This window comes from Flammeovirga sp. SubArs3, assembly GCF_947387565.1.
GTDB lineage: Bacteria > Bacteroidota > Bacteroidia > Cytophagales > Flammeovirgaceae > Flammeovirga > Flammeovirga agarivorans.
Genome location: NZ_CANDOA010000004.1, coordinates 403,700 through 634,385 on the forward strand (window position 1 = coordinate 403,700; position 230,686 = coordinate 634,385).

189 protein-coding genes and 1 riboswitch (2 of these 190 cut by a window edge) are annotated in these 230,686 nt (G+C 34.0%); of the genes, 87 read left to right on the top strand and 102 right to left on the bottom strand.

Going from position 1 to position 230,686, the window contains the following annotated elements; translation table 11 throughout:
• A protein-coding gene (locus QL232_RS13980) for a redoxin domain-containing protein (protein ID WP_281614559.1) crosses the window boundary here: on the bottom strand, positions 1-469 show its 5' end (the start). It extends 746 nt beyond the left edge of the window; only the first 469 of its 1,215 coding nucleotides appear in the window; the start codon lies at positions 467-469; its stop codon lies off the left edge, out of view.
• Between the two features lie 149 nt (positions 470-618).
• Here QL232_RS13980 and QL232_RS13985 point away from each other — a divergent pair, with 149 nt between their 5' ends.
• Positions 619-963 carry a TfoX/Sxy family protein gene (locus QL232_RS13985; RefSeq protein ID WP_168881624.1) on the top strand — a complete coding sequence of 115 codons (345 nt, stop codon included), beginning with the start codon at positions 619-621 and terminating at the stop codon, positions 961-963.
• Here QL232_RS13985 and QL232_RS13990 read toward each other — a convergent pair.
• The gene (locus QL232_RS13990; RefSeq protein WP_168881623.1) at positions 960-1,403 is read right to left on the bottom strand and encodes a hypothetical protein; all 444 of its coding nucleotides are present in this window, start codon (positions 1,401-1,403) and stop codon (positions 960-962) included. The genes QL232_RS13985 and QL232_RS13990 overlap by 4 nt on opposite strands.
• 94 nt (positions 1,404-1,497) lie before the next feature.
• Positions 1,498-1,962 (bottom strand): hypothetical protein, encoded by a 465-nt coding sequence (locus QL232_RS13995; RefSeq protein WP_168881622.1) that lies wholly within the window; start codon positions 1,960-1,962, stop codon positions 1,498-1,500.
• A gap of 335 nt (positions 1,963-2,297) precedes the next feature.
• On the opposite strand from QL232_RS13995, the gene QL232_RS14000 reads away from it, so the two are divergent.
• The 5 genes from QL232_RS14000 to QL232_RS14020 all read left to right on the top strand — a co-directional run bounded on the left by QL232_RS14000 (position 2,298) and on the right by QL232_RS14020 (position 6,673).
• The gene (locus tag QL232_RS14000; RefSeq protein ID WP_281614560.1) at positions 2,298-2,774 is read left to right on the top strand and encodes a GNAT family N-acetyltransferase; all 477 of its coding nucleotides are present in this window, start codon (positions 2,298-2,300) and stop codon (positions 2,772-2,774) included.
• 1 nt (position 2,775) lies between these two features.
• Positions 2,776-3,732 (top strand): alpha/beta fold hydrolase, encoded by a 957-nt coding sequence (locus tag QL232_RS14005; protein ID WP_281614561.1) that lies wholly within the window; start codon positions 2,776-2,778, stop codon positions 3,730-3,732.
• A 10-nt stretch (positions 3,733-3,742) separates the two neighbouring features.
• Entirely contained in the window at positions 3,743-3,973 is a 231-nt protein-coding gene (locus tag QL232_RS14010; RefSeq protein WP_168881619.1) for a hypothetical protein, read from the top strand.
• Positions 3,974-4,192: 219 nt separating this feature from the next.
• A complete protein-coding gene (locus QL232_RS14015; protein ID WP_281614562.1) occupies positions 4,193-6,073 on the top strand; it encodes a glycoside hydrolase family 13 protein in 1,881 nt (626 codons plus the stop codon).
• A 144-nt stretch (positions 6,074-6,217) separates the two neighbouring features.
• A complete protein-coding gene (locus QL232_RS14020) occupies positions 6,218-6,673 on the top strand; it encodes a hypothetical protein (protein ID WP_168881617.1) in 456 nt (151 codons plus the stop codon).
• 1 nt (position 6,674) lies between these two features.
• Here QL232_RS14020 and QL232_RS14025 read toward each other — a convergent pair whose 3' ends face one another.
• Positions 6,675-7,478: an inositol monophosphatase family protein gene (locus QL232_RS14025; protein ID WP_168881616.1), complete on the bottom strand. Its 804-nt coding sequence runs from the start codon at positions 7,476-7,478 to the stop codon at positions 6,675-6,677.
• Between the two features lie 153 nt (positions 7,479-7,631).
• On the opposite strand from QL232_RS14025, the gene QL232_RS14030 reads away from it, so the two are divergent.
• Positions 7,632-8,258 (top strand): DUF4251 domain-containing protein, encoded by a 627-nt coding sequence (locus tag QL232_RS14030; RefSeq protein WP_281614563.1) that lies wholly within the window; start codon positions 7,632-7,634, stop codon positions 8,256-8,258.
• A gap of 57 nt (positions 8,259-8,315) precedes the next feature.
• Here QL232_RS14030 and QL232_RS14035 read toward each other — a convergent pair whose 3' ends face one another.
• Positions 8,316-10,610: a transglycosylase domain-containing protein gene (locus QL232_RS14035; protein WP_281614564.1), complete on the bottom strand. Its 2,295-nt coding sequence runs from the start codon at positions 10,608-10,610 to the stop codon at positions 8,316-8,318.
• Between the two features lie 205 nt (positions 10,611-10,815).
• On the opposite strand from QL232_RS14035, the gene QL232_RS14040 reads away from it, so the two are divergent.
• Positions 10,816-11,406: an NAD(P)H-dependent oxidoreductase gene (locus tag QL232_RS14040; RefSeq protein ID WP_281614565.1), complete on the top strand. Its 591-nt coding sequence runs from the start codon at positions 10,816-10,818 to the stop codon at positions 11,404-11,406.
• A gap of 73 nt (positions 11,407-11,479) precedes the next feature.
• Here QL232_RS14040 and QL232_RS14045 read toward each other — a convergent pair whose 3' ends face one another.
• Both QL232_RS14045 and QL232_RS14050 read right to left on the bottom strand, forming a co-directional pair.
• The gene (locus QL232_RS14045) at positions 11,480-12,718 is read right to left on the bottom strand and encodes an aminotransferase class I/II-fold pyridoxal phosphate-dependent enzyme (RefSeq protein ID WP_168881612.1); all 1,239 of its coding nucleotides are present in this window, start codon (positions 12,716-12,718) and stop codon (positions 11,480-11,482) included.
• A gap of 232 nt (positions 12,719-12,950) precedes the next feature.
• Positions 12,951-17,201: a CHAT domain-containing protein gene (locus QL232_RS14050; RefSeq protein ID WP_281614566.1), complete on the bottom strand. Its 4,251-nt coding sequence runs from the start codon at positions 17,199-17,201 to the stop codon at positions 12,951-12,953.
• 255 nt (positions 17,202-17,456) lie between these two features.
• On the opposite strand from QL232_RS14050, the gene QL232_RS14055 reads away from it, so the two are divergent.
• Positions 17,457-18,167, top strand: a complete 711-nt coding sequence (locus tag QL232_RS14055; RefSeq protein ID WP_168881610.1) for an NUDIX domain-containing protein — start codon at positions 17,457-17,459, stop codon at positions 18,165-18,167.
• A 67-nt stretch (positions 18,168-18,234) separates the two neighbouring features.
• Here QL232_RS14055 and QL232_RS14060 read toward each other — a convergent pair whose 3' ends face one another.
• From QL232_RS14060 to QL232_RS14070, 3 genes are all read right to left on the bottom strand, one after another.
• Positions 18,235-18,732: an ElyC/SanA/YdcF family protein gene (locus QL232_RS14060; protein ID WP_281614567.1), complete on the bottom strand. Its 498-nt coding sequence runs from the start codon at positions 18,730-18,732 to the stop codon at positions 18,235-18,237.
• A gap of 248 nt (positions 18,733-18,980) precedes the next feature.
• Complete coding sequence (locus tag QL232_RS14065; protein WP_211093221.1) at positions 18,981-19,358, bottom strand: group III truncated hemoglobin; 378 nt, start codon at positions 19,356-19,358, stop codon at positions 18,981-18,983.
• A 5-nt stretch (positions 19,359-19,363) separates the two neighbouring features.
• Positions 19,364-19,567 (bottom strand): hypothetical protein, encoded by a 204-nt coding sequence (locus tag QL232_RS14070; RefSeq protein WP_281614568.1) that lies wholly within the window; start codon positions 19,565-19,567, stop codon positions 19,364-19,366.
• Between the two features lie 179 nt (positions 19,568-19,746).
• On the opposite strand from QL232_RS14070, the gene QL232_RS14075 reads away from it, so the two are divergent.
• On the top strand, positions 19,747-20,451 hold the full coding sequence (locus QL232_RS14075) for a Crp/Fnr family transcriptional regulator (RefSeq protein ID WP_281614569.1): 705 nt from the start codon (positions 19,747-19,749) through the stop codon (positions 20,449-20,451).
• Positions 20,452-20,572: 121 nt separating this feature from the next.
• Positions 20,573-22,504, top strand: a complete 1,932-nt coding sequence (locus QL232_RS14080) for a tetratricopeptide repeat protein (RefSeq protein WP_281614570.1) — start codon at positions 20,573-20,575, stop codon at positions 22,502-22,504.
• A gap of 1 nt (position 22,505) precedes the next feature.
• On the opposite strand, the gene QL232_RS14085 is transcribed toward QL232_RS14080, so the two are convergent.
• Positions 22,506-23,300, bottom strand: coding sequence for a murein L,D-transpeptidase catalytic domain family protein (locus tag QL232_RS14085; protein WP_168881605.1), 795 nt, complete (start codon positions 23,298-23,300; stop codon positions 22,506-22,508).
• Positions 23,301-23,601: 301 nt separating this feature from the next.
• Between QL232_RS14085 and QL232_RS14090 the strand changes: the two genes are divergently transcribed.
• Positions 23,602-23,985, top strand: a complete 384-nt coding sequence (locus QL232_RS14090; RefSeq protein WP_235958268.1) for a DUF4248 domain-containing protein — start codon at positions 23,602-23,604, stop codon at positions 23,983-23,985.
• A 25-nt stretch (positions 23,986-24,010) separates the two neighbouring features.
• A complete protein-coding gene (locus QL232_RS14095; RefSeq protein WP_281614571.1) occupies positions 24,011-24,808 on the top strand; it encodes a methyltransferase domain-containing protein in 798 nt (265 codons plus the stop codon).
• A 102-nt stretch (positions 24,809-24,910) separates the two neighbouring features.
• Here QL232_RS14095 and QL232_RS14100 read toward each other — a convergent pair whose 3' ends face one another.
• From QL232_RS14100 to QL232_RS14110, 3 genes are all read right to left on the bottom strand, one after another.
• Positions 24,911-25,369, bottom strand: coding sequence for a hypothetical protein (locus QL232_RS14100; protein WP_168881602.1), 459 nt, complete (start codon positions 25,367-25,369; stop codon positions 24,911-24,913).
• Between the two features lie 112 nt (positions 25,370-25,481).
• Positions 25,482-26,486: an AraC family transcriptional regulator gene (locus QL232_RS14105; protein WP_281614572.1), complete on the bottom strand. Its 1,005-nt coding sequence runs from the start codon at positions 26,484-26,486 to the stop codon at positions 25,482-25,484.
• The gene (locus QL232_RS14110) at positions 26,486-27,211 is read right to left on the bottom strand and encodes a methyltransferase (RefSeq protein WP_281614573.1); all 726 of its coding nucleotides are present in this window, start codon (positions 27,209-27,211) and stop codon (positions 26,486-26,488) included. Before QL232_RS14110 ends, QL232_RS14105 begins: the two co-directional genes overlap by 1 nt.
• 181 nt (positions 27,212-27,392) lie before the next feature.
• Here QL232_RS14110 and manA point away from each other — a divergent pair, with 181 nt between their 5' ends.
• Together manA and QL232_RS14120 are read left to right on the top strand one after the other, a co-directional pair.
• Positions 27,393-28,598, top strand: coding sequence for a mannose-6-phosphate isomerase, class I (gene manA / locus QL232_RS14115; protein ID WP_281614574.1), 1,206 nt, complete (start codon positions 27,393-27,395; stop codon positions 28,596-28,598).
• A gap of 107 nt (positions 28,599-28,705) precedes the next feature.
• Positions 28,706-29,152 carry a BLUF domain-containing protein gene (locus tag QL232_RS14120; protein WP_262889523.1) on the top strand — a complete coding sequence of 149 codons (447 nt, stop codon included), beginning with the start codon at positions 28,706-28,708 and terminating at the stop codon, positions 29,150-29,152.
• A gap of 66 nt (positions 29,153-29,218) precedes the next feature.
• Here QL232_RS14120 and QL232_RS14125 read toward each other — a convergent pair whose 3' ends face one another.
• The 3 genes from QL232_RS14125 to QL232_RS14135 form a co-directional block, all read right to left on the bottom strand.
• Positions 29,219-29,872, bottom strand: a complete 654-nt coding sequence (locus tag QL232_RS14125) for an outer membrane lipoprotein carrier protein LolA (RefSeq protein WP_168881597.1) — start codon at positions 29,870-29,872, stop codon at positions 29,219-29,221.
• Positions 29,873-29,946: 74 nt separating this feature from the next.
• A complete protein-coding gene (locus QL232_RS14130; protein ID WP_281614575.1) occupies positions 29,947-32,916 on the bottom strand; it encodes a DNA translocase FtsK 4TM domain-containing protein in 2,970 nt (989 codons plus the stop codon).
• Between the two features lie 101 nt (positions 32,917-33,017).
• Positions 33,018-34,487: a nicotinate phosphoribosyltransferase gene (locus QL232_RS14135; protein WP_281614576.1), complete on the bottom strand. Its 1,470-nt coding sequence runs from the start codon at positions 34,485-34,487 to the stop codon at positions 33,018-33,020.
• Positions 34,488-34,635: 148 nt separating this feature from the next.
• Here QL232_RS14135 and QL232_RS14140 point away from each other — a divergent pair, with 148 nt between their 5' ends.
• Both QL232_RS14140 and QL232_RS14145 read left to right on the top strand, forming a co-directional pair.
• Positions 34,636-36,003, top strand: a complete 1,368-nt coding sequence (locus tag QL232_RS14140) for a GAF domain-containing protein (RefSeq protein WP_168881596.1) — start codon at positions 34,636-34,638, stop codon at positions 36,001-36,003.
• Between the two features lie 161 nt (positions 36,004-36,164).
• Positions 36,165-36,674 carry a hypothetical protein gene (locus tag QL232_RS14145; RefSeq protein WP_281614577.1) on the top strand — a complete coding sequence of 170 codons (510 nt, stop codon included), beginning with the start codon at positions 36,165-36,167 and terminating at the stop codon, positions 36,672-36,674.
• A gap of 67 nt (positions 36,675-36,741) precedes the next feature.
• Here QL232_RS14145 and QL232_RS14150 read toward each other — a convergent pair whose 3' ends face one another.
• Complete coding sequence (locus QL232_RS14150; protein ID WP_281614578.1) at positions 36,742-37,155, bottom strand: hypothetical protein; 414 nt, start codon at positions 37,153-37,155, stop codon at positions 36,742-36,744.
• A gap of 241 nt (positions 37,156-37,396) precedes the next feature.
• On the opposite strand from QL232_RS14150, the gene QL232_RS14155 reads away from it, so the two are divergent.
• From QL232_RS14155 to QL232_RS14170, 4 genes are all read left to right on the top strand, one after another.
• Complete coding sequence (locus QL232_RS14155; protein WP_168881593.1) at positions 37,397-37,549, top strand: hypothetical protein; 153 nt, start codon at positions 37,397-37,399, stop codon at positions 37,547-37,549.
• A gap of 103 nt (positions 37,550-37,652) precedes the next feature.
• Positions 37,653-38,834, top strand: a complete 1,182-nt coding sequence (locus tag QL232_RS14160; RefSeq protein WP_281614579.1) for a T9SS type A sorting domain-containing protein — start codon at positions 37,653-37,655, stop codon at positions 38,832-38,834.
• Between the two features lie 99 nt (positions 38,835-38,933).
• Positions 38,934-40,169 (top strand): exonuclease subunit SbcD, encoded by a 1,236-nt coding sequence (gene sbcD / locus QL232_RS14165; protein WP_281614580.1) that lies wholly within the window; start codon positions 38,934-38,936, stop codon positions 40,167-40,169.
• A gap of 5 nt (positions 40,170-40,174) precedes the next feature.
• Positions 40,175-43,699 (top strand): SbcC/MukB-like Walker B domain-containing protein, encoded by a 3,525-nt coding sequence (locus QL232_RS14170; protein ID WP_281614581.1) that lies wholly within the window; start codon positions 40,175-40,177, stop codon positions 43,697-43,699.
• A gap of 37 nt (positions 43,700-43,736) precedes the next feature.
• On the opposite strand, the gene QL232_RS14175 is transcribed toward QL232_RS14170, so the two are convergent.
• A complete protein-coding gene (locus QL232_RS14175; protein ID WP_281614582.1) occupies positions 43,737-44,435 on the bottom strand; it encodes a hemolysin III family protein in 699 nt (232 codons plus the stop codon).
• Positions 44,436-44,701: 266 nt separating this feature from the next.
• On the opposite strand from QL232_RS14175, the gene hutG reads away from it, so the two are divergent.
• From hutG to QL232_RS14195, 4 genes are read left to right on the top strand one after another with little or no spacing between them, the layout of a single operon-like run.
• Entirely contained in the window at positions 44,702-45,691 is a 990-nt protein-coding gene (gene hutG, locus QL232_RS14180) for a formimidoylglutamase (RefSeq protein ID WP_281614583.1), read from the top strand.
• A gap of 4 nt (positions 45,692-45,695) precedes the next feature.
• On the top strand, positions 45,696-46,358 hold the full coding sequence (gene ung / locus QL232_RS14185; protein ID WP_168881587.1) for a uracil-DNA glycosylase: 663 nt from the start codon (positions 45,696-45,698) through the stop codon (positions 46,356-46,358).
• Between the two features lie 23 nt (positions 46,359-46,381).
• On the top strand, positions 46,382-47,248 hold the full coding sequence (locus QL232_RS14190) for a permease-like cell division protein FtsX (protein WP_281614584.1): 867 nt from the start codon (positions 46,382-46,384) through the stop codon (positions 47,246-47,248).
• Between the two features lie 27 nt (positions 47,249-47,275).
• Positions 47,276-47,632: a translation initiation factor gene (locus QL232_RS14195; protein ID WP_168881585.1), complete on the top strand. Its 357-nt coding sequence runs from the start codon at positions 47,276-47,278 to the stop codon at positions 47,630-47,632.
• A gap of 35 nt (positions 47,633-47,667) precedes the next feature.
• Here the strand turns inward: QL232_RS14195 and QL232_RS14200 are convergent, their stop codons facing one another.
• Positions 47,668-48,975: a deoxyribodipyrimidine photo-lyase gene (locus tag QL232_RS14200; RefSeq protein WP_281614585.1), complete on the bottom strand. Its 1,308-nt coding sequence runs from the start codon at positions 48,973-48,975 to the stop codon at positions 47,668-47,670.
• A gap of 126 nt (positions 48,976-49,101) precedes the next feature.
• Here QL232_RS14200 and QL232_RS14205 point away from each other — a divergent pair, with 126 nt between their 5' ends.
• Positions 49,102-50,682, top strand: coding sequence for a S8 family serine peptidase (locus QL232_RS14205; RefSeq protein ID WP_281614586.1), 1,581 nt, complete (start codon positions 49,102-49,104; stop codon positions 50,680-50,682).
• 24 nt (positions 50,683-50,706) lie between these two features.
• Complete coding sequence (gene galE, locus QL232_RS14210) at positions 50,707-51,735, top strand: UDP-glucose 4-epimerase GalE (protein ID WP_281614587.1); 1,029 nt, start codon at positions 50,707-50,709, stop codon at positions 51,733-51,735.
• 54 nt (positions 51,736-51,789) lie between these two features.
• Here the strand turns inward: galE and QL232_RS14215 are convergent, their stop codons facing one another.
• On the bottom strand, positions 51,790-52,668 hold the full coding sequence (locus QL232_RS14215) for a YicC/YloC family endoribonuclease (RefSeq protein WP_168881582.1): 879 nt from the start codon (positions 52,666-52,668) through the stop codon (positions 51,790-51,792).
• A 241-nt stretch (positions 52,669-52,909) separates the two neighbouring features.
• Between QL232_RS14215 and QL232_RS14220 the strand changes: the two genes are divergently transcribed.
• A complete protein-coding gene (locus QL232_RS14220; protein WP_281614588.1) occupies positions 52,910-53,749 on the top strand; it encodes an alpha/beta hydrolase in 840 nt (279 codons plus the stop codon).
• A gap of 66 nt (positions 53,750-53,815) precedes the next feature.
• On the opposite strand, the gene QL232_RS14225 is transcribed toward QL232_RS14220, so the two are convergent.
• From QL232_RS14225 to QL232_RS14250, 6 genes are all read right to left on the bottom strand, one after another.
• Positions 53,816-55,438: a TrkA C-terminal domain-containing protein gene (locus tag QL232_RS14225; RefSeq protein WP_211093218.1), complete on the bottom strand. Its 1,623-nt coding sequence runs from the start codon at positions 55,436-55,438 to the stop codon at positions 53,816-53,818.
• Between the two features lie 260 nt (positions 55,439-55,698).
• Positions 55,699-56,619, bottom strand: coding sequence for a universal stress protein (locus QL232_RS14230; RefSeq protein ID WP_281614589.1), 921 nt, complete (start codon positions 56,617-56,619; stop codon positions 55,699-55,701).
• 174 nt (positions 56,620-56,793) lie between these two features.
• The gene (locus tag QL232_RS14235) at positions 56,794-59,937 is read right to left on the bottom strand and encodes a hypothetical protein (protein ID WP_281614590.1); all 3,144 of its coding nucleotides are present in this window, start codon (positions 59,935-59,937) and stop codon (positions 56,794-56,796) included.
• A 141-nt stretch (positions 59,938-60,078) separates the two neighbouring features.
• Positions 60,079-60,339: a hypothetical protein gene (locus QL232_RS14240; protein ID WP_281614591.1), complete on the bottom strand. Its 261-nt coding sequence runs from the start codon at positions 60,337-60,339 to the stop codon at positions 60,079-60,081.
• Positions 60,340-60,594: 255 nt separating this feature from the next.
• On the bottom strand, positions 60,595-62,283 hold the full coding sequence (locus QL232_RS14245; protein WP_168881576.1) for a hypothetical protein: 1,689 nt from the start codon (positions 62,281-62,283) through the stop codon (positions 60,595-60,597).
• Between the two features lie 228 nt (positions 62,284-62,511).
• The gene (locus QL232_RS14250; RefSeq protein WP_281614592.1) at positions 62,512-63,261 is read right to left on the bottom strand and encodes a class I SAM-dependent methyltransferase; all 750 of its coding nucleotides are present in this window, start codon (positions 63,259-63,261) and stop codon (positions 62,512-62,514) included.
• A 276-nt stretch (positions 63,262-63,537) separates the two neighbouring features.
• Here QL232_RS14250 and QL232_RS14255 point away from each other — a divergent pair, with 276 nt between their 5' ends.
• Positions 63,538-63,843 (top strand): Dabb family protein, encoded by a 306-nt coding sequence (locus tag QL232_RS14255; protein WP_281614593.1) that lies wholly within the window; start codon positions 63,538-63,540, stop codon positions 63,841-63,843.
• Between the two features lie 4 nt (positions 63,844-63,847).
• Here the strand turns inward: QL232_RS14255 and QL232_RS14260 are convergent, their stop codons facing one another.
• The 3 genes from QL232_RS14260 to tgt all read right to left on the bottom strand — a co-directional run bounded on the left by QL232_RS14260 (position 63,848) and on the right by tgt (position 67,420).
• Positions 63,848-65,464, bottom strand: coding sequence for a hypothetical protein (locus QL232_RS14260; RefSeq protein ID WP_281614594.1), 1,617 nt, complete (start codon positions 65,462-65,464; stop codon positions 63,848-63,850).
• Between the two features lie 187 nt (positions 65,465-65,651).
• A complete protein-coding gene (locus QL232_RS14265; RefSeq protein WP_168881572.1) occupies positions 65,652-66,209 on the bottom strand; it encodes a hypothetical protein in 558 nt (185 codons plus the stop codon).
• Positions 66,210-66,283: 74 nt separating this feature from the next.
• Positions 66,284-67,420, bottom strand: coding sequence for a tRNA guanosine(34) transglycosylase Tgt (gene tgt, locus QL232_RS14270; RefSeq protein ID WP_281614595.1), 1,137 nt, complete (start codon positions 67,418-67,420; stop codon positions 66,284-66,286).
• 383 nt (positions 67,421-67,803) lie between these two features.
• Here tgt and QL232_RS14275 point away from each other — a divergent pair, with 383 nt between their 5' ends.
• On the top strand, positions 67,804-68,640 hold the full coding sequence (locus QL232_RS14275; RefSeq protein ID WP_168881570.1) for a hypothetical protein: 837 nt from the start codon (positions 67,804-67,806) through the stop codon (positions 68,638-68,640).
• Between the two features lie 34 nt (positions 68,641-68,674).
• On the opposite strand, the gene QL232_RS14280 is transcribed toward QL232_RS14275, so the two are convergent.
• Complete coding sequence (locus QL232_RS14280; protein WP_281614596.1) at positions 68,675-69,175, bottom strand: acetyl-CoA carboxylase biotin carboxyl carrier protein subunit; 501 nt, start codon at positions 69,173-69,175, stop codon at positions 68,675-68,677.
• 202 nt (positions 69,176-69,377) lie between these two features.
• Here QL232_RS14280 and QL232_RS14285 point away from each other — a divergent pair, with 202 nt between their 5' ends.
• Together QL232_RS14285 and QL232_RS14290 are read left to right on the top strand one after the other, a co-directional pair.
• Positions 69,378-70,145, top strand: a complete 768-nt coding sequence (locus QL232_RS14285; protein ID WP_281614597.1) for an outer membrane beta-barrel protein — start codon at positions 69,378-69,380, stop codon at positions 70,143-70,145.
• Positions 70,145-70,642, top strand: a complete 498-nt coding sequence (locus tag QL232_RS14290; RefSeq protein WP_281614598.1) for a hypothetical protein — start codon at positions 70,145-70,147, stop codon at positions 70,640-70,642. The genes QL232_RS14285 and QL232_RS14290 overlap by 1 nt, the downstream gene beginning before the upstream one ends.
• A gap of 38 nt (positions 70,643-70,680) precedes the next feature.
• Here QL232_RS14290 and QL232_RS14295 read toward each other — a convergent pair whose 3' ends face one another.
• Positions 70,681-73,128, bottom strand: coding sequence for a bifunctional UDP-N-acetylmuramoyl-tripeptide:D-alanyl-D-alanine ligase/alanine racemase (locus tag QL232_RS14295; protein WP_281614599.1), 2,448 nt, complete (start codon positions 73,126-73,128; stop codon positions 70,681-70,683).
• A 231-nt stretch (positions 73,129-73,359) separates the two neighbouring features.
• Here QL232_RS14295 and QL232_RS14300 point away from each other — a divergent pair, with 231 nt between their 5' ends.
• The 6 genes from QL232_RS14300 (at position 73,360) to QL232_RS14325 (ending at position 84,343) form a co-directional block, all read left to right on the top strand.
• Positions 73,360-74,742: an MATE family efflux transporter gene (locus QL232_RS14300; RefSeq protein ID WP_281614600.1), complete on the top strand. Its 1,383-nt coding sequence runs from the start codon at positions 73,360-73,362 to the stop codon at positions 74,740-74,742.
• Positions 74,743-74,746: 4 nt separating this feature from the next.
• Positions 74,747-75,298 carry a 5-formyltetrahydrofolate cyclo-ligase gene (locus QL232_RS14305; RefSeq protein ID WP_281614601.1) on the top strand — a complete coding sequence of 184 codons (552 nt, stop codon included), beginning with the start codon at positions 74,747-74,749 and terminating at the stop codon, positions 75,296-75,298.
• Positions 75,299-75,384: 86 nt separating this feature from the next.
• Positions 75,385-76,527: a phytase gene (locus QL232_RS14310; RefSeq protein ID WP_281614602.1), complete on the top strand. Its 1,143-nt coding sequence runs from the start codon at positions 75,385-75,387 to the stop codon at positions 76,525-76,527.
• Positions 76,528-77,230: 703 nt separating this feature from the next.
• A complete protein-coding gene (locus QL232_RS14315; RefSeq protein WP_281614603.1) occupies positions 77,231-81,793 on the top strand; it encodes a translocation/assembly module TamB domain-containing protein in 4,563 nt (1,520 codons plus the stop codon).
• Entirely contained in the window at positions 81,774-82,685 is a 912-nt protein-coding gene (hemF, locus tag QL232_RS14320; protein WP_281614604.1) for an oxygen-dependent coproporphyrinogen oxidase, read from the top strand. Before QL232_RS14315 ends, hemF begins: the two co-directional genes overlap by 20 nt.
• A 128-nt stretch (positions 82,686-82,813) precedes the next feature.
• Positions 82,814-84,343 carry a T9SS type A sorting domain-containing protein gene (locus QL232_RS14325; protein WP_281614605.1) on the top strand — a complete coding sequence of 510 codons (1,530 nt, stop codon included), beginning with the start codon at positions 82,814-82,816 and terminating at the stop codon, positions 84,341-84,343.
• On the opposite strand, the gene QL232_RS14330 is transcribed toward QL232_RS14325, so the two are convergent.
• The 5 genes from QL232_RS14330 to QL232_RS14350 all read right to left on the bottom strand — a co-directional run bounded on the left by QL232_RS14330 (position 84,340) and on the right by QL232_RS14350 (position 88,367).
• The gene (locus QL232_RS14330) at positions 84,340-84,975 is read right to left on the bottom strand and encodes a class I SAM-dependent methyltransferase (protein ID WP_281614606.1); all 636 of its coding nucleotides are present in this window, start codon (positions 84,973-84,975) and stop codon (positions 84,340-84,342) included. The two genes, QL232_RS14325 and QL232_RS14330, sit on opposite strands and share 4 nt — an antisense overlap.
• Entirely contained in the window at positions 84,972-85,814 is an 843-nt protein-coding gene (locus tag QL232_RS14335) for a hypothetical protein (protein ID WP_281614607.1), read from the bottom strand. The genes QL232_RS14330 and QL232_RS14335 overlap by 4 nt, the downstream gene beginning before the upstream one ends.
• Complete coding sequence (locus tag QL232_RS14340; RefSeq protein WP_168881557.1) at positions 85,814-86,716, bottom strand: DUF4835 family protein; 903 nt, start codon at positions 86,714-86,716, stop codon at positions 85,814-85,816. The genes QL232_RS14335 and QL232_RS14340 overlap by 1 nt, the downstream gene beginning before the upstream one ends.
• Positions 86,717-86,746: 30 nt before the next feature.
• Positions 86,747-87,958 (bottom strand): bifunctional phosphopantothenoylcysteine decarboxylase/phosphopantothenate--cysteine ligase CoaBC, encoded by a 1,212-nt coding sequence (gene coaBC / locus QL232_RS14345; RefSeq protein ID WP_168881556.1) that lies wholly within the window; start codon positions 87,956-87,958, stop codon positions 86,747-86,749.
• 103 nt (positions 87,959-88,061) lie between these two features.
• Positions 88,062-88,367 carry a DNA-directed RNA polymerase subunit omega gene (locus QL232_RS14350; protein ID WP_168881555.1) on the bottom strand — a complete coding sequence of 102 codons (306 nt, stop codon included), beginning with the start codon at positions 88,365-88,367 and terminating at the stop codon, positions 88,062-88,064.
• Between the two features lie 242 nt (positions 88,368-88,609).
• Between QL232_RS14350 and QL232_RS14355 the strand changes: the two genes are divergently transcribed.
• From QL232_RS14355 to QL232_RS14365, 3 genes are read left to right on the top strand one after another with little or no spacing between them, the layout of a single operon-like run.
• A complete protein-coding gene (locus QL232_RS14355; RefSeq protein WP_281614608.1) occupies positions 88,610-89,455 on the top strand; it encodes an ABC transporter ATP-binding protein in 846 nt (281 codons plus the stop codon).
• A gap of 8 nt (positions 89,456-89,463) precedes the next feature.
• Positions 89,464-90,228 (top strand): hypothetical protein, encoded by a 765-nt coding sequence (locus QL232_RS14360; protein WP_281614609.1) that lies wholly within the window; start codon positions 89,464-89,466, stop codon positions 90,226-90,228.
• A gap of 2 nt (positions 90,229-90,230) precedes the next feature.
• Entirely contained in the window at positions 90,231-90,590 is a 360-nt protein-coding gene (locus tag QL232_RS14365; protein ID WP_168881552.1) for a GntR family transcriptional regulator, read from the top strand.
• A 237-nt stretch (positions 90,591-90,827) separates the two neighbouring features.
• Here QL232_RS14365 and QL232_RS14370 read toward each other — a convergent pair whose 3' ends face one another.
• Both QL232_RS14370 and QL232_RS14375 read right to left on the bottom strand, forming a co-directional pair.
• The gene (locus QL232_RS14370) at positions 90,828-92,393 is read right to left on the bottom strand and encodes an arylsulfatase (RefSeq protein ID WP_168881551.1); all 1,566 of its coding nucleotides are present in this window, start codon (positions 92,391-92,393) and stop codon (positions 90,828-90,830) included.
• Positions 92,394-92,895: 502 nt separating this feature from the next.
• Positions 92,896-94,986, bottom strand: a complete 2,091-nt coding sequence (locus QL232_RS14375; protein ID WP_281614610.1) for a T9SS type A sorting domain-containing protein — start codon at positions 94,984-94,986, stop codon at positions 92,896-92,898.
• A gap of 632 nt (positions 94,987-95,618) precedes the next feature.
• On the opposite strand from QL232_RS14375, the gene QL232_RS14380 reads away from it, so the two are divergent.
• Both QL232_RS14380 and QL232_RS14385 read left to right on the top strand, forming a co-directional pair.
• On the top strand, positions 95,619-99,749 hold the full coding sequence (locus tag QL232_RS14380) for a choice-of-anchor tandem repeat GloVer-containing protein (protein ID WP_281614611.1): 4,131 nt from the start codon (positions 95,619-95,621) through the stop codon (positions 99,747-99,749).
• A 113-nt stretch (positions 99,750-99,862) separates the two neighbouring features.
• Positions 99,863-100,885 (top strand): bestrophin family ion channel, encoded by a 1,023-nt coding sequence (locus QL232_RS14385; protein WP_168881548.1) that lies wholly within the window; start codon positions 99,863-99,865, stop codon positions 100,883-100,885.
• 248 nt (positions 100,886-101,133) lie between these two features.
• On the opposite strand, the gene QL232_RS14390 is transcribed toward QL232_RS14385, so the two are convergent.
• From QL232_RS14390 to QL232_RS14425, 8 genes are all read right to left on the bottom strand, one after another.
• Positions 101,134-102,057 (bottom strand): J domain-containing protein, encoded by a 924-nt coding sequence (locus QL232_RS14390; protein WP_281614612.1) that lies wholly within the window; start codon positions 102,055-102,057, stop codon positions 101,134-101,136.
• A gap of 227 nt (positions 102,058-102,284) precedes the next feature.
• A complete protein-coding gene (locus QL232_RS14395) occupies positions 102,285-103,217 on the bottom strand; it encodes a TIGR01212 family radical SAM protein (protein ID WP_281614613.1) in 933 nt (310 codons plus the stop codon).
• A gap of 36 nt (positions 103,218-103,253) precedes the next feature.
• A complete protein-coding gene (locus tag QL232_RS14400; RefSeq protein ID WP_281614614.1) occupies positions 103,254-104,492 on the bottom strand; it encodes an MFS transporter in 1,239 nt (412 codons plus the stop codon).
• A gap of 316 nt (positions 104,493-104,808) precedes the next feature.
• The gene (gene fbp, locus QL232_RS14405; protein ID WP_168881544.1) at positions 104,809-105,849 is read right to left on the bottom strand and encodes a class 1 fructose-bisphosphatase; all 1,041 of its coding nucleotides are present in this window, start codon (positions 105,847-105,849) and stop codon (positions 104,809-104,811) included.
• Positions 105,850-106,021: 172 nt separating this feature from the next.
• Positions 106,022-106,402, bottom strand: a complete 381-nt coding sequence (locus QL232_RS14410; RefSeq protein WP_168881543.1) for a hypothetical protein — start codon at positions 106,400-106,402, stop codon at positions 106,022-106,024.
• A gap of 132 nt (positions 106,403-106,534) precedes the next feature.
• Complete coding sequence (locus tag QL232_RS14415) at positions 106,535-107,359, bottom strand: alpha/beta hydrolase (protein WP_281614615.1); 825 nt, start codon at positions 107,357-107,359, stop codon at positions 106,535-106,537.
• Between the two features lie 190 nt (positions 107,360-107,549).
• Positions 107,550-107,954, bottom strand: a complete 405-nt coding sequence (locus QL232_RS14420; RefSeq protein WP_281614616.1) for a thioesterase family protein — start codon at positions 107,952-107,954, stop codon at positions 107,550-107,552.
• An 84-nt stretch (positions 107,955-108,038) separates the two neighbouring features.
• Entirely contained in the window at positions 108,039-109,010 is a 972-nt protein-coding gene (locus QL232_RS14425) for an alpha/beta hydrolase (protein ID WP_281614617.1), read from the bottom strand.
• Between the two features lie 121 nt (positions 109,011-109,131).
• Between QL232_RS14425 and QL232_RS14430 the strand changes: the two genes are divergently transcribed.
• The 3 genes from QL232_RS14430 to QL232_RS14440 are packed head-to-tail and all read left to right on the top strand — an operon-like array spanning position 109,132 to position 112,094.
• A complete protein-coding gene (locus tag QL232_RS14430) occupies positions 109,132-110,919 on the top strand; it encodes a M14 family metallopeptidase (protein WP_281614618.1) in 1,788 nt (595 codons plus the stop codon).
• A 6-nt stretch (positions 110,920-110,925) separates the two neighbouring features.
• Entirely contained in the window at positions 110,926-111,663 is a 738-nt protein-coding gene (locus QL232_RS14435) for a hypothetical protein (RefSeq protein WP_281614619.1), read from the top strand.
• Between the two features lie 20 nt (positions 111,664-111,683).
• Positions 111,684-112,094, top strand: coding sequence for a YkvA family protein (locus tag QL232_RS14440; RefSeq protein WP_235958266.1), 411 nt, complete (start codon positions 111,684-111,686; stop codon positions 112,092-112,094).
• Positions 112,095-112,113: 19 nt separating this feature from the next.
• Here QL232_RS14440 and QL232_RS14445 read toward each other — a convergent pair whose 3' ends face one another.
• The 5 genes from QL232_RS14445 to QL232_RS14465 form a co-directional block, all read right to left on the bottom strand.
• Positions 112,114-112,749 (bottom strand): DUF4163 domain-containing protein, encoded by a 636-nt coding sequence (locus QL232_RS14445; protein WP_281614620.1) that lies wholly within the window; start codon positions 112,747-112,749, stop codon positions 112,114-112,116.
• Positions 112,750-112,877: 128 nt separating this feature from the next.
• The gene (locus QL232_RS14450) at positions 112,878-114,491 is read right to left on the bottom strand and encodes an aminopeptidase P family protein (RefSeq protein WP_281614621.1); all 1,614 of its coding nucleotides are present in this window, start codon (positions 114,489-114,491) and stop codon (positions 112,878-112,880) included.
• 120 nt (positions 114,492-114,611) lie between these two features.
• A complete protein-coding gene (locus tag QL232_RS14455; protein WP_281614622.1) occupies positions 114,612-116,156 on the bottom strand; it encodes an acyl-CoA carboxylase subunit beta in 1,545 nt (514 codons plus the stop codon).
• Positions 116,157-116,312: 156 nt separating this feature from the next.
• Positions 116,313-116,978 (bottom strand): head GIN domain-containing protein, encoded by a 666-nt coding sequence (locus QL232_RS14460; RefSeq protein ID WP_281614623.1) that lies wholly within the window; start codon positions 116,976-116,978, stop codon positions 116,313-116,315.
• Positions 116,979-117,168: 190 nt separating this feature from the next.
• Complete coding sequence (locus QL232_RS14465; RefSeq protein WP_168881533.1) at positions 117,169-117,735, bottom strand: outer membrane beta-barrel protein; 567 nt, start codon at positions 117,733-117,735, stop codon at positions 117,169-117,171.
• Between the two features lie 195 nt (positions 117,736-117,930).
• Here QL232_RS14465 and QL232_RS14470 point away from each other — a divergent pair, with 195 nt between their 5' ends.
• On the top strand, positions 117,931-119,067 hold the full coding sequence (locus QL232_RS14470; protein ID WP_281614624.1) for an MBL fold metallo-hydrolase: 1,137 nt from the start codon (positions 117,931-117,933) through the stop codon (positions 119,065-119,067).
• Positions 119,068-119,134: 67 nt separating this feature from the next.
• Here QL232_RS14470 and QL232_RS14475 read toward each other — a convergent pair whose 3' ends face one another.
• The 7 genes from QL232_RS14475 to QL232_RS14505 all read right to left on the bottom strand — a co-directional run bounded on the left by QL232_RS14475 (position 119,135) and on the right by QL232_RS14505 (position 123,177).
• A complete protein-coding gene (locus tag QL232_RS14475) occupies positions 119,135-119,452 on the bottom strand; it encodes a heavy-metal-associated domain-containing protein (RefSeq protein ID WP_281614625.1) in 318 nt (105 codons plus the stop codon).
• 1 nt (position 119,453) lies between these two features.
• Positions 119,454-119,813: a hypothetical protein gene (locus QL232_RS14480; protein WP_281614626.1), complete on the bottom strand. Its 360-nt coding sequence runs from the start codon at positions 119,811-119,813 to the stop codon at positions 119,454-119,456.
• The gene (locus QL232_RS14485; RefSeq protein WP_281614627.1) at positions 119,813-120,781 is read right to left on the bottom strand and encodes a permease; all 969 of its coding nucleotides are present in this window, start codon (positions 120,779-120,781) and stop codon (positions 119,813-119,815) included. Before QL232_RS14485 ends, QL232_RS14480 begins: the two co-directional genes overlap by 1 nt.
• Before the next feature lie 4 nt (positions 120,782-120,785).
• Positions 120,786-121,028, bottom strand: a complete 243-nt coding sequence (locus QL232_RS14490) for a thioredoxin family protein (RefSeq protein ID WP_168881528.1) — start codon at positions 121,026-121,028, stop codon at positions 120,786-120,788.
• Positions 121,029-121,073: 45 nt separating this feature from the next.
• Entirely contained in the window at positions 121,074-121,310 is a 237-nt protein-coding gene (locus QL232_RS14495; RefSeq protein WP_281614628.1) for a thioredoxin family protein, read from the bottom strand.
• A gap of 164 nt (positions 121,311-121,474) precedes the next feature.
• Entirely contained in the window at positions 121,475-122,377 is a 903-nt protein-coding gene (locus tag QL232_RS14500) for a diacylglycerol kinase family protein (RefSeq protein WP_281614629.1), read from the bottom strand.
• 62 nt (positions 122,378-122,439) lie between these two features.
• The gene (locus QL232_RS14505) at positions 122,440-123,177 is read right to left on the bottom strand and encodes a metallophosphoesterase family protein (protein ID WP_168881525.1); all 738 of its coding nucleotides are present in this window, start codon (positions 123,175-123,177) and stop codon (positions 122,440-122,442) included.
• 312 nt (positions 123,178-123,489) lie between these two features.
• On the opposite strand from QL232_RS14505, the gene sulP reads away from it, so the two are divergent.
• Complete coding sequence (gene sulP / locus QL232_RS14510) at positions 123,490-125,205, top strand: sulfate permease (protein WP_281614630.1); 1,716 nt, start codon at positions 123,490-123,492, stop codon at positions 125,203-125,205.
• Positions 125,206-125,245: 40 nt separating this feature from the next.
• Here the strand turns inward: sulP and QL232_RS14515 are convergent, their stop codons facing one another.
• Positions 125,246-125,821: a rhomboid family intramembrane serine protease gene (locus QL232_RS14515; protein ID WP_168881523.1), complete on the bottom strand. Its 576-nt coding sequence runs from the start codon at positions 125,819-125,821 to the stop codon at positions 125,246-125,248.
• 19 nt (positions 125,822-125,840) lie between these two features.
• Entirely contained in the window at positions 125,841-127,031 is a 1,191-nt protein-coding gene (locus QL232_RS14520) for an anhydro-N-acetylmuramic acid kinase (RefSeq protein ID WP_348646742.1), read from the bottom strand.
• 62 nt (positions 127,032-127,093) lie between these two features.
• On the opposite strand from QL232_RS14520, the gene QL232_RS14525 reads away from it, so the two are divergent.
• The 17 genes from QL232_RS14525 (at position 127,094) to QL232_RS14605 (ending at position 158,712) form a co-directional block, all read left to right on the top strand.
• Positions 127,094-128,341, top strand: coding sequence for a competence/damage-inducible protein A (locus QL232_RS14525; RefSeq protein ID WP_281614631.1), 1,248 nt, complete (start codon positions 127,094-127,096; stop codon positions 128,339-128,341).
• Between the two features lie 477 nt (positions 128,342-128,818).
• Complete coding sequence (locus tag QL232_RS14530) at positions 128,819-131,941, top strand: TonB-dependent receptor (protein WP_281614632.1); 3,123 nt, start codon at positions 128,819-128,821, stop codon at positions 131,939-131,941.
• Positions 131,942-131,962: 21 nt separating this feature from the next.
• Positions 131,963-133,522 carry a RagB/SusD family nutrient uptake outer membrane protein gene (locus QL232_RS14535; RefSeq protein ID WP_281614633.1) on the top strand — a complete coding sequence of 520 codons (1,560 nt, stop codon included), beginning with the start codon at positions 131,963-131,965 and terminating at the stop codon, positions 133,520-133,522.
• Between the two features lie 1,150 nt (positions 133,523-134,672).
• Positions 134,673-136,718, top strand: coding sequence for a glycoside hydrolase family 65 protein (locus tag QL232_RS14540; RefSeq protein ID WP_281614634.1), 2,046 nt, complete (start codon positions 134,673-134,675; stop codon positions 136,716-136,718).
• A gap of 13 nt (positions 136,719-136,731) precedes the next feature.
• On the top strand, positions 136,732-138,936 hold the full coding sequence (locus tag QL232_RS14545; protein WP_281614635.1) for a glycoside hydrolase family 3 C-terminal domain-containing protein: 2,205 nt from the start codon (positions 136,732-136,734) through the stop codon (positions 138,934-138,936).
• A 301-nt stretch (positions 138,937-139,237) separates the two neighbouring features.
• Complete coding sequence (locus QL232_RS14550) at positions 139,238-142,513, top strand: cellulase family glycosylhydrolase (RefSeq protein ID WP_281614636.1); 3,276 nt, start codon at positions 139,238-139,240, stop codon at positions 142,511-142,513.
• Between the two features lie 193 nt (positions 142,514-142,706).
• Positions 142,707-145,697, top strand: coding sequence for a two-component regulator propeller domain-containing protein (locus QL232_RS14555; RefSeq protein WP_281614637.1), 2,991 nt, complete (start codon positions 142,707-142,709; stop codon positions 145,695-145,697).
• A gap of 376 nt (positions 145,698-146,073) precedes the next feature.
• On the top strand, positions 146,074-148,029 hold the full coding sequence (locus QL232_RS14560) for a cellulase family glycosylhydrolase (protein WP_281614638.1): 1,956 nt from the start codon (positions 146,074-146,076) through the stop codon (positions 148,027-148,029).
• Positions 148,030-148,169: 140 nt separating this feature from the next.
• The gene (locus QL232_RS14565) at positions 148,170-149,294 is read left to right on the top strand and encodes an MFS transporter (protein ID WP_281614639.1); all 1,125 of its coding nucleotides are present in this window, start codon (positions 148,170-148,172) and stop codon (positions 149,292-149,294) included.
• Between the two features lie 183 nt (positions 149,295-149,477).
• Positions 149,478-150,089 carry a thioredoxin family protein gene (locus QL232_RS14570; protein WP_281614640.1) on the top strand — a complete coding sequence of 204 codons (612 nt, stop codon included), beginning with the start codon at positions 149,478-149,480 and terminating at the stop codon, positions 150,087-150,089.
• Positions 150,090-150,170: 81 nt separating this feature from the next.
• Positions 150,171-150,767 (top strand): hypothetical protein, encoded by a 597-nt coding sequence (locus QL232_RS14575; RefSeq protein WP_281614641.1) that lies wholly within the window; start codon positions 150,171-150,173, stop codon positions 150,765-150,767.
• A gap of 101 nt (positions 150,768-150,868) precedes the next feature.
• Positions 150,869-152,428, top strand: a complete 1,560-nt coding sequence (bshC, locus tag QL232_RS14580) for a bacillithiol biosynthesis cysteine-adding enzyme BshC (protein WP_281614642.1) — start codon at positions 150,869-150,871, stop codon at positions 152,426-152,428.
• Positions 152,429-152,536: 108 nt separating this feature from the next.
• Entirely contained in the window at positions 152,537-153,136 is a 600-nt protein-coding gene (locus tag QL232_RS14585; protein WP_281614643.1) for a sterol desaturase family protein, read from the top strand.
• Between the two features lie 50 nt (positions 153,137-153,186).
• Positions 153,187-154,548: a dipeptidase gene (locus QL232_RS14590; protein WP_281614644.1), complete on the top strand. Its 1,362-nt coding sequence runs from the start codon at positions 153,187-153,189 to the stop codon at positions 154,546-154,548.
• A 679-nt stretch (positions 154,549-155,227) separates the two neighbouring features.
• A complete protein-coding gene (sufB, locus tag QL232_RS14595; RefSeq protein ID WP_281614645.1) occupies positions 155,228-156,694 on the top strand; it encodes a Fe-S cluster assembly protein SufB in 1,467 nt (488 codons plus the stop codon).
• Positions 156,695-156,854: 160 nt separating this feature from the next.
• Positions 156,855-158,312: an ATP-binding protein gene (locus QL232_RS14600; RefSeq protein WP_281614646.1), complete on the top strand. Its 1,458-nt coding sequence runs from the start codon at positions 156,855-156,857 to the stop codon at positions 158,310-158,312.
• A 4-nt stretch (positions 158,313-158,316) separates the two neighbouring features.
• Positions 158,317-158,712, top strand: a complete 396-nt coding sequence (locus QL232_RS14605; protein WP_281614647.1) for a response regulator — start codon at positions 158,317-158,319, stop codon at positions 158,710-158,712.
• A gap of 4 nt (positions 158,713-158,716) precedes the next feature.
• Here the strand turns inward: QL232_RS14605 and QL232_RS14610 are convergent, their stop codons facing one another.
• Complete coding sequence (locus QL232_RS14610; protein ID WP_281614648.1) at positions 158,717-159,133, bottom strand: phosphatase PAP2 family protein; 417 nt, start codon at positions 159,131-159,133, stop codon at positions 158,717-158,719.
• A 67-nt stretch (positions 159,134-159,200) separates the two neighbouring features.
• Between QL232_RS14610 and QL232_RS14615 the strand changes: the two genes are divergently transcribed.
• Positions 159,201-159,335, top strand: a complete 135-nt coding sequence (locus QL232_RS14615; protein WP_281614649.1) for a hypothetical protein — start codon at positions 159,201-159,203, stop codon at positions 159,333-159,335.
• A gap of 19 nt (positions 159,336-159,354) precedes the next feature.
• Here QL232_RS14615 and rpoN read toward each other — a convergent pair whose 3' ends face one another.
• The gene (gene rpoN / locus QL232_RS14620) at positions 159,355-160,836 is read right to left on the bottom strand and encodes an RNA polymerase factor sigma-54 (RefSeq protein ID WP_168881504.1); all 1,482 of its coding nucleotides are present in this window, start codon (positions 160,834-160,836) and stop codon (positions 159,355-159,357) included.
• A gap of 282 nt (positions 160,837-161,118) precedes the next feature.
• Between rpoN and QL232_RS14625 the strand changes: the two genes are divergently transcribed.
• From QL232_RS14625 to QL232_RS14650, 6 genes are all read left to right on the top strand, one after another.
• Positions 161,119-161,526 carry a rhodanese-like domain-containing protein gene (locus QL232_RS14625; protein ID WP_168881503.1) on the top strand — a complete coding sequence of 136 codons (408 nt, stop codon included), beginning with the start codon at positions 161,119-161,121 and terminating at the stop codon, positions 161,524-161,526.
• Between the two features lie 94 nt (positions 161,527-161,620).
• Entirely contained in the window at positions 161,621-162,382 is a 762-nt protein-coding gene (gene yaaA / locus QL232_RS14630) for a peroxide stress protein YaaA (protein WP_281614650.1), read from the top strand.
• Positions 162,383-162,563: 181 nt separating this feature from the next.
• Positions 162,564-163,418, top strand: a complete 855-nt coding sequence (locus QL232_RS14635; RefSeq protein ID WP_168881501.1) for a DUF350 domain-containing protein — start codon at positions 162,564-162,566, stop codon at positions 163,416-163,418.
• 116 nt (positions 163,419-163,534) lie between these two features.
• Positions 163,535-165,628: an outer membrane beta-barrel family protein gene (locus QL232_RS14640; RefSeq protein WP_281614651.1), complete on the top strand. Its 2,094-nt coding sequence runs from the start codon at positions 163,535-163,537 to the stop codon at positions 165,626-165,628.
• A 113-nt stretch (positions 165,629-165,741) separates the two neighbouring features.
• Positions 165,742-167,313, top strand: a complete 1,572-nt coding sequence (locus tag QL232_RS14645; RefSeq protein WP_281614652.1) for a hypothetical protein — start codon at positions 165,742-165,744, stop codon at positions 167,311-167,313.
• A 240-nt stretch (positions 167,314-167,553) separates the two neighbouring features.
• Entirely contained in the window at positions 167,554-168,183 is a 630-nt protein-coding gene (locus QL232_RS14650; protein WP_168881498.1) for a 4'-phosphopantetheinyl transferase superfamily protein, read from the top strand.
• Here QL232_RS14650 and QL232_RS14655 read toward each other — a convergent pair.
• Positions 168,168-168,365 carry a hypothetical protein gene (locus QL232_RS14655; protein WP_168881497.1) on the bottom strand — a complete coding sequence of 66 codons (198 nt, stop codon included), beginning with the start codon at positions 168,363-168,365 and terminating at the stop codon, positions 168,168-168,170. The genes QL232_RS14650 and QL232_RS14655 overlap by 16 nt on opposite strands.
• Before the next feature lie 248 nt (positions 168,366-168,613).
• On the opposite strand from QL232_RS14655, the gene QL232_RS14660 reads away from it, so the two are divergent.
• From QL232_RS14660 to QL232_RS14670, 3 genes are all read left to right on the top strand, one after another.
• A complete protein-coding gene (locus tag QL232_RS14660) occupies positions 168,614-172,036 on the top strand; it encodes a CHAT domain-containing protein (RefSeq protein ID WP_281614653.1) in 3,423 nt (1,140 codons plus the stop codon).
• Positions 172,037-172,113: 77 nt separating this feature from the next.
• The gene (locus QL232_RS14665) at positions 172,114-175,506 is read left to right on the top strand and encodes a CHAT domain-containing protein (protein ID WP_281614654.1); all 3,393 of its coding nucleotides are present in this window, start codon (positions 172,114-172,116) and stop codon (positions 175,504-175,506) included.
• 54 nt (positions 175,507-175,560) lie between these two features.
• Entirely contained in the window at positions 175,561-176,238 is a 678-nt protein-coding gene (locus QL232_RS14670) for an epimerase (protein ID WP_281614655.1), read from the top strand.
• Between the two features lie 91 nt (positions 176,239-176,329).
• On the opposite strand, the gene QL232_RS14675 is transcribed toward QL232_RS14670, so the two are convergent.
• The 6 genes from QL232_RS14675 to hemA form a co-directional block, all read right to left on the bottom strand.
• Entirely contained in the window at positions 176,330-177,031 is a 702-nt protein-coding gene (locus tag QL232_RS14675) for a cytochrome c3 family protein (protein WP_281614656.1), read from the bottom strand.
• Positions 177,024-178,076: a ferredoxin--NADP reductase gene (locus tag QL232_RS14680; protein ID WP_281614657.1), complete on the bottom strand. Its 1,053-nt coding sequence runs from the start codon at positions 178,074-178,076 to the stop codon at positions 177,024-177,026. Before QL232_RS14680 ends, QL232_RS14675 begins: the two co-directional genes overlap by 8 nt.
• A 47-nt stretch (positions 178,077-178,123) precedes the next feature.
• Positions 178,124-178,600, bottom strand: coding sequence for a hypothetical protein (locus tag QL232_RS14685; RefSeq protein WP_281614658.1), 477 nt, complete (start codon positions 178,598-178,600; stop codon positions 178,124-178,126).
• Positions 178,601-178,783: 183 nt separating this feature from the next.
• Positions 178,784-179,599 carry a DUF3365 domain-containing protein gene (locus QL232_RS14690; protein WP_281614659.1) on the bottom strand — a complete coding sequence of 272 codons (816 nt, stop codon included), beginning with the start codon at positions 179,597-179,599 and terminating at the stop codon, positions 178,784-178,786.
• A gap of 132 nt (positions 179,600-179,731) precedes the next feature.
• Positions 179,732-180,205, bottom strand: a complete 474-nt coding sequence (locus QL232_RS14695) for a globin family protein (protein WP_168881489.1) — start codon at positions 180,203-180,205, stop codon at positions 179,732-179,734.
• Between the two features lie 4 nt (positions 180,206-180,209).
• Positions 180,210-181,472 (bottom strand): glutamyl-tRNA reductase, encoded by a 1,263-nt coding sequence (gene hemA / locus QL232_RS14700; RefSeq protein ID WP_281614660.1) that lies wholly within the window; start codon positions 181,470-181,472, stop codon positions 180,210-180,212.
• Between the two features lie 384 nt (positions 181,473-181,856).
• On the opposite strand from hemA, the gene yiaA reads away from it, so the two are divergent.
• Both yiaA and QL232_RS14710 read left to right on the top strand, forming a co-directional pair.
• Positions 181,857-182,252: an inner membrane protein YiaA gene (yiaA, locus tag QL232_RS14705; RefSeq protein ID WP_168881487.1), complete on the top strand. Its 396-nt coding sequence runs from the start codon at positions 181,857-181,859 to the stop codon at positions 182,250-182,252.
• A 75-nt stretch (positions 182,253-182,327) separates the two neighbouring features.
• Positions 182,328-182,672, top strand: a complete 345-nt coding sequence (locus tag QL232_RS14710) for a DUF6804 family protein (protein ID WP_281614661.1) — start codon at positions 182,328-182,330, stop codon at positions 182,670-182,672.
• On the opposite strand, the gene QL232_RS14715 is transcribed toward QL232_RS14710, so the two are convergent.
• Positions 182,667-184,202, bottom strand: a complete 1,536-nt coding sequence (locus QL232_RS14715) for a M56 family metallopeptidase (RefSeq protein ID WP_281614662.1) — start codon at positions 184,200-184,202, stop codon at positions 182,667-182,669. The genes QL232_RS14710 and QL232_RS14715 overlap by 6 nt on opposite strands.
• 4 nt (positions 184,203-184,206) lie before the next feature.
• Positions 184,207-184,581 carry a BlaI/MecI/CopY family transcriptional regulator gene (locus QL232_RS14720; RefSeq protein ID WP_168881484.1) on the bottom strand — a complete coding sequence of 125 codons (375 nt, stop codon included), beginning with the start codon at positions 184,579-184,581 and terminating at the stop codon, positions 184,207-184,209.
• A 485-nt stretch (positions 184,582-185,066) separates the two neighbouring features.
• Between QL232_RS14720 and QL232_RS14725 the strand changes: the two genes are divergently transcribed.
• Positions 185,067-185,468, top strand: coding sequence for a TonB family protein (locus tag QL232_RS14725; protein ID WP_281614663.1), 402 nt, complete (start codon positions 185,067-185,069; stop codon positions 185,466-185,468).
• Between the two features lie 163 nt (positions 185,469-185,631).
• Here the strand turns inward: QL232_RS14725 and QL232_RS14730 are convergent, their stop codons facing one another.
• The 7 genes from QL232_RS14730 to QL232_RS14760 all read right to left on the bottom strand — a co-directional run bounded on the left by QL232_RS14730 (position 185,632) and on the right by QL232_RS14760 (position 197,073).
• Positions 185,632-187,596: a YgiQ family radical SAM protein gene (locus QL232_RS14730; RefSeq protein WP_168881482.1), complete on the bottom strand. Its 1,965-nt coding sequence runs from the start codon at positions 187,594-187,596 to the stop codon at positions 185,632-185,634.
• 327 nt (positions 187,597-187,923) lie between these two features.
• Entirely contained in the window at positions 187,924-189,000 is a 1,077-nt protein-coding gene (locus tag QL232_RS14735) for a lysylphosphatidylglycerol synthase transmembrane domain-containing protein (RefSeq protein ID WP_281614664.1), read from the bottom strand.
• 99 nt (positions 189,001-189,099) lie between these two features.
• The gene (locus QL232_RS14740) at positions 189,100-191,163 is read right to left on the bottom strand and encodes an ATP-binding protein (RefSeq protein ID WP_281614665.1); all 2,064 of its coding nucleotides are present in this window, start codon (positions 191,161-191,163) and stop codon (positions 189,100-189,102) included.
• The gene (locus QL232_RS14745) at positions 191,141-192,244 is read right to left on the bottom strand and encodes an FIST N-terminal domain-containing protein (protein ID WP_281614666.1); all 1,104 of its coding nucleotides are present in this window, start codon (positions 192,242-192,244) and stop codon (positions 191,141-191,143) included. Before QL232_RS14745 ends, QL232_RS14740 begins: the two co-directional genes overlap by 23 nt.
• Before the next feature lie 42 nt (positions 192,245-192,286).
• The gene (locus tag QL232_RS14750; protein ID WP_168881478.1) at positions 192,287-193,954 is read right to left on the bottom strand and encodes a S41 family peptidase; all 1,668 of its coding nucleotides are present in this window, start codon (positions 193,952-193,954) and stop codon (positions 192,287-192,289) included.
• 23 nt (positions 193,955-193,977) lie between these two features.
• The gene (locus tag QL232_RS14755) at positions 193,978-194,286 is read right to left on the bottom strand and encodes an iron-sulfur cluster assembly accessory protein (protein WP_211093215.1); all 309 of its coding nucleotides are present in this window, start codon (positions 194,284-194,286) and stop codon (positions 193,978-193,980) included.
• 249 nt (positions 194,287-194,535) lie between these two features.
• Positions 194,536-197,073, bottom strand: coding sequence for a LysM peptidoglycan-binding domain-containing protein (locus tag QL232_RS14760; protein WP_281614667.1), 2,538 nt, complete (start codon positions 197,071-197,073; stop codon positions 194,536-194,538).
• Between the two features lie 207 nt (positions 197,074-197,280).
• Between QL232_RS14760 and QL232_RS14765 the strand changes: the two genes are divergently transcribed.
• Together QL232_RS14765 and QL232_RS14770 are read left to right on the top strand one after the other, a co-directional pair.
• Positions 197,281-198,246, top strand: a complete 966-nt coding sequence (locus QL232_RS14765) for a C40 family peptidase (RefSeq protein WP_281614668.1) — start codon at positions 197,281-197,283, stop codon at positions 198,244-198,246.
• A gap of 764 nt (positions 198,247-199,010) precedes the next feature.
• A complete protein-coding gene (locus QL232_RS14770) occupies positions 199,011-199,868 on the top strand; it encodes a sterol desaturase family protein (RefSeq protein ID WP_281614669.1) in 858 nt (285 codons plus the stop codon).
• A gap of 33 nt (positions 199,869-199,901) precedes the next feature.
• On the opposite strand, the gene QL232_RS14775 is transcribed toward QL232_RS14770, so the two are convergent.
• The 3 genes from QL232_RS14775 to QL232_RS14785 all read right to left on the bottom strand — a co-directional run bounded on the left by QL232_RS14775 (position 199,902) and on the right by QL232_RS14785 (position 202,292).
• The gene (locus QL232_RS14775; protein ID WP_281614670.1) at positions 199,902-200,207 is read right to left on the bottom strand and encodes a hypothetical protein; all 306 of its coding nucleotides are present in this window, start codon (positions 200,205-200,207) and stop codon (positions 199,902-199,904) included.
• A 248-nt stretch (positions 200,208-200,455) separates the two neighbouring features.
• A complete protein-coding gene (locus QL232_RS14780) occupies positions 200,456-201,031 on the bottom strand; it encodes an alkylphosphonate utilization protein (protein ID WP_281614671.1) in 576 nt (191 codons plus the stop codon).
• Between the two features lie 142 nt (positions 201,032-201,173).
• The gene (locus QL232_RS14785) at positions 201,174-202,292 is read right to left on the bottom strand and encodes a cytochrome c peroxidase (RefSeq protein WP_281614672.1); all 1,119 of its coding nucleotides are present in this window, start codon (positions 202,290-202,292) and stop codon (positions 201,174-201,176) included.
• 142 nt (positions 202,293-202,434) lie between these two features.
• A riboswitch (SAM-I-IV-variant riboswitch) is annotated at positions 202,435-202,532 on the top strand.
• A gap of 57 nt (positions 202,533-202,589) precedes the next feature.
• Here QL232_RS14785 and QL232_RS14790 point away from each other — a divergent pair.
• Entirely contained in the window at positions 202,590-202,811 is a 222-nt protein-coding gene (locus tag QL232_RS14790; RefSeq protein ID WP_168881471.1) for a hypothetical protein, read from the top strand.
• Between the two features lie 65 nt (positions 202,812-202,876).
• Here the strand turns inward: QL232_RS14790 and QL232_RS14795 are convergent, their stop codons facing one another.
• The 9 genes from QL232_RS14795 to QL232_RS14835 form a co-directional block, all read right to left on the bottom strand.
• Positions 202,877-203,797, bottom strand: coding sequence for a hypothetical protein (locus QL232_RS14795; RefSeq protein ID WP_281614673.1), 921 nt, complete (start codon positions 203,795-203,797; stop codon positions 202,877-202,879).
• 296 nt (positions 203,798-204,093) lie between these two features.
• Positions 204,094-205,290: an FtsW/RodA/SpoVE family cell cycle protein gene (locus QL232_RS14800; protein WP_281614674.1), complete on the bottom strand. Its 1,197-nt coding sequence runs from the start codon at positions 205,288-205,290 to the stop codon at positions 204,094-204,096.
• A gap of 22 nt (positions 205,291-205,312) precedes the next feature.
• Positions 205,313-206,617 (bottom strand): UDP-N-acetylmuramoyl-L-alanine--D-glutamate ligase, encoded by a 1,305-nt coding sequence (gene murD / locus QL232_RS14805; RefSeq protein ID WP_281614675.1) that lies wholly within the window; start codon positions 206,615-206,617, stop codon positions 205,313-205,315.
• A 2-nt stretch (positions 206,618-206,619) separates the two neighbouring features.
• A complete protein-coding gene (gene mraY, locus QL232_RS14810; RefSeq protein ID WP_168881467.1) occupies positions 206,620-207,834 on the bottom strand; it encodes a phospho-N-acetylmuramoyl-pentapeptide-transferase in 1,215 nt (404 codons plus the stop codon).
• Between the two features lie 36 nt (positions 207,835-207,870).
• Complete coding sequence (locus QL232_RS14815) at positions 207,871-209,331, bottom strand: UDP-N-acetylmuramoyl-L-alanyl-D-glutamate--2,6-diaminopimelate ligase (protein ID WP_281614676.1); 1,461 nt, start codon at positions 209,329-209,331, stop codon at positions 207,871-207,873.
• Between the two features lie 8 nt (positions 209,332-209,339).
• Entirely contained in the window at positions 209,340-211,439 is a 2,100-nt protein-coding gene (locus QL232_RS14820; protein WP_168881465.1) for a penicillin-binding protein, read from the bottom strand.
• 18 nt (positions 211,440-211,457) lie between these two features.
• Entirely contained in the window at positions 211,458-211,853 is a 396-nt protein-coding gene (locus QL232_RS14825) for an FtsL-like putative cell division protein (RefSeq protein ID WP_168881464.1), read from the bottom strand.
• Between the two features lie 113 nt (positions 211,854-211,966).
• On the bottom strand, positions 211,967-212,902 hold the full coding sequence (locus QL232_RS14830) for a hypothetical protein (RefSeq protein ID WP_168881463.1): 936 nt from the start codon (positions 212,900-212,902) through the stop codon (positions 211,967-211,969).
• 78 nt (positions 212,903-212,980) lie between these two features.
• Positions 212,981-214,021 (bottom strand): DUF481 domain-containing protein, encoded by a 1,041-nt coding sequence (locus tag QL232_RS14835; protein WP_281614677.1) that lies wholly within the window; start codon positions 214,019-214,021, stop codon positions 212,981-212,983.
• 424 nt (positions 214,022-214,445) lie between these two features.
• On the opposite strand from QL232_RS14835, the gene rmuC reads away from it, so the two are divergent.
• Positions 214,446-215,984, top strand: coding sequence for a DNA recombination protein RmuC (rmuC, locus tag QL232_RS14840; RefSeq protein ID WP_281614678.1), 1,539 nt, complete (start codon positions 214,446-214,448; stop codon positions 215,982-215,984).
• An 18-nt stretch (positions 215,985-216,002) separates the two neighbouring features.
• On the opposite strand, the gene QL232_RS14845 is transcribed toward rmuC, so the two are convergent.
• The 6 genes from QL232_RS14845 to QL232_RS14870 all read right to left on the bottom strand — a co-directional run bounded on the left by QL232_RS14845 (position 216,003) and on the right by QL232_RS14870 (position 221,543).
• A complete protein-coding gene (locus tag QL232_RS14845; protein ID WP_281614679.1) occupies positions 216,003-217,586 on the bottom strand; it encodes a polyamine aminopropyltransferase in 1,584 nt (527 codons plus the stop codon).
• Between the two features lie 66 nt (positions 217,587-217,652).
• Positions 217,653-218,441 carry a hypothetical protein gene (locus tag QL232_RS14850; RefSeq protein WP_168881459.1) on the bottom strand — a complete coding sequence of 263 codons (789 nt, stop codon included), beginning with the start codon at positions 218,439-218,441 and terminating at the stop codon, positions 217,653-217,655.
• Between the two features lie 66 nt (positions 218,442-218,507).
• A complete protein-coding gene (locus QL232_RS14855; RefSeq protein WP_168881458.1) occupies positions 218,508-219,065 on the bottom strand; it encodes a DUF4178 domain-containing protein in 558 nt (185 codons plus the stop codon).
• A 78-nt stretch (positions 219,066-219,143) separates the two neighbouring features.
• Entirely contained in the window at positions 219,144-220,061 is a 918-nt protein-coding gene (locus tag QL232_RS14860) for a ribonuclease Z (protein ID WP_168881457.1), read from the bottom strand.
• A gap of 98 nt (positions 220,062-220,159) precedes the next feature.
• Positions 220,160-220,543: an STAS domain-containing protein gene (locus QL232_RS14865; RefSeq protein ID WP_168881456.1), complete on the bottom strand. Its 384-nt coding sequence runs from the start codon at positions 220,541-220,543 to the stop codon at positions 220,160-220,162.
• 64 nt (positions 220,544-220,607) lie between these two features.
• Positions 220,608-221,543, bottom strand: coding sequence for a phosphoribosylaminoimidazolesuccinocarboxamide synthase (locus QL232_RS14870; protein ID WP_281614680.1), 936 nt, complete (start codon positions 221,541-221,543; stop codon positions 220,608-220,610).
• A gap of 337 nt (positions 221,544-221,880) precedes the next feature.
• Between QL232_RS14870 and QL232_RS14875 the strand changes: the two genes are divergently transcribed.
• The gene (locus tag QL232_RS14875; protein ID WP_168881454.1) at positions 221,881-222,216 is read left to right on the top strand and encodes a hypothetical protein; all 336 of its coding nucleotides are present in this window, start codon (positions 221,881-221,883) and stop codon (positions 222,214-222,216) included.
• Positions 222,217-222,233: 17 nt separating this feature from the next.
• Here the strand turns inward: QL232_RS14875 and recN are convergent, their stop codons facing one another.
• The gene (gene recN, locus QL232_RS14880; protein ID WP_281614681.1) at positions 222,234-223,889 is read right to left on the bottom strand and encodes a DNA repair protein RecN; all 1,656 of its coding nucleotides are present in this window, start codon (positions 223,887-223,889) and stop codon (positions 222,234-222,236) included.
• A gap of 131 nt (positions 223,890-224,020) precedes the next feature.
• Here recN and yjjX point away from each other — a divergent pair, with 131 nt between their 5' ends.
• The gene (gene yjjX, locus QL232_RS14885) at positions 224,021-224,566 is read left to right on the top strand and encodes an inosine/xanthosine triphosphatase (protein WP_281614682.1); all 546 of its coding nucleotides are present in this window, start codon (positions 224,021-224,023) and stop codon (positions 224,564-224,566) included.
• Here yjjX and QL232_RS14890 read toward each other — a convergent pair.
• Positions 224,551-225,186, bottom strand: a complete 636-nt coding sequence (locus QL232_RS14890) for an ATP-binding protein (RefSeq protein WP_281614683.1) — start codon at positions 225,184-225,186, stop codon at positions 224,551-224,553. The genes yjjX and QL232_RS14890 overlap by 16 nt on opposite strands.
• Before the next feature lie 298 nt (positions 225,187-225,484).
• On the opposite strand from QL232_RS14890, the gene QL232_RS14895 reads away from it, so the two are divergent.
• Entirely contained in the window at positions 225,485-226,600 is a 1,116-nt protein-coding gene (locus QL232_RS14895) for a THUMP domain-containing protein (RefSeq protein ID WP_281614684.1), read from the top strand.
• 61 nt (positions 226,601-226,661) lie between these two features.
• On the opposite strand, the gene QL232_RS14900 is transcribed toward QL232_RS14895, so the two are convergent.
• The 3 genes from QL232_RS14900 to QL232_RS14910 all read right to left on the bottom strand — a co-directional run bounded on the left by QL232_RS14900 (position 226,662) and on the right by QL232_RS14910 (position 229,960).
• A complete protein-coding gene (locus QL232_RS14900; protein WP_281614685.1) occupies positions 226,662-227,294 on the bottom strand; it encodes a hypothetical protein in 633 nt (210 codons plus the stop codon).
• A gap of 94 nt (positions 227,295-227,388) precedes the next feature.
• Positions 227,389-228,579, bottom strand: a complete 1,191-nt coding sequence (locus QL232_RS14905; RefSeq protein WP_281614686.1) for a DUF1501 domain-containing protein — start codon at positions 228,577-228,579, stop codon at positions 227,389-227,391.
• Between the two features lie 4 nt (positions 228,580-228,583).
• On the bottom strand, positions 228,584-229,960 hold the full coding sequence (locus QL232_RS14910; RefSeq protein ID WP_281614687.1) for a DUF1800 domain-containing protein: 1,377 nt from the start codon (positions 229,958-229,960) through the stop codon (positions 228,584-228,586).
• 152 nt (positions 229,961-230,112) lie between these two features.
• On the opposite strand from QL232_RS14910, the gene QL232_RS14915 reads away from it, so the two are divergent.
• Positions 230,113-230,376, top strand: a complete 264-nt coding sequence (locus QL232_RS14915) for a hypothetical protein (protein WP_168881446.1) — start codon at positions 230,113-230,115, stop codon at positions 230,374-230,376.
• 31 nt (positions 230,377-230,407) lie between these two features.
• Positions 230,408-230,686: the beginning of a sigma-54 dependent transcriptional regulator gene (locus QL232_RS14920; protein ID WP_168881445.1), read on the top strand. Its footprint extends 882 nt past the window's final position; the window shows 279 of its 1,161 coding nt (coding positions 1-279); its start codon is at positions 230,408-230,410; the stop codon falls past the right edge of the window.

The following is a 230,686-nucleotide window of genomic DNA, read 5'->3' on the forward strand; positions in this document are numbered from 1 at the left end:
TGTATTTTTTCTCTCCATGTACAATGACCTCATATTTTTTACATTCGTAACCGGCAATATATTTCTCATTACCTTCCACTCTAACGGCTTTTTTATAAGGATCGTTGAATCTTACATAGAATCCATCTCCTTTATTTTTGTTTCTATAAGAGTTAAGGTAATATGTTCTTTCCGATAGGAAGTCCATGTAGGTCAGTCGCTCCATATACTGGGCTCTAACATCTGTGTAGGATAACTTGCTCACTAATGTTGAAGAATTGAAGTATATGATACGTTCATCAACAAAATGAGGATCTTTTTTACTTATTTCACTAATGTCGTCTTCAAATATCATTTTGTATTTGATGATAACATCACCTTCCATTTTTTTGAAATCCTTTGTGCAATATTTTTTCTTCTGACCAAATAATAATAACGGAGAGAGTAGAAACACTCCTAACAAAAAGTTTCGTTGGTAATGAAGTAGCATAGTCAAAAAAAGTTTATAATCTAAAAAGTCACACTTATATTTTGAGGCAATATACAAAATATATCACTTCGATTTAACTAATCAGTATTTTAATTATATTAAAGGTATAGATTTGATAATATGGTTGTTATAAAAATAAATTGACTAAAATGGCATTTGATGAGTACCTAGGAGAACGTATTGATAGATGGTTTCAACAACAAAATGTTGACTATTTTCCTAAGAAGATGATGGGAGGTTTAGTGTTTATGGTGAACAGTAAAATGTGTTGTGGGATTCATATTGATAAAAAATATAAAGATTCACTTTTAATGGCAAAGATAGGTGAGGAGCAATATGCTAAAGAAATAACAAAAGAGGTAACCCTTCCAATGGACTTTACAGGAAGGCCAATGAAAGGGTTTATTTATGTTACTCCCGAAGGGTTTGATTTGGATAATGATTTAGAATATTGGCTGAGTGCTGCATTAAGATTTAATTTAGAACAGCACTAATCAAAAGCTTTTACCTTAGTAGTTCTGTTATCAACAGGCCTCCAACCAATTGTCTCAAACTTTTTATAAGTAAATTTCTTCCACCTAATTTTCCCAGTATCCTTATCTTCTTTTAAAATCCTCCAAATAATTATACAATCTTTGTTGTCGGTTGGGTCTTTATAAACTCTAATAAAATCTTTTCCTTCAACAAGGTTCTGAAACAGAATATTATCCGTTTCACTATCAATAAGCATAAAGTGTTTTCTTCTCTCTTTGATTAAATCTAAGGAAGACTCTTTTGCAACGCCTTGGATAAAAGGAGCATACCCAACTTTGGGTGCGGTGTTCATATAGTCGTATCCTTTCGTATCTTTTTTGATACCGTCTTCTTCCGGACCACCGGCTTCCGTATTGAACGTAATTAGTATAGGAAGAAGTATGGATATAAAGTTTTTCATTTGTCTAGTTGTTGTTCAAGACCTTATATCCAAAAATTGAAAATGTCACTATAAAAAAAGAGTAACAGAAACTGCTACTCTTCAATTTAATGTCTTATTTAAATGATTTGACCGCTGTAGTCATATTATCAACAGGCCTCCAACCCACTGAATCAAACTTTTTATAAGTATATTTTTTCCAGGTAATATTGCCTGTTTTTCTATCTTTTTTCTTCATACTCCAGATAATAATACAGTCTTTATTATCTGTGTAATCAGTATAGACACGTACGAAGTCTTTACCTTCTTTTAAGTTGTCGAATAAGATATTTTCAGATTCTTTATCGATCAACATGACGTGGTTTCTACCCTCTTTATATATTTCAACTGTACCATCTGCAGCAACACCTTTAATAAAAGGAGCAGCATTTAACTTTGGAGCAGTATGCATATAATCAAATTTTTCATTACTCTCTTCTGTTTTTTTTCCTTCTTCTTCTTTAGGATCATTATTAGAAGCATAAATTGAAGTAGATAATAAACACAATAAGGATAATATAATTAGGCTAATCTTTTTCATAGGTAAAAATGTTTGAGTTTAACCTGATTAACGTTGAGTGTGATGAAAAGATTAGTTTGTTATAATATGTTTAACGTATTTAAAAATCATTAATAATCAGCTATTTAAGTGTATTTTTGTCTTTTATTGATTTAAATGTATCAAAATAGTATCAATTAAGATTCATTTATGTTACAATGTAACGTCAGTTTCTTAACAAAAAGTCTACTAAGTTTATAGGATTTGTGTTTAACCTAATTGTTTAAAAATTCTAGTTTTATTAAGAATATCACAAGTGATTTTTTTATGCTATACTATATTCGTTAATTTTGCTTTTTCACCTATGTTAGAATGCTATGGTAATTCGTACAATAGACTCCTCTGATAATGCACAAATAGAAAATATCATAAAAACAGTATTGATAGAGCATAATGCCAATTTGCCTGGAACTGCTTTTTTTGATGAACAACTTGGTAGACTGAATACTGCTTATCAAGAAGAAGGCTCTGTCTATTATGTTGCTGAACTAGACGGAAAAGTTGTAGGAGGGGCAGGTATTGGAAGTATTCTTAATGGCCCTAATGATATCTGTGAGCTTCAGAAAATATATTTATCAGAGACCGCTAGAGGTAAAGGTATTGGTGCTGCACTTCTAAACCAGTGTTTAACCTTTGCAAAACAGTTCGGATATAAGGCATGTTATCTAGAAACAATGCCCCAATTGGTAAAAGGATTAAAGTTGTACGAAAAAATGGGCTTTAGTATGATGGATGAGCCTTTAGGAGATACATCACATCACGCTTGTAATATCTGGATGATTAAACAATTGTAAGATGCCATTAGTCACTTCAACATATCGCCCTGGCTTTTTCTATAAAAATGGACATATCAATACCATTTTTGCTAGTAAAGTAAAACCCCAAGCTGATGCTCCTTATCAACGTAAAAGGTTTGAAACGCCTGATAATGATTTTTTTGATGTTGATACAATAGTAGGAGTACATAAGAAAGCATTAATTCTAATGCATGGTTTGGAAGGTTCTGCTCATTCTACATATATATTAGAAATGGCTAACTTTTTCTCTCCAGATTACGATATATGGGCGATGAATCACAGAAGCTGTAGTGGTAGTCTAAATTTATTGTACCCTTCTTACCATAGTGGGCATACCAAGGATTTAAAACAATTGGTAAATACCCTTTCTGAAAAATATGAGGAAATCTATATAATAGGAGTTAGTTTGGGAGGAAACATTACCTTAAAATATCTAGGAGATGAAGGGAATAAACTTCCATCAGTAGTAAAAAAAGTAGCTACCTTATCTGTACCATGTCAATTGAACTCTTCAGCAAAAGTTTTACAGAAGAGAATCAATCTATTGTATCTCCAAAACTTTGTAATCTCTTTAAAAAGTAAAGTCGTTCCAAAGATGGAGGCTTTTAATATGAGTCAAACCTTAATTGATGAAGTACGATCAGCAAAAACATTTGTGGAGTTTGATGACCGTTATACTGGTCCGGCACATGGATTCAAGGATGCTGAGGATTATTGGTCCCAATGCAGTTCTAAGGAAGTATTGGACAGAATAATAGTCCCAACTTTATTAATAAATGCAAAGGATGACCCGTTCTTATCAGAAGAATGTTTTCCTTACGAAATTGCAGAGAAAAGTGAATTTCTATATTTAGAGACACCAGATTATGGTGGTCATGTAGGATTCCTTACATCATTATATAAACAGAGATGGTATTTATCTCGCATTAGAAATTTTTTATCGAAGCCTATTTAAATCTAAAGTAATGATTGGTTTTTTATTTACATTAATTGGAATTGTGGTTGCTGTAACTTCATGGATCATGTTCAAAGACGATGAAGTGATTCGTTATTCTGGAGTAGGTGTATCTTTCTTCTTTTTTGTTTATGGTGCTTATCTAAAGAATAAGTATATGGTAAAACTCAAAAGAGAAATGAATGAAAAAGTAGAAGAAGTAAAAAGAAAGAAAGAGTTGGAAAAAAATAATGTTTCTTAGTTGTAGAGGTAGTGTTTACCTGAAAATGTTGTTTTTTAGCCTATTTAACCCATTTTTATAATAGTTGTATACTTGATGGTATTCAATGTATACCACTTGTACCCTTATGAAAATTGTAATTTGATACTGAAAATCTCATGTTTGTAAAGTGTTCGGGATACATTAATTCACAAACACTAGAATTCGTATATTAGAGTTATTACTTCAATAAATATGAAAATGAGAAATATCAAGTCAGTATTAATTACTTTATTATTTGCCATCTCATCTGCAGTAATGGCAAAAAGTTCTACTGTCATTGACAGAGTTGAACCTGCCTTTTGGTGGGCTGGAATGGTTCACCCAGAACTTCAATTATTAGTTCATGGAGATGACATTTCAAACTTAAATGCAACAATCAACTATGATGGTGTTACTTTAGACCAAACCATTAAAGTTGAAAATCCAAATTATTTATTTTTAAACTTAACACTTGCTAAAGATGTTAAGGCTGGATCTTTTCCTATTGAATTTAAAAACACAAAAGGTAAAGTAGTATTTACTTACACTTATGAGTTGAAAGAGCGTAGAAAAGATTCTGCAGCAAGAGAAGGATTTAACAAAAGTGATATCATGTACCTAATTACTCCAGATAGATGGGTGAATGGTGATGAATCAAATGATAAAGTTCCTTCAATGAGAGAGGATGTAAACCGTTCTTTAGAAGGTGGTCGTCATGGTGGTGATATCCAAGGTTTAGTTAATAGCCTAGACTATATCGACGAAATGGGATTTACTGCAATTTGGGTAAACCCGTTGTTAGAAAATGATATGGATTCTTATTCATACCATGGTTATTCTACTACAGACTACTATAAAATTGATGCTCACTACGGATCAAATGAAGATTATGTGAATTTCGTAGCAGAGGCTAATAAAAAAGGAATCAAAATTATCATGGATATGATTGAAAACCACTGTGGTTTAAACCATTGGTGGACTAACGACCTTCCAACAAAAGATTGGTATCACTATTCTGATATGAAAGAAAAGCCTGTGACATCTCACCAAAGAGTAACTGTTGCTGACCCTTATGCTACAGAGACAGATAAAGCGAGACACTCTGATGGTTGGTTTGTACAATCAATGCCAGACTTAAACCAAAAGAACCCGTTATTAGCCAACTACTTGATTCAGAACTCAATTTGGTGGATAGAATATGCTAACCTAGGTGGTATTCGTCAAGATACTTATCCATACCCTGATCCAGATTTCATGACAGAGTGGACAAGAAGAATTATGCAAGAATATCCAAACTTCAATATTGTAGGTGAAGAGTGGACTTCTAATCCGGCATTAGTTTCTAGATGGCAAAAAGGTAAAGAAAATCAAAATGGATATGTTTCTTATTGCCCATCAATGATGGACTTCCCAATCCAAGAAGCATTAATCAATTCATTAAATAAAGAAGCTGCTCAATATACTCAAACATTTAATGAAGTATATGAAAAGTTAGCGATGGACTTCTTGTATTCTGATCCAGCGAACTTGGTTACTTTCCCTGATAATCATGATACTCCTCGTTACTGGAACCAAATCAACGAAGATTTTGATTTATACAAAATGGGATTAGTATATATCTATACAACTCGTGGTATTCCTCAAATTTTCTACGGTACAGAAATCTTAATGGGTGTAGATGATGAAACACAACATCACAACCATGGTTTAATTCGTGAAGATTTCCCTGGTGGATGGAAAGGTGACAAGGTCAATGCATTTACTGGAGAAGGGTTGACTGCACAACAAAAAGAAGCACAAGAGTTCATGAAGAAGTTAACGAACTTCAGAAAGAACAATCCTGTATTACACACAGGTGAATTGAAGCATTTCTCTCCTTACAAAGAGGTGTATGTAATGTTTAGATACAATGATTCTACTAAGATCATGTCTATTTTCAATAAAAATAAGCAAGAGACAAAAGTAGATTTAGGTCACTACCAAGAAGTATTAAAAGGAGCTACTAAAGCGACAGATGCACTTACTGGTAAAACTTATGACCTTTCAAACGGAACAATCACAGTACCAGCTGTTTCAGGTACTATGCTGATTGTAGAGTAATGAATAAGTAATTAATAGGTAATATATATTGTAAAGAGGCACCTCTTCTGAAGTGTCTCTTTATTTTTATAAGAAAAAAATCTATTTTTGTTGTTCATAGGCTTAGTTTGATTGTCTATGAATGAGACTACTAACATAAAAGCAATGAATAAATTATACATACTTTTACTTCCAATAGTGTATCTATTCAGTGCCTGTGAACCAGTTAATGAAGATGGAGATATTTTAGAAGCAGACCCAGTTGGGAATGTTTTCCATGATGTTGAACCATTATTTGTAAAAGATTCGCTGAGTCAATTGGCAGTGAATGTAAAAATTTTAGGTTGGCAAAGAACGGAACGAGACAAATACACTTTACATTATCAGCTGATAAATGACTCAACATTAGAGACATTTGCAGAAGCATCCATTGCCTATAATGTATTGGAAATAAGAAACGGATTTTTAAGTCATCACTTAGAGTTTGATGGCTTGGATAGTGCAACTAGGTATTATTTGGAGCTAGTCTCTCAGTATGAGCAACAATTATCGAATATCGATGTGTATGAACTTTATACTGGAGGGTATGACTTTTCTGAAGATTCAGTAGAAGTGGAATAGATTAACTATTCCACTTTTTGTATATAATAGACTGCATTTCTTTATGTATGTCTGCTGGAGCAGCAATAATTTCTCTGTCCTCTATATAATTTTCAGTATTAGAGAATGTAGAAACCACTCCACCAGCTTCTTTAACAATAATACTTCCACCGGCAACATCCCAAGCATTAAGGTTGTACTCAAAGAATCCTTCTAACCTTCCACAAGCTACATAAGCTAAATCAACTGCTGCTGATCCAAGTCTTCTTATGCCATGGCAACCTTCCATCATACCAGATAGAATATTCATGTATTGTGGCATTTTTTCAAAGTTATAATAAGGGAATCCTGTCGCAATTAATCCTGCTTTCAATTCTTTTTGAGGTGATACAGAAATTCTTTCACCATTCATATACGCACCACCGTCTTTCCATGCATAGAAACATTCATTGAGGTTGACTTCTCTCACTACACCGATGCAGTAATCATTATTGGAAACTAAAGCGATACTAATCGAAAAAATAGGTATACCGTGAATGAAGTTGGTAGTGCCATCTAGTGGGTCGATAATCCAAGTGAAACCATTTTCAGTAGGTTTATTGGTGCCTTCTTCTCCTAGAAAACCTGCACCTGGCAATATATTGGTTAGCCCTTCTACAATCTTTTTCTCTGCTGTTTTATCAACATAAGAGACAAGATCATTTAATCCTTTGTATTCAATTTTTGATGGGTCGAAGTTTCTGCGTTCTATAGCGATAAATTCGCCAACTTTTTCTGTAAGTTTGACAACCTTATGCGTAATTTCTTTTAATCTTTTTGCGTCCATTGTGGTGTGTTTATTTTGAAAGTTATAGAGTGTTGAGATTTTAGTGTTTTTATTCAAACTCAATATTAATCATAAATTGATATATTTTAGGTAATAATTAATGATATTCCTCTCGGATTCGATCGTTTTATTGTGTAAATTAAAACATACATTATGAAAAATTTATCTAAAAACATCAATCTTGCATTTGCATCTCTTTGTCTAATCTTATGCTGTTCACTATCAAGTTATGCACAAGATAGTACTTCAACGAGCTTAACGAAACAAGAGTTAAAAGCCCAGAAGAAAGCTGAAAAAAAAGCCAATAAAGAAAAGAAAAAAGCTGCAAAGTTAGCAGAGGAACAAGCGGAACATGATAAAGCTGTAACTGCTTTGGTTACAAAAAGTTTTACATTGCAAGCGAATCAGGCCTACGATAGAAGAGGTCAGACAATTAATGTTGATGCTAGTCTCAACTTTGTAAGAGTTGAAGGTGATAGAGCTGTGGTACAGTTGGCATTCCCTCAATTAGTTGGATTTAATGGAGTAGGAGGTGTTACTGTAGATGGTAATATCACAAACTATGAAATCAAGAAGAATGAAAAAACAGGTACAACATCTGTAACATTTCATGTTCAAGGACCTACAATGATGGCCAATGTAACCATTGATTTAGAAAAAGATGGAAATTGGGCCAATTCATCGGTAGAAGGAGATTTTAGTGCAGCTGAACTTAATTTCAGAGGTGTATTAGTCCCTAACTTTGATAGCGATAGTTACGAAGGAACAACTCGTTACTAGAAATACATTAATTAAAAAAAGAGGAGTAAGATGAACTATCATCTTACTCCTCTTTTTTTATTCAGATTTATATCTTTTTTCTCTTCTCTTTTTCCTTTTCTCTTTACGTTCTTCTTTTCTCTTTTTCTTCTCTTCTGCTGATTTTGTCTTGAAGATATTGTTGAAAAACATCTTTACATCTGTATCCTCTTTATAGTCTTCACAATCCAAGCAATCAGAAAGGTGGTGAGGTAAAGCAGGAAAAGGTGAAAAGTAGGTCGTACTTAGTTGATGATCCTTCTGGATTTGTTGTAAAGTAAATGCTGTAATGGGTAAAGCTAACGTACTACCTGCTCCATAACTTCCTGAAGAAAAATGGACCGCATTGCTTGAAGCACCTACTCTTGTTACCATTACTAAATCTGGGCTGAATGAGGCGAACCATGCATCACCATAATTTTGTGATGTACCTGTCTTTCCAGCTAAAGGCAAACGAATGCTGTAGCGACCTCTGATAGATGCTCCAGTACCCTGTTGAATACCTTTTTGTAAAATAGCACTCATTTGCATTGCAGTTTCCTCAGTAAAAACTTGTTTTGCCTCAGGATGTTGTGGTGCTTCATAGAGAATTTTGCCTTCAGGAGTTTTTATTGATAATACAAATTCAGGTTGCACTGTTTTACCATGGTTAGCAAATGCAGCATATGCTTTACACAGTTCATATACTGAAGCATCCATGGTGCCTAATGCGGTAGAAGGGAAGTCTTTTATTTCAGTAGAGAAGCCCAAGTTTTGCCAAATATTTTGCAAATCATCGAAAGAAGTTTGTTTGTATAAGTTTACGGTTGGAATGTTTAAAGACTTAGCTAATGAAGCGGCAACTGAATACATTCCACCTTCAGTTTTACTATAGTTGGCAGGTTTCCAATCGTCTTCATTTTCGACTTCATATTCATTTTTGAGGTACTTGCATGGTTTTGTCCCATCTTCAATTGCAGTAGCATATAAAATGGGTTTAAAGGTGGAAGCCAATTGCCTTTTTGCTGTGATTTGATCGTAGGGATGACTATTGAAATCAATTCCTCCTACATAGGCTTTCACTTCACCTGTTTTCGTGTCCATGGCCATAAATCCAGCATGTAGCAGAAGCATTTCTTTTCGTATACTATCCTTTACTGATAATTCTTCGGCTTTTTTTTCATCCCAATCAAAATATTCTTGCATGTATTTATCGTTGGGGCGGTTTAATTTATCAAAAGCGGCATCTACTCTCAAGCTTAATGACCGTTTGTACTTTGCTAAATCATACTGCTTATTTAGTAGTTGTTGCATTCTACTTAAATGCTTTTTAAATGCATTTAATACATATTGTTGGAGCTCAATATTTAAGGTGGTTTCTATGAGAAGACCATCACTTTCAATATCATAATTGGTATTATGGGCTTCATTGTAAGCGTTTAATTTCTCTTGAGCATGCTTCTTTATTTGATGAAGGTAATAATCAGCTATTCCATCATTTACTTTATTAGCATAATCAAGCTTTAGAGGAAGTTTTGAAAGCTTATTGTATTCTTTTTGTGTGAGATAGTCATATCTAAGCATCTGATTTAAAACGACGTTTCTTCTTTTCAGTGCATGATCGGGATAAAGCCTTGGGTTGTAATATGTATTAGCCTTCAACATTCCGATTAATACTGCAGCTTCCTCTGTCTTAAGGTCTTCCACTTTTTTATTAAAAAATCGTTGCGATGCAGTACCAATGCCATAGATACTTTCACCAAATGGAACGGTATTCAAGTATAAACTTAAGATTTCTTCTTTGTTGTAAAGTCTTTCTAATTGATGAGCAATCTTAATTTCACCAGATTTATTAATCAACATACTAAACGGACCGTAATCCTTACGTCCATACATGTTTTTTGCCAACTGTTGTGTAATGGTACTACCGCCTCCACTACTTTTATCACCTAATAGGATACTTTTTACTAAAACTCTTAGAACACTTCTAGAATCAACTCCTTCATGTTCGAAGTACCTTGCGTCTTCTGTAGCGACTAACGCATGGACTAAAGCAGTTGGTAGTTCTTGGTATGAGACATTCGTTCTATTTTCGGCAAAAAATTTACCGATGAGTTTGCCTTCATCTGAATAGACAAGTGAAGCTACCTCGTTTTCATAAGCAAGTAATTCCTCGTCGGAGTAAGAAGTGCCAAAAAATCCACCAAGGAAAAGTACCAGCATGAGGCACCCAAGACCAATTAGGCCGAGAATAATCCATAAGACTTTCGTTTTATGGAGTAATAATATGTTGAATACATTTTTCATTGAAGGCTGAATTTTATTAGCCCACAATGATTTAATATGATCTATCATGATCAATGAATCGAAGTTTGTTGAAAGATGTAATTATACGGTTGGGGAACCTATTTTAATGACAAAGGTAAACATTTTTTGAGATGTGTTTGTTGTGATTGGGTTTAAGCTTTCCAGAGAGCAGTTTTTTATATTAATAGATTATAATAAGTGACTTGTATAGGAGTAGCTATACGTTTAATTGTTAAAAAACATCATAATTACTATGAACAAAATATTAGTTATAAACGCCGGACAGAAATTTATGAACAACGGAGGTACTTTAAATAATGCCGTTGCAGACTTTACAATAAACTATTTTAAGAATTTAGAAGGATTTGATATTAAGTATACCCATATCGAAGAAGGGTATGATATTGAAGATGAAATATCAAAAATGGTTTGGGCAGATATAATTATCTATCATACACCAATATGGTGGTTCTCTTTGCCATTTGGCTTTAAAAAATATTTGGATGAGGTGCTAACTTCAGGATCTGGTAAGATCTATGCAAGTGATGGTAGACATAGAACAGCTCCTAAATTAAATTATGGTTCAGGAGGATTATTAAAAGGGAAGAAATATATTCTAACAACAACATGGAATGCTCCTGAAGAAGCCTTCACAACAGAAGGAGAAATCTTTCAACAAACAAATGTAGATAATGGAGTAATGTTTGGATTCCATAAAATGAATTTGTTTATCGGCTTAGAAAATGCTTTTTCTTTCCATTTTTATGATGTTTTGAAAGATCCAAAAATTGAAGACGATCTTAAGAATTATCAAGTGAAATTAGATCACCAATTTAAGAAATAAAGCTTTTTAAAAAACGAAAAAGCCAATCATAAAAGAATATGATTGGCTTTTTTATCTATAAGCTAATTTGTGACTATTTAGCAGCAGCTAATTGTACACAAACACAAAGAACTCTCATTGCTAATTTAATCTCACCCATTGATGGTAAAGTTGGTGCAATACGGATATTCTCATCTTTTGGATCATTCTTGTAAGGGAATGTTGCTCCAGCTGCAGTTAATTTAACGCCAGCTTCAGCAGCTAATTTTACTACTTCTTTTGCACATCCTTTAGGAACATCCAAACTAATAAAGTAACCACCTTTTGGTTGTGTCCAAGTAGCGATGTCTTTACCACCTAATTCTTTTTCAAGAATCTCAATTACCGCTTCAAACTTAGGAGCGATGATCTTAGCATGTTTCTTCATGTGTTTTTCAACACCTTTGAAATCTTTGAAGAAACGAGTATGACGTAATTGATTTAATTTATCTGGACCAATTGTAGACATTGATAAATGCCCTTTCATCCAATTGACGTTTTCTAAAGATGCACCCATAGCAGCAACACCTGCACCTGCAAAAGAGATCTTAGAGAATGATCCGTAGATCAACACTCTATTTTCTGTTCCAGCTTCTTTACAAGCGTCAAAAATGTTAGCTAATTCATCTTGGTCTTTCGATAAGTGATGAACTGTATAAGCGTTGTCCCACATGATACGGAAGTCTTTAGCTGCAGTTTCCATAGTTGCTAAACGCTTCACTGTCTTTTTAGAACAAGTAAATCCTGTAGGGTTAGAATATTTAGGTACTACCCAAATACCTTTGATACTTTTATCTTCAGCAACCAATTTTTCTACAACATCCATGTCAGGACCTTTCTCAGTCATTGGTACTGTAATCATTTCGATACCGAAGTGCTCACAGATAGAGAAGTGACGGTCATAACCTGGAGAAGGACAAAGGAACTTAACTTTTGATTGTTGTCCCCAAGGTTTTTTGCTTTCTGGGAAGCCATGAGTAATCGCATGAGAAATAGTATCATGCATTAATGTCAGTGATGAGTTACCTCCAACGATAATTTCATCAGTAGAAGATACTTCAAGAAAATCCTTGAAAATGGCTTTCATTTCAGGAATACCATCTAGGCCTCCATAATTACGAGTATCAGCACCAGCTACTGTCTTGTAATCTTTTGATGTTACAAGATCAAGCATAGGCAGTGATAGATCTAATTGTTCAGCACCTGGCTTGCCTCTAGTCATGTCTAATGCAAGTCCTTGCTCTTTGTACTCTTGGTACTTCTTCTTTAATTCTTTCTTTGTTAGTGAAGCCATGTTATTGGTTGATTAAATAATCTTCTTGAAACACTAATGTTTGTTCAAAACTAGGAGTATTTTCTGATAATTTAAATTATTTGATCAATAATTTGAGAGATATTTAATCAAACAAAGGTATAGTAACGAAAATTTAAATTATGGTTTGAATTATAACACCATTTTTAGGATATGATAAAAAAGGCCTATTGATCACTGATATCAATAGGCCTTTTTTTGAGTTGAAGTGGATCTAGATTTTACCAATCATGATAAATGCACCCCAGTATTTTGGTTCAGGATATTCTTCCCTTAATTGCTTCTTGGCTAATGAGAAGGCTTCTCTTTTGTTCTTTCCTTCTTTTAACCATAAATGATAGAAGTTAGTCATAAGCTTTTGTGTCGCCTCATCTGATACTTCAAATAAACTCATGATAATATTATCAGCGCCAGCTACAAGGAATGATCGCTGTAAACCATATACTCCTTCACCTACCTTGTTATCACCTTTACCTGTTTCACATGCAGACAATACAACAAGTTCTGTGTTATCAAAGTTGAGGTTCATGGCTTCGTAAGCCGTTAATACACCTTCTTCTTTATTGAAAGCATAAACATTATCAGACTCCATTAAATCACCTGCATTGGTAAGTAATAGTCCAGAACGTAAAAGTGGGTTGATGTTTTCTTGCGTATTGAAAATTGACTTTGTTTCATCGTTTTCAATATCATCTAGGAAGAAACCGTGAGTAGCAATATGGAATACTCTAGGTGACTGTAGGTTCTTTACAGCTGTTTCTGTAGCATCTTTATGTAAATAAACCGCATCATTTGTATGATCTTCTGAAGATAATAGTTTATCCAAGGCAATGATTTCTTGATAAGTACCAGGAAGCTGAGTAATTGGCCTCATTGTGTACTTATTGTATTGCTCAGGCTTTAAATCTTTATAGAAGACAGGGTTGCCAAATAAAGACACATTCATATTGTCTTGTTTAGTTCCTCCTTTAGTAAGTACCTCAGTGGTAGAACTTGTAAGTACGATGTGGTTCTGATCGATAACATAAGTACCTTTGTCTAAATCTACAGGAATCGATTCTAAGTTAATTTGGTTATAAACTCCATCGGCAGAGAAATATACTGTAGTACCTTCACCAATCACTTCATAAATTGGTTTCCAGTACGTATTGTACGATTCATCATCAGGGAAACTGAATATTAAGTTACTCTTATAATAACCTAAACCTTCAGATTCCAATAGAGTACCATTTGGAATTAGCTTAACAATAGGAGCAGACTTAGTTTCAGGAGTTAGAATTAAAGCAGCATAACAGATAGAATCTGTGTATACATTAGTAAATGCTCTGAAACGAATAATTTCAATAGCTGCTTCCCCTTCTTTCAGTCCCTTTTGGATATCCTTCCACTTATATTCTTTCTTTCCAAGGTCATTAAATACACTAGATCTTTCACTCAACTCTTTCTCTAAAGTATTGATTTCTCTCTCTAACGTTTTAACGTTTACTCCTTCTTCAGTTCTTTGCTCAACTGACATGGCAAATACCTTTGTCAGAATTTCTTTCTTCTCAACCCAATTTTCAAAATCTTTGATAAGTAATGAATCACCACTATTCATAATCTGATTTCTAATTTTTACTGAAGAACTCAATAAAAGTGGCTTTGTAGCTAATGCATAGTTATACATATCGCCATATAGCTTTTTCTTATTGTATTTTGTAGCGAGTGTATAGAAGAAGCTATAGTCCTTTTGGATCGATTGCCAGTATTTAGATTTTTCCTTAGCACTTAAAGTGGGGAAGTATTCGTTGATGAATATTTCATTTTGAGCTAAAGCTTTTTTAGCATATTTATTTGCCTTACTGTATTCTCCCATTGCATAATATGCTTGACTTCTCTTCAAAGTAGACTTCACATATAACGGGTGGTCTTTAGTAAATAAACGGCTGTAAATTTTTTGTGATCGTTCATAATAACCTTCTGCTTGATGATAGAACTCTCTTTTCATTTCAAGATCACCTAACAATGAAGTAATCTCAGCAGAGTTGGTGTTATTTTCAGTCTTCAATTTGTCTACCCAAATAGCATCAGCTTGTTTTAGTAAATCTTCTGCTTCAGCGTATTCATGTACTTGAAGTTTAGCAAGAGCCAAGTTTTTCAGTGTGATGGCGAAAACAGGATTGTCTTTCCCAAGTTGAACTGCGATAATATTAACTGCATCTTTAAAAAGGTGCATCACATCCTCGGCAGGGTAACCTAAATAAAGACCAATCAAGGCCAATTGCGTATAACCTTTTGCTACTTCTGTATGGCGTTCGCCATAGATTTTTTTACTTAGCTCAATTTGCTTCTGTGTATATTCTTGGGCCAATTCATAGTTACCCATAGCAACAGCAATCTCAGATTGGACTTCTAAAGGATCAATACTTTGTTTTGCTCCTTCTCCAAAAGTCTTAACACTAATGTTGTAAGCATTTCTGCCAATAGAATCAGCTGCTATATAATCACCCTTTAAATAAGAGAGTCTTGCTAATTGAGTATAAGGAACAATCAATAATCTACTTTCATCTCCAAACCTAGCTTTTCTGTGTTCAATAGATTTATTGATAATATTTTCTGCATCTGAGAAATATTCTTTCTTTAGGTAAACAAATGCATGGGTGTCTGCAAACTGAGAAGATGCAATCTTACCAGGAGAGTTTTTAGATAAACGATTAGCCTTCGATAAATTTTGTGTGGCTTCATCGTACTGACCAGTGATCGCCTGGAACCTTGCTGCAGTTTCTAAAACAATAGCATGTGTTGTATTTTGAGTTCCTTTTCTATAAGAGTGGTTCTCATATAAGTTCAATAACTCGGCAATCTGTCTATCTGCATCAGTATATTCCCCTAAGTCGATAGCATATGATGCAGTACTTTGTAATCCAGCTGCATATTCCAAGTGGTCTGTACCATAATAATCAGCATATGCTTTTTTGATACTAGCACTTAACACTGCAGCTTTTTTAGTATCACCCATTAAAGCAAAGTAATTTGCTCTTTCTTTTTCAGCCTCTAACCTTTTGTAGTGATGAGGGCTTAATCTTTCTTCTATAATAGGTAAGTGGTATGCAAATAAGCTGTCTGCTCTTTGGAAATTATTAGAATGTAGCGTTAAGAATGTTGCTTCTTCTACTTTAGCGATATGAAAAGCAAGTGATTCTTTCCCGATTACTTTTTCGGTAGTATTGATATATTCTTGTAAAGCTTGCTCAGCTAATACTTCATTTTCAACAGCTAAGGCAACTTTATAAAGGAGTTCATTTGTAAGGATATACTCTTTGTGATTTTCAGGTAAGTTACCCTCTTGATAAGTATCTTTAATAATACGTAGCGATTTGTCAAAGTTACCTTTCAAGTATTCATCCTTGGCAATAAGTCGGTTTGACTTTGCTTGTTCCAAGCTATTTTTACCAAAGTATAAAGAAGTGTTTGTATCAAACTCCCATTGCGTTTTATCCCCTTTGAAGTGGAATCTTTGCCATGCATAGTAATCTACTAGGTCTTCCTGAATTTTGAAGTATAATTTATGGCTAATCCCTAATACTCTTTCTGCTCTATAAATGTTTTTCTCGAGCATTTTCTTAGGAGTTAATGGATCAATTCTACTTTCAATAAGATTTAAAGTTCTTTCATGGTAGTTGGCAATGTAGCTCTCGTCATCTTTTCTAATATTAGTATCAATCCATCTTTCAGCATTGATCAAGATAGAATCGGCCATAACATAATCCCCCATGAGGCGATATAGCTTTCCTTCTAATGTTAAAGATTGAGCAAATTGTCTTTCAAGACGTTTCTTTTCTCTAAAAGTATAGGTGTGATCAGAGTGTTTGTTACTTCTGGTATGATAGATATTTTGACTTTCAGAAGTCGCAAATTCTTTACAATATTCCTGATACTTGGCCATAAAGAACTGAGCGCTGTCATAAACACCTTGTTCTAGGTAGATATTCGCTCTTACTTTATTGTAAATTAAGTTAAAGTCTTTACCTCTTTCTGCTAATTTTTTAACATTTTGATCTTTTTCTGAGACCTTTTCTGCGGTTTCAAATAAGTTTTTTGCAGTGACTATATCACTGTAATCCAAGTACAAATCAGCTGCAAGAAGCAGTGAATATACGTACCCGAAATTTCCATTTCTTCTTTTCTGTGCAATCTCTAGAAATTGAGCAGTAGACTCTTCAAAATCTTTAAACTGTGTTAAAGCTAACTGATAATGTGCTCTATAATAAAGTACATCTATAAGTGCGGAATCTCTTTTTTTAGCCAGATTTAATGCCTTAGAGTTCCATTCTAGGGCTTTTTTGTATTCACCGTCATCAGCATATTTTTGACTGATGCCAATAAGGTTGTCAATTTTGTCATTTAGTTTATCAGCTTGTACGCTTGATGGAAAAAAGTATAAAGTCAAACAGCTTAGGAGAAATATGTAGGCTTGTTTTGTCATAGTTGATTCAATTTTTAAGAAGCTTGATCTTATGAAAATAACTAATTTTCTCAAATCATAATGTAAATGTAAATAAAAATTAATAGAATCTTTTTAGTAATTAGATTTGAGTGAATAAGACGTAAGTATAACTGTTATTTTCAAGGAAAATTTTATATTTACATTTAGAAAACGAAAAATCATAAAAATACTACACAGTTTAGGTAGTGAATAAACATTACAGAAATAGAATTTCTGCTAAAGAATATATAACATATGAACGAATATTATAACAGTGCCTATAAGCCACTTTTAGCAATAGATTGTGTAATTTTTGGATACGAACAAGGAGAATTAAAAGTATTATTGACTAGACGTAAAGTGGATCCTTACAAAGGGGCATGGGGTTTAGCAACAGGTTTTCTTCACTTTGGAGAATCTTTAGATTATGCAGCAGAACGTGTATTAAAAAAACAAACAGGTTTAGATAGAATTTATATGGACCAGTTAAGTACATTTGGTGAGGTTGACCGTGACCCTGAGGCGCGTGTAATTTCATTAGTGTACTACGCTTTAATTAAGGTTGAATCTCAAGACGAAGAAACGTTAGAGAGAAACCAAGCACAATGGTTCCCAATTACAGCTTTACCAAAATTAATGTTTGACCATGAAACAATGATTCAAATGTCTTGGGGTAAGCTAAGAAGAAAGTCAAGATACCAACCTATCGGTTTTGAGTTACTTCCAGAGAAATTTACTTTACCTGAATTACAATCATTATACGAGGCAATTCACCAAAAACAATTCGATAAACGTAACTTTAGAAAGAAAATTTTAGCTACAGGTCTACTTAAAAAATTAGATGAAAAGCAAAAAGGAGTGTCTAAGAAAGGTGCTTACTATTATGTTTTCGAAGAAGGTAAATACGATGAGTTGATCTCTCAAGGATTTAACTTTGAATTAAAATCTATGGCATTTGGTTCATAGTAATTATAAAAATTAAGGCACCGTATTTTAAAATACGGTGCCTTAATTTTTATTTCGAAAAGATCATCTACTGATCTTCTATTTTTTCTTTCTTGCCTAAGAACTTTGGTTCTTTGTGAATAATGTAAAGGTCTAAGAACATCTTCAATCGAGCAAAGATTTCTCGGATGTGGACGTAATATCCTTTTTCGATAGGAACGTCATTGGCACAATATCCATAAGCATTTATTCCATGGCTTCGACCAATAAATATGGCTCTTTCAATGTGAAATTTTTGTGAAATAATGATGAACTTATCTTGACCAAAAACTTCTTTAGCTCTAATTACTGAATCTAAAGTTCTAAACCCTGCATAATCCATCACTATTTTTTTAGGATCAACTCCTGCTGTAATGAGCGCTTTTCTCATTTGTTTGGGCTCGTTGTAATCTTCAGTCTTATTGTCTCCACTTACGATAATGAAATCTACTTTCTTATTCTTTATTAGGTGTACAGCAGCATCAACTCTGAAATTGAAATAAGGATTGGGTGATCCATTTCTCAGAAATTTGCTTGTTCCTAACATTAATCCAGTTTTACATGAGATCTCTGGATTTTTTGAGTTTAAGATGTAGGTGTCACTTTTATAACTAACGTAATAGCTGAAAAACACTGCAAACAAAAGAAGTAGTCCACAACTGAGAATGCTGCTAGTTAAAAGTAATTTTAAAATCGTATTTCTTTTCATTCAAAACTATATTCTACTATAAAGATAGTTTATGAATTCTAAAAATTGACCTAGAAACCCATTTTGCTTAAATATATTTTGAAAATTTAATCTCTAGCCTGGAATATTTTCATGAAAAGCATATGCGACATATTTCTAGCTCTAGATTTTAAAAGTTGGGCATTTTCACCATCAAATAGTTCGTCTATGGTATTAAACCATAATTGTAACCAAAACCCAAAGTGTTTTTGTTCAATGGTTCCTTTCTTGTCAACATTTTGATGTACAACAACTGGATTCCCTTTGTACTTGGAAACAAAGAATAAGTTGCTTTCCCAAAAATCATACATCCTTGGAAGATGTGTATCCCAATTAATTTTAACTATTTCGTCAAAGAAAGGACCTAATTCTTCATGTGCTCTTACTTTCTCATAAAATGTATTCACCAAGAGAATAACATCTTCTCTATCTTTTAAATCATGCATAATGTCTATTTATTTTGAGCTTTTGTACTTTTGTCAGCCAACATACCTGTAAAACCTACAAAGCCAATTCCCAAGCCTGCACAAACCCATGTGATAAACATAACGGTATCAACTCCTGAGAACAGTGAGACTAAAGTGAGTACAATAGTAAAAGAAACTAATGTAAAAATGAATAAATAAAATAGAACTAATTTTCCTTGAGTGTTCATAGTGTTAACTTTTTGTGTTTTTATCATTTGATATCACAAAATTAGTAGATGCACTTCGGGAAAAATCTGTGCAATTTGCCATCAAAACCTGATAAAAATCAGAAAATGTGAATGTTATTCTAATTCAATCCACTTGATGTAAACTTTACTATTACATCAATTAATGATATATTGCTAAAATGAAGTTCAAAAAACCGGACTGTTTAAAATGCCCAGTAAGATCATTATCCATCTTTGAACATGTACAAGAAGATGATTTAGTTGAGATATCAACAACCAAAGGATTTTCTAATTATAAAAAAGGAGAGAATATTTTTAGAGAAGGGCAACCTGCATTAGGTATTTATATTTTACATAATGGAAAAGTAAAGATTACTAAAACAGGTGTCATGGGTAGAGAGCAAATTGTCTCATTTGCAAGGCAGGGTGAAATTATGGGGTATAGACCCATGCTTTTGGAGGAGTCTTACGACATATCCGCAATTGCCATAGAAGAATCAACAGTTTGCTTTATTCATAAGAATAAAATCCTTCAGTTGATAGAGCAGGATAAAGATTTTGCTCTGAAATTAATCCGTACTGCATTACAAAGTTCAAAGAAAGTAACAGAAATTGTTTCTTCATTATCACAAAAAACGGTAAGAAGTAGAGTAGCAGAATCACTATTAATTATTAAAGACGAATTTGGTGAAGACGCTCAAGGTAATATCGATGTGGTATTAAGTAGAGAAGACCTTTCCGCCATGATTGGCACCTCATCAGAATCATATATCAGAATGATAAAAGAATTGATAGACGATGAAGTGGTCACAAAGGAAGGAAAGAAATTTAAGATACAAGACGAACAAACTTTAAAAAGAATAGCGGAAAAGTATGATTACTAGAACTTTAAATTAAGTTAAATAAGTAGTAATGTTTATTAATAAGAACATCGATTGGTACCAATTGTGGGTTATTAATAATAGAATAAATCAAATTACTGCCCCGCTACTAAATTATTCATTTATGAAAGCTATTATTAAACATACTCTTACACTGATTGTTACATTTTGTGCCTCAATGCCCATTCTAGCTCAGAATTGGATGCAGGAAGGGTATGAACATGCTCAAAAAGGTGAAGTGGAGCAAGCAATAGCTTCTTTCAGCAAAGAAATTGATTTTAACCTGATGAATGATATCGCTTATTTAGAAAGAGCGAAAATGTATTTACAGGAAGAAAAATATGATGCTGCGATAGCGGATATCAACCAAGCAATAACAATTGATGCAGTTAGACCTGTCGGATACTACTTGAAAGGGTATATTCATATGAATACAGGAAATCTTGATGAAGCCATCAATGAGTTTACCATCGCAATAGATCTAGATTCTAATTTCGTTAATGCATATGTGTTTAGAGCTGAAGCATACTCTAACCAGTCAAAGTATGAAGAGGCTGTAAAAGATTATGACCAAGTTCTGAAGATAACACCTAATGCAGGGATGTATTATCATAGAAGAGGATATGTTTTAATGAAATTGCATCAGTTTAAAGATGCTGTGAATGATTTTAATACTGCGATAACTTATGAACCAGGGTTAATTGATGCTTACATTTATAAAGCCGAGATCTTTGCCCAAGAATCAAATATTGATTCAACATTAGAAAGTATTCAAGAAGGTCTGTTAATTGATCCTCAAAATATTAAACTTCTAAGTTTAAAAGGCGATTGCTTTGGGAGTTCATTAAATTATGATGAAGCATTAAATGCTTATAACCTTGCATTACTGTATCACCCTAATTATGCTTATGCATATTGTAGAAGAGGGGAGTTGTATGTGAAAATGGGAAAAGTTGAATTAGCTGAGTCAGACTTTAAAAAAGCAACAGATATTGCACCGGAATATAGTTATGCTTATTTAAATAAAGGAAAGCTAGCTAGTTATCTAAAAAGGTATGAAACAGCGATTTCTGATTATGATTCAGCAATTGCTCATGCTCCCAATTATTATACAGCATATCTAGAGAAGGCAAAAGCACAATTGGCAATCAGAGAAATCGATTCAAGTATCTTTACTTTAAAAGAAGCCGAAAAAATCAATAATGATGAGGCGTATTTATACTCGCTTTTAGGTAATGCTTATTTAGCAAAAAAAGAGTTTAAAGTATCAATTACGGAGTTCTCAAAAGCAATAGAAATCTCACCAAAATATGGATATGCACTTCAGCAAAGGGGTTATACTTATTTCTTGAATAAGCAGTATGATAAGGCCTTAGCGGACTTAAATAGATCTATCGTCTTATCTTCTAATACAGCCAAAGTATATTCTTATAGAGGAGATGTTTTAATGGCAATGAAGAAAGTAGATGAGGCAATGAAAGACTATGATAAAGCATTGACTCTTTATCCTAATTTCAGTTATGTGCTACATCAAAGAGCTTGGGCTTTTATTAAGACAAAAGAATATTCTAAAGCAATTTTAGATTTCTCGAAGTTAGAAACTTTAGGTAAATCGAAGTATGTGGATATGTACGGAAAAGGAGTAGCTTACATGGAAATGGGCGACCTCTCAGCATCGAACAAGGTACTTAAAAATGCAGTGGATATGTACCCTAATTATTCATCAGCAAGAGTTCTTTTAGGGTATAATCTTGCGATCATGGGTGAAAATAAATTAGCTAAAGATCAGATTGAAGATGTACTATCACTAAATAAAAACTCTAAAGAAATTAAAGGTGTACAAGGAATAGTTTCTTATAATGAAAGAAACTATAAGAAAGCCCTTAAGTACTTCAATGATATTTTAAAGAATAATCCTGACGATAAGCGTATCGTTTATTATAGATCACTGACATACGCAAAATTGGGGAAAAAATCTAAAGCAGAATCAGACTTACAAAAGGCAAATACACTAGGATACACTGGTGCTGAGGTATTGTCTTTGAATAAGAAATAAATTACATATCATCAGGTAAACCGATCGGTTGAACCTTTGAAGGGAAGGAAGCTGTATATGTCGATAACAACTCTAATGTATTATCCGGCAATGAATATAGGTTTTCTTCCTTTTTATATTCTTGATTAGTATAAATGTAGAATACACTACCTCCCTTTATTGCTTGAATGATGTCTTTGTGTTCTTTATACGGTACAGCAGGGCATCCATAAGATCTACCCATGTATCCGTTACTCTCTAAGAAATGTTTGGATACATATTTTGCTGGGTGCATCACTATCGCTCTTTCTCGAGCTTTATGGTTAAGCTGTCGTTGTAAACCATCCAGTTTCAGAGATAAACCATATTTGCCTCTATACGTTTCCGCAGCTTTGTAAAAACCAATACTACTCTTTCTGGAATTGATGATATTACTGAACTTCTCGGCATACATTAACCCAGAGTTTCTACCATGAGCAACATATGTGTTGATCAGTAGTTCACCTTTCATTAAATCGAAAATATATAATCTTTTATTTTTGGATGGCTGCGAGAAATCAACAATGCTTAAAACTCTTGTATTCTTTATTTTATTCTCATTGATAAGGTTGAGGTATCCTGTCATTCCTTCTAAAAAGGCATCAAAAGATAAACCATAATTCTCTGCATGAGTTTTTGTATACAGGTCTCGGATTAAATCTGTCGAATTTATGCTAGTGGTAATTTCTTCACTAAAGTTTGTTGTAGCCAAAGTTTCCATTGTATTACTGCTTAGCATAGTCCCAGCAATCAGTAATGTCCTAACAATGAAGTTCATATCTTGTATCAATCGTTAATATTAAGTGTTTCAAAAGTACGAAATGTTATTTGAAGAAAATATGATCTATGTTAAATAAAGGTCATTTTTAATTTTATTCTGTGATTTTTAAATAAAGATTAATAAATAAATAATAATTTTATATCTAAGAAGATCTAACTTTCCTATTTTTTTGTTTTATGAACGACGCTAAACTGTAATAATACCGTTGGACTTGTTGACAAAATACATATCACTGTTATCTATTAGTGCCTTAAAGTTTCTGTTTGGCCCACTCATGGGTTTTAGTACTGGATTAAGCATGATAGAAACCATAATTATCACCATCCTTGGGATGATGTTAACTGTGGTATCACTTACTTATGCTGGTACACCAGCAAGAAAAAAACTGATGGAATGGATGAACCGTGGTAAGAAAAAGAAACTCTTTACGAAACGAAATCGCCTTATTGTAAAGATTTGGCAAGAGTACGGTATGAAAGGTGTTGCCTTTTTTACGCCTATTTTATTCGGTCCTCCTATAGGAATGTTAATAGCTTTGTCTTTTGGTGAAAAAAAAGAGAGAATTATTACCTATATGTTTTTTAGTGCCGTATTTTGGTCTGTCGTAATGAATGTAGCAATTTACTATTTTGGTGAGTACATGGGTTGGGTACAAGATACCCAAAGTGTCTCTCTTAAGTAATCCAAGAATAAAAGTAACAAACAAAATGGCTTTCGATTTTCATGCGGATAAGCAAGTTTATTTTAACATGCAGACCGATAACGCAAATAAATATGTTATACCTTTTATTGAACAATCACTAAAGATTGAAAAAGGATTACGTGTTTTAGAAGTTGGTTGTGGCGAAGGAGGCGTTCTTAAAGCTTTTTTAGATAAAGGATGTTTTGGTGTAGGTGTAGAACTTAGTATGCCAAGAGTTGAATTGGCACATCAATTCCTAGAAGAATATATTGAGAAAGGACAAGCCCAAGTAATTGGGAAAAATGTTTATGATATAAATGTCGATAACGATTTTGAAGATAGATTCGACTTAATCATCCTTAAAGATGTTATCGAGCACATTCCTGACCAAGAGAAAATTATCCACTATTTTAGATCCTTTCTTAAAGAAAATGGTAAAATTTTCTTTGGTTTTCCACCTTGGCAAATGCCATTTGGAGGGCATCAGCAGATTGTAGAAAGTAAATTACTGTCTAAGTTGCCATACTATCACTTACTTCCTAGGCCGATTTATAAGTTTATATTGGATAGGGGAGATGTGAGTAAAGGATTGGTGAGAGAATTACTGGATATTAAAGAAACAGGGATTTCCTTAGAACGATTTGAACGTATCTGTAAAAAAGAAAAGTTCGGTATAATTGAGAAAACACTTTATTTCATCAACCCGATTTATGAATATAAGTTTGGTTTGAAACCGAGAAAGAAAATTCCTGTATTAGGAGATATTCCTTGGTTGAGGAACTTTGTAACAACAGCAGGATTCTACCTTGTAGAAAAGCATTAAAAAAGATAAGACCTTGATACAAAATATCAAGGTCTTATTAGTTATCACTGATTTATCGAGTTAAATTAATTGGTGTTAGTTGATAGTTAAGTTAAATACTATTTATTCTACTGGTATTAAAGCGGCAGCATTTACGTCTACTGCTTCAGAGGCTAGTTTAGTAGCTAAGCCGTTCTCTTCATATTTTAAGGAAGCAAAGATTTGATAATCACCAGGAGAAGAAAAAGAAATCGTAGCAATCATTTGTGTTTTAAATCCTCCGTTTACCATCTCTGGAATAGGACCTAAAAGGTCAGTAACAATTGTCTCTCCTGTTTCAATATTTACGGCCGTTAGGTTTGCTGAGTAAAACTGCCCATCTTCTGAGATAGATACGTCAGTGATGATCGTACTTTCCTCTTCAAGAGTGAAAGTTTGACCTTCTTCGATATTCACTAGAGCGATGGCTGTTTTGATCTCTTCTGGTGTAACTTCATCATCAGATTTATTACATGAAGACATTGCAGCAAAAGCAAAAAGACCGATTAGGATAGTATGTATTCTTGATAAAGTAGATTTCATGATTAATATGTTTTTTTGTTTTAGTTACAGTTATATAAAACGCTAAAAACTATAATCAGATTTACTTATTTCGTCGGAATGTTTACCAATTTGGTCGGGGAGTTTTAAAAAATTATAAAGTGAGGGATTTTCTCAGTTCTGTAGGGGTATAGTCGTAATAACGTTTAAAAGCCGTTGTAAACTTTGATAAATGATTGTAGCCTACTTTTGTGCCTATTTCACCTATAGTAAGCTCAGTCATACGGATAAGGCGATGTGCATCCATCATTCGGTGTGATGTTATGAACGCAAAAATCGATTGATCAAATATTTGTTTGAATTCTTCTTTTAGTTTTGTTTCTCCAATTCCGAATTGATGGGAGATCATTTGGGTTGTAGGTATATTGCTGTAGTCACTGAGTATGTAGTCTTTTATTTTAAAGTAGGTTGACATATCATTCTTATTGATCTTTTTTTCTTTTTTGGAATGCAACCTAAGCATCATCTTTTTCAGAAGCTTTCCTGTGAGTTCTAATCCTTTGCCAAAGATGATTGCGTTTCTAGCAATAGTGGTTTTTTGTATTTGAAAAATCTCTTCTATGATATCTTCCAATTCAGGTGTGCTTTCTTCATAATAGATATGGTTAATGAGTTTTTCAAAAAAATGGCCAGTTTCTATATCTGGAATCCCTAATATTCCTTGAAAGTCATCTCTTTTTAACCTTACCCCAATCCAGCTTACTTCTTCATCTTTTTTCATATCCATAGACATTCCTCTTTGTCCTTGATGAAGGATAATGCTGAATTGTGCACCGCCATTGGCAATGGTTTTTGTTTCTTCATTTCCTTTTTGAACTCTTAATTTTGAGTTTTTTCGGAGAAATGTAATATAGATATGTGGTGTATTATGATCGTAGATACTTTGTACTACAACATCCTGGTTTAGTAAAACTCTATTGACACTGACTTTAAAACCCGATTGTATATCGAAGTTTTCAAGATGAATTTCGCCTATTTCCGTATTACCGATGAATTGATGGTCTAAGATATCACCTCCAACATCTTTTTGGAGTTTCTTGTACGTATTATCAAAGCTTGTCGCATCAAAATAGAGAATTCTAGGCTGTTGGTTGATCATTATAAAAAGGGATGAAAGTCTTTTGTTAATTCAATATACTCATCGGAGTATTCATTGGAATGTGGTTGACGTATATAAAAAGGTTTCTTGATTACTTTTTCAGGTTTTTGTTGATAACTGAAAGAAAGTAATACTCTTTTAGGCGACTTATTCACATTATGACCAACAGTTCTTTGTTTTACTAAATAAAAATCATGTAAAGCAGCAATTTTATAAATGTCTTCCAGTTGGTCAAAAGGGTAAATCATGAATAATTTTCCTCCTGACTTTAGAAGCCTTGCACTATTTTGAAATAAATCAGATAATGAAAGTGTATCGGTATGTCTTGCAGAGTTTCTTTCGTCAGCATCAGACTTTAAGGAGTTTTTGAAAAAAGGTGGATTGGAGACGATAATATCATACTCTACATCACTTTTTACTTCTTGTAAGGGTGATTTTTCTATTTGAATAGCTTTTGCCCATGAGGACTCATCAACATTGTCTTTTGCCTGCTCCACTGCTCCATCTTCAATATCTATACCTTTTATACTAGCATAAGGATTGCGTTGAGCTATCATTAATGAGATTAACCCTGAGCCACAACCTACATCAAGAATGTTTACAGCAGCCGGTGAATTCACATCAACCCATGCACCTAAAAGGATACCGTCGGTGCCAATTTTCATTGCACATTTCTCTTGTCCTAATGAGAATTTTTTAAAATCAAACTTTTGATATTTGTTCATTATGGTAATAAAAATCATTCAGCCATAAGGCTTTGTTAATAAGAGCGCAACCGATTTATTGTTATTTTTGCACCTTAAAGGTCGATGCTACTAGCAAAAATATAATTTAGATAGGCTAAAATCAATTTTAGTAGCGTGACGCCGTTATTTACCAGATTTTTTATACACAATACTACAAAAAATGTCTAACACGAAATTATTTTCTATTAAAGGGAAAGTACAGAACTACGCTTGGGGTGGAGCAGATTTCATCCCTGAAATGATTGGAATTCAAAAAGAAGATCAACCTTACGCAGAATATTGGATGGGTGCACACGATAACGCTCCAGCCAAAGTAGGCGAAGATCAGTTTTTGAATAATATGATCAAAACTTCTCCTGAGACTACGATTGGAAAATACATTAATGACAAATTCGGTCGACTACCTTTCTTATTTAAAGTTCTTGATGTGAAAGATGTACTATCTATCCAAGTACATCCGACGAAAGTTGAAGCAGAAAAAGGTTTTGCAAGAGAAAATGCAGAAGGTATCCCTGTAACTGCATCGCATAGAAATTATAAGGATGACAATCATAAACCTGAGATTATGGTTGCATTATCTGAATTCTGGTTATTACATGGTTTTAAACCTAAAGCAGAATTAAGAGAGACTTTAGTTAATGTTCCTGAGTTTAATGATTTAACAGAGGTATTCGATAAAGAAGGATATTATGGTTTATATAAGACCGTAATGGAGTACTCTGCAGAAGAAATCAATACTAAGTTGCGTTCTTTAGTAGATCGTGTAATGCCGCTTTACAACGAAGATAAAATTGAGAAGTCATCCCCAGATTATTGGACAGCTAAATCAGTAGCTTTAAACCCTGAAGGAGCAGATCTTGATAGAGGTATTTATTCTATCTATTTCTTCAATATCGTTAGAGCAGATATTGGTGATGCTATTTTCCAAGATGCAGGTTTACCTCACGCATACATGGAAGGCCAAAATATGGAGTTAATGGCAAATTCTGATAATGTTCTTAGAGGAGGATTAACTCCAAAACATATCGATGTTCCAGAACTTTTAAAGCATGTGACTTTTGAAGAGACTATTCCTAATATTATGAAAGGAGAGCTTCAAGAGAATGGTTTAGAAAGAATTTATAAGAGCCCAGCTCCTGACTTTGAATTGAGTCGTATTTCAATCTCTAAAGACGATAAGTATCAGTATACTGCTAAAACAGCAGAGATAATTATTGTTTCTGAAGGTGAAGCAACAGTTGTTGAAGGAGATACTTCAATTTCTATTTCAAGAGGAGAAGTAGTATTACTTTTGGTGGATGCTAATTATACAATTACGACATCTAGTGATGCAGTATTGTTTAAAGCTACAGCACCTGTGAAATAGTATTTCTTTTTAAAGATATATCAACCTTGTTCTAGAAAAAGAGCAAGGTTTTTTTTATCTCTACTTTTTTGTAAATTATTAAGACTACACGTTTAATATTATACGCTATGCCATTGAATTCAATATTATATATTAGTCAAAAGAAAAAGACCATGTCTAATACTGAGCTTAGCGAGATTCTAACTTCAAGTAGACTCAATAATAAGGATAAAAAAGTGACAGGAATCTTGTTGTTACTTAATAATACTTTTATTCAAGTATTGGAAGGAGAGAAGGAGGTAGTAGAATCCTTGTACAATACTATAAGCCAGGATACAAGGCATGAAATGGTTCAACTGATCTATGAGGGAGAGATTAAAGAAAGAAACTTTGCTAATTGGTCGATGGGGTTTCAGACTGTAACTTGGGATGACCTTGAAAAAGTTGGATTTGAAAAAAACTTTGAGAAAAATATTACGGTCGGAGAATATTTTAGATATAAGCAACATCAAATTCTTGATATCCTAAAGCAATTTAATGGTTTGGGAAACCTTAGTTTAAATATTCCTGAGTAAGATTTAGCAATAAAAAAACGACTTGATAACTAAATATCAAGTCGTTTTTTTCTCTGTATTTTTTGACTATCGTAAGTCTACAACTTCAACATCAGGATGAGAAGCTGTGTCGAACATAAAATCTTTTTCAGTAACAGAAATATTCTTTTTGAAATTAGAAACAGTATATACATACTTCATTAAGTTTCCTTTTTCATACATTTCCCATTTTACCAATTCGTGTGTAGATGGTTTAATGAACATACGAATTCTAAAGAAATTAATATCAGAATCTTTTTCAGGTGATAAATCGATAATATCTAATCCACCTTCATTACCTGTATATAAGTACTTGAAATTCTTTTTATATAATTGATAGATTTCTGCAGGAGAACTTGCTAAATCTCCTTCTGTGTCAGCTTCTTCTATTGTCACTTCTTCCATTTCTTGATCGAAACGGTAAACAGTTTTTGTATCACTGTAGATAACTTGGCCTTCTAACTCCATACGGTATTTATTACCACTGATTAGAGCTTTGATATTCATATCACCAATAAGACCTTCATTGGTACTAATAGCTTCTTGATGGATATCAGCTGAAAAGGCAGATAAGTTGATGTAGAAATCACTCATCTGATCTAAGATCTTCTGCGCTTTTTCATCTTGTTGAGCAAAAACAGAGGATGTATTCATTAGAATAAAAGCGAAAATAGACAGTATTGATATATTTTTAAATTTCATTTTTTTAGTTTGTTCTGCTTGTAATAATTTGACAACGACTTTATTTAACGAGACTCACTATATAAAAAGTTTCATTAAAGTGTGCTTAATAGCGTTTCTAGCTCCATTTCAGTCTTTACATTTACTTGTCTGGCTTTACTTCCTTCAAAAGGACCGACAATACCTGCAGCTTCTAATTGGTCAATTATTCTACCGGCTCTATTGTAACCTAGACTAAGCTTTCTCTGAATTAAAGAAGTAGAACCTTGTTGATGTCTCACAAGAAGCCTAGCTGCTTCTTCAAAGAGGTCATCTCTATCGTCTACGCTACCGCCTCCGCCTTTTTGTGCTGGTTGCTCTTCTTCAAATTCAGGAAGCATATAAGCAGTATTAAACCCTGTTTGTTCTGATATGAAATCACAAAGTTTTTCTACTTCATCAGTATCAATAAAAGCACATTGTAAACGGGTAAGGTCATTACCTGTCGATAATAACATATCACCCATACCAATTAGCTGATCTGCGCCACCCGTATCTAGGATTGTTCTTGAGTCAATCTTCGATGTTACTCTAAAAGACAATCGAGCAGGGAAGTTCGCCTTAATCATACCTGTAATTACATCAACAGAAGGTCTTTGAGTTGCCACAACCAAGTGTATTCCAATGGCTCTGGCTAGCTGTGCTAATCGAGCAATAGGTCCTTCAATTTCCTTACCAGCGGTCATCATTAAATCTGCTAATTCATCGATAACAAGTACGATGTAAGGTAAGAAGCGGTGTCCTTTTTTAGGATTTAATCTTCTTTGACAGAACTTAGCATTGTATTCCTTTATGTTTCTAACTCCAGCTGCTTTCAATAATGAATAACGCATATCCATTTCTGTACATAAAGAGTTAAGAATATGAATTGCTTTCTTTGTATCCGTTACAATTGCTTCTTCAGCATCCGGTAAACTTGCTAAGAAATGTCTTTCTATTTTATTGAATAATGATAATTCTACCTTCTTAGGGTCAATCATCACAAACTTTAATTCCGATGGATGTTTTCTGTATAGTAAGCTGCTTAGTAAAACGTTAATACCAACAGATTTACCTTGACCAGTAGCACCTGCCATCAATAAGTGAGGCATTTTGGCGAGGTCCATTACAAATACTTCATTGGAAATCGTTCTACCAAAAGCAACTGGTAAAGCCATTTTTGCTTTGGCAAATTTCTCAGTAGCAATCACTGAAGAAATTGAAACCATCTCACGGTTATTATTAGGAACTTCAATACCAATTGTACCCCTACCAGGAATTGGAGCAATAATACGGATCCCCAAAGCAGCAAGGCTTAAAGCAATATCATCCTCTAAGTTTCTAATTTTTGAGATTTTGATACCTACTTCTGGGACAATCTCATATAAGGTTACTGTAGGTCCGATTGTAGCACTAATTGAGGCAATACCAATTTTGAAATGTCTTAGAGTATTGACAATTTTTTCTTTATTGGCTTCTAGTTCCTCTTTAGTAACTTTTGCTTTCGACTCTTTTGGTGGATGTAAAAGGTCTAAATCAGGATATCTGTAATGACTTAAATCTAATTTTGGGTCATACTCATCCATATCTTCCACATGAACCAATTCATCTGGCTCATCATCTATTGAGTTTAAGGCGTTAAGGTCAGCTTTGTCTACATTATCTGTGGTGTTCACTGAACTTAATGAATGTGGATCTACGGTTTTATCTTTTTTAGGAGGAGCACTTGGCGGATCAAGTTCAATAGTCGTCGGTTGAGCTGGTTCCTTATCTTCAATTTCAAAAATAGGAGGTGTATTTGGCGTTACCTTCTCTTGTTGAGGAGCAGGAATTTCTGCTTGTTTTTTCTTCTCTCTTATTTCTTTAGCTTCAATTTCTTGAGGGCTAGACTTCTTTTCTTTTGGAGGTAATGCTGTATTTGGCGCTCCTTGATGAACATGCTCTACCTGAATATTTACATCTACAGAAATAGGCTCTACTTTTATTGCTTGAGGAGCTTCTTCTTTCTTTTCCTCTTTTAATTCTGGAAGAGTACTATTAGAAGGAATCACTGCAGTGTCTTCAACGGTATTGTTTTGTTGCTGCTTCTCTTCTAGATCTTCCACAATTTTAGAAACAAGTTCTAAATCCTCTTCCTCAGGTTGCTCTTGTACATCTTCGCTTTCTTCTTTTTCAGTGTCCTGATGAATTTGCTGATTTCTTTCGTATTCTTCAACAGCTTCAGCATTGAAACGGGCAATTTCAGAAGCGGGATCCAATGTGCTTTCAGCAGTATCATCATCCGACTCCACCGAAGAATCATTTAGATTATTTGAACTAGAGTTGTTATATCTATTCGTCGTTACTTTATCAATAACGTTAATTACTTTCTTGAATTTGGAGATGTATACAGTATGAATTAGTACCATTAATACCAAAAAGATGACCGTACCAAAACCAATCATACTATATAATCCTTCTGCGATAGTATAGCCTACGTTTCCACATAAAAAGCCTAGGATATTCGGAGTATCATTGACAACAACAAAATAACCAAGGAATAAACTCGTCCAAAGCATATAGAAAAGACAGATATATCCCATCTTTCTAAATCTAAAGATCTTTCCTTTATTCTGAGTGAATAATTGGTACCCTTCAGAAAATAGCATAGGAACCAATAATACAGCACCAATACCAAATAAGTTATAAACGAGTAGGTGAGAAAGTGCTGCACCTAGTAACCCTAACCAGTTTTCTACCTCTAATCCTGATGAAATAAGGTTAGAAATACCTCCCACATTTTCTATGATACTTTGATCGGCCTTTCCTGTAAACACAAAAGACAATAAGGCTAATAGAGTATATATTGATAAGAAGATAAGGGATAACCCAATACTAGTTTTAAATCTTGGATCGCTAAAGGCACCTTTACCTATTGAAACACTTGGTAAAGCAATACGTTTTGGACGTTCGTTTTCTTCTGCGTGAGGGGTTGCAGAGGAATTTGGAACGGCGGATGAAGGTTTGTATATATTTTTTCTAACGTTCTGTTTTTTTTCAGAAGCCATAATTTTCTTTTGAGGCTGATAGTTTAAAAAATTATCTACATTCGATAATGAATCATTCAAAAATAGGATAATTTACTATCAATTGGAATAATAAAATTGAATTACATCTTGATTTGATTAATAATATCGAGTTTCATCATGTGAAGTGATTTTTCTAGTCCTACAGGATATTCATGAGGGTTGTAAAATCTTTTGATACTATTGTCGATAAGAGTCAATTCTTTTAGTGTTTTACATTGAATCTCATGCAAAGTTGGAGATGTATACACTAATTTACCATTTTCAAAAATAGGAACTAGTAGATCGAAAGAATTTTCATCACAATTGATAGATTTTGTACGAAAACTATTGTTAGGGTCAATCATGACACTGTTTTTTTCAAGTGGAGTATTTTCATTGTACAACATATCGGCTAGATATTTACCATCTTTATGCTTCATGCGTCTTACTTGTAAAAAGCCTGGATTAGAAATTTTATTGATCTGTTCCGAGAGCTTTACTTTATATTCCCAATCTCCATTATCATTCTTTATTGCACCAAGTTTATATACACCACCCAAAGCAGGTTGATCATAAGCTGTGACTAACTTTGTACCTACTCCCCAAACAGAAATTTTGGCACCTTGCTCAATCTTTAGACTATTGATAAGGTATTCATCCAAGTCATTACTAGCTACAATAGATGCTTTTTCAAAACCTGCATTATCTAGTAATTTCCTTGCTTCGATACTGAGGTAAGCAAGGTCGCCTGAATCTAGTCGAACACCAATCATCTCATGTCCTTTTTCTCTTAATTCTTTACCAGTTTCTATGGCTTTTTTTACCCCTTCTAATGTGTTGTAGGTATCCACTAGAAATATACAATTAGTAGGCATTGCTTCTGCGTATGCTTTAAAAGCTTTTAATTCATCATCATAAGACATTATCCAACTATGGGCATGAGTTCCTTTCACAGGTATTTTTAAAAGCTTTGCAGCCAAAACATTAGAGGTAGCATCAAACCCACCAATATAGGCTGCCCTTGTGGCGCCAATAGATCCGTCTATTCCTTGTGCTCTTCTTAGGCCGAACTCTAATAGGACATCATCTTTGGCTGCTATTTTTAGTCGGGCAGCTTTTGTTGCAATAAGGGTTTGAAAATTTATGATGTTTAATATTGCAGTTTCAATCAGTTGGCATTGTAATAATGGACCTCTTACTCGAATAAAGGGTTCGCTTGGAAATAATAACGTCCCTTCTTCTACTGCATCAATTGATAATTGAAAATCAAGTTGCCTGAGATAATTAATGAATCCTTCTTCAAACAAGGATTGGTTGTCATTGTCTTTTAATGAAGATAAATATTCAAGGTCACTGTCATCAAAAGTAAAATTATTGAGATAATCCAATACATATTCCAAGCCTGCACATATAGTGAATCCGCCATTAAATGGATTTTTACGAAAATACCCATGAAAGATGGCTTCTTTTTCAGCATTTCCATTTTTCCAATAAGCATAAGCCATTGTAATTTGATATAAATCCGTAAGCAATGTTAGTGAGTGAGCGTAAAGATCTTTTGAAATATGCATTCTTGATTGATTTATTTTATACTAATGAAATTTAATTTACGTTAGAAAATCGAGGGATAAAATATCTAGCTCAATAATCTCCTCCATACAATTAGCACATATATTGCATAGAGGAATTGTGTAAAGCAAAGCATACGATTTTTTTGAGATGAATCTAATTCAACAAATTTTTAAAATAGGTGTTACACCACAGTTGAAAGGTATCATGAAGGAAAAAGTGATTACTTCTAATCAGTTTGCCTTTTTCATGTTATTCTTTCATATTTTTTATTTGGTATTGTCAATTATTAGAGCTCCATCTCTAATTCAATGGCCACTTTTAGGTGTCTTAGGGAATTTAGTGGTATTGGCTTTTAACCATTTGCAGTTATTCCAATTATCAAGGGTAATACTGTGTATTGTTCCCATGTCTGTTGTAGTGGTGTATAACTCTTATATTACGCCAGCAGATGCTATTCCTAGAATGACAGGATTTTTGATTGGGTTAGTTCACTTATTAATTCCCTTTTTAATTTTTGATGTTAAGGAGAAGATTTCACAATGGACGATGTTCTTCTTGCTTAGTACGGTGATTGTGTTGATGTTTCCATTAGGAGACTTATTAGTTGATCCATTGATTAATTACGATGTGATGTACTCTCCAAAATCAAAAAGAGGGGTTTACATTGCTTTAGCCGGATTAGCAATATTACTGTTCTTAATGCAAAAAGAGCGTTTGCGTTATCGAGAAGAAAGTGAGCGTTTAAATAAAGAAAGTATCGAAAGGAATAAAGATTTAAAGGTTTCTGAACAAGAGCTTAGAGATGCTTTAAAGCAAGTACAAAGAACAAAAACAGAAGATGCTGAAAGAGCATGGACTACTCAGAATATTTCAGATTTTAATGATTTAACCCGTTCATTAGAAGATTTTGAAGACTTAATAGATCACTCCGCAAGTTTTTTAGCCAATGTATTAATGCTAAATCAAGTAGCTATTTTTAATAGAATAGAAGAGGCTGGAGGGAGAGAATATTTAAGACGTCAGTCTGTTTACGCCTACGATAGAAAAAAATACTTAGACAATAATATTGTAGAAAAAGGAGAAGGTTTAGTTGGTCAATGCTTTATTGAAAGAAAACCAATTATTATCAAAGATGTACCACAAGGGTATGTAAATATTAGTTCAGGTCTTGGTGATGCTACGGCTACGTTTGTCGCTATTTATCCTTTATTGGCCTATGATAAAGTAGAGGGGGTTATTGAAATTGCAAGTTTTAAACCTCTTGAAGATTATCAGCTAGAGTTCTTAAAAAGAATTTGTGAGAGTTTAGCAATTACAATTTTGAATAAAATTGCTGGAGAACAATTAAAAGGATTACTGAAGACTTCTCAAGAGCAAGCTGAGCAAATGAGATCCCAAGAAGAAGAGATGCGTCAAAACCTAGAAGAGATGACGGCTACTCAAGAGGAAATGTCAAGAAAAGAAGAAGAATATCAAAAAGAAATTACAAGACTAAGAGCACTTTTAGATCATTAAAAAACCTTTATTTTAATGATGTATTGGATGTTTTTAAAAAAAATACCTTAATACTCTTGTAAATTGGTAGACTTTATATACTTTTGTATTGTCAGCAACCAAAAATAGTAAAATATTTAACTGCTGATTTAATTAAATGTCCACGCAAAACCCAATGTCCAATGAGCGTAAATTTATTAAAAGAATCGGTTGTTCCAGTAGGAGAGAAATTAAGAAATACTCCCATCGGAGTTGTTTACTCATCAGATATTTATGGTGCAGGTGAAACTAAGCTTTCTATCTTTTCAGATGATCAGAAGAAAGAGTTAGATAAAATCTGTGATAGTATCTTAAAGAACCTAGCTGCGAACCCAGATAGAATTTATAGAATTTCTTTAGAAGGAAGAGGACAAGCTTCTGGTGAAGCTGATGCTAGAAACATCAAACTTGCTACACTAAGAGCAAAATACATGCGTGACATGGCTTACAAATACATGCTGAAGTATGAGCAAAACGGTCAGAAAATAGCTTCACATGTTTTATCTGGTCAATTAACTTTAAGAGTAATTGATATCAAGCCTTTTTATGATTTAAACAAAGGAAGAATTCTTTGGGCTGATGGTGAAGCAGGAGATCCACAATACCAAAGATCAAAAGTAAATGTATACTATGAGTCCAAGTTGAAAAAGTAAATTTCAATAAGGACATATAAATTTTTGGACACAAAAAAGCCGTTTCATTAAAATGAAACGGCTTTTTTTATTTTATCATTTGGTAATTCTCTCCATTCCAAATAACTGAAAGTTTTCCTGAATATTCAGAAACTGACACATAAACATTATCATCTTGATGGCTATCATCAAAAGTAATAACACTGGGTGTATCTGTTTCCTTATGAGGTGAAACACTTTGTATCACTTCATGATGCATTGAACCATCAGTGTCTTTAAATTTTAGTGTGATTTTATTGGCAGCTTTATCGTATTCGATATGAGCATTTACATAATGCGACCTTCTAAACTCAACAATAAAAACATGAATATTATCTTCAAATACACCTCCATTTTTTATAAAACTTTGAAGATGGGTATAGGGATCATCACTATTGTAAATAGGTGTACTGAATGATGAAAATAGAAGTACAGTAAAGAGTAAGGTAATAGGCATTTTCATAGGTATAACTGTTTTGGGTCTGATTATTAAACATCAAGTAGAATATTAAAATTCAGTATTTATGCTTTGTAATTTTAGGATAATAGAAATTGAACTAAGACGATCCAAATTAGTTGAATAAGCACCTATTTTTCAGATAAAACGAATCATTATCTTACTTTCTCATAAAAACATTTACATTCTCTTATTAAAAGGTGATATTTATCACTTATATTTGAAGTAACACTAAATACTTAAGACTATGGATGGAGGAAATATGGTTTATAAAATCTTATTTATTCTTACGTTAAGTACAGTTTTTCCTATGATTGGGTATTATTTGGACTACAGACATAAGCGTAATATGTTTAAAGGTCAAAAACCTGAAAACGAGACAAACAAAGAGAATAAATAAGAGAAAGGACTTCAGCAATTTTAAATGTTGAAGTCTTTTTTTTGACACAAATGAACTTAAAATTACATACGTATGTTTTCTAGATGTAACTATTTATATCGGAATGCATCACTCATCTTTAGCCCTTACACTATTTATTGTCTTGTTTTCTTTGAATTTACAAGGACAAACATGTACAGTTCCTTCCCCTTTATCTACTAATACTACTATTTCAAATTGTTCACTTGGATCTGGATCGGGTACACTTTATCTAGAAGGTGATGAAACAGCAGATACTTTATTTATATCTGGTACTGTCACTTGGGATTACGAAACTTTGATCATTTCTAAGTCAGCAACATTATATATTGAAGATGGAGCTACATTAAATTTTAATGGGAACCATATTGAAGTTAAATCTAACTCCTCTCTTATTGTAGAGGGGACAATTACCCAAAACCACTCGCTTATCAATTATGGAATTACTGTGTTCTACAATGATCATCAAGTATCAAATATTTCGAACTATCATAAGGTTTTCTCTAGGAATGACTTTACATCAATTGGTGCATTTACAAATTCCGATTCTTTAAAAGTAGGAGGAGACCTGAATGTAGTTGGAGCAATGTCTAATTACAATGCTTATGTTTTTGCAGGAGGAACCATTGCAGCAGGTGTAATGGGACATGTAGGAACCCAAAGAGATAATTACACTTTCCCTTCAGATGATGAATATTGGGGATATTTTGGAGCAATGGATCTTCCTGTAGAGTTAATTTCTTTTAGTGCAACAATGGTAGATGATGCAGTTACATTGAAATGGAGTACTGCTTCTGAGATTAATTGTGAACGGTTTATTATAGAGAAATCTTTGGATAAAAAATCATGGACAGAAATAGGAAACCAAAGTGGTCAGGGGACGACCTTTACCACTTCTGAATATACATTTATCGATAATTTTATTACGCAATCTTCCTACTATAGACTACGACAAATTGACTTCGATGGGAGAGAAGAGGTTTTTGGACCAATACATCAACAACTAAATACAGGAAATTCGACTATCTCGATGTATCCAAATCATGTTGTATCAGGAGAATTTATTCATTTTCAGTCTTCTGATCAACAGCCTCTTTTTATTACTATCACCATATTTGATCGACATGGACGAAAAGTTTATACTAATGATCATCAAAGCCAAAATGAACAGCTTTCTTTAGATACCAAAGATCTGAGAAATGGGATGTATTTTATTCACCTTCAACAAGGTATGGAGACATCAGTGAAAAAGTTGATCGTCAATTAAGTATGAATAAAATATAAACAATACTGATTTAATATTTTGACAAAAATTTCTTTTAGGGTAATTTTATTGGCATTAGTCATATAAAGTTACCCTATTTTAATGAAGATACTTCACACTGCTGATTGGCATATCGGTAAAAGGTTGCATAACTATTCTTTAAGTGATGATTTTGAAAGATTCAGCACTTGGCTTCAAAACTATATTTTAGCAGAAAAAATAGATGTTTTATTACTGGCAGGGGATGTCTTTGATACGGGTTACCCATCATTATCAAGTCAGCAACAATATTTTAATTGTATTGCTACCCTTAAGAAAAAAGCACCTCATCTTCATATTATTATTACCGATGGAAATCATGATAGTACCACAGCCTTAAATGCTCCGAAGGAGTTGTTGAAGTACTTTGATGTACAAATAAGAAGTGGGTTGACATCATCACCTGAAGATGAGATAGTTGAGATAAAGGAAGATGATGGGACTATAAATTGTGTGATTTGTGCAGTACCTTTTTTAAGAGATAGAGATATCAGAAAACTTGTGGATCAGAGTGATTATGATGATCGAATCAATGCAGTAAAAGAAGGGATTAAGCAACATTATCAGGAACTTGCTGAATTAGTAAAAACTCGAGCTTATAAGGCTCCTGTGGTTGCCATGGGGCATTTATATACACATGGTGTGAGTTCAGACCAATCTAGTGAACGAGAAATCCAAATGGGACATCAGGCAGCTGTAGAGGGGGATATCTTTTCTAAAGAGTTTGATTATGTGGCATTGGGACATATCCATAGTGCTCAACAGATAAAAGGTCAAGTACCCATTTTCTATTCAGGTTCTCCTTTTCCTTTAAGTTTTTCTGAAAGAAACTATGAGCATGGCGTCCGTCAATTAGAGTTTACTGATGGAGAATTGACATCAAAAAAAATAGCCATACCTAAGTTCCGTCGTCTCATTAAAATTAAGGGAACCCTAGATGATGTGAGAACTAAACTATTTAATATTGATACCGAAGAAGGAATGCTCAATAATCTAATTGAGCTTGAAATTATTGAGGAGAAATATAATCCAACATTACATATTGATATTGAAGAACTGATGAATGAACATGAGAAAAATTTCTCAACCCATCAGTCTATCATTATTAAGCATCGCTTTTCATTTAATAAAGAAATAAAATCCGCTTCAGAAATGTATGATGAGTCAGTTGATATCAATGATCTTACACCTTTTGATGTCTTTAAACAACGACTAGATCAAGAAGATAAAATACAGATTGAAGAAGGATTGAAACAACAATTATTAGATGCATTCTTAACGATTAACGAACAAGACTAACTAAGATGAAACTAAAAAGACTTTTTATACGCAATATAAATTCTTTAAAAGGGGACCATGAAATTGATTTTCAGTCAGCTCCTTTAAAAGATGCAGGACTGATAGGTATCGTTGGTAAAACAGGTGCAGGGAAGTCGACTCTTTTAGATGCGATTACATTGGCTCTGTTTAACAGAATACCTCGTATGTCGAGTAAAATGACTGGAGACTTCATGGAGCAGACAGGCAGTATTTTGACTAGAGGGGAGATTTCTGCAATGACAGAAGTGGATTTTGAAGTGTTAGAAAATAATGTACCTGTTACATATCGAAGCAAATGGACTTTATCGACGGTTTCAAGAGGTAAAAGAAGAGGACAAATTAATGATTACCATATGGAAGTATGGAATCTAGAAAGCAATAAACAGATCTCAGATAAAAAGGGAAAAGTACCAGAGCTAAATGAGAAATTGATTGGTTTGAGTTTTGACCAATTTGTGAAATCAGTTATGCTTTCTCAAGGACAATTTACCGCTTTTCTTAGTGCAAACGAGAAAGATAGAAGTGCCCTTCTTGAGAAAATTACAAGATCATTTGACTTTAGAGAGATCAGTATAAAAGTCTACCAACAATATAAGATGTTGGATGAGCAATATAAACGCTTAAAGACAAGAGTAGATGAAGTTCAGCCAAAATCTGAAGAAGAGCTACAAGAGGTCAACTCACAAATAAAAATGCTTAACGAAGAGATAGCCAATGAGAAAAAAAATAGAGATTATTTATTTCAAGGGGTAGATCACAAAAAGCGAATTGAAGCGAATCAGCTTAATATAAAGGAGAAACAAAACGAATTAAAAGCATATCAACAAGAAGAGGTTTTAATAAATAATACTCGTGAAAAAGTTGAGGCTCATGAAAGGTTGCTTCCTATACTTCCGGTATATCAAGAATGGAAGAATCAAAAAGAAAGTCTATATCAGGTAGAGCAGAAAAAGGGTTCTATTGAGAAGCAATTAGTTGAAAACCAAAATAAACAAACGGTTCAAAATGCTTTATTCACTTCTGCAAGCAAAGAGACACAACATCTAAATCAGGAATGGGAGAAGGCTAACCTTTTGTGGAAGGAAGTGGATGAACTTGATAGAAATATTCAGTTAAAGAAAGAGTCAGTTTATCACCTTAATGAGCAAAAAGAGACTTCTGTTAAAAGAGGAAAAACATTAGAACAAAGTGAGATAGAATTAACAGAAAAGCTTACTCATTTAAGGTCTTCATTACAATCGGATGAGAATTGGAGACTTGAGCATCAATCACTTTCTACATTAGAAGATGATTTGCCGCTTATTAGGTCACATGTTTCTCAAAAGCAAAAGCTAGACATCAATTTTGAGGAAGCTATTCATATTGTCTCAGTAGGTATTCAACAAAAATTATCCCCATTAACTTATTCTCAGAAAAAAGAAACGATCGAAGGTTGGGAAAAATCAGGTAAGGCTACATTAAAGACATTGGAAGATGCATTAAAATACCCTGATTTACCTTTTGTAGCATTGGATGACCGAATACAACTGTTCGACTCTTATGAAAAACAACTCCAATTAATTCAAGAGCAAGAACGTCAGATTCAAGTTTTGACATTGGAACAGGTAAATATTCAAACTCGAAAAAAATCAAATGAGGAAAGACTTTTAGTAACACAAAAAGAATCTGATTACCTAAAAGTTTTGATTGAAGAATTAGAAGTAAAAGTGAGACGGTTGAGTCTTGAGTCATCTGAAAATATCGAGAAATTAAGAAGTCAGCTGATTGAAGGAGAAGCATGTATGGTCTGTGGGTCGGTACATCACCCTTATGCTCATGATACTTCTTCTAAGGATGAATTAAAAGAAGCAGAACATCAGTTAGTAATATCAAAGAAAGAGTATCAAGAGAAACTCAAGAACCATCAAGCAGAATTAAGTACAAAAGCAAAGATTGAAGCTACTGTAGAATCATTACTTCTTCAGAAAAATAAATTAAATATAGATCTCAATGAATTGAAAGAGGAAGAAAAATCTCTAGTTCTGAAGATCAATCAATTGGATATTCCATCTGACAAACAATCTGCGAAGGAATTTCGAGATGAGAAAAGTAGAATTTTAGAAATTCAAAGTAAAAAGAAAGGACTGGAAGAGATTAGTACTCTATATCAGATAGTATTACAGATTGTAGAGATTGATAAAGAGCTAACATCCTATATTACAAAATATAATAAGTATGTAGCTACTGAAAATGATTGGGAACAATTGGTGGCTTTAAAAACGAAATGGGATGATAAACAACAATTGATAAAAGAGTATCCTAAGTTAATTTTAGAAAAGGAAGAGCAAATAGCTCAAAATAAGAAATTGATTTCAGATCATCTGCAAGAAGTACAAAAAATGAATAATGACATCTCTGCAGTTAATTCTAATCTAGAGTATCAAGGAAAGGAAAGACATAGATTATTTGGAGAAAAAGAAATTGAAAAAGAACGAACAGTACTTCTAGATAAAAAAACGGAACAGGATAGAAAAGTAAGACAGATTGAGCTTGAGTTATCTAAACTTAAGGCTGAAATATTATCTTTTGAAAAACAAGTGATAGACTATTCCAAAGAAGAGAAATCAATTTCTACTTTACTCCTAGAAAGTAAAAGTAAACTTGATCTAAAATTAGCATCTGCTGCTATTACTTTATCGTCTTTTGAAAATGGCTTGTTAGAAGAAAATGAGTATCAGGAATTAAGTCTAAAAGTGAAACATTATGACAATGCATTGACAGCTTTAAACTCTTCATTAGAGACACTTCTATCGGAAGTGGGTAAAGCTATTTCTGAAGATAAGTTTAAAGAACAGACATTAGAACAACTACAAGATTCTTTTGCGGAGCAAGAAATCAAAATACAATCAAAAGAAACTGATTTAAGAGCTCTTGAAACCGAGATTTCTTTAAATAATGAAAAGGTTAAGGAACTTGAAGAAACACTAAAGAAAATCTCTTCTATGAAACCTGAGTATGATTTATGGAAAACCATGAATACACTCATTGGATCTTCAAATGGAGATGAATTTAATAAATTTGCTCAAAGTATTGTACTGAGAAAACTATTGCATAAAGCAAACCATCATCTAAAAAAATTCACTGATAGATATTTATTTGCACCACCTAAAGTCAATGGTACTCAAGATTTATATGTTTTAGACCGATACGCAGGTGATAAAGAAAGGGTGGTGAGTTCAGTGAGTGGAGGTGAATCTTTCTTATTAAGCTTGTCGCTATCCTTAGGTTTAGCTGATTTAGCTTCTAATAATGTAAAAGTGGAAAGCTTATTTATTGATGAAGGTTTTGGAACATTAGATGAAGAAGCTTTGGATCAGGTCATATCTGCATTAGAAAAACTAAATGATCTTGGCGGGAAAACAATCTCTGTAATTTCCCATGTTCCTCAAATTAAAGAACGTGTTCCAGCCAAGATTCAAGTGATTTCAAATGGTTCATCAGGCCATAGTAAAATTGAAGTAACACAATAATATTTAGAAGGAGTTTACATTGTTGTGAGCTCCTTTTTTAAAATACGTAATGATAGAAACCATAGTAGATACAAGCGGCTCCTGCCATCACAAAAATATGCCATATTGCGTGGTTATAACGTAATTTCCTCCAAAGGTAAAAGGGAACTCCTAATGTATAACATAATCCTCCTGCAACTACCCAATAAATTCCATCACCAATTTCTTGTATCATTTCTGGTAATAGAAATATGCCAATCCAACCTGTAGCAATGTACATACTAACAGATAACCACTGAAAACGGTCTGCATATATAATTTTGAAAACAGTACCTATAAAGGCAACAATCCAAATAGAAATAAATAGCCAATGTCCTCCTAAATGAGGAATCTTGATTAAGGCCATTGGTGTATAAGTACCCGCAATTAACCAATAGATAGCACTATGGTCTAAAATCACAAAAGTTTTAGTGTAGGCATCGTCTGTATGAATATGAAGTAAGGTAGAGCAAGTAAATAAGATAATCATACTTCCACCATAAAGCATGGCACTGATTACCATTCTGGGGTTTGATAGATCTATTCTGCTTAAAATTAACCATAAACCAATGACAGCTAACCCTGCTGCAATTCCGTGAGTTAAACTGTTAATCCGTTCTTCTTCTGGGGAGTCTCGTGGTATTTCTAATTCATTTGCAGTAGAGGGTTGTTCAATTTTCGTTTGATTATAAGTAGAAGTATAAGGAACTTTTTTCATGGGAAAATTATATTTATTATGAGAGATAGTAAACTATTGGGTATTAGGTGATAGGTTATGTATATAAGACAATTTAGTTTCAATAGTAGCCAAAACAAATAGTGTTTATTTAAGGGTTAAGTATTAACTTCGCTTTAGTACTTAAAGAATCTACATATATATAATAACGAAATTTTTAATGATAATCAAGCTTTTTGTTTATTTGTAAGACTCTTAAAAATCAGTATTAAACACATATTAATCATTCTTCAAATAATACAATAAATATGACAGCGAAAACATATTTAGCTACCAATCCTAGTATTTGGACAGGTCGTGTAGATGGCGACACTTACGACGTTTACAGATGGCATCAGAAGGTAGATATTATAGATTTAAACGTTTCAGAAATCCCAGACCTATCTTTTGGACACCAAGGTATTGCCATTGTAGGCTTTATGTGCCAGGAAGGTGTAAAAAGAAATAAAGGTAGACTTGGAGCTGTAGATGGCCCATATGAACTAAGAAAAGCATGTGCAAACCTTCCTGTTCACTTTCCTCAAGAAATGAAATTAATTGATGTAGGAAATATTCAATGCATCAATGAAGATATGGAAGGAGCACAAAAAGATTTAGGTGATATGGTGGCTCAACTTTTAATTAAAGGTTATAGACCTTTAGTTTGGGGTGGGGGACATGAGATTGCTTATGGACATTACCTTGGTGTTAAGAAGTTTATTGAAGAAAAACATCCAGGTAAAACTTTAGGTATTCTTAATCTTGATGCTCACTTTGACTTAAGAGAGCCAGATCCATTACCAAGTTCAGGAACACCATTTTATCAGATGGGTATGGACTTTAAGAAGAAAGGAGATGAGTTTAACTACTTAGTGATTGGTATTCAAAAAAATAGTAATACTCAGCGATTATATAATACTGCTAATGAATTGGGAGTGAAGTATATTTCGGGTAGAAGAATTACTGAGGCTGATAAAGTGGGGACGACACACAAATTGACTGCATTTGTTGATAAAGTAGATTTTATCTACCAAACAACATGTATGGATGTATTTGCCGCCCATTTTGCACCAGGTGTAAGTGCTTCAGCTTATAATGGTATTGAGCCGAATCCTACTTTTATGAAGTTATTCAAAAAAATCTATAAAAGTGGTAAGGTAATTTCTTCTGATATTGCAGAGTTGAATCCTTCTTTAGATATTGATAAAAGAACAGCAAAACTAGCTGCAGCTCTATCATTTGAGATTGTGAAAGCATAGAATAATGGATGTAAAGATAGAATCGTCTTGGAAAACTAGACTACAAACTGAATTTGAGAAACCTTACTTTTCCTCATTAGTAGAATTTGTAAAGGGTGAATACGCTTCAAAGAAAATTTTTCCACCTGCAGGTCAAATTTTTAATGCATTTGATCGTTGTACTTTTGACAATGTAAAAGTTGTCATCCTTGGTCAGGATCCATATCATGATGATGGACAGGCCAATGGTTTGTGCTTTTCTGTTGCGGATGGAATAAAACAACCACCTTCTTTGGTAAATATCTTTAAGGAAATCGAAGGAGATTTAGGGATTCCTAGACCTACTTCTGGTAATCTTGAGCGTTGGGCAGACCAAGGTGTTCTTCTTTTGAATGCAACACTTACTGTTGAAGCACACAAGGCAGGGTCTCACCAGAAAAAAGGCTGGGAAGAGTTTACTGATGCAGTAATCAAGAAAGTCTCTGAAGAGCAAGAAGGTGTAGTATTTTTCTTATGGGGTTCATATGCTCAAAAGAAAGGGAAAGTGATTGATACAAATAAGCATTTAGTGTTGAAATCTGTACATCCTTCTCCTTTATCTGCACACAGAGGTTTCTTTGGAAATCAACAGTTTAGTAAAGCCAATCACTACTTAAAGGAACAGGGTAAAAGCCCAATTAATTGGTAAGTTTACAGTAGAAGAGACACCTTATGAAAAAGAAAATTGTAGGAAGTTATCCTTATACAAACGTATTGTTTAGTATTTCTGCAGCTTTATTTATGATCGCACTTTTTGCACTATTCGCTTTAGGGACTTCCCGCTTAGCGAAAAGAGTCGCCAGCGGTATCGAGATGCAGGTAGTACTAGAGAATAAAGTAGGTCCTACAAGTAGAGAAGCTATTGTTGATCAAATTGTGAGTATGGATTTTATTTCAGAGAATGATCCTCCACAATTTATCAGTAAAGAAGAGGCCGCTGAAATTATGATAGAATCTACCGGAGAAGATTTTGTTCGCTTTTTAGGTGACAATCCTCTTAGAGATGCTTATGCAGTTAGAGTCGGTATTGATATTCAAGATGATGAAGCACTAGAAATAGCAAAAAAACAACTTCAAGAGATTGAAGGAGTTTATGAAGTGGTATATACAAGTAGTGTCATCAGGAATGTTAGAACAAACATGAGAGCCATTGGTTCTGTTGTGGTGGTATTATCCTTGATTTTCTTCGCTACTGCTATTATACTGATCAACAATTCCATTCGATTGGCACTGTTCTCACAACGTTTTCTGATAAGGTCAATGCAACTAGTAGGTGCAACTCAAATGTTTATCAAAAAACCATTTTTGATCAGAGGTGCTTTACAGGGGGCTGTTGGTGGTACTATTTCTTCGATATTTATTGCAGTAGTTAGTGCATCTGCATTCTCTAGTTTACCACAGTTTACTTACTTAATTAGTAGTGGAGATATTTGGTTTGTCTGTTTACTTTCAATAATTCTTGGAACCTTAGTAGTGGTTTCTAGCGTATACTTTTCTATCAGTAAGTATTTAAAAATGAAATTGGACGATTTATATTAAACAAGTCGTTATTAAATATATAAAGTAATGGGTAAAAAAGATTCAGGAGATTGGAAAGATCGTTTGGGTGTAGTTTTCAGTACTGACCCTGATTATGATTACGATTATGATGGGGATGAAGAAGTAGAAACACTTCCTCCAAATCAACAAGATTTGAGAGTAATGCTTGATCGCAAAAACCGTAAGGGGAAGTCGGCAACATTAGTGACTGGTTTTGAAGGTTCTGATGATGATTTAAAAGCCCTTGCAAAAACACTAAAGTCTAAATGTGGCGTAGGCGGTTCAGCAAAAGATGGAGAAATTATTATCCAAGGAGACTTTAGAGATAAAGTACTTGAACTGTTAAAAGCAGCAGGCTATAAAGCAAAAAAATCAGGAGGGTAGTCTCCTGATTTATTGATATATGAAAGCACTCAATGTTATTCTGCATTGAGTGCTTTTTTGTAGGTGTCGATGGCTTTTAATCTTGCAGTTTTGTGCTCAACAATGGGTTCAATATAATTTTTTGGATCAAAGTTAGGAATCCATTTCTTGATGTACTTTAAGTCTTTATCAAATTTCTTCATTTGTGATTCTGGATTGAAAACTCTAAAGTAAGGTTGAGCATCTGTACCCGTTCCTGCAGCCCATTGCCAACTACCATTATTAGCGGATAAATCAAAATCTAATAACTTCTCTGCAAAATAGGCTTCACCCCATTTCCAATCAATCATTAAGTGTTTACAAAGGAAGCTGGCAACAATCATTCTTGCTCTGTTGTGCATGTACCCTGTAGTGTTTAATTCATTCATGGCAGCATCTACGATTGGGTATCCTGTTTTGCCATTTTTCCATGCCTCAAAATACTCCTCGTTGTTTTCCCATATCACCTTATCGTACTTTCTGTTGTAGTTGTTGGAAACCACATGTGGAAAGTGAAAAAGGATCATCATATAGAAGTCTCTCCATATGATTTGATTCATAAATACCTCATTCAATTGATAACTTTGTCTCAGTACTTCTCTTACACTGATAGTGCCAAAACGAAGGTGAATACCTAGGTGTGTAGTTCCCTTTATACTAGGGAAATCTCGTTGCTGATCATAATTCGTTACAATATCCAAGTCTACTGAAAGTGGAGGAATGACTGTACTTGAAGTCTCAAATCCCATATCGCCCAATGATATCATTGCTTCAGGAGAACATGAGTAATAGTTCTCAACCAAACTGCAATCAAAGTGTTGTATTGCTTCAGGGTTTTCTTGCAGCCTTAATTTCCACTTTCTTGAGTAAGGAGTAAACACTACATAAGGCGATCCGTCATCTTTGGTAATCTCTTCTTTTTCAAAAATACATTGGTCTTTATGAGTGATAAAGGGAATTTGTTTTTCAGCTAAAATGGTATTTATTTCTTGATCTCTCTCTAATGCATAAGGTTCATAGTCATGATTTGTATGTACAGCACTAATATCATATGTACTCACTAATTTTTTCCAAGCATTAGTAGGAGTGTCATAAATAGTATAAAGAGTACTGCCTAGTTCCTCAAGTTGTTCTTTAATACCGCTTAATTGCTGATGGATAAAATTGACTCTTGGGTCTTGTCTATCGTTTAGGTCTTCTAAGATATTTTTATCAAAAATAAATACAAGAAGTACATGCTTTGATGTACTTAATGCATGATGTAAGGCTACATTATCTACTAATCTTAAATCTCTTCTAAGCCAAACAATAGATATTTTTTCCATATAATTAAAATATTATCGAAATCTTTGTAATTACTTTATTTAAGATAATAAACATTTCATCATATATCTTGTTTGATTTTTGCTAAATTATATTTAGAAATTAGCGATTTTATTAGAAATTAATTTATGAAGCTTATATATACTATTACTCTATTATTACTGACCATTCAATTATTCGCTCAAGAAAAATATTATCTCGTCGTTTTTGATGGAAAAGATGATACTACTTATTCATTAGATACTCCGGCGGAATACCTTTCTCAAGAGGCTATTGATCGAAGAGAGAAATACAATATTGCTATAGACTCTACAGATTTGCCTGTAGTGGCCTCTTATATCACTGCAGTAGAAAATACAGGAGCTACAATTTGGCATCCCATGAGATGGTTTAATGGTGTGATTGTGTCTGATGCTGATTCATCAACTATTTCAGCATTACCGCATGTATCCAGTGTCCTTAACATGAGTGATAAATCAATGGGAGGAACCAATACTATTGATGACATTAAAGTGTCAACTGATTTTGGTAATGCTGAAATCCAATCGGAAATGATTGGTGTTGACAAAATGCATGAATTAGGATATAAAGGAGAAGGAATTCATATCGCTGTTCTAGATGCTGGCTTTAAGAATTATAATTCTATCGATCATTTTGAGAATACTTCTTTTGGAGAAATCTATGACCTTTATTCAAAAGATGAAATTGTAGAAGATGATCATAGACATGGCACAGAAGTACTGTCTACAATGGCGGCGAATATAGATGGGGATTTTGTTGGAGGCTCTCCATTATCTACCTATTCTTTGTATAGAACAGAATATGTAAATTCTGAAACAAGGGTTGAAGAATTGATGTGGGTAGTTGCTGCCGAAAGGGCTGATTCTTTAGGTGCTGATATTATTCAAAGTTCATTGGGTTATTATGACTTTGACGATCCCACTCAAAACTATACTCATGATGATTTAGATGGTGAAACAGCGTGGATTTCTTTAGGAGCAAACCATGCATTTACAAAAGGAATATTAGTAGTAGTTTCTGCTGGAAATGAAGGTTCGTACAATTGGAGAAAGGTTACTTTTCCGGGTGATTCCCCTTTTGTATTAACGGTGGGTTCTGTAAGTGCTGCAGGAAATAGAGCTTATACAAGTTCTACGGGGAATACAGCTGATAACCGTATAAAACCAGATGTAATGGCATTAGGACAAGGTTGTTGGGTGATTAGTGATAATGGAGCAGGGAAAACAAGTAGTGGGACGTCTTTTGCTGCTCCCCAAATGGCTAGTTTTGCAGCAGGTTTGTTAGAAGCCAGACCAGAACTTTCTCCAATCGAAGCAATTAGAATTATCAGGGCATCTGCAGATAGATATACTTCACCAGATTCGTTATATGGTTATGGAGTTCCTGATTTTGCTTTGGCAGTTAACATCACCGGAACAGATCAAGAACCTTCGATATTATCAATTAAGGCATATCCAAATCCTGTCGATGGAGAAACGGTGAAATTGGATTTACCCACAGAACTGATCAATAAATCTATAAAAGTGGTATGGCATGATTTGTCAGGGAAAGCAATTAAAAAGAAGGAGTATCATCAACTCACTTCTACAATGGAAATAAAAGTACCTCAAAAATTGAGAAAACAATATGCTCTATTACACATAGAATCTGAGAATGGAGCGACAACTTTAAAGTTAAAAATTAACTAACCCATTTATTCTTAGATATTAATCATGAAACAGATACTTGTAACGGGTGGAACAGGCTATATCGGTTCGCACACAGTAGTTGAATTACAAAATAAAGGCTACGAAGTCGTTATTGTGGATGACTTATCGAACTCAGAAAAAGATGTAGTTGATAGAATAGAAAAAATTAGTGGCATCCGTCCTATTTTTGAAGAGTTGGATTTAGTAGATGCAGCCGGTACTGATAAGCTGTTTCAAAAGTATTCAAACCTTGAAGCAATAATTCATTTCGCTGCTTTTAAAGCGGTGGGTGAGTCTGTTCAGGAACCATTAAGATATTATCAAAACAACTTGGTGTCTTTGATTAACCTTTTGAATTGTATGCGTAAGTATAAGGTTCAAAATATGGTCTTTTCATCATCTTGTACTGTTTATGGTCAGCCTGAAGCATTGCCAGTAACAGAAAATGCACCTGTGCAGCCTGCAGAGTCTCCGTATGGAAATACAAAACAAATTTGTGAAGAGATCCTTAGAGATAGTGTAAAGGCGTATCCTGAGATCAAAGCGATCGCTTTAAGGTACTTCAACCCAGTAGGTGCACATAAATCTGCTTTGATAGGTGAACTGCCAAAAGGAGTACCTCAAAACTTAGTACCTTTTATTACTCAAACGGCTATAGGTTTAAGGGATCAACTTTCTGTATTCGGAAGTGACTATAACACTATAGATGGTTCGGCAGTTCGTGATTATATTCATGTGGTTGATCTTGCACAAGCACATATTATTGCTGCTGAAAGGTTATTGGAAGGCAGAAATGAAGAGAACTACGAATTCTTCAATCTTGGTACTGGAACAGGAAGTTCGGTTTTACAGGTCATTAATGCTTTTGAAGAAGCCAATGGTCTTCCGGTAAAATATAAGATTGTAGACCGTAGAGAGGGAGATGTAGAACAGATTTGGGCCGATACAACTATCGCCAATGAAGTTTTAGGATGGAAAGCTAATCGAGGGTTAGATGATATGATGAGTTCTGCTTGGGCTTGGGAGAAAAACCTAAGAGAAGGAGATTGTTAATAGTATTGGAATATAAAAAAGGGGAATTGATTGGTATTCAATTCCCCTTTTTCTTTAAAGAACGTTTAAGTTTTGTTCTTTGATTTTTTCGAGTTCGTCTTTCATGTTAACGACTACTTTCTGAATATTTACATCATTTGCTTTAGAGCCAATGGTATTGATTTCTCTACCAATCTCTTGTGATATAAAGCCTAACTTTTTACCGTTTGATACTGGTTGTTCTAAAGTTTGAATAAAATATTTCAAGTGCTGTGTTAAACGGACTTTCTCTTCATTTATATCAAGTTTTTCAATGTAGAAAATCAGTTCTTGTTCAAATCTACTTTGATCGAAATTGTCATTCTTTTCGAATTCAGCAACTTGATTCTTTAATTTCTCTTTTAGTCTTTCAATTCTTTGAGGATCTAATCTTTTCACTTCCTCAAGGTATTCAGTAATCTTTTCAATAGATGATCTTAAGGCCTTTTCTAATGCCTCACCTTCATGCTTTCTAAACTCGATAGTACGTCCGATAGCCGTTTTAATTGCATTATGAACAACTGGCCAGTCTTCAGCAAGAACATCTTCATTATTCTCTTTCGTATATACCTCAGGCATTCCCATGACAATCTGTAGTAACTGTTCATTACTTTCATCAAGGTCTGTAGAAATACTCTTTAAATCTCTGTAGTAGCTTTTGATTACTTCAGTATTCAATGAAGCTTTAAGAGATTCTTGTCTTTTTGATGTGTAATTTAATAGAAGAAGAATTTTACCTCTCTGTAAACTAGAAGAAAGTAAATTTCTTAACTCAATTTCTTTATCAGAGAAAGCCGATGACATTTTGATATTACAATCAGCGTTCTTTGAGTTTAATGTTTTGATCTCAATAGATACACTGAGTTGATCATTTTCTATACTTTCTTGGCCGAAGCCCGTCATCGATTGTATCATAAGATTAATATATAAGTGCTAAATACAAGTTTGTTTGAAGTCGATATTATTGTAATGGTACGAAAATACAATAACGCTATTATGGGTAAATATACTGTTTTCATTTTTCCGAATAATCATTCACTGAAATTATTATTCAATAAAAAGTATAAGAAAACGAAAAAATGCTATTTTGAAGTTAATTCTAAAGATTTTATGCTGTAAATACAATCTATCAATAAATCATATATTCAATAAACTAATGAAAACATTTGAATACAGTTGGCAAACCACTGATAAAGTAGATATCTATGGTAAATGTTGGTTGCCTGAAAACGATGAAAAGTTAAAAGGTATCGTATGTTTGGTGCATGGTTTTGGTGAACATATTCAACGGTATGATCATGTTGCTGATTTTTTTACGAGCCATCAAATAGGTTTTATTGGCTATGATCAAAGAGGACATGGGAAAACAACAGGGAAAAGAGGAGTAGTACCGAGTTATAACGATGTTTTGATTAATGTTGCCGAGTTTATGGCTCTAGTTAATGAGAAATTTCCTGATGTACCTATCTATATTTATGGTCATAGTATGGGTGGGAATATTGTATCTTCCTTTCTCCTCAAGGAACAGCCTAAATATCTGAAAGGGGCTATTATTACTAGTCCTTGGTTACGTTTAGCCAATGATCCACCTGCATGGCAGGAGAAGATTGGAAAATTTGTAGGAGGATTAATTAAAGACTTTGTTATTCCATCCAAATTAAATCCAGAAGACCTTTCAACAGACCTTTCTGTAGGAGATGTTTATATGAAAGACCCATTAGTACATAATAAGATTTGTACAGCTTTATATTTTGGGGTAAAAGATGCTGGTGAATACAATATTGAACATGCAAAAGATCTTTCAGTAGATACTCTTTTAATGCATGGAGATGATGATAAAATCACATCGCATCAAGCATCAAAGCTATTTTCAGAAAATGCACCAAGTGATCTAATGACTTTTAAATCTTGGGAAGGATTAAGACATGAAATGCATAATGAAAAAATAAAAGCAGAAGTACTGAATGAGATGCTTTCATTCATTGAAAAGAATTAAACATTAAAAAAACACCTGTAGAATATTTCCTACAGGTGTTTTTATATATTGTAATTTCTATTTTAATTATAATCCTCCAATTATCTGAGCAACAATAATAATAGATACTAATGCGAATGGATAAACCGTCGCATAGGCTACTTGTGGGGCATCGCTTTCTGTCATATTGTCCATAGCACTTAGACCAGGAGTAGAAGTCATACCACCTGTTAAAGCACCCATTAGAGAAAGGAAATTAACTTTCAATACAAAGTGTCCAATAATTGTAACACACAACATAGGTACTAAAGTGATAACTGCACCGATTCCGAATAATTGGAAACCATACTCACTGATAGTGGCTACTAACTTTGTTCCAGCACCAACTCCTACAGGAGTTAAGAATAATAACAGTCCAAACTGACGTAATAGTGCATTGGCATTAGACGGTAAATGCCAGATAATTGGTCCTGTTTTACCTAATCTTGATAAACCTAATGCAGCCATTAATACACCACCTGTAAGTCCTAGTGAGAATGCACTACCACCTGGTAATGGTACTTCAATTTTACCTAATAAAATACCAACGATAATACCCAATGCTACTGGAAGGAAACTTGGAGTTTCTACCATTTTGATACTATCACCAAATAATTCTGTAAGACCTTCTACGTTACCTTTTGTAGATGAGATTAAAATCTTATCACCAAATCTTAATCTTGTAGATGGACGGGGAGTTAAGTCTACACCTGCTCTTCTAACCCTAGTTACTGTAGCTAAATAGTTATTATGTAAATCTAATTCACCTAATGTTTTACCTACTACGTTTCTTGATGAAATCACAAACCAACGGATTTCATGTATACCAGAACGAGGAATTTTAGTATCAGTTTTTTCACCCAAAAGAATTTCAACTCGTTTTAATGCATCTGCAGTACCTACAGCTTTCACTAAGTCGCCTTTATGAAGTACTGTTTCTTTGGTAGGTGGCTTACTCTCTTTATTAGGTTCCATGACTCTAGAAATATTGGCTTTTGTCATGAAACGAATATTTAAATCTCCAATTGTTTTACCATGAATATTGTCATTGGTAACAATGAAGTTATTGTTCATTAATTCTGGTGTACCTGCATTAGCTTCTTCTTCATATTTAAGCTCTTGCTGTTCTACACTAATACCAAAAATCTTAGGGGCTAATTTTACAAAAAGGATAACACCAATAACACCAAATGGGTAGGCAATACCATAACCGATAGAGGCTAAAGGTGATTGAGAACTTTCAATGGCAGCAGCTAAACCAGGAGTTGACGTGAGTGCACCTGTTAGAAGACCTACTGCAATTTTAAAGTCTACATCAAATAAATATCCTAATAAAAATGTAACGAGACCTCCAGAAAATACGGCAATTACTGCAAGAATAATCAGCTTACTTCCTTGAGACTTGAAAGCTTCAAAGAAAGATGGACCGGCTTGCATACCGATAGTGAAGATAAATAAAAGAAGGCCTATTTTTTGGATGATTCCGGGTATAGCAAAGTCTTCCATGCCTAAAGCATTAGTAAGGTAACCATAAAACATTGCCACGAAAATAACGGCTGACAATCCAAATGATACCCCTTTTACACTTACTTTACCTAATAATATTCCGAAAGCTATAATTGCGAATAATGCTACGTAATCTGATTGTAGTAGCGAATAAAACATCTCCATATAATGAAAGAATGTTAAGTTTGAGATTTTTAATTTATGTCGATACAAAAATGCATCTTAATAACTATAAAGATGCTTATAATTTTCTCTTAAATAAGATGATTTTCTTCACCCTTTTTTACATATTAATTTCTAATTTATTAAAGTGTTTAAAAGACATTAGTTATTAACTTTAAATAAAAGAAGGGTTTCTATTGTAATGTTTGAAATTACAGTAGAAACCCTTATTGATTTTTATGATATTATCATTTTTGAGCATTCTAGATTCGATCAAATAATGCAAAAATATCTTCAGTTTTTCCTTTGCTTTTATAAATTAAGATCGGTAGACCAATATCGGAAGCAAGTAAGTCTTCTGCAGTACTACTTAGTAACATAGAAGCCATCCAAGTTCTTGTTTTAGATCCAATAACAATGATATTGGCTTCTTCTTTCTTCGCTGTCTCATAGATCGTCTCTGCTACAGATTGACCATCTTTCATTAATATAGCTTTTGTTTCTACCAATTCTGGTTTCTTAGTTTTAGCAACAAAGTGGTCTAGTTTCTTTTGTGAGACTTCCTCTAGAACTTTAGCGACTTCTTCATAGCTTTTACCTGTAGTAGAGTATCCAGTAGGTACTTTATAACAGTTGATCGCTTTTACAAAAGTTGTATCAATCAGACTAGCCATCTCTTCAATTTGGTTTAGACAATCTTTTGATGATTCTGAAAAGTCTAATGGCAAAAGAATTTTTGGTTGAGTTGTTTTAATTAAATCAGGAGCAAATAATACAGAGCAAGGGGAGAAGGAAGCTACTTTTCTTGCAACGGCACCTGTTCTTGCAGCTATTGATTTCGTTCCGATGATAATTAAATCTGCCTGCTTCCTCTTAGTTACTTTAATGATGGTTTCGGCAGGGTTGCCTTCTTCAATAATAAGATCATAGTCAAAATTTTCAATATTAGGGATATGCTCATGAATAAGATTATTCATCGTTGTTTTAATAGACTCATCTAACGGACTAAGCATATCTGGATATTTGCTTACAACGTCATCAGGTAATTCTAATGATTCTTGAACATGAATAAAATATATCTTTTCAGAGAGATTTTTTTGAATATATTCGTGGGCGTGTTTTAATAAAGGCTCATCTTTTGAAGATCCATCGAGTGCTACTATTATTCTTTTAAAAATTGACATTTTCAGTGACTTTAAAGGGTTTGATTTATTTTAATAAGTTTGGAAATTCTTATCGAATAATCAATGATGAACGTCAATTATGCTAAGGTATATTTATTAAAAAAGCATAAAGCCCTGAAGAGTTAACTTCAAGGCTTTACTATATGTTGAATTCTTATAATTAGGAAAAACGAATTACTCTAATTTTCCTAAACGCATCATGGCTGCGGCATAGAAATTACCAAGTGGATACTTTCTGATGTAAGCTTTGTATCCTTCGATTGTATCAATTTCTTGTGCTTTTTTCCAATCGTCTTCTTCTTTTGCTTGAGAATCATTTTTAAGTGCACTGATCTTCTCTTTTGCCTCTTTCCAGTACGTTTTCTTTGTCGTAAGGTTAAGGTAGTTGAAGTATGCTCCTAAAGTATTTTCTTCACAAGTGCTATTCCATAGATCTTCCTCATCAGTATCGATTTCTCCATTTTCAGAAGACTCAATGATTTCTTCTACTGATGTTGTTGTTTTCTCAATTTCAACAACTGAAGATTCAGAACCATTTAGATCAGATCCGAAAGACTCAATAGGAGCAGTTTCGGTTGTAATTTCGTCTATGATAGTATCTTCTGTTAAGATTGGATCATCCTCCGTTGGAATGTCTTCTAAAGACGAAGCATTGAAATCATCAACAGACGGAATAGGCTCAGATGTTATTGTATCCTCAACAATAGGTGTCGATTCAATTTCTGTTTCAGCGATAGGTTCATCTTGAACTACCTCTTCACCATTTTGAAGAGTATTAATTCTAGAATAAGCATCAGCTAAATATGAATTTTCTTCTGTTCTATTCAAATACTCTTTGTAGCTGTCAATTGTATTGATTGAGCTAGCGGCGTTCCAAAGTTCTTCTTCTGACATACCATCAGTGAAAGATGAAGTTTCAGCTACTGGAGTTGGCTCTTCAATTGGAGCTGGAGTTTCTTCAATAATTTCTTCTATCGTATTTTCAATAGAAGTTTCTTCAACTGGTGTAAACTCTTCAGTTACAGGTGTAACAGTTTCGTTGCTAGATACTTCTGGAGTCTCACCTTGATCAATCTTATTAATTCTATAATAAGCTTCTGCAATCTGATCGGCAGTTTTAGAGTAATTAATATACTCTAAATAGCTGTCTTTTGTATTAATCGACTCGGCTCTTGCCCAAAGATCTTCTTCAGAAAGTTGCTCTAGCTCTTCTTCGCTTTTTGCTGTAGCTACTGTATTGTTTTCAGGAGGAGTAGCAGTATCAAATGTAGATTCAATGATTTCATCTGTTACCTCAGTGATTTCATTGTCATTTTGTTCTTGAGCAGCAGTACTTAATTCTTGTGCTTCCTCAATACTAAACGAATCTTCAGAAACCTCAGTAACTTCTACATTATTGGTTGGATCGAATTCCATTCCTTCTTCTTCTTCAACTTCTCTGATGGCTTCCATCATTACGCTGTCCAATTCAGAAACGGGTTCATTACTTATTTCGATCTCTTCAATTTCATCACTCTCGTTCCTCTTGGCTAATTGAATTCTTTCTGTATCGGTCCATAAAAGTAGTTCACCTTTAACACCTTTCGATTCTTCAATTTTAGCCAGAATATCTTCAATAGGCTCCATTCTAAGGTCCATCAATAAAGCTCTGTCGATGCTGACTTCTTCTTTTGATGATTTTTCTTTTTGAACGGCTACAGGTTTTGGCTCAGGAGCTTTTTGTTCCTTGAGTTTCTCTGTAACGTGAATAGAGTTTAATTGATCAATACGTTGATTGGCTTTTGTGATATACTTACCATTTGGGAACATTGAAAGGTAGAATTGATATCCTTCAATAGAGTTCCAAACGGCTGTTTTTTGCCAAATACTTACTTCAAGCTCTTGATTTACTTCATCTTTTGCTTGAGGTAAAAGTTCACTCATCAATTCAACTTTTAGTTTTGATCGTAAGCTTTCTTCAATATCAGCTTCTTTTGCTTTGAGTTCAGTGTTTACTTGCTCACTTAAGCGATCTTCAATTTCTTGACGTAGTTCATTACGAACTTCTTCTCTGAGTTCTTGCTCTCTACTTAGAACTTTTTCACACTCATCTTTTCTTCTAGCAACAACAGGGTCGTTTCTAAAAGTAAGAGCTTTTGTATAATGTTCTTTTGCTTCAGTGAAGTTATTATCGAAATATGCTCTGTCGCCTAAATCAACAAGATTAGAGAACTGCAACTCATTATCACAGAATTCAATTCTGTTTTGATAAGCAGGGTTATCCTGATTAAGTTGAACTAGTTCACTATATGTTCCTTTAGAACCAACAAAGTCTTTTCTATCAAATTGATCAACAGCAATTTTTTCTAAAGAGGAAATAATGCCTTTGTAAGCTATTTTCTCCTTACGAATTTCATATGCTGCTTGGTATCGTTCTTTAGCAGCCGAGTAAGACTGGCTATTAAACATTTGATCGGCTTGCAATAGTGTTTCTACGAATGCAGCAAGATTGTTGAACTCTTCATCATGTTCGAACAATTCTATCCCTTCTTTTAAGAAAGGTAGTGCCTCTTCGTATTTCTTTTCTTGGAAGCAGCGGTCAATTTCTAATCTTAGTTTCTTGGCAAGAGAGAAACGTTTGTTGTAACTGATAGGAGTTTCGTCTGCTCCATCAGAAATAAATAAAGTTTCCTCAAGGCCTTTTTGATTTCTGAAATATGCCTTTAAATCTGAAAGTGTAATGACCTCACTTTCTTTTTCAATCCCAGTTTGAAGTAGGTTGGTTAACCCTGCTGCAATTGTTTTGTCAGACTCTGTCTGATTTAACTCTGCGACGACAAAAGACTTCTTAGGACCAAATGGTTTAAGGTCTTCAATGGTTTTACGGGATAAAGCTTCGAAATCATCGCCGAAAGTAGAACAACGTCTATATTCTGCATCCAGAATTAGAAATGCTCTTTTCGCTTTGGACTCATTGACAATCTCTACAATCTCACTCAATGGAATACCATTAATGTGACATTGATTGATTGTTGTATGTGGAGATGAAAGAATAAGTTTACCTCTTCTTTCGATCAGATATCCAGAGTAAAAAAGCATTAAAGAATCTTCAGTAGTATTTGCAACTTCTGCGATTCTTTCTTTAATCATAGTGTTACCTTCAGAGTCAACAAGAGAAATAATATCTTTCTCATGTAAACCAATGATTTGTGGGTCAGTTAAGGTATCTCGTAGCTGGCTAATATCTTTATAGACATGCTCACGTCTTTGTAGACCATCGTCTTTTAAAAACGTGCCAATTCCAATAAGTATAGCTCGGGATTTTGATGAATCAAACATCAATGGCATATCAAATAAAAACTAAGAATTTCAACATAAAAATGTGTAATAAAATCGTTGTCAAAATTGACATTATAAATTACACTTCAAAAAAATAACGAACCTATTAGCGGTCTATTGTACAAAGAAGACTTAAAATAATTAATCTTCAGAGTTGTTAGCGTTAATTTCGCCTTTTTCGACCATATCATCATAATCATCTCTGATAATATTGATCTCAGCAAGAAAGTCGTCAGGGTAGGGATTACGTCTTTCTTCGTTAGAAAGTTTTTTCTTTTCTGCGTTGATTCTTTCTACATCAACTTTCTCCTCCTGCTTACTTCTACTGTTCTTATTATCTTCTGCTTCCAATGTATCCCAATCGATATCTTGGCTGGCAGATTCATTTTTAGAATTTCCCATAATTGTTTTAATTGATGTACAATTAAATAGATCAACTTTATATTTAAGTTACCAATACTTTTGAGTAATTCCCAACGAAAGTTTTAGAATCAAAAACAAAAGCATGTGGCCAACGCAAATTTACATAATTTTGAGAGAAAGTAGAGACTTTCCACTTCATAAATTCCTAACTAAAATATTCTAAAAATAAAAAAGTAGTACTATGTTCAAACGAACACAATACTACTTATAAATTTATGGTTCAAAGATGTTTACCTATTCAGATAATATCTTTTGAATGATTTTTAATGTAATCGCATAGGTTGGTCTTACACCTGTTAAACCTAAACTGCCATTGGCTAGTGTACTACCTGTTATTAAAGGGTTGTCAGAAGCGTAATATGCATAGCGAATTTTTACATCACTACTAATATTATTTCTAATTTTTGAAGCCCCTTGAATAGCCTTTTGGTAGTGTGCACCCTCCATTTCAAGACCGATCGCTCCCCATGATGAATCTTTGAAGTATCTTAAGATATCTTTATTCTGTAGAGAAGTTCCCAGTACCGAAATCATAGGCCCTGCAACAATATTCAAGTCTTTTACATCCTTGAAATCTTCATCAGTAAGATCATTCTTGAAAGGGTAGTTGTCTGCTGTACCTTCAAATACATGAGCATTTGGTATCATGATATCCCCTTTATTCCCTTTAAGAATTCCGGCTTTACCCATAATTGAGATCGAACGGACATCCAGGTTGATATTCTCACTTTCAGTAGTATATGGTTTCAATAATTCATCCATAGTCTCGAAAGCTTGTTCACCGAATGCATAATCCATTACAACAATTACAGGTGCATCATCAGAATTGAAGTCTGATTTTACTCCTAGTTCTTTTGGAAGATCATTTTTAGATAACTTCTTAGTGTCAAAGATCTGTACGGAGATATTTGTTCCAGATTCTTCTGAGATCTGAATCATACCTCTTTCGTGTGCAATAACACTGATTTTTTCCCTTAAGTGACCATTTTCTGGTTGACTTACCGTCTTCATTAAGGATAAGAAGTCTTCTTTTTTATTTTTCTGACCAACTGCATCTTGTGCGTAGAATGTATTCATTACACTATGTAGGTTGGCACTGATAATGTGAATAGGTCGTTGTAATAGGCCGTTTTGTAGAAGAACTCTCTTGATTCTAGTTGCCCAACGGTCTCCATAAATGTGGTGGCCGATACGCTCTCTTAAAGTAGGAGAGAAGCTAATTACTCTAGAACGGTCTTCATTTATTTCGTCCATCGCTAGCTTACCCATCCAATAGACAATATGGAAGAGGCCGTTGTTTTTTGAACTGTTTTTCAAGAATCTTTGGTGAGCATTCCTAGTCTCCTCATAGGTCTGACCTAGTAATGTAGCAAGATAAGTAAATGCAACTTCTTCATTGTGTGCACTCATTTCTTCTTCACCAAGTACAATTTCTTCTAACTGCAACCATTCTCTTAATGGTCTGCCTTTATCATCTTGGGCGTGTTCTCTAATTTTCTGAGCTTCAATGTAGATGAAAGTCAAGTGGGTAAGAATGTCATAGATTTCACTTCTACCTCTTGTGATTTCAATAAACATTTGCTCTTCGTCAATTCTATAGCAATTTCGACGTCTTGCTTGAGGAATTATCTTTGTAAAAGAAGATTTTTCATAACCTTCTTCAGAAGTCAGTTTAATAAATCGCGTTTCTTCAATTCCTTTTGGAAGTCTGTCAAAAACATAGACTAGGCCATTTAAATCGACCTTTTGAGGGTCAGCCATAGATCCGTAGATTTCCGGTTGTAAGATCAGAAGATCTTGCATGATGGCATGTCCTGAAGCACCACCTGGCTTGTAATAGCCTCTGATAAATAGGTGTCTCATTACTACGTACATTCTTTCGATGGCTGTTCTCGATGCCTGTGCTCTTGTTAATTCGATCATATATTATGGTTATGGTTGAAAAATATTTATAAGTGTTTCGTGTATGGTTTGAACAATTATGTTCTTCAATTTCTAACTAAGGTGATTATAGTATTTGGATTTCACCTTAATACCTGTTTACTATCGTTTTGTCTACGATTTTAGTGATGAATCATATTCAACATCACTTATTTATATCTATATAAAAATAGTCTATATGAAATAGACTATTGTGAAATTTATGAAGATTTAATGATCATTTAATGTCAGAGAAACAAGATAGTGGTTTAGCTCTCCTACATGAATCAATTCTATATTGTAACCGGCGGCAGCAGCATACTCTTCCAGAACTGGATAGCTGACATAAAGCCAATCAAATTTATCTCCTTTAACTTCCTTGAACTCCATCCAATATTGGATTTGTCCGTAATATTCGGCGGTAAGATCTATTAAGTAAGATCCATCTTCATCTTCAAAGAGATGTATTATATCTGATGAGTCAAAAACAAGTTGTCCACCTTTATTTAAAAAGGATTTTGCTTTTAATAAGAAGTCCGCTAAACCATCTAAGGTACCTACTAAACCAATACCATTCATAAGCATTAAAAGCGTATCGAACTTTGGCCCATCGTAGTCATATATATTGCCTGAAATGACTTTATTGACACCTCTTTTTTGCATGGTTTCAACTGCTAACGAAGAAATATCCATGGCGGTTACATCTTGTCCTCTTTTTTGTAGTGCCATAGCATGCGAACCGGCTCCTGCACCTACATCTAAGATTTTACCTTTACAACGATCTAATGCAAGCACCTCGATTTCTGGCATGTCAGCTTCTTCTCGAAATAGTAAGGGGACAGGGATGTCGTCAGGCTCACTAAAATCAGAATAAACTTTGACACATAAATCATCATTTTTACTCTCAAAAAAGGAAGAAATACCTGCACCCATGGGGTCTTTATCTTGAGGTAACGTATGTCCAAAAACTGACTTTGTCATTCAACTAAATTCTTTAAAACGCTAAAGTGTAAAATTTTCGCAAGTAAATAGGAAAATTGATGAATAGCAATTCAGTTTCGAAAATATCAACATTTATTAAGAAAAAGAAGATCTGAAGGTATTGCTGTTTATTGATAATCAAAAAGTTAATTTAATTGTTGGATGTGTACTACTTCTATTATTTACGATGTGAAAATAAGCCTGTAATTAGTAAGAATAGGAGAAGCATTCAATGGTTTTCTCGTTTACATTTGATTCAAATAACTAATTGAATTTATGTATAAGCACATTGTTTTGTGGAAGCTTCAAGAAGAAGCTCAAGGAAATCCTAAATCTGTTAATGCAGGTTTAGTGAAAGAAAAAGTTGAAGGGTTAAAGCAGTTTATCCCTGAAATAGAAGACTTAGATGTGGGAATTAACATTGGGGATTATGGAGCATCATTCTTTGATGTTGGGATGTACATTACATTTCAATCAAAAGAAGACTTCTTAAAATATATCACTTATAAAGAACATGATGAAGTTGTTGCTTTCATACAGAGTGTAATGTCAGCTGAAGAGATAGTGGACTTTGAAAGCTAACCTATTATTGAATCAATACTTTAAAAAAGATATTATTTTTTGAGTTAAATACTTTGATAAAGGAAAGTCCTTTTGATTTAATTTCAGGGATTTTAAAGCTGGTAACGTAACCTCCTTCAATATTAACAGAAAGGACTTTTTCTTTGATCACTTGGCCATTACTACTAATTAACGTAGCAATTACAGCATCATTGGCTGTTGATCCATCGACAACAATTGTAATAATTGACCCTGCAGAAACAATATTTGGATATAAACTGACATTAAGTTGCTCATTAGGATCATTGAAAATTACGGGTCCATAAACTGTACTTTTTCCATCAAAATCGAATTGAACAAGTCGATAGTAGTCTCCTGCAGCAGTACTGTCTAAATAAGAATAATTTGTAGTGGTATTAACGTTTCCTTGGCCTTGAACTCTACCTATAAAGGTCCAATTTCTGTTGTCGTCAGAATATTCGATGTTATAATGGCTACAGTTGATTTCTGTTAAGGTTTGCCATTGTAATAGGTTACCATCTTCTTCTTGTGTTCCATAGAAATAAGAAAGCTCAATGGGTAAATCTGCTGCTTCGATTCTTTCGCAAAGCTTTAGATTTGATGATGACTCATAACATTGGTCATCAAGGATAATACATTGACTTTCATCTGGAAAGATAAATTGTCCCTTATAATGTACTATCAAATCATTACTACAAGAAAGATATAAATCTCCTCTAAGTTCAAAAAGGCCATTATCATCTATAGTGATTTTTTCACCTCCTCTAAGTGTCATGGACTGTTGAACATATAAATCACCTGAGATGAAAAATACACCACCGCCTCCATTTTGAGAAAAAACATTACCATTAATTCTGACAAATCCATCTTCATAGATGGTCATTTCATCACCTCCAATTCTTGTATAATCTTCTTCTACAGAGAGGTCTCCATAAATGTAATAATCAGATCCTCCACCTCCTGTGGTAATTAATGCTCCATCTATATTTAAAGTAGCATTTTTATAAACGTAATAGCTGTCGCCTTGAGAACTATTGAAATTGCCCAAAATATGGAAATTGCCGTAGTTATGAATAGTTGATGTGCCGCCATTAGTAGCATTAAAACTTTTGTTGACTAATACATGGCCATTTTCACCGATAGTGAATTTAAAAGCAGAACTAGTGAAATTTAAATTACCTGATGTAGCTACCTGTCCATCTACAAGCATAGTAGTTTGACTACCGGATAAAGTTAAATCACCTACAACATTTAAAGCTCCACTTACATTAAAAGTAATTCCTGAAGGTGTTTGTTGATAAAAGATAAATGTAGCTCTTCCATTGTGCCCTAAATCAAATTTCAATGCCTTCCGGTAATTAAATGACATTTGAGTACTGATTTTATCCAAGTCAAAGTTGATATAAAATGTACTAAGTTTAGAACTCGTTGGAATTGTTATGATATCTCTTTGTGAAGGGTAGCCTAAAGTAGACACTGTTTTATTAATGGCCTTCCAATTGTCTTTGTTTTGCCAGTCTTTTACAGAATTATAAGAAGAGACTAATGGCTCAAATTGTGTCTGAGCAAAAGATGGTAAACAGAAAGATAGTAAGATAATAATAGAAAGAAATCTCGACATGGGTAAGTTTGAAATTACAGGTTACTTACTGAACATTAAATGTGTAATCGTAATACATTTTAGGTTCAATAATGTGGTTAAACAATTTCAGTATCAGTTTTAAGAAAAATGAACACACTTAAAATAATCAATTATATGATTACACTAGGCAAGTTTAATTAAAAAATGTGAATTGTTAAAAAATTAGTTATAGTAATCCAACTAATCTGTAGAAGTCGATCATGGTTATTCTAAAGGCATTTCTTTCATCCATTGTAGTTAAAAAAGGAACAGTCTTATCTCCGAATCGAATTTCAAATGCGATATCATCTTGATTTAACATGTTGTAAATCTCAGTCGCAAAGCGAAACTGTTCTTGCATGCCTCCTTGTTTGTATCGAATTTCATCCCAAAGTCCTGTCTCAGTATTTGTCCATTTCACTGTATAATGCATATATCCTTCGAAATAGGGATTAGGGGATAGCATTACAAATACATTGTCTTGTGTGGGGTTGTATAAAAGATGAAGTTGAATGATAGCTTTGGTAGTGTCACTGACGCTTTTATCGTATTTATAGATAGTGACATCTGGGTGTTGTTTTTCTGCCTTAATGATATCGTAATAGCTTGCCCTAATATTTTGAAAATACATACGAGTTTGATCATATGTAACAAACTTAGGTCGCAGAGGATCTATAATGACGTCTTTGTATGGTTGGCAAGCAATAGTGAGTAATGTAGAGAGAAGTAATATTAGCTTTTTCATAAAAAAATGTAAAGGATAACACCACTTATTAAACTCTATTGCTTGCCAAATGTTGCGTTTTTGTAAAGAAATATTTACAAACGTTGCATTAATGTTGGAATGATGGCATTTTTCCACTCTCTGAAGTCACCATCAGTAATATGTTGTCTTGCTTCCCTAACTAACCATAAGTAGAAAGAAAGGTTATGTACACTTGCAGCCATACCACCTAAAGCTTCACCTGCTTTAAATAGGTGTCTTAAATAAGCTTTGGTATAGAAACTACTAGAATAACCTTCTAATCCTGGATCAAGAGGAGAGAAGTCATCTTCCCATTTCTTGTTTTTAAGGTTGATGATACCTTGTGTTGTAAATACCATACCATGACGTGCTTGTCTTGTTGGCATTACACAATCAAACATATCTACACCTAGAGCGATATTTTCAAGGATGTTTGCAGGAGTACCTACACCCATTAAATATCTAGGCTTATCCTCCGGTAAGATGCTACAAACAAGTTCAGTATGTTCGTACATCATTTCAGCTGGTTCACCTACAGACAAACCACCGATAGCATTACCTTCACAGTTATGCGATGCAATAGTTTCGGCCGATTGTGTTCTCAAATCTCTATATGTAGATCCTTGAACAATAGGGAATAATGCTTGATGGTAGCCATATAATGGCTCAGTTTCATTTAATCTATCTACACATCTTTGTAACCAACGGTGTGTTAGGTGCATAGAGTTTTTCGCATACGTATAATCAGAAGGGTATGGAGGGCATTCATCAAAAGCCATAATGATATCGGCGCCAATAGAGCGTTCAATATCCATTACTTTTTCAGGTGTAAATAAATGCTTCGAACCATCAATATGTGATCTGAATGTTACTCCTTCTTCTTTGATTTTTCTATTATTTGCTAAAGAAAAAACCTGATATCCACCACTGTCTGTAAGTATTGGTCTATCCCAGCCATTGAATTTATGAAGGCCACCTGCCTTTTCTAAAATTTCAGTACCTGGTCTTAAGTACAAGTGATATGTATTACCAAGAATAATTTCTGCATTGATGTCTTCTTTCAGTTCTCTTTGATGAACTGCTTTTACGGTACCAACAGTACCTACAGGCATAAAAATAGGCGTTTTTATCTCACCGTGTGCTGTAGTGATTTTGCCTGCTCGAGCCTTCGTTTGAGGATCTTTATGCTTTACTTCAAATGTTAAACCCATATTTGTATTATATGTTTTTTGCCTAGAGCGTCTGCAAAGGTACAAAAGTATAGGAATCAAACACTTTTAATTTATTGTTATTAAGAGGCATCCTTGAAATAGTGAAATATATTATTGAAGTGGTGAAGGTGAGGAATTGACGAATTCTTAAATAAATTAGAAAACCCCGCCGATATTTTTAGAATAATTGTAATATTCCTAGGAAGATTTTCAAGAAATAGCGAAATACTTTTTTTTTGATGGAGCCTAATTTTAGATTAATCTAAATAATGGTTAATATTGTACTGATAAAATTTGCTATACAAACTAATTGTCGATTTCAATACTTTTTCTATGCTGTCAACAATTGGTCTTCTGTTGCCTTGAAGTTAATTACTATCTCTTTGAAACGAATAAAATTATCCAGTTTGATGATAAAGGATGTTTTACCATTACTGAACAAAACGCTTCTTTTCTCTCTATTGATTATGTTATTTTCACCTACACTAAAAGCACAAGATGGTGAAATGATCATTACCGGAGTTTATAAGGGTGCAAATCTCTATGTGGAAAATCCGATGTTAACTGATGGCTCTTTCTGTGTAAACAAAGTGCTCATCAATAATAGTGAAATGCAAAGATTGCCTAAGGCGAGTGCATTTGAGATTGACCTTTCTCATGTGGGAAAAGGAAATCACATTACTGTATTGTTATTTCACTCGAATGATTGTACTCCTCGAATATTAAATCCGAATGCAATTCGCGATAAAGGACATTTTCAGTTTATTGAATTGGATGTTACTGAGGAAGGTTTAGAGTGGGAGACTTCTGGTGAAGCTGCGGAAGGGCATTTTATGATCTTGCGTTATGAACATAATTCTTGGGTAGAAGAAATGATTGTTCAGGGTAAAAGCAGCGATAAATTAAACAAGTACTTTTATAAAGTATTACACCATAGTGGACTGAATAAGTACAAGATAAAGTATATTGAAATTACAGGTAAGATCTACAACTCAGAGATTCTATCGCATGAATCTAGTTCAGAGCAAGTGAGGTTTTACCCCAATAGAGTTTCAAAGTTATTGTCATTTACAAGACCTGTGAAATACGAAATACTTGACCAATATGGAAAAGTTATTTTAAATGGTAACTCTAACGAAGTAGATTGCTCAGCATTAAATGGCGGGAAATATTACTTTGTGAACTATGATAATAAGACAGAACGTTTCTTTAAGAAATAAAAAAAGGAAGTGAGTAAATCACTTCCTTTTTTGTTTATTCTTCAATTTCTATCAGCAAACTACCTTTTTCTACAGACTCTCCTTCTTTGGCTGTGATCTTTTTGATTGTGCCACTTAAAGGAGCCTTAAGAATGTTTTCCATTTTCATTGCTTCAAGAATGATCAAGTTATCTCCAGTTGCTACTGTATCACCAACTTTACAAAGAAGTTCGATTACTTTTCCTGGCATTGGTGCTTTGATAATGTTTTCAGCGACAACAGTACCTTTGTTCATTCCTAACTGATCTAACAATTCATCAAGCTTTGTTAGTGCTTGGAGTGATACTTTTTTACCATTGATTTTTAGTTCAACATGTTTGTAGCCAGGGTCTGATTTTAGGATTTCTATGTCGAAGCTCTTGTTATTGTAGAAGACCTGAAACACATTTTGATGTGTTTTGTTTAGGTCAATTTTTATTTTTTTGTTGTCAATGATCAAGGATTGTTTGTCTTTGATTACAGAATGATCATTCGACTTAGTTTTGATGGTAAGCATATTGTTTTTATGTGTTTGCCCTTTGAAGGGATAATATTGGATGTTTTGTAAATTATTAATTTTTACTCAAATACTATTCCTTCAGACAATTTATTTTTAATCTTTGATATTTTTCAATTCTTCATTAAAGCTTAGAGAAATTCAAAAATTATTATTTGCTTATTTTAATTACTACACTTTTCTAAACGTAACCACTGTAAAAATGGTCAAGAACAAATACCTGCGATTGAGTATTGTATTATCCTTACTTTTGGTATGCCCTTTAACTCTTTATTCTCAAACTGAGAACCAACAAAATACGAGTACTGGTACACAGTATACAATTCAGCAACAACAAGAACCTACTCAGCAAACTCCTGTAGAACAACCTGTTTATAGAAAACCCAAAAGGGAAAATGAATGGGGTATCTTTATGGGGCCATCTTGGTCTATTCCAGTAGGAACAGTGCCTCAGGTGAATACTCAAGTCACTTATGCTAATGAAAGAGCAAGAGCAAGAACTGGTTTTGATATTGGAGTAAAGTTCAACTTTTTCCTATCAAATGATGTATCTATAGAGTTTGATGTATTGTATACTTCATCAGGAAAAAATATTGAATACTCTGGGTTTTATCATGAATTAGGGTACTCAGATGAGTCTGTTACTTTTAAGGAGTCATTGGGGTATTTTACCTTCCCTATTTATGCGAACTACTACCTGACTGAAAACTTCTATATAAAAGGTGGTTTATATGGTGCTGCTCTTACAAATGCTACAAGAAGAGAAGGAGGTATTTGGGGTGACCATACGGATGTAAGTTATTTATACAAAGGTGGAGACTTTGGTGTAAGTGCCGGATTAGGTGCTTCCATGAGAGTGTTTTTTATTGAATGGAGGTACAATAGAGGATTAATTGATATCTCATTCGATGATGATAAATTATACAATCAGACGGTTCAATTATTAGTAGGTTTTAAATTCGGTGGGTAATGAAAACGAGATCATATTTTTTACTATTTATATTAGTTAGTTTCTTTATCAGTTGTACAGATGGTGATGAGGCTTCATTACCTGAAGAAGAAACTCCAGAAAAAGGAAGTTATATTTATAATTCAACTTCTGTATATTATGATAAAATATTAGGTGATAGTGTCCATACTCAAGATTTTAGAGGCTATATCATTTATAAATCAAGTAATAGAGAGTTTGAAATTCACCCTGAGGAAATAAATACTTGGAGTCTTTATTTGGCTGATAGTGTACATTCGAACGGTACTGTATATTGGACTATCAGAGAAGATCAAAATGTATATGTTGGAGAAGATGAGTTCTTTGTGGATGGTTTAGAAGTAGCCGAAATTGATGGTGTTACTTATCATGCATACATCAAAGGGAATACTTTATATTTTAAATATAGATCCTATACTTTCGATAAAGATACCCCCATTCAATATACTGAAACGAGGGTTACTGGCGAAAAATTCTAAAAAAAAGAGTGATGTTTAATTAAAGCATCACTCTTTTTTTAACCTTCCATATAGTAGACTCTCTTCACTCTCGAACTTACTGAAGTGAGAATTTCATAAGGTATGGTTTCAATATCTTTTGCTAACTGAGTAATAGGTCTTTCTTTTCCAAAGATCACCACTTCATCACCTACTTCAGCTTTCATTCCTGTAATGTCTATCATAGTCATATCCATACATACATTGCCAATTACAGGAGCTTGCTTACCGTTGACGATTACTTTTCCGATTCCATTGCTGAATTTCCTGTTAAATCCATCTGCATAGCCTATACCTATAGTCGCAATTTTCTTTTCTTTTTGTTCGACTACACCTTTACGTCCATAACCTACTGTTTCCCCAGGTTTCATATGTTTAATCTGAGCAATGACAGTTTTAAGTGTAGCCACTGGTTGGAGATCTTCTTGTTTGAGGTCGTTTACTTCAACTCCATGCAGGCCGATGCCAAGTCTAACCATATTCATTTGAGCATCTGGGTAGCGTACTATTCCTGCTGAATTTAAGCAATGCTTTATAACCGAATACCCCAATTTAGCTTCCAATTGCTTTGTCATTTTCTTAAATAAAGCAATTTGATTTTTTGAATACTGATCATGAATATCTTCATCTGCACCGGCTAAATGGGTAAATACTCCAGTTACCTTAATTTTATTTTTGATGCGATTTAAGGTGTTGAATAGTAAATCCATTTCATCTTCATTGAACCCAAGGCGGTGCATACCTGTGTCAAAATTAAGCTGAATGGCAAATGGTTTTTCATTGGCATCTTCAGAAAGGTAATCTTCTAAAGCTTGAAGCATTTCGATATTATAAATCTCTGGCTCAAGGTCATGCATTCGCATGGTTTCAAAAGAATCTGGCGATGGTGTTAATACCATAATAGGAGTACGGATACCATTTTCTCTTAATTCGACTCCTTCATCGGCAAATGCTACTCCTAGGTAATCTACAAGGTGGTATTGTAAAGTGTGTGCTAGTTCGTGTTTTCCACTACCATATCCCAACGCTTTTACCATTACCATAATTTTGGTTCTTGGTTTTAATAAAGAGCGATAGAACATTAAATTATGAACTACGGCATCCAGATTAATTTCTAATTGAGTACTGTGGATTTTCCTTTGAAGTAATACGGCAACTTTTTCAAATTCAAATTTACGGGCACCTTTTAAAAGGATCATTTCTTTAGAAAAAACTAGTGTCCCCTTTTTTATGGCATTTCTTAATGCTGCTGTAGTTTTGTAAAACTCTTTATTCTCAACCGTGATGTTATTTTGTGACTTATTCAAATGTTCACCAACACCAATGAACCTCTGAATATCATATTCCTCACAAAGTTCATTTACTTTTTGGTAGAGGGCATCATTATTATCTTTTCCTTGTAGTAAGTCAGATAAAATTAATGTTCTTGGTAACTGCTCTTGATTTTGTCCCATAAAGCCCAAAGCGATCTGCAAACCTCCTAAGTCATTATTATAAAAATCATTGATGAGAACGGTATTATTAATGCCTTCCTTCCTTTCAAGACGCATTGGAATGCTTTTCAGTCGATTGATTCTTGCGTCAATTTCTTCAAAAGAATATCCCAAGTGATACATTACAGTGACACAATGCATTGCATTTTCAAAGGATGCTGCATCAGAGAAAGGGATAGTAAGCTCATGCGAGTTGCTTTTCTCTTTAATAAGCACTTTGTGAGCTGCTTGTTCAATTATTTGTAATGTGGCATCTGTGGCTTTACCCCAAGTAATTTTATTTCCGTTCTTTAACTGTATTTCATGATCAATAAGATCATGGTCTTTGCAGTAAATAATATCATTACAATGGTCGAATAGTAAGCCTTTTTCTTTTACTTTTTGCTCAAGGCGATCAAATTGTTTGTCATGTGCTGACCCTATATTTGTAAAAAGACCAATCGTAGGGGAAATAATATCAGCCAAATTTTTCATCTCATTAGGCTGAGAAATTCCTGCTTCAAAGATTCCTAATGTATGTTTCTTATTGATTTGCCATACGGACAAAGGAACTCCAATTTGTGAATTATAGCTCTTTGGACTTTTAACCACATTATAATCGGCATCAAGAAGAGTATATAACCATTCTTTTACGATAGTTTTTGCGTTGGATCCTGTGATACTTATTACAGGGAGTGATTTAAACTTTTGTCTGTGAAAAGTAGTTACTTCCTGTAGTTTCTTTAAAGTATCATCACAATAGATGAAACTGGCTTCTTTGTATTTATAACCATGCTCAAATGCATCTGTCACCACAAATTTTCTAACACCTTTGTTATAAAGGTCTTCTATGAAATCAGTGCCTTCTCTTTTCCTGCCATTTAAGGCAAAAAAGATAGTCTGACTTGGTGCAGTTAATAGTCTACTATCAATCAGTAAATATTTTGCATTCCAAAAATCGGTGTTAAAATCTATTTGTGTAGATGATTGAGTCATTTTCTGTACAAGGTTAAAAAACAAAGTTAATGTTTAAACGATAGAATAAAATAGGAGGTTTATAGATTAATAGAGTTTAAGAAGGTACTAGCTGTTAATCATTGTATATGAATGTGATAAAATTGAAAAAACACTCGTACTTTTGTATGCTAAACGATTTGAATTCTATTCCACTATTTCCGTCGTTATCAATTCATTAACACTCATAACAAGATTTTAATACGATCATAAATGCGTAAGATTTTAAATAAATACTCTGCTCATTATCAGGATACTCTGAAGATTGCATTACCAGTGGTTATCTCCCAAATTGGTCAAAACCTGACAAATATTTTGGATAACGTAATGGTTGGGCACTATGACACCGTGTCTTTGGCAGGAGCAGGTTTTGCTAACAGTTTATTTGCCATTTTCCTAGTTTTTGGGATTGGATTTGCTGTTGGTGTAACTCCTTTAGTTGGTAAGGCTCACGGTCAGAAAAACTATAAGGAAATGGGTAGTTTGTTTAAAAACTCCATTGTAGTGAATGCCATTTTTACATTGGTAATCCTTTCTGTTCTTTTAGGGCTAACAACAATGATGGATTTTATGGGACAACCACCAGAAGTTGTACAAGTAGCTCGTCCATATTTATTGATCAATACTTTTTCGTTAATTCCGATGATGGTATTCTTCACTGCTAAACAATTTGCAGAAGGAGTGAAGTACACAAAAGCAGCAATGTATTTTACATTGATTGCCAATATTGTCAATGTTCTGATCAACTATATCCTTATTTATGGAAACTTCGGTGCACCTGAAATGGGATTGTTAGGAGCAGGTATTGGTACTTTTGTTTCGAGATTAGTGATTGGTATAGGAATGATGATGTATGTATTTAGAAATAAATCATTCCAATTATTCTTAAGCGGTTTCGCAGAAGCTAAAGTAAAATCTTCTAAACTGATAGAACAATTAAAGATGAGTTTGCCTATAGGTTTACAATCTTTAATGGAGGTTGGAGCATTTGGTGTAGGTTCAATGATCATTGGAACAGTCGGAACAAACCCTATGGCAGCACATCAAATTGTAATGAGTATGATTTCATTGACGTTTATGATGGTAAGTGGAGTGGCTTCTGCAGTGGCTGTGAGAGTGAGTAACTTTTATGGACAGGACGATTGGGAAGAGGCAAGAAATGCAGGGTTTACTGGTTTAGTATTCGCTATGTTTGCTATGGCAATTTCTGCAATAACCTTTGCTTCCTTTAATCACTTCTTACCTTCATTGTATACATCAGATCCAGAGGTAATTAAATTTGCTGCGTCTATGTTATTATTTGCGGCATTATTCCAACTTTCGGATGGAGCACAAGTGATCATGACAGGAGCATTAAGAGGTATCTCAGAAGTGAAAATGCCGACATTGATCTGTTTTATTTCTTATTGGGTAGTAGCACTTCCAATGGGATATATTTTAACGACAAGTACAGATTGGAGCTTCTTAGGAGTATGGATAGGTTTAACATCAGGACTGACATTGTCTGCCGGATTATTGTTTGCTAGATTTACATGGAAAACAAAACATGAAATCGAACGTCGCATTGAAGTAAAACGCGAGGTGGTAAACGCATAATACATTGAAGTTAGAAAAAGCCGCACTTAGAAAAGAAGTAATAAAGAAAAGACTGGAGCTGTCTGAGCAACAAGTTAAGTCAGCTGAAAAATATATAGCAGCAACATTTTGGGAGAATTCTCCTGAGGATGTTGCTGTTTTGCATACATACATTCCTATTAATAATGAGGCTTCAACTTTAGCAATAATAGACAAAGCATTAAAGCTAGGTTGGAAAGTGGTAGTACCTAAAACTTTACCGGGGAGGAAATTAAAAAATCTAGTTTTACATAGCTTGGAAGATCTCAAAGAAGAACGTTTTGGGACATTAATACCCAATGTAGAGGAGGAGTATACGGGAACCTACGATTATGTATTGGTACCGGGTGTAGCTTTTTCTAAAGAATTAGGAAGAATGGGTTATGGTGGTGGATACTATGATACCTTTTTGAGTCAACATTCTAGTAGTAAAAAAATTGGTATTACATATTCTTTACAGATGAATGATAATTTACCATTAGAAGAACATGATGTGAAGATGGATCAATTAATAATCGCTCCTGTAAACGAAAGTTGAACAATTTATGAAGGATGTAAGTGATTGTTTTTCGAGAAGATTTGATGAATAAATTTGCCATAACAAACAAAACATCATCAAAAAAAATGAAAACAAAAGGACTTATACTATTAGCATCGTTTGTATCATTAATACTAACGAACTGTGAGACATCACAAAAGAAATATAAAGATCCGAGAGAACATGATAGTGCTATGAAAGAAGCCTATCAGTTACAATCTACTATAAACTATTCAATAGAAGCTGACTTTGAAACTATTCCAGTTGCAGCAGGTGTTATGGAAGATGCTGCCGATGATCCAGCATTTTATTATAACTCAGAATCCCCCGAATCATCTTTAATCATTGGTACAGATAAAAAGCATGGACTTTATGTATACAATTTAGATGGTGAGGTGTTACGTTTTTATAAAGTAGGTCAGGTAAATAATGTAGATATCCGCCAAGATGTAGCAGTTGGACAACAAAAAGTAAATATTGTAGCCGCATCTAATGAAGATACTAATGGAGTATCTGTTTTTCAATTAAAGGGTGACTCCTTAATCACTTTGAATATAGAAAATCCGTTAATGTCAAATAAAATGGATGAGGTATATGGTTTCTGTATGTATAAAAATGCAGAGAATAAAGTGAGTTTGATCGCTAATGCAAAGAATGGTCGCATTGAAGTGTACGCATTAAATTTGAAAGAAGATTTATCAGGTAAGTTAGAACTAACAAATACATACCAAGTAGCTTCTCAACCAGAAGGAATGGTGGTAGATGACGTAAACAATATGCTCTACATTGGTGAAGAGTCTAATGGTATTTGGAAAGTGAATCTATTGGATAGTACAAGTAAATTAAAGTTGATAGCCTCTTCTAAAATATCTAACAATAAAAATATAGAAGCTGATATTGAAGGAATTGCATTGTATAAAACTTCGAAGGATACAGGATATCTAGTAGCATCTAGCCAAGGAAACTTTTCTTATGCTTTATTCTCTATTGAGGATGAAAGATATATCACAAGCTTTAAAATTGTTGATGGCCCAATGGTAGATGGAGTAGAGGAAACAGATGGTTTAGAAGTATGTAACAAGCCTATCGGAGCAAATTTTCCGACAGGAGCTCTGATTGTTCAAGATGGGTTTAACTACGATGGAGACTCGTTAAAAGCACAAAACTTCAAGGTGATTTCTTGGGAAAAAATTCAAACCATTATTGATCACCAGAATTCAGGTTTATAATCGCAGAAGTATGTAATTATTTTACATGCTATGTGAGTGTTGTAAGTAAATATGGAACAACTGCTTGTTACTTTGTGACAGGCAGTTTTGCTTTCATCTAGTTTTCAATACACTACGATTAGTTCTAAAATTTGTCATGCATAATTTGTTTTATAGGAATACAATACACAAATTGCATCCACTTAATGTATAAAACTATTACTGTAACAGAACTAATTAAAAATATCTCTAAACTTTTTATGCTCCTGTAGCTGGGAGAATCCTCTATTTTATATCTAAAGGAAATTTTGGAAGTAATCTTTATTACTTTCACTGTATTCTATTATCTAAATAGTAATACTGAAAATATTTTTAAACCTGAATTACAAGAAAACTGCATCATTTTATGATGCTTTTTTTTTGAATGAACTTTATTTAGTACAATTTTTAGAGAGAAAAAATACCGCCAATGTTTTAACAAAATACAATTTACTTTCCGGATCATGTTATCATAATAGAATTAACCCTATTTTTGTAGATCAAGGGGTTCTTGAAATTTAGAGTCTTGGGTTAAAAGTTATCAGTGAAGTTCAATTTTTTTGCACATAAAACATCTTCTTTTGCTAGAAAAAGACAGCTTTTTAAACTTAAAAATGCTGCTAGATTTATGCGTGTGTGGTTTTTTCGACTACAATCACTCCTGATTTTCTTTTGGCTAATTATTATGTCTTTATCTCAGTTGCCATTTGTGCAAACCATGATAATTCATGAGATCACTGATTTTATAACAAAAAAATGGCAACATCCGACAACAATTGAATCTGTAAAGTTAGATTGGTTTGATCGATGGCGTTTGGAAAAAGTACAAATTTTAGATAAAGATTCAGTTCCTCTAATCAAAGCCGATGAATTGACATTAAACTTCTCTTTTATTGAGCTATTGTACAACAACGATCATTACATTCATATAGAAGACGCGTTGGTTGATGGTGGTAGTGTGGAAATGGTAATGGATTCTAGATTGGACTCCATGAACAATATGACAAAATGGATCCGACATATGGCTGGAGATCCAAAAGGTATCCATCGATATGATCTCAAAGATCCAAAAGATGTTCATATCATTTTTGAAAAAGTAAGATTAAAGAACACTAAATATATACTGCGTAACCCTTGGGTAGAACTCAGAGAAAAAGGCAAGTTCGATGTCAATGACATGGAGTTTGATAATATTCAGGGGGAAGTCACAAATCTTAGAATAGCACGAGATACAATAGGTATGGAAATCAAAAATCTCCATGCATTTGAACGAAGAAGTAAACTCGAAATACAGGATGTTGATACCCATTTTGCTATCTCAACGACAGGTCTAATTCTAGATCATTTATACGGGAAAATGGGTTCGAGCTATATCGTAGGTAAGGTGAAGTTTAACTATGATGACTATACAGATTACAATGATTTCTTTTACTGTGTAGACATGGATGTTAACCTAAAGAATAGCACATTACATACAGATGATCTGTCTCTGTTTTTTACCTATTTTGATAGTATCCATGATTATATTTCAGGTGATGTAAAACTTCAAGGAACCGTTAATGATCTAAAGGCAACCAAAACCAACCTAAGGTTTGGAGGAGGAAGTACAGTTAGAGGTGATTTCTCGTTTGACCACATTATTGAAACCCAGAGAACAGTCATGGATCTTCAGTTCAAAGACAGTTATTATTTTATTGAAGACTTAGAGCCTTATGTACCAAACCAGTTTAGGGAATATGTAGAGTTATTTGGTGCAGTTGCCTTAGAAGGAGAGTTTAAAGGAACGTTGGATGACTTTGAACTAGATGGCGTATTAAACTCAGAATACGGAGTGATCACTCCAAAAATGGACATTTCAATACCTAAAGAAACATATACGGGATATCTAAAAACAGATAGCTTGGATGTGGGTAGGGTCTTCGATGTAGAGCAAGTTGGTATCGTAGATTTTGAAGGAAATGTAGACGGAAAAGGGTTTGATATTCACTCTATAAAGCTAAGTGTTGATGCTAAAATGAGTAGGCTGGATCTTAATGATTATTCTTACCAAAATATTTACTTAGATAGTACCTATATGAAAGAAGGGTACTTTAATGGAGGATTAAGAGTGAATGACCCCAACTTGAAAATGTTTGTTGATGGGTTATTAAACTTCCGAGACAGTACCTTCCATTTTAAATCAGGAATCCTAGCACCTGACCTTAATACCCTTAACTTAACAGAGAAGCATGTTGGTTTGCAAACTGGAATGGAAGCTTCCTTCGATAAAGTAATTGGAAATGGAATATCAGGAGGAGTATTCTTCCAAGGGACTCGCTTATACAATAAGAAAAGAGAGTTAAATATTGAAGAATTGATGATGTTGACGAATGTTGATGCATCAGGATTACGTTTATTGAATATTGAAGCAGACTTTCTGAAATTCAATATGGCTGGCTTCTTTAGTGTGACAGATCTATCTCGCGATGTGATGGAACTTATTAATGAAGCGAATATCGATCTTTTTAAAGAAGACGAAGTTGTTGAAAAGTACTATGAAGAGAAGGTAAAGAAACGCGAAAAGAAAGGAGAGAATAACTACTCAGTGGATGCTGATCTGCAAATCACAAATATCAATGATCTCTTAAGCATCTTTTCAGACAGTATTAAAATAGCAGATAATACTAGAGTAATTCTTTCGGGAAATTTTGGTAAACAGCAAGCCTTCGATGCTAAACTTTTTAGTGATCATTTAGAGTTTTATGATGTTCTGTTAGACTCCAATATGCTGAGTTATCACACAGAAAAAAATGGATACCAAAGACAATTTAATACATCAATTAAAGCAAGTTCAGGATCACAAACGATCAATGGGGTACTTTCTGAAGACTTTGAGTTCAATGCATTTTCTGTAGATAGAAACATGATGTTCGAAACAGAAGTGAACTTCACCAATTACAAAACGATACTGCAACTAAAAGGTGATGTTGAACTTTTTAAGGATAAACTGATTTTCCAATTGCCTCAATCACAAGTGAAATATGGTGAGGAAACTTGGACAACAGCGTCCACCTACCCATCAAAAATAACCGTTTACCCCGATGGTGTAGAGTTTGATAACTTTAACTTGTCAAATAATGATGAGTTGCTTTTCTTAAATGGCTTCTTACAGAAAGATAATCCAAAGCCACTTCATATTACAGCCGATAATCTAGATCTTAAGTATCTATCTCAGTATTTTACCCAAAACTATGAAGGAGAGGTAGATAGCTTGGATGTATATATAGAAAATGTATTCTCTGATATCCGAGTATATGGTCATGTTGATGTTAAAGACTTAGAGGTAGATGATTACTTCCTTGGTGATTTATCAGGAAAGTCTCAATGGACCAAAGATGAGTTAAATGTAGATTTTAATATCACAGATTCACTTTCAGATAAGTTTACTTTGCTAGGGTCTTACTATCCCAATAAGATAGAAGATCAATTAGACATGAAACTTCAGGTAAAGAAACTGCCTTTGGGTATTTTTCAGCCTTATGTGGATGAGGTGGTCAGTGTCTTGGATGGTGTGGCTACCGGTTGGATTAAGATATCCGGAAAGAAAGAAGCACCTAAACTATGGGGTAATGTTATTGCAGAGGAAGGGAATATCCGATTAGTCTTTCTGAATGTGGACTACCTATTTGGAGAAGAGGGAGAAAGTACGAAAATAGAAGTTCGTCCAGATAAAATTACTACAACAAACTTTAAAGCAATAGATGAATATGGTCATTATGCTTACCTGAATGGGGGTGTTTATTTTGACGAAGGCTTTGAGAATACTGTTGTCGATTTAAATGTTAGATTCGATGACTTCTTCATCATGAAAAAGCAGGAAGAAGGTAACGATTTGTTCTACGGAACAGCATTTGGTACCGGTGATATTTCCATCAAAGGTCCATTTGATGATATCAATATTGATGTGACAGCAGCAACGAATAAACGTACAAAGATCTATATTCCACTGAATGCGATAGATTATTCTGAAAGTGACCCCTACATCGTTTATGTAAAATCGGATTCCATTACTCAAGATGAAATGGAGGAAGAATTAGATGAAGAAGAGGTCATTGAAAATGACGTTGCCAACTTCCAGGTAAACATGAATCTAGATATTACCCCAGATGCTTACTGTGAACTAATTTTTGATAAAAAATCGGGTGATATCATTAGAGGAAATGGTGAAGGAAAGCTTCAAATGAAGATTGACAAGAACCGTAATTTTGAGATGTTTGGTAATGTCGAAATTGTGAAAGGTGCCTACAACTTTACCATGAAAGTAGCGGAGTTTAACCTTGTCGATAAGAAGTTTGTGATTGATCCTGGTTCTACACTTTCCTGGAATGGTGATCCATATTCAGCACAAATGGATATTGTAGCAAAATACGAACAGAGAGTGAGTCTATTACCTCTAATAGATTTACAAGACAGTACGATTAGAAATGCTCCAGAGATCACCAAGCGTTATCCAACAGATGTGGACTTAATGATCAAGGGAGATTTATCTGCTCCTCAATTAGGTTTTGATATTGATATTCATGATTATCCTGCAACTGTCGCTACTGAGGCAGGTCCAGTTTCTTTAGAATCTTACGTTGCAGGTTTTGAAGAACGTATACATAGAGATGAACAAGAATTAAATAGACAAGTATTCGGCTTAATCGTATTACGTCAGTTGTTGTCTAATGATGCCTATACTGGTTTTGGACAAACGGCTTCTAGTTCCGTTTCTGAGCTATTGACCAATCAATTGAGTTATATCTTATCTCAGGTGGACGAAAACTTTGAGGTAGACTTGGATATGAGTGGTTTGGACAAAGAGGCATTACAAAATTTACAAATGCGCTTGTCCTATACTTTTGCCCAAGGAAAGGTAAGGGTAACTAGAGATGGTGGTTTTACAGATAGTCAAAATCAGACCACCGCGGCATCCGTATTAGGTGATTGGACTGTAGAAGTGGTAATATCACAGGATGGAGCTTTGAGAATGAAGTTCTATCAAAAATACCGACAAGATGTCTATTATACTTCTACCAATCAAGATAATACATCATTAACAGGGGCGAGTGTAATGCATACCAAGAGTTTTGATGCTTTTAGAGACATTACACAAAGTCCAACAAAAAGAGAAATGACGAAAAAGCCTAAAGGCTACAAGAAATATATCCGAAAGAAAAAAAGAGAAGAAAAAAAGAAAAAGAAACACGATGAAAAACATACCGAGTAGTGAAATTATTGCCTGGTTTAAAGGGCTTCAAAATGATATATGTAGAGACCTTGAGTTAATTGATGGTAAAGCCAAGTTTGAAGAAGACTTATGGGAGAGGCCAGAAGGAGGTGGAGGTCGCACCCGAGTAATTAAAGGTGGAAATATTATAGCAAAAGGAGGAGTCAACTTTTCATTGGTAGAAGGTGATCTTTCTGAAGGAATGGCGAGGGCTTTAAAAGTAGATAAAGCTGATAAATTTAAAGCTACGGGTGTTTCTATCGTACTTCATCCACAAAGCCCAATGGTTCCGATTATCCATATGAATGTTCGTTATTTTGAACTTTCTAATGGGACTTACTGGTTTGGTGGCGGTATAGATTTGACACCACATTATGTAGAAAAAGAAGCTGCAGCTTTATTCCATGAGCATTTGTTTGAAGCTTGTGAAAACACAAAGGCAGGTTATTACGATCGTTTTAAGAGATGGGCAGATGATTACTTCTTCATTCCTCATAGAAACGAAACGAGAGGTATTGGAGGTATTTTCTTTGATCGTTTGAAACATGAAGAAGAAGGCTTAAACCCTGACCAACTTTGGCACTTTGTTCAAGATGTAGGAGAAGCATTTATTCCAGCATACAAACAACAAGTAGAAAGAAATAAAGATAAATCTTTTGGAGAAAATGAGCTGTTGTGGCAAAGACTAAGAAGAGGTAGATACGCCGAGTTTAATTTAGTCTGGGACAGAGGAACAAAGTTTGGACTGGAAAGTAACGGCCGAACAGAATCTATTCTTATGAGTTTACCACCTGAAGCCAATTGGGTATATGACTACCAAGCGAAGCCAGGCTCAAGAGAAGAAGAAACATTATCCTTATTGAAAAAAGGAGTGGATTGGTATAAAAGTTGAAATTTAAACAAATGTAATTGTTGTTTAATTAACTTTAATTAAAGGTGACATTTCCCATCGCTTAATATAACATTGCAGACCTGTATTAATAACTCGTCATTGTGAAATTTAATTTGTTATAGAAAGCGATGGATATTATCACCTTTACTGACAAAAAACATAGTCTACTTTTATTGTTCTTATTGCTGTCTACGATTGTTTTTGGTTTACCTTCTAATGATCCAATCATTATAGATCAACCTAGAGTTGATGAAGATATAACATACAAACATGAAACAATCATAATTACAGCAGAGCAATTTACGGTATCCTCACATCTTAAGTTTGAAAGTTGTGATGTTACTGTTGAATCCTCTTTATTGATTTCTGAGGATGGAGCTCACTTAGAATTTAATGGAGGAGCGTTACAAGCCAATAATAGTATTTGGCAATTAGATGGTCATGTCGATTTTGATCAACATGGTCAAGATAAATTATATGTTACATTTAATAGTGTAAGTATTTTTGAATATAGTAATCAGATTCACTATAAAGGTCCTAATAAGGTAGTTTGGGATGTTACTGGTGAAAGTTGCATTTCTTCTGCCAGTGATACTGTCTCAGCAAAAGGTGGGAATGACCACCGTCCTGAAGACGTTCCCGAATGTGATGAATCTCCTAACCCACCCAATGGGGATACTATATATTACACAGGTGAAGAGGCTAGAATTTCTTCAGATACAAAACACAAAGATAAAGTCGTTATCATTTCAGCAAATAACTTCTATGTCGAGGGAAAGTTTGAACTAGAAGATTGTGAGACGATCATTACATCGATGTACCTGACTTCTAATAAACACCTTAAGTTTAAAGGAGGTTCGTTAGAAATTACAAGTAGTGATTGGACTGTTAATGAACATACTGACTTTGAATCGGATAAGAAAGACGATCCGATGCAAGTAGTTGCAGATAATTGGGCATTGAGAATAAATACTGATAAAATGCATTTTAAGGAAGATGTAAATTGGGTTTATAATCAAGAAAACTCTTGTATGGATGGTGTTGAAAGAATAGAAGATAAATACCATGAACATATGCCTATTGATATCACTCAAATTGAGGATTGTGATAATTGGGATTTACCTGTAGAACTTATCTATTTCGAAGCTGAAGCATACAAAGATGGAGCTTCCTTATTTTGGGCTACCGCTTCAGAAATCAATAGTGATTATTTTGATGTTCAATTTTCAAAAGATGGTAGAAATTGGGAGTCTTTAGAAAAAGTACCTGCAGCAGGTAATAGTAATGTTCAAATTGAATACCAATATGATGATTATACTGTACGTACAGGTGTAGGGTATTATAGATTACATCAAGTGGATTTTGATGGACAATCTGAAATATTTGGACCTGTAGTAGTAGAGTTTTCAACTTCTAATATTGAGTTGGAAGGGGAAATATACCCTGTACCTCAGTCTGCAGGTAGCACTGTGCACTTGTCAGTGAATAATAATCTACCATACGATATTCAGATCTTTAATCATTTGGGTCAATTAGTATTTTACTCAGAAGATAATGTGAACAGTATTCACCTAGAAACACCTTGGGGTAGGGGTATTTTTATTGTTCATATTGTTCAAGGTGCAGATAAGGAAATTGTGAAATTCCAATTGAACTAAACTTTCTGGAATAAAGTAGAAAACATCATTTTTGAAAAAGCTTTATACGTTATTTTCTGTTGAAAATGATTCCCATTTTGAATCATTTCTTCATAGTCATAAAGCTTGCTGTTTTGAAGGTTTACAGTGATCTTAAAGAATAAAACCATGCACTTATGCAGTGTTTGATGAAACACCTTTTTAAGTGGATGTGGATCAATACGGAAATCTGTAACGATCCATTGTCCATTTTGATTTAATAATTCATGCGATGTATTGATAAACGCTGTAAGTTTTTCGTAGGTTAGAATATCTAAGAAAAAATTGGTGATCAATACATCGTATTTATTTTTATCAGGATTTATGACCTCATAACTGTCTTGGATAAAATTTATAGAGCAACTGACTTTTTTTTCTTTCGCTAATTCTATCATCTCTGAAGAAAGCTCAACATAAGTAATGTCTTTTGGCTTAATCTGTTGATCAATAAACGGTAGTATTTTACCACTGCCACCACCTAAAATTAATACTTTTCCTCCCTTTTTTACTTTCTCAAATGTTTGATGTTGGATATCTATTATAGAATTTCCAAAGACTATTTTAGCAAGCCTATCATAAACTTTCGCAATAGGATTAAAGTGATCTTTTTTCATGAAATAAACAGATATATAGCGGGAAACAGAAAAACAAAGTCTCCAAAAATTCTAAAGTAATCATCTTTAGAAAAGAAATTCGATTTGATATAGATCAGGCCTAAACAGCTTCCCATCAACAGAAGAACAATCAAAGCAGAATATAATTCAGTAGGCAGAATATAAAATGAGATTCCCATTAGAAGTATAAATAGAAAGGATAGAATGTTGATTCTGTATTTCATGTTGTTATATCCTAGCTTTCTAGTACCAGAAAGTTGTCCATCTTTTGTGTCTGTTTCATAATCAAATAAGGCAAATTCCAATAGGTTGATGGATGCCAATGTGAAGAAAATTCCGGTAAATAAATAGAGCTGAGGAGTAGCTTCAGGACTGAGGCTAAACACAGGTAAAGAAATACCTGCAGTGTAAATAATAGCAACAGTAAACTCTTTAAACGTTGCAAAAGGAAGTACTTTTAAATTGATGATAACTAAGTACAAAGAGACGATACTAGTGAGTATCAATCCATGGTAAAATAAAGAAATAGGTAAGTAGAGGAAAGTATTTGCAATTCCAATAAAGCCAAAGAAGAGACAAAATATTCCCAAAGTCTTTTTATTCCGTTGGTGAAAAGCATGCCTAAATGTATGTGCTGTATGCTGTATTGAGTGGGCATCTAAAAGGTGATCTAAAGTGTAGATGACCCAAACAGCAGTTCCCAATGAAATAAATACAGATATAGGAAGCACAATGCCATTAATTACTGCAAGAAATTTACAGCAAATAATGGCACCGATGGCTACGTCCAAACTTAATGCTTGAATGTAATGATATAAATTTTTTAAGTACTTACTCACTAGGGTGTTAGTAATTTCTTATATACTTGAGATCTTGTAGGGTCTAATTCTAATAACAGCTTACCTACTTGATCGGCTTGTTCTTTTGTTGCTTTTGCAAAAAGGTTGGTAATTTCAGCTCCTTTTGCAGCAAAAAATACATCCATTGTAACAGAAATAGGAATAGCTTTTCTAACGCCTTTTAATTCATTTAACCCTGCCAATATATTTTCTCTAGCTTGGTTTGGATCATCACTGAAAATATCTAAACCTTGTCTATGATAGGTATATAGAAACTTCCTGAAATTTTCGAATTGAGGATCCATGAAATCTCTTGCGATATAGTATCTATCTCTTTTGTCACCAAATGCACTCCATCCCGGACGCCCATTTTGCTCAGAATAGTTCGCAATTTCTAACGCTTTCTCATAATACTGAGATCCTCCATTTAATCCGAAAGAATCGTAATCCATTCCTAAGCAGATATAAGCATAAAAACTTAATAGCGAGACGATTTCAGAAGTGTATACCCCTCGGGTGTAAACCAATCGATCGGAATCATTATAAGAGAATTGCCATTTGTTATCTAAGAAGTTTAGAATTGAGCTTTCGAATGAAGTGCCATATACAGGACGAATGGATTGAATTTGAACATCTGCAGAATAAGATTGTGCAGTGACATCCGACGTATTGGCTAAAGTAATCTGTATGTTCAGTTTTATTTTCTCGTTATCTTCAAAACGATCATCTGTCCATTCCTGATTCTGCATAAACTGTTGTAATGCATTTTGTAAATCAGTAAAGATTTGTGTCTCATTGGTTTGAACACGTTCTCCATTGACAGTGATGGTTGGTTGGAACTCTTGGGACCATCCACAAAAAGAAAATAATATAAGACTAAAAAATACGACTACTCGTTTCATTCTGTATGGATTCAAATTATAGATGACAAATTAACCTTTTCTCTGAATAATTTCATCAACAATATGTTCAGCAACTTTCTTTTTGGATAAAAGAGGAAGCTCTACTACTTGCTCAGTAGATACAATATATACTTTATTCGTATCGTGACCAAAACCTGCTCCTTTCTCTTTTAAGCTGTTTAATACCACAAAATCTACATTTTTCTTTTGTAGTTTCCCTTTGGCATTATCTAACTCATTATCTGTTTCTAATGCAAAACCTACAGTAATTTGTTGAGAAGTTTTCTTCTCACCCATAGTTTTAGCAATATCAATTGTTCTTTTCATTTCAATTCCCATATCTCCATCTTTCTTTTTAATTTTTGATGAAGAAACTTGAGAAGGAGTATAGTCTGCTACTGCAGCAGTGAAAACACAGATATCAGTAGACTCAAAACGTTCGTTTACAGCTTCAAACATATCTTGAGCTGATTCAATATCTACAATGGTTACTTGTTTTTGTGATGTGGAAACGTTGACAGGACCAGAAATAATAGTGACTTCAGCTCCTTGTTTAGCTAATTCGTCTGCAATGGCATATCCCATTTTACCTGTCGAGCCATTGGTAATAAATCGAACGGGGTCTATACGCTCTTTAGTTGGCCCTGCAGTTACTAAAGCTTTTTTACCTTTTAACGGAAGATGTTCTGTTTTTCCGAAGAAAGTTTCTACTGCATCAATAATATGTTCAGGTTCGGCCATTCTGCCTTTACCTACCAAACCAGAAGCTAATTCGCCTTCTTCTGCATCTACTATAATATGCCCATAACTCTCCAATGTATTGATATTTCTAGTCGTCGAAGGATGAATAAACATATCTAAATCCATAGCAGGAGCAATCATCACAGGGCACCTTGCAGATAAATAAGTGGCCATTAATAAGTTATCGCATAAGCCATTGGCCATTTTAGCCATTGTATTTGCTGTTGCAGGAGCGATAATCATAAGATCAGCCCATAAACCTAATTTAACATGTGAATTCCATTCTCCTGTTTCCTCATTTGCATATTGAGATAATACTGGGTTTTCGGATAATGTAGATAAAGTAACTGGAGTAATAAATTGTTTGGAAGCCTCAGTCATAATTAGCTGAACTTCTGCCTTTTGCTTTTTGAGTAATCTCACTAATAAAGCAATTTTATATGCGGCGATGCCTCCTGTAACGCCTATCAATATCTTTTTACCTTCTAGGATCGGGTTCATTTGTATTTGTTCGGTTTATGATCGAGAAGTAAAAATAAAAAAAAACTTCCTAATCTACATTCGGTAAATTAGGAAGCTTGTCTCACTTGAGTTGATTTATGGCTTAGTAAGCGTCGTCAACTTTTGTGAAAAAGATTTTGTCTTCGATCAACTCCTCTGTTGCAAGAGTTGTTGGCTTTGGCATACGCTCATAGAAACGTGAAATTTCAATTTGCTCACGGTTCTCCTGTACTTCTTCTAAGTTATCTACAGTTGTAGCAAACTCTGATAACTTAGCGTTCAACTCATCTTTCAAACGAGAAGAGATTTGTCTTGAACGTTTTCCTGTAATTACGATTGACTCATAGATGTTTTTAGTCTCTTTCGTCAAATCTGTTAAATCACGAGTGATTAAAGATGCGTTCGGCATTGATCTATATAAAATTTGTAATCGAATACTTTATTATAAGCTCGCTAATATATGGGATAAAAACATAATCCCCAAGAATAATATTAGTAATCATCTCATTTCTTGAAAAATAGCATTTCATTATTAAATGAGTGTGAATTAAAGGGTCCCTATAGAAAAAATATTACTTAAAATTTGGAATTATGAAATCATTGAATTAATGTTGTAGTGTAATAGTTAAATAGTACACTAAAAACATAATCATGATCAATATTAATAATCTAACTTTCGGGTATTCAAAGAGGCATATATTGTATGATGCTCTTGATTTAGAGCTGAAAGAAGGAAATATATACGGGTTGCTTGGTGAGAATGGTGCTGGTAAATCAACGCTTCTAATGTTAATCGCAGGTTTAAAGAAACCATTCGATGGTACAGTGAATGTGGGTGGTTTTTTTGCTGATAATTCTTCGCCAGAGTTTCTTCAAGAGGTTTTCTTTATTCCTGAAGAAATGACTTTTCCCAATGTTACTATTGATCAATACCAAGGTGTACTAGCCCCGTTCTATCCTAAATTTAATAAGTCAACTTTCTATGAAATGCTGACTGAATTTGGTTTGAATGGGCAGATGAAAATGAATAATATGTCTTACGGCCAGAAGAAAAAGGCATTGATTTCATTGGGATTAGCTTCAAATACTAGATTATTATTGATGGATGAGCCTACCAACGGCTTGGATATTCCTTCTAAGAGTCAGTTTAGAAAAATGGTAGCGAAACATATGAGTGATGATAGAGTATTTCTTATTTCAACTCACCAAGTACGCGACCTTGAAAGCTTAATTGATCCTATCGTCATTGTAGATAATGGTAAAGTAGTGTTTAATGAAACTTTAGAAAATATTAGCGATAAGTTATTATTTACAACAGCAGAGAAAGTGGAAAACTCAGATGTTATCTATACAGAAAATGGTGTGGCAGAAGATAAAGTAGTGGCTTTTAATCATTCTGGAATACCAAGTAGAATCAACCTTGAATTACTCTTTAATGCTGTTTTAACAGAGAAAGAGAAGATGAATCAAGCATTACCAACTCATTTTATCAAATAACTAGTGTCATGGAATCTAAATTTAATATCAATAGAATATCAAACTTATTTAAATACGAATTAGTATTACTGCAACAGCCGCTTTTACTCTCAGTAGTAGGTTTTGCATTGTTTATTATTGCTATTTGTGCATTGTCGAGTACACTGGAACCTAGAGGTGTAGTAAGTAATCAGACATTAGGTACAATTTATGGTTTGGCAATTGGATTGGGAGGACCTATTATTTCATCCTTTTCATTCCATCGTATAGCTACTAAAGGAGGAGCATTGAATTACTTGTCGTTGCCTGCATCTAGGGAAGAAAAGTTTTTTGTAACCTTCCTTTCGACAGCATTTTTCTATCCTGTTACAGTTACGCTAGTCTTTTTAGTAGTAGAATTAGGAGCAAAATTGGTCTGGTCATTATTTGGAGGAAGCATTACTTTGTTTACTGTCAATGATATGATCAGTGCTGAAGGATTGTTAGGATTTACAATGAGTTACTTGTTTGTACATTCTTTCTACTTCCTGGGATCGTCGTTGTTTAGAAGATATGCTTTCCTTAAAACAACTGTAATTGGTTTTGGATTATTTGTTGGTTTTTGGGTAGTAGGAGTGATTGTCTTCTTATTATTCTTTAGTAATGGACAGTTCGAAAACATGGATTACAGTCTTCAATTAGACGAAGAAACACTACAAGGGACGATCAAGTATGTGTTTCAAGTGGGAGTCAGTTTCACAATTCTAGCATTGTGGATACTATCCTTCTTAAAATTTAAAAGAGCAGAAGTTTAAATATGGAATTTTCAAATAATAAAGCCATTTACCTTCAAATCATGGACCTTATTCAAGAAAAGGTTCTGAAAGAAGTTTGGGTAGAAGGAGATAAAATTCCTTCGGTCCGACAAATGGCCATAGAATTAGAGGTAAACCCAAATACTGTAGCTAGGTCGTATGCTGCACTACAGGATGATGGGGTGATCTTTAATAAAAGAGGAATTGGCTACTTTATCTCAGAAGATGCTACTGTAATGGTAAAGCAATTAGAAAAATCGGAATTTATGAAAAAGGATCTACCGAATTTCTTTAAAAAGCTTCAGTTACTTGGAGTGTCTTGGGACGAGCTAACAGAAATATATAAAGAACAGAGTAAATAGTTTTCTACTAGTGTCAAATTAAATAAAAGTAGAGTAAGTAAGAACAAGCTTACCGATAATGGTGTCAGATTAAATAACAACAACTAGCCCTTTCATAGGTATTGCCTATCGAAAGGGTTTTTTATTGCCTATTAATGAGCTGGAAATAAATGGCTAATTGATTAGATATAAAAAGCCCCTCTAAAAGATGATTTATCTAATAGAGGGGATGTATTATTTATATCCGATAATCAAAACCTAGTTTTGTTCTGACTTCATTGCTTCTGTTTGTTTCATGATCATTTCAATGATTTGATCAACTGAGAAAGAAGCCGCTTTCTGTTTTGGAGGATACTCCATTAACGAAGACATAAACTGACCAACTTTATCTTGTGCCATATATAAGTAAGGAACATGGTCGAAGTACCAATCCCAATATGCGTTTGAATCAATATCCGCTCTCTCATAAGGATCGCGACGTAAGTTGAAGATTTTTGGTAATCTTAATGGTACAAATGGTTCAGACCATACTGCCATTTGATGTGCTCTTTGCTCCATAAATACTACTTTCCAATCGTCCATACGGATAGCTGTAAGTTGTGCATCGTCATTGAAGTATAAGAATTCATGACGAGGTGACTCAACTTTACCTTCACTTTCTAAGTGAGCAACTAAATCATAACCGTCTAAGTGTGCTTTAAATTCTTTACCATTTGCTTTCACACCACCTTTTAATAGGTCTTCTTTGATGTGATCGTTACCTGCATAGTGAAGAATTGTAGGTACCCAGTCTAAGTGAGAAACCATACCATTAGATACTTGTCCTGCTGGAATGTGACCAGGGTATTTTACCATACAAGGAACTCTGTATGCACCCTCCCAGTTTGTGTTTTTCTCACCACGGAATGGAGTTACCGCAGCATCAGGCCAAGAGTTGTAGTGAGGACCGTTATCTGTAGAATACATCACGAAAGTATTTTCTTCTACTCCTAACTTCTCAATGAAATCTAACATCTGACCGATTACTTGGTCATGAGAAACCATTGCGTCTGCATAAATACCTTGTCCTTTAGATAACCCTTGTTCTTCTTCCGAAATGTGTGTTCTAAAGTGCATACGAGTAGTATTGAACCACACAAAGAAAGGAGTATCTGAATCGACTTGCTTCTTGATAAACTCTTGAGCTACACCCATTACTTCGTTGTCGATCGTCTCCATACGTTTCTTAGTTAAAGGACCCGTATCAGAAACTCTACCATCTGCATAAGAATGGATCACACCTCTTGGACCAAATTTCTTTTTGAATTCAGGGTCTTTAGGGTAGTCTGGTAATTCTGGCTCTTCTTCTGCATTTAAATGGTACAGATTACCGAAGAACTCATCAAAACCATGGTTTGTAGGAAGGTCAACATCTCTGTCACCAAAGTGGTTTTTACCAAATTGACCTGTAGCATACCCTTCTGCTTTCATTAATTCAGCTAGGGTAGGAGTGTCATCAGTTAAACCCTTTTCTGCACCTGGAAGACCTACTTTGGTCATACCTGTACGGATACCCGATTGTCCTGTAATAAATGATGATCGACCCGCAGTACAAGACTGTTCTGCCATGTAGTCGGTAAATGCGATCCCCTCTTCGGCAATTCTATCGATGTTAGGCGTTTTGTAACCCATCATTCCTCGGTTCCAGAATGATAAATTATACATTCCGATATCATCCCCCCAAAGGATTAGGAAGTTTGGTTTTTTAGGATCTTTTTTCGCAAAAGCTTGCGTACTAGCAAAGCCCATCACAAGGGCTGCAACTGTAAGTAAAATCTTTTTCATATCAATTTATAAATGTTGGTCAGTGTGTCAGTAATTCTTTTGTAAACTGTATTTTTACTAATCACATTTCGAAATACGTAGTTTAATATCAAACAAGTTATGTTGTTTAACTGTTTTAAGCCAAACAAAAGTAAATTAATGTGTTATTTTGTATTTTTTAAGATATAAATCGATTTTTATTGTCTTTTATCAATTTTTTATTATTGATTGATGTGTGATAATTTAGTTAGTTTTTATACAAAAAAGTCTTCATCTAAGACCTTAAACTTAAATGAAGACAATCATCGCTCGTAGAATTTTTTTATTTTTTATGGGCTACATAAGAGATTTTCTTTTCTTTCACATGGTTGGTAAATGGGTTGATATCAGAGGCTAATTTCATTGCAAAAAGGATAACAAATAGAATCAATAACTTTTTCATGTTTTTAAATTTAATAGTGAGGAAGAAAAGGCCGCAATAGTAAAGCGACCTTTTACTAGTACTCGCTTATGAATTTTAATCTTAATTTCTAACAATAAATCTTTCTACTTTTTTCAAACCATTAGCTGTTGTGATACTTAAGAAGTAGATACCATCTGTTAATGATGAGATATCAATATTATCTAAATGATCAGCTTCTAGTAGCATAGATGTAAAACCATTTACATTATAGATTACAGCTACACTATTTTCTAACACTTCTTCATGATTAATTCTGGCAGTAATATGACCATGTGCTGGTACTGGAAATACATTAATATCTAAATCAAAGCTCTGTGCAGTATTTTCAATAACAACAACATCTGAATATTCAAAAGCACCGTCGAAATCAATTTGTCTTAATCTAAAGATGTTATACTGAGCAGCTTCTTGTGCTACTACTTCAAAATCATATTCAATACTAACATTAGAATTACCGTTACCTTCAACAGTTCCAATAACTTGGTAATCTCTACCATTTGATGAAGCTTCAATTTCGAAGTGACTATTATTGATTTCTGTTGCAGTTTCCCAATAAAGGCTTACTGAACCATCCTCGTTTTGCTCACCTTCAAAATAAGTTAACTCAACAGGTAAATCGTGGTTGTTTGAACCTCCTAATGTAAAAGGAGAAAAACTTGAAGCTGGACTTGATGCTAAAACACCAACATTTGAACCTACAGTGTTATACACTTGAGCACCTTGTGATTCCCAATGCGAACCGTCGTAGTGCATTACTTTTACATCAGAGATATGTGTATTTTGGATACCACTATTTGCATCATAAGATAAAGTAACTGCTGCTGAAGCTGAACCACTAATTCTGTCTACATCCCAATATTCAGTTGAACTTACTGCGTCTACACCTGCCATAGGATCTACTGTTCTAAAGAAAGTATGTGGGTTATTGTGGTACTCTACTCTAAAAACTGTACTTGAATTTGCTGTCGGTTGACCTACACCTGCCTCTCTTAACGTACCGCCTTTACCAACTGGCATCATTAAGAAGAAGTTAGCACCTACAATACTGAAATGTGATTTTAAAGCAGATGTAAAGTTGATCGTTTTTTGAATAGGACCATTAATATGTGAAGCATCTGATCCACCTGAAGCATGACCAGTCCAAGTATATACTGCATTGTTGACAAAAGAGAATTCATTCAGACTTAAAATATTAGTAGTCGTTGTATTTAAAATTCCATTTGTTAAGATCAATGCACTAGAGTTATAAGTACTATTCACAATGTTGATAGGCTCACCTAAAGTAACTGAACCTCCAGTCGTATTCATTGTCAAAGATCTTACAACATTATTTGATGCTTGTAAACTGAATGTACCTGCAGCATTACCTGCAAATGCTAAATCTACAGTAGGAGAAGTTTCCGAAGCTAAATCAGCATAGATTTTTACATCAGTAGTAATTGAATCTGCAATAATTAAGTCATTACCTTGTGTGTAGATACTAACACCAGTATTGGCAAGGTTTGCAGTTAAAGCTGTGTTACCATTTAAAACAATTGAATTAATATTATTAGGGATAGCATCTACAGTACCTTGAGCAACTGTTTTTGGGTTGTTACCTGGTAAAGCATTAATCTGTGCTAATGTAATTAGGTTATTAGAAGCACCACCTGTAGAAAGTGTAACGTTATCTTCTACTGTAATTGCTCCAGACCAGTTTAATCCACTATATCCATTAGAACCAACACTTGGTACAGCAAACTCAGCACCTTCTTCTAAAACAATATCTTGAACATTTACATATAAACGACCACCTGAATGGTTGTCAGCATTAAAGTTACCAGAACCTGAAACGATTACTGTACCAAAATGACATGTAGTTCTATAGGCTGTATTATTTAATGTCCCATCTACGAATAACGTATCGATCACTACGTCAGGATCAAAAGAATTATTTCCAATATATACGTTTTTTCCACTTTGTATTCTAACGTTATATCCACCTGTCCAAGAAGGTAAGCTATTTCCATCTTCATCAACAAAATCTGATAAGCTACCTCTTGTACCTATATATATAAAGCCAGATGCAGAACTTGATACTGAGTAAGTTTGAGCACTAATAGTTAATTTTGTAATAAAAATTAGGAATAACAGGAATAAAATCTTTTTCATCTTTCGAGCGAGTTAAATAGTAATTAGGTTTGCATTTATTTACGGTAACTTATCTCAAAAGGATGGAAATGTCATGAGTAATGTATGTACTCAGACTATTAGTTTCAGGGGGTAAAATGACGTTGTTAAATTTTCTTACATGCTAAATTTGAAATATTTTTAGAATAAAAGTCTGAATATTAGTGTTTTATGTGGTTTTTGTCGTAATAACGGTTTTTGTGTACATATGTATGATAATCAATGTTTTGTGAAGAAAAATCTATTTTTTGACTCAATTTTACAAGAAAATACATTATTGAAAATTGTACTATTCTAACAAAACTATTTCAGAATACTAAGCTGTTTTAATGATGCAAAAGTGGAAATATTAGGTATGTAGTGTTTTTGATAAAAAATAAAATAACATACTAAGCGTGATGTGTTTAAATAATTTCGTTAGCTATCATTGAATTTATCATACTTGATTTCAAGTAAACAGAGAATAGAGATTGATGAAGCTTTTGGAAGTAGTTGTCAATGAGTATTTTATTCATTTTGTGATATTCAGAGGAATGCTAGTGATTTTCAAATAATCACTTTTTTTCTATGCTGAAGGTGGTTATTTTCATAGTATTATTTAACCCAAACTATTAATGATGTTTTCTATTTACTATTACCAATGGGATAGTAGAGCATTAAAAATATTCCTTATGCTCCTACTGTCTATGGCTTTTCGATTCACACTAGCTCAGCCATATGTTATCAATACCAATTCTTCTGGTGGTATACAAAATTCCGGAGGTATTTCTGTTTATAATCTAAGTGCACCAGCGGGCACAGCACCAGAGTTTTATGATCATGGAGAATCCTTTACAGGACAACCCGGAGACTTTAGTTCGTTAGTATTAGCTTCTGATGGGTATATTTATGGTCACACAGAAGGAGGTGGAGAGCATTACAGCGGAACCTTCTTCAGAATAGATCCATCAACTAATACTGTAACTCAACTGTTTTCATTTGATTACAATGAACATTATCCTATATATAATATGGTGGAACATAACCAGATTCTTTATGGGATAATGAGACGCCGTAGTAGTGAAGATGTAGTGTTTGCTATTAAACTTAGTGATCCAACCCACTTGATATCACTTACTAACCTTACAAATATTTTTAAGATTAAAAGAATGGGGGGAGGCTTTTATAAGCTTAATAATAAATTATATGCCACCATCTTTGATGGACTGGATGGCTCAAATGTTGTTGGTGGTGGAGTGTATGAATACGACTTAGCCACAGGTAATGATAGAATATTATGTAGTAATCCTTATGGCTACTCATTAGCATCTGGTGCACTTGCTCATCGAAATGTGCAAGGAAGAGATAGATTAGTTGTAGCGAACTCTGCATCACCTTTTGGAGGTGGTGGCTTTTATGAAGTAGATGCCGAAAGTGGGTTTATTCACGAGATAACAGTAGTAAGAGATCGACAATTTTTGGGAGATAAATTCTCAGGAGTATTTAGAAATTCATCAGGTACATTATTTTCTAGATCTTTTGCTGGTGGATCTACAGGTGTGGGTACTTTAGTAAGTATTGATCCAGATGGCAGGTCTGTAGCAAAAGAATTTACATTTGGTAATGCAAACGGTACAGCTATATCAGGATTAGTACCACATGGACATAACCTTATTGGTATGACACAACCTGCAACAATCACTTTTTCAGGACCAGACAGAGGGGTTATTTACCAATATGACCGTCATGGTAATTACAAAGAACTTTATCACTTCAAGGATTCATCATACCCGACAGAATTTTTTATTATCACAGATGATGATGGAGGAACGATGTGGGGCATCACAGAATTCGGTGGAAAAAGTAACCAAGGAGCAATTTTTAAATATCAATTAGCAACCAATAAAATGGAAGTAATTGCCAGTTTTGGGTCAGATACTGGTTTTATTCCTGAGACAAGGTTAACTCCGTATAAAGACGGAAAATTTACTTTTTCAAATCGAGATGGAGGTATTAATAATTATGGTACATTAGCTTCTTTTGATCCTTCTTCAGGCAATATTGGTCATCTATATTCAACAGGAAATAATTCGTTGGCCAAGCAAGGATATTCCAATGGAGCCTTTTTAGCATCCAACGGAAAATATTACGCAATTGAAAGAACAGGAGCAACAGCATATGATGTTTATAAAGACTCCTTATTCTATAGAGACCGCTTGGTTGAGTTTAATGATGATTTGGATTCTGTGATAATATTGTCAGGAAGGTTTAAAAACCGACTTTTTGAGGCGACCGAAAAAGCCCCATACAATATCATTGGTGAAATAATTGAGATACAAGGCAAATTAGTATTTACGTATACCAATTTCCTTTATACTTATGATTTATCTACAGGTCAGTTTACAGAGTTAATAGATCTTAGAAGTAAGAGAAATGTAGATAACAATGATGCAGCATGGGATTGGGGTTTCTTATTTTCTTCTTCAGTCACTAAAAAAGATGACGATACGTATTATTACTCTACACAAGGTTCTGGAGAGAATGTAATAGCAACACACGGAGGAACAATACTGAAGTTGGATGTATCAAGTTCACCTTGGGTGATTACACATGAATATACAATTGATGTATTTGTAAGTGATTCAAGAGAACGAACAAAAATTGAGTTAAGAGTATCAGGAAAAGGGGAGCCAGGCATAAAAGGTAAAATGTTGATTTTACCAGGGGCAGGAGGTGACCCAGATACATTAGTTGCAGCATCTGAATACAATAGTCCAACTACCATGGGTTGTATTCTAGCTTATCCAATGGGTGAGAATGGAAATCGAATAGGTGCATCACATATCATTAAACAATTTCCTGAGACAGGCTTTGATACGGAATTAAATTCAGTAGCCAATGATAGTACACACGGTTGGTTCCCAATGTCAGACTTGGCTTATCATGATAACAAAATATATGGTTTTACTAAAGGTGGCGAAACAGGAAATTATGTAGGTTCCGACCATCGAGGTACTGAAAGAGGAACTCCTGCATTCCAAGGAACATTCTGGAGTATAGATAGAGGAAATAGTGATGCATTTGAATTGTTATATACTTTGGATCAAGCAACGGGAACAAATCCTTTACAGACTAGTGTAAATATTGTCCAGTTATCACCTATCACTGGACAAAGGCTCAATGCTGATACCTTAGGCTGTGATATTTCTACAAGAACATTTAAGGTATATGGACATGATAGAGGTGATCTGCAATGGTGGTCTTCTAATCCAAATGTAACTTTAGTAGCGGGACAGACCAATGGAGATAGTGCCACTTTCGATTTTAGTGCATTAACTTCAAACTTAGAGCAAACCACTACAATTAGTGTTTCAGCTTACAATGCCAATGCAGCAAGTGGATATCAATATGGAGATACTGCTTCATGGGATGTTCATCAATTTGTTCAGCCTTCAATTGGAGATATTCAACCATCGGTAGATTTACATTGTCCTACACAACATGCTAGACTTACTTTATCTAGTTATGCTCATGTAGACTCTTTCTATTGGGAATTACCAACAGATATCATAGCATTGACAAGTCTCAATGGTGATGAACTTCAGGTTGATTTGAGTAGAGAAGGTTTTGGTACACACAGAATTGTTTGTCATGCATTTAATGGTTGCGGGCAACAAGTTTCTGATACACTTACTTTTGATGTTTACGATCCTAATGCAGTACCGACTATCACAAATACTGATTTAAATGTATGTATTGGAGGAACGATTAACTTCACAGCCACAGCTAGTAACCCATCCCATGAATTCAATTGGACATTACCAACAGGGGCAGTCCTTGCCAGCGGAGCTCAAGCAAATGCGGCTACCGTTGAAGTAGATTTCACAGGGGTACAAGAAGGAACTTACCCAGTATTAGTTAGTGCAAAAAGTACTTGTGGATTAGGTACAGCAGATACCGCCTATGTACATGTATCTAAAGCACCAGTAATCTCCGAATTAATTGCCAATAAGACATTGTCTTGTGGAGATTCAGAAGTAACAATTGTTGCAAGACATTTATTTGCCAATGGATTTAGTTGGACCATTCCAGATGGAGCAGTTGTGGTCGGAGATGAAACTACTGATATTCTAACCTTAAATGTAGAAAATGTAGACTCTGATTCTATCAATATCTCTGTTACAGCAACAAATGCATGTGCTGGTACTAACTCTAGTAATTCATTGAAAATTGCGATTCCAGCCTCACCAAGTATAGGAGGTATTACGGTTTCTTCAACAGAATATTCCGTAGCAGATACCGTTCAGCTTACAGCCTCAAATGTTACCGGAGGCGGAAATTACAATTGGAATATACCAGAAGGGTGTAATGTCATTGGTAATGATAATGAACAGACCATAATGTTTACAGTGAGGGAAGCTAATGTAGGAGACCATACGGTGTCAGTACAGGCATCGAATGATTGCGGTGCTTCTAATCAAGAAACGGCAACCATTAGACTTACTTCTGTAAACTCTTTGGAAAATGAGTTGTCTTCTAATGTCTTAGCTTATCCTAACCCTTCTAATGGCACCTTCTTACTACAAGGTTTAGATGCAAATGAAATCAATATCGTTATTAGAAATACGAGTGGACAAGTAGTTGAAAGCTACACAGGGATACCAAAAGAAATGAAGTTTAGACGTTTACAAAATGGGCAATATTTTGTGAATGTATATACTAAAGATTTGGATTACGGTACAATACCTGTCATTATTAACAAGTAATATTGATTAGAAGAATAAGTGATAGTACTCTCAATTAATTATTGGGAGTACTATTTTTTTATGTCAAAACTTCGTAGTTTCAATAAGAATTTTTCAATCTGTTTATCTGAAATATGTATACTAATCGGAATATTAACTACAAACTTTTCTTAGGTAGATCATTAACACCCATATTAGCATTGGCAGGGTATGCCTTAGTGGTAGTCGTTCTTTATGAATATATTGGGTTTATCTACTTTAAGTTACCATGGTCAATTCTATCTGTTGTTGGTACTGCAGTAGCATTTTATGTTGGTTTCAAAAACAACTCTGCTTATGCTAGAACATGGGAAGCCCGTAAAATTTGGGGTGCTATTGTAAACAGTAGTCGTACTTGGGGTATAATGGCCAGAGACTACACGACAAATATTTTTGTAAGTGATCAGAACCCATTATCAAAAGAGGAATTACAAGCCATACATAAAAGATTAATCTATCGACATATTGCATGGGTGTACCGCCTGAGAAGGCAATTATGGAAATCTCAACCTTGGGAGCATAATCATCCAATGACTACAGATATCAGAAAAAAATTAGGTGATAATTTCGCAAGCTTAAGTGAAGAAGAAGAGCTAAGAAAGTTCTTACCAGACCATGAGGTTGATGCCTTACTTAAAAAGAAAAACATCTGTACTCAAATAATAAGTAATCAGTCAAAAGATATTTTAAAACTTAGAGAGTTAGGGTTAGTAGATGACTTTAGACATGTTGAATTTCAGAAGCTATTACAAGACTTCTATGTTCAACAAGGAAAATGTGAGCGTATTAAGAACTTCCCTTTACCAAGACAATATGCGAACACGTCTATGGTACTTACAGTATTATTTGTGACTTTACTTCCTTTTGGAATGGTAGCTCAATTCTCGGCTTTGGGAAATGGGGCAGTTTGGATGACAGTTCCTTTTACAGCTTTAATTGGTTCTATCTATATCTTAATGGAACTTGTAGGGGATTTTGCTGAAAACCCTTTCGAAGGATTAGCATTTGATACTCCAATGACGAGTTTATGTAATACGATTGAGATCGATATGAAGGAGATGATTGATGATCCGAAAATCCCTGAGAAATTGAAGCCAAAAGATAATGTCCTTCTATAAAAAAAGAACGATATCAATTGATTTGATATCGTTCTTTTTTGGTTTAGACTTTGTCTTTACCCATAGTGATTAACGCGTAAGCAATAGCACCGATTAGTGGTGGAACCATAAAGCCCATTGCAGCGATTTCTAAATATGTAATTGCTTCCATCGTAGTTGGAGGTTAAGTAATTTCAATATTTTTCGGCACAATAATAATGAATTGTTAACCGTAATCCAACCAGAAAGCTGATTTTAATCACCCAATTTTAGGAAAGATCTTTTAACTGTTGGAACAGTTCGTTTTGCTCATCAGTAAGCCCTGTTGGAACTTTCACATTATAAGTGATATACAAATCACCAAACGATCCATCCTTTTTGTAGATAGGAAAACCTTTACCTCTCAGTTTTACTTTTGTTCCGTTTTGAGTTTCAGGTTTCAAGTTCAGTTTTACCTTTCCATCGAAAGTATCAACCATCAATTCACCACCTAAAACCGCACTGTAAAGATCAACATCTACTGTTTTGTAAAGATCATTTCCTTTTCTCTCAAATCCGGTATTATTTGTAATGTGGAAAGTCATTAGTAGATCTCCTTTCTCTCCGCCATTAACACCATCTTTGCCATGTCCCTTAATCTTAATAGTTTGTCCATCCTCAAGTCCTGCAGGTACAGTTACTCTGATGTTTTTACCATTAATTTTATAAGTTTTCTTCTGTGTCTCGTAAACATCTCTTAGTTCTAAGTTGATATTTACCTTGAAGTCTCCACCTTTTTTAGGTCTTGGCTGACGACGGCCACCACCGCCAAACATAGAGTTAAAGAAGTCAGAAAAGTCTCCACCACCTTCAAAACCTCCAAAGCCACCGCTGCCTTGTCCAAAACCACCGAATCCACCACCGGTACCTTGGCCAAATCCTCCGCCAAAGCCACCACCACCGAATCCTTGTGACTCAAATTGATCAGCATGTTCCCAGTCTTTACCGTATTTATCGTATTTCTTTCGTTTATCTGGATCGCTTAAGACCTCATTAGCTTCATTTATTTCCTGAAACTTTTTATGAGCGACTTCATCATCAGGGTTTTTATCTGGATGGTATTGTCTTGCTAATTTTCTATATGCCTTTTTTATTTCGCTTTGGTCTGCATTTTTATCTACACCCAAAACTTTATAATAATCTATATATGCCATTTTATTTTATTCAAATTTATCGTTGTAAGTACAAAAATAACGTTTTTGTCTAATTAAAAACATTACCACTCTTATTTATACGTCTAAGTGTGCAGAATGTTCGCACAGTAAGACCAGAAATAGGAAAATAGATAGTTTTTATTATAGTTTAGTTAGTTTTTTATATAAAAATAGCTGATACATCATCAATAAATGTATCAGCTATTTTTCATGAAAATATGTATTTTCTATTTATATAATCTTCCTTGATAGGTGTCTCTTTCCTTTAATCTCTTTTCGATCATGAGTTGAATTTGGTTAGGACGTATTCCCCAATTTGGTGCTATTCGTAAATTTTGAGGGGTATCACTACTGAATCTCTGTATAGCCATATCAGGTCTTAATTGCTCAAGAAAATCAACCATAAAGTCTACATATTCATCGGGTTGAAATAAAGGGAACTGATCAGGGTTTTCTTTATACTGTTTGGCCATAATTGTTCCTTTTACAATCTGTAGCTGATGGAATTTTACAGATCCTAAAGGTAAATCAGAAATGATCTTCGCTTGAGCTAATGTTTCTTCTCTAGATTCTCCAGGTAGACCAAATAACATATGCCCTGCCACAGGTAAACCTCGATCAACCACTTTTTGAATAGCCTCTACAGAATCTTCAAAGGAATGACCTCTGTTTACTTTATCTAGAGTCTTGTTGTAACAAGATTCAATACCAAACTCAATAAAAATTAGATACTTTTCGGCGAGTTCGCTTAAATAATCTAATTGTTCATCAGATAAACAATCGGGGCGTGTACCAATTACAAGTCCATCGATTTTATCATGTTTGAGTGCTTCAGAATAAATTTCCTTTAGCTTTTCTACTGTACCATAGGTATTGGAGTAGGCTTGGAAATAGCCAACAAAAGCCTTGGCACTATGGTATCTTCCTGGTAGGAATTCCATTCCATGATCAATCTGTTCAGTTATGGTTTTCATACCATCATGAAGATAGTTGGGCACAAAACTATCATTGTTGCAAAATGTACATCCGCCGAATCCTAAAGAGCCATCTCTATTGGGACATGTAAAGTCTGCATGAATAGAAACTTTTTGGATTCTACCACCGTATTGTTTTTTCAAATATTCGGAATAGGGGAAATACCTTCTACTACTTAAATTCATTTTTGATTGATCATGTTGTATACACAAATTTACTGATTATGAGAGTACTGTAGCTCGTTTTGCCTTACGAGATTTGTAGTCACTTATTTTACTAAATAACGTTACCCCAAACATTGTTGCTATAACACTGATATATCCCAAATAATTGTAATGTTCTAAAGATGAATCGATAGGATTTGTGGTGATAATTAATCCTGCTGCAAAAGATGCTAAACCTTGTGAAAGATTCTGAACAGAGGATCTGATACTCATAAAACTACCTCTTTTTGCAGGGTCAGTTGTATTTATCAATAATGCATTAGCAGGAATTGATCGCGCTCCACAGATAAACATTAAAGTTGAAAATACTAAAATGGTAGGGATACTCATTCCTTCTGCATGTGTTAATACTAAGGCAGGTATTAATGTGATAAATGAGATGATCACAAATACCAAGTACTTTCCATACTTATCAGACCATTGTCCAATCTTTGGAGAGAAATATAAAGTCGCTAATCCACCTGAAAAATAGATCCAAGTTAACTGTTGGTCCTCAAACCCTATGTTATTTACTAAGTAAGGAGAAAGGAAGGGTATCAAAATAAAATGCCCAAAGAATACTAGACTCAAAGCTGTTAATCCCTGTACTTGCTTTTTGTTGAATAATACTGAAAGTAAGGGGTGTAAAAATTCTTTTATACAGCGAGGTTTCTTTACGTTACTTAAGTGGGCATCTATTTTAGGTAATTGTTTATAACATAATACCCAAAGTACAGAAGCAATGATAGCAATGATAATAAATGGTGCATGCCAGTCTATCTTTACTCCTAGATATAACCCAATAGGTACACCGATAGTTGATGACACAGCAAAGCCTGTCATTAAAATCCCAATACCTGAACCTCTTTTTTCTTCAGGTAACATGTCTCCTACAATAGTAAATAGGGCGGCGTTAATTAATCCACCAAATACTCCTGTAAATGTTCTTGCTAATAAAAGAAACTGATAGGTGGTGGCTAATCCACATAAAATAGTTCCTATGGTAAAGAAGAAATATATAGTGAGAAACATCTTTTTCCTTTCGAACCTGTCGATCATGAAAATCGATACAACACCTGAAATAGCAGCAGCTAACGTATAAGATGAAACAACCGCACTCCATTCAAGTGGAGTCATCTCAAATACTTCTTGCAATGTATGTCCTAGGGGCATTAATACAACGAAGTCTAAAATATTAGTAAAACTTACCGCTGCTAGGAGATATAGTGTCAGTTTCTCATGTTTAGTTAAAATCATTTTAGTTTGGTTAATTGTTAGTAGAAATTGATAGTTTCTTACCAATGCTCTTTGTAGTGATAATGAAAATCTATAACAAAGGTAGTGGTAAGTTAAACAATCCTACTTGTTGCTTACATTTTATTATGATCGTGTTAAAAGTTTGTGCTTAAACAAAATTTGATGATTTTTGCCATATATCCAATTTAAGATACATTTGATAACAATATTTTTCTTGATAAAATAATATGTTGGATGATAAACAACTGTAATTAACATAGAAAAGCCTGTGATTTAGGTATAATCACAGGCTTTTATTTTCAATATTTCTCTGTATTTAAGCTTTTACCTTAATGGTTTTCACTGAAACAACTTCCTCTTCCTCATATTCATTAAGGTGTTCCATTGCCTCTTTTACCATCTTTGGAGATCCGACATAAAACGGTGTTCTCTCATGGAAATGTTCTGGTTTTATCTCTAGAATTCTTTGGTAACCATCCGTAGCCATACCACCAGATTGCTCAGCTAAGAAAGCTAAGGCGTTGCATTCATAAAGTAGCCTTAATTTGCCCTTTTTATATTTAGAAGTAGACGGGTAGATATAGATACCACCTTTTAGTAGATTTCTATGAAAATCACCCACTAATGATCCAATATAACGAGCAGAAAACTCTCTCTCTTTACAAGTACTTAGATAAGACTTCAATCCTTCAGGGAAAGTATTGTACCCACCTTCATTGATAGAGTAGATACTTCCATCCTCTTTACACTTCATATTTGGGTGTGACAAGAAGTATTCACCCAAAGATGGTTCGTAAGTAAAACCATTTACCCCATAACCAGTAGAATAAACTAACATAGTAGAAGAGCCATACAGGACATAGCCTGCAGCGATTTGCTCAGTACCTTGTTGAAGCATATCTTCTTTGGTAGGAGGGCGGCCAATAGGAGACCTTCTTCTGTAGATTGAAAAAATGGTACCTACTAATACATTAACATCAATATTAGATGATCCATCAAGAGGGTCTATTGCCACAACGTATTTTGCATGGTGATTGCCAGTGTCAATGATACCATCGATTTCTTCTGAAATGATACCACAAGTTTCTCCACCTTTAGAAAGTGCTCTTGTAAAGCGGATGTCAGCAATCATATCCAATTTTTGCTGGGCTTCTCCCTGGACATTATCACTTCCTACACCACCTTCAATACCAGCCAGTCCGGCTCTATTGATTTCGCGGTTAATAATTTTAGCAGCAAGGGCAATGTCTCGTAATAGTTGTGATAGCTCACCGGTTGCATAAGGGAACTGCTCCTGCTTTTGTTGAATAAAGCGGTCTAAAGCAGTACCTACAGATGCTGTAAGTTTATCCATCATAAGGTGAATAATTTAATATGTGTTTAATAGGTGTGTTTTATTGGTTCTGTAAAAATAATGATTTTTATCAAGTATTTGCAATCGGTTGCGTACTAAAGGGCAAAAAAAGACCGACACTACCATACATTGTACAGCAGTGTCGGCCACACACATCACAAAAGTACCAGAAAGACTAAGCTTCCGACGCTTCTGAAGACGCAGGTTTTTCTTCTTCTTTTGAAGGAGCTTTAGCAGCTTGTGCTTCTAATGCTTCAATTCTAGCCTTCAAAATTTCTACCTCTTCAGAATCACCTCCCTTGAACATTGATTTGATTGAATCCAAATCAAAATTCACAGATGAAGTAAATTTGTCTACAAGTGTTTTTACTTGAGACTCAAATTCGTCTTTTTTAGCTTCTGTGTTGGCAACTAATTCGTCTACAATCTTTTTACCTTCTTCTTCTGTAATTTTTTCTTCAGCAATAAGTTTGTCGACTACCTCGTTAACTTTTTCAATTGTGTAAGCTGTAATACCAACACCTGTGTAAACGATTTTTTTTAGTAATTCTTCCATCTTGTTTTGTGTTATTATGTGATTTGTCCGAATTGCAACACAGTTTGTAAACTGCTTGCACAAAGATACTTAAAAATAAATGAATGAACAATCATTTTATGTTCCGATATTACATTTATTTGATATTTTAATTTACGAAACTTTTAAGTGTTTGTTTAGATATTCACATACTTTATTTATAGCATCCTCAGATTCAGGAATAAATCTCCAAAACAATTGCCACCAATGCATAAGGTCATCCCATTTTTGGAAAGTAATGTCGACTCCTGCGGCTTTCATTTTCTCTTGAAGCCTAAAACTATCACTATACAATACTTCATTGGTAGAAGCTTGTATTAAGATAGGAGGAAAGCCATCAAACTCTCCATATAGAGGAGATACCATGGGGTCTTCTAATGATTTCGATCCTGCATACACCTCTGCCCATCGTTGCATTTCTTTCACTTTTACGAAAGGGTCAGAAAACTTATTTTCTTCTGCAGATTTGCCCGTATGTTTTAAATCTGTCCATGGAGATAGACATACACCACATTTTGGGAAAGGTACATTTTTCTCTTTCAAGTAAAATAAGAGTGAACATACTAGGCCACCACCAGCAGAATCTCCAGCAATAGCAATCTCATTTGGAGCAAAACCATTATCTAATAGATATTGATACCCTTGAAAAGCATCTTCAATGGCCGCAGGACAAGGGTAAGTTGGTATTTTTCTATAGTTGACTAATAATGCAGTGGTTCTCGTTTCATCAACAATTTTACCCACTAAAGATCTATGTGTTTGAGACGAACCGATAGCATACCCTCCGCCATGTAGATATAGTAAGGCTCTTTTGGTTTTTGTAGGTCGTACTGGTTCGATCACTTCTGCAGAAAGTCCATTTAACTCAAACTTTTTAGCTTTAACTCCCCAAGGTAATAGTGAAAATATGGCAATAAATTCCGTTGTTTCCCTGAGCATCGTAAGATTGATGTTCTGACTAGGAAAAGCTATTGCACTAAGATTTAATGTTAATTTAAGTAATCTGTGTTGTATAGAGGTCATTCTATTTATTTATGATTTATCTGCTGTCCATAATTAATAGATAGTTAGTATTAAAATGAGTGGCATACCCATTTTAATACTTCAAGAGATCATTACGATCTTTTATTTATTTTACTAACTCAACTTTTATCGAGTCTTTTATTTCTTTCGGTCTTTGAGATTTAATATCAAAAGAAACTAAAGTGACTTCAGCTGCTAATGCTTTTTTATCAGTTCCTTTGATAAAAATTTCATGTTCAAAGGTTAAGCTTTTTGTTCCAATTTTGGCAACTCTAGTCTTAATCTCCAATACCTGATTCATAGTGGCAGGGTAGAGGTAGTTGATATTATAATTAGCAATCACAAAGGCAGTTTCTTCTTGAGAAGCTACTTCTAAGGAAGCATTGTTTTCAAAATGAGACCATCTGGCTTCCTCAAGAAATTCCATATATCTCATATTATTTACATGTTGGTAGCTATCAATGTGATAGTTTCTGACTTTAATTTCTTTTGTACTAACTCTGCTGTCCATTAGTTGTAAGTTTAAGCATTGAATGATTTGTATATCAATCGTTTCATTTTAAATGAATGAATATACAATTATTTTATGAATAACCTAAATAGGAAGATTTTGTTTACTTAACAGCTGAGTCATCATGGTATGAATGTAATTCATTACTTTTTTTTCATACTCTTTAGGAGCAGTTGTGATAGATCTGGCATGTTCGGCTTTATCGACGAACCATATGAACTTAGCCCCTTGAGATTTTGCATCATATAATTCTTGAGACATTTCCATGGGGATATAGGTGTCTGCTTTTCCATGGATGAATAGAACAGGCACTTTAGATTGTCGAATTCCTTTTATTGGGGATGCATCAGCGAAGTAAAAACCTGCTCTTATTTTAGCCAAAAGGCTGGTGGTGTCTACAAATCCAATATTAGGCATTCCAAAATCTTCTTTTGCTCGCAACACTAAAAGATTTTTAGTATCTGAAAATGCACAGTCGGAGATATAGAAATTAACAGAATGGGTGGTTTCATTAATGCCAGAATGGGAACAAACAGTTGCAGCTCCAAGAGATTCACCATGTGCAGCTATAATATCAGATGGTTTTTTCTGTTTCGTCCATTGGACAATTTTTTCTAGATCTCTACTCTCAAAGTAACTGAAAGAGACTTCATCTCCTCCAGATAGACCATGTTTTCTGTGATCATACAGAACGACATCAATACCATTTTTTAAATAGATCTGAGCATAGCGCATCATTCTCCAACGATCATGCGTAACGCCGTGGACCATAATCACAGTTAGAGGAAATTGTTCGTTGGATACTTTTAAGTAAGAACCTTTTAATTGGTACCCGTAGTCAGAATCAACGGTAAAGTCTTCTCTGTTGACTTCGGCTAATAATGTGGTATCAAATGACCCATTTTGTTTTTCTTCTTCTAGATGACTTTCACCTTGGTAAGTTTTTATTAATACAGATTGATTGTAAGAAAAAAATGATACAACGATGTAGATTAAAATAATAGAGAGTGAAACACCACCAATAATTTTCTTATTTCTCGAGGATAATGGGATCATTATGAATGTTCTTGAATGATAAATTTAATGTTGTTATACAATTTAAAGAATCTTTGAAGAAACCGATTATTTATAAGATATTTATAAGTGATAAACACATTTATTTATTGAAATTAGAATAGTGAGAAACCATTTTTTTATCTATATCCTTCTTGTCGCTTTTGTATTTACTGCTTGTTCAGAAGAGGAAGTGCAACAAGAACAGATTGATCAAAAACAACTACCTAAAAAGGATCTCAATTGGGAAACGGTATTTGAAACTTCCGATGGCACCAAGACAGTTACCTATCAGGAGGGGATTGCCTATTATAAAAAATTAGCGAAACATTTTGATCAGTTTCATTTGTTGAATTTTGGTACTACTGATGCAGGCAAACCGCTTCATCTGGGTGTTTTGTCACCAGAAGGATCCTATTTGCCTTCTAATTTCAAAACCAAAAATGTTTTATTAATCAATAATGCCATTCACCCTGGAGAACCTGATGGGGTAGAAGCTTCTATGATGTTGGTTAGAGATATCCTTGAAAAGAAGGTAGATTTTGAGTTGAAGAATACCATCATAGCCATTATACCTTTTTATAATATTGGTGGTGCATTAAATAGAAATACAGGTACCAGAGCCAATCAAGATGGACCTGAAGAATATGGTTTTAGAGGCAATGCCCAAAATTTGGATCTCAATAGAGATTTTATAAAAATGGATTCAAAAAATATGTGGGCCTTTGCAGAAATTTTCCACCTTACTAAACCAGATTTATTTATTGATACCCATGTGAGTAATGGGGCTGATTATCAGTATACGTTAACCTATTTGGCATCTCATGAAGATAAATTGGGTGTTGTGGGAGAATTTGTAAGAGAAAAAATGAACCCCTATATGGAACAAGCGATGGATAAAGACGGTTATCCCATTGTTCCTTATGTAAATGTTTGGGGAACAACGCCTGATAAAGGATATGTTCAATTCTTTGATTCACCAAGATATTCATCAGGATATGCAGCCTTGTTTAATGTACCGAGTTATGTGGTAGAAACTCATATGCTCAAACCGTATAAAGAAAGAACTCTAGCCACTTATGGTTTCTTAAAGCATGCGGTGAAATTCCTTGAAAGTAATGGTGAAGCCTTAAATGTAGCGAAGAAACAGCAATTTTCTCTAGATAGTATGGCTACAGCATTGCCTGTCAATTGGGAAGCTGACATGACACAAGCTGATACTTTATTATTTAAAGGTTATGAGGGCGTTATGAAAAAGAGTGAGGTGAGTGGTTTTTCAAGATTATTTTATGATCGTACAAAACCATATGAGAAAGCTATTCCTTATTATAATGCTTTAAAAGTTACTGAGGTTGCTACAATCCCAGATTATTATGTAATCCCTATGGGATGGTCAAAAATTGTTGATTATCTAAAACAGAATAATATTAAAGTAAAGCAATTCAAAAGAGATCAAGCATTAAAAGTAAAGGTGACCTATATCGATGAATATGAAACGGTGAAAACTCCATATGAATCCCATTATCTACATTATAATATTAAGACTTCTACTAGGGAAGAAGAAGTTAAGGTACGTAAAGGAGATTACATTGTGAAAACGAATCAGCCGTTTGTTCGTTTTATAATAGAGACACTTACGCCATCAGCAAAGGATTCTTATTTTGCTTGGAACTTCTTTGATGCGATTTTACAGCAGAAGGAACATTTCTCGGCGTATGTTTTTGAAGACAAAGCGAAGCAATATTTGGATGAAGATCCTGAATTAAAAAAAGCTTTTGATGAAGCTTTAAAGAAAGATGCTTCTCTAAGAAAAAATGGATACAGACAGTTAGAATTCATTTATGACCAAACCAACCATAAAGAAAAGTCATTTATGAGGTATCCAATTTACAGTGTATATACAGAAAAATAATAAATCATGGAATATCAACACTTAAGACCTACGGAATTAGCCTTCTTAACACACCTTTCCAATGCAGAAGGAAAAGTGTTGATGAGATTTACCATAATTAATTTGGTCATGGAAGGAGTGTTAGAAGGAAAGGTAAAACACACTGAAAATGGTACCGTGACGAAATTAAGTAAAGGAGAACAGTTTGATAGCTTTACACCAAGAGCCTATGAGAAGATTTTCCTGTCATATTTTAAAGATGATCAGGAAGATATTTATACAATCAAGACTTTATTACAAAAAGTAAAGGAAGATATCTCACCAAAGGATTTCTTAAATAAGTACATAAAACAAGAGCCTTCGATACAAAAGTATCTTGGAAAAGGATTTCTAAATCAACTTTCGTCTACAGTAAAACTATCTTTAGAAGGGAAGAAGATGGTCAGTAATCTACTAGCGTATTTAAAAGAAAGAAACAATACCTACAAGTATACCATGTCAGAAAGTAGAAAGTTGGCTGTTCTCCAAGAAATGGAGTCGTTAGCTTTACTATTACCCTCTTTTGATCAAGAGATTTTACCTCAGTTTAAACTGCTTATCAAATCTAAGATACAAACCGACGGAGATGAGAAAATAGATGATTTTGAAAATTACTTTGATGAAGCCCCACTATTTTTAGGATCTCTACAGCTTATTTATAAAATAGGAGGGATTGATGAAAGTGGAGATACCGATAGTCAAGACGATGGTGGAGAAGGAGCATAAACAATTAACAAATGAAGAAAATGAAAATAAAAGATATTGATACTAAGAAATATGTAAAAGGCTTTCAGGAGAACCAATTTCTTGAAAAACTAATCAACATAGCTAAAAAAGCTGGAGAAAAGGTCGTATATATTGGTTTGGTGTTGTTCTTTATGTACATCGATACAGAGACACCAAAAAAGGCAAAAGTAGCAATTGCAGGGGCATTAGGGTACTTACTGATACCTTTCGATTTAATCCCCGATTTCATTCCGATTGTAGGTTACTCAGATGATTTTTCTGTAGTATTAGCTGCAGCAAGTTATGTGGCAGTTTGTTTAAAGGAAGAGCATTTAAACCTTGCAGTAAAGAAAATGGAAGAATGGTTCGATGATTTCGAAGCTTCAGAGGTAGAAGGACTTAATGCAATGATTTATAAAAAAGAAAAATAATACAGACTTCTGAGAAGTGTTATAGCCCTAGTTCTTGAACATAGGGCTTTGTTATGTCTTTTACTTCCGCCCAAGTTAATGTTACTTGTTCTGGGCAATGCTTACTTTTGCATTTGTTGCTATCGAGTGGAAATGTAATTCCTTTAGTGTCTACACAGAAATTAGAAGTAACGCCTTTCTTAAGTTTAATATCAGAGTATTTGTGTTTGAGTTTATTGAAAATGGCGTTTTTGTAATCAATTTCATCATCAAATAAGTCTTTGAGACGGATGACTTTATTTTTCTGAGAATCAAAGTTGTAAGTCATTTTGATGATTTTAATTCCATCAAAACCATTGAAATAAGTATCTTTTTTAAAAGAGATACTCAGAATACCATTATTGTTGTGATGTACTTGATAGTCAAGGTTTAAATAACTTAAGCCCATAGCCCCTTTTTCTGATTTTACATCAATAATCTTTGCTCTGAAATTATTGATTGCCATAATCATGATTCTTTGAATATCGAGGTTGATTTGATGCTCAATGTCTAGCTTCTTTGAACAGATAACTTTTGGGTAGGAGATATTCAATTCATAGTGCATCGATGAATTCAGTTTATTAAACCCCTGTTTCTCTATTTCCATGGCATAGAAACTCAGGGCGCTGTTCAACACTGAAATTTGCTTGAATGATGTGTTGAAAAAAAGTACTATGAATAAGATTACAAATCTCATAAAAATTGTAGGCCTCGCTAAATGTAAAACAAATTAAAGGCCGAAATATTGTATTTGGGTCAAGATATTTAATCTAATGAAGGAAGCTGTAGCTTATTAAAGGCACTTTCTTCTTTCATCAGTTGCTCAATTTCATCAGTAGTCCTTGGGGCTCTTGCAGATAAATTTACAGGTCCTTCTTTAGTAATCAAAATATCATCTTCAATTCTTATCCCAATTCCCCACCATTTTGGATCACATTCACTATCTATGGGGATATAGATTCCAGGTTCAACAGTGACCACCATTCCTTCTTTTAAAGTGGTGTAATGTCCTTTATCATGTACATCTAATCCAATATGATGCATCAATCCATGAGGGAAATATTCATTATAAGCTTCTGGGTATTCGATGATTTTTAATTTGGTTAATGCTTTACCAATAATTTTGGATGACAACTCATAGATCTCATTGAAAGAGGCTCCCTCTTTACATGCTTGAATACATTCGTTTTGTGTTTTTAATACGATATCGTAAAGTATCTTCTGCTCTTTTGAGAATGTTCCATTTACAGGAATTGTTCTAGTCACATCAGCTGTATACCCTCTATACTCAGCACCACAATCCATAAGAATGAGTTCGCCATCTTCTACATGTTGCTTATTATTAGCAATGTAATGCAGCATACACCCATTTTCACCCGCACCAACAATACTAGGATACCCTTCATATTCGGCACCATATTTTTTATAGATAAACTCATGAATACCCTGGATCTCTGTTTCCGACATTTCTGGCTTCATCGCTTTCATAACTTCTATTTGAGCAATGCATGAAATGTCGATAGCCTTTTCTAGTAGTTGTATTTCTTCCTCTTTTTTTATTTCCCTCAGATCTGCCATCAGACTGTCGAGTAACATAAGAGAAATATTAGTGGTTGGTAATAGCTCGGCAATTTTGACTCTTTCTTCTGGAGTTTGGGCAGAAACGAAATCAATAATAGTAGGATCTAATCTTAGTATCATCGCATCTCTAAGTTCCATACCTACAAATTGAGCCACATTTGCTTGATTTTGAAGTGTAGTACCTCTCATCATATTGTAAATATGTTCACTAGCTGGATGGAGAAATGCAGGGTAATTTGCTTGTTTTTTGAAGGTGGAAATTAAATCAAATAGATCATATGGATCATAAATATTATTTTTTACATCTCTTGGAGGATCGAAGGTCAGTACCTTTTCAAAAGTAGAAAAATCGATTTCCATTCTTTTGAGTTGATGGTTTGAAAAAACACATGAAACATCAAGATCTTGGTGTACGACTTCTACACCTAACCTTGTGCCATTCCATTTTTCATCAAATTTATCTTTAGGTTGAACAAAGAACAGTTCATTACACTTGGTTCCATCAGATAAGGTATACGGCTCAGAGAAGATAAATAATACTGCATTTGGTTCTCTATATCCAGTAAGGTAGAATAGATTAGGGTCTTGATGGTACACATAATTTACATCATTGGCTCTATTTCGTATCGGGTTGGCAAAAAATACGGCAACACTTTTAGGAGGCATTTTTTGTCTAAGTGATTCTCTTCTATCTACATGAAAGTCTGATGACGTATAATCTTTTGGAGCATACTTGTATTGTGCTTCCGTAATGATGGGTAAGAAGAATAAAAAGGTGATGTAAAAAAATCTATTCATTAAAAATTACTATTTGGACAATAACCTAAGCCAAGATAATCATTGTAAAAAGAAAAGTGAATGACTTTTATGATTAATTGAAAAGTCATTCACTTTATTAGTAGTATTAGTCAATGGATACTACAAAGGTATATTACCATGTTTTTTTCTTGGAATCTTATCCACCTTATTTCTTAGCATATCAAATGCAGCAATAAGCCTTTCTCGAGTATTTTCTGGTTTAATTACTTCATCGATATAACCTCTATAGGCGGCTCTATATGGATTGGCAAACTCTTCAGTATACTCTTCAATTTTTTCTTGGAGTTTTGCTTCAGGATCATCTGCAGCTTTAATTTCTTTTCGGAATATTATTTCTGCAGCACCTTGTGCACCCATTACTGCAATTTCAGCTGTTGGCCAAGCATAATTAAGGTCTGCTCCAATGTGTTTAGAGTTCATTACATCATAGGCTCCACCATAGGCTTTTCGCGTAATCACAGTAATTCTTGGTACGGTTGCTTCACAGAAAGCATACAAGAGTTTTGCTCCATTGGAAATGATACCATTCCATTCTTGATCCGTACCTGGTAAAAAGCCAGGAACATCTTCGAATACAAGTAGTGGTATATTAAACGCATCACAGAAGCGAACAAAACGAGCCGCTTTTTTTGATGCATCATTATCTAATACTCCAGCGAGTACAGCGGGTTGGTTGCCGACTACTCCAATACTTTTTCCTCCCATACGAGCAAAACCAACAACAATATTTTCAGCATAAGCTTCATGTACTTCAAAGAAAGTATCTTCATCAATGCAGCCTAGAATGACTTCTCTAATATCGTATGGTTGATTGGGGTTGTCTGGGACAATATCTGCCAACTGTTTTCTAACTTCAGATTCTTTTGTCTTATAGTCATATCTAGGAGAGTCCATCTCACAGTTTTGTGGAAGATATGATAAAAGTGTTCTAATATTTTGGATCGCTACTGCTTCGTTGGCTGCAGTTAAGTGGGTAACACCACTTTTGATAGAATGAGCAGATGCTCCACCAAGTTCTTCAGAAGTAACTTCTTCATGTGTAACTGTTTTTACTACGTTAGGTCCTGTTACAAACATGTAAGATGTATTCTCTACCATCATGATAAAATCTGTGATTGCAGGAGAGTATACAGCTCCACCGGCACAAGGCCCCATTATACAGGAGATCTGAGGAACTACACCAGAGGCTTGTGTATTTTTATAAAAGATATCAGCATATCCACCTAATGATTTTACTCCTTCTTGGATTCTAGCTCCTCCAGAATCATTTAAACCAATAATTGGAGCACCGTTTTTCATCGCCATATCCATGATTTTGCAAATCTTTTCTGCATGCGACTCCGAAAGGGATCCTCCAAATACTGTGAAATCTTGAGAGTAGACATAAACAAGTCGACCGGAAATCTTACCGTATCCAGTGACTACACCATCTCCAAGGTAGTGTTCTTTGTCTAATCCAAATTGCACTTCACGATGTCTTACAAACTTTCCTACTTCATGGAAAGTATTGTGGTCAAGTAGCAATTCTATACGTTCTCTTGCAGTTAGTTTACCTTTTTTATGTTGTGCTTCTATACGTTTTTCACCACCGCCTAACTCAGCAAGGCGGTTCATTTCCTCCAAAGTTTGAAGCTTATCTTTCATATGTGTTGTTTTTGTGTGTTCTGTTTGATGTGTTTATAAGCTAGTGAAACTTAGAGAAAAAATATTAAAAATCAGAAACAAAGGAGAAATATTCTTCATGAAAATAAAAAAAGCTATCCATTACAGATAGCTTTTTGATGAATATAAGAGGAGAACTTATTCTTTAAGTTCAGTGTAGTTTTTTACGCTACCCAATCCATTTGCTGAAATTTTACAAGTATTATAGGCATTCACTTTCATGTTTCCGATCCCATTACATTCAGCGACCATATCACGGACAACGAGATCTCTTGCGTCTACGCTGCCTACACCGTTGGCCTCTAAATTAGCTGTAATTGCATTTCCACTTAGTTTTAATTTACCTACACCTGTAAATTCAAGGTTTAATTCTTTGCAGTTAATTTTTAGATCAGTAGTTCCTACTCCTGTATTTTCAAAAGTAAGTGTATTAAACTTTAATTCATCTTCGTTGGTAATTTCACCAACCAATGTAGTTTCTAGTTTTTCTAGATCTTCAAATTGAATAAAAACGACCAAGTCTTTCTTGTTGGTTTTACCATTTTTGTCGTCGTCTTTCGAATTGCTAATTCTTAATTTCTTTCCGTCTTGAATGGTTTTAAACTCGGCAACATCTTTTTCTTTCCCCTCAATAAATACTTTACAAGTAGAACCTTGTTTGAAGACAACATCAAATGCCCCTTCTAATTCTAATGTATTGAAGTCATTAACGGAGATCGGTTTTGTAACTTTATTATTACCCTGAGCGAATAAGTTGAATGAGAATAATAGAAAAGCGAAAAGTAAGGAAGTAAAAGATTTCATTAGTATTTGATTTAAATTTTAATTTAAAGACAACCTATGTAGAAGAAGGTTGCATGAGAAGTTTAGATTTGATAAATAATTGAAGTATTAAATAATTTAATTTGCGACAGGAAGTTATAAAAAATTATGTGTGATGGGATAAAAAAAGGATCACAAATTTCTCTGTGACCCTTTATTTCATTTAAATTTTTTATTCGTCTCCTCCAAAATGAAGTACTCCACTCAGCCCTAAAGTAGAAAGGTGAGCATCACTACTAAGGTCCATCGCTTCCCATTCTAATCTAACTTCAAACATTCCAAGCATTACACCTGCACCTACACCCCAAAGGAATTTTGTCTCATTATCGCTATCCGATGCAGTTTGTCCACCAGAAACAGAGTTGTCATATTTTGCAAAGAAAGCACCCGCTTTTGCGAAGCCGAATATTGGACCGATTTGCAGTTTACCTCTTGCTGCTACATCCCAACCTGTAACTTTGGACTCATAGGTATTTCCGCTACTAGAATCTTTTACTTTACCTAACGAACGGTAGCCGCCTTCAATACCAAGGAACTTATTACCAACGCCTGCAAATACTTTCCAAGCAAGAGCATTGTCATTTACTTTAAAGTCATCACCAGAAATATCAGTGAGTTTATGCTCTGCGAAAGTGTTACCAACACCGCCTCCAATTCTAAAAGATTGTGCTGATGTAACATTGATTAAAGTGAGTGAGCATAAAAATGCGAATAGAAATGAAAATAGTAGTTTTTTCATGAGTTATTAAAATTGATAATTATTGAAGAGTTACTATCCAATAGACAGTTAATTGATTTAAGTTGACAAAATATTCAATTGATTTTTAATTGGTTACACAATCAATAAACTAAAAATAGCTTCAAATAGTATCATTTATGATTACATTTTTAAAACTTATAAGTTCAAATCAAATTCTTATTGAAAAAGTATTATATGTCACTTAGAAAAACACTGAAATATATTTCATTTTCTATCCTTTCTGTTCTTGCTTTTATTGTGATAGTTGGGCTCTTATTTATCACTTTAAGTCCACAGTTTGGAGGGACACATACAGAAGAAGATATTAAAAGATATACAGCCTCAGGGCATTATGATGAAGGTGAATTTATCAATTTGACAACGACTACCATGGATATGAATATGGATAGTATTTGGTCAACATTAAGAGAGTTCATGGCAGGTGTACCTAATGATAGACCTGCAAGAAACATCGAAGTGTTATCAATGGAAGTGGGTGATGTAGTGAACAATGATACGCTAACTAGAGTAACATGGTTTGGGCATTCTGCTTTCTTGGTAGAAATGGCAGGGAAAAAGATCTTATTAGACCCAATGTTAGGAGATGTACCAGCTCCACATCCATGGTTAGGTCAATCGAGATATTCTAAAGAATTACCAATATCTATCGAAGATATGCCACATATCGATGCTGTTTTTATATCTCATGACCATTATGATCATTTAGATTATGAGAGTATCGAAAAGTTGAAAGGAAAAGTAGATCAATACTATCTGCCATTAGGTGTTGGCGCTCATTTTAGAGCATGGGGTATTCCAGAGGAGAAAATCCATGAATTAAATTGGTGGGACGAGGCTGAGTTAGGTAACATCAAATTGGCATTTACTCCATCAAGACACTTTTCTGGAAGAGGACTTACAGATAGGAATGCGACATTATGGGGGTCTTGGGTATTGATAACAGAAAAGGATAGATTATACTTTAGTGGTGATGGTGGGTATGGAACTCACTTTAAAGAGATTGGTGAAAAGTATGGTCCGTTTGATTTAGGTATGATGGAATGTGGTCAATACAATGTGAAATGGGCACAGATACATATGTTACCAGAAGAGTCTGCTCAGGCTGCAGTAGATATTAATGCTAAACTAATGATGCCTATACATTGGGGAGCATTTACTTTAGCACTACATTCTTGGACTGACCCTGTGGTAAGAGTGAAGAAAAAAGCAGATGAATTAAATATGCCAATTTCAACTCCAAGAATAGGAGAACCTATAGTTTTACATCAGGAAAAATATCCTATTTCTTCTTGGTGGGAAAACTACTTGTAGATATAAAAATAAAGGGATTCCAATGTTAGGAATCCCTTTTTTGGGTAATAAAGAATTAGTCACACGTCTATTGCTTTACTTTGTATGGCGTCTGATTAATAGCATCAATGATTTCTTTTTCAGAAGCCTTGCTGTTATCAAACCATACAGTTACCGAGGAGTTTTCTAAATTGGGTTGCATTCCAAGATATCCATCTACTTCTTTAAGAGAGTAGTTTACAATCCCCGTACAACAACTTGATTTAAAGCCTTTCAGCTGATATGTTTTTTCTGTTTGCTTTACCGTAGTAGATGATACTTTTTCAGTTGTATTCCCATTAGATGTGTTACAACTACTGATAAAAAGTAATCCAACGATAGTGATGATGATGTTGATTAGTTTCATTTTATATTAGGTTTAAATAGGGAAGTATTAGAATAAAGATATTTAAGAAGGCGATGCCCCATAAAAATCTTTTGGATTGGAAAAAATGGAATGCTCTTTTTTCTGTGAGTGCTAACTCTTCATATTCTATATTACTAGTACAACAGCTCTCTTTCTTGTTTGGAAAATAGGCTTTGTACAAATTATAAAGTGTTAGCATTAAACTACTTCCAATTAATAATGGTTTGATACTTATCAGCCAAGTTAATGTTGATGCAGAAACCCCCATTAGTCCTACAATGGCTAACAAAGGCCCTACACAACAGGTAGAAGCAAGTAAGGCGGTAAATACCGCCAAACCTGATTTTAAAATATTTTGCATTAGCTAAACATTATATTGAAGAAATAACCTGCAAGGATCATCCCTAAGCCAATGGTACTGAAGAAAGTGATAATTAATTGTTTCTTCATTACTTTCTTTAGAAGTAAAGCTTCTGGTAAGGATAAACCAACGGCTCCCATCATAAAGGCGATTGCTGTTCCCATAGGTACTCCCTTAGCAATCAAAGAGTCAATGACAGGTAAGATACCTACGGCGTCAATGTATAATGGTATTGCTGTTAAAACCGCAATTGGTACAGCAAATGGATTGTCGGCATTAATGTATTTTTCAAAGAAAGATTGAGGAACAAATCCATGAATAAATGAACCGATAGCCAAACCAACTAAGATATATGGAATCAGTTTCTTTAATGTCTGAACTGTTTCAGCATGAATTTCAGGTAATCTCTCACCGAACGATCTTTCGTCATTATCCTCTACAGCATGTGTCTCCGCTAAGTTTTTTACCCAGTCAGCCACATATTTTGCCATACCGATTTTATCTAAGATGATACCACCTACAACACCAAGTAGAATTCCGAAAAGCACATAGATAATGGTAAACTTCCATCCATAAGAAACAATAAACATTGCAATAGCCACTTCATTTACCAAAGGTGAAGTAATCAGGAAAGAAAGTGCAATACCTAAAGGAATTCTTGATTGCATCATCCCTACAAAAAGAGGAATAGATGAACACGAACAGAATGGTGTTACAGCGCCTAAAGTGGAAGCAAGAAGGTTACCAATACCAAACTTTTTATTTTTCTCTAAGTAGGCTCTTATCTTATTTAATGGAAGATAACTTTGAACGATCCCCATGATATAAGTAATAATTATTACTAAGAGAATGATATGAGTAGTTCCTACAAGAAAGTAATGTAAGGCACTACCAAAAGTAGATTCAGGTGCTAAACCTGCTAATTGATAAACTAAATAATCTGCTGCTTTTATTAATAAACTTTCCATGATACTATGCATTTAAGATTTTCAATAATTCTTCATCTGAATGATGTTTTTTATAACTGTAAACTTTATCGTTTACCACAACTGCAGGAAATTCTGAAGTGCCATACATCATTACTTGTTCTAATTCTCTGAGGTCTTCTACTTGTACAGCGATATTATTTTTCTCTGCAACTTTTTCGACTCTCTTCTTTATGATTGGATTAATCATACAGCAATCCTGATGAAGAATTTTGATAATCTTTTCCATGACTTGTTTCTATTAGAGTGAATGAGAAATTTTAGAGGAGAGCTATTATGCAAGCATAGCTGCTATATCCTCATCTGTATTTTTTTGGCGGTAGTTGAATACTTTTCCATCAATTACCAAAGAAGGAAACTCTGTAGTACCGAACTGCATTGTTTCAATCATATCAGTTACATCTTGAATAGCTACTTCAACATTTTTTTCTGCAGCCACTTTTTCAATTTGCTTTCTGATTCTTGGGTTAACACCGCAGCATGATTGATGTAAAATTTTGATCGTTTTCATAGGAATTTATTTTTTTAATTTTGATTGTTTTAAACTGTTTTCACCTATGAAGTATTGGAAGGAGTTGAAAAGACACACATTTTAGAAAAAAAATAAAAAAAAACTTCAATCAGTTTGCTAACTAATTGAAGTTCAATATTTTGCGGTTGTTTTTTTTCTATTCTTTATAAATCTTCTAATAATAGATTTTTTCTTGTTGTGATAAATTGGACAGCACCAGGTACAATTTCAATGTCAAGTTCTGTGATGTCTCCAATTACTTCTCCATCTAATTGGAGAAGTTGAGGGTTTTTAAATTTAATCTTTGCTTTTTCAGCAGAATAAACGTTGCCATTAGCATCTTCTAAAAAGCTTTCATCAAATTTTGAAAGACCGACGATAATAAGATCTTCAAAATTCATTTCTGGTATGGCTACCAATTCAAATTTGCCATCAAAAGGATTACTAATACTATTTAGAGGGACACCTGTTCCAAATTTCCTAGCATTACATATCGCCATCATAATACCCGTTTCGTCATACTCTTCACCGTCAATCTCTATGGTATAATCGAATATGTTTGTCTCTCTAAGTTGTTCTAGGAAATACTTAAAGTAGGTAGTCATACCTCTATTGGGATCTTTAGAATACCCATTGACAATCTGAGCATTTACCCCAATATCACCTATATGAAGACAATAATGTTCGTTGTTGACTTTTAATAAATCAAGCCCTACAGATATTTTAGACATCAGAATATCTTTTAGGGCTGACATTGGATCCGGATCAACAAACAACTCTACAGCCATTCCATTTGCAGAACCTAAAGGAATAATGCCCATAGGGATTTCACTATCTAATAATGCTGTAGACGTAAATAAAGTTGTGCCGTCACCACCTACAGATGCCACTCGACTGGGTTGGTAATGGTCTATCTCTTTTTTGAGATTTTCTAAATCATCCTTACCCGTAGTCCTGAAGATGTGGTAATGAATATCATATACATCTAATAGGGCTGTAGCTTCCTTAAGGAAAGGTTCTTTATCGATATCACCAGAAATAGGGTTGACAACAAATAATAGTCTCATATTTAATAGTTTGACGTTAATCGGTCGAGGTAAATTTAAATAGTTAAGTTAGTGAACTTTCATTAAAGTTGATCTTTATTCTTTACTTTAATCAATTCTAAACTATCTAAATTTAAACAAGATAAATAACCATGATATTTTCTTTGTTCTGTAGTTGGTGTTTTCAAATATGCACAGCCTGAATCTAGATTGATGATCTTTCTTTTTTCTTTGACCATCTTTTCTACTTCATAAATAAATTTAGGCGTATGCCCATGAACTAAACGTTTCTTCTTCAAAACTTCATTAATACGTTCAATAGGAGGCAAAGGCTTTCTAATGGTTAACATTGCGTCAAAGTCTTTTTTAGGCTTTTCTGCACTAAAATTAAATCCAGCATGCACAAAGTGATAATCTTCAATAATGATATGATAAGGAAGTTCATTGAAGAATTCTTTATGGTGCCAATATAAAACGCCATCCTCACTTAGAATACTCTTTCTAGGTTTTGTGAAAATCCTTGTGATGAAACGTAAAAATTTAGGCTTATAAGTTTTCTGCTTGTCAATCAGGTTCTGTTCATGGTTTCCTCTGATTGTATATATATGATAACCGTCTTTTTGTAAATCGAGAATATAATCGATCACTTCTTTGCTGTAAGGACCTTTATGGATATAGTCTCCGAGTAAAACAATAAAGTCGTTAGTAGTAATTTTTAATTCGTCTTCTAATAAATATTTCAGGGTGTGGTAACAACCATGAATATCACCAATCGCAAATCTTCTGACGTATTTGTCCGTCTTTAATTTTAACTTTTTCAAAATAATGATCTAATATCTTTTTTCTTATTGGATTCAAAGGTATAATTTTGAGTCGTGATCACATAGAAAAATATCGAGATCTAAGAATAATTATATTGTAAGTGACTGATTATTAGATGTTATTCACAGACTATAAACACTAATTCAGATGAAATTGTTGATAACTGTTGTATTATAAAGCATTGATCTTGTATAATTTCAAGTAAATCAGTGACTTATCAACAGATATGTAAATAAATCTGAATAACAATGTTGGTAATTCACCGTTTTGTTGATAAGTGTATATAAACTAATAAATACAACTTTTAGTGCATGAAGAATCCTATTACAGCCTTATCCTTATTAAGAAACTACAAGGTTTCTAATATTTCTGGTGATGCCGCGGCGGGTTTCGCGACTGGAATTATGTTAATTCCTCAAGGGATGGCATACGCTGTTATTGCAGGATTACCTGTACAATATGGATTATATGCCTCGTTGATTGCCCCAATTTGCTATTTCCTTTTTGGCACAACACAAAAGTTGGTAGTAGGACCTGCTGCTTTAGATTCTATGCTATTAGCTTCAGGTATTGCTTCTTTAGGAGTGGTAATGTCTAGTGAGGAGTATGTGGCTAATGTGATGGTAGTTGTCTTTTTCGCAGGCATTTTACAAGTAATTGCAGGCCTATTGAAGTTTGGATTTATTGCTAATTTCTTTTCTCAGCCTTTATTAAAAGGGTTTACGACTGCTGCAGCTTTACTTATAGCCTTTAGTCAGGTAACCCATTTATTCGGGTTGGAGAAGGTAGAAACATCTTATTTTCATCAGGAGTTGTATTATATGATTTCTAAAGCTTCTCATATGCATTTTCCTACATTAATCGTTGGTTTCGGTACTCTATTGGTCATTTTCTTAGCCAAAAAAGTGAACCTACAAAAGATATCTACACCTTTAATCGTAGTGATTAGTATACTGTTGAGCATGTATATGGATTTTGAAGGGATGGGAGTAGGCGTAGTAGGGAATATACCAAGTGGTTTGCCTCAACTTATTCTTCCATCTTTTGAACAAGTCAACCTCAAAGAATTATTACCTATTTCTGTGATTGTAGCTATTATCGGTTTCACTGTATCCAATAGTATCATTAAAAGCGTTGAGGAAGGGAATAGTAAAATTAATATCAATAGGGAATTTATTGCTTTAGGTTTGTCTAACAGTATTGGTACTTTGTTTGGTGGATATCAGGCAAGTTCAAGCTTTTCTAGAACAGCGATTAACCAAGAGGCAGGAGCAAAAACTAGAGCATCAAATATTATCTCTAGTGTGATGATCGCCATTGTACTTCTTTTCTTTACAGATATCTTTTACTACTTACCGAAAGCAGTACTCGCTGCAGTAATTATTGCAGCAACACCTTCTTTGTTTAGTTTTAGTTACTTCAAAGAAATTTATTTCCTTAGAAAAAGAGAGTTTGTAGTCTGTATCCTCACTTTTATATTAACGATAGAATTTGGAGTGATTGTCGGATTAAGTAGTGGAGTAATTGCTTCATTAGGGGTATTTATGTATCAAACTTTAAAACCACATTTGGCAGTTTTAGGAAAAATAGAAGACACTAGAATTTATAAGAATATACTAAGGTTTGATGGTGCAAAAGAAGAAAATCATATTATTATTTTTAGAGTAGATGCTCCATTGTATTTCAGTAATATCAGGTATGTCCTTGATGAAATGAAACGTGAATTATCAAAAAGAACAGATATTCATGCTATTGTGATAAAATCTGAAAGTATTAACTCTATTGATATCACTGCTTTAAATGAATTGAAGCAATTTATCCATCAACAAAAAAGAAAAGGAATAGAATTATATATGTGCTCTGTAGTTGGCCCAGTGAGAGATTTGCTTTATAAAGGAGAGGTTGTTGAACAGATGGGGGGCAACCAATTATTTCTATACTTAAATGATGTGATAAAATATATCAAAGACAAAGAGGCATATAATTTCAAGAATAAAAAAATAGCTAACCAAAGTAGTAAAGAGTAAACTATTCTTTGATTAGCTATTATTAAAAATATATAGAAACCTATTGATTTAACTTTGCTTTTGGTTTGTATTTGTCCACGCTAAACCCAAAGATTGCTCCACAGATACCTCCCATTAAATGTGCCATCTGAGAGATATTATCAGCACTAAATGCATTGACTACTTCTTGTCCTAAGAATAAGATCACAATAAGGATGAATGTTAGTGGAATTGCTCCTTTTTGAACATTCACAACAGAACTCAAAAGAATAAACATAAATACAATGCCACTGGCACCTAGTAAACCACTAGATAAGAAAATAGCGTTGATTAAACCTGTTACTAGAGCCGTAATAGACATCATGGTCAGTAACTGTTTACTACCGTATTTTTCTTCAAGTATAGGTCCTAATAATAGGATATAAGTGAAATTACCAAAGTAGTGATCCCATCCACCATGTCCAATCACATGACTGAAAAGTCTGAAATAGGTTAATGGGTTGGAAAAGCTCATGGAACTAAAAGTGCCTACACTAAAAATAGGTGTGAGATCAAATCCAATATTTTTTAATATCATAAAAGCAGCACAGATAAATGTAAAAGTCAATGTTACCGGTGCATTATATTGTATGCGCATTTTTTTCTATTTATTTAGTTTACCCTCCACAGCCAATAATCTTATTAAATGAAGGCATTTCTTGAGTATCGATTAATTGATCTTTTTCTTTATTTAGATCTTGTTCTTGATTGACAAAAATATGATGTATTACTCCTCCACAATTGTCTTGTGATGCAGCTGTTACACTCTTAAGACAGTTATTTTCTCTATTTAGACGTAGACAACCTAAAAAAGCAAAAAGTAAGGCTTCTTTGTGTGTGATTATTTTTTCTGATGGAAGAACTACTTCAACAGTTGTACAATAGGAGCGAATACGATCTATCAGATAGTCATTATAAGCACCTCCACCTGTAATCAGTAATTTTGGTTTTCCGAAGTGTATTTTTGATAAGTTATTTGCATTCTGTATTACCTGATTGACCTGATAGGCAGTATGTTCTATACTGGTAGCTAAACGGTCTTCTAAACGATCAATCTGCTTTAAGATAGGTAAGTAGTGTTCTTCTACCCATTCTTTTCCCAATGATTTTGCTCCAAATGAAGAATAGAAGTCTAGCTTATTTAATGCATCAAAAATTTTTTTCTGAACATTACCTCTTCTTGCCATTCCTCCTTTATCGTCATATTCTTTTCCTATTGAGCGCATATAGACATTTAGAGGCATGTTGGCAGGGCAAGTATCAAAAGCGATGGTTTCATTATCGACTTCATAAGATATATTCCCGATTCCTCCCAGATTTAAACGATAATGGTATTCATTAAACAGTAATCGGTCGCCTATCGGTACCAATGGAGCTCCCTGACCGCCTAATGCAACATCAGCAACTCTAAAATCATTGATCACATTGTGTTGAGATGCAGCAGCTATTTCAGGGCCACCGCCAATCTGTGAAGTAATACCTATTTCAGTCTGATGGAAAATCGTATGACCATGGCTACAAACGTAGTCTACCTTTAATTGATGCTCATCAATGAAACATTTTGCCAATTGTCCTAGTTTCTTCCCAAGATCACGGTCTAATTTTATATATTCAAATGCAGAAAGATGTTCGGCAGTATTTAGGCGTTGTTTCCACTCCTCATTCCAATCATGGCTTGAGGTATAGGGCATATAGTAACGCCATTGTTTTTGCCTGTCTTTCCAAAATTCGGCATAACAAAGGTCAACACCGTCGAGGCTTGTACCTGACATTATACCTATCATACGAAATTTGTTCTTACTGCTCATTATTTGTCAAATTAGATCCTTTAATTTCGTAACTCTAAATTTATTTTGAAAACAAAAGAGACATGAATACACATACTTACGTAGAAATTATTACAATCGGGGATGAAATTCTCTATGGACAGATCACAGATACCAATTCTCAATGGATGGGAACGGAGTTAAATAAAATCGGGTTTAAGGTGATCCGTAAAACTTCAATAGGTGATACAAGAGAAGAGATACTCAATATCCTCGAAGAAGCTCAGAAAAGAGCAGATGTGATTCTAATAACTGGAGGTTTAGGACCAACTAAGGATGATATTACAAAAAAAACAATAGCAGATTATTTTGGAGTGGATATGACTTTTCATCAAGAAGTCTACGACAATATTGCAGAGCTATTTAGAAATAGAAACAGAGAATTAACGGAACTAAACCGTTTACAGGCAGAGGTGCCAAGTAATGGAAAGGTATTGATGAATGAAGTGGGTACTGCTCCGGGTATGTGGTTTGACTCTGGAAACAAAACATTTGTTTCCATGCCAGGGGTTCCAAGAGAAATGAAGTTTCTAATGACCAATCATGTGTTGCCTCAACTACAGAAAAAATATGAGACTCCACATATTGTACATAAGATGCTTAGAACAATGGGTATCCCAGAATCAGTTTTAGCACAGACCATTGAAGATTGGGAGAATAACCTTCCTGAGTTTATCAAATTGGCATATCTACCAAGATTTGGTCAAGTGAGGTTAAGGCTAACAGCTGTGGGAGAGGATAAATCGGTATTAGATAATGCAATTAGTGAACAAGTAGAACTACTAAAACCTTTGTTAGGTGACAAGCTATTTGCAGAGGAAGATGTAGAAATTGAAAAAGTAATCATGGACAAGATGATTACAAAAGGATTAAAATTAGCAACAGCCGAATCATGTACAGGTGGTTTACTAGCTCACCGAATTACCAAAATGGCAGGGTGTTCTGCATTTTATAACGGAGGCATAGTATCATATAGTAATGACGTTAAGCATTCTCAATTGGGAGTATTGAAAGAAACATTAGAAAGTTATGGTGCGGTAAGTGAACAAACAGCTTTACAAATGGCAGAAAATGTCAAAGAAAAGTACAATTCTGATTTTGGGATTGCAACTACAGGAATCGCCGGACCTGACGGAGGAACGGAAGAAAAACCTGTCGGTACCGTTTGGATAGCTATTTCAACACCAACAGAAACAAAAGCTAAGTTATTACAATTGACAAAACAGAGAGAAGTAAATATCACTGCAACTACAAATAATATACTTCAATGGCTCAATGATCACTTAGAATAAGGTGTCATTTTGTGAAAAATTATAAATTTTTAAAGTCCAATTCTTATTTAAATTAAGAGTTGGGCTTTATTTTTTTAGTATTGATTATTTGTTAAAATAGTAAATGTAGTATTGTTAAGTGATTGATATATAGTCAATTGAAAATGTTTGTCGTAATAATGTAGTATTAAAAGTGTAAAAAAGTGACTTATTATTTTTTTGATTTATTATGATTATCTCGATTGTTGTATCATGACGTTTAGCTAACCGACATAAAATTAATTTACTAATGAAATGAAATCGAAACTATGAAACTATAAGAACTATTATTTTCCACTATTATATAGAAAGAATCGTCCTTATTCATCTTAAAAAAACATCTATCTATTATGCTCTATTATTAAGGATGGTGCTATTTTCTAATTTACAAAGAAGTGCTATACATACTCTCTGAAAGCACTTATGCTCTATTTTTTTAAAATATATTCATTGACTGAAATGCTAAAAGTACAAATTTTTAAGCGGCTACAGCTTTTAATGACTACCTTAGTTATTATGCTTGTAGGCTTGAGCTCTACGTATGCTCAAGATAAAATAGTAAAAGGAACAATTATCGGAGGTGATACAGATACACCACTTCCGGGTGTGAATATCACTATTAAGGGAACAACAACTGGTACAATTACAGATTTTGATGGTAATTTCAAATTAAGCGTACCTCCAACAGCTCAATCTTTAGTGTTTACTTTTGTTGGTTATAAGACAAAAGAAATGGCTATCGGTACTCAAACAGAATTCAACCTAACGCTTGAAGTTGACCAAGAACAACTTGAAGAAGTAGTAGTTGTAGGTTATGGTGTACAGAAAAAATCATTAGTAACAGGTGCAATTGCAAGTGTTGATGCTGACGATATTGTAAGTTCAGCAGTAACAGCAGAGCAAGCATTACAAGGTAAGGCAGCGGGTGTTACGGTAACTCCTCAATCGGGTTCTCCAGGTAACGGGATTAAGATTCGTATTAGAGGTGCAAGTTCAAATGGTAATAGTGATCCATTATATATCGTAGATGGTATGAAAACAGGAAACATCAGTTTCTTAGCTCCATCAGATATTGCTTCAATGGAAGTACTAAAAGATGCAGCTTCATCAGCAATTTATGGTTCAGAAGGTGCAAACGGTGTAGTAATCATCACTACAAAATCAGGTGATAAGAGTGGTCGTTCAAGTATTGATTACTCATTCCAATATGGTATTCAAAGCATTGGTTATAAGCCTAACATGATGAATGCAAAACAATATGCTCAGTTTATGCAAGAAGCTCATGATGGTCAGGATTATTATATTCCAAATCCAGATGATTTCAATGAAGGAACAAATTGGGTAAATGAAGCGACGGAACAAACTCCGATGGTAAATCACAACTTATCATTCTCAGGTGGATCAGATAAAGGATCATATTTATTGAGTGCTGGTTATACTTCTCAGGATGGTATTATCGGTGGCGATAAAGCAAGTTATGAAAGAATCAATGGTCGTTTGAATGTAAACAGAGATGTAAAAGAGTGGTTAGATGTATCAGCAAATGTTGCATTTACTAGTTTTTCAAGATCATCAATTACAGAGGACGATGGCTTTAATGGTATTGTAAATAGTGCGTTAATGATGGACCCAACTGGCCAAGCTAGATATGCTCCAAATGCACTGACTCCTTATATGCAGGATAAATTATCTGAAGGAAGAATATTAACAAGAGACTCAAATGGTAATTACTATGGTCTTTCTAACAACGACTTCTTGAAAGGTGAGATTTATAACCCATTGATTCGTTTGGAAAATGAGAAAGGTATTTACTCTGAGAACAAGATCTTAACAACTGGTTTGGTGAACCTTAAGCCTGTAAAAGGTTTAAAAATTAGCTCTCGTATTGGTGTAGATGCAGCGTATGGTAGCTTCAACTCTTGGAATCCATCTTACTGGGCTAACTCTAACTCAGAAAGCAATGCACCTACAGTAACCGCAAATGAACAAGTTTGGTCTACATGGTTATGGGAAAACTTTGCTACTTACACTAAGAAGTTTGGAAAGAACTCATTCACTGGTTTAGTGGGTATGTCAGCACAAGAAAACAACTATAGAAACCTAGATACTAAATCAGGTAATATGGTGAAGGAGAATGATTTATTCAGATACCCTGATTATGTTACTACTAGAGATAATGATAGAGTAACTGGTCGTAAGGAAGTAAAAAGAATGAACTCTTACTTTGCAAGATTATCGTATGATTATGATAACAGATATATCTTAGAAGCAACTTTCCGTAGAGATGGTTCATCATTATTCGGACCAGAAAATAAGTGGGGTAACTTCCCTTCAATCTCATTGGGTTGGAACGTATCAAATGAAGCATTCTGGAACATCGATAAAATTGATTACTTAAAAGTAAGAGGTAGCTGGGGTCAAAATGGTAGTTTATCAAATTTAGGAGTAGATCAATATCGTTCGTTGATTACAACTACTAATATTGCGTATCCTGATGCAAACGGTTTGTTACTAACAGGTGCTGAGCCAGCATTATTGGCTAACCCTAACTTAAAGTGGGAAACTTCTGAGCAAACAAACATAGGTGTTGATTTAAGAGCTTTCGATAGCAAATTATACTTCACTGCAGATTACTATAAGAAACTAACTAAAGATCTATTAACTCCATCTACTCCAGCTTTATCATATGGTAACAATGCTCCATATGCGAATGCAGGGACTGTTTCTAACGAAGGTTTTGAAATGATCTTAGGTTATAGAAACAGTGAGAAGGAATTTACATATGATGTAAGCTTCAACGGTGCGTTTAACAAGAACGAAGTGGTAGAAGTAGCAGATGGTTTAACAAGAATTGAAGGTGCTTCATTACCTACAATAGGTCCAGTTACTTATTTTGAAGCAGGTCAACCAGTATGGTACTATAGAGGATATCAAAATGATGGTATATTCAGAGATCAAGCACATATTTCTAGCTGGCTTGAAGAGAATAATATTAAAGACGATCCAAGTAATTTCAGTCCAGGTGATCCAATCATCAAGGATGTAAATGGTGATGGTTCAATTAATGATCAAGATTTAACGAATATTGGTTCTCCACACCCTACGTTTATCTATGGTGCTAACATAACTGCAGGTTACAAAGGGTTTGATTTAAACATTTTCCTTCAAGGAGCAACAGGTCATCAAAACTTTATTGGATTTATGAGAGCAGATAATAATGCTGTAAATAGATTGAATAGCGTGACTGAAGATCGTTGGGTAAATGATGGAGATGTAGCGACATATCCAAGAGCAGGTTATAATAATGATACTTACTTCAAGAGTGATTTATTAGTACAAAATGCTAGCTATTTAAAGATCAGACAAATTCAGTTAGGATATACTTTACCATCATCGATTGCTAAGAAAGCATTCATGACTAGAGCTAGGGTTTATGTATCGTTAAACGACTTCTTCACATTCACAAACTACGAAGGAATGGACCCAGAAGTGGGTAGTAACAACAACAACGCTCAAGGTATTGACTTTGGTACTTATCCAGTTTCAAGAAAAGTATTATTCGGTCTTTCTGTATCATTCTAATAACTTAAGATTTAACTAATAATGAAAATATATAGCTTCAAGAAGTTACTTGCGGTATTAAGTGCTTCTGCAATGCTCACAGCATGTTCTTCCGACTTCTTAGATGTAGAACCTTACGGTAAATCAGATACATCGACGTATTATCAAACTGATGATGAAATAGATTTAGCACTTACAGCTTCATATGATATGTTATCATCAGATCAGTTGCAGGGATGGTCAAGTTGTTATGTCATTAAAAACTTACCTGCTGATGATGTGAATTGTGGAGGAGGTGGAGCTTCCGATCAGGCTCAATATCAAGAAATTGATGACTTTGAGTGGCATGCTGAAAATGCAGGTATCAGAGCATTCTACCATATTAATTATTATGGTATTTACAGAGTTAATCAAATTATCACAAATGCTCCTACTGAGGGCAGAAGTGATTTGATGAATAGAATGATTGCAGAAGCAAAATTCTTAAGAGCGTATTTTTACTTTGAGTTGGTAACAGCTTTCGGTGATGTTCCATTATGGTTAGAGCCACCTGTAGAGTTAACTGAGGGTAAAGAAAGAACGCCAAAGGCTGAAGTATATGCTCAGATTGAACAAGATTTAACAGAAGCTGCTGAAGTATTACCAAATAAATCAGTTTTTGATGGTACTGGCGATGCATTCAGAGCTAACAAACAAGCTGCATTAGGGTTATTGGGTAAAGTGCGTGTATTTCAAGGGGACTTTGCCGGTGCAATTGCTCCTCTTGAAAGCGTTCTCCAAGTAGAAGGTTCGGAAGTAGCTTTAGAGTCAGACTTCTCACAGTTGACATTGAAATCTACAGAGTTTGGTAAGGAATCATTATTTGAAGCTTCGTTTATTTCGAATCTTGATACTTGGGGTACAACCCAATGGAATAGAGATGCTCATGATAACCGTCATATTCAGTTATCAGGACCTAGACAGTTAGATGATATTGAAGGTGCGACACCTATCAAGTCAGATAAACTTAGATCTGGATGGGGATTTTTGCCTCCTACAAAATCTTTATTTGATTCATTTGAAGCAACAGATGGTAGAAGAGATGCAACAATCTTAGATGATGAAGGTTTAGCAAGACTTTATGGTCAGGTATTCACAGACGGTTGGGATACTGAAGGTTTAGTTAGAACAAAATACACGACTTTTGATTCTGAAACTACAGACGAAGGTGGTGCAACTCCTGAGTTGAATTATACGACAAACTGGAGATTATTACGTTTTGCAGATGTGATTTTATTAGCGGCTGAAGCTTATTACGAACAAGGTAACGAGTCGGATGCAAGAGCTATGTTGAATAAACTTAGACAAAGAGCTGGAGGTTTAGCAGATTATGATGCAACGGTAACTGGCGACGCATTATTTAACGCTATTGTGAATGAAAGAAGAGTAGAATTAGCTTATGAAGGTTCTCGCTTCTGGGATTTAGTTCGTTGGGGTTTAGCTGACGAGAAACTAAAAGACAGAGGTTTCCAAAAAGGTAAGCATGAACTTTTCCCTATTCCATTAGCAGAGATAGTAGGTAATCCAGGCATTACCTCAGCAGACCAGAATCCTGGTTACTAATCTGTATTGTTCTCGAACGTTTGATGTTGGTCTTTGTATCAGCATTAAGCGTTCTCTTTTTATTTTCGAAAACGTATTGGACAGGACTAAGTATTGAATGATCTTATATTCTTATCCTATTCTAACATACGATAGATGTTGGATATTATCTTGTATGATATTCACTAAAAATTACTGTAGGTACCCTTTGGGTAGTTACAGTTTTTTTCGTTAGGTCTATTTTAATAATTAAAGAATTAGGTCTAAAATTGGAAGAGAAATGGTCAAGATACATGGTGATATTGCTTGAAATACGGAAAGATTTTTACCTACCACGCCTATAATAACCTTAGTTTTATTAGTGATGAGAGCAATAAGAAGCCATATTTAATCTTTAACGACCTATTAAATAAGTTTATCTGTTTTTACTATGCTAAGTAGTTTGTTGTATTAATGAAATATATGTAAGTGATTAAAAATCAATGCATTGCAATTGTTTATCGTAATAATGTAGTATTAAAAACGTAAAAAAGTGACCTCTGTTTTTTTCAATTTTTCTTGAATATTTCGATTGTTGTAAGTGTAAGGCTATGGAAGTTGGCTATAAGTCGGTTGATATACTTATAGACTAAAGAACAGATGAAATGATTTGATATTATCTATAAGCATCAAACAAATTTAGTTTTTGAGAAACTGTTTCAACTATAGTATTGGAATGAAATGAAAGACTTCCTAGACATATATGCCTCACAAGGGAATTGTGAATGATTGAGACGTCATTTATTAATATCACCCCAATAATCTATTGAGGTGTGTTATTTCCCTAAAAAATGTAGAATTATCTAATTACCCTTTTTAGAATGCTGAGGGTAGATAATTTATATTGAATAGAAAGAATTGGACCCTCTTTCTATCTCAAGTATTCTATTCAGATACGATAGAAATGAACAATGATCAGTTCATTTATTTACTGGGAATATCCAGTGGGTATTCCTAGTTTTTTTAACATTATCGAACTATAACGGTGAATGATATCTATTAAAAAAATATAATTAATCTAATAGTGAAGATAATCTCTGTTAAGTCAGAATCAAGGTTACTTGTAAAGACAATACACTAACTAATTTTACAATTAATTTAATTTAAACGTAAAAATAACATATTAAATACAATGCGCTTTTCTTTAGCCATATGGATTATTTCTGTTTTGACTATCACAAGCCTTTTTGCACAAAATGAAGCTTGGGAGATTAAAGCAGTATCACAAGACAACTACCATGCTCAGGCAGTAGCCAATGGGATGATAGGAATATTACCATCAGAGAAGCCTCTTCAAATAAAAGAGGTGATCCTTAATGGTGTATGGGATATCTATGGTCGAGGTGGAGTATCTAATATTGTACATGGAATCAATTTCTTAAATATGGATTTAGGGGTATCTACTCCTAAAAAAAATGATGTGAAATGGGTTTCAGAAAATCAACATATTAAAGATTGGTCCCAAACCTTAAATATGTATGATGCTACTCTTACTACTGCATTTAACTTCGATGATATAGTAGAAGTAAAACACCAATTGACAGCATTAAGACATTTAGCCTATACTGGGGCGATCCGTATTGAACTTAAAGCAAAAAAGAATGCTTCAATTGTGGTCAAAAATCAGTTGATCGTACCTGATGTAAATTTACCAGGGAAGTCTATGTACCATAAATTTGGTGAACATGGAGATCTGATATTATCCTCTATTTCAGCTAAATCTCCAACTGGAAAATATGAACTAGCGGCTACCACTTCTTTTGTTTTCGATTCAGAAGAGAAACCTGATGTAAAAATGAAAGAAGTGAGTGAAAAGGAAGTGGAGGCATCTTTTACAATTGAGTTGAAAAAGGGAGAAACTTATAGTTTTACTCTAGTAGGTTCACAATGTAATACAGCTCAATCTGTAGATGCTATTAACGAAGCTGAGAGAAAAGCTATTTATGCCCACTTGGAAGGGTATGATAGGTTAAAAAGCAGACATGATAAAGCTTGGGAAAAGTTATGGGAATCTGATATTGTTATTGAAGGAGATAACAAAGCACAGTTGGATGTTCGTCAGCAGCTTTTCAATTTATATTCTTTTGAAAGAAAGGGAACTAGATTAAGTGTTTCACCAGTAGGTTTATCAGGAAATGGCTACAATGGACATGTATTTTGGGATACTGAACTTTGGATGTTTCCCACCTATTTACTTATGCAGCCAGAATTAGCAAAAAATATTCTTGATTATCGAGTAGATAGATTAGAACAGGCCAAAAAGAATGCACTGGCTCATGGTTATGAAGGGGCAATGTTTCCATGGGAATCAGCACTTACAGGTGAAGAAGATACTCCAACTTGGGCTTTAACTGGTCCATTCGAACAACATATTACGGCCTGTATTGGCTTGGCTTTTTGGAAGTATTATCAAGTCACACAAGATAAAGAATGGTTAGAGACAACAGGATATGAAGTTCTTCAAAATGTAGCAGATTTTTGGGTGAGTAGAGTGGAGAAAGATGAAAATGGAGTTTGTCATATCAATAATGTAGTCTGTGCAGATGAATATGCTGAAAATGTAAATGATAATGCTTTTACAAATGCTGCAGCTATTCAAGTTCTAAGAGCAACAGTAAAGGCTGCAAATATATTGGAAAAACAACCCAATAAAGAATGGATGGAAGTCGCTAATGCCATACCTGTTTTGGTAGAAGAGGGAATTACCATGGAGTATGACGGGTACGATGGGAGAATGATTAAACAGGCTGATGTGAACTTACTTTCTTTTCCATTACAATACTATTCGGACAAAGCCCAAATCAAAAGAAACTTAGAGTATTATGAGCCAAAAATAACATATTCTGCACCGGCAATGTCACATTCAATTTTGTCTGTGATTGCATCGAGGCTAGGAGATGTAGAAAACGCATATAGATTATTCCAAAGAGGATATATAAAAAATCAAAAGCCACCATTTAATGTAATCACTGAGCAACCAGACAATGATTTAGCCTTTTTTGTTACGGGATCAGGAGGAATGATGCAGGCGGTTCTTTTCGGTTTTGGAGGCCTAGAAATTACAGATAATGGGGTGACTCAGATACCATCATCATTACCAAAACAATGGAAATCAATGACCATTAAAGGGGTGGGTAAAGACAAGCAAACTTTCACAATAGTCAATAATGAACAGTAATTAACAATTTTGTATGATACATTTTAGAATAAAGAGAATTTTAATGGTTGGTGGCTTACTGGCCGGATTAACCACTTCACTTTTCGCTCAGGAAAGTAAGGAAGTGGAGAAAAAGATTGATGAAATTATTAAAGAACTTACAATAGACGAAAAAGTGGCGATGTGCCATGCACAATCAAAATTCAGCTCGAAAGGAGTGCCTCGTTTGGGAATCCCTGAGTTATGGATGAGTGATGGCCCTCATGGTGTAAGAGCAGAAATTAATTGGGATAATTGGGGGTATGCAGATTGGACGAATGATTCCATTACTGCTTTTCCTGCACTAACAGCATTAGCAGCAACATTCAATGAAGATTTATCTTATGAATACGGTGTTGCTGTAGGTGAAGAAGCAAGATATAGAAAGAAGGATGTACTGTTAGGGCCGGGTGTAAATATTTACAGAACTCCATTGAACGGTAGAAACTTTGAGTATATGGGTGAAGATCCATATTTAGCCTCTCAGTTGGTGGTTCCTTATATCAAAGGTGTTCAGTCAAATGGTGTTGCCGCTTGTGTAAAACACTTTGTAGCCAACAACCAAGAACATTGGAGAGACCATATCAATGTAGAATTATCGGATAGAGCCTTACATGAAATTTATCTTCCTGCATTTAAAGCTGCAGTTGAAGAAGGTGAAGTTTGGTCAATGATGAGTGCATATAATCAAGTAAGAGGTCAATATTGCTCACACAATGAATTTCTAGTCAATGGAATATTAAAAGGTGATTGGGCTTTTGATGGTGCTTTAATTACTGATTGGGGAGCAGCACATGATACTAAGCAGTCTGCAGAGTACGGACTGGATATCGAAATGGGTACAGGTACCAATGGATTAACTTATTCTGAGAAGAACCACTATGAGAATTACTATTTAGCTGGAGCTTTTAAGGAAATGGTAAAAAATGGTGAAGTGAGCGAAGATGTTTTAGATGATAAAGTAAGAAGAATTTTACGTTTAATGTTTAGAACGTCATTAGCTGAAGGTAGACCTTGGGGTAGTGTAAACACTGATGCTCATCATAATGTAGCAAGAAGAGTTGCAGGAGAAGGAGTAGTTTTATTAAAAAATGAAGACAATATTTTCCCAGTAGAAGCATCCAAGAAAACTAAAATTGTAGTAATTGGTGAGAATGCCACTCGTATGATGACAATTGGTGGTGGTTCTTCTGAGTTAAAAGTAGAATATGAAATTTCACCGTTACAAGGTATTCAGGAAAGATTCCAAAATGCTGAAGTAGTACACTCTATGGGATATGCTTCAGGTGCTGCTCAATATGGTAGAGTATTACCTTCTCCTTACAATGCAGATTCATTGAAAAATGCCGCTTTAGAAGCAGTAAAGGATGCAGATATTGTACTATTCTTCGGAGGTTTAAATAAAAACCATAACCAGGATTGTGAAGGAGATGATAGAGTTGCTTATGACTTACCGTTTGGACAGGAAGACTTAATTAATGCCATTGCAGAAGTGAATGAAAATATCGCAGTAGTATTGATTAGTGGTAACGCTGTCAAGATGGATTGGGAGAAAAACGTAAAAGGAGTGATGCAGGGATGGTACTTAGGAAGTGAAGGCGGTCATGCATTAGCAGATGTGATTTCAGGTGATGTTAACCCATCAGGTAAATTACCATTTACTTTCCCTAAGAAATTAGAGGATAACTCTGCACATCATTATGGTGAAATCTCTTATCCAGGAGATGGTACAAACCAAGAATATAAAGACGGTATTCTTGTAGGTTACCGTTGGCATGATACAAAGAAAATCGCCCCAAAATATGCTTTTGGATATGGCCTTTCATATACTTCATTTGAGATTGACAATATCAATTCCAATGAAAAAGTATTTGCAGCAAATGATCAAATCAACATCACTTGTGATGTGAAAAATACTGGAGCTGTTGATGGAGCAGAGGTCTTACAAGTATACGTAGGTAAGCCGAAATCAAAAGTGGATAGAGCTTTAAAAGAACTTAAAGCTTACAAAAAAGTTCACTTAGCGAAAGGGGCATCACAGCAAATAGAAATGAGTATCAATATTGATGATTTAAAATACTATTCTGAAGAAGATAAAGAATGGAAATTGGAAGAAGGACAATACATGGTTTATGTAGGTAACTCTTCAGACAATATCATCAAAAAGATCAAAATAACAGTAGGACAAAAAGTCAATTAATTTTAATCTTATCTGGACAATCCAATGTTTTTGATGTTGGATTGTCCACACTTCAACTAACTATTATTGAATTTATTCCTAACTACTTCTTTTCAGAGCTCTCTTTTATATCTGAAGACAATAGTTATGGTGAATTATATATAATTTATTTATCACCAAAATTTTAAAATATGAAAACATAAGAAATGAATTGCTACAAAGAAAACTAACTATAATTTGTAGTAGAGTGAAATCACTCATCCGACCAGCACAGTGCTCATATTAGAATAGCACAATTTTAAACAAGAAAACTAATTTTTAAATGAATACGTCTAAACTATCTTTTTTTAGCGGGTGTTTATTAATACTCTCTCTAATATTCACACCCTTTTTTTTAAAAGCACAAGTCTCTTCTAATGGACTATTACAAGTAAATGGGAACAAAGTCGTTAACAGAAATGGTCAATCAGTAAGTTTTGCTGGACCAAGCTTATTCTGGTCAAATAATAACTGGGGTGGCGAAAAATTCTATAATGAAGGTGTTGTATCTTGGGTAAAACAAGACTGGAATGCCGGTATCATCAGAGCGGCCATGGGAGTTGAAGATGGCGGAGGCTATTTCGACGATCCGGGTAGCAACAAAGCAAGAGTAGAAACAATTGTAAACGCTGCTGTAGCCAATGATATGTATGTAATTATTGATTGGCACTCACACTATGCCAATGAACATGATTGGGCAGCTGCTTATGGTTTCTTCGAAGAAATGGCACAAAAATACGGTCACTTAGATAACGTTTTGTACGAAGTATTTAATGAGCCAAAGTATACTTCATGGAGTCAGGGAATTAAGCCGTATGCAGAGTCTATTATTTCTGCAATTCGTAAGCATGATCCTGACAATATTATTATTGTAGGTACTCCAAAATGGTCTCAAGATGTGGATGATGCAGCAAATGATCCGATTAATCAACCGAATATTGCTTATACTTTACACTTCTATGCGGGATCACATGGTCAGTTCTTAAGAGATAAAGGTAACTATGCTTTATCAAGAGGATTAGCACTATTTGTTACAGAATGGGGGTCAGTAAATGCAGATGGCGATGGTGGTGTAAACTACGATGAAACATGGGCATGGGTCGACTGGATGAAAAATAATGGTATATCTCACTGTAACTGGTCTATCAACGATAAATCAGAAGGTGCATCAGCTTTATATCCAGGTGCATCAACTACAGGTGGTTGGTCTAACCTAACTGCTTCAGGAGCATTTGCTAAAGAGATCATGCAATCTTATTCTTCAAATGGTGAAGGGAGTAATGGTAATGGAGAAGTAGAGACACAAAACTGTTCAGTTGTTACTTTACCTGGAATTTTAGAAGCAGAGAACTATTGCCGTATGCAAGGAGTACAAAAAGAAAACTCTTCAGAAGGTGGAGGAAATATTGGTTATGTTGATGATGGTGATTGGTTAGAATATACAATCAATGTACCATCTCCGGGTACATACACCGTAGATGTTCGCGTGGCAAGTGATGGCGGAGGAAACCAATTCCGTTTTGATCAAAATGAGGGAAATGATATCCTGGCAACATATAATGTAAATGCTACAGGTGGATGGCAAAACTGGACAACAATTTCTCAAGAAGTGACTTTTTCTACAGCAGGTGAACAAGCTCTAGGCTTATATGCAATTGTCGGAGGTTTCAATGTAAATTGGATTGAATTCAAGTCAAGTTCATCTTGTCAATCAAATGGGTTGCAGAATTTAACCATTTCTCCTTCGAGTACATCAGTAAAAGTGGGAAATCAAGTTCAATTATCAACTTCAGGTACAGATAATTGTGGCGATGCGATTAGTGTGAATCCAACTTGGTCATCCAATGCTCCTAATGGAACTTTTTATGCTTCGACAGTAGGTTCTTATACAGTTACAGCATCACAAAATGGAATTACTGCTACAGCAAATATTACGGTAACAAATGAGGATGTACCTCCTACAGGAAATGGAGTGGTGTCTCAATATGGTAGATTACAAGTTGCTGGAAATAAGGTAGCAGCGGCAAATGGTCAATCCGTAGCACTTGGTGGTAATAGTTTCTTCTGGTCTAACAATGGTTGGGGTGGTGAAAAATTCTATAATGCTTCTGTAGTTTCTTCATTGAAGAATGATTTTAATTCTAAAATCGTAAGAGCTGCAATGGGTGTAGAAGATCCAGGTGGATATATCGACGATAAAGCAGGCAATAAAGCCAAAGTAGAAACAGTTGTTGATGCTGCAATTGCCAATGATATGTATGTGATTATTGACTGGCATTCACATCATGCTGAAAATAATACTAATGAAGCAGTACAGTTCTTCACAGAAATGGCCCAGAAATATGGTAATAATGACCATGTAATCTATGAGATTTACAATGAGCCATTACAGGTGTCTTGGTCAGGAACTATTAAACCTTATGCTCAGCAGGTAGTAAATGCAATCCGATCGGTTGATCCAGATAACTTAATTATTGTAGGTACTCCAACATGGTCTCAAGATGTAGATCAAGCAGCTAATGATCCTATACAAGATAATAACATAGCCTACACTTTGCACTTCTATGCTGGAACACACGGTCAATATTTAAGAGATAAAGGTAATTATGCTATGTCACAAGGTATTGCACTTGTTGTAACGGAGTGGGGAACTGTGAATGCCAATGGTGATGGCGGAGTAGCTTATGATGAAACTTGGGCTTGGGTAGACTGGATGGAAGCAAATGGAATTTCACATTGTAACTGGTCAGTAAATGATAAAGCGGAAGGTGCTTCAATGTTAAATCCTGGGGTATCAACAACAGGTGGTTGGTCTGATAGTGATTTGACTGCAAGTGGTTTATTACTAAAAGAAATTTTAGGTACAACAACTCCACCTCCATGTACTACATGTCCTCCTCCTTCTGGAGAAACAATACGTTTAGAAGCTGAAAACTTCACATTTATGGGTGGTGTTCAAACTGAAAATTGTTCTGAGGGTGGACAAAATGTAGGTTGGATTGATGCAGGAGATTGGTTAGCTTTTCATAATGTAAATATTCCTACTTCAGGAAACTATACGATTTCTTATAGAGTTGCTTCACCTCAGAATGGAGGGAAAGTACAACTGGAAGGTAATGAAGGACAATCTGTTTATGGTAGCGTTGATGTTCCAAATACTGGTGGATGGCAAAACTGGCAAACAGTTTCACACTCTGCATACTTAAATGCAGGTAGTCAGAATTTTGGAATTGGATTCCCTTCAGGTGCATTTAACCTAAATTGGATTGAAATTTCATCATCATCTAATGGTAGACAGATTATTTCTTCTACAGAATCTTTAGAGGCAGAACTTGTTGCTTACCCTAACCCTACTTCGAGTAGATTAACTTTAGCAAATATCTCTAACAAGTTTACTCAGTTAGAAGTGTTTACTGTTGAAGGTAAATTAAAAGGGATGTATCGATTAGATAATCAAGGATCATTTACTTTAGATGTTGATCACTTACAAAAAGGCGTATATTTTATTCGTTTACAAGGAGATAATACATCGAAATCTGTAAGATTCATAAAGCAATAGTAGTACAAAAAATCTTATTTTTGGAGAGTCGTTCATTTTTGAGCGACTCTTTTTCTATTCTGTAAATTGTTATTTAAATTAATTGAGAACCTACTTTCTTATTTCGATTTGAAATGCAGTTTTTTATTGATATTTTTAGAATTGGGATTTAAGTTTTTAACGACGTAATTAAACTAACTGAATTAATATAAGTATGAAATTGAAGACTACGAGCTATTATTTATTTTTTCTCTCGGTATTATTCTTCCATTCAACAGTCATTGCACAAAATCAGATAATGCAATTTGATCATCTTACTGAAGAAGATGGTTTAACTTTTTCTACTGTTACATCTATTATACAGGACAATCAAGGTTTTATGTGGTTTGGCACTTTCAAAGGGCTGAATAGATATGATGGCTATGAAATGAAGACCTATATTCATCAAGAAGGTAACGATTTTGGACCTCATGATGATATGATCTCTTCGATAATTCAAGATCATTCTGGAAAACTTTGGATAGGTTTATTGAATAATGGATTAAGTATTTTTGATCCTAAATCTGAAACTTTTAAACACCTAAAAGGCGGTCATGATCCAGAAAATATTGTTCCAAGTACTTCTGTAAATAGTTTATTAGAGGATAGCGATAATAATATTTGGATTGCATCAAGTAATGGGTTGTCTATCGTCAACTTTGACCGTAGTAAGTTCAAGAAATATTATCATAAAGAAGGAGAAATAAATTCTATCAACCATAATTCAGTATATGATATTGTTGAAGACCGTTGGAATAGAGTTTGGCTAGCTACAGGAAATAGAAAACTCTCGATGTATGATAAAAATACCAAAAAGTTTACTGAGGTGGAGTACACAGATCTTCCGTTGGAGAGTGTGGAAGATAATGACAAAAAGAACCTATGTATTTATCAAGATACGCTTTTATATATTGGAAGTAATAATGGCGGATTGTCAGAATATAACCTCTTAACAGGAGAACATACATCTTACCTAGCAAGTGATGATAACACTGGACCATCAAGTAATAATATCAGAGATATGTTAGAGGTCGACGGCAAAGTTTGGATAGCTACAGACGGTGCCGGCCTAAATGTATTTGATGTGAAGACAAAAACTTTCGAGGTCTATAAAAATGAAAAATCAAAACCCGAATCTTTATCTTCTGATGTTATCTGGTCACTATATCGAGATAATCAGAAAAACATATGGTTAGGAATTTATTTACAAGGGGTTGATAAGTATGACTCTCAGAAAAACTATTTCAGATTAGTAGGAAACACTCCTTGTGATAATAATGCTTTACCAAATAAACCTGTATTGGCACTTTACAATGATTCAAAAGGACAAAGATGGGTGGGTACCGATTGGGGAGGCTTGCATAAAATGTCAGAAAATGAACAGCATTTTTATCATTATGATATTGACGGAAGTCAGCTTCAAGATGATTATGCGGTAGATGTTTGTAAATCTATTGCTGAAGATAAATATGGCAATTTACTCGTCGGAACTTATAGTCAGGGCTTAAGAATATATGACCATAAAACAGGGAAGCAGTCTAACATTAAGAGAACTGATAGTAATAGTAGCATACCAAGTAATCATATTTGGGATATCATGACGGATTCTAGAGGTGTGACTTGGTTAGGAACACTTGGTGGAGGTATTGCTACTTTTGATCCTGACACTAAAGACATCAAGGCATTGCCTTTAAACTACACCAATAATGCTCAGAAACATGTATACCATATTATGGAAGATTCTTATGGTAAAATATGGTTCAGTACGGATGGTGGAGCTGTTTATTATGACCCTCAAAGTAATCAGTGGAACTTCTCAGTAATACAAGAATTCTTAGACAAGGATCATAGTTTCCATTATGTGAAGGCAATTATTGAAGATAAATATCGACACATTTGGATCGGTACTGCAGCGGGTTTAATAAAATATAAGCCTGAAAGTAAACATTTTGAAGTGCTTGATAAATCCAATGGAATTCCAGATTTACCTATTCTCAATTTGGCTTCTGATGTGAATGGTGATATCATTTTAAGTACAAAAAAGTACATCTCTAAAGTCTTATTGAATGGAAATAAAATTGTAAGCTATTATATCTCTAACAACTCTTTTAATTACAATGCTGTAATCGCAATGGATAATCATGAGATTGGTATTGGAGGAACGGATGGGATTACAGTTTTTGACCCTCGAGAACTAAAAGAAAATCAGAATATACCTCCAGTTTATGTGACAGATTTTGAGCTGTTTAATGTGCCACAACGGCCAACTGACTCAACATCATATTTAAAAGAAAACGTAACTGAAATTGATTTAATTACTTTAGATCATGATCAATCAGTCATCAATTTTAAGTATTGTGGAATTAATTATTCTGAGACGGAAAGAAATCAATATGCTTATAAATTAGAAGGATTTGATGAACAATGGAACTATGTGGGAGATCGAAGAATGGCCACATATACCAATTTGGATCCAGGACAGTATACTTTTAAGGTAATAGCTTCTAATAATCATGGTGTTTGGAACAAGGAAGGGACGAGTTTAGAGTTAATTATTAAAACTCCTTTCTGGCAAAGCTTATGGTTTAGAGCTTTAATGTTGATAGGGTTTTTATTACTGCTGTATCTAGTACAAAGAGTAAGGATTATAAATGTAAAAAGACAGTTTGTTTTCGATAAGATTAGAGCTGAACGAGAGAAAATTCAAGTGCATAACGAAAAACTTGAACAGGAGTTGACCAGTATCAAATCTGAATTAGAGAATATTACGATCAGTCACTTACATAAGAACCAAAGTTTACAACAAATTCGAACCAAATTAGAAGATATCTCAAAAGGTTTGTCTACAGCCGAACAAAGAAAAATTAGAAGTTTGGTACGAGATATCAATAAGGAATCTGAAGATCATGATTATTGGGATAAGTTTGAACATCAGTTTAACAAGTCACACAATAACTTCTTAGAAAGGTTCTCAAAAGAATATCCAGACTTAAGCAAGAGAGAATTACGTATCTGTGCTTATTTAAGAATGGATTTGGATAATCAAGAGATTGCAACTTTGATGAACGTTAGTGTAAGAACTCTGGAGACATCAAGGTATAGAATCAGAAAGAAAATTGGTTTAGAAAATAGAAAATCATTGACAAAGATGATCACGCGTTTCTAACTATTATCAAATCGTATTAGTATAAAACGAATTACTTGCATTTCAGGTAATTCGTTTTTTTATGTTGTATGTTTTGTAAGTAATTGATTGTCAATTTTTAATAGTATTTCTGTTGTATAATTGTTGTATTAAAAACGTAAAAAAGTAATATGGATTGGTCATGTTTTATAAGATCTAATTACGATAATTGAGTGTTGACAGAAACACCTTTGAAAAAACTATGAAATGAAGAATGATTACGTGTTTTACTGAAGAAATTTCATCTGTACGATTCGTCATTCAAGAAAAGTGTAAACTAACTATTAAATGAAGGTGAATTATTAATTACCAGCCCAAGTCATACTTACGACTTGGGCTTTTTAAACTCTTTTAGAATATGAAAATTAAACTATTACTAACTTTCTTATTATGTACTTTCTCTTCTTATGCACAACTGTCTCCACATGATGCTGTAACCATGATGGGAAGAGGGATTAATTTAGGAAATACATTAGATGCCCCTTATGAAGGAGAGTGGGCGTTGAAAGCTGAAGAATACTACTTTGATGATTATAAGTCAGCAGGATTTCAATCAGTGAGGATTCCAGTAACATGGCATAATCATGTGAGTGAATCTACTCCTTACACCGTAGACAAGGAGTTTATGGATAGAGTAGAACAGGTAGTGGACTGGGCTTTAAGCAGAGGTTTTATGGTGATATTAAATTGTCATCATGAAGACTGGTTAAAGGAAGACTATTCATCAGCCAATATTGCTAGGTATGAGAAAATATGGGAGCAGATTGTTCAGAGATTCAAAGACAAATCTGAAAAGTTAGTATTTGAACCCCTTAATGAACCGAGGACGCTAGAGAAAAGTCTGACAATTTCACAAGCAGCTGACGCCAATAATAGAGCGTTACATATCATCAGAAAGGAAAATCCTACAAGAAATGTTGTGATTTCGGGTACAGGTTGGTCTGCAATAAAAGATTTATTAGAAGCAAACTTCCCCAATGATGAATATATTATTGGGTACTACCACACCTATGATCCTTGGCCTTTTTCGTCTGCTCAAGAGAATATTAAATGGGGATCTGAAGAGGATAGAGAATACATTGCTCAAGAATTTCAGAAGGTTAAGAATTGGAGTACTCAGAAAGGAATTCCTGTTATTATGAGTGAATTCGGTTCAGTACATCAAACAGATTATAATTCTAGAATGATACATTATGCCACGTATGTCGAAGAGGCACTAACAAGAGGAATTTCATTTATGGCTTGGGATGATGGTGGAATGTTTGAGATTTATAAAAGAAAAGATAGAGAATGGCATGATACCAAGGATATACTGATTCATTATTCTGAAAAATGTATTGATCATTTTAAACTATCTACTTCATCTGACTCAATAATAAATTTCACTTGGGAAAGTAGAATAGCATTGTCAACACGTATCCAAATAAAATCTGGTGATCAGTTTATAGATATAGATACATTAGATTCAGAGTTGGAAAGTTATGCCTATTCAGGTATCACACCAGGTAAATCTTATACTTTTCGTTTGATGCAACTTGACGAATCAGATACATTATATTCTTACCCACAAAAAATATCTATGCTTCCTTCAGAGAGAACACCTTATAAGAAGGTGATCAATCTACCGGGAAGTATAGAAGCTGAAAATTATGATATTGGTGGGCAAGGATTTACTTATTTTGAAAAAGATGAAATCAATCAAGGAGGAGCATATAGAGACGAAGGGGTTGATATTGAAGAAAATGATGAAGGTTTTCATGTTGGATATGCTGAAGATGGGGAATGGTTAGAATATTCTGTAGATGTACAAGAATCAGGAATATATAAGTTAACGGCACATTTGGCTTCTGCAGAGGGAGGAGGAAAACTCAGCATTTATTCAAAAAATGATAAAACAAATAAATTAGAATTCAATGCATCAAATACTGGAGGGTGGAATGTATTTGAAGAAGTTGAAGGGTTTCTATCCCTTTCGGAAGGAGCTCAGGTCATTCGTTTATTGATTGAGTCTACTCCTGCTTTTAATATCGATAAAGTTGACTTTGAGTTAACAGACAGAGAAATACTTTCTACACATCAATTAGAAAATGAAATTAGTATTTATCCGAATCCAGCATTCGATCAAGTATCCTTAAAGTTGCCAATGGCGACACAAGCAATAGATATTCAAGTATTGGATGCTATTGGTAATACAATGATCATTCATCAGATTAGCCAAGATAAATTAGACATCAAAACCTTACCGAGAGGTTTATATTTTATTAGAGTAAAAATCGGTGAAGATTTGATTTACAAAAGATTGATCAAGAAATAAAAGAGAAAATCACAAATAAATCCCTGAGATATGATAGTGATGAGATTTATGTACCTTTGGTTAAAATTTCATTTTTTCATATCTCATCTTTTTTATACTAAATGGACAAACAAAGCCTAAAACAACTAAGACAAAACCCTATGTATGTTTTTTTACTTGTACTTTCTATAGCCACTGCTTTAGGATTTCAAGGATGGCGTACGCTCTTCAATAATTTTGCGGTAGATCAGATAGGGTTAAACGGTTTAGATATTGGTGCAATACAATCTTTTCGAGAAGTACCGGGCTTCCTTGTAGTAACAGCCTTATTTTTTCTAATGTTTATTCGAGAAGATAAGTTTGCGTCAATCTCAATTATGGTAATGGGTGTTGGTATAGGAATCACAGGGCTATTCCCAACATTTTGGGGATTGATGTTTACTACATTAATTATGTCAATAGGTTTCCATTATTTTGAAACAGCTAACCAATCATTAACATTACAAAGCTTCTCAAAAAAGGATAGTCCTCTAGTGATGGCAAGGCTTCGCAGTATCATGTCATTTACCAACATTGCAATTGGTGGAGCTATTTATGGTTTGACCTTCGTCACTGATTTTAATACCATTTACATTATGATCGGTGTTGTTGTTGTTATTGCTGGTGGCTGGGCATTATTTCAAAACCCAATCCATAAAGATGCAATTCCGCAGCATAAGAAGATGATTTTCAAACAGAAGTACTGGTTGTTTTATGTACTTAACTTATTAAGTGGAGCTAGACGTCAGGTGTTTGTAGTGTTCGCCGTTTTATTATTAGTAGAGAAATACAATTTTACCATACAGGAAATTACTATTCTTTTTGTATTGAATAATGTAGTATCGATGTATACTAACCCAATTATTGCAAGGCTTTTAAATAAATATGGAGAACGAAAAATGTTAAGTTTTGAGTACATCAGCCTTATCATCGTCTTCTTATGCTATGCATTAATTGAAAATAGATGGGTGGTAGCAGGCCTTTATATTATCGATCATATCTATTTTAATTTCTCAATTGGTATAAAGACGTATTTCCAAAAGCATGCAGATCCTAAAGATATTGCACCTTCTATGGCGGTAGGTTTTACTATTAACCATGTTGTAGCAGTATTCTTGCCTTTATTGGGTGGTTGGATTTGGCTTAAAGATTGGACCTTGCCGTTTTATGGAGGAGCATTCTTATGTGTTCTTTCATTAATTTTTACTCAATTTATGTTGCCAACACCAGAAGAGATCGAGGAGTAGAAAGTTTAATGGTACTATATCAAGTTTATCAATAAGATCATAAAAAAAATATAGAATGTTGATCGAAATTTCATTTTGATTTAGTAGATTATGTATCGAAAAAACTAAGATTGATTGTATCAACCATAATCAATTCGACAATTTTTTTTAGATCTATATAATAACCACAACAACCTAAGATATATGGCAGAAAACCAAACAGTAGCTCAAGAATATATTGATAATGCATTTGTTTATGATACTTACAGAGAAGCACTTGATGCCTTGCTAGCAGGAGACCCAACAATCATTAATTATGAGGATTCGTCATTAGTGGATTATACTCGTCTTAATGTCTCTAGAATGCAGAGAATTGACAAAACCAACCGTTTATTGGATGGTTTAAGAAATGCAGGAAGAGCATTGAATAGAAGTATTTTCTGGTTGGTAATTACTGAAGGTTGGTGCGGAGATGCAGCACAAAGTATTCCGATTATTGCCGAAGCAGCTCAGGTTTCTGAAAAGATTGATTTACGATTCATCCTTAGAGATAATAACGTAGATCTAATGGAGCAATTCTTGACTAATGGTTCTAGATCTATTCCTAAACTACTCATGATATGTCAGAAAACGAATGAGGTTTTGGCGACATGGGGACCTAGGCCACAAGAATTAACAGATCTTATACCTGAGATAAAGAAGGCGGTAGGAGAAGATAAACAACAGTTTAGTATTAAAATCCAGCAATGGTATAACAAGAACAAAGGAAAAGCAATTATGAAAGACCTTGAAGCTTTATTGAACGGGATTTCATAATTAGAAAATAAATTTATTAATGAAGGCTACGATGCGTTGTGGCCTTCTTTTTTATGTACATTTTATCGTAATTCATCTGAAATGTCATCACATCATATTGTAAAAGATGATCAAGAACCTGCGCTACTTATTTTATCAGTTAATGAATCGAATATTGATACGATCCATAACTTATTAGAATGGAGTCCAATTGTGATCACCAATACTGCAACCTTGGAGCAATTAGTTTCTATGGATATAAAAGTAGACTGGGTTTTAATTAATCCTAAAGAGGAAGAAGAGGTGCATCAGATCATGCAATATCAAATACCATATCATATTAGAAAAAAGGAAAATACTGATATTGGAGAGGCATTACTTTGGTTGAAGGAGAAAAATCATCAAGCACTTAATATTGTTGATGATACTTTGACTAAAGAACTTAAAAGTCAGCTTTTACATCAAGAGTTAATAAAAACAGTAGTGATTTATTCTCAGAATAAGAGAATCTACAGAAGTAAAACCTCACCTTTTGATAAATGGATGAAAAGTCATCAACAATTTTCATTTGATATTGAAGTGGAAACAGAAAACTTAAAATTTGATGCCGATAATCAATCTTATTCTGTGATCAATGATGGAACAGTAACCATCAAAGCTGAGGCTCCATTTTATATTTATGAAACTTTAAGAGTCTAATTCAAGTAATTACTATTGTTGGAACAAATATTTTAATCACAACCTTTTTTTTTACAAAAGTGTGCTTAAATTCGTGATTCCATAGAATGATAATATTCAACATGAATTCATATAAAATTCCTTTCGAAACAGCAGGGTTATACGGGAAAATGTTTCTTGACTATCTTAATGGAAAAGAAGCACTGACATCCCTTTATAAATACAAACCAACTTTAGACTCATTTGATCAAATAATCTCAGACAGAAAACACTTTTCAACTGAACAGAGAATATTATTAGTAAATAGCCTAAAAGAACAATACCAGAATATTGAAGGAGCTCCGATGGCTCAAATAGAGCTGTTACAACAAGAAAATACTTTTACTATTGTAACAGGTCACCAATTAAATATTTTTACAGGCCCTTTATTTTTCATCTATAAAATTGCTGCTGCAATTCATTTAGCTAATAAATTAAAGGAGAAACATCCTGAGTACAATTTTGTACCTGTGTACTGGATGGCTACTGAAGATCATGATTTTGAGGAAATAGCATCATTCCAATTAGGAAAGAGAAAATATACATGGGAACATCCACAAACTGGAGGACCTGTTGGAAGACTTAATTTGGATGGGATAAACGATATCCTTGAGAGAATTAAAGACATGCCTAGCCTATTTGTTGATGCTTACAGAAAGCATGAAACATTGACTGAAGCAACTAGGTATTATGTCAATGCTCTTTTCGGAGAATATGGATTAGTGTGTATTGATGCTGATTCGCCTGCATTAAAAACACCTTTTAAAGAAGTGATGAAGAAAGAAATCTTTGATCAGAAAGGTGTTCGACAGGTAGAAAAGGCCAATCATATTATTGAAGAATTAGGTTATAAGACGCAAATTCATGCAAGAGATATTAACCTATTCTATATGGAAGATACAGAACGTCTTCGACTAGAATCTGTAGGTGATAAAATCCAAACCGTTGGAGGAGACTATCAATGGACAAAAGAGGAGATGTTGTCACTAATTGAGAATCATCCAGAAAAGTTAAGCCCTAATGTTGTCCTTCGTCCGATATTACAAGAAATCTTATTGCCAAATTTGGCTTATTTAGGTGGTCCTGCAGAAGTAATCTATTGGTTACAACTTAAAGGAGTATTTGATATGTATGATGTCAACTTCCCAATGGTCTTACCGAGAGGTTTCAATCTGATATTAAACCAACAGTTCGCTGAACGATGGAAAAAAACGGGATGGGATTTATCGGAATTACTTCAGCCTGTACGTAAAATAGAAGAGAAAGTACTAGAGGACAATACTTCTGTAGTCACTGATATTGATGAGCAGGTGAATGAAATGAATAAGCTTTATGAGCAACTTATGATGAAAGCCAAAGCAATTTCTCCCAACTTGGAGAAACATATTTTGGCAGAACAAATACGTACTCAGAAAAGGCTAGAACATACCCATAAGAAGTTACGAAAGGAAGGTAAGCGGAAATTGAGAACAGATATAGAAAGAATTACCTGTATTCGAGAATGTTTGTTACCTAATAATGCACCACAAGAAAGGGTAGAGAATTTAATGGAGTATTGGCCTAAGCAACCAGATTTGATACCAGAATTAATAAAAGAACTTGATCCATTGTCATTTAATTTGAATGTTTTGGTTGAAGAATAATAAAAAACGGACACTTTTTCTTTTGTAGAAAAGGTGTCCGTTTGTATTTTAGTAAAGACAATAATTAAATAAGCCCAATCTAACTCTTTATTATATCCTTTAATAACTATGTCATTAGCTCAAAACAAAAAAGCAAAGACCCTTTTTGAAAACCCTATTCTTGAGAAATTAACGCATACACACGCAGCTGTTCCAATCTCTATGTATGCTATTATTGGTTCCATCTTAGTAATATATGGAGTATATAACCAATTTTTAGGTACAATTCAGGCTATAGGGTTATACTGCTTGGGAGTACTCTTCTTCACATTTATTGAATATGCAATGCACAGGTTCGTATTTCATATGGAACCAGATACAGAATTAAAGAAAAATATCACTCATAAGTTTCATGGAGTTCATCATGATTTTCCAAAAGATAAGTCACGATTAGCCATGCCTCCGGTTGTGAGTTTATTTCTAAGTGCAGCTTTTTTTGGATTATTCTATTATTTAATGGGAGATTATGCCTATGGATTTGGTGGTGGTTTCTTAACAGGGTATGCTATGTATCTAGGAGTGCATTATATCGTTCATGCATACAGACCTCCGAAAAACTTCTTGAAAATCCTGTGGATACATCATGGTATTCATCATTATAAGACTGATGATAAGGCGTTTGGAGTTTCATCACCTTTGTGGGATGTGATATTTCGAACAATGCCCTAAATTTGTAGTTATTATTTCAACTTAGAAATCTTTTAGAACGATTAAATTTTATGACTCCCTACATTGAACAAAACAAAGATAGATTCTTAGCAGAGCTTTTTGATTTGCTTAGAATACCATCAGTAAGTACAGACGTCACATACCAACCAGATATTAAAAAGGCAGCAGCATTTATCGCTCACCAGTTAAAAGAGGCAGGGGCTGACAATGTAGAAATTTGTGAAACAGCAGGTAATCCAGTGGTTTATGGAGAGAAATTAATTGATCCATCATTGCCAACGGTCCTAGTGTATGGTCACTATGATGTGCAACCTGCAGATCCAATCGATTTATGGGATACACCTCCATTTGAACCAACAATAAAAGGTGATAATATTTATGCAAGGGGAGCTTCTGACGATAAAGGTCAGATGTATATGCATGTAAAAGCATTCGAATCAATGATGAAAAACAACACATTGACTTGTAATGTTAAATTCATGATTGAAGGTGAAGAGGAAATTGGTTCTGTAAACCTTGGTACGTTTATCAAAGAAAGAAAAGATAGTCTGAAGGCAGATGTTATTCTTATCTCTGATACAGGTATGATTAGCGTAGACACTCCTTCAATTACAGTAGGTTTAAGAGGTCTTAGCTACATGGAAGTTGAGCTTACGGGACCAAATAGAGACCTTCACTCAGGTATGTATGGTGGAGCTGTTCAAAATCCTTTAAATGCATTAGCAGAAGTAGTTGCTGCATTAAAAGATAAAGACGGTCATATTACCATTCCTGGCTTCTATGATAAAGTAGAGGTGATATCTGATGAAGATAGAGCTAAAATGGCAAAAGCACCATTCGATTTAGAAGCATATAAAAAAGCATTAGACATCGAAAAAGAATTCGGTGAAAAAGGTTTTTCTACAAACGAAAGAACATCTATTCGTCCGACTCTTGATGTAAACGGAATGTGGGGTGGATATACAGGTGAAGGTGCAAAGACAGTTATCGCATCTAAAGCGTATGCTAAAATCTCTATGAGACTCGTTCCTCACCAATCATGGGAAGAAATCTCAGAATTGTTTACAAAACATGTTGAATCTATTGTTCCTGATGGAATCAAAGTGAAAGTTACTGCACATCATGGCGGTACTCCTGTGGTAATTCCAACGAACTCTGTAGAGTTTGAGGCAGCATCAAAAGCTTATGAGGAGGCGTTTAATAAAGAGCCAATTCCTGTAAGAAGCGGTGGTTCTATTCCAATTGTAGCTTTATTTAAAGAAGAGCTAGGGTTAGATTCTATTATGATGGGATTTGGATTAGATTCAGATGCGATCCATTCACCAAATGAAAAATTCGGCATTTTCAACTTCTTGAAAGGAATTGAGACGATCGAATTATTCTATAAACATTATGCTGCAGTAAAGAAATAATTATTATTGATTACGGTAGTAATAAGAAAGCTGTATGGGAGATGATTTTCCGTACAGCTTTTTTTCATGCCTCTGATTATAAATAAGATCTCTCTAAGTCTATAGAAAAAACAAAGGGTCATCCCTTTTCCCTTCGAGACAACCCAGTTGTAAATATTAGTATTAAAAAGTTAAGGCCAAAGGTATACAGTCATGAATTTTTATACCTGGTAACTATAACATGAGGCAAATGTTACAGTTAGCAACTTTAACATTTGTAAATATAACGATTCAAAGAACATAAAGAATTTTATTAACAAGATTTTTGCTTAATTGTTTAAAAAGTCTGTGAGTTACAATTAGTTGTATTTTTTACACGTCAAAAACAGGGGTGAAAATAATAATGTATAAAATTAAGTTTGGTGGGTATTATCATTGATTTGGTTGGTTTTTTTTTATAAAGTGCCCATTTGGATTAAGTTTTTTGATGAAAATCATATTTTCTAAAATTATTCTCTTAATTTTGCAATTTAGAACCATACTAAATTAAAAAGTGTGGAGATTTACAAAACAAACAAGCAAAAAATAAGTCACAGCGATTTAAAACTATCTAATAGTTAAGCTTGTTATCTAAAGTAGATCGTTTTTAAAAAATTGGTAAAAGACTTAAGTATAAGCGTATTATAACGTTGACAATATAATGAGTGCAGATCAGGACAATAAAATTTTAGAGGACTTTACGTCCAAAGAATACGAACATGGTTGGACTGTCGATATTGAGGCAGAACAAGCACCTAAGGGTCTTAATGAAGGAACTATTCGCTTTATTTCTGCTAAGAAAGAAGAGCCGGAATGGTTATTAGAGTGGAGATTGGAAGCGTTTAAAGCTTGGCAACAAATGGAATGTCCTGAATGGGCAAACGTTGTTTTTGAACAAGTGAACTACCAAGATATTATCTACTACTCAGCGCCAAAGCAAAAGGCAACTTTAGAGTCTTTAGAAGACGTTGATCCTGAGTTGTTAGCTACTTTCGAAAAATTAGGTATTTCTTTAGACGAGCAAAAAAGACTTACAGGGGTTAAAGATTCAAACATTGCAGTAGATGCGGTATTTGACTCAGTTTCTGTAGCGACTACTTTCAAAGATACTTTAGCTGAAAAGGGTATTATTTTCTGTTCTTTCTCAGAAGCAGTAAAAGATCACCCTGAGTTAGTGAAAAAATATTTAGGTTCAGTAGTACCTGTTAAAGATAACTTCTTCTCAGCATTAAACTCTGCAGTATTCTCAGACGGATCGTTCTGTTACATTCCTAAAGGTGTTCGTTGCCCAATGGAATTATCAACTTACTTCCGTATCAATGCAGCGGGTACAGGTCAGTTCGAAAGAACTTTGATCGTTGCTGAAGATGATTCTTATGTTTCTTACCTAGAAGGATGTACTGCACCTCAACGTGATGAAAACCAACTTCACGCAGCTGTAGTTGAAATTTTCGTTCATAAAGATGCTGAAGTAAAATACTCTACTGTTCAAAACTGGTACCCTGGTGATGATGAAGGTAAAGGTGGTGTATACAACTTCGTAACAAAAAGAGGTATTTGTGATGGTGATAATGCTAAGTTATCATGGACACAAGTAGAAACTGGTTCTGCAGTAACTTGGAAGTACCCTTCTTGTATCTTAAAAGGAGATAACTCGGTAGGGGAGTTCTATTCAGTAGCTGTAACCAACAAAATGCAGCAAGCAGATACAGGTACTAAAATGGTACATATTGGTAAAAACACTAAGTCTAGAATTGTTTCTAAAGGTGTTTCTGCTGGTAAATCACAAAACTCATATAGAGGTTTAGTGAAAGTAATCAAGAATGCCGAAAACTCTCGTAACTTCTCTCAATGTGACTCATTACTAATGGGTGATAAATGTGGAGCTCATACTTTCCCTTACATTGAAGTGGATAACAACACTGCTAAGGTAGAACATGAGGCAACTACATCGAAAATTGGAGAAGACCAGATCTTCTATTGTAACCAAAGAGGTATCGATACAGAGCAAGCAGTTGCACTTATCGTAAATGGATACTGTAAAGAAGTATTGAATAAATTACCAATGGAATTTGCTGTTGAAGCACAAAAATTATTAGCTCTTTCATTAGAGGGTTCTGTAGGTTAAGCTATTCAAATTAGCGATAAACAAGGGCGTAGTACAATGTTATGTACTACGCCCTTTTTGTTTTTATTCATGATAAAATTGGAATAATATTATGGAATTGTATTGATAATCACTAAATTATAGGTAATACTACTTTTTATAAACTGGACTTTCTACAATTATGGATTATTCGAAAGAATGGTATCTATCTGTCCTTAATGCGATTAACGATTTGATTCTTGTGAAAGGTGACAAGTCCAAACTGTTATGGGCAAATAAGGCATTTTGCGACTATTATAATATGACTAACGAGCAACTAAAAGACATAATAGATAGCGAAAACAGTGATCCAGATGATACTATACAATATGTGAAAGACGATCATTATGTATTTACAAATGGCGTAACCTTAAACGTACCAAGTGAGGCCGTAACAGACAGTAAAGGAAATGTAAACTATTTCCATACCATCAAAAACCCAATTAAAGAGAAAGAGGTAATTGTTAGGACTGTGGGTGTTTCTCGTTTGATAGAAGATCATGACGCCATTGAAAAATCAAAGAAACTGCATTCTCAACAAAAAACGAGTATAAGAGACCTACGTACCTTCGTTGAGTCAATTCCGTCGCCAGCAATGATGTTGGATACTTCACAGCGTATAATAACTGTCAGTCAGGATTGGTACAGACAGCTTTCTATTGAGCAAGATACTCTTGTTGGGAAAAACTTTTCTGATTTATATAGAGAAGACTTATCATTTTCTAGTGAGATAGAAGATTCAATTAAGAACAATAAAAGAATAGAAATTGAATTAGCCACCATCGATATAAATGATAAAGAGGTCCACTTTAAAGTACAGATTAACCCATGGTTGTTACCTTCTGATGAGGTGGGAGGCGTGATGCTGTTGTTAAGTAATATCACTAGTCAAATAGAAAAAGAAAAGGTATTAAAACAGCATAATGAAGAGCTAAAGCAGTTTGCTTATATCACTACGCATGATGTTAAAGCTCCAATTACCAATATATCTAGCTTCTTAGCACTTTTAAGTGAAGAGGATAACCTCAATAGTGAAAAAGCACAACAGGCGATGTATTGGATGAATAAGTCCATAGAAAAAGCCCAAGAAAAAATACATGATTTAGTAAAAGTTATAGAACAAAGGGAACAAGGTGTACATCCCGAAGAAATCAATATCTATAACTTTATCGAAGAGATAATAAATGGACATGCTTCAGAATTAGAAAAGGTAGATGGTAAAGTAATTTTAAAAATCCCATTGAACTTAATGGTTTTAACTTCGGTTAAACAGTTGAAGACGATTTTTGAAAATCTCGTTTCTAATGCCATAAGGTATCGATACCATATCAGAAACTTAGAACTGGAAATCTCATTAAAAGAAAAGGAAAAAGGTAAAGTGAGTATTCAGTTTAAAGACAATGGAATTGGTATTGATTTGAATAAACATGAAAATAGAATTTTTGAGATGTTCAAGAGGGCCAATATGGAAGTAGAAGGGAGCGGTTTAGGGTTGTATCTTACCAAGCAAGCTCTAAGTCAGATTAACGGCAAGATTGATGTGGAAAGTGAGGTGGGAATAGGTACCACCTTCACTGTAACTTTACCCTTATCACTGTAACGACATGAAAAATTTAGACATATTATTGATTGATGACGATGAGTTGTCAAATATATATACGGTTATTAAGATCAAAGAATTTACTCAGGTTCCAGAAGTTTCAATATGCTATAATGGAGAGCAGGCACTTGAATATATTAAATCAAAGATGACGTCTGGAGCAGCACTTCCAGATTACATTTTCTTGGATATTCATATGCCCATAATGAATGGATTAGAGTTCTTGGAAGAATACCAATATGTGGAAAAGAAATCGAAAATTATTATGTTGAGTACTTCTATTTTGGAAGAAGAAAGAGCAATCGCTTTAAAATATGATTTTGTTGTAGACTTCATCAATAAACCTTTGAAAGTTGAATTAATGAAGGAAATCTTTTCAAGAAGTACTGTTCAAAAGTAATCTATTAAAATAGTAGATAAGTGCTGCCAATGCAGCCAAAATACCCACTAAGAAAGCCTATTACAGCTCCTAAATAGACCTGATATGGAGTATGGGCATTTAAGTAGAGTCTAGCGGTAATAATAAGTCCTAAGGCTATAATGCCTAATCCAAAGGCATCAAATAAAATGATCGGAGTATTTATCTGTTCTGTAATAAAGTAAAGGCAGATTCCAATAAATCCAGAAACACCCATACTGTGTAGGCTAATCCTCTCAATAAAATTAGCAATAGTAGTCACAAATAAAGTGAATGTGATACTGATGTAAGCTACACTCATATTGTCGCTCACATTGATTTTGTGCAGTAAAATAAAGCAAATTAATGCCAATGCGACAATCATAATGGATAATGCAAAAGAACGCTCATCCCTGGAGTGCATTTGTGGATCTTTGATAACACCAAAGCGTTGCATTACCAATAAACAACTGATTGGCATTATAGAGGAAATGGTAGATAACAATGTAAACAAGGACCATCTTGCTTTGGCATCTAACCACGGAGCTTCGTTGGCTCCAAAAAGAAATAACCCTGCAATAATGCAGGGTAAAAATATCGGATGGAGGACAACCGAAATTATTTGAAAGAATTTCTTAGTGTCCATTAAAGTTCTTTTCTCATTCGGGCAACAGGAATGTTCATCTGCTCTCTATATTTTGCAACAGTTCTACGAGCAATATTATATCCTTTAACACGAAGTAATTTTTCAAGTTTGTCGTCTGAAAGAGGTTTTCTTTTGTCCTCTTTGTCAATCATTTCTCTTAAAACAGATTTTACCTGTTTACTACTTACATCTTCTCCACTTTCAGTTGAAATACTTTCTGAGAAGAAATATTTAAGAGGGTAGATACCGAAGTCGGTTTCTACCACTTTACTACTGGCTACCCTAGAAACCGTAGAAATATCCATTTGGATGATTTCAGCAATATCTTTTAAGATCATTGGCTTTAACTTTCCTTCATCGCCACTTAAGAAAAATGGTGTTTGGTAATCGATGATGGCTTGCATTGTTCTTAATAAGGTATCCTGACGTTGTTTGATTGCATCAATAAACCATTTGGCAGCGTCGAGCTTCTGTTTTACAAAACGAACCTCTTCACGCATTTTTTTAGTCTTCTTTGGTGTTTTATCAAAAGCATCAAGCATATCTCCATACTGACGGCTAACTCTTAAATCGGGAGCATTTTTACCGTTTAATGAGATAGTAATTCTGCCATTAACCTCTTTTACAATAAAGTCTGGTGTTAAGAATTGTGCAGATGCTACCATTGTATTCACTCCACCTGGCTTTGGGTTGAGGTGAGTAATCATATCAATGGCGTCTTTCATCTGAGTATCATCAATACCCAAACGTTTTTGAATTTTCGTATAATGCTTCTTTTTAAATTCTTCGAAACATAATACGATCATTTTTATAGCGATCTTTACTGTAGGATCATTTTGGTCTTTCTTTTTCAGTTGAATTTCAAGACATTCCTGTAAAGTTCTTGCACCGATTCCTGGAGGGTCGAAGTTCTGAATTCTCTTTAGAATTTTTTCGACTTGATCTAAATTTGTTTCTACATTTTGTAAGAAAGCAAGATCATTAACGATAGCTTCTAAAGGTCTTCTGATATATCCGTCACTTTCTATACTACCAATTAATTGTTCACCAATTTGGTGTTCAACATCATTGAGGTTTAAAAAGCTTAGTTGTGTTAATAATGAATCTCCCAGTGTGTCCATCATTGGGATAGGTAGTTCTTTGTCTTCAGAAACATCACCATCACCATACATTTTATACCCTGCGATATCATCATTATCGACATAATCATCAATATTGACTTCATCAATAGGGTCTATATCGGGTACTTCGTCAAATTCATCGTTGACATCAAGTTCTTCTTGTGAGTTAGAATCGTCGTTCCCAAATTCGTTTTCTTCTTTATCACTATCCTTCCCTTCTTCAAGTACTGGGTTTTCTTGAAGTTCTTCTTGAATTCTTTTTTCAAGTTCGATGGTTGGTACCTGCAACAATTTAATGAATTGGATCTGTTGCGGTGATAATGTCTGTGTCTGCTTGAGCTTCTGTGCCTGTTTTAACATGGTCTTGAAGTCAGTAAAATTCCAAAAAAAGATTCAGTCTAATCAATTAGAATTGAATCATGACATTGTATAACGTTGGCGAATGGGCCAGCTGTGATCTTATTAATAGATGTAATTTTATTATTGTGCAAACAAATATTAACTTTAAGGGCACTTAAAAAAAATGATAATTACATCCATTATCATATATATACACGAAAAATAGGTTTTTTTGTTGTAGAAATGAAATTAAAATCATGCCATTATTTTTATGGTGTTGAAAATCAGTAAAATATATTTATAATGAATAATTTTTTCAGAATATCCTGTATACTTAGTGTAATTTTTTTATCACTGATTTCATCTTGTTCAAGTACAAATTCTCAAACTGAACCTCAAGTGTCTGTATCTGAATTTGTTGAAGCTAGAAAAGCACATCCGGAGGCTATTATTATCGATGTGAGAACTCCCGGAGAGTACAAACAAGGTACAATGGAAGGAGCAATTAATGTAGATATTAAATCTTCTAGTTTTAAAGATCAAGTGAAGAATTTAGATCAAGAAACAACAGTAATGGTATTTTGTAAAGGGGGAGTAAGATCTGCAAAAGCAAAGAAAGAGCTGAAAGCAATGGGTTTTTCAGATGTAATTGATTTGGAAGGCGGGTTTACAGCTTGGAAGTCTGCAGGAGGAGAAGTTGTAAAACCTTAAGTGATCGAAATAGCTTATACAGTTATTGAAAATATCAATTGGATGTTGAAGAAAGGGATGTTTATCTTTGCTTAACATTATAAAGAAGAAACAAATGAAAATAGTAATATCTCCTGCCAAAAGTCTTGATTATGAATCATCTTTTGAAACTGAATTAGAAACAACACCAAGATTTTTAAACCAATCGGAACAATTAGCTCAGTCGTTATCTAAATTATCAGCAGAAAAAATTGGTGATTTAATGTCTATTAGTCCTAAACTAGCAGACCTTAATAAAGAGCGTTTTGATGTTTGGAAGAAAGATTTTGATCCTTCAGATGCCAGACAAGCAGTTTATGCCTTTAAAGGAGATGTTTATGTAGGTTTGGATGCTTATTCATTAAACACAGATCAGCAAAATTTTTTACAAGATCATTTACGTATCTTATCTGGTCTTTATGGCGTTTTAAAGCCAATGGACTTAATGCAACCCTACCGTTTAGAGATGGGAACAAAGTGGGGAGTAAATGATAAGAAAAACTTATATGAGTTTTGGAAAGAAACAGTAACGACATCTTTAAATGAAGAATTGAAGGATGATCCTGTTTTAATCAATTTAGCCTCAAACGAATACTTTAAGTCGGTAGATAAAAAGAAATTAGAAGCGAGAATTATTACACCAAATTTCAAAGATTTTAAAGGTGATAAATATAAAGTGATTAGTTTCTTTGCAAAAAAAGCGAGAGGACTAATGGTTAGATATATTGTCGATAATAACATTACGGACCCTGAGCAATTGAAAGGCTTCAATTATGAAGGATATATCTATAATGACGAATTATCTAAAGGAGATGAATGGATCTTTACAAGAGGTTAATTAATTTTCTTACAAAAAGGAGGCTATCTCAGAAACTTTATTTTGGGATAGCCTCTTTTATTTTCTACTTTTTTTTAAATTCAGTATGAGATATGTGTTCGTTTCAATATTGGAAATGAATATATTTGATTAAGAAAGGATAGTTTCCTTGAATTATAAATCTGACTTCAATCTGAACATTATGTATAGTATAACCGATTTTGAAATCGATAAATGGGGAGAAACATTAGCTTATATTCTATTATTTAGTCTGGTATTAATTTTTGCTAGAATAATATTGGGGCTGGTGACTAGATATGATGTAAATAAAGAACTTACGGATAAAGATAATGTAGCTTATAGTGTTAGTATGACAGGATACTTCATTGGAGTATCCATTGTATTTCTTGGAGCCTCAATGGGTTCATCACAAGGTTTATGGAAAGATTTATTAGTTGTTGGAGGGTATTCATTTGGAGGAGTACTAGCTATGTTTGTTTCCCGATTTATTAATGATCACCTTATTTTTCATCATATATCAAATATGACAGAAATACGGGAAAAGAAGAATATAGCAGTGGGTATAGTGCAGTTGGCTTCTTATATCGCAACAGGGTTAATGATTGGGAGTGCAATAGCTGGCGATGATGGAGGTCCAGGAGAAGCCGTTTTATTTTACTTTATCGGTCAGATATTTTTAGTATCCTATACAAAAGGGTTCGTTAAATTCTCAAGGTATGATATCCAATCGGATCTTAAATCACAAAATGTTTCTATCTCACTAAGTGTTGCCGGTAAAATGATCGCTATTGGTTTGATTGTAATGATGACGTTGGGAAAAGAATTCTTGGGTTGGAAAGAAACTTTTGTGAGTATGTTTATTGATTGTTCAATCATGACTATACTTTTATTCTTCTCAACAATCCTATTTGATAAAGTAATTATACCTAAATCAGACCTCTATAATGAATTGGTAAAAGATAGAAACATAGGTGTTGGCTTATTGGATTGTATGATGTCTATCATATATGCAATGCTGATGGTCTATTTTGTTTAATTGCGTTAAATTCTATTATTACGTATTAAAATTAACATTCTAACTGCAAACATGATTAAATAGTTTACACTTAATATTGTTTGATGTCGTATTATTTGTTGTAAACTTATACACGAATGCTACGAAACCTGTTATTGTTAATTTTATTATCGTACGGAACATCATTATTAGCCCAGTCTCAAAAAGAACACTCTGGAAGTAGTAAACCTCCAAGTAATAATGACCGATATGAAATAGGGAAAAACATCAAAATCATTGATGGAAATGCCATTGATGCCTTAAAACTAATACCCGCTGTTGATGTAGATGCAGATGGTGTTGTAAGTTATAGAGGTAACACTGGAGTCCAAATCTTTATTAATAATAGACCTGCAAGTCAGTCTGGTGAGTATGGTCCTATATTAGAACAAATTCTCATAGAAGATATTGAGTACATCGATATTATCTCTAACCCTTCTGCTCGGTATGATGCCGATGGAACTGCAGGAATCATTAATATTTCCACTTTTAGTGCAAACTTAAAAAGTAGTTCGGCTAATATTTTATTGGGTACTGGAACAAATGATAAATACGATGCTGGTATAGGATTAAACAAACAAGATGGAAAGTTATCCTTAAACTTAGGATATAATTATAAACAAGAAAATAGGTACACTTCTATGGATGCTAATCTGAAAAATTTTGGAGAGGACGAACCTTTCAAAAATACAGATCAGCAATATTATGGAGATAATAATTTTGAAAAGCATAACCTTTCACTTGGCGGTCAATATGATTTTAATGAAAAGAACTCATTAAATGTAGCCGCTAACTTAGTCTGGGTTGATTGGGGTAGATACGGAGACCTCACAACAATAGAAACAATTGATCAAGGTAGGCCTGATTCCTCTTCAGTTTACAATACTAATGTAGGTCAGAAGTTCAAGGTGGATGGACGCTTAGATTATCTTCATACAACAGATAGAGAAGGTGAGGAGTTAGCTATGAGTTTAGCATTTGCAGCTGGAGATGTAGATGTAGATAAAACCATGGGAACCTCCGAGTATAACAACACTACAGCTACTTTCAATAATTTTGCCTTTCAAACAGATTATTCTCGTCTATTAGGTAATGGTTTACGATTAGAAACGGGATTCAAACAGACCTACAGAGGAAAATCTCAGGGGTTGTATGTCTTAGATTATGACGAAAATACTGGAGGCTATATTCCTAATGAGGATAGAAATAATATCTTCAATTATAATGAACATGTTACAGCAGGATATGCAATGGTATCGGGTAACAAAAATAAATTTAGTTATCAGGTAGGTGTTAGAGTAGAGCAAACCTTTATCCGTTCTTACTTGGAGTCAGATCCATCAAAAGTATACGAAAATGATTACTTCAAGATCTATCCAAGTCTCAACTTAAAACAAGGCTTAGGAGAATATGACAATGTATTTTTCTCATACAGTAGAAAAGTTCAACGTCCAGGGATGAGAATGATTAATCCTTTTGAAGATACATCAAACCCGAGCTATATTCAGCAAGGTAACCCAGAGCTAGATGCCACATTTTTGGATATATTTGAGATAGGGTATGCAATAAATAAAGAAAAGTTTAATATCAAAACATCTTTATTCTACAAATTATACACAGATCCAGCAAGATGGTATACTACAGAAGAAAATGGTGTAATGATCAATACCGTTGTAAATATGGAAAAAAGTGTCGATGCAGGTTGGGAAGTTGTAGGCGATCTTACATTAAACGATTGGTGGTCTATCAATGGTAATTTAAGTATTTACTATAATATGATTGATGGGACAAACGTCGACGAGAGTGTTTATCAGACAAGTTATAATTGGAATGCCGGGCTTTCTTCAAATATGAAGCTATGGAAAGGGAGTCAATTTTTGCTGACTTATAAATACATGTCACCTTCTAAAAACCCTCAAGGAGATGTAAAAGGGAGGTATTTTATTAATGCATCGTTGTCTCAATCTATGATGAAAGGACAAGGTAGTTTAATTCTTTCTGTTGATGATGTCTTAGATACTCAACAATATGCAATGACGAGAAATCAACCTACGTTTTCTGAAGACAAACTATATGATTGGGAGTCTAAAGTAGTGCGATTAACGTTTAGGTACAGAATAGGAGGTGGTAATAAAACAACATCAAAACAGAAGGGAAGTCAGGAGCAATTAGGAGGTGCTATTTTTAATTAATATCCTTGAACTAATTGATAGTATACATTGTTAATTAATTTAAATAGTTGAACATTGAACAAAATATTATCGTTCTATAACTGTATATGAAAATTAATTACTCTGTTGATACTATGAATTATATTAAATCTACCTTATTACTTTTAATTTTTACAATTGGTTTTATCTCTTGTGATAATGAAGATAATCCAATACCAAGTAACCAACCTATTGTATCGAAATCTTATAAAATGATTCAGCCAGAAGAATTTACGTATAATGGTACTGTAAATTTGGAAGAAGATGAAGATGGAAAAATATTACTTAGAGTTACATTAGATCAGGCAGCTTCTGAAGAATATCAGGTGCAATTATATAATGGTTCAATCGACCTTTCGGCAACTTCTATTGAAACGCTGACACCAATTGCAGAAGGTGAAACAGAATCTATTACTGATTTATCAGAAAAATATACTTACCAAGAGTTAACTCAAATAAATGCTCACTTAAGAGTAATCAAAAAAGAAAATGACCTTAATATCGAATCCATCACAGAATTAGGGACAAATGAGTTTGATTATGATGGGGAGAAAACGTACGAAATAACGAACGCTTCTGGTGAAGTTGTAGGTTATTCTACATTCATTCCTAGAACAGACGGACCAATGTTAGTCGGAGTCAATCTTGTAAACTCGGACAATCAATATGAATATGTGATAGACCTTTATGAAGGAACTAAAAACTCTGGAGTAAAAACTGATAATCCATTTATCGAATTGGCCAATATTCCTATGTTCTCTGATAATAATAGCTATACAAATTTACCTGAGGAATATAGTACACCGGCTTCAATAGAAGATGCTTTTTTATTGATTGAAAAGAAGCCTATAGTCCAAGGTGAAGGATATTATGGTAAAGCTGATGTAGGAGGAAATGAATTAACAGGTGAAGTTATGATGTATGATTTTGCAAAACCTGGTAGTGAAGATTTTATTAATGGATGGGTGAAGTTTGAAGAGCGTGTAAATGGAAATGTACTGTTCTCTCATCAAATGACAGGAGATTCTAAGCCTTATTCATCTTTTGTGATCAATCTGAATGATGATAATTACTTTGAACAAGGTGGAATTCTAGCTCACTTGGGTAAAACAAAAGTAGATACAGATGAAGTGATTTATTTTGACCTAAGAGAGAAAAAAGACGGTACGCCTATAACATATAACGAAATTATCTCTTCTGAATATTCTGTAAGAATGAACAAAGATAGTGACCCTGAATATAATGGAACAGAATACTTCGCATTATCAGATGTAGGTACATCAGCATTAAATGGAACACATACGATTTCCGTATTTGATTTTAATCATATTGATTACTCTGGAGAAGAATTTACTATTGAAATGCATGAAAGAATCAATGGAATGGCATTTTTTAAGAGTAGCTATTCAGAGTTTTTAGAAGAAAGTGAATCGTATAAGATCTATTTATATGAAGGTACGGATTATACTGATGAAAGTGCTGCTCAGGTAGCATTGGTAGGTATTTTGGATGAAAGGTATGATGGCCCAACATACGAAGAAGATATAATCAATGTCGATGTAAATGGAGATTCTATAAATTATGATCAATTGCTAGAAAGGGCAGGACATTATCGTCTGATTAGACAATCTGATGAAGAAGTAATTGCTAATGGTCTTCTAAAGTAATATCAATTTATATATCATCTGATACCTCATTCTTTTTATTAAGGGTGAGGTGTTTTTTTATCAAGCGTTTTTTACGAATAGGAAAATTTAAAGATTAGTCACTCACAAAAGCATCGAAAATATCGATCTATTATTTGGAAATTTGGACGCTTTGGATGTTAATTTAAAATTCAGAGAAAGACTAATCATTTAAATTAACTCTTTACTCGTATTAGAAAGTTAATTTTTAAGACCTGATTTATGACAGATACAAAACCATATAATTTAAACACGACTACTGTTGATTCGATTCAAGGAGAACTTGCATTATTAGATGGGGATGAACTTAAACGATACAAACGATTTATTTCTCCGATAAAAAAAGAGGAGTTTTTAAAAGCAAGAACTTTCCTAAAACACATTCTAGCTAAAGAATTAGGACTTAAACCCAAACAAATTTCTTTTTCATATACAAAAAATGGGAAACCATTCCTCTCAAATATTTATGGAAAGAAAAACTATCACTTCAATATTTCACATAGTAACGGGTACTTAGTAGTAGTAACATCACAACAGCCAATTGGTATAGACCTAGAGCCTATTTCAAAACTGGATGAGGATAAATTGAAATGGTTTTTATCAGAACAAGAAATTAATGAGATAAAATCTATTCAAAATGAGGATGCGAGAAAAATTGCTCTTTTTCAGCTGTTTACAATGAAAGAGGCTTTCATCAAGGCAACAGATAAATCCTATTTATTAGATAATTTCAGCTTTTGGTACGTGAACGGTAAATGGCAATTACAAATTGGGGAAGATAATAACTGGGAATTTGACTTAAAAACTATCGGAAATGAAGTGGCTATTGCTATATGTTATGCAGGTAAATAATGTAAACCTACCAATACTTCCTTTACTAACTTCCCTACAGTAATCACCATAAAGAAAGATGTTAAAATAGAAAGTGAAATGGCTTCTACCGAGCTTAAACCTAAATATTTATACCAAGAAGTGATTTTAATAGCACTGTAAATGGCAATAATGGTGATAAATGTAAGAATAATTGTTTCCATATGTGTCGAATCATTTTAAGCAATTGAAATATATTTCACAAAAATAGTTACAATGTTTCTAAAACGTATCATTTTTAAGTTAAAATTCCATATTATTAACATTAAAGTGTTTCAATAGCTTAAATATAGGACACTGTTTTTATCAATTTTGGTCATTGAAAATCATAAAAAAGTACTGTTTTATGATATTTTAATAGTAAATTACTTCTCTTCAATTTTATATAGACTTGGTATAGAACTATACAGAAATGACCCACACTTTACGAACAATATTTTTATTACTAATTGTTTTATTAATTCCTAAAAGTCTCAAAGCAGAAGAAGGTATTGGAAATCCATTTACAATGGAAGCGATCCAAACTCTTATCAATAAAGGGGAATTAGATCTGGCAAAGAAAAACTCCTGGGAATGGGTAGAAGCTATGCAAGCACAACATGGAGAAATGTCGATCCATGAAAACATAGCAAGGTTTTCTTTAGGGAGAGTTTGTTTAGAACGCCAAGAGTACGGAGAGGCCTTAAATCATTTTCAATATTCTGCAGATATCTTAGAAGAAACCACAGGATGGTTATATCCTGATTATGCAATTTCTTTAAACTATTTAGCGACGTGTTATATTCGATTAGGACAAGTTGAATACCCAAAGAAAATTTTAAAAGAGATTAAGATTATTATCGATAAAACGATAGGTCAAAATTCTATTAATTATGCCCATTATCTAATGAATTGGGGTATGATTTATTCTTATGAAGGAAGTTTCGAGATAGCTGAACAATATATGCTTGATGCTAAAAGAATAGCCATAAATATGAAATATAGAAGGTCTTTTGATAAAGATTTTGAAGAGGTGGATATTCATTTGTCACATCTTTATTCTATTTCTTTTCGACATGATCAAGCAATTGATTTGATGCAGAAGACATTAAGTGAATTAGACGCAAAAAATAGAGAGAATTCCCCTAATTATAGTAGATGTTTGTTGGTTTTGGGAGATGCTTATCGCTTAGCAGGTTTCTATGATAAAGCGTTGGAAAGTTATAAAGATGCTGAATTTCATGTGAAGAAAATGGTAGGGACAAATCATTTTGCATATGCCGCAGTAGAAGAGCGTATAGGTAATCTATATGCTGAAATTAGTCAATTTGATAAAGCTACTCCTTTGTTAGAATCGGCCAGTGAAATCTACAAAATGGATGAAACGGAGGTAGTCAGATATACATCTTGTCTAGTGATTTTAGCCAATGTGGCACTAAAAAGGGGAGAGTATAAACTGGCTGAGGATAATCTCAACACTATTCAACAAGCAGTAGGAGAAGAAGAGGTAAAGCAAAATGATGCATTTCAAATAACAACAGCTCGCTTAATGATCATAAAGGGAGAATTTGTAGAATCCGAGCTGATTTTCTCTCAAACTCTAGCAAGAATGCTTGATAAGAACATGACTCATACTCGCTTCTTTTTAGAAACAAATCTCGATTACGTCGAACTTTTGGCTTACACAGGAAGAACAGATAAGGCTGAAAATATTATTAATAAAGGGATTAAGCTATTAAAGAGAATTGATCAAGATTCTACTCTAAATTTTGCTGAGACTCTGTATTGTAAAGGTTTTACTGATAGAAGAAAGGGAGCTACTAAAGAAGCTATTTCAAATCTAAAATCATCAAATGAACTCATTGATTTCTTAAACCTTGATACATCGATTTTAAAGGCATACAATAGTGAAGAACTTGCGAATATTTATTCAGAACAAGGGGAATTAGATTCAGCGAATTATTATTTCGGTATTGCATTTTCAATTTTTAAAGAAAAAGTGACTGCATATGATGTACACTTTATTTACACCCAAATCAGTTATGCTAACCTCCTCATAAAAGAACAAAAATACCAAGAGGCCTTAGATATTTTTATAGAGTTGGATGAAAAGGTGACAACGGGAACTATCTTGGATACTATGGTGAATGGTGGTATTGCCTACACTAACGCATTGTTAGGAAATTGGGATAAAGCAGAAGAGATGATTATCTCGGCTATCCAAGCACGCTTGAAATTTTATGATAATACCATGAAATATTCTAGCTCTCAAGATAAGATTAAATACCTACACCAAACAGGAAGCTTATTTGACGTCTTCTATGATATCATGTACATGATGGGAGATAATGTAACTCCTTTGATGTTGAAAAACTGTTATGATATCCACTTAAAATTTAGAAGCTTCTTTTTGGTTGAAACAAGAGAAAGAAATAAGCATTTATACAAGTATAAAGACGATAGAGTTGCCCAAGGTTTTCCCGCTTATCTTAGTAAAATGTTATCACTTAGAGATGGTATTGCAGCATTAAATTATATGTCGGTACAACAACGAAAGGAATTGGGAGTTGATCCTTACTTATTGTTAGATAATATCAATAACCTAGAAAAGTCTCTAGTTTTGGCGAGTAACGCTTATGTCAATCAACAGTCTGATCTTATTTATAAAGGCTGGAAGGATATCAAAAATGTATTAAAAGAAGGTGAAGTAGTTATAGAGATAGTAAAGCTACGAACATCACTAGGTAATACATCCAGATATATTGCACTAGTAGTTGATAAGGATGCAGAGTATCCTATGTATGTACCTATTGGGAAGAGTGAACAATTAGAAAATGAGGCATTTTCAATCTACCAAAGAAAATCTACACCTTTAGGTAGAAATATGGTGATGGTAGAAGCTGAGGAAGAAAGTAGTCCTTATAAAATTTACTGGAAACCAATTTCAAACTTTCTCAAAACACGAAAGGAAAAGTACAATACAATTTATTTTGTAGCTGATGGTATATACAACCTCATTAATGTAAACACACTTCAGAACGAAACGACGGATCAATACCTTATTCAAGAAGAATATATCAAACAATTAAATGGTTCTACAGAATTATTAAGTAGTACGAGAAACCAAGAGATGCCCAAGAAGAAAAATGCAGTATTAATAGGTAATCCGGTGTTTGAAGAAAACAATCTTTCAGAAAATGGTACTAGAGCAACAAAAAGTAAAGGTCTGAAAATCCAATTAGACGAATTACCCGGAACTGGGGAAGAGATAGAAATTTCTGAAAAGTTATTGATGAAAAATAATTGGAAAGTAGAAGTTTTTACAAGAGAAGCAGCCACCGAAGAATTAATTAAGACCTTGAAGACTTCTCCAACGGTATTGCATATAGCAACTCATGGATTCTTTCTTAATAAAATGAGGTATTCTGTATCCAATAATCCGATGCTCCGATCAGGCTTATTCTTCTCAGAGTTTATTCAGACTGATACCAAAAGTTTAAATGAGATTTATAATTCAGGCCTTGATGGTATTTTGACTGCTTACGAAGTGGCAGGGTTAAATTTATCCAATACTGAGCTTCTGATATTGTCTGCTTGTCAATCGGGTGTTTCTGAGGTGACCGAAGGAGAAGGGATTTCCGGTTTACAATATGCGTTTTCTATTGCTGGAGTACATTCTGTAGTGATGAGTTTATGGAGTGTTGATGACAGAGCAACGAAAGAGTTGATGACAAAATTCTATGAGCATTGGAATGTAATGGGAGATCGACATAAGGCTTTTTACCAAGCTCAATTAGATATTATGGCCCGTTATAAAAGGCCTTACTTCTGGGGAGCTTTTGTGATGATAAATTAATTCGTAACTTAATTAAAGAGCAAATCACCTGATTACTATTGATGCCCCCAAAAACTATTTATAGAACTATATTACTGTTGTTTATATTCATATCATTACATGCTTTTGGACAAGAGTTTAAGCCTGTATTTGATCATAATATTTTAAACGAATACCGTACTCAAGGTCAACTAGATAAAGCTGAAAACTATCTGATCTACAGTATAGAAAGAGTATTAAGAGAAACGGACGATGAGTATAGCATCAAGCTAGTATTGCCTTATATTTATTTAGGTAGAATCTATGTAGAGAAACAAAACTACCAAGAAGCCATTCGATATTTTAAGAAGTCACTTGATGTCATGGATAATTCGGCAGGATCAATGTATCCTGATTACTGTTTGGCGACAAATTTCCTAGTGGGTACTTATCTAATTATAGGGGAAGAAGATAAGGCCGAAATCTTATTAAGAACAATAAATACACTACACAAGAAAACAGTAGGCTATGATAATCCTATTTATAGTATGACCTTATTTAACGAAGGTTTTTTACATGGATTAAATGGAGATATAGTGTTGTCAGATAAGAAGTTCAAGCAGTCATTATCCATGATGAAAGATTATAAAATTGAGCAAGATTTCTACCTTAATTTTACTAGCTATCAGATTTATTGGGCAAAAATGATGTTACAACAGGGGCGTTTCAATAAAGCAGAAACACTACTTGCTACTATAAAAAAAGACCTTGAAAAGAATGAGCTTCAAAACACATCTCAATACCTATTAATGTTAACAGTTCTAGGAGATTGTTACGCTAAAACGGAAGATTTCGAGAAGGCAATTGAAGTATATAAACAGGCAAAAGAAAGAGCTATTCATGTCTTGGGGAAAAACCAGATTCTCTATGCAAATATTTTGAGTTTGATGGCAACGGTAAATAAAAAAATGTCTCAATATCAATTAGCTACAGAAAATCTAAAAGAAGCCCTTCAAATCTATTCTTTAAGAAATTACCATCAATCCGCATACAAAAGGGCACAACTAGAATTAGTAAATGTATATCTAATCATCGGTGAATATGAAATCGCAAGTTTTCATATGAGGGATGTGAGTAAGTATATCAAAAAAAGTGGAGACATATATTTATTTTATTTAGTTACAAAAGCAAGGCAGGAGTTTTTAAATGGAAATTTTGTTCAGCATGAGATCCTTCTATCAGAGTTTTATAATCTAATGGATAATCGAATGGAGAAATACCATGATGAGTATACTATCTCAGTGAGTATTTATGTGGATTATAATTTCTTATATGGAAACCCTGTTGATGGAAGAGAAAAGCTTTTTGAGAATTATAGATATTTAGTATCCACAGGGAAAACACATACTACTGCATATTCTATCTATCAATATAATTTAGCATGGAATTTAGTTGAAAAAGGGGATTACAAGCAGGCTGAAGAAAGCTTTAAACAAGCGGAGAAAATAATATCAAAGAAATTTTCTCAGGACCATGCTTTTATGCTGATGGTTTTTGGTTTAAAAGGTTGGTCTTTGTCTAAACAAGAGAAATACAGGGAAGCGATTAATTATTATGATAAAGCTATTAAAATCGCAAAAGAGAACTATTTGTCAGATACAGAAGTACATGTAGTTCGATTAAAATTCTTAAAAGCTAAAGCACTAGTTCAGTTAAAAAAATATGAAGAAGCTAAGAGCATATTTAATGCGATACTCTACCGATGTGATGAAAACACAGTAATATATGCATCACTTTTGGCACATTTAGCTTATTTATCTTCGATAAAAGGAGACGATGAACAAATGATTTCCTATATGAAGCAGGCCTTGCAAAACAGGTTGAGTTTCTATCAGAAGACGTTACTGTATTCTAATGAACAGGAAAGGGTACTTTTTCTAAAACGAACGAACGACGTTGGAGACATTTTTAATGCAATCATTTATGATAAAGGCGAGACAATTACACCAGAGATATTAAACTTATACATCAACTTCAATATAGCCAATAAAACAATATTGAAGTACCGTTCAAAGATATCCAAGAAGAAGTTGATCGCCTTAGAAAAGATAAAAGGTGAAGGAGCCATATTCCCTTATTTGGAGAAACTGATACAGTTACGATCGCAGTTATCTTGCTTGTATTTTATGAGTGATGAAGAACGAATACAACAAAGAGAACATCCTATTGAACTAAAGCAAAGGGTAGTAGAACTTGAAAAATCATTGTTGTTGGCTTCTTCAGAGCTTGAAATAAATGATGAAGAATCACAAATCAAGAATTGGCATGATATACAAAATAAGCTAGAAGAATCGGAGTCTTTTGTAGAAGTGATCAAAGTATATGACTACAATAAAAAGGACGTAGAATATTTTGCAACAATTCTGATAAAGAATAAATCTTATCCATTTTTAGTTAGGATAGGAGAGGAGGAAGACTTGCTACAACTCATAGAGAAAAGTGAAGATTGGTATAAAGAAACAGAAAGACAATCAAGAGGAATAAGAATCAATAAACCTACAGGGGAGAAAGCATATGCAAGTTTATGGAAACCAATTCAAGTAAAATTAGATAGCCTTTTACCCAATCATTCTACTATCCTTTTTTGTCCATATGGTATTTATAATAAAGTGAACATTAATACTTTCCAAAACCCAGTAACTAAGAAATTTCTTATTCAGGAGGAGGAAATTATTTTGATGTCAACGGCTTTGGAACTAGGAGACTTTAAAAGGGAAAACACCTTTTCAAAAGATGATTATGCTGTTCTATTGGGAGCACCTGTATTTAATAATACAAGTAATAATGATGATGAAAGAGGAGCTCCGGCTTTAAAAGGTGTAGGTAATATTCAAGTACCCATCACCAACTTGCCAGGTACAGAAAAGGAAATAAAAAAGATAGATGAAATTTTAGTAAACAAAGGGTGGGAAACGGAGGTTTATCTAAATAAGAAAGCAACTGAAAAAAATATCAAGCAGTTAAAACGTTCCCCATATATTTTACATGTAGCTACGCATGGCTTTTTCTTACAAAGTGAAAATGTGGTAACTGATTATAACCTTCTTAGGTCGGGTCTTTTTTTGTCAGAATCCTCGAATCTAAACGATTCTTTGACTTTAGATTATTCTGAAGGAATAGATGGAATTTTATCCGCTTTTGAAGTGACAGGGTTAAATTTAGATAAAACAGAATTAGTGGTTTTGTCTGCGTGTAATACCGGTGTGGTTTCTAATGAAGACGATGATGGGATTACTAGCCTTCAGTATGCTTTTAGTGTTGCTGGAGCCCATACGTTTATCACAAGCTTATGGAATGTAGATGATATATTTACCGTAAAACTGATGAGTAAGTTTTATGAACTTTGGTTATTGTATGGTGATAAGTATAAGGCATTTAGAGATGCACAATTACAACTTTTATCAGAAGAACCAGATCCATATTATTGGGGAAGTTTTATTATGATTGAATAATTAATCCAAATTCTAATCGTTAAACAATAAAGATCCTTATATTATAAACTAGACATGAAAAAAATAAAGGCAATCATAACTGGAGCAACAGGGATGATCGGTCATGGAGTTCTCATTGAATGTTTGGAAAATGATCAAGTAGAAAAAGTATTGATCATTGTTCGTTCTAAGATGAATATTGATCACCCAAAACTCGAACAAGTTGTTCATGAAGATTTTTTTGATCTTACACCAATTATACCAAAACTAGTAGACTATAACGCATGTTTTTTCTGTCTAGGAATATCATCCGCAGGTATTAGTAAAGATGATTACTATAAAACTACTTATAGTCTTACTATGCATTTTGCGAGTGTATTATTACCATTAAGTCCTGATGTAACGTTCTGTTTTATCTCAGGAGCAGGAACATCAACAAATGAAAATAGCTCTCAAAATTGGGCAAACGTAAAAGGAAAAGCAGAGAATGATTTATTGACACTACCTTTTAAAAAGCATTATATGTTTAGACCAGGCTTTATTCAGCCAATGAAGGGAGTGGAGTCTAAAGTACCAATGTATAAAAAAATCTATAAGGTGCTAGGGCCATTGTACCCGGTGATTGATACCTTGTTTCCAAAATATATTACTTCCACACCACGCGTAGGTAAAGCAATGATAAATGCTGCAGTAGAAGGGTATGAAAATACCTACTTAGAAAATGCAGATATTAATATCCTTGCTGGGAGATAATAGAGTGTTATATATAAAAAAGCCCTCACAGTATTTGTGAAGGGCTTTTTTGTATGGAACAATTAAAGTAAATAAGAAGACAGCTTTTTGATTATTGTTGGTTAAGAAATTCTTCTTCAGTAGTGGCATAAAATTTCTTTTCTTGTGCGTAAGGAGAATCACCACCATTAAAATAAGCCCTGATTTCTTCTATAGGAATAGTATCCTTGATAGATTCTGCAGCATGGAAAATATGATTGCCATGAAAATCATGACATTGTAAACAGGTATTCCATTGTTTTGCACCGATAAGTTCTTTATGAGAAACTTCTAAAGGATCATTCTTCATTTCTGTTTCTTCATGACAGCTTCTACAGTAACCAACATCTAATTGGGTTATTCGAACACCGTTATGTTCTTGGTGACAAGATTCACAGTTTGTAACGCCAATCTCTTTGCGGGCATTAGCAAATCGAGGTTCCTCAAACCGGTGTAATGGATGCCTGTCATTTTCTCTTTCATGACAAGCCAAACATTTATTATTATCTACATTCTCTGTACCGAAGTTAGCTTCAGAGCGTCTTAAGCCGACACTAAACATAATGTTTGCTTGCATCTGTTGGAAGACATTCCCTTTTGCAGTGGTATGGCAAGATGAACATTGAAGCTCCTCATGTCCTGTGTTTAAAGGCCCTTTAGAGAGGTATTCTTCATTGGCAGGGTGAGATAGAACTACATAAGCAATACTAGTAATGAAAATACCGAAACTCATACCGATCCATTGCCTGCGTCTTTTTCTACTAATTTTAAGCATATTCAACGACTACATCATTACTAATAGGATGACAAATACATGGGAGAATGATTCCATCATTTACTTCTTTCTCACTTAAAACGTGACCATCTCTCATAAAAACTTCTCCTTGAGCTACTTTTGCTTTGCAGCTACCACATATACCATCCATACAAACATAAGGGAGGCTGATTTTTTCATCCAATGCAGCTTCTAGGATATTACTATTAGCCTTTACAGTAAATACATGCTCTTTTCCTTTCTGAAGAAGTCTAATCTCTCTGTTTTCTAAGAAAGCCCCTGCATTTTTCATTTCTTTAGAAGTTGGAGGAGGTGCAGAAAAACGCTCGATGTGTATCGCTTTTTCATCAACATTTGCTGCTTTTAAACCTTCCTCAGCTTCTATCATCATTCCAGAAGGGCCACAAATAAAATACTCTGTAGTATCCCATTGAGGCACTTTTTTAAGGTATTCTGGAACTTGAGTTCTTTCCACTCTTCCTTTGTAGCAATCCTTAAAGTCACCTGGAGATTCTAATATATGTACCAAGTGTAATCGATCTTCAAAAACGTTTTTATACTCTGTTAATTCTTGATTGAAGATGATGGATTCAACATCTCTATTGCCATAAAATAATGAAACTATACTTTGAGGCTCTTTATGTAAGATCGATTTCAAAATAGAGATTAGAGGAGTTATACCACTTCCTGCTCCAAAAAGAACAATATGTCGTTTTTTCTCAACATCAGGTGTGATAGTAAACTCACCCATAGGATATAATACCTGTACTTTATCTCCTTTTTTTACATTATCAAATAGGAAATTAGATACTTTGCCATCTTTAATTCTTTTGACTGTTACACTGATTGTTTTGTCAACTTTAGGTGCACTATTTAATGAATAACACCTTCTTTCCACGCGACCATTGACATTGACAAGTAGTGTTAGAAATTGTCCTGGAGTATATTTAATTTTTCGGAAGAAAGGTTGTTTAAAATGTATACTGATAGCATCTGAAGTTTCTTTCACTACATCTACTACCTTTAGTTTTAATGTTTTTTCCATCTCTTTATGATTTATGATTGAAGATCATTTTAGTTTTTAGCTATTCATTATTTATAGTAGAAAACTACCCATATATGGTAGAAGGTTAAGAAAGTAATAAAGACAGAGAAGGTTACATGTACGATCATCCATCCTTGAAAAATTAGTTGTGATCTCGTTTTTAATAGGTCAAGGTTAAACATACCCATCACAAAATTGCTAAAGAAAGTAAGGCTTAGTATAAAAAGATAGGCGAACCCTAATTCCATGGAATGTATATAGAATAATAGTGGAGTAAAGGCCCCTAACCAATTATGAATTTTATGAAAGGTGATAGACTTATGTTGCCACTTAGGTACAACCCGTACAAGACTCAAGGTCCATTGAAATAGAATAATACAGAAAAGGCCTAATCCCGACCACCTTCTGTACATCTGTTCTTGTTGTAATTGATAAAGTGCTTCCCATCTAAGATCAAAGACATCTTGTGCCACAAAGAGGAGAAACAATATACTACCAATTACAATGTATAATTGTTTACTCATTACATGTCATTTTAAAGGTTGAGAACAGCACCTCTCGCGTAAAGAAAACTTGTTGTCTGTTTGGCGTAGAAGGTGAAAGTAAGCATAGAAAAAACCAAACTATTAGAAACAAATGAGAGGTGCGTGTTCATCAAAACTAACTAATTAAAAATTACAATTATGACATCGAAAAAAAAGTACAAACTAAATCTTTAGAATAGCGTTTAGTGTCTCCTCAGATGCAAGTTCACCTACGCTATCTAGGAAGATAGTTGGTTCAGGTAATTGGTATCCTTTTTTAGGCCAATCATCACCAACAACAGGAACATCATTATCCTTAAATGTTTTTGTTTTATCAATGTATTTTTGGAAAGTTGAAGATGCTCCATTTCTGTATGCCATTATGATTTCTTGAAGCTCATTAAAAGAAACTGAATCTTCTGGATAGGTCCATGTAGTAGCTCCTTGAATATCACCCAATTTCCAATCACTTTTTGTTGTTTCTGGATGTTTATTATGACAACTGACACAAGCATTAGCTGAAGCAAAGTCTGGAAACATGGCAGTATATAATTGATTTTCTTCATCGTAGAAGAATTTTGGTTCTTCATCATTTCTCATTTCTGCAAACAGTTCTGCTTGCTTACCTGTAAACTTATTTGATTTTCTGATAGGATAATCAGAACCTAAGAAAAGCCCTAAAGGTACTTCCTTGCGCTTACGGATGTCACTTGCAATGCCTCGCAGAAATAGGGCGGGTAGTGGACCTGCCTCGATGTGGTCTTTCTCCCAGTCCTCGTCAAATTTGAGTCCCTTTTTTTTTCCTTCACCAACGATTGCCTTGGTGTAAAGTGTTCTAGCCACATCATTTTCTTTGGCTACTATTGTGAACGCTTCTTGAATAGAATATTTCTTGTCGGATGCTTTTGTAGTATCGTCTTCTGGTAATGGTTGACAGCTAAAAAAGAACTGAACTAATCCAATAATACACACAAGAGGAAAGTTTTTTTTGAAAGTCATGATTATGCTATTTTATTGTTTGAAACATGTGTTAAGTTCGGAGGAGTAAGGCAAAGGGACATAAAAATCAAGCCCCTTGCCCATCATAATACTCATGTAAGAGTTGGAATTTAAGCGATTGTCTATTTTCAATTATACAGGTTCTACTGTGGCCGCAGCCTCTTTCATAGTAGTAGCTAGCACTGTATAAACTGTGGTCCAGGCTTCTGCAACTTCATCTGTCCATGCATCTCCTAAGCCTGTTTCTAAAGTAAATAATAAAGCAGCAGCAACAGTATCGTAATGTTGATCTTCTACTTGGTAGGCTACGTGCCTTTTTCCTAAATCCTGAACTACTGGTACTAATGCACCAAGGTCGTTTAAGCCATTTACCGCTGCAGCTAACATGGCCATTAATTTTTTGCCTTGCTCTTTGATATCAGATTTAAAAAGAGGTTTTAGCGTAGGGTCTAAGTCAAATAACTTAGTGTAAAAAATTTCAGCAGCTTTTTCCGCAATGGGAGCTACCATAGCAAAAGTTTCTTGTACAAGTTGTACCTGTCTGTCTGATACAGGGCCTTCTTGCTTTTTTTTCTTCTTACCAAATAATGATTTAAAAAAACTCATAGTATTAATTGTTTAGTTGTGATGAAATAGCCTGGGGTTGTTCAAGAGTAAAAAGTTCTTGTAATGCTTGACTTAATTCTTCTGATTCTCCTCTTAAACAGGCTTGTTTTAATTTTACTACAGGTACTTGAATAATCTTATTTAAAAGATGCATAGATACTTTTTCTGCAGCAGTTATTTCGTCTTGGTTTAAGTCTTTTTTGAAAGTAGCTAACGATGATAACCTTATCGTTTCTAATTGTTGTTTTAGTTGATGAATTGTAGGAGAGAACACTTGACTTTGTTGCCAAAGTTTAAACTGCTCTACTTCCTCATGAATAATTTGCTGTACAGTATTAATTTCCTTTTTTTTCTGTGATATGGCTTCTTTTGATAGTAGACCAATATCATCTATATTATAAAGCTTAGCACCTAATCGTTCAACCTGACTACATACACTTCTTGGCGCACCAAGGTCAATAATACATTTAGGTGGTACATGATTAAAGTGTGTGATTTTATATTGAGTGCTTTCTCCGTCTATGCAGGAAATGATAAAATCAAACTTGTGTAGTTTCTGTTTATGGAGTCCAAAATCAATAGCATTAAAACCATAGTTTTTTGAGATCATTCTAGCTTTGGACATACTTCTGTTTGTGACCCATATGTTCTGTAGATCAAATTCCGAAAGGTATTTACATATGCTTTGTCCCATTTCACCTAAGCCTACAATTAATACTTTACTTCCAATGGTTTTTGAAAGTTCTCCTAATAGAATTTTGACAGCATTATATGCATTTGAAGTGGCTCCTTTTAGAAATAAAGTTTCATTACTTACCCTTTTGTGAGTATGAAATATCACATGCATGATTCGATGTAAATAAGCACCACACATTCCTAAATCGGCCGCTTTTTGGTAAGCATCTTTTAATTGACCGTAGATTTGTAAATCTCCCAAAATCAATGAATCTAACCCCATACCTACATTAAAGATATGTTGAATAGCTTCATCACCTTCATAGCTTTTTACAAGAGGTAGATATTGTTCAGAATATGTAATACATTTTATTGTGCATAGTAATTTTAATATTTCTAATGTCAGAGGTTTGTTATTCAAATAATAAACTTCAGTTCTATTACAAGTAGATAGAATAATACATTCTTCAAGATTCAAAATCTCTTTTACATGTAGAACCATTCGTTCATTTTCTAATGTACTTAATTTAAATTTTTCCCGATTTTCTATTGCAACATTATGATGTGCGATAGAGACAGTGTATAAGTTCATCCTTTATTAGTTAGTGAGAATTAAAGCACACAATGAGAAAGCTTTTTGTTGTTTGCTTACATCACAAAAGTAGGGGGAGTGAAAAAAGTATACTATGTGAATCAACAAGTAAACAGTAGTTTTTTAACACTAAAATTACCTGTCAAATTGCAGTTATTATTTTGTGATTATATAGCTGTATATGTGTTTGTTACGGTTTCAAAATAAGTGTATGTTTATTCATTCATTAAAAGTGTATTTTCATATGTTGTTTAATATTTATTAATCTTTTTTAACTAAACGATTCCAAACCAATACTTTACAACTGCCGTTAGTAAACCCAACTTCAGATAGTTTAAGAGTCAGGTTGATTCACTATCTATTTATAACTTAAAGAACTTAACTATGAATACTAAACCGTCAAATGCGTATATCGGATCCTCTTGGGTAATTTTAATTACAGGAGTATTAGGATATTTAATCGGTTTATTTAGAGCAGAAATGTTGTTAAATGAAAAAGGGTATTACTTAACAGTACTTTTATTTGCATTATATTCTGCTGTATCTGTTCAGAAATGTGTTAGAGATAAAGAAGAATTTATTCAAGTAACCAACCTTTACTATGGCTTAAGTTGGTTCTCATTAATTGCTTCCATAGCATTATTAGCAATAGGATTGATAAATGCAGATTTATTACCAAGTGAAAAAGGGTTCTACGCCTTTGGTTTTATAATGTCAATCTTCGGGGCAATTACAGTACAAAAAAATACAAGAGATATACATCAATATAATAACTCATAAATTATTCACTAAGGCACTTCTGAAATAGGAGTGCCTTTCGTATTTTTAGACTCTCAGAAACCAACTAATTAAAAAATGAAAATACTCTTCAATATTACAGGGACATGTCTATTACTAGCAGTTTTCTCTTTGCCATTAGAATTTTACACCTTCCTCCGAATATTGGTTTCAGTGGCTGCAATAGTTGGTATTTATTATGAAATCAATCATTATGATAAGAATTTTACAGTAAGGTTGATCGTAGTATTCGTTTTTATTCTTTTAACCTTCAACCCTTTTATACCACTTCATCTCAATGATAAAATGTCTTGGGTTGTGATTGACGTTATTGCCGCGATAGTTTTTATTGGTTACAGAATTGGTCTTGAAAGAAAAAGATCTTTAAAAAAAGATAGGGGCCGAAGCCCCATAGATTTATAATTTAAAACTGATTGGCATAACCAACCTTTGTTTAACGGTCTGCCCTTGATGTTCTGCAGGTTGCCAGTCCGTCATTACCTTTTGTGCTGCTCTTAAAGCTTCTTCTTCTAATAAATAGTCAGGCGACTTTAAGGCTTTCATATCAGTAAGGCTTCCATCTTGGTTAACAGTAAATTGAATATAAACTTTACCTTCAATATTTAATTCCTTAGCCTTCGTTGGATAACTGATTTCTTTTGCCAATTGAGCATATAATTTTTGCATGCCGCCTTTATAAATTGCGGGTTGATCTACCACTTCGAATACATCGTTTTTTAATTGCTCATCAGTATAAGTTTCAGACGAACCTTCCTTTATAGTGGTAAACCTTCTAGAAGAGGGGAGTGCTTTAATTTTCTGAATTAACTTTTCACTTAATTTGTCCTTATCCATATCAGCAATCAATAAGTTATTGACATTTTCAGAGATATAAGAAGGAAATAAATTTTTGTCTTTAACCGCTTCTAATTGTTTAATAAGATCTGTTGTTTGCTCAGATTCATATCCTTGGAAAAACGTTTTCATGTTTTCACTTGTCCAATAGATTTCATTATCAATTGCATATCCAAATACAATATCACCTTGTAGATCTTTAATACGAGGATCTACGTCGGTAGTTAGTCCATCTTTAACACAAGCTTGTGCTAGGACAATAATAGAACTTAGAAAAAAGATTGAAAAGATGGAATGAACTCTTTTCCACTGTGCAGAACGTTGTTGTTTTAACATGTTGATTCTAGATTTAATAGTTGAGAATTGAAATCCGTGGCCAACACTTATTGAGAGCTCATCAAAAAGTGATCGAACCATTAATTGACGATAGGAACTATCGTTCGTCATTTGATTTGCCTTTTGATCGGCAATGTATTCATGCTGCGTGCGCAGTGCAGCATCAATGATATATATAGCAGGGTGGAACCAAAAAATACATTTTAATAGTTCCATGATGAATATGTCTATAAAGTGGAAGTCTTTTACATGAGCAATTTCATGGTGAAGTATTAAGTCAGCTTCATGTTTAGAAAGCTTTCTAGAATTATCCCAAAAGATATATCCTAAATAAGCAAATGTAGGGTATTGTCCATTGGTAATAATTAGCTGCTTATTTAGCCTTTTTTCCTTTGGGTTTCGAACGATAAACTTCCATAATTTCAAGTTCGAAAGTGTAAACTTTATTGTAAATAGAAATACTACTGAAGCATAAAAAAGGAGTGCAATTTCATGATCACTAAGTGTTACAGCAGAAGTAGTTGATAAAGAAAGGTCTCCTACTTGTAACACAGGTAGTGTTATCACTGGGATAGTATTCGCTATCACCGTCTGTTGCTCTTCTGGTAATATATTGAGAAGAGGAAATAGTATAGAGATCATTACCCCAATTAGAATAGTAAATCTATTTAACTGAAAAAAGGTTTCCCTTTTTAGGAAAATCAGATAAAATAGAGCGAGTAATGTTAATCCTATTGATGATATAAAGAGGTAAGAAAGCATGTTATTAATCTTTAGTGTTTGGTTTATCGTCTTCTATATCTTTTAAAAGATCTTCTAATTCATTAAGATTGACATCTTCCTTTTTTGCAAAAAAAGAAACCATGTTTTCAAAAGAACCGCTAAAGAATCTCCCCACAAAACTCTTAAGATATTGATGAGAGTATTGTTCTTTTGTTACTAATGGATAGTATTGATGAGACTTTCCAAATGTATTATGACCTACAAATTCTTTTTGTTCCAGAATACGAATAATAGTAGAAATGGTATTGTAAGCAGGTTTTGGAGCTGGTAATTGCTCTATTATTTCTTTTACAAAACCTTTGTCCAGATCCCATAAAACTTGCATGACTTGTTCTTCTGCAGTAGTAAGCTTTTTCATAATTATTTATTTGATGATGTCTGCAATGTATCAACTAAAAATTTAGTTCACAACTTTTTCAACTAAAAAATTAGTTTAACAACTAAATATATAGTTAATTAACTAAATATTTAGTTGTTTTAGTAGTTATTTATCTAAAATAAATCTTGTAAAAGAGAGTCGGGATTTAAATTTTTTGTGATTAAAAATGAGCAGCTTATATCAGCTTATTAAAAATTAAGGTTTTTTAGTTCACAATTTAGTAACATTGAAATGATGTTTACGTTACACTTTATTACTTCTAATTTCTAATTAATTAAAAACAAATATTTACGAAATGTTGGTTTTTAGCTTTTTAATTGACAATTTGAAGTCGAAGTAATGATGATGATCACTATATTTTAAAGTGTTTATCATACATTTTATAAGTATATTAATATACCTTTGTATTACACCAATGTTAACAAAGGCATTGTTTTTTCTTTTTAAATTAAAATTATACTAACATGAAAAATATCAGAATAATTACAGCGTTTTTACTTTCTCTAACATTTGCTATAGCATCAGTAAACGCAAATAATATAGACGACGATAAACCATTATTTTCATATAAGCAGGCTTCTCCAATAAATTATGAAAGTGCAATGAGCCTTGTTACATATCCTAAAGTTGGAAAAGATTTAGCAATTGAAGGATCTGTTAAAGTTAGAGTTTACGTTAATGCTCAGGGAGAAGTAGAAAAATATACTTTTATGAAAGGTTCTGATACTCGTTTAGCGACTGGAGTAGACGAAGCAATTAAAGCATTAGAATTTGAACCAACGTTAGTTACAAATAATATTACAGGTGATGTAGAGGCTGTACCTTCTTGGGTAATTATTCCTCTAAACTTTTCACTTGAATTCTAAGGTTTCAAAATAGTATTGAAATTTAATGAATAACCCCATAGCAAATATTTGTTGTGGGGTTTATTATTTTTTGACGGATCAAAGGGTAAGCGATAGTGACTTATTCCCTAAATAAAAAAACAGCACTTAAATAAATAAGTGCTGTTTTTTTATGTTTATCTTTTTACTTTCTTCTTCTCTTATTTCTAGAGTTTTTCTTCGAAGGAGTATTTTTATTCCCATGTTTTGAAGGAGTTGGTTTACCATTGCTTGTGGTATTGGCAAATCGCTCTTCCCTTTTTTGTTGTGCATGGTATTTTAGCAGATCCTCAGCCATTTTTGAGTTACCACTTTTTCGTAAGGTATCTCTAATCCAAGACTGGTTTTCCTTTTTATACCAGAAGAAGAATTTATTCTGATCTTTCTTTTTTCTAGGATCCTTAACCGTATCAACAGGCTTTAAGGTATAAGGATGAACTCCAGAATAATAGATAACCGTTGCTGTTGTCATTGGAGTAGGAGTAAAATCCTGAACTTGCTCCAATTTGAAACCCATATCCTTTGTTTCCAATGCAAGGTTTGCCATATCTTTCATTTCACAACCAGGGTGTGATGAAATAAAATAAGGAATCAGTGGTTGTTTTAAACCATGTTTCTTATTGATCTGATCAAACTTCTTTTTAAAAGTATGGAAATGTTTAAAAGATGGCTTACGCATAATACGTAATACAGGATCAGAAGTATGCTCTGGAGCAACTTTTAAACGACCAGGAATATGTCTGGTAACTACCTGTTCCATGTACTCATGCAAACTCTTTGTTTCGTCAGATTTATTGTATTCACTAACTAATAAATCATAGCGAATACCACTACTAACAAAGGCTTTTTTAATCTCAGGCATTGCATCAACTTTTCTGTAAAGTTGAGTCATTGCTTTGTGAGAGGAATCCAAGTTATCACAAACAACAGGGTGAATACAAGATGGGCTGACACATTTATCGCAGATCGATTGTATCTTACCCTTCATCTTATACATGTTTGCAGAAGGTCCACCCAAATCACTTAAATAACCTTTGAAATCAGGCATTTTTGTTACCTCTTTGATCTCATTGATAATTGATTTTTCGGATCTACTTGCAATCATTTTACCTTGGTGAGCTGAAATAGTACAGAAACTACAACCACCAAAACACCCTCTATGCATATTGATAGAGAACTTAATCATCTCAAACGCAGGGATAGGACCTCTTCCATTGTACTTTGGATGAGGAAGTCTTGTATAAGGGAGATCGAATGAAGCATCAATTTCGTTCTCCTTCATTGTTTTATAAGGAGGGTTGATCACTAATCTTTCATCACCAATTACCTGAACAAGACGGTCAGCCATCTGTTTATTTGATTCTCTTTCGATGTGCTTAAAGTTGGAAGCAAATGCAATTTTGTCTTCTAAGCATTTCTCATGAGAATTTAATTCAATTGTATTCCAATGGACACCTTTTGGTACATCTTCTTCAACAGGCTGTAAAATAGCTGTTTGTTGAATAGTCTTTAACGAACGCATAGGAACGCCCTTTTTTACCAATTTGATGATTTGCTTTAAAGGCTGTTCACCCATACCATATACCAAAATATCTGCATCAGATTCTTTTAGTATAGAAGGCATTAGCTTATCTGACCAATAATCATAGTGTGTTACTCTTCTTAATGAGGCTTCAATTCCACCAATAAGAACAGGTACTTCAGGATATAATTCCTTTAATATTTTAGTATACACCACAGTGGCATAATCAGGTCTGAAACCTGGAGCACCATCAGGAGTGTAAGCATCATTGGATCTTTTTCTCTTTGCAGCGGTATAATGATTCACCATGGAATCCATACAGCCACCAGTTACTCCAAAAAATAAATTAGGCTTTCCTAATTTCTTGAAGTCTCTTAAATCATCTCTCCAGTTAGGTTGAGGGATAATTCCTACTTTCAAACCTTCTGCTTCTACTAGGCGGGCAATCACTGCTGCACCAAAAGAAGGGTGATCTACATATGCATCACCAGAAATAATAATAACGTCAAGGCTATCCCAACCGCGAAGCTCCATTTCTTTCTTCGTAATTGGTAACCAATCAGATAATTTATGTTCTTTTTTAATCATAATTCTAAGTTCGGGGTACAAAGTTCGTAAGAAAGAACATAGAATACTGTATTTACAGACATCTATTTGTAAAATGAAAGTAAATTTTCCTAGTTATTGTTTGAAAATCAGCTGTTTTATTGAATTCTTTTATGAAAATTACATTTGTAGCTATTCTTAATAAACTGAATTGTAGTTCATTTCGGTAATCTCGACCTTTACAATAAGAAAAAAGAGTACTTTCTAGTTGAACCGATTTTTTATTTACCTATTACCTAATTATCGAAAACACACATAAGACACAAAAAAAGAGCTATACCTTTTAGTGTATAGCTCTTTTCTATTGTATTAAAACCTTTTCTGAATCCATCTTGGAAGAACAATTGCACCAATCAATAGATAAGTATAATAGGTGAAAAGCCTCCAGAACAGAGCAACAACCAATACTATACCTCCATCTTTAAAGAATTCTCTGAAAAACTCTCCAAAGAAATATTCAGCAGTTCCTGCACTACCAGGAGTCGGTGATATTAACATCACAATCCACATGATAATTTGTCGGCCAAAAATTAGAAACTGATCTAATATATCTTGAGTAGTAAGGTTGAAAATATCTATTTGTAAGAATGCATTGATTAAGCAATTCAACATGGCATATCTCGCAGACCAAATGAAAACGGTAGATAAAATTACTTTTACCCAATAGGAAGAAGTGTGTCCTTTTAGCTCTTTTGATGCAACAACCATTTCATTTCCGCTTTTTACAGCCATTCTTCTCCACCTTTTTGTAAAACTAAACGATGTAAGAAACCAAAGGAATTTTTTAAAGGATTTTGGCCCTATAAATAATCCCCAAGCCATAAAAGCGGTATAAAAAGCGATTAAACTAACACTAACAGCAAATATTTGTGGTAGTCCAAGTGTAAAACCAAGCAGGTCTGTAGAATAGTCATTAGATGGAAAGATACTTCCAGGAAACAATGCAATAACAAGTAGTGAAGCAACGACAAAGAACATATTGTCTAAAATTGCTGTAAGCATCACAAAACTTAGTGATTTACCAAAGGGTATTTTCTCTCTGTTCATGATGAACACCGCAACGCTTGTTCCTCCAACTACAGAAGGAGTAATTGCAGAGGCAAACTCCCAAAGCATAATCACGAAGAAACTGGCATTCCAATCTAATTTATTGTTGGTAAGTGTACGAATTCTGTACATATACCCGATATCACGCCCAAACAATACCACAAAAGATAGAAACACCCAAAAAAGGTTCATGTTTCCAAGGCTTTCAATAATGAGATCGAGATTTATACTATCATCAGACCAAATCATGTAAAATAGGACGCCAAGACCAACTAGAATCGGAAGAAACATTTTTGTCGGACTTAGGTTTTTTAGCATTTTTTGCTCTTGAGTATCCATAAAAGAAGCTAAATAATGTAGTTGGACGTTGATTACTAAAATAAAATAACGTACAAAAATACAGTCATAATCCGATTTTCAACTACAATCTTAAATTTTTTAGGATTTGATGTTCTTTTTTTGGATATGCTTGATCAGCTTTTGTAATAATGAATCGGGTTCGAAAGGCTTAGAAGCAAAATCATCAAAACCTTTTTGATCCAAGGAAAAGACTTCTTCACTTGCCACATCTGCAGTTAATGCAATGATAGGCAACTCTTGGTAATAGTCTTCTTCAAAACTTCTAATAATTTTAGTGGCTTCAAAACCATCCATCACAGGCATCTGAAGGTCCATTAAAACGATATCTATTTGTTGTTTTGTTCTTTTTAATTGATCTAATGCTTCCTCTCCGTTTTTAGCTACATATAGAGTGGCATCCCATCTTTTCAGGAATTCAGAGGCAATAAGTATGTTGAAATCATTGTCGTCTACCAATAAAACACTGACCCCGTTCAAGTTTTCAATTCTAGTGATTTCTCCTTGGTTCCAGTCTTCTTCCTCATCATTCTGATTCGCTGCAATTTCATAAGGTAGAGTAACAATAAAGTTAGTTCCTTCGCCTACGTTACTATCTACCTCAAGGCTACCTTCAAGTAAATCCACTAATTTTTTTGTGATACTTAAACCTAACCCTGTTCCTCCGAACTTTCTTGTTGTACTACTATCTTCTTGTGTAAATGCTTCGAAAATATTGTCAATTCGGTCTTGTGATATACCAATACCACTATCCTTGACACTGAATTGATATACGACACTTTTTTTGTTCTTAAATGTGCTAGTTACCGTAATATCTACTCCGCCTTTATCAGTAAATTTAATGGCATTAGAGATAAGGTTTAATAGGATTTGAGATAATCGAGTAGGGTCTCCAATGATATAATTTACAGGTACCTTTTCAAGATTTAAATTTAAGCTGATGTTTTTATCTTCAGCATTATCAGTATGCATGGCAAATAAGTTTTCCATTGTTTCGATCAATGGGAAACGTATTCTTTCCAAACTTACCTTGTTGGCTTCTAATTTATTGAAATCCAAAATTTCATTGATCAGACGTAGCAGGTTGTCAGCTGCAAATCTCATCATTTTCAATTTTTTGGACTGATAATCATCTAAAGTGGTATCTTTTAGTAGGTTAAGCGAACCAATAATTGAGTTCATTGGTGTTCGAATTTCATGACTCATAGTGGATAGAAATTCCATCTTCACTCTAGCCAATTTTTCTGCCTTGTCTTTCTCTTCCTTTAATTTGTATTCAATGGATTTCCTGCTCGTAATATCCATTCCATAAATATTAACATAACCATATTCTGGAATAGGCTTAACGGTAAAGGAGTAAAACTTCCCGTCAATCACCTGTTCATAAACCTTCATCTCATTTGTATTTAAGGTTTTAGAGAACATGGTAGCATATGCCCATTTTAGGTCCAAAAAGTGGCCTTTTATACGTTCAGCAGGAGCATTGAAATACAGTAATTCTACGTCTTTTGTAAATCGTAAAACGGGGTAGGGGTTTTGTTGAGGGAATTTAGCTGTCATCAAAACCTCATTACTCATCGATTTAGATTTATCAATTTCTATTTCAAGCTTTAATTGATTTAAAGAAGCAATGATCGAGTTTTTAAAATGGTCAAATACTACTCTAAGTTTTTTAACTGCTTTTTTATTGATTTTTTCATCGTTGGGAATAGATGAATATAATTTGATAAAACCAAAATTGTCAAGTCGATAAAAGAAGTATGTACCTTCTTTAATGTTTATAGTTTCATGGATGACATATGGTTTCTCTACGACGAACGAATAAATATCTTCGTCAGATGAATAGGATAGAAAATGTTCTACTAGTGCAGTTTGCTGTTTGTGTATTTCTTTGATCGGGTAATTGATCATGCGAATCCAGTCTGCATCATGAGTGTTTATAGGCAATAAGGTAAGTGATGACCTTTTGATTGTGCTAGCTTTTAACCATAATGATGCTGATGTTAAACTCTTACGATGTAAAAGTAACTTTATAAAGTTGTCTATATTTTCATGAAAATCTAACGTACGTCCTGTCTGAAGTGACAATTCATACAATAGCATCATGTCTTGTAAAACATCATTATTTTGGTTGGTCGATAGCATTAATTACAATAGTTTTATTGAAAAACTCTATATATTGTCCATTTCCATAGGATGAAATTTCACCCATTGATAGTGCACCTATGATATTATCATTTAACTGTTTTTCCTTTAATATCTTTTTACAGACATTAATTTCTTGCGGGTAATTTTCACCAAGGAATAAATACCTAGAAATACAATCCATCACAATAGGTTGTATGGTATTGTCTTCATTGAGCTGTAGGGTAGCGTCTTTTGTGGCTTGTTCTGCAGCTTTTATCAGATGCTCTTGTGTACTGTTTAGTATGTATAGTACACTGTTTTCTAATACCTCACCTACACAGTTTAATGCACCGTTTTTATCCACTAGATAAGGGTCTCTGACAATATCTTCTTGTCCCTCTTTCATCATACCAAATGGATAAGATTTTGCAATTTCTAGAAAATTTTCTTCATTGATTTCTAATTGGTTGTTTTCTCTAATAAATTCTTGATACAGTTCAAATGCATTTTGCCAATTCAGCTCAACGATCTTATTTTTCTCTGTTTTTGTTGCTATTAATGGACCATGGATTCTACTCCAACCATGTTGAATTCCTAAGTTAAAGTTATCAGAAGTAGTACAGAAAATAGCACTGTCTTTCATTAACCCTTGGTTTGTAAATACACAAGGTTTTTGTACTAAAGATAAAGAACCTGCTCCACCTCCAAAATAAGAGAAATTAGCTCCTAGATATTGGTAAATATCTTCGATCATCTCTTGGACTTGAAGTGAGAGACCATCTATAAATAAAAATGCGTTATTGTCTGATTTGTTGATATAATTAATATCAAAAGGACTGTCATTATTTATGATCATTGGAGAAGAAGAACTATTGAATTTAAAAGCAATAAGCCCTTCTTCATAAAATTGATTCTCAGCAATAAGTATAGGGAAAATGGCTCCCATACAAGAAATAGAAGCAGAATTGCAGGCTTCAATGAGTGATGGAATAATTTCCTCACTAGCATCAGCTATTAAAAAAAGATAAACTTCATTTTCTTGAAGATCTTTTTTAATAGTTTCAACAATTATATCTATATCAGAAGTTGAGAAATACATAGTTCTTAAGTTACTGTTACAACGAATTGTAACCTAAAGATATTATCCTTCTACTTTTTTTGTAGAATCTTCATTTGCTAAACCATTCTTAAAAATTCGTTTTGCTTCATCAACCATAGGGTCCTTAGTGTTCATTACTCTATAATATCCACTGTCACCCCACATTGCTCTGGCAATAAGAACTTTAATACGGTGTTTAATATATTCATCCGTTTTCTGGTCAAAATCAGTTTGCTTTCTTTTATGAATACCATTTTGCTCAGAATACGTTTCTAAATTACGAATTAGATTTTTTTCTTGATCAAATTTTTCCATGAAATGGTCAATACCATTTTCTTGAAGATCAATATAGTTTTCAGTAGTATAGTCCAGAGCAAAGTCTCTTAACATATCGGTATGTTCCAATGTATAATAATAAATACCAACTGATGATGTATCTAATGGAATAAAATTATCAGGAATTATACCTCCGCCACCATAAACAACTCTATTGTTATCGGTTTTAAATTGGGGCATTTTATCAGTTTTTATACTATCTCTATTAAATAACTCACCACTCTCATACCTCTGTGAGATGTCTTCATTGTAAGATATACCTTCGCCGTAAGGTTTTTGTATACTTCTTCCGCTCGGAGTGAAATACCTTGAGATTGTTAATCTAAGTAAGGAGTTGTCTTTCAAACGAATTTGTCGTTGTACTAGTCCTTTTCCATAGGTTCGCCTCCCTACTACTAATGCTCTGTCGTGGTCTTGCAGCGCACCTGTAACTATTTCTGAGGCAGAAGCACTTCTTTCATTCACCAAGACAACGATAGGCCCATCAAAAGAAGGGTCTCTAAGACTATATTCTTTTTCAGTGAACTCATTCCCTTTTCCTTCAGTGTAAACGATCAGATCGTCTTTTGGTAATAGGTCATCGGCTATTTTTACAGCTTGTCCTAAGAATCCACCACCATTATCTCTTAAGTCAATCACAAGGTTTTTCATGCCATCTGACTTGAGTTTTAATAATGAATTGTGAAACTCATCATAGGTTTTTGTGGCAAACTTTGTGATTTTGATATATCCCGTTTCGTTATCAATCAAATAGCTAGCTTCTACAGAAGGAGTAGGGACAATATCTCTTGTGATCGAGAAGGCAAGTAGCTCGTCTTGTTTTTTTCTTTTGACTTGTATATCGACAGTAGTTCCTTTCTTTCCTCTTAGTTTCTTGACAATCTCTGAGTTCGCAATTGACTTACCGGCAATAGTATCTCCATTTACAGTAATAATTTTATCACCTGCTCTAACACCTGTCTTTTTTGATGGACCTCCAGGCATTACAGAAAGTACTTTAAGAGTATCATCTATAATACGGAACTCAATACCAACACCTTCAAATCCATCATCTAATCGGGAAGCCATAATGTCGGCTTCAGAAGGAGGGACATATACAGTATGAGGGTCTAGATCTTTAAGGACAATATCAATCGCTTTTTGTGTCAGCTGATCAATATCAACAGTATCTACATAATACTTATCTACATAATTAAGTAAACGTTCAAATTTTGAGGCATTAGAGTCCACCGTCAAACGTTTGTCTGTCGGGCTTGGTGATCTTAAATGAGAACCAATAATGACGCCTAATCCTACAGAGACACCAATGATCAAGGGTATCCAAGCTTTTATGTTTGCGTTGTCATTATGAGATGTAGTACTTTTTTCTGTCATCGTTAATTGAATGTAATCAAAAGCTACTGAGCGGACACTTTGTTAAAGACGAAGCCTCTTTCATCTCTTCTGTCTTCAAAATCAATTTCTAAATCTAAAAGGAACATCATTTGTCTTTTTTCAATAAGCACTTTGATGCCTTTAGTTTCATATTCAATGTCGGTTTCTTTTGCTTGGTCAAAGCCTAAAGTGAATTGAGCTCCTCCACAGCCACCACCACCTTTTACACCGACTCTAAGGGCGTATCCTTCTGGAACTTTCTTCTGGGTTAATATATTGTTTATCTCTTCAGCAGCACTGTCAGTGATGCTAATCGGATTTTCGATTTTCATAGTAATAAATAATTTAAGCCTAAGATTGTTTAAAAACAAGAATGAATCCTTCAAATAGTGAAGAATATTCTGCGAATCTCGTAAAATCTTGAAAGTACACAAATATCTATCAGATTATGAAAAATGAATGATTTTTAATTTTTTCATTTCATGTTTTATAAACTAGATCGTAATCTATTGAAATTGTGATATTTCAAGAAAAAAGCCATGCTTATGCATGGCTTTGAAAATTATTTGTAATAAATATTTTTATGCAATTAATCCTTGACCTTTAGTAGGATTTTTTGCTGAACTTAATCCACTATGAAGCATACTATTACCTCTATCAGCAACTCGTTTATCAGCCCCGCCTTCTTGTCTGACAATTTCTTGAAGAACTTCTCTTTCATCAATCATCATAATTTGTTGTAATGAATGAAGACCTTTTTGTCTGGCAATGGCATTGATTGCATTTGAAAACATTTCGCCTGTTTTTACTATCCATTTATTTACAGTCATATCAATGGCAAATCCCAAACCCATAGCGGAGTTGATCACTTCAGTGATCAATAAATTACTTTGAGAGAACCTACCCGTATTAATATTAAGCTTAATTCCGAGAGCAGGTTTTGCATAGGCCTTTACTCCTTGTAGAATTTGGGCTTTTATTAATTCGGGGTGGAACGCAGCTCTAATAAAAGGACCATATAGTTGATGATCTCCTCTTAGTGCCTTTTCGGCTTCAATACCTTTTAATCTACCTTTTCCTGGGAAATCAATAATTAACTCCCCTTGATGGATATCATTATTACGAGTAGTGTACTCTACATCGATCCCTACACTTTGGAAAATAGATTTAAAAAGAGCGGGTTGAGTCACTTTCATTCTTGCTATAAGTGGTGCCAAACCTCTACCTCCACCAGCAAATTGAATAAAACCGTACGAGAAGAATGCTTTATCATAGCTATTAATCGCATCAAAATTACCCTCATGACTCGAAACAACTTGCATCGCTGAAGCCATAACTGGAGAAAGTCCTACATCAGTGTATACACTCAATGGAATATCTTTAGGAAGAGATTTTCCGATATACCCTACACCATCATAATATTGGTTATACCCACTATAAACAAAGTTTTGGAACTCAGCGGTTTCTGTTTGGCCATTAACAGGGTGTGGGAACTTTAATGTGAACTTAGTAAAGTCTTTTAAGAATTTGTAGGTTGCATCATGTGGACTCACTTCACCATATGTAAATTGGTTTGTACCCAACATTTGGCACCTTGCATTTGTTCCTACCCACCAATTCAGTCGGAATCTATCCTGCATTTTTCTTAATGCGCTTAGAGTGTTAGGAACTCTGCTACCGGGAACCTGACCGCTATATGATTGTGCTATTTGCCTTACATTTTCACCATGAGATGAACTTAATAATCCCAATTGAATCAGACGTTTTTGCAAATTTTCTACATCATCGACAATCATATTGTACCTAGAACCAATTTTATTTCTAAGTCCATTAGCAAAGATGGTTTTGCCATCTAGTTTACTCAATTGATAAATAGAGCGTCCTTGTGCATTAGGGATATTAGAAGATGTATTTTGCTGTGGTGAAGGGGCGGTTGTTCCACCACTTTGCTTAGGTATCATGATTTGCTGACCCACATAAATTCTTCCTTTAGGAATATGATTCGCGGCAACAATTTCCTGAGGTGTTACTCCAAATTTCTTGGCAATCTTTGATAAATAATCTCCAGACTGAATAGTGTAAACATGATACCTTGGATTTTCCGGAGCTTTAGGGCTAGATGTTGGATTCGGAGCAGAAGGTTTTTGTGATTGAGGGGGAATATGAAGTACCTGACCAATGTAAATTGTAGCATCAAGGGTTAACTTGTTATAAGCTAAAATTTCTGCAGGAGAAACGTTATATTTTTTTCCAATAGCATATAGAGACTCACCTCTAGAAATCTTGTGTGATGTCTTAGATGGTTTTGGAGTTTCTTTCTGTGGTTTAACTGTTGTTGTAGAGTGGGAGGAAGTACTTCCTGATGAGCTCGTTTCTTCCGTTACTTTCAGTTCTTGTCCAATTTGTATTGGAGTATTCGCATCAAACCCATTTAGCTCAAGAATTTTTTGAGGGGTTAACCCAACTTCTCTTGATATCTTGTACAATGTGTCTCCTTGTTGTACCGTGTATACTTTTGGAGGTTGTTGCTTGGGAACTGAAGAACTTTGTTTTGGTGTACTTACTGTAGTTGTAGGAGCATTTGTTGAACCAGGTGGAATATTCAACTCTTGTCCGATATAAATAGGTGTATTTGCAGGTAAGCCATTTGCTGCTAAAATAGCTTGAGGAGTTGTTTGATATTCTCTAGCAATACCATATAACGATTCTCCAGCATCAACCTTATGAATTTTCTGTTGTCCTGATGTATTTGGAGTAGGTGTAACGGTTGTTGTTTTCTCTTGCTCTTCACTTGGGATTTTTAAAACCTGCCCAATGTATATTCCTGCATTTGTTCCTAAGTTATTTTCAGTAAGTATTCTCGCAGGGGATATATTATATTTTCTTCCTATAGCGTACAATGAATCACCTTTAACAACAGTATGTGTTTTACCACTTGAAGCAGGTTCGACTTTTGTATTGTTTTGTGGAGTACTACTTTTTCCTACAATAATTTCTTGACCAATTTGTAAAGTGGGTACAGACGACCAATTATTTAATGAAATTAAGTCATCAGTAGATAGGTTATGTTTTCGGGCAATGCCGTATAATGTGTCTCCAGGCTGGACAGCGTAGTTCATATTATTAGGGGTATTTTGTATTTTCTTTATTTAAAACGACAGCAACAAAATCATTCAATGCTTATTTGCTTGATAAGCAATACAGTAAATTCTTAAAAATTACGTACTTTTGATATATATCACTGCATTCTTCATTTTGATATTACAATTTAAAAAAACAAAGTGATATGTGAATTGATAAACTGAAAACTTTTGTCTTACTGGATCATGAAAAAGTTACTATTACTCTTTATCGGAATAATTACGATTCATTCATTACATGCTCAGTCAATAGAAAAATTACGAAAGACATTAAATAAAGGGAAGTATGAAAAGGTAATGCATTTAGGCATGAAAGCACAGCAGAAATATCCTGATGCAGCTTATCCTTTTTTGTATATGAGTTGGGCTGCTTGGTTCGAAGGGCAGGGACAATTGAACTATGCTAAAACACAGTGGAGATATATCAATACATCACTAAAAAACTATGAATTGTATTGTCAAAAAATTGATGACCCTCAAAAAAAAGATCGCGTATTAACTAATAAATTAAGACAGTACCTTGAAGAATTTTATGATAAGTCTATCACTTTTGATCGTCCAGATGAGGCAGATTTAGCCAATAATTGGAGTATTAAATTATTTGATGAACCATTAAATATTAAAGAGGAAGCATCTCCTATTCTTACAGCGGAAGTAGAGGAAATTTCACCTTTTTCTTTTTCTTTTTCTGAAGGTATCTATGAAACTTTTTTTAAAGCGGAAGACATCAAAACTTCTCCTGAGAAAATTGCCAAAAAAGCAGACGATTATATCGGAGTTCCCTACAAATATGCTAAAGAAGACCCGTACGATGGGTTTGATTGTTCAGGATTTGTACTGTATGTATACAAACAATTTGGATTCGAGTTCCCTCATAATTCAAAGAGGATTGCCATGTTGGGAAAGTCAATTCCGTTAGGGCAAGTTCAAGAAGGGGATATCGTATGCTTTGGAGCAGAAAATGCCAATAATTATAAAGACGTGTATCATATAGGAATTATCTATCGCATAGAAAAGGAAGATGTGAAAATGATACATTGTGGTACAAGTACAGGGGTCGTTGTAGCAGACTTGAATAAAGGATATTGGAATGAGCAGTCTTTTTTCATTAAAAGACTAATGACTTTAGAACATGATATCTTTATAAAATAAAAAACTTACCGGATAAGTACCGGTAAGTTTAAGTAACTTTTCTACTGTGTTTTGAGGTATTAACCTCATTTGTGATATTGTGGTGTATATAAGTATTCTTTTGAATGTCATAAGAAGTCTCAACCAACGAATTGTTAATCAAAAAGCAACAAATAATTCGGTTAAATATTTTTCTCTATAGTAAGAGGATTGAGAATGGGGGAAAAGGGTCATAAGAAAACAAGAGCACAATGATTTGTAACTCGGGATGTGCCCTTGTTTTATGTAAGATAGAGTAAAAGTTAGTAGGATAATTATACAATAAGAAATAGTAAAATTGGGGTTAGAATAAGGAGTCAACTATGCATCATATCAATGATGTTAAGTCTTCTGTTTACTTTGTCATACAAAATATGATTGTTAAAGAAGCTAGTCTAGTTGATGATCCTTTTTGATGTTTCTTTTAGTGTTTCAGGTTATGGTTTAAGTAACGGGAGGGGTTTTAAAAAGTTACAATTATTAACGATTCTCTAATATGATGTTAAAGAATTAGTAGTCTATTTGTTAACAAAAGGCGTTTTTAGAGCCAAAATCGATCAATTTTATTGTACTATTCTAAGATTGATGTTTTATTATTTTGTTAAATTGTATATTTCTAATAAAGTGTTGTAATAATTAAATAAAATAGAATTTTATCAAATTTCCTTAGTTCAATATTCTATTAACAGTGGCTTTCTTTTCGAGGATTTAATATATTGAATAACTATTCAATTATTTTCACGACTATGGAACGACTTATCGAATACTTTTCAACTATGCCATCAAGCCACAGAACTGTCTTATTAGTTGGTGGGATTACTTTTTTTTGGATGTTGGAAGGTTTATTCCCTCTTTTTAGATTCTCATATATCAAATGGAAACATGCTGCAACTAATATATTCTTTACGATAACTACAGCAATTGTAAATCTATCTTTGGCATTTGTAATGGTATGGACTTCAGACTGGGTAACAAATCATCAATTTGGTATCATGTCGTGGTTAGATTTCTTACCTACACCTATAGTAATATTAATTGGTTTGTTGTTTTTGGACTTAATAGGTGCATATGGTATTCATTACCTTAATCACAAGGTAAAGTGGTTTTGGCTTTTTCACCTGATTCACCATACAGATACTAATGTGGATACTACCACTGCAAATAGGCATCACCCGGGAGAAAGCTTTCTTAGGTTGTTTGCGACAATTTTAGCGGTATTTGTTGTTGGAGCTCCTATTTACATGATCTTTCTATATCAGTCTTTGTCTGTAATATTTTCTCAGTTTAATCATGCAAATATTATTTTGCCAGAAAAATTAAACGCAATAGTGGCTTGTTTATTTGTTACTCCAAATATGCATCATGTACATCATCATTTTCAACAGCCTTTAACGGATACCAACTATGGAAATATATTTTCAGTTTGGGATCATGTGTTTGGAACATATGCCAATGTAGATAATAAAATGTTGACATATGGAATTGATACTCATATGAGCCCACAAGAGAATGAACCCATCAAGAATCTATTACAGATTCCTTTTCAGGAGTACCGAGATATCAAAAAAATAGAAGACGAAAAGGTAGACAATAGATCTTACTAATGCGAGTGTAATCACTTTTGTATGTTCAGTAATCTATTGTGTATTTTTAGAATGAAGTGAAATTTCCATTTCTAAGCAATCCAATAATTCGGTGATATAGATATCTACTGGAGGTAGGTTAAATTCTTCCAAGACATGGTATATCACTTTTTTCTTCGAAAGATTATCAATGTTTAGAATTCTTTCATGATCTCTGTAATCAACATTTCTAATCAATAGTACATTTTTAATCACTTCTTTCTGTGATTCCAATGTTAATTGATTTGAGAATGATGATATTAAATCTAAAATACTAATTGATGATAAAGTATGTAACTTGTTGTTGCTCCCCTCATTCATAATGTAAACAATAGGTTGGAAATCGTTAATTGACAGTAGTTAGTATACGGTGTTTATTAGTTTAAAGTCGCACACAATCAGTGGTTAAACTCGTTAATAAATTTTAGGTAACAATAGTTTGGTGAAAAGTTATTAAACTGATAGAATAAGTTGTGAGAAAATCCTAAAAATGAGAGAAAGAAAAAGCCTTGAAGGAAATATCCAACAAGGCTTCAAGATTATGAGAATGTTGATAATTAATTCCCAATTTATTTCTTTACATATTTTGTAAGTATCACAATCTGCTGACCGTTTACCTTACCTTCAATATGTTCGGGGTTGTCATGAACTAATGAGATATTGCGAACAGCTGTACCTCTCTTTGCTGTAAAGTTAGCACCTTTTACATTTAGATCCTTAATAAGAACAACTGAATCTCCATTTTCCAATGTAGCACCGTTGGCATCTTTGTGGATCACTTTATCTTCATCAGAAATACCTTCACCTGTGGCTTCTGCCCATGCTTGAGTATCTTCGTCTAAATAAAGCATATCTAAAAGATCTTGAGGCCAACCTTCACTTCTTAATCTGGTTAGCATTCTCCATGCAAGAACTTGTACAGCATGATTTTCATTCCACATACTATCGTTAAGACATCTCCAATGGTTCACATCCATCTGATCAGCATTATCAATCTGAGTTTGACAATTACTACATAAGTAAGCGTGGTCTGATGTATCTTTAGATGACTTTGGTTCAACTAAATAAGGAGATAAATTTTCAGTGGCACCACATAATTCACAGGTATTTCTACTTCTTTTTTCAAGTTCTTTATCTAAACTCATAATATATATTTGAATCTTTTTGAATGATAATCCGATCCTTTTTTAACAAAAGGTAAACAAATTTGCATAAAATTATTGAGGTAGCCTTTACTTGTAAACGATTATTAAAAAGACTATCTGAAGTAGTAGAACCATAAGTTATTTATTCATCCGTAAATGGGTTAGAAAACTTGGGGTCATTAAGGAAGGTTTCATCGGTTAACATTTTCAAGAAGCTTAATATAGCTTTCTTTTCTTTTGCTGTTAAATGCAATACTATTGGGTCTCCTGGAAAAATAGGTTCATTGCTTGCTTCTCTGATCAAAGGGTCTAGTGTGGCACTCATCACGATATGTTCATCGTAATGTTCAATAACCTCTTCAAGAGTCGAAAACCTTCCATCATGCATATATGGAGCTGTTACAGCAATATTTCTTAATGTTGGAGCTTTAAATTTGCCCTTGTCATAGATAGACCCACTTACCGTCATTAATCCATCTTTTAGTTGTTCATCATTATCTAAACCATTATTGTGGAAACCACGAAATCCTTTACCATCTCCAGAAGTTAGAATATTTAGGTGGCAGTCGCCACAGTTACCACCTCTTAAGTTCTGTGATGGTTCTGGGTGTGTGAAGAATAACTGTATACCCAATAATTCTTCTTCAGTAGGGGTATAGCTACCTTTTAGGTATTGATCATATTTTGAATTACTTGAGATTAATGTTCTTTCGAATTGAGCGATTGACATACCAATTCTTTCTTCTGTAATTTCTTCACTACCAAATACAATCTTAAATAGTTCAGGATATCTATCGTCAGAAGTTAACCGCTCAATCACTTCTGTTAGTGTCATATCCATTTCCAAAGGATTTTCAATAGGTTCTAAGGCTTGTTGCTCTAAAGAGTTTGCTCTTCCATCCCAAAAGAATTTAGCTTGCCAAGGGGCATTTTGGATAGACATACTACTAAAAGTACCCACTCTACCGTGAATTCCTTCGGCTAATGCTTTTCCATCTGTAAATGCCAATTTTTGTTGATGACAAGTAGCACATGAAGTAGACTGATCTCTTGATAATTGGGTGTCGTAAAATAACATACGTCCCAATTCAACACCAACAGTAGTTGTAGGGTTGTGATCTGGTAATGTATATTGTTTTCCAAAATGTGAAGGGAGTTCAAGAGGGTATGCTTCATTCTTGATCGCCTCTTTGTCTGATTCACAACTTGTAAGAAAAAGGAAAAGTATTAAAGAGTAACTACAGAATTTAATCGATTGCATGTTATTTAGGTTTGTAATCAATTTACAAAAAAATGCCGAAATATGATGATGAAGGTGAGCGTAATCATTTTAATAGGTAAGACAGTAGTGTTAATGAATTGAAATTAATTGCTCGGAATAAATCTGTTTACTAAAATTGTACTGAAAACATCAAGAACCTTAAATGGTGCCAACCGAGCAAAGCAAGCCACGGTGGCAAAATCGATGTGGTCTGATTCTAAGACAAAATAAAAGCAGAATCCTCCCAATATCTTGATGTAGCTTGCAATTTAATACCACTTAAATGTGTAAACTAACATGCAAAAAGAACCTTTTGAATTGAATTTACAAGAATGCTATGCCATCTTAAAAGGAGGTTTTGTATCATCCTCTGAAGAAGTAAAGTTAAGGAGCTTAACGATGTTACAAGCTGAAAAACTATTAGGATTAAGAAATAAACAAGACCATTCTTCTCCTAAGTTTTATGGTAATTCACTTCTCTCTAAAATAGAAGAATACCTATCCAATAAGACTGAATAGGTATTTTTAGGTAAAGAAATATTTTTAAGTAGTCACACTATAGTATCTAATATTTTATTGGGTTTTTAAAACAAAAGTCTAATAGGCCGAAGATAGTCCTTTCGAACCTTACTGTCTGTTGACTGTGAGAATCGGTCGGATATATCTTGTGCAATAATTTGTATTTGATGGGACTTTCTCAGAAAAAGAATCCTTGTTTTAAAATACAAGGTTTTATTCTTACGCTTAAATCTTAATGTTGTATTCTGAGATAATCCTGTAGTTCTTGCTTTTTGGATTAAATCATAAAAAGAAGCGTGATCCTCTTTTACAATTAAATCAGTGATCAATGCTTTATTAGAGCCAAAGTATTGGGTCCAGACGATATTACTCAATTTAGTATTGTAAAAATCATCTATAGTGAGCATTATATCAAAAGCTGGAGATTCAGTATGTACAGAATAACTGTATACAGGTTGTGCTCTAGAAATATCTGTTTTATAGAAATTCTGTAGTATGATCTTTCTTAGTTCTCTGCATATAGGAGAAATTTCTAATATAAAGTTCTTATCATAACCACTTTTTCTATCACATAAACCAATTAATCCAACTTGTCTGGAGTTGTCATAGATAGGGATCAGTATATAAGAAAACCAAGACATTCCACTATTAAAACGTTCTTGATCGAAACTGAAAAATGGTACTCTTCTATGATACGATAATTTCAAATAACGATGTGCCTTTGATGGCGTTGATAATGGACCGTTCCCCATCATAGGGATACGGCCATGATTTTGGTTACATTCTATAAGTTGTTTATAGTTCGTTAAGTAATGTTGGTCTTCTACTAAACCTATGAAGCCATAACTACTCCCGGATAGCTTACAGAGTTGATGTATACTTTTGTGTAAGATCTCTAATTCGCCAACAGAATTGCTTCTGATCTGCTGAGAAATAGTATGTAGCATCTTCTTATACTGATCCTGAATAGTAGTGCTGTAAGTCATAGATTGAATAGAATTTTAAAATTAGGTCTAACAGGAATTCAATTAAACAAACATCAATGTCTTGTCAAAAGTTGATGAGGTAAAAAAAAGAGAAGTGAGGTTTCGTTGCTTTTGTGATTATTTTAGACCAAATAATTATGACTTCTCATTTCATGTACTTTTTAAGTATGGTATTATTCTTATAGACAGTTGAATGATTTGTAATAAATAAAGAAAGTCACCCTTAGATTAGAGTGACTTTTGTGTTCTTGTCTAAATATTAAGACAAGGAAAATAATATGTATGATTCTTTTATATTATGAATTCAATCGTACGTTTTTAGGTCTGTTTGTTCCATCTTGTCCCATTCTTTTTTTCGATCTTTCTGCCCTTTTGAAACGAACTTCTTCCGATTCTTCTTGAGTCGATTTACTTACTGAAAGAATAATTCCGATGGTCATACCTGTAAATAATAAGGAAGTACCACCCATACTAATTAAAGGTAATGGAAGACCTGTTAATGGTAATAATCCAACGACTACGCCCATATGAACAAAAGATTGAAGTATTAAGCTAAAGGTGAGCCCCGACGCTAATAAACCCCCGAATGCTTTTTGACTATTGGCAACGATAATCATTCCCCGATAAAGTAGAGTAAGATATAATCCAATGATGACTATAGCCCCAATCAATCCGTATTCTTCTACTACAATTGCAAAAACAAAATCAGAATAGGAATGAGGTAGAAAGTTTCTTTGCGTACTATCTCCAACACCTTTACCCCATAATCCGCCTGTTGATATAGCTATATAAGATTGCTCAGCTTGATAAGGTACTTCTGTTTCACTCATAAATGAGGTAAGACGACTAACAGCAGTACCACCTCTTTGACCAAATTGATAAACAAAAGCTCCTGCCAGAATGCCGATACCTACTAGCATCACTAAATACTTAACAGGAACACGTCCAATAAATAATTGAAGCATGATCGTTAGAAACAATAACGATGCAGTTGAAATATCTGAAACACCGATCAATCCACAGATAATACCTGTCCATACTAGTAGAGGTACTATGGCTTTATTGAACTCTCCAATATCTCGTTGCCTTTTCCATAGCATGGATGCCATATTGGTAATTAAGGCCAATCGAGCTAAATCAGAGGGTTGGAAAGTAAAGTTGATAAATGGAATACTGATCCAACGCGATGCACTGTTTATCTCAGAACCAAAGAACCATGTGAAAAGTAGAAGTGGAATAGAAAGAAGTAAGGCATATCTTGATAATCTAGAATAGAAAATATAATCTACCTTGTGGCATACGTAGGCACCAATCATCCCAATAAATACTAAAGTGGAATGTCTTAATAGGTAGTGTTCATTATCTCCATTGGCCTGCATGTATGCCAAAGAACCAGTTGCACTATAGACAACTAATATAGAGAACATGGATAATGAAATCATCACTGCCCATATTACTCGGTCTCCTTCTAATTTACTTAACAGTTTCTCCATCTGTTCTTATAGGTCAATATTTTTATAATTGATGAACAGCATTCATAAACTGTTCGCCTCTATCCATGTAATTTTTAAATAAATCAAAACTGGCACAAGCAGGTGATAATAATATTACATCATCTTCATCTGCCATTTCCATAGCTAATTCTACTGCTTTATTAACATCAGTAGTTTCAGCAATTGGTTTATGCTCTTTAAATGCTTCAATTAATTTACTATTGTCAGTTCCTAAGCAGATCAATGATTTTACCCTGTGCTGAACTGTATCTTGAAGCATGGAGTAATCATTACCTTTATCTGTACCGCCAGCAATCCATATAATTGGCTTGTCAAAACTTTGTAAGGCAAAAAATGCTGCTTCAACATTGGTGGCCTTAGAGTCATTCACAAAAGTAACTTTGTTTACTACAGCCACTTCTTGCAAACGATGAGGTTCTCCAATGAATGATGGTAATGCTTTTTGAATTGAATCGGAACTACATCCAGCAGATAAAGCTGCTAGGATAGCAGCACTCATATTCCAAACATTATGTGGTCCTTTTAAAGGAAGGTCAGTGAAAGTATAAGTATTTCCTTTAAAAGGTATTGCTAAGTGATCTTCCTTGAAAAATGTGTGATTAAATCCAATTGCCCATGGTACAATTTGATGCTTTTTCAATTGTAATTCCACCTGAGGGTCGTCTTCTCCATAGATAAAAGTACTTTCTTTATCCATGTTTTCAATAATCCTAAATTTCGATTGAGCATACTTATCAATATCGTAAGCATATCTATCTAAATGATCAGGAGTAATATTTAATAGTAAAGCGATATTAGGCTTGAAAGTCTCTATATCATCCAATTGGAAGCTACTAATTTCAAGGACATACCAATCGTAGTCATTTTCAAGTACCTCTTTGGCATAACTAATTCCAATATTACCTGCTAAGCCAACGTTAAATCCAGACTTTTCTAATAAATGATATATTAGTTTTGTAGTTGTTGTCTTACCATTAGTACCTGTAATAGCGATTACTTTTGCTTTTGAGTATTGGAAAGCAAACTCAATTTCAGAATATATTTTTGCTCTATTGGCTCTTAATTCTTGAACGATTGGTGCTTTATCAGGAATACCAGGAGATTTCACTACAACCTTAACTTCCCTTGGTGCTCGTTCATGAGTACCTTCTTCAAAAGGTATATTTTCAGCTTTTAAAACATCTTTCTGTGCTTGCGGAATAGTACCAAAGTCAGAAACAAAAACATCAAATCCTTTAGCTTTTGCCAATCGAGCAGCACCTACACCACTTTCTCCAGCACCAAGTATTAAGACTTTCTCCTGCATGACTATCTAATTTTAAGCGTTAGGATTGTAGAAATAGCTAATAGGATACTTACAATCCAGAATCTTGTGACAATTTTAGGTTCAGGAATATCTTTCTTTTGGTAATGGTGATGTAAAGGAGCCATTAAAAATACCCTACGTCCCTCACCATATTTCTTTTTGGTGTATTTGAAATAGAATACTTGAATCATTACGGATAAGTTTTCTACTAAAAATACTCCACACAATAACGGTAGCATCAATTCTTTTCTCAATACAATAGCTAAACTTGCAATGACACCACCAAGTGCAAGGCTACCTGTATCGCCCATAAAAACTTGGGCAGGGTAGGCATTGTACCATAAAAATCCAATACATGCACCCACTAAGGCAGTAGCAAAAATAGCTATTTCCCCAGAGTATGGGATATACATAATATTTAGGTAATTCGAGAAAATAATGTTACCTGATAAATAGGCAAATATTGCCAATACAGTAGCTACAATAGCGGATGTGCCAGCAGCAAGACCGTCTAATCCATCTGTGATATTTGTACCATTCGAAACTGCTGTAATAATAAATATGACTAATAGTACATACAATACATTAGATGCAGTTTCATTTGGAAGTAATTCGGAATAGTTGATTTCATTATCCTTTAAGAAAGGAATTGTAGTTTCTAAACTTTTAATATCCTGATAATTTTCAGTGCTCACTAATTCAGAAACAGGTTTTGAAGAGGGTAAATTTGTATTGAACTTACGTACAGTTACACCTTCATTCACTAATAAAGTGAGACCAACAATAAGTCCTAAACCCACTTGACCTAAAATTTTGAATTTACCAGATAAACCATCTTTATTTTTTTTGATTCTCTTTAAATAATCGTCTAAAAAGCCAATTGCTCCAGTCCAAAGTATTGTTGTAATCAATAATTGAATATAAACGTTTCTTAGATCAGCAAATAATAAAACAGGAAAAACGACTGCACCGATAATGATGATGCCACCCATTGTAGGTGTACCTGTCTTTTCCATCTGACCTGCTAGGCCTAAATTTCTAACAATCTCACCCATCTGCATTTTTTGCAATTGTTGGATTATACGTTTGCCAAAAACAGCAATGAAAACCATAGAAAAAATGGTTGCAAGCATTGCTCTAAATGTAATGTATTGAAATAAGCCTGCTCCGGCTAAGTCGTATTCTTTGTCTAAGTAACTAAATAAATGATAGAGCATATTATTGTAGAAATATTATTGTCGTTATTAATGTAATTATTGTTGAAAAGCTTTATATAATTCCTCTTTGTCGTCAAAGTGTTCTCTGATACCATTTACTTCTTGGTAGGTTTCATGTCCTTTACCAGCGATTAAAATGATATCTCTTGGTTCTGCCATTTCTACGGCTTTTAGAATGGCTTCTCTACGATCAACAATAACTTGAGTCCTTCTAGCCTGTGTTGGTGATATTCCTTCTTGCATCTCATCAAGAATTTCATCAGGATCTTCAGTTCGAGGATTATCAGAGGTAAGTATGACTTCTTCACTAAGCATTGCAGCAGTTTTTGCCATAATAGGTCTCTTTGATTTATCACGATCACCGCCACAACCTACTACAGTGATGATTCTTTCACCATCTTCTTTAATATCCTTAATAGTTTCAAGAACATTTTCTAAAGCGTCTGGAGTATGGGCATAGTCAATAATTCCTCTAATGTTTTTTGGAGAAACTAACTGCTCAAATCGACCTCTGGCTGGCTTTAGCTCTGATAGAGCTTGTAAAGTACTGATTTCATCTTCACCAAGGCAAGATGCAGTGGCAAAAGCTGTCAGTACATTGTATGCGTTAAAAGAACCAATTAACTGAAACCATGCTTCATGTCCATTGACTTCCATCTGAATACCTTCAAAAGTATTATCAATAAGTTTGCCTTTAAAGTTGGCCATAGTATGTAAAGCAAACGAATAGTGTTTGGCATTACAGTTCTGAAGCATCACAAGACCTCTCTTGTCATCAATATTTACAAGAGCAAAAGCACTCTTTGGAAGAGTATCAAACAGTCGTTTTTTAGCGTTGATGTATTCTTTCATCGTTCCATGATAGTCTAAATGATCATGGCTTATATTTGAAAAAATAGCACCTGTTAGTTGAATACCATGTAATCTACCTTGAACAATAGCATGAGAACTGGCTTCCATAAAGCAAAAAGAACAGTTCTTTTTTACCATCTCTGCTAATAAATACTGTAGAGTGACAGGGTCAGGTGTTGTTAATTTTGTTGGGATTACTTCATCATTGATTTTATTTTCAATGGTAGTAAGTGCACCAGTATTATATCCTAACTTGATAAATAAGTTTTGTAATAATGTAACTACCGTTGTTTTTCCGTTAGTACCAGTTATTGCAACAACCTTTATTTTATCAGAAGGGTTGTCATAAAAATTGGCAGCAACTAAACCTGCAGCCTGTCCTGTATTATTTAATTTTATATAGGTGACCCCATCAACTAATGATTCAGGGATATCTTCAAGAAGAATTGTTTTTGCTCCAAGTTCAATCGCTTTGGGGATGAAGCGGTGAGCATCTAGAGCATTACCTTTAATGGCAATAAAAAGGCTGTTGTCTGTTAATTTTCTAGAGTCCAATTGAATATCAGGTACTTCTTGTTGTAAGTTTCCTTGAACTAACTCAAACTCTAAGCCTTTTAAAAGTTGTGTGATATTTTTCTTTTCCATCACTGTAATTATTGTAATTTAAGGTAAACCTGAGTTTTACTATTGATTCTTCCGCCAGGTGTTATGGATTGCGTGACAACTCTTCCTGTTCCGTTTACAGTCACCTGAGCACCTTCGCTTTCGATCAAGTACATCGCATCCCTTAAAGTCATGCCTCGAACATCTGGCATAGTTCCTCTTCTAATTTTTGTGTCTACCCATGCAATAGTATCTCCTTTCACTCTTGTTCTAACCCATGGGGAAGTATTCTCAGATACCTGTTGGATATCAAACGCATCTGAAAGGAGTAATAAATCGTTATAATTTCCTGCTTTTATATAAGGGAAAGCAGCTTCGTTTTCATTATTTACATAGTGAATATCTCTTTCTGTAGTTCTGTTATAAACTACTTCTGCAATTTCTAAAAATACAGGAGCACAAACATCTCCGCCATATTTTGCATTTCCTTTTGGTTCATCAATAGCTACAATCATTGAGTACCTTGGTTTATCGGCAGGGAAATACCCCACAAAAGAAGTAAAGTAATTTTTTGTATATCTACCTCCTTTAAGTTTTTGTGTAGTACCTGTTTTACCTGCAATACTAAAATCTGCTTTGTTGATTTTTCGAGCAGTACCACTATCTACCACTTTTTTCAACATCCCTTGAAGTGCTTTAATAGAACGTTCAGAAGCGATGCTTTTACGGATTACATTCGAATCATATTCTTTAATTACTTCATTTCCTTGTAAAATCTTTTTTACGATATATGGAGTAATCATTTTGCCCTCATTAGCGACAGCATTATAGAAAGTAAGTACTTGAAGAGGGGATACTTCTACCTCGTAACCAATAGAAATCCAAGGAAGAGAGCAACCACTCCAACTCGGGTCACCCGGTCTACTAATATTCGGTTTACCTTCACCTTCCATTTGGAAACCAATGGTTGACGTTAAATTATAACGGTCAAGGTATTTGAAAAACCTCTCAGGGTTCTCTCGAAAATTCTTAAAAACTAGTTTTGATATACCAATATTAGATGATTTCTCAATCACTTCTTCAACTGATAACATACCGAACCCATATTGGTGTGCATCTGTCATGATACACTCATCATAGAATTGGTATTTACCTTCGCCAGTGTTGACAGAGTCTTTTATGTTAATATCAGATTCTTCCAAAACAGCCAACATTGAAGCTCCTTTAAAGGTAGACCCAGGTTCCATTACACCTTGAATAGCATAATTGAAATCCTCAACATAATTTCCTTCCTTATTTTGACCAAGGTTAACGATTGCTTTAATTTCACCTGTATGCACCTCCATCAATAGTACAGTACCAAAGTTTGCATCATGTTTAATAAGTGCATCTTTTAATACTTGATGTGCATGCTCTTCAAACTCCATATTTAGAGTAGTTTGAATATCGAAACCATTTTTTGCTCGAATCTGTGCACCATTATCAAGTGGTTTCCACTGGTTTCCTGATACTCTTTGGAATAAGGCTTCTCCGTCTGTACCTGCTAAATCCTGGTTAAAACTAAACTCTAAACCTCTACCAGTAAATTTTGCTTTGTCATCCTTACGAATGAACCCAATTGTTCTTCTTCCTAGATCATCAAAAGGTTTGAAACGTTTTTCAACTTTATCGAAGATTACCCCACCCTTGTGACGCCCTTCTCTAAAAATCGGCCAACGTTCGATATATTTCTTGTCTTGATGTTTTATCTGTTTATGGGATAAAACTAAATAACGTCTTTTCTTTTTTCGAGCAGTTCTTAAAAGTGAATCGTATTGACTTTTACTTTTTTCCTTGAAATATCTTGATAATTGGTAACTAAGAGAATCAACGCCCTTTAGAAAAACGCTGTCTGATGCTACCATTGGGTCAAATGCTAACTTGTAAAAAGGAATGGATGTGGCTAACAAACTGCCATCATCTGCTAAAATATTGCCTCTTGTTGCATCTACTCTTCTTATTTTAACACGGTTGGCAATACCTGCTTTTTCCCATCTGTCTTTTTCAACAAATTGTAAATCAGATATTCTAACAATAATTGCCACTGCGATGCCTAAAATAAAAAGGAATGCAATTCTAACTCTATTTAAAATGGAATGTCGAATTCCCATAATCTATGTCAGATATTTTTAGTTGTCTTCTAAATTTGGAACAGTAATAACAATAGGAGCATTCTCTAAAGGAACTAACCCCATATTCGCAGCTTTTTCTTCGATCTTACTTCTCTTGCTTTCATTGATAAAATCGTACTTTAGAGTACTATATTCTACTCTTAGTCGTTCTACAGATTTTTCCAGTTGATTGATACGTAAATGCGATTTTTCAGCTTGAAAACTATTTGCGATATATATGATTCCAAGAAAAGTTACGAAAACAACTTTTTGAATGTATTGGCTGTTCTCATCTTCCGCGTCATTAGATAAAAATTTCCATTTAGGTAAGTTGGCAAACCACTTTGAAAATGGGCTGTCCTTTTTCACCTTTTTGGGTTCTTCTACTACAGTTTTATAAGTATTTGATCTCATCTAAAAACAAAAGTCTATTCATAAAAAAATGCGGAATGCGAATTTGCTAAAATTCTAGTATAATTTAGTTTATGATTCTTGAAAAAATAGAATTTTTAACCAAAAAATACGGATTATTGAATACTAAATTGGATTTTACCCAATTGATACCCTTCGCAAAAGACTTTTGCAGTATAAAGCCCCTTAGCAAGGAAAGATTTATTGCTGTATGTGATCTGTACTAATGACCCATCTTGATTGTCGTAATCAAAAGTAGAACGTACAGTATAAAATATTTTTTCTTCTGAATTAGCTAACGAAAATGATCTCGTTTCATTAATAGCATTATAAATTGTAGCACCGTCTGGATCGACTAAACACATGTAAGCAATTTTACGTTCACTTTCGGAAAGACTGTTTCTTGCTAATTTAAATTGTACCGTAATATCATTTACTTTTTTTGCTTTATAGGCATCTCCCTTAATGATATTCCCTTTTTGATCTGTAATAAACGAAGTGAAATCATATGCGGTTAGAATCTTGGCAGCGTCCAACTCTTTTTCTAGTTCACCTTGCTGATTCCTTAGGTTATCAATTTTGCTTTTCAGATCTGTTTTTTCCTGTTTTAGGTGTGAGTTTTCAGAGATTAATGAATCGTTGACATGTTTTAGAGAAGTAATTTCGGTATTCTTTTCATTTAGAAATTCTTCATATACACTCACTTTAGATCGTATAGAATGATACCTTTTCTCTTGAAGTAATTGTGCAGATCTTAATTCTTTCTTCTCACTTTCCAAACTATCTCTAACATGCTCTAAGGAGGTAATATCCTCATTCATATGAGTTAATATCTGGATCTGTTTGTTGAGTTCTGTTGAAATGGAATCTAGTTTAGCATAAGTAAGCACTAATTCGAAGTTTTTGCTTTGTACCCGGTCACTTAATCTGCTTTCTTCACCGGAACGCATAAATAATTGTAATAGGTTTAATGTCAGTAGTGTGATCACTAAACCTATTACAATTTTTCTTCTATTGCTTAAAGTATTGAAAAAGTTTTGACTGTTCATCATGTTTAGAATGTGCAAATTCCCTCTAATTTAATGTAAACAATCGATATTTTTCAATATTTTAAAATTGATTTTTCTCAATTATAGCTCCCATCCGAAACCGAATGTATACTGGAAATCGACTTCTTTGCCAGCTTCCGCAGGTTTACTATCGTAGTTCATATTGTAACCCATCTTGATGTAGAAGTCTAAAGGCAAATCATATTTGATATTTGCATTAACGTCAGCACGCCAACGGTCTTCGTTAGATAATGAACGGTATCCTTTTGCTCCAGTAAAAAAGGATAGATCACCAGTGTCAAAAAGGTTCACCTCAGTACCCAAATACCATTCTGCAGATGACCTAGGTTCAGCAGTTGTACTTTGTCCGGTTGTTTCATCAGTAACCGGTGAAAAAGTTTCATTTAAGTACGATGCACCAGTAGAAAAACCCCAATAAGCTGTATTGGTATGAATAATATACTTACCAAAACCACCAGAGAATATCAAACGAAGATTGATGGACTGTTCGGTATTGGTTAAATAACCAGCAGATGCAGTAAAATAGAAATCATGAGGTAAAAAGTAGTTACCGGTAAGGTTCCCTTCATTTCTTTCAATATTATCAGCATTATCTTGTGTTGATTTTAAACTCGTACCTGTTAAGGTTGCACTCCAACGGTTTGAAGTATACCCTAGGAATGTTCCTAGATTTAGTTGAGATAAGTTATTGGCTTTTGTATAACTATATCCTAAATCAATATTGGCAGATAACTTACTTAAGAATGATTGATTAACTGATTTTAAATAAACGATATCATTTGGTGTTACATCTACTGTACCGTCTTTATCACTAATAATATGAAATGTTTCAGGGTTAGTAGAGGTGATATGTCCGTTATACCTTCGACCATCTGATAATGAAATTAGGAAGTTAGTATGACAGAACATTTTCTGGATACCGCTCCATTCAATTTTAAAGTTGGAATCAGAGTAGTCTGTTTCAATTTCGACAACACCTCTATCCATACTTTTGATTTCACCAACTATAAGGTCACCATTGGTCATCACTAAGGAATCCAAATCCTGTGCGTTGGAAAATAAGGGTAGTGTAAACAAAAGCAGTAATGCTAGCCTTTTCATGTAATTAATTATTATTGAGTTATTAAAATTGTCTATGTAGTTTCAATTTGAGCGCCGCAAAGATATGAAAAATCTTAATTGATAAAACGCTTTTTTCTTACATGAATTTAACATTTTGTGGATAATGCAGCCTATTTTTAACGTTTTAGTGATATTTTATATAGGTATTATTCAATGAATTTTCACAGTGTTATTACATTATAGCTCAATAAAGCATATTGTGATAATTTTCAACAATTGCACCTGATTAAATTGCCAATTCATAAAATCAACATTGTTTAATATCTATCTATGTTCTTTTGTGAGAATTTAAATTTGATAAACTGAAGTTAAAGTATTGTTTCGTTTAAAATATTGTCTTTTACTTAAAATTTAAACATAAAATTTATAAATTTGTGATCATTGTAGACCCTAATGATTTAAGATGGAAAGCATATCACCAACTATTTTAGTGGTTATAACTCTATTAGTTATTTGTTTATCAGTGTTTATTACCTACTTCTTTTTAAGAAATAAGTATGCTAAAGCAATCTTACTTAATGAGCAATACCAGTTATCACAGCAAAAAATTGAGGAAGAACAAAATAATAGAAATAATCAGCTTCTTCAGTTGCAGTCGGAAAAACAACAATTGACTTCTTTACTAGCAGTAAAAGAATCAGAAGCAAATCAATTTCAAGAAAGATTAAATGAGGTAAGTCAAAAAAATAGGGTGTTAGATGATAGATTTGCTCAATCAAACCAAGAGGCAGCAACCTTTAAAAATACAGCTTTCCATTCACAGAAAAGATTAGAACAGCTAGAACAGGATTTTGATGAGTTGAGAACTAAATATGCTGAAGAAATTAGAAAAGGAGTAGAATTATCAACTCTCAATCATACGTTGAATGAGAAAATTGAAAAGAGTTCTCATGAACTTACTCAATTACAGCAACAGTTTAAGACAGAATTTGAAAATTTAGCAAATAGGATTTTCGATGAAAAATCATCTAAGTTTGCAACCCAGAATAAATTGAATCTTGATGTGATATTGTCGCCTTTTAAAGATCAAATTGATGGATTTAAAAAGAAAATTGAAGACAATTATGGCAAAGAGTCCAATGAACGTCACTCTCTAAGAACAGAGATTGAGTTATTAAGAAAATTGAATGTGAAGATTGCTGAGGATGCTCAGAACTTAACAAAAGCATTAAAAGGAGATACAAAGAAACAAGGTGATTGGGGTGAAATGATTCTCGATTCTGTTTTAAGGAAATCAGGATTAAGAGAAGGGTTTGAGTACCTTGTACAACCATCTTACAATAACGAGAACGGTGAAAGGCAACGCCCTGATGTGGTAATTAATTATCCAGGAAATAAACAGGTAATTGTTGATTCTAAAGTTTCTTTGAATGCTTATGATAGATATGTTTCAGCTGTAGATCGCGAACAACAAGATAGAGAGTCTGCTTTGCATGTAAATGCTATAAAAAAACATATTGATGATTTGTCATTTAGAGATTATCAGAATTTGCCAGCTATAAAATCACTGGATTATGTTCTAATGTTTATTCCAATAGAACCGGCCTTTTTATTAGCGTTACAACAAGATGAAACTCTTTGGGATTATGCATATAAGAAGAAGGTGGTTATTGTTGGTCCAACAACGCTAATGTCAACTTTAAAAGTGATAGAAGAGTTATGGAGAAACGAAAATCAACAACAAAATATAGAAGAAGTTATTCGACAGGCTACAGCAATTTATAATAAGGCGAGAGGTTTTATAGATACTTTATTGAACTTGCAGAGAAAAATAGGTGGAACAAAAGAGGATGTCGATAAAGCCATCAAGCAATTGCACACAGGTAAAGGGAACTTAATCAAACTACTCTCTGATATGAAACAAAAAGGAGATATTAAAACATCCCAGTCTATCCCTGAAGAGTTAGAAGAATTATCAAACAAAAAAGAGGAGTTGACATAAAAATCAACTCCTCTTTTTTTAGAATAAATCCCAGTTTGCTTTACCATAATAGGTAGGGAGCACTGGATTATGAACGGTGTTTATTTCTACTTTGGTACTGTCAAAATCAATTAATGCTTTACCGAAAGTTGAGATAGAATATAACGCCTCTTTGTTTAGCCATTTAGTAGGTATATCATCTAAGTTGGCATGTCTGATTTTGCTTTTCATTTCATCTGAAGACATATCTTTTCCTCCAACAATCCAACCCCATTCGCCTAAAGTAAGAATCTGATTATGCAAAGGCACAGTATTGAAATCAGCAGCTTGCATAGTTTTTTCAATACAATAAAAAGCTTTTGTCGCATAATAAGGACTTCCTGCTTGAGTGACTACAATACCATGTGGACGTAAATGCTTGTAACATTGTCTATAGTTCTCAAGTGATTGTAGTCTTCCAAGTTCAATTGATTTTGGATCGGGAAAATCCAAAAGGATAACATCATAGAAATTGTTGTCTCTTTCCAAAAAAGTAAATGCGTCATCATTGATTACTTTTACTTTAGGGTTAGATAAAGAGTTATTATTCAATTTCCTGAATATTGGATGTTCTATGGCTAGGTTGGTTATCGCAGGGTCTAGATCAACTAATGTGATACTTTCTACAGAATTGAATTTTAAGACTTCCCTTGCTAAGCATCCATCTCCACCTCCAAGTATTAAAACATTCTTAGGTTGGTTATATAGCTTCATCGCCGGTATTGCCATGGGTTCGTGGTATAGCCATTCATCAAATGTGCTTAATTGTAAGTGGCCATTAATATATAACCAATAATCTTCTTTCCATTGTGTAACTACAATTCGTTGGTAGGCAGTTTGCTCCTGAAAGACTACCTGATCTTTGTATAGCTTTTGTTCACCGTAATTTATGACATCTTTTGCGTAATACATTCCTATGGCAATTACTGCGAATAAAGCAATACTAGCACTCTTTAGAGTTTTGACATACTTAGGGTGAATGATGTCGTCTAGTCTCCATAAAAGCAAAATAGCTACAAATAAATTGACAAATCCAAGGACAAAAGGAGTGTAGGTTAACCCTAGAAAAGGAAGACCTACAAATGCAAAGAATAAACCACCAAATAAGCTACCAAAGTAATCTTTCTCCATCACTGAAGAAATATTTACTTTAAGGCTTTCGAAAGAGTCATTTAATCTAGTGGCAAGAGGTATTTCAAGTCCAATCAAAAAACCAATTAGAATACTTGTGGTATATATAACTACTCCATCAAGTGGTAATGGGAAAATAAGTAAATGCTTTTTAAAACTAACATAGGCAGAAATACCATAAGCGATTATTGAGCAAAATGATACTAAAAACGATAAAGTAAACTCTACCCAGATAAATTTTTCTAATAGATTTTTGTCGATATACTTACTGTATCTACTTCCTAAACCCATAGCAAAAAGCATAAAGGATAGGGTTAGTGTCCATTGTAAGACGGAATTACCAAGAAAGTATGTAGCTAAAGTGGATAAAACATATTCAGCTACAATTCCTGATAGGCCGGTTGCAAATAATGCTAGTTTTAATGTGTTAGATTTCGATAAAAACGAAGCCATGTTTGTCTATATAAAAAACAACCCCCAATAAAGATTGAGGGTTGATCATTTTAATTGTTCTTTTTTTTATTTGCCACCTCTAGATGAAGATCTTGAACGAGAAGAAGATCCGCTACTATATCTAGAGTTAGTACTTTTTGTTGTTGATGTTGATCTTGACCCAGCAGCATATTTTGCAGGAGATCTACTTACACTCTTGTTGACAGAGTTTCTGAAGCTACTGCTTTTACTCATTCTATTGGCAAAAGTAGGATTAGATTTCTTTACACCTGAGGAATAAGTTCCATATCTTGGAGATCCAGAACTACCACCATAATAGTTTCTTCCACTTGAAGAGTATCTTCTATAATCAGTATATGATGATCTGTAAATCGGTCCATAATATGCCATATTGAATAAACTTCTCATCATGGCATATCTACCATAGAACTCCCAGAAACTTGTCCCTGTATTAGGGTTAGTTTTCCATTCACCGTACTGTGAATTACCAACATAACCTGAATAACCTGGAGGAGAAACTTGCTTGGAAACTTTTCCATTTACTTTTGAGGCGATTTCCATTCCTATGTCACCAGAGTGAAGCTGGAAAAAGGAAGGAGAGACATCGTACCAATCCGTTTCCTTTGAAACAGGAATACTGTCAGCACCCATTGTTATGATTTTATATTTATGACGAAAGATATCTGCAGTAAATAGATGTTCTTCCGCGTCCATATCTTGCAACAATATTGTGAAGTCGTTAACATCACTCATGTCGATAATAAATTGATCTACGGGATTCTTTTTGAAAGTTTCATTGGAGCTTGAGCAACCAATTAATATCAAAAAGGGTAGAAATATGGCTAATTTCTTCATTTTATTAGTATGGTAGTGTTTCTAATTAATTTGACTAAAATGTATTGTTTATAAATAAACGTAAATTTAGTCGTTTGTGTTTGGTAAAATATTAGTGAATTTATCTGGTTCTTCAACAACTCCTAAAGAAGCTTCAAATTCTTCATCATCGAATTGCTCAATGGTTAAGACGAACTTTTCAGAATCATCATAATATTCCCAACTCATATATTCTGAACTGTTATCACTTGAAGTGGTATGTACATTTCTCCAGAATCCAACGTTTTTGCTGTCTCTGTAATATGTCTTACCGTTGAAGGTGATCTTTTTGGGAGGCTTTCCTTTAGAAGTGATACCGTCTTCAACTTCGTCTGGTAATTTGCCCCACATAATTTTTTTATTGACAGTGCCTGTTAGAAAATCATCATCTTCAATACTTAAAAATACTGATTCAGTAGCACTTTGTAATTTATATTCCCAAGAGAATTCTCCGCCACCCCAATCGTATTCATATTCTTCTGTAACTTCCCAAGATTGTAAATCATAGTCTAATACATAACCTTTTCTTAGGTCGCGAATTGATATATTGGTAGGATCGTAATGAGGTTCCTCTTTTTTCTTTTTCTTGAAAAATCCGAATGGCATAATTATATAATTTATAGGATGAAAAGGGTCAGAAATTTAGATGACCTTGTACCCAATACGAATATACAATTATTTCATTTAGTCAGTTTCTATAATAGAAAATTTCTCACCTTCAATGGCTAATTGTGTATTCGGGAATTCCACTTGAGCTTCAGCTAATAATTCAGAGAGATCAGCGTATCGAGCTGAAAAGTGGCCAATAAGCAATTCGTTTACTTTGGCTTCTCTAGCGACTTCTCCAGCTTGTTTTGCTGTCGTGTGGAAAGTAACATTCGCTCTATCTAAGTGACGATTCATAAATGTTGATTCGTGATATAATAAATCGACACCATATACTTTAGAAATTACGCTTTTACTGTATTTTGTGTCTGAACAAAATGCATATGAGCGAGATTTTCTAGGAGGCAACGTTACGTCTTGATAATTAATTGGTTTTCCTTCAAACTCAATATTTTCACCTCTTTTTAGTGCTCTGAAAGCTTCAAAAGGAAGGCCTGAAGGAAGTTTTTCAGGGATGATACGATATTGCTTCTGTTTTTCTCTGAATAGAAACCCTGTACAGGGTACTCTATGCGTCAGAGGGATGGTCTCTACAGTGATCTTATCATTTTCATAAATCACTTCAGGGAACATCGTCGGATTATCGTATAAAAAAACCTTGTAATTTAATTCGGTTTTAGAATGTTTGAAACTAGCTAACAATACCTCGTCTAATCCTCTTGGTCCGTGGATATATAAAGGTTCTGTTCTTCTTTGAAGGTGCATGGTTGATAATAACCCAGGTAACCCAAAGAAGTGATCGCCATGTAGATGACTAATGAAAATATGTTCAATCTTGTGAAGACTTATACCTAAGTTTAAAAGCTGATGCTGTGTAGCCTCACCACAATCAATTAAAAATTGTTGATTACCAATACGAACATGTTGGGAAGTCATGTGCCTGCCTTTAGATGGAATGGCAGCACTAGAACCTAGTATAGTAATATCGAACGACAAGGGATAATACAGTGTTTGTAATCTAGTTTAACGGATAAAGCTCGAGTTCCAAAAGTTGAAACTCGAGCTCTAATTTATCTTTCAAAAAGAGATAAGAATTAATTATTTTCCTCGTCTCCTTCAATATCTTTTTCAATCTCGTGTAAGAATACAGAGTCAATTGCTTCTTGTACCGTTGGTAAAAGATTTAATACTGATTCTAATTTCGAAATTTTAATTAATTTCATTACATGCTCATTTAAGCCTGCTAATACTAAACGACCATTTACTTCGCTCGCTAATCTATTAGCAACAAGTATTGAGCTCAATCCAGATGAGTCTACATACTTTACGCTTGAAAGATCAATAATTAAATTTTCAGTACCTGATTGGAACATTGTAACTATCTCAGCTTTTAACTGAGGAGCCTTTAAAGAATCCAATTTTTCCTCTTCTGGAATAAGTACTGTATATTTTTCGCTTTTATTGACTGAAAATCTCATAATATCTTTATAGTCTTTTATTATTTTGGATGGCAATATAACAAAAATACTAGGGATCTTAGGTTTATCCTAATTGATTTTTGATTGATTTGAAAATTTCTTCTTCAATATCTTGATAAGAAGACTTTTCAAATTTTTCGCCAGTTATTTTCTCAAAAAGTTCAATATATCTATCAGAAACAGATTTTACAAACTCATCTGACATAAAAGGTTGTTTTTGACCGTCTTTTCCTTGAAAGCCATTTTCGATTAACCACTGTCTTACAAATTCCTTAGATAATTGCTTTTGAGGTTCGTCTGCATCTTGTCTATCTTGGTAGCCGTCAGCATAGAAATATCTTGATGAATCTGGTGTGTGAACTTCATCTATTAAGAAGATCTCATCATTGAATTTTCCAAATTCGTATTTTGTGTCAACAAGGATTAATCCTCTCTCGTTGGCAAACTCTTGACCTTTCGCAAACAATGCGTAAGTGTATTCTTCTAGTTTTTTATAATCTTCTTCAGAAACAATACCTTGCTTAAGAATTTCCTCTCTAGAGATATCTTCATCATGTCCTTCAGTAGCTTTTGTACTAGGCGTAATGATTGGGTGAGGAAGCTTGTCGTTTTCTTTTAAACCTTCAGGTAAAGGTACACCACAAAGTTCTCTTTTACCGTCACGATATTCTCTCCAAGCATGTCCAGCTAAATAGCCTCTGATTACCATCTCTACTGCAAATGCATCACACTTTTTACCGATGTGAACATTTGGGTGAGGAGCAGACTCAAACCAGTTAGGGACAATGTCGCTTGTCATTTTTAAGAACTTTTCTGCAATTTGATTCAATACTTGCCCTTTGTAAGGAATCGCTCTCTCAAGTATTACATCAAAAGCAGAAATTCTGTCCGACGCAACAATACCAATCTTGTCATCGAAGAAATATACATCTCTCACTTTACCTTTGTAGACATTTGTAGCATTCTCAAATGCTAAGTCTGTACTCTTAATTGCGTCCATATTTCAAAAAAATGATGTACTAAAATTATTGTTCTGTTAGAATAATGCTGCAAACATACATAGTATGTTGCATTTATTACAATTTTTTCAAAGAACAATTTTATTCAAAAACTGAGAAAGACGTAAATACAGGTATGCCATGTTGGTTTGATCATCGAAAAATCCAAGTTTATGAAAATAACTTGAAAAAATATAACAATTCGTTGAGTCGTAGGAGATTAGTTACTATATTTGTTAGGACTTTAATTTTCTCCTAGCAAATCAAATCAATACTTTACTAGAGGACTATTTTTATAAAGCTATTTTATTCTTATTAAACTACTTATCACAATAAATTATGGTAGAGCTTAAAGAGAACACACTATCAAAGGTAACTGGTTGTTATACTGGTAAACTTTTTAAAGTTGTCGATGATTTTAAGTATGAGGTGGATGCTCAAACATCAATTACCTTATCGGAAGGTAACACGCTGCATTTGGAAATTATTATGGATGGATGTGGAAGCGGTGAAATGAAATTACTTACTACACCTTTGGATGCAGACCTTTACGAACTTAATTGTTCTGAAGAGAATGAATCTTTATCAGGAAAACTTGATGTATTAAATAAAATGTTGAGTTTTAAAGTAGAAAGCCCTAGAAGCGGTGAAACCGAATTTGTTGGTTGCCTCTAGAACTTCCTTTCATTTTTTTACTTTATTCCAATTAATTCTTTTGCAGATTGAATTGCACCTTCACTAGGTTGCGATCCACCAATCATTTGAGCTATTTCTTGAACTCTACCTTCTTGGTTTAATGTTCTGATTTTACTCACTGTAGAACTTCCTTCATGGTCTTTGTAAACATAATAATGTTTAGAACCCAATGCAGCAATTTGTGGTAAATGGCTAATTGTAAATACTTGATGGTTTTTGCCCATTTCTTCCATAATTGCCCCAACTTTAATGGCTATCTCTCCAGAAATACCCGTATCGATCTCATCGAATATGATAGTTGGTAAAGAAGTCTTACTTGCAAGAATATATTTAATTGCTAACATTAATCTAGAGAATTCACCCCCTGAGGCTACTTCTCTTAGAGGTTGTGGCGCTCGTCCTTTGTTAGCTGTGAATAGAAGTTCAACTTCATCGATACCAATAACTGTTGGTTCAGTTTCTCGGTGTTCAATTACTATTTGACCGTTAGGCATTCCTAAATCGGCAAGAGTGCTGTTTAGTTCGTTAGCTAATGGCTCAATCGCTTTCTTACGGGCTTCCGATAATGTTCCAGCAATTTCCATCATTGCTTCATAAGCGGCTTTCTTTTCTGTTTCTGCAGCAAGAAGTGCTTCATCAAAGCTTTCAACTTTATCTACTTTAGAACGAATAGATTCTCGTTTCTCGATTAACTCCTGTAGATCATTTACTCTGTGTTTTTGTTGAAGTCCATAAACACCATCTAATGTTTCCTTGATCATAAAAATACGTTCTTGATCAAAGAAAAGATTATCTTCTTCACCTTCAACTTCAGTAATGATATCTCGTAGTTCAATATGGCAGCTATCTAATCGGTCTCTAATCTCTTCTAACTTCTTAGAGTAATCGGTTAAACCATTTAATTCAGATATAGCTGAGTAGATCGATGTGTCAGCAGAAAAGTCCGAACGGGTAAGCGTTTCTAATACGGTATTTAGAGCTACTTTAATGTTTTCAGCATTTTCTAACATCTCAAGCTCTTTTTCTAACTCTTCCTGATTGACATCATCAAGATTTGCATCATCTAATTCTTTGAGTTGGAACTGATTGAACTCGAACTCTTCCTTGATTTGATTGTATTCGTCTAAAAGTTGTTGGTAAGACTGAGCTGTCTTTCTGTATTCTTTATAAGCAACAAATACATGTTCAACCTTAGCCTCTAATTTACCATAAGTATCTACAAGATTTAATTGATAGATATTAGAGCCTAATTGTAACGTATCATGTTGAGAGTGAATATCCATCAGCTTCTCACTCACCTTACGCATGACTTCTAAGCGTACAGGTGTATCGTTAATAAAAGCTCTTGATTTTCCACTCGGAGTGATCTCTCTTCTTAGAATGGTTACTTTTTCATAATCAAGCTCAAGATCTTTAAATGATTCTTTCAGCTTATATGATGAAATATCAAAGCTACCTTCAATTACACATTTTTTAGAGGTATCAAATAATGCTTTACTATCAGCTCTACCACCTTTAAGTAAACCTAATGCACCTAACATAATGGATTTACCTGCACCAGTTTCACCAGTAATAATATTTAAACCATTGTCAGGGGTTATTTCTGTGTGCTCAATTAGTGCGTAATTTTTTATCAGAAGATTCTTTAACATAACCTTTTGTGTTGTGTTTGAAGGTACGTACTTGTTTTAGTACGTTTGTACCGATTAATTCAAGAAAGAAAATCTATCATTTGGATCATTTTGTATGATCTAATGCCAAATTTAATAGAATTGTTTAAAAAATGAATAAAAAAATAATAGTTGCTTCAAAAAATCCTGTAAAAATTAATGCTTCACTAGAAGGAATGCAGAAAATTTTACCAAATGAGCAATTCGAAGTGATTGGGGTAGATGTTCCATCCGGTGTTTCTGATCAGCCAATGACATCTAAAGAAACTTGGCAAGGGGCATTAAATAGAGCAATGAATGCAAAGTCGGAAATTCCAGAAGCAGAGTATTGGGTCGGTATGGAAGGAGGTATCGATAAAGATGAAGATGGAAAAATGTATGCCTTTGCTTGGATGTGTGTGATAGATCAAAAAGATGCGATAGGTAAAGGACAGACAGGAGTATTCTACCTTCCATCAAAAGTACAACAACTTGTAGAAGAAGGTATCGAATTAGGTTATGCAAACGATCAAGTATTTAATGAAAATGGATCAAAACGTAAAGGAGGGGCTGTCGGTTCCCTTACTTTTGGTGCTTTAGGCAGAACAGAATATTATGTGCAGGCATTAGTATTAGCCATGATCCCATTGGTAAACCCTAACCTTTATCCTAAGGAATAGAAAATAGATTTGTCAATGGTATATTCTCGAAGTAGCCCGAAGTACATGAGTTCATTTAATGTTCTTCTGGCTCTTCTTTCTGAAAAGTTGACCAACTTGCAATACCTTTTTAGTGTGATCTTTTCATTCTCATATAAATAAACCAATAACGACTTCTCTTGTCTTGATAATTTCCTTTTTAACTTAGCGAGTCTAGATGATGATTCTTTTTGAGCTAATTTTTGTGCCCGTTCAGACATTAATACACTATTGTCATTAAATCGAACATAGGTTTGCCATTCTCCTTTTTTGGATAAAGCTCTGTGGGGTTTGGTCGGGCTATTAGGAATGGATAATTTAAGGACTGAACCGTTTTCTGTTTCAATGGTGTCGAAACGAACTTCGAGGGGAGGATGAATATTAAACTTGATGATTTCTTCAGCGACGAACTGTTCTTCAAAAGGGTCAATGCCTTGTATGGAATGGTCATCATTTACCCCGACCAAGAGAATTCCACCTTTTGTATTGGCAATAGACGATACTGTTTTTGCGAAACGGTCAGGTTTTGTTACCCTCTGTTTAAATTCTAGGATGCGCGATTCTCCTTTTTTAATGAGCTGTTTTAACTGATATTCATTCATAACATATCATTTTAATAAGATTGTCACACTCTAATATATTCAAAACAAACGTTTTATACTAGAATTAAAACAGGTTGAAAATGAATTTTGTTTAATATTTTCAATAAGTTCATCTCCCTTTACTTTTCGTTAATGATAGCATTGAGTGATTTTGCTTTCTAACCTAATCACTTGATAAAACATCTAGTAAGTTTAAATTCTTTAATGACTTCTTGAAGGAGTTTCTTTTAAAAACAACTACCTTTGCCCTCAATATTTCAATATAAATTTTAAAAAATTGACTGAACAAGTTTTCTCAATGACCGCTAAAACCTTTTTTGGTTTAGAAGAGGTCTTGTATAATGAATTGATCAATATTGGTGCAAAAGATGTAAAAAAAGGCAGAAGAGCAGTTACCTTTAAAGGTGATTTGGAAGTTCTTTACAAGGCTAATTTACATTGTCGTACTGCTTTAAAAATTCTAATGCCGATTAAAGAATTTAAAGCAAGAAACGAACAAGACCTTTATGAGAAAGTAAAGAAAGTCAATTGGGCGAAATATATTGATAAAGATGGTACATTCGCTGTAGACTCTACCGTTTGGTCAGAAACATTTAGACATTCAAAATTTGTTGCTTTAAAAGTAAAGGATGCTATTGCAGACCATTTTATGGATGTGTTTAGGAGAAGACCTAACGTAGATGTAAAAAATCCAGATATACAGGTGCATATTCACGTAACTAAAAATGATTGTATTCTATCATTGGATAGTTCTGGAGAAGCATTGAATAGAAGAGGATATAGAACGGAACAAAAAGCAGCACCTTTAAATGAAGTGCTTGCAGCTGGACTTTTGATTTTATCAGGATGGAAAGGTGATAGACCTTTCTTAGACCCCATGTGTGGTTCTGGTACAATTCTGATAGAAGCAGCAATGATTGCTTCAAATACACCTCCAGGCCTAAAGAGAAAGTTCGCTTTCATGAAATGGCCAAAATATGACCGTAGATTATGGAATCAGGTGTTTAGAGAAGGAAAACGAGCAAGAAAAGAAATTGATGTGCCAATTGTAGGCTCTGATATTGATAGAGGAGCAATTGAAGTTGCGATGGCTAATGCGGGACGATCTGGATTAGATGAAGATCTAAGGATTTCTAAGCAAAGCTTCTTTGAGAGAAAAGCTATTGGAGACAATGGTGTAATCGTTTGTAACCCACCATATGGTGAACGTATTGGTAGTGATATTGAAGAACTTTACAAAAAGATGGGAGACAAGCTAAAGCAAGATTTCACAGGGTATGATGCTTGGATCTTCAGTGGCAACATGAAAGCATTAAAATTTGTAGGGTTAAGACCAAGTCAGAAAATTGAACTATACAATGGTGCAATTGAATGTCGATTTGCTAAATATGAAATGTACAGAGGTGGTAAATAAAATTTAAGCCTTTAGTAGTTGATAAATAAAAAGGGAAGCAGTTTGAAATGCTTCCCTTTTTTTATTTTCCTTCAATTTGAATCATTTTGACTTTAACAACTTCATCCTCGCCGCCAGTCATCTCTTCAGTTTTCTTTTTGATAGTTTTCTGAACGACTTGCCCATCAGACAGAAGTACTTCGGCGTTGATTGTTGCTTCGTTGTTTTCAATGTCTACATTTATTGAATTGATGGATTTGATATCTTGTCCATATTCTTTCTTAATGATAGCAGACATTTCCTCTTCATATTCTTCAGATAGAAAAACGCCATGTTCAAGTTCTTCTTCTGTGCCTTCTTGAGTTTTCCATAAGAACTGCTCACTATTGGCTACACTCTCAATATCAATTTCATTCTGAGCGTTTAATATAGCAAGTAACTTTTCTTTTGGTAATTCGATAGTTCTTAATGAGGTGCCTTCCGCATTTTTAACTTCTGCAGTAATACTCACATTTTCTCCTTTTGTGTTGAAGTCTTTTACTTTTACTTCCACTACATCGTTGCCAAATTGTTTGTACAACCCATCATCTTTAGATTGTTTAAATTCTTTTCTAATGATGATCTTTTTCTCTACTTCTTTGTTTTGTTCTTGTTGACAAGAAAACAATGGTAGAAGTATTAACGTAGCCAATTTTAGTATGTGAGTATATTTCATAGCGAAATCTTTCGAATATGTCTATTGCAAAATATATGTAAAAAGTTGAAAGCGATAGCAAATAAATAATAATCGAAGTGATTTCAAAAGAATATTAGACTAGGGGTAAGGTCTTATGTTTTTTTGACAAAATTTCGGAACTACTAACACTTAACCAATTGTCTAACAGGTCGGCGTAAACTGATCTGAAGTCTACCGAATGTATTAAGTCACCTCTATTTAAACTCTCCAGATTAGGGTTTTCATTCACAAATCCAGGTTGTTTTAAATTCTTACCAATTAAAAAGACGTTGTTTGCAGCACCATGATCTGTACCGCCAGATGCATTTTGTTTCACTCTACGACCGAACTCTGAAAAAGTCATAATAACTGTATCTTTGAAATGGTCTGTTCTTTCTAATTCTTCAACAAAAGCACTTACAGAGGCAGAATAATCTTTAAGTAAAGAGTTTTGTTTTCCTTTTTGATAAGCATGAGTATCAAAACCACCTAAAGACGCATAATAAACTTTGCTATCCATTCCTGATTGAATCATCTCTGCAACGGATTTTAAATTTTTTCCGAGTTGACTTTTCGGGAAAGTAGATTTTGATTTGTAAATCTTACTATGTTCGTAAACATATTTAGCCGATTGATTGGCTTCAGCAAGTGTTTTATAAAGATATCCTTGGTTGTCCTCATTGAGTATGTCATCATCGGTAGATTTAGCTAGCGACTCGAATTGAGAAACATTAAGACTATTGTAAAAAGTCTGAGGGTTATCTACAGCAATTCCTTTTACCTTATTGCCTTTCATAGATAAGGACAGTGTATTGTCCATTTCAATTCCTTCTCTAGCAAAGGTGCAATAAGAATCTAAGTACCTTCCAAGCCATCCTGTACTAATGTATTCATCAGAATCACTTGCTGTATGCCAAATATCCATACTTCTGAAGTGCGATCGATTGGGGTTAGGATATCCTACATTATTAATAATGGAAACATAACCTTTATGAAACAGGTCAGCGAACCCTTTCATTTCCCCATTAATACCTAAGTCATTCTCAAGGTTAATCACTTCTGCTTTCTTTAAAGCTAAACTTGGTCGAGCATTATAATAGTTGTCATCCAAGAAAGGTACAATTGTATTCAATCCATCATTACCACCAGAAAATTGGATAATAACAACTCTTTTTCCTGTATATTCTTTGAAGTTTTTTCCTAATGTCTGCTGTAAAAACATTGGAGTAAACATTGTACCTGCAGCAACTAATGAACTTCTTTTTAAAAATGATCTTCTTTTCATGATGTTAGCAAAGTTGGTATTCTGGAAGTGAAATAATTTGGATGATTCTTTCTTTGAAACTATCGTACTGATTGTCTTTCAAATATTGTGATGCTTGTTTTGACAATTCTCCTCGAACCATCATTTCTTCAAGTGTACATTTTTTAGGGTCTTCCTTAAAGCTATCTTCAATTTCAGACCAGCTTATGTTACACTTGAACTTTGCTATTTTTCTCATTTTTGTTCTGTCCTCATTAGGATCAACATCATAATCTTCTTTAAAGGCAAGAGGGATTTCTCCATTATTTAAAAGTAAGGACGGTAATCTTAACCTAAAGGCAAGGCGGCTACTGTCTATCCAGCTTTTGTCTCCGGGCCAACCTGCTACATTTGGTGGGATATATAATTCCTGATCGAGATTTCGTTGTAGAACAATCCAAGATTTCTTGTATAAAGGATCTAGTTGAAACGACTTTTTAAGACCAACTAATAACTCTATTGGACTTTTAATTTTACAGCCAATGTTTTCATCTGAGTAAAACCATTTCGCGGAGAAAATATGATGCATTGTTTTTCCAATATCATAGTTATTGGCATACATCACTTCTGTTATCTCTTCGAGGTTTTTCTCGTTTACTGTTGGGTTTACAAACTCCTTATAGATTTTTGTTGAGATAAAACGAGCACATTGTTTCTTCTCGAGGATCATATTGATTACATCTTCTCCTCCAAAATTGCCTGTTTTTCCAAAAATTTCTTTTTCGCCATTGTCGTGTTTCCTCTCATTGAAGTAAAAAGTAGTGGATTTTCGTTTAGTGGACCACCCTGTAAAACTTCTTGCAATTTCTTTTACATCTTGTTCTGTATATTCTTGATCTCTACCTAGAGTAAATAGTTCGCAAAGTTCTCTGGCAAAATCTTCATTGGGTTTTCTTTTATTGTTTTGCTTTAAGTGTAGGTACTTGATCATCGCAGATGATTTGGAAACTCCCATGACAAGGTCCTTGAAATTACCCAAAGCATTTTCCCTAAGGGTATTTGTATACTGCATGGCATCGTACGGATTAACGATTCTGCAAGCGAAATGCCCATGCCAAAATAGTGTCATTTTTTCTACTAAAGGATCTTTACCTTTACTCATTTGGTTGATCCACTCAATATTGATGTCTTTGGATAAAACACGCATTTGTTTACGCATCTCCATCTTTTTGTTTTCTTCCATCATGCCCATATTTCCTTCAGGGATTTCAGGTAGATCGAACTTTAGAAGCTCAATATCTTCAATATCAGTTAGTGGTGAGATCCAGTTGTCAGTGTTGATGATACGGTCGGCGTCAGTTTTATTGATCCCAAACCCAGCTCTTGCGTGGAGGTGGAATAATTTTTTATAATTTTTTTTCATGTGTTGGTGATATAAGTAATCTTAGTCTGTTCACTTTGAAAACTACTAATAAATGTTCTTTGCTGAAAATTTTTTACAGAAAAATAGTTCTGAATTTGGAGGCAAGTGTATATTTGCGGTTATCATTAGAATATAATTCAAAATCAGGCAATATGAGAAGGAACTTTACAGCTGCGGGCGAATCATTGGAAACATTACTTGCTGATACTGAAAAGCAATGCAATTATTTTAAACCCAAGGTTTCTTCAAGTAAACTTGAAATAGCAATACTCACTCCTCCAACAAAATCTCCATTAGGTGCTCTAGAAGTAGCTCAGGTGATGGAAATGGTAACAAAATTTTTCCCAGAAGCAGAAATGGATTTTGAATTTGCAGACTGCCAGGGAATGGACTATTGTGTTGAAGTAGCTTGGTAAAAAACTTATAAAACAATCTAAAAATTATAGGATGCCAAAGAAGATTCTTATCATTGATGATGAAAAAAGCATCCGCTATACTCTTCGTGAAATTTTGGAGTTTGAAAACTACGAAGTAGATGAAGCGAAAGACGGAGAGGAAGCGTTAGAGAAGCTTGTTGTGAATAACTATGATGTTGCTCTATGTGATGTGAAAATGCCAAAGAAAGATGGTATTGAAGTACTAACTAAAGCAATGGAAATGGGTAAAGCACCTCAGTTTATCATGATTTCTGCTCATGCAAACATTGACATCGCTGTAGATGCAACT

Excerpts from the sequence above, each read along its gene's own strand:
- QL232_RS13985 (WP_168881624.1), top strand. The coding sequence starts at position 619 with ATGGCATTTGATGAGTACCTAGGAGAACGTATTGATAGATGGTTTCAA.
- QL232_RS13990 (WP_168881623.1), bottom strand. The coding sequence starts at position 1,403 with ATGAAAAACTTTATATCCATACTTCTTCCTATACTAATTACGTTCAAT.
- QL232_RS13995 (WP_168881622.1), bottom strand. The coding sequence starts at position 1,962 with ATGAAAAAGATTAGCCTAATTATATTATCCTTATTGTGTTTATTATCT.
- QL232_RS14000 (WP_281614560.1), top strand. The coding sequence starts at position 2,298 with ATGGTAATTCGTACAATAGACTCCTCTGATAATGCACAAATAGAAAAT.
- QL232_RS14005 (WP_281614561.1), top strand. The coding sequence starts at position 2,776 with ATGCCATTAGTCACTTCAACATATCGCCCTGGCTTTTTCTATAAAAAT.
- QL232_RS14010 (WP_168881619.1), top strand. The coding sequence starts at position 3,743 with ATGATTGGTTTTTTATTTACATTAATTGGAATTGTGGTTGCTGTAACT.
- QL232_RS14015 (WP_281614562.1), top strand. The coding sequence starts at position 4,193 with ATGAGAAATATCAAGTCAGTATTAATTACTTTATTATTTGCCATCTCA.
- QL232_RS14020 (WP_168881617.1), top strand. The coding sequence starts at position 6,218 with ATGAATAAATTATACATACTTTTACTTCCAATAGTGTATCTATTCAGT.
- QL232_RS14025 (WP_168881616.1), bottom strand. The coding sequence starts at position 7,478 with ATGGACGCAAAAAGATTAAAAGAAATTACGCATAAGGTTGTCAAACTT.
- QL232_RS14030 (WP_281614563.1), top strand. The coding sequence starts at position 7,632 with ATGAAAAATTTATCTAAAAACATCAATCTTGCATTTGCATCTCTTTGT.
- QL232_RS14035 (WP_281614564.1), bottom strand. The coding sequence starts at position 10,610 with ATGATAGATCATATTAAATCATTGTGGGCTAATAAAATTCAGCCTTCA.
- QL232_RS14040 (WP_281614565.1), top strand. The coding sequence starts at position 10,816 with ATGAACAAAATATTAGTTATAAACGCCGGACAGAAATTTATGAACAAC.
- QL232_RS14045 (WP_168881612.1), bottom strand. The coding sequence starts at position 12,718 with ATGGCTTCACTAACAAAGAAAGAATTAAAGAAGAAGTACCAAGAGTAC.
- QL232_RS14050 (WP_281614566.1), bottom strand. The coding sequence starts at position 17,201 with ATGACAAAACAAGCCTACATATTTCTCCTAAGCTGTTTGACTTTATAC.
- QL232_RS14055 (WP_168881610.1), top strand. The coding sequence starts at position 17,457 with ATGAACGAATATTATAACAGTGCCTATAAGCCACTTTTAGCAATAGAT.
- QL232_RS14060 (WP_281614567.1), bottom strand. The coding sequence starts at position 18,732 with ATGTTAGGAACAAGCAAATTTCTGAGAAATGGATCACCCAATCCTTAT.
- QL232_RS14065 (WP_211093221.1), bottom strand. The coding sequence starts at position 19,358 with ATGCATGATTTAAAAGATAGAGAAGATGTTATTCTCTTGGTGAATACA.
- QL232_RS14070 (WP_281614568.1), bottom strand. The coding sequence starts at position 19,567 with ATGAACACTCAAGGAAAATTAGTTCTATTTTATTTATTCATTTTTACA.
- QL232_RS14075 (WP_281614569.1), top strand. The coding sequence starts at position 19,747 with ATGAAGTTCAAAAAACCGGACTGTTTAAAATGCCCAGTAAGATCATTA.
- QL232_RS14080 (WP_281614570.1), top strand. The coding sequence starts at position 20,573 with ATGAAAGCTATTATTAAACATACTCTTACACTGATTGTTACATTTTGT.
- QL232_RS14085 (WP_168881605.1), bottom strand. The coding sequence starts at position 23,300 with ATGAACTTCATTGTTAGGACATTACTGATTGCTGGGACTATGCTAAGC.
- QL232_RS14090 (WP_235958268.1), top strand. The coding sequence starts at position 23,602 with ATGATAGAAACCATAATTATCACCATCCTTGGGATGATGTTAACTGTG.
- QL232_RS14095 (WP_281614571.1), top strand. The coding sequence starts at position 24,011 with ATGGCTTTCGATTTTCATGCGGATAAGCAAGTTTATTTTAACATGCAG.
- QL232_RS14100 (WP_168881602.1), bottom strand. The coding sequence starts at position 25,369 with ATGAAATCTACTTTATCAAGAATACATACTATCCTAATCGGTCTTTTT.
- QL232_RS14105 (WP_281614572.1), bottom strand. The coding sequence starts at position 26,486 with ATGATCAACCAACAGCCTAGAATTCTCTATTTTGATGCGACAAGCTTT.
- QL232_RS14110 (WP_281614573.1), bottom strand. The coding sequence starts at position 27,211 with ATGAACAAATATCAAAAGTTTGATTTTAAAAAATTCTCATTAGGACAA.
- manA (WP_281614574.1), top strand. The coding sequence starts at position 27,393 with ATGTCTAACACGAAATTATTTTCTATTAAAGGGAAAGTACAGAACTAC.
- QL232_RS14120 (WP_262889523.1), top strand. The coding sequence starts at position 28,706 with ATGCCATTGAATTCAATATTATATATTAGTCAAAAGAAAAAGACCATG.
- QL232_RS14125 (WP_168881597.1), bottom strand. The coding sequence starts at position 29,872 with ATGAAATTTAAAAATATATCAATACTGTCTATTTTCGCTTTTATTCTA.
- QL232_RS14130 (WP_281614575.1), bottom strand. The coding sequence starts at position 32,916 with ATGGCTTCTGAAAAAAAACAGAACGTTAGAAAAAATATATACAAACCT.
- QL232_RS14135 (WP_281614576.1), bottom strand. The coding sequence starts at position 34,487 with ATGCATATTTCAAAAGATCTTTACGCTCACTCACTAACATTGCTTACG.
- QL232_RS14140 (WP_168881596.1), top strand. The coding sequence starts at position 34,636 with ATGAATCTAATTCAACAAATTTTTAAAATAGGTGTTACACCACAGTTG.
- QL232_RS14145 (WP_281614577.1), top strand. The coding sequence starts at position 36,165 with ATGAGCGTAAATTTATTAAAAGAATCGGTTGTTCCAGTAGGAGAGAAA.
- QL232_RS14150 (WP_281614578.1), bottom strand. The coding sequence starts at position 37,155 with ATGAAAATGCCTATTACCTTACTCTTTACTGTACTTCTATTTTCATCA.
- QL232_RS14155 (WP_168881593.1), top strand. The coding sequence starts at position 37,397 with ATGGATGGAGGAAATATGGTTTATAAAATCTTATTTATTCTTACGTTA.
- QL232_RS14160 (WP_281614579.1), top strand. The coding sequence starts at position 37,653 with ATGCATCACTCATCTTTAGCCCTTACACTATTTATTGTCTTGTTTTCT.
- sbcD (WP_281614580.1), top strand. The coding sequence starts at position 38,934 with ATGAAGATACTTCACACTGCTGATTGGCATATCGGTAAAAGGTTGCAT.
- QL232_RS14170 (WP_281614581.1), top strand. The coding sequence starts at position 40,175 with ATGAAACTAAAAAGACTTTTTATACGCAATATAAATTCTTTAAAAGGG.
- QL232_RS14175 (WP_281614582.1), bottom strand. The coding sequence starts at position 44,435 with ATGAAAAAAGTTCCTTATACTTCTACTTATAATCAAACGAAAATTGAA.
- hutG (WP_281614583.1), top strand. The coding sequence starts at position 44,702 with ATGACAGCGAAAACATATTTAGCTACCAATCCTAGTATTTGGACAGGT.
- ung (WP_168881587.1), top strand. The coding sequence starts at position 45,696 with ATGGATGTAAAGATAGAATCGTCTTGGAAAACTAGACTACAAACTGAA.
- QL232_RS14190 (WP_281614584.1), top strand. The coding sequence starts at position 46,382 with ATGAAAAAGAAAATTGTAGGAAGTTATCCTTATACAAACGTATTGTTT.
- QL232_RS14195 (WP_168881585.1), top strand. The coding sequence starts at position 47,276 with ATGGGTAAAAAAGATTCAGGAGATTGGAAAGATCGTTTGGGTGTAGTT.
- QL232_RS14200 (WP_281614585.1), bottom strand. The coding sequence starts at position 48,975 with ATGGAAAAAATATCTATTGTTTGGCTTAGAAGAGATTTAAGATTAGTA.
- QL232_RS14205 (WP_281614586.1), top strand. The coding sequence starts at position 49,102 with ATGAAGCTTATATATACTATTACTCTATTATTACTGACCATTCAATTA.
- galE (WP_281614587.1), top strand. The coding sequence starts at position 50,707 with ATGAAACAGATACTTGTAACGGGTGGAACAGGCTATATCGGTTCGCAC.
- QL232_RS14215 (WP_168881582.1), bottom strand. The coding sequence starts at position 52,668 with ATGATACAATCGATGACGGGCTTCGGCCAAGAAAGTATAGAAAATGAT.
- QL232_RS14220 (WP_281614588.1), top strand. The coding sequence starts at position 52,910 with ATGAAAACATTTGAATACAGTTGGCAAACCACTGATAAAGTAGATATC.
- QL232_RS14225 (WP_211093218.1), bottom strand. The coding sequence starts at position 55,438 with ATGGAGATGTTTTATTCGCTACTACAATCAGATTACGTAGCATTATTC.
- QL232_RS14230 (WP_281614589.1), bottom strand. The coding sequence starts at position 56,619 with ATGTCAATTTTTAAAAGAATAATAGTAGCACTCGATGGATCTTCAAAA.
- QL232_RS14235 (WP_281614590.1), bottom strand. The coding sequence starts at position 59,937 with ATGTTTGATTCATCAAAATCCCGAGCTATACTTATTGGAATTGGCACG.
- QL232_RS14240 (WP_281614591.1), bottom strand. The coding sequence starts at position 60,339 with ATGGGAAATTCTAAAAATGAATCTGCCAGCCAAGATATCGATTGGGAT.
- QL232_RS14245 (WP_168881576.1), bottom strand. The coding sequence starts at position 62,283 with ATGATCGAATTAACAAGAGCACAGGCATCGAGAACAGCCATCGAAAGA.
- QL232_RS14250 (WP_281614592.1), bottom strand. The coding sequence starts at position 63,261 with ATGACAAAGTCAGTTTTTGGACATACGTTACCTCAAGATAAAGACCCC.
- QL232_RS14255 (WP_281614593.1), top strand. The coding sequence starts at position 63,538 with ATGTATAAGCACATTGTTTTGTGGAAGCTTCAAGAAGAAGCTCAAGGA.
- QL232_RS14260 (WP_281614594.1), bottom strand. The coding sequence starts at position 65,464 with ATGTCGAGATTTCTTTCTATTATTATCTTACTATCTTTCTGTTTACCA.
- QL232_RS14265 (WP_168881572.1), bottom strand. The coding sequence starts at position 66,209 with ATGAAAAAGCTAATATTACTTCTCTCTACATTACTCACTATTGCTTGC.
- tgt (WP_281614595.1), bottom strand. The coding sequence starts at position 67,420 with ATGGGTTTAACATTTGAAGTAAAGCATAAAGATCCTCAAACGAAGGCT.
- QL232_RS14280 (WP_281614596.1), bottom strand. The coding sequence starts at position 69,175 with ATGCTTACCATCAAAACTAAGTCGAATGATCATTCTGTAATCAAAGAC.
- QL232_RS14285 (WP_281614597.1), top strand. The coding sequence starts at position 69,378 with ATGGTCAAGAACAAATACCTGCGATTGAGTATTGTATTATCCTTACTT.
- QL232_RS14290 (WP_281614598.1), top strand. The coding sequence starts at position 70,145 with ATGAAAACGAGATCATATTTTTTACTATTTATATTAGTTAGTTTCTTT.
- QL232_RS14295 (WP_281614599.1), bottom strand. The coding sequence starts at position 73,128 with ATGACTCAATCATCTACACAAATAGATTTTAACACCGATTTTTGGAAT.
- QL232_RS14300 (WP_281614600.1), top strand. The coding sequence starts at position 73,360 with ATGCGTAAGATTTTAAATAAATACTCTGCTCATTATCAGGATACTCTG.
- QL232_RS14310 (WP_281614602.1), top strand. The coding sequence starts at position 75,385 with ATGAAAACAAAAGGACTTATACTATTAGCATCGTTTGTATCATTAATA.
- QL232_RS14315 (WP_281614603.1), top strand. The coding sequence starts at position 77,231 with ATGTCTTTATCTCAGTTGCCATTTGTGCAAACCATGATAATTCATGAG.
- hemF (WP_281614604.1), top strand. The coding sequence starts at position 81,774 with ATGAAAAACATACCGAGTAGTGAAATTATTGCCTGGTTTAAAGGGCTT.
- QL232_RS14325 (WP_281614605.1), top strand. The coding sequence starts at position 82,814 with ATGGATATTATCACCTTTACTGACAAAAAACATAGTCTACTTTTATTG.
- QL232_RS14330 (WP_281614606.1), bottom strand. The coding sequence starts at position 84,975 with ATGAAAAAAGATCACTTTAATCCTATTGCGAAAGTTTATGATAGGCTT.
- QL232_RS14340 (WP_168881557.1), bottom strand. The coding sequence starts at position 86,716 with ATGAAACGAGTAGTCGTATTTTTTAGTCTTATATTATTTTCTTTTTGT.
- coaBC (WP_168881556.1), bottom strand. The coding sequence starts at position 87,958 with ATGAACCCGATCCTAGAAGGTAAAAAGATATTGATAGGCGTTACAGGA.
- QL232_RS14350 (WP_168881555.1), bottom strand. The coding sequence starts at position 88,367 with ATGCCGAACGCATCTTTAATCACTCGTGATTTAACAGATTTGACGAAA.
- QL232_RS14355 (WP_281614608.1), top strand. The coding sequence starts at position 88,610 with ATGATCAATATTAATAATCTAACTTTCGGGTATTCAAAGAGGCATATA.
- QL232_RS14360 (WP_281614609.1), top strand. The coding sequence starts at position 89,464 with ATGGAATCTAAATTTAATATCAATAGAATATCAAACTTATTTAAATAC.
- QL232_RS14365 (WP_168881552.1), top strand. The coding sequence starts at position 90,231 with ATGGAATTTTCAAATAATAAAGCCATTTACCTTCAAATCATGGACCTT.
- QL232_RS14370 (WP_168881551.1), bottom strand. The coding sequence starts at position 92,393 with ATGAAAAAGATTTTACTTACAGTTGCAGCCCTTGTGATGGGCTTTGCT.
- QL232_RS14375 (WP_281614610.1), bottom strand. The coding sequence starts at position 94,986 with ATGAAAAAGATTTTATTCCTGTTATTCCTAATTTTTATTACAAAATTA.
- QL232_RS14380 (WP_281614611.1), top strand. The coding sequence starts at position 95,619 with ATGATGTTTTCTATTTACTATTACCAATGGGATAGTAGAGCATTAAAA.
- QL232_RS14385 (WP_168881548.1), top strand. The coding sequence starts at position 99,863 with ATGTATACTAATCGGAATATTAACTACAAACTTTTCTTAGGTAGATCA.
- QL232_RS14390 (WP_281614612.1), bottom strand. The coding sequence starts at position 102,057 with ATGGCATATATAGATTATTATAAAGTTTTGGGTGTAGATAAAAATGCA.
- QL232_RS14395 (WP_281614613.1), bottom strand. The coding sequence starts at position 103,217 with ATGAATTTAAGTAGTAGAAGGTATTTCCCCTATTCCGAATATTTGAAA.
- QL232_RS14400 (WP_281614614.1), bottom strand. The coding sequence starts at position 104,492 with ATGATTTTAACTAAACATGAGAAACTGACACTATATCTCCTAGCAGCG.
- fbp (WP_168881544.1), bottom strand. The coding sequence starts at position 105,849 with ATGATGGATAAACTTACAGCATCTGTAGGTACTGCTTTAGACCGCTTT.
- QL232_RS14410 (WP_168881543.1), bottom strand. The coding sequence starts at position 106,402 with ATGGAAGAATTACTAAAAAAAATCGTTTACACAGGTGTTGGTATTACA.
- QL232_RS14415 (WP_281614615.1), bottom strand. The coding sequence starts at position 107,359 with ATGCTCAGGGAAACAACGGAATTTATTGCCATATTTTCACTATTACCT.
- QL232_RS14420 (WP_281614616.1), bottom strand. The coding sequence starts at position 107,954 with ATGGACAGCAGAGTTAGTACAAAAGAAATTAAAGTCAGAAACTATCAC.
- QL232_RS14425 (WP_281614617.1), bottom strand. The coding sequence starts at position 109,010 with ATGATCCCATTATCCTCGAGAAATAAGAAAATTATTGGTGGTGTTTCA.
- QL232_RS14435 (WP_281614619.1), top strand. The coding sequence starts at position 110,926 with ATGGAATATCAACACTTAAGACCTACGGAATTAGCCTTCTTAACACAC.
- QL232_RS14440 (WP_235958266.1), top strand. The coding sequence starts at position 111,684 with ATGAAAATAAAAGATATTGATACTAAGAAATATGTAAAAGGCTTTCAG.
- QL232_RS14450 (WP_281614621.1), bottom strand. The coding sequence starts at position 114,491 with ATGAATAGATTTTTTTACATCACCTTTTTATTCTTCTTACCCATCATT.
- QL232_RS14455 (WP_281614622.1), bottom strand. The coding sequence starts at position 116,156 with ATGAAAGATAAGCTTCAAACTTTGGAGGAAATGAACCGCCTTGCTGAG.
- QL232_RS14460 (WP_281614623.1), bottom strand. The coding sequence starts at position 116,978 with ATGAAATCTTTTACTTCCTTACTTTTCGCTTTTCTATTATTCTCATTC.
- QL232_RS14465 (WP_168881533.1), bottom strand. The coding sequence starts at position 117,735 with ATGAAAAAACTACTATTTTCATTTCTATTCGCATTTTTATGCTCACTC.
- QL232_RS14470 (WP_281614624.1), top strand. The coding sequence starts at position 117,931 with ATGTCACTTAGAAAAACACTGAAATATATTTCATTTTCTATCCTTTCT.
- QL232_RS14475 (WP_281614625.1), bottom strand. The coding sequence starts at position 119,452 with ATGAAACTAATCAACATCATCATCACTATCGTTGGATTACTTTTTATC.
- QL232_RS14480 (WP_281614626.1), bottom strand. The coding sequence starts at position 119,813 with ATGCAAAATATTTTAAAATCAGGTTTGGCGGTATTTACCGCCTTACTT.
- QL232_RS14485 (WP_281614627.1), bottom strand. The coding sequence starts at position 120,781 with ATGGAAAGTTTATTAATAAAAGCAGCAGATTATTTAGTTTATCAATTA.
- QL232_RS14490 (WP_168881528.1), bottom strand. The coding sequence starts at position 121,028 with ATGGAAAAGATTATCAAAATTCTTCATCAGGATTGCTGTATGATTAAT.
- QL232_RS14495 (WP_281614628.1), bottom strand. The coding sequence starts at position 121,310 with ATGAAAACGATCAAAATTTTACATCAATCATGCTGCGGTGTTAACCCA.
- QL232_RS14500 (WP_281614629.1), bottom strand. The coding sequence starts at position 122,377 with ATGAGACTATTATTTGTTGTCAACCCTATTTCTGGTGATATCGATAAA.
- sulP (WP_281614630.1), top strand. The coding sequence starts at position 123,490 with ATGAAGAATCCTATTACAGCCTTATCCTTATTAAGAAACTACAAGGTT.
- QL232_RS14515 (WP_168881523.1), bottom strand. The coding sequence starts at position 125,821 with ATGCGCATACAATATAATGCACCGGTAACATTGACTTTTACATTTATC.
- QL232_RS14520 (WP_348646742.1), bottom strand. The coding sequence starts at position 127,031 with ATGAGCAGTAAGAACAAATTTCGTATGATAGGTATAATGTCAGGTACA.
- QL232_RS14525 (WP_281614631.1), top strand. The coding sequence starts at position 127,094 with ATGAATACACATACTTACGTAGAAATTATTACAATCGGGGATGAAATT.
- QL232_RS14530 (WP_281614632.1), top strand. The coding sequence starts at position 128,819 with ATGCTAAAAGTACAAATTTTTAAGCGGCTACAGCTTTTAATGACTACC.
- QL232_RS14535 (WP_281614633.1), top strand. The coding sequence starts at position 131,963 with ATGAAAATATATAGCTTCAAGAAGTTACTTGCGGTATTAAGTGCTTCT.
- QL232_RS14540 (WP_281614634.1), top strand. The coding sequence starts at position 134,673 with ATGCGCTTTTCTTTAGCCATATGGATTATTTCTGTTTTGACTATCACA.
- QL232_RS14545 (WP_281614635.1), top strand. The coding sequence starts at position 136,732 with ATGATACATTTTAGAATAAAGAGAATTTTAATGGTTGGTGGCTTACTG.
- QL232_RS14550 (WP_281614636.1), top strand. The coding sequence starts at position 139,238 with ATGAATACGTCTAAACTATCTTTTTTTAGCGGGTGTTTATTAATACTC.
- QL232_RS14555 (WP_281614637.1), top strand. The coding sequence starts at position 142,707 with ATGAAATTGAAGACTACGAGCTATTATTTATTTTTTCTCTCGGTATTA.
- QL232_RS14560 (WP_281614638.1), top strand. The coding sequence starts at position 146,074 with ATGAAAATTAAACTATTACTAACTTTCTTATTATGTACTTTCTCTTCT.
- QL232_RS14565 (WP_281614639.1), top strand. The coding sequence starts at position 148,170 with ATGTATGTTTTTTTACTTGTACTTTCTATAGCCACTGCTTTAGGATTT.
- QL232_RS14570 (WP_281614640.1), top strand. The coding sequence starts at position 149,478 with ATGGCAGAAAACCAAACAGTAGCTCAAGAATATATTGATAATGCATTT.
- QL232_RS14575 (WP_281614641.1), top strand. The coding sequence starts at position 150,171 with ATGTCATCACATCATATTGTAAAAGATGATCAAGAACCTGCGCTACTT.
- bshC (WP_281614642.1), top strand. The coding sequence starts at position 150,869 with ATGAATTCATATAAAATTCCTTTCGAAACAGCAGGGTTATACGGGAAA.
- QL232_RS14585 (WP_281614643.1), top strand. The coding sequence starts at position 152,537 with ATGTCATTAGCTCAAAACAAAAAAGCAAAGACCCTTTTTGAAAACCCT.
- QL232_RS14590 (WP_281614644.1), top strand. The coding sequence starts at position 153,187 with ATGACTCCCTACATTGAACAAAACAAAGATAGATTCTTAGCAGAGCTT.
- sufB (WP_281614645.1), top strand. The coding sequence starts at position 155,228 with ATGAGTGCAGATCAGGACAATAAAATTTTAGAGGACTTTACGTCCAAA.
- QL232_RS14600 (WP_281614646.1), top strand. The coding sequence starts at position 156,855 with ATGGATTATTCGAAAGAATGGTATCTATCTGTCCTTAATGCGATTAAC.
- QL232_RS14605 (WP_281614647.1), top strand. The coding sequence starts at position 158,317 with ATGAAAAATTTAGACATATTATTGATTGATGACGATGAGTTGTCAAAT.
- QL232_RS14610 (WP_281614648.1), bottom strand. The coding sequence starts at position 159,133 with ATGCACTCCAGGGATGAGCGTTCTTTTGCATTATCCATTATGATTGTC.
- QL232_RS14615 (WP_281614649.1), top strand. The coding sequence starts at position 159,201 with ATGGTAGATAACAATGTAAACAAGGACCATCTTGCTTTGGCATCTAAC.
- rpoN (WP_168881504.1), bottom strand. The coding sequence starts at position 160,836 with ATGTTAAAACAGGCACAGAAGCTCAAGCAGACACAGACATTATCACCG.
- QL232_RS14625 (WP_168881503.1), top strand. The coding sequence starts at position 161,119 with ATGAATAATTTTTTCAGAATATCCTGTATACTTAGTGTAATTTTTTTA.
- yaaA (WP_281614650.1), top strand. The coding sequence starts at position 161,621 with ATGAAAATAGTAATATCTCCTGCCAAAAGTCTTGATTATGAATCATCT.
- QL232_RS14635 (WP_168881501.1), top strand. The coding sequence starts at position 162,564 with ATGTATAGTATAACCGATTTTGAAATCGATAAATGGGGAGAAACATTA.
- QL232_RS14640 (WP_281614651.1), top strand. The coding sequence starts at position 163,535 with ATGCTACGAAACCTGTTATTGTTAATTTTATTATCGTACGGAACATCA.
- QL232_RS14645 (WP_281614652.1), top strand. The coding sequence starts at position 165,742 with ATGAATTATATTAAATCTACCTTATTACTTTTAATTTTTACAATTGGT.
- QL232_RS14650 (WP_168881498.1), top strand. The coding sequence starts at position 167,554 with ATGACAGATACAAAACCATATAATTTAAACACGACTACTGTTGATTCG.
- QL232_RS14655 (WP_168881497.1), bottom strand. The coding sequence starts at position 168,365 with ATGGAAACAATTATTCTTACATTTATCACCATTATTGCCATTTACAGT.
- QL232_RS14660 (WP_281614653.1), top strand. The coding sequence starts at position 168,614 with ATGACCCACACTTTACGAACAATATTTTTATTACTAATTGTTTTATTA.
- QL232_RS14670 (WP_281614655.1), top strand. The coding sequence starts at position 175,561 with ATGAAAAAAATAAAGGCAATCATAACTGGAGCAACAGGGATGATCGGT.
- QL232_RS14675 (WP_281614656.1), bottom strand. The coding sequence starts at position 177,031 with ATGCTTAAAATTAGTAGAAAAAGACGCAGGCAATGGATCGGTATGAGT.
- QL232_RS14680 (WP_281614657.1), bottom strand. The coding sequence starts at position 178,076 with ATGGAAAAAACATTAAAACTAAAGGTAGTAGATGTAGTGAAAGAAACT.
- QL232_RS14685 (WP_281614658.1), bottom strand. The coding sequence starts at position 178,600 with ATGAGTAAACAATTATACATTGTAATTGGTAGTATATTGTTTCTCCTC.
- QL232_RS14690 (WP_281614659.1), bottom strand. The coding sequence starts at position 179,599 with ATGACTTTCAAAAAAAACTTTCCTCTTGTGTGTATTATTGGATTAGTT.
- QL232_RS14695 (WP_168881489.1), bottom strand. The coding sequence starts at position 180,205 with ATGAGTTTTTTTAAATCATTATTTGGTAAGAAGAAAAAAAAGCAAGAA.
- hemA (WP_281614660.1), bottom strand. The coding sequence starts at position 181,472 with ATGAACTTATACACTGTCTCTATCGCACATCATAATGTTGCAATAGAA.
- yiaA (WP_168881487.1), top strand. The coding sequence starts at position 181,857 with ATGAATACTAAACCGTCAAATGCGTATATCGGATCCTCTTGGGTAATT.
- QL232_RS14710 (WP_281614661.1), top strand. The coding sequence starts at position 182,328 with ATGAAAATACTCTTCAATATTACAGGGACATGTCTATTACTAGCAGTT.
- QL232_RS14715 (WP_281614662.1), bottom strand. The coding sequence starts at position 184,202 with ATGCTTTCTTACCTCTTTATATCATCAATAGGATTAACATTACTCGCT.
- QL232_RS14720 (WP_168881484.1), bottom strand. The coding sequence starts at position 184,581 with ATGAAAAAGCTTACTACTGCAGAAGAACAAGTCATGCAAGTTTTATGG.
- QL232_RS14725 (WP_281614663.1), top strand. The coding sequence starts at position 185,067 with ATGAAAAATATCAGAATAATTACAGCGTTTTTACTTTCTCTAACATTT.
- QL232_RS14730 (WP_168881482.1), bottom strand. The coding sequence starts at position 187,596 with ATGATTAAAAAAGAACATAAATTATCTGATTGGTTACCAATTACGAAG.
- QL232_RS14735 (WP_281614664.1), bottom strand. The coding sequence starts at position 189,000 with ATGGATACTCAAGAGCAAAAAATGCTAAAAAACCTAAGTCCGACAAAA.
- QL232_RS14740 (WP_281614665.1), bottom strand. The coding sequence starts at position 191,163 with ATGCTATCGACCAACCAAAATAATGATGTTTTACAAGACATGATGCTA.
- QL232_RS14745 (WP_281614666.1), bottom strand. The coding sequence starts at position 192,244 with ATGTATTTCTCAACTTCTGATATAGATATAATTGTTGAAACTATTAAA.
- QL232_RS14750 (WP_168881478.1), bottom strand. The coding sequence starts at position 193,954 with ATGACAGAAAAAAGTACTACATCTCATAATGACAACGCAAACATAAAA.
- QL232_RS14755 (WP_211093215.1), bottom strand. The coding sequence starts at position 194,286 with ATGAAAATCGAAAATCCGATTAGCATCACTGACAGTGCTGCTGAAGAG.
- QL232_RS14760 (WP_281614667.1), bottom strand. The coding sequence starts at position 197,073 with ATGAACTACGCTGTCCAGCCTGGAGACACATTATACGGCATTGCCCGA.
- QL232_RS14765 (WP_281614668.1), top strand. The coding sequence starts at position 197,281 with ATGAAAAAGTTACTATTACTCTTTATCGGAATAATTACGATTCATTCA.
- QL232_RS14770 (WP_281614669.1), top strand. The coding sequence starts at position 199,011 with ATGGAACGACTTATCGAATACTTTTCAACTATGCCATCAAGCCACAGA.
- QL232_RS14775 (WP_281614670.1), bottom strand. The coding sequence starts at position 200,207 with ATGAATGAGGGGAGCAACAACAAGTTACATACTTTATCATCAATTAGT.
- QL232_RS14780 (WP_281614671.1), bottom strand. The coding sequence starts at position 201,031 with ATGAGTTTAGATAAAGAACTTGAAAAAAGAAGTAGAAATACCTGTGAA.
- QL232_RS14785 (WP_281614672.1), bottom strand. The coding sequence starts at position 202,292 with ATGCAATCGATTAAATTCTGTAGTTACTCTTTAATACTTTTCCTTTTT.
- QL232_RS14790 (WP_168881471.1), top strand. The coding sequence starts at position 202,590 with ATGCAAAAAGAACCTTTTGAATTGAATTTACAAGAATGCTATGCCATC.
- QL232_RS14795 (WP_281614673.1), bottom strand. The coding sequence starts at position 203,797 with ATGACTTACAGCACTACTATTCAGGATCAGTATAAGAAGATGCTACAT.
- QL232_RS14800 (WP_281614674.1), bottom strand. The coding sequence starts at position 205,290 with ATGGAGAAACTGTTAAGTAAATTAGAAGGAGACCGAGTAATATGGGCA.
- murD (WP_281614675.1), bottom strand. The coding sequence starts at position 206,617 with ATGCAGGAGAAAGTCTTAATACTTGGTGCTGGAGAAAGTGGTGTAGGT.
- mraY (WP_168881467.1), bottom strand. The coding sequence starts at position 207,834 with ATGCTCTATCATTTATTTAGTTACTTAGACAAAGAATACGACTTAGCC.
- QL232_RS14815 (WP_281614676.1), bottom strand. The coding sequence starts at position 209,331 with ATGGAAAAGAAAAATATCACACAACTTTTAAAAGGCTTAGAGTTTGAG.
- QL232_RS14820 (WP_168881465.1), bottom strand. The coding sequence starts at position 211,439 with ATGGGAATTCGACATTCCATTTTAAATAGAGTTAGAATTGCATTCCTT.
- QL232_RS14825 (WP_168881464.1), bottom strand. The coding sequence starts at position 211,853 with ATGAGATCAAATACTTATAAAACTGTAGTAGAAGAACCCAAAAAGGTG.
- QL232_RS14830 (WP_168881463.1), bottom strand. The coding sequence starts at position 212,902 with ATGATGAACAGTCAAAACTTTTTCAATACTTTAAGCAATAGAAGAAAA.
- QL232_RS14835 (WP_281614677.1), bottom strand. The coding sequence starts at position 214,021 with ATGAAAAGGCTAGCATTACTGCTTTTGTTTACACTACCCTTATTTTCC.
- rmuC (WP_281614678.1), top strand. The coding sequence starts at position 214,446 with ATGGAAAGCATATCACCAACTATTTTAGTGGTTATAACTCTATTAGTT.
- QL232_RS14845 (WP_281614679.1), bottom strand. The coding sequence starts at position 217,586 with ATGGCTTCGTTTTTATCGAAATCTAACACATTAAAACTAGCATTATTT.
- QL232_RS14850 (WP_168881459.1), bottom strand. The coding sequence starts at position 218,441 with ATGAAGAAATTAGCCATATTTCTACCCTTTTTGATATTAATTGGTTGC.
- QL232_RS14855 (WP_168881458.1), bottom strand. The coding sequence starts at position 219,065 with ATGCCATTCGGATTTTTCAAGAAAAAGAAAAAAGAGGAACCTCATTAC.
- QL232_RS14865 (WP_168881456.1), bottom strand. The coding sequence starts at position 220,543 with ATGAGATTTTCAGTCAATAAAAGCGAAAAATATACAGTACTTATTCCA.
- QL232_RS14870 (WP_281614680.1), bottom strand. The coding sequence starts at position 221,543 with ATGGACGCAATTAAGAGTACAGACTTAGCATTTGAGAATGCTACAAAT.
- QL232_RS14875 (WP_168881454.1), top strand. The coding sequence starts at position 221,881 with ATGGTAGAGCTTAAAGAGAACACACTATCAAAGGTAACTGGTTGTTAT.
- recN (WP_281614681.1), bottom strand. The coding sequence starts at position 223,889 with ATGTTAAAGAATCTTCTGATAAAAAATTACGCACTAATTGAGCACACA.
- yjjX (WP_281614682.1), top strand. The coding sequence starts at position 224,021 with ATGAATAAAAAAATAATAGTTGCTTCAAAAAATCCTGTAAAAATTAAT.
- QL232_RS14890 (WP_281614683.1), bottom strand. The coding sequence starts at position 225,186 with ATGAATGAATATCAGTTAAAACAGCTCATTAAAAAAGGAGAATCGCGC.
- QL232_RS14895 (WP_281614684.1), top strand. The coding sequence starts at position 225,485 with ATGACCGCTAAAACCTTTTTTGGTTTAGAAGAGGTCTTGTATAATGAA.
- QL232_RS14900 (WP_281614685.1), bottom strand. The coding sequence starts at position 227,294 with ATGAAATATACTCACATACTAAAATTGGCTACGTTAATACTTCTACCA.
- QL232_RS14905 (WP_281614686.1), bottom strand. The coding sequence starts at position 228,579 with ATGAAAAGAAGATCATTTTTAAAAAGAAGTTCATTAGTTGCTGCAGGT.
- QL232_RS14910 (WP_281614687.1), bottom strand. The coding sequence starts at position 229,960 with ATGAAAAAAAATTATAAAAAATTATTCCACCTCCACGCAAGAGCTGGG.
- QL232_RS14915 (WP_168881446.1), top strand. The coding sequence starts at position 230,113 with ATGAGAAGGAACTTTACAGCTGCGGGCGAATCATTGGAAACATTACTT.